At 43.2% G+C, this 195,360-nt stretch carries 180 protein-coding genes, 2 tRNA genes, 17 pseudogenes and 1 riboswitch; of the genes and pseudogenes, 103 read left to right on the top strand and 96 right to left on the bottom strand.

Going from position 1 to position 195,360, the window contains the following annotated elements:
- The 4 genes and pseudogenes from A3712_RS22830 to A3712_RS28490 all read left to right on the top strand — a co-directional run.
- Nucleotides 1-703: integron integrase (locus A3712_RS22830; RefSeq protein ID WP_063525172.1), on the top strand; the 703-nt coding region annotated here is incomplete at its 5' end.
- Nucleotides 704-965: 262 nt separating this feature from the next.
- Nucleotides 966-1,994 (top strand): phage integrase, encoded by a 1,029-nt coding sequence (locus A3712_RS22825; RefSeq protein WP_063525171.1) that lies wholly within the window; start codon nucleotides 966-968, stop codon nucleotides 1,992-1,994.
- A gap of 569 nt (nucleotides 1,995-2,563) precedes the next feature.
- Nucleotides 2,564-3,550: a BspA family leucine-rich repeat surface protein gene (locus A3712_RS22820; RefSeq protein WP_063525170.1), complete on the top strand. Its 987-nt coding sequence runs from the start codon at nucleotides 2,564-2,566 to the stop codon at nucleotides 3,548-3,550.
- Nucleotides 3,551-3,729: 179 nt separating this feature from the next.
- Nucleotides 3,730-3,918, top strand: a pseudogene (locus tag A3712_RS28490) (tyrosine-type recombinase/integrase); the annotation flags it as partial.
- A gap of 201 nt (nucleotides 3,919-4,119) precedes the next feature.
- On the opposite strand, the gene A3712_RS22815 reads toward A3712_RS28490, so the two are convergent.
- Nucleotides 4,120-4,665, bottom strand: coding sequence for a GNAT family N-acetyltransferase (locus tag A3712_RS22815; protein WP_063525169.1), 546 nt, complete (start codon nucleotides 4,663-4,665; stop codon nucleotides 4,120-4,122).
- 167 nt (nucleotides 4,666-4,832) lie between these two features.
- Between A3712_RS22815 and A3712_RS22810 the strand changes: the two genes are divergently transcribed.
- The 4 genes and pseudogenes from A3712_RS22810 to A3712_RS22795 form a co-directional block, all read left to right on the top strand.
- Nucleotides 4,833-5,975 carry an acyl-CoA desaturase gene (locus tag A3712_RS22810; protein ID WP_063525168.1) on the top strand — a complete coding sequence of 381 codons (1,143 nt, stop codon included), beginning with the start codon at nucleotides 4,833-4,835 and terminating at the stop codon, nucleotides 5,973-5,975.
- Between the two features lie 281 nt (nucleotides 5,976-6,256).
- A complete protein-coding gene (locus A3712_RS22805; protein WP_063525167.1) occupies nucleotides 6,257-7,627 on the top strand; it encodes an endonuclease/exonuclease/phosphatase family protein in 1,371 nt (456 codons plus the stop codon).
- 190 nt (nucleotides 7,628-7,817) lie between these two features.
- Complete coding sequence (locus A3712_RS22800; protein ID WP_063525166.1) at nucleotides 7,818-8,108, top strand: putative quinol monooxygenase; 291 nt, start codon at nucleotides 7,818-7,820, stop codon at nucleotides 8,106-8,108.
- A gap of 277 nt (nucleotides 8,109-8,385) precedes the next feature.
- Nucleotides 8,386-8,649: pseudogene (locus tag A3712_RS22795) on the top strand (hypothetical protein); the annotation flags it as partial.
- Between the two features lie 109 nt (nucleotides 8,650-8,758).
- On the opposite strand, the gene A3712_RS22790 reads toward A3712_RS22795, so the two are convergent.
- The 3 genes and pseudogenes from A3712_RS22790 to A3712_RS27140 form a co-directional block, all read right to left on the bottom strand.
- Nucleotides 8,759-11,836 carry an efflux RND transporter permease subunit gene (locus A3712_RS22790; protein ID WP_063525164.1) on the bottom strand — a complete coding sequence of 1,026 codons (3,078 nt, stop codon included), beginning with the start codon at nucleotides 11,834-11,836 and terminating at the stop codon, nucleotides 8,759-8,761.
- Nucleotides 11,823-13,085, bottom strand: a complete 1,263-nt coding sequence (locus A3712_RS22785) for an efflux RND transporter periplasmic adaptor subunit (protein WP_063525163.1) — start codon at nucleotides 13,083-13,085, stop codon at nucleotides 11,823-11,825. The genes A3712_RS22790 and A3712_RS22785 overlap by 14 nt, the downstream gene beginning before the upstream one ends.
- Nucleotides 13,086-13,277: 192 nt before the next feature.
- Nucleotides 13,278-13,608: pseudogene (locus tag A3712_RS27140) on the bottom strand (outer membrane protein transport protein); the annotation flags it as partial.
- 134 nt (nucleotides 13,609-13,742) lie between these two features.
- Between A3712_RS27140 and A3712_RS28965 the strand changes: the two are divergent.
- Nucleotides 13,743-14,345 (top strand): annotated as a pseudogene (locus tag A3712_RS28965) (winged helix-turn-helix domain-containing protein); the annotation flags it as partial.
- A 480-nt stretch (nucleotides 14,346-14,825) separates the two neighbouring features.
- Nucleotides 14,826-16,193: an anaerobic C4-dicarboxylate transporter DcuC gene (gene dcuC, locus A3712_RS22770; protein WP_063525160.1), complete on the top strand. Its 1,368-nt coding sequence runs from the start codon at nucleotides 14,826-14,828 to the stop codon at nucleotides 16,191-16,193.
- A 157-nt stretch (nucleotides 16,194-16,350) separates the two neighbouring features.
- Here the strand turns inward: dcuC and A3712_RS22765 are convergent, their stop codons facing one another.
- Both A3712_RS22765 and narQ read right to left on the bottom strand, forming a co-directional pair.
- Nucleotides 16,351-16,983 (bottom strand): response regulator, encoded by a 633-nt coding sequence (locus A3712_RS22765; RefSeq protein WP_063525159.1) that lies wholly within the window; start codon nucleotides 16,981-16,983, stop codon nucleotides 16,351-16,353.
- Nucleotides 16,970-18,694: a nitrate/nitrite two-component system sensor histidine kinase NarQ gene (gene narQ / locus A3712_RS22760; RefSeq protein WP_443083615.1), complete on the bottom strand. Its 1,725-nt coding sequence runs from the start codon at nucleotides 18,692-18,694 to the stop codon at nucleotides 16,970-16,972. Before narQ ends, A3712_RS22765 begins: the two co-directional genes overlap by 14 nt.
- Nucleotides 18,695-18,949: 255 nt before the next feature.
- On the opposite strand from narQ, the gene napF reads away from it, so the two are divergent.
- The 6 genes from napF to A3712_RS22730 all read left to right on the top strand — a co-directional run bounded on the left by napF (nucleotide 18,950) and on the right by A3712_RS22730 (nucleotide 23,564).
- Complete coding sequence (napF, locus tag A3712_RS22755) at nucleotides 18,950-19,429, top strand: ferredoxin-type protein NapF (protein ID WP_063525158.1); 480 nt, start codon at nucleotides 18,950-18,952, stop codon at nucleotides 19,427-19,429.
- 22 nt (nucleotides 19,430-19,451) lie between these two features.
- The gene (locus A3712_RS22750) at nucleotides 19,452-19,757 is read left to right on the top strand and encodes a chaperone NapD (RefSeq protein ID WP_063525157.1); all 306 of its coding nucleotides are present in this window, start codon (nucleotides 19,452-19,454) and stop codon (nucleotides 19,755-19,757) included.
- The gene (gene napA, locus A3712_RS22745) at nucleotides 19,754-22,243 is read left to right on the top strand and encodes a periplasmic nitrate reductase subunit alpha (protein WP_063525156.1); all 2,490 of its coding nucleotides are present in this window, start codon (nucleotides 19,754-19,756) and stop codon (nucleotides 22,241-22,243) included. Before A3712_RS22750 ends, napA begins: the two co-directional genes overlap by 4 nt.
- Nucleotides 22,244-22,351: 108 nt before the next feature.
- Nucleotides 22,352-22,807: a nitrate reductase cytochrome c-type subunit gene (locus tag A3712_RS22740; protein WP_004740119.1), complete on the top strand. Its 456-nt coding sequence runs from the start codon at nucleotides 22,352-22,354 to the stop codon at nucleotides 22,805-22,807.
- Nucleotides 22,808-22,836: 29 nt separating this feature from the next.
- Nucleotides 22,837-23,415, top strand: coding sequence for a NapC/NirT family cytochrome c (locus tag A3712_RS22735; RefSeq protein ID WP_063525155.1), 579 nt, complete (start codon nucleotides 22,837-22,839; stop codon nucleotides 23,413-23,415).
- A gap of 11 nt (nucleotides 23,416-23,426) precedes the next feature.
- A complete protein-coding gene (locus A3712_RS22730) occupies nucleotides 23,427-23,564 on the top strand; it encodes a TIGR02808 family protein (RefSeq protein WP_063525154.1) in 138 nt (45 codons plus the stop codon).
- 122 nt (nucleotides 23,565-23,686) lie between these two features.
- On the opposite strand, the gene phaC is transcribed toward A3712_RS22730, so the two are convergent.
- The 5 genes from phaC to A3712_RS22705 form a co-directional block, all read right to left on the bottom strand.
- Nucleotides 23,687-25,513, bottom strand: coding sequence for a class I poly(R)-hydroxyalkanoic acid synthase (gene phaC, locus A3712_RS22725; protein ID WP_063525153.1), 1,827 nt, complete (start codon nucleotides 25,511-25,513; stop codon nucleotides 23,687-23,689).
- 75 nt (nucleotides 25,514-25,588) lie between these two features.
- A complete protein-coding gene (locus A3712_RS22720) occupies nucleotides 25,589-25,936 on the bottom strand; it encodes a phasin family protein (RefSeq protein WP_063525152.1) in 348 nt (115 codons plus the stop codon).
- 114 nt (nucleotides 25,937-26,050) lie between these two features.
- Nucleotides 26,051-27,280, bottom strand: coding sequence for an acetyl-CoA C-acetyltransferase (locus tag A3712_RS22715; RefSeq protein ID WP_063525151.1), 1,230 nt, complete (start codon nucleotides 27,278-27,280; stop codon nucleotides 26,051-26,053).
- 26 nt (nucleotides 27,281-27,306) lie between these two features.
- Nucleotides 27,307-28,047, bottom strand: a complete 741-nt coding sequence (locus tag A3712_RS22710) for an SDR family oxidoreductase (protein ID WP_063525150.1) — start codon at nucleotides 28,045-28,047, stop codon at nucleotides 27,307-27,309.
- A 564-nt stretch (nucleotides 28,048-28,611) separates the two neighbouring features.
- On the bottom strand, nucleotides 28,612-29,283 hold the full coding sequence (locus tag A3712_RS22705; protein WP_063525149.1) for an SH3 domain-containing protein: 672 nt from the start codon (nucleotides 29,281-29,283) through the stop codon (nucleotides 28,612-28,614).
- A 105-nt stretch (nucleotides 29,284-29,388) separates the two neighbouring features.
- Between A3712_RS22705 and A3712_RS22700 the strand changes: the two genes are divergently transcribed.
- Both A3712_RS22700 and A3712_RS22695 read left to right on the top strand, forming a co-directional pair.
- Nucleotides 29,389-29,976, top strand: a complete 588-nt coding sequence (locus tag A3712_RS22700) for a hypothetical protein (RefSeq protein ID WP_063525148.1) — start codon at nucleotides 29,389-29,391, stop codon at nucleotides 29,974-29,976.
- Between the two features lie 234 nt (nucleotides 29,977-30,210).
- The gene (locus A3712_RS22695) at nucleotides 30,211-30,453 is read left to right on the top strand and encodes a hypothetical protein (RefSeq protein ID WP_004740110.1); all 243 of its coding nucleotides are present in this window, start codon (nucleotides 30,211-30,213) and stop codon (nucleotides 30,451-30,453) included.
- A gap of 169 nt (nucleotides 30,454-30,622) precedes the next feature.
- Here the strand turns inward: A3712_RS22695 and A3712_RS22690 are convergent, their stop codons facing one another.
- Complete coding sequence (locus A3712_RS22690) at nucleotides 30,623-31,081, bottom strand: Lrp/AsnC family transcriptional regulator (RefSeq protein ID WP_063525147.1); 459 nt, start codon at nucleotides 31,079-31,081, stop codon at nucleotides 30,623-30,625.
- A 230-nt stretch (nucleotides 31,082-31,311) separates the two neighbouring features.
- Here A3712_RS22690 and A3712_RS22685 point away from each other — a divergent pair, with 230 nt between their 5' ends.
- Together A3712_RS22685 and A3712_RS22680 are read left to right on the top strand one after the other, a co-directional pair.
- The gene (locus tag A3712_RS22685; RefSeq protein WP_063525146.1) at nucleotides 31,312-32,241 is read left to right on the top strand and encodes a DMT family transporter; all 930 of its coding nucleotides are present in this window, start codon (nucleotides 31,312-31,314) and stop codon (nucleotides 32,239-32,241) included.
- Nucleotides 32,242-32,389: 148 nt separating this feature from the next.
- A complete protein-coding gene (locus tag A3712_RS22680) occupies nucleotides 32,390-32,854 on the top strand; it encodes a hypothetical protein (protein WP_063525145.1) in 465 nt (154 codons plus the stop codon).
- Between the two features lie 89 nt (nucleotides 32,855-32,943).
- Here the strand turns inward: A3712_RS22680 and A3712_RS27590 are convergent.
- Both A3712_RS27590 and A3712_RS22675 read right to left on the bottom strand, forming a co-directional pair.
- Nucleotides 32,944-33,093: pseudogene (locus A3712_RS27590) on the bottom strand (sensor histidine kinase); the annotation flags it as partial.
- A 123-nt stretch (nucleotides 33,094-33,216) separates the two neighbouring features.
- Nucleotides 33,217-33,558: a YggL family protein gene (locus A3712_RS22675; protein WP_057623238.1), complete on the bottom strand. Its 342-nt coding sequence runs from the start codon at nucleotides 33,556-33,558 to the stop codon at nucleotides 33,217-33,219.
- Nucleotides 33,559-33,812: 254 nt separating this feature from the next.
- Here A3712_RS22675 and A3712_RS22670 point away from each other — a divergent pair, with 254 nt between their 5' ends.
- Nucleotides 33,813-35,840 (top strand): PhoX family protein, encoded by a 2,028-nt coding sequence (locus tag A3712_RS22670; protein WP_063525144.1) that lies wholly within the window; start codon nucleotides 33,813-33,815, stop codon nucleotides 35,838-35,840.
- Nucleotides 35,841-36,045: 205 nt separating this feature from the next.
- Here the strand turns inward: A3712_RS22670 and A3712_RS22665 are convergent, their stop codons facing one another.
- The 3 genes from A3712_RS22665 to A3712_RS22655 all read right to left on the bottom strand — a co-directional run bounded on the left by A3712_RS22665 (nucleotide 36,046) and on the right by A3712_RS22655 (nucleotide 39,325).
- Nucleotides 36,046-36,666, bottom strand: coding sequence for a LysE family translocator (locus tag A3712_RS22665; protein ID WP_063525143.1), 621 nt, complete (start codon nucleotides 36,664-36,666; stop codon nucleotides 36,046-36,048).
- Nucleotides 36,667-36,874: 208 nt separating this feature from the next.
- Nucleotides 36,875-38,161, bottom strand: a complete 1,287-nt coding sequence (locus A3712_RS22660) for a DEAD/DEAH box helicase (protein WP_004740103.1) — start codon at nucleotides 38,159-38,161, stop codon at nucleotides 36,875-36,877.
- Between the two features lie 180 nt (nucleotides 38,162-38,341).
- Entirely contained in the window at nucleotides 38,342-39,325 is a 984-nt protein-coding gene (locus A3712_RS22655) for a CobW family GTP-binding protein (protein ID WP_063525142.1), read from the bottom strand.
- Nucleotides 39,326-39,909: 584 nt separating this feature from the next.
- Between A3712_RS22655 and clcA the strand changes: the two genes are divergently transcribed.
- Both clcA and A3712_RS22645 read left to right on the top strand, forming a co-directional pair.
- On the top strand, nucleotides 39,910-41,316 hold the full coding sequence (clcA, locus tag A3712_RS22650; protein ID WP_063525141.1) for a H(+)/Cl(-) exchange transporter ClcA: 1,407 nt from the start codon (nucleotides 39,910-39,912) through the stop codon (nucleotides 41,314-41,316).
- A 249-nt stretch (nucleotides 41,317-41,565) separates the two neighbouring features.
- Nucleotides 41,566-42,513, top strand: a complete 948-nt coding sequence (locus tag A3712_RS22645) for a TDT family transporter (RefSeq protein ID WP_063525181.1) — start codon at nucleotides 41,566-41,568, stop codon at nucleotides 42,511-42,513.
- A gap of 138 nt (nucleotides 42,514-42,651) precedes the next feature.
- Here the strand turns inward: A3712_RS22645 and hmpA are convergent, their stop codons facing one another.
- Nucleotides 42,652-43,848, bottom strand: a complete 1,197-nt coding sequence (hmpA, locus tag A3712_RS22640) for an NO-inducible flavohemoprotein (RefSeq protein ID WP_063525140.1) — start codon at nucleotides 43,846-43,848, stop codon at nucleotides 42,652-42,654.
- 371 nt (nucleotides 43,849-44,219) lie between these two features.
- Here hmpA and norR point away from each other — a divergent pair, with 371 nt between their 5' ends.
- Entirely contained in the window at nucleotides 44,220-45,812 is a 1,593-nt protein-coding gene (norR, locus tag A3712_RS22635; protein ID WP_063525139.1) for a nitric oxide reductase transcriptional regulator NorR, read from the top strand.
- An 89-nt stretch (nucleotides 45,813-45,901) separates the two neighbouring features.
- The gene (locus A3712_RS22630) at nucleotides 45,902-46,261 is read left to right on the top strand and encodes a glutaredoxin family protein (protein WP_063525138.1); all 360 of its coding nucleotides are present in this window, start codon (nucleotides 45,902-45,904) and stop codon (nucleotides 46,259-46,261) included.
- A gap of 103 nt (nucleotides 46,262-46,364) precedes the next feature.
- On the opposite strand, the gene A3712_RS22625 is transcribed toward A3712_RS22630, so the two are convergent.
- Nucleotides 46,365-46,997: an OmpA family protein gene (locus A3712_RS22625; RefSeq protein ID WP_063525137.1), complete on the bottom strand. Its 633-nt coding sequence runs from the start codon at nucleotides 46,995-46,997 to the stop codon at nucleotides 46,365-46,367.
- Nucleotides 46,998-47,255: 258 nt separating this feature from the next.
- Here A3712_RS22625 and A3712_RS22620 point away from each other — a divergent pair, with 258 nt between their 5' ends.
- The 6 genes and pseudogenes from A3712_RS22620 to A3712_RS22595 all read left to right on the top strand — a co-directional run bounded on the left by A3712_RS22620 (nucleotide 47,256) and on the right by A3712_RS22595 (nucleotide 52,848).
- Nucleotides 47,256-47,882 (top strand): thioredoxin domain-containing protein, encoded by a 627-nt coding sequence (locus A3712_RS22620; RefSeq protein WP_063525136.1) that lies wholly within the window; start codon nucleotides 47,256-47,258, stop codon nucleotides 47,880-47,882.
- Between the two features lie 56 nt (nucleotides 47,883-47,938).
- A complete protein-coding gene (locus tag A3712_RS22615; protein WP_063525135.1) occupies nucleotides 47,939-48,412 on the top strand; it encodes an FKBP-type peptidyl-prolyl cis-trans isomerase in 474 nt (157 codons plus the stop codon).
- Between the two features lie 181 nt (nucleotides 48,413-48,593).
- Complete coding sequence (locus A3712_RS22610; protein ID WP_063525134.1) at nucleotides 48,594-49,187, top strand: TetR/AcrR family transcriptional regulator; 594 nt, start codon at nucleotides 48,594-48,596, stop codon at nucleotides 49,185-49,187.
- 150 nt (nucleotides 49,188-49,337) lie between these two features.
- Nucleotides 49,338-50,369 (top strand): NADP-dependent oxidoreductase, encoded by a 1,032-nt coding sequence (locus A3712_RS22605; RefSeq protein WP_063525133.1) that lies wholly within the window; start codon nucleotides 49,338-49,340, stop codon nucleotides 50,367-50,369.
- Nucleotides 50,370-50,393: 24 nt separating this feature from the next.
- Nucleotides 50,394-51,013: pseudogene (locus A3712_RS22600) on the top strand (glutathione S-transferase family protein).
- Between the two features lie 152 nt (nucleotides 51,014-51,165).
- The gene (locus A3712_RS22595; protein ID WP_063525132.1) at nucleotides 51,166-52,848 is read left to right on the top strand and encodes an RluA family pseudouridine synthase; all 1,683 of its coding nucleotides are present in this window, start codon (nucleotides 51,166-51,168) and stop codon (nucleotides 52,846-52,848) included.
- A gap of 134 nt (nucleotides 52,849-52,982) precedes the next feature.
- On the opposite strand, the gene A3712_RS22590 is transcribed toward A3712_RS22595, so the two are convergent.
- From A3712_RS22590 to A3712_RS22580, 3 genes and pseudogenes are all read right to left on the bottom strand, one after another.
- Nucleotides 52,983-53,276, bottom strand: a complete 294-nt coding sequence (locus A3712_RS22590) for a YkgJ family cysteine cluster protein (protein WP_082856299.1) — start codon at nucleotides 53,274-53,276, stop codon at nucleotides 52,983-52,985.
- Nucleotides 53,277-53,440: 164 nt separating this feature from the next.
- A complete protein-coding gene (locus tag A3712_RS22585; RefSeq protein ID WP_063525130.1) occupies nucleotides 53,441-54,625 on the bottom strand; it encodes a D-alanyl-D-alanine carboxypeptidase family protein in 1,185 nt (394 codons plus the stop codon).
- A 229-nt stretch (nucleotides 54,626-54,854) separates the two neighbouring features.
- Nucleotides 54,855-55,305, bottom strand: a pseudogene (locus A3712_RS22580) (hypothetical protein).
- Between the two features lie 267 nt (nucleotides 55,306-55,572).
- Here A3712_RS22580 and A3712_RS22575 point away from each other — a divergent pair.
- Complete coding sequence (locus tag A3712_RS22575; RefSeq protein ID WP_008219360.1) at nucleotides 55,573-55,827, top strand: YgjV family protein; 255 nt, start codon at nucleotides 55,573-55,575, stop codon at nucleotides 55,825-55,827.
- Between the two features lie 257 nt (nucleotides 55,828-56,084).
- On the opposite strand, the gene A3712_RS22570 is transcribed toward A3712_RS22575, so the two are convergent.
- Nucleotides 56,085-59,252: a chitinase C-terminal domain-containing protein gene (locus A3712_RS22570; protein ID WP_063525129.1), complete on the bottom strand. Its 3,168-nt coding sequence runs from the start codon at nucleotides 59,250-59,252 to the stop codon at nucleotides 56,085-56,087.
- 476 nt (nucleotides 59,253-59,728) lie between these two features.
- Between A3712_RS22570 and A3712_RS22565 the strand changes: the two genes are divergently transcribed.
- Entirely contained in the window at nucleotides 59,729-61,315 is a 1,587-nt protein-coding gene (locus A3712_RS22565; RefSeq protein ID WP_063525128.1) for a BCCT family transporter, read from the top strand.
- Between the two features lie 76 nt (nucleotides 61,316-61,391).
- On the opposite strand, the pseudogene A3712_RS22560 reads toward A3712_RS22565, so the two are convergent.
- Together A3712_RS22560 and A3712_RS22555 are read right to left on the bottom strand one after the other, a co-directional pair.
- Nucleotides 61,392-61,775, bottom strand: a pseudogene (locus A3712_RS22560) (RidA family protein).
- Nucleotides 61,776-61,885: 110 nt separating this feature from the next.
- On the bottom strand, nucleotides 61,886-62,482 hold the full coding sequence (locus A3712_RS22555; RefSeq protein WP_063525127.1) for a PhzF family phenazine biosynthesis protein: 597 nt from the start codon (nucleotides 62,480-62,482) through the stop codon (nucleotides 61,886-61,888).
- A 359-nt stretch (nucleotides 62,483-62,841) separates the two neighbouring features.
- On the opposite strand from A3712_RS22555, the gene A3712_RS22550 reads away from it, so the two are divergent.
- Nucleotides 62,842-63,288: a DUF417 family protein gene (locus A3712_RS22550; RefSeq protein WP_063525126.1), complete on the top strand. Its 447-nt coding sequence runs from the start codon at nucleotides 62,842-62,844 to the stop codon at nucleotides 63,286-63,288.
- Between the two features lie 100 nt (nucleotides 63,289-63,388).
- Here the strand turns inward: A3712_RS22550 and A3712_RS22545 are convergent, their stop codons facing one another.
- The 9 genes from A3712_RS22545 to A3712_RS22510 all read right to left on the bottom strand — a co-directional run bounded on the left by A3712_RS22545 (nucleotide 63,389) and on the right by A3712_RS22510 (nucleotide 68,478).
- Entirely contained in the window at nucleotides 63,389-63,865 is a 477-nt protein-coding gene (locus A3712_RS22545; protein ID WP_004737327.1) for a GNAT family N-acetyltransferase, read from the bottom strand.
- 103 nt (nucleotides 63,866-63,968) lie between these two features.
- The gene (locus tag A3712_RS22540) at nucleotides 63,969-64,487 is read right to left on the bottom strand and encodes a GNAT family N-acetyltransferase (protein ID WP_063525125.1); all 519 of its coding nucleotides are present in this window, start codon (nucleotides 64,485-64,487) and stop codon (nucleotides 63,969-63,971) included.
- A gap of 90 nt (nucleotides 64,488-64,577) precedes the next feature.
- The gene (locus tag A3712_RS28005) at nucleotides 64,578-64,745 is read right to left on the bottom strand and encodes a hypothetical protein (RefSeq protein WP_171750658.1); all 168 of its coding nucleotides are present in this window, start codon (nucleotides 64,743-64,745) and stop codon (nucleotides 64,578-64,580) included.
- Between the two features lie 144 nt (nucleotides 64,746-64,889).
- A complete protein-coding gene (locus A3712_RS22535; protein ID WP_063525124.1) occupies nucleotides 64,890-65,405 on the bottom strand; it encodes a GNAT family N-acetyltransferase in 516 nt (171 codons plus the stop codon).
- A gap of 30 nt (nucleotides 65,406-65,435) precedes the next feature.
- Nucleotides 65,436-65,792: a hypothetical protein gene (locus A3712_RS22530; RefSeq protein ID WP_063525123.1), complete on the bottom strand. Its 357-nt coding sequence runs from the start codon at nucleotides 65,790-65,792 to the stop codon at nucleotides 65,436-65,438.
- A 57-nt stretch (nucleotides 65,793-65,849) separates the two neighbouring features.
- The gene (locus A3712_RS22525) at nucleotides 65,850-66,503 is read right to left on the bottom strand and encodes a DJ-1/PfpI family protein (RefSeq protein WP_063525122.1); all 654 of its coding nucleotides are present in this window, start codon (nucleotides 66,501-66,503) and stop codon (nucleotides 65,850-65,852) included.
- Nucleotides 66,504-66,627: 124 nt separating this feature from the next.
- Nucleotides 66,628-67,083, bottom strand: a complete 456-nt coding sequence (locus A3712_RS22520; RefSeq protein ID WP_063525121.1) for a GNAT family N-acetyltransferase — start codon at nucleotides 67,081-67,083, stop codon at nucleotides 66,628-66,630.
- Between the two features lie 19 nt (nucleotides 67,084-67,102).
- On the bottom strand, nucleotides 67,103-67,453 hold the full coding sequence (locus A3712_RS22515) for a hypothetical protein (protein WP_063525120.1): 351 nt from the start codon (nucleotides 67,451-67,453) through the stop codon (nucleotides 67,103-67,105).
- Between the two features lie 140 nt (nucleotides 67,454-67,593).
- On the bottom strand, nucleotides 67,594-68,478 hold the full coding sequence (locus A3712_RS22510) for an AraC family transcriptional regulator (RefSeq protein WP_063525119.1): 885 nt from the start codon (nucleotides 68,476-68,478) through the stop codon (nucleotides 67,594-67,596).
- A gap of 191 nt (nucleotides 68,479-68,669) precedes the next feature.
- Between A3712_RS22510 and A3712_RS22505 the strand changes: the two genes are divergently transcribed.
- The 6 genes from A3712_RS22505 (at nucleotide 68,670) to A3712_RS22480 (ending at nucleotide 74,639) form a co-directional block, all read left to right on the top strand.
- Nucleotides 68,670-69,818, top strand: coding sequence for an iron-containing alcohol dehydrogenase (locus tag A3712_RS22505; RefSeq protein ID WP_063525118.1), 1,149 nt, complete (start codon nucleotides 68,670-68,672; stop codon nucleotides 69,816-69,818).
- 234 nt (nucleotides 69,819-70,052) lie between these two features.
- Nucleotides 70,053-70,799, top strand: a complete 747-nt coding sequence (locus A3712_RS22500) for an amino acid ABC transporter ATP-binding protein (protein ID WP_063525117.1) — start codon at nucleotides 70,053-70,055, stop codon at nucleotides 70,797-70,799.
- Nucleotides 70,799-71,596: an amino acid ABC transporter permease gene (locus A3712_RS22495; protein WP_063525116.1), complete on the top strand. Its 798-nt coding sequence runs from the start codon at nucleotides 70,799-70,801 to the stop codon at nucleotides 71,594-71,596. The genes A3712_RS22500 and A3712_RS22495 overlap by 1 nt, the downstream gene beginning before the upstream one ends.
- A gap of 12 nt (nucleotides 71,597-71,608) precedes the next feature.
- Complete coding sequence (locus A3712_RS22490) at nucleotides 71,609-72,418, top strand: transporter substrate-binding domain-containing protein (RefSeq protein ID WP_063525115.1); 810 nt, start codon at nucleotides 71,609-71,611, stop codon at nucleotides 72,416-72,418.
- A 138-nt stretch (nucleotides 72,419-72,556) separates the two neighbouring features.
- Nucleotides 72,557-73,480 (top strand): amino acid ABC transporter permease, encoded by a 924-nt coding sequence (locus A3712_RS22485; RefSeq protein ID WP_063525114.1) that lies wholly within the window; start codon nucleotides 72,557-72,559, stop codon nucleotides 73,478-73,480.
- A 214-nt stretch (nucleotides 73,481-73,694) separates the two neighbouring features.
- Entirely contained in the window at nucleotides 73,695-74,639 is a 945-nt protein-coding gene (locus tag A3712_RS22480) for an ADP-ribosylglycohydrolase family protein (RefSeq protein WP_063525113.1), read from the top strand.
- 200 nt (nucleotides 74,640-74,839) lie between these two features.
- On the opposite strand, the pseudogene A3712_RS22475 reads toward A3712_RS22480, so the two are convergent.
- Nucleotides 74,840-76,845 (bottom strand): annotated as a pseudogene (locus A3712_RS22475) (TonB-dependent siderophore receptor).
- A gap of 20 nt (nucleotides 76,846-76,865) precedes the next feature.
- On the opposite strand from A3712_RS22475, the gene A3712_RS22470 reads away from it, so the two are divergent.
- Nucleotides 76,866-78,074, top strand: coding sequence for a helix-turn-helix domain-containing protein (locus A3712_RS22470; protein ID WP_063525112.1), 1,209 nt, complete (start codon nucleotides 76,866-76,868; stop codon nucleotides 78,072-78,074).
- Here the strand turns inward: A3712_RS22470 and A3712_RS22465 are convergent.
- Nucleotides 78,071-78,979: a LysR family transcriptional regulator gene (locus A3712_RS22465; protein ID WP_063525111.1), complete on the bottom strand. Its 909-nt coding sequence runs from the start codon at nucleotides 78,977-78,979 to the stop codon at nucleotides 78,071-78,073. The genes A3712_RS22470 and A3712_RS22465 overlap by 4 nt on opposite strands.
- A 101-nt stretch (nucleotides 78,980-79,080) precedes the next feature.
- Between A3712_RS22465 and A3712_RS22460 the strand changes: the two genes are divergently transcribed.
- Nucleotides 79,081-79,692, top strand: a complete 612-nt coding sequence (locus tag A3712_RS22460; protein ID WP_063525110.1) for a LysE family translocator — start codon at nucleotides 79,081-79,083, stop codon at nucleotides 79,690-79,692.
- Between the two features lie 208 nt (nucleotides 79,693-79,900).
- Complete coding sequence (locus A3712_RS22455; protein ID WP_231891866.1) at nucleotides 79,901-80,527, top strand: DUF535 family protein; 627 nt, start codon at nucleotides 79,901-79,903, stop codon at nucleotides 80,525-80,527.
- Between the two features lie 275 nt (nucleotides 80,528-80,802).
- Here A3712_RS22455 and A3712_RS22450 read toward each other — a convergent pair whose 3' ends face one another.
- From A3712_RS22450 to A3712_RS22430, 5 genes are all read right to left on the bottom strand, one after another.
- On the bottom strand, nucleotides 80,803-81,234 hold the full coding sequence (locus A3712_RS22450) for a GNAT family N-acetyltransferase (RefSeq protein ID WP_063525109.1): 432 nt from the start codon (nucleotides 81,232-81,234) through the stop codon (nucleotides 80,803-80,805).
- A 42-nt stretch (nucleotides 81,235-81,276) separates the two neighbouring features.
- Nucleotides 81,277-81,771 carry a GNAT family N-acetyltransferase gene (locus tag A3712_RS22445; protein WP_063525108.1) on the bottom strand — a complete coding sequence of 165 codons (495 nt, stop codon included), beginning with the start codon at nucleotides 81,769-81,771 and terminating at the stop codon, nucleotides 81,277-81,279.
- 45 nt (nucleotides 81,772-81,816) lie between these two features.
- Nucleotides 81,817-82,239: an N-acetyltransferase gene (locus A3712_RS22440; protein WP_063525180.1), complete on the bottom strand. Its 423-nt coding sequence runs from the start codon at nucleotides 82,237-82,239 to the stop codon at nucleotides 81,817-81,819.
- 94 nt (nucleotides 82,240-82,333) lie between these two features.
- Nucleotides 82,334-82,672: a zinc ribbon domain-containing protein YjdM gene (locus A3712_RS22435; protein ID WP_063525107.1), complete on the bottom strand. Its 339-nt coding sequence runs from the start codon at nucleotides 82,670-82,672 to the stop codon at nucleotides 82,334-82,336.
- Between the two features lie 180 nt (nucleotides 82,673-82,852).
- Complete coding sequence (locus A3712_RS22430) at nucleotides 82,853-84,016, bottom strand: threonine/serine exporter family protein (RefSeq protein WP_063525106.1); 1,164 nt, start codon at nucleotides 84,014-84,016, stop codon at nucleotides 82,853-82,855.
- Between the two features lie 522 nt (nucleotides 84,017-84,538).
- Between A3712_RS22430 and A3712_RS22425 the strand changes: the two genes are divergently transcribed.
- The 3 genes from A3712_RS22425 to A3712_RS22415 all read left to right on the top strand — a co-directional run bounded on the left by A3712_RS22425 (nucleotide 84,539) and on the right by A3712_RS22415 (nucleotide 85,203).
- Nucleotides 84,539-84,613 (top strand) — tRNA-Gly (locus A3712_RS22425).
- Nucleotides 84,614-84,652: 39 nt separating this feature from the next.
- Nucleotides 84,653-84,727: transfer RNA gene (locus A3712_RS22420), tRNA-Gly, on the top strand.
- Nucleotides 84,728-84,945: 218 nt separating this feature from the next.
- Nucleotides 84,946-85,203, top strand: coding sequence for a hypothetical protein (locus tag A3712_RS22415; RefSeq protein WP_063525105.1), 258 nt, complete (start codon nucleotides 84,946-84,948; stop codon nucleotides 85,201-85,203).
- 109 nt (nucleotides 85,204-85,312) lie between these two features.
- Here A3712_RS22415 and A3712_RS27125 read toward each other — a convergent pair.
- From A3712_RS27125 to A3712_RS22395, 7 genes and pseudogenes are all read right to left on the bottom strand, one after another.
- Nucleotides 85,313-85,537: pseudogene (locus tag A3712_RS27125) on the bottom strand (copper-resistant cuproprotein CopI); the annotation flags it as partial.
- Nucleotides 85,531-85,858, bottom strand: a pseudogene (locus A3712_RS28485) (CusA/CzcA family heavy metal efflux RND transporter); the annotation flags it as partial. The pseudogenes A3712_RS27125 and A3712_RS28485, both read right to left, overlap by 7 nt.
- A 3-nt stretch (nucleotides 85,859-85,861) precedes the next feature.
- A complete protein-coding gene (locus tag A3712_RS22410) occupies nucleotides 85,862-87,055 on the bottom strand; it encodes an NADH:flavin oxidoreductase (RefSeq protein ID WP_157618856.1) in 1,194 nt (397 codons plus the stop codon).
- Between the two features lie 254 nt (nucleotides 87,056-87,309).
- A pseudogene (locus tag A3712_RS22405) lies at nucleotides 87,310-87,729 on the bottom strand (NAD(P)H-binding protein); the annotation flags it as partial.
- A pseudogene (locus A3712_RS28480) lies at nucleotides 87,722-87,904 on the bottom strand (iron-siderophore ABC transporter substrate-binding protein); the annotation flags it as partial. The pseudogenes A3712_RS22405 and A3712_RS28480, both read right to left, overlap by 8 nt.
- Before the next feature lie 92 nt (nucleotides 87,905-87,996).
- Nucleotides 87,997-90,126 carry a TonB-dependent siderophore receptor gene (locus A3712_RS22400; RefSeq protein ID WP_063525104.1) on the bottom strand — a complete coding sequence of 710 codons (2,130 nt, stop codon included), beginning with the start codon at nucleotides 90,124-90,126 and terminating at the stop codon, nucleotides 87,997-87,999.
- 206 nt (nucleotides 90,127-90,332) lie between these two features.
- Nucleotides 90,333-91,241, bottom strand: a complete 909-nt coding sequence (locus A3712_RS22395; protein ID WP_063525103.1) for an AraC family transcriptional regulator — start codon at nucleotides 91,239-91,241, stop codon at nucleotides 90,333-90,335.
- Nucleotides 91,242-91,458: 217 nt separating this feature from the next.
- Here A3712_RS22395 and A3712_RS22390 point away from each other — a divergent pair, with 217 nt between their 5' ends.
- Complete coding sequence (locus tag A3712_RS22390; protein WP_063525179.1) at nucleotides 91,459-92,217, top strand: siderophore ferric iron reductase; 759 nt, start codon at nucleotides 91,459-91,461, stop codon at nucleotides 92,215-92,217.
- 33 nt (nucleotides 92,218-92,250) lie between these two features.
- Nucleotides 92,251-93,057, top strand: a complete 807-nt coding sequence (locus tag A3712_RS22385) for an ABC transporter ATP-binding protein (protein ID WP_063525102.1) — start codon at nucleotides 92,251-92,253, stop codon at nucleotides 93,055-93,057.
- An 81-nt stretch (nucleotides 93,058-93,138) separates the two neighbouring features.
- Here A3712_RS22385 and A3712_RS22380 read toward each other — a convergent pair whose 3' ends face one another.
- The gene (locus A3712_RS22380) at nucleotides 93,139-94,332 is read right to left on the bottom strand and encodes an MFS transporter (RefSeq protein ID WP_063525101.1); all 1,194 of its coding nucleotides are present in this window, start codon (nucleotides 94,330-94,332) and stop codon (nucleotides 93,139-93,141) included.
- A gap of 267 nt (nucleotides 94,333-94,599) precedes the next feature.
- On the opposite strand from A3712_RS22380, the gene A3712_RS22375 reads away from it, so the two are divergent.
- The 3 genes from A3712_RS22375 (at nucleotide 94,600) to A3712_RS22365 (ending at nucleotide 97,728) form a co-directional block, all read left to right on the top strand.
- Nucleotides 94,600-95,691, top strand: a complete 1,092-nt coding sequence (locus A3712_RS22375; protein ID WP_063525100.1) for a PQQ-dependent sugar dehydrogenase — start codon at nucleotides 94,600-94,602, stop codon at nucleotides 95,689-95,691.
- A 446-nt stretch (nucleotides 95,692-96,137) separates the two neighbouring features.
- Nucleotides 96,138-96,347 (top strand): cold-shock protein, encoded by a 210-nt coding sequence (locus A3712_RS22370; RefSeq protein ID WP_004737278.1) that lies wholly within the window; start codon nucleotides 96,138-96,140, stop codon nucleotides 96,345-96,347.
- 325 nt (nucleotides 96,348-96,672) lie between these two features.
- The gene (locus A3712_RS22365; RefSeq protein WP_063525099.1) at nucleotides 96,673-97,728 is read left to right on the top strand and encodes a tyrosine-type recombinase/integrase; all 1,056 of its coding nucleotides are present in this window, start codon (nucleotides 96,673-96,675) and stop codon (nucleotides 97,726-97,728) included.
- 34 nt (nucleotides 97,729-97,762) lie between these two features.
- Here the strand turns inward: A3712_RS22365 and A3712_RS22360 are convergent, their stop codons facing one another.
- The 5 genes from A3712_RS22360 to A3712_RS22340 all read right to left on the bottom strand — a co-directional run bounded on the left by A3712_RS22360 (nucleotide 97,763) and on the right by A3712_RS22340 (nucleotide 103,592).
- The gene (locus A3712_RS22360) at nucleotides 97,763-98,449 is read right to left on the bottom strand and encodes a hypothetical protein (RefSeq protein WP_063525098.1); all 687 of its coding nucleotides are present in this window, start codon (nucleotides 98,447-98,449) and stop codon (nucleotides 97,763-97,765) included.
- Nucleotides 98,439-99,068 (bottom strand): hypothetical protein, encoded by a 630-nt coding sequence (locus tag A3712_RS22355; RefSeq protein ID WP_063525097.1) that lies wholly within the window; start codon nucleotides 99,066-99,068, stop codon nucleotides 98,439-98,441. The genes A3712_RS22360 and A3712_RS22355 overlap by 11 nt, the downstream gene beginning before the upstream one ends.
- Entirely contained in the window at nucleotides 99,065-101,344 is a 2,280-nt protein-coding gene (locus tag A3712_RS22350; RefSeq protein WP_063525096.1) for an ATP-binding protein, read from the bottom strand. The genes A3712_RS22355 and A3712_RS22350 overlap by 4 nt, the downstream gene beginning before the upstream one ends.
- On the bottom strand, nucleotides 101,344-102,606 hold the full coding sequence (locus A3712_RS22345) for an N-6 DNA methylase (protein WP_063525095.1): 1,263 nt from the start codon (nucleotides 102,604-102,606) through the stop codon (nucleotides 101,344-101,346). Before A3712_RS22345 ends, A3712_RS22350 begins: the two co-directional genes overlap by 1 nt.
- A gap of 173 nt (nucleotides 102,607-102,779) precedes the next feature.
- Nucleotides 102,780-103,592 (bottom strand): helix-turn-helix domain-containing protein, encoded by an 813-nt coding sequence (locus A3712_RS22340; RefSeq protein WP_082856301.1) that lies wholly within the window; start codon nucleotides 103,590-103,592, stop codon nucleotides 102,780-102,782.
- A 175-nt stretch (nucleotides 103,593-103,767) separates the two neighbouring features.
- Here A3712_RS22340 and A3712_RS22335 point away from each other — a divergent pair, with 175 nt between their 5' ends.
- The 21 genes from A3712_RS22335 (at nucleotide 103,768) to A3712_RS22235 (ending at nucleotide 118,855) form a co-directional block, all read left to right on the top strand.
- Nucleotides 103,768-104,061, top strand: coding sequence for a pyocin activator PrtN family protein (locus A3712_RS22335; protein ID WP_082856297.1), 294 nt, complete (start codon nucleotides 103,768-103,770; stop codon nucleotides 104,059-104,061).
- Between the two features lie 52 nt (nucleotides 104,062-104,113).
- Nucleotides 104,114-104,656 (top strand): phage regulatory CII family protein, encoded by a 543-nt coding sequence (locus tag A3712_RS22330; protein WP_063525094.1) that lies wholly within the window; start codon nucleotides 104,114-104,116, stop codon nucleotides 104,654-104,656.
- Nucleotides 104,657-104,671: 15 nt separating this feature from the next.
- The gene (locus A3712_RS22325) at nucleotides 104,672-104,914 is read left to right on the top strand and encodes a hypothetical protein (RefSeq protein WP_004737268.1); all 243 of its coding nucleotides are present in this window, start codon (nucleotides 104,672-104,674) and stop codon (nucleotides 104,912-104,914) included.
- The gene (locus tag A3712_RS22320) at nucleotides 104,902-105,129 is read left to right on the top strand and encodes a hypothetical protein (protein ID WP_063525093.1); all 228 of its coding nucleotides are present in this window, start codon (nucleotides 104,902-104,904) and stop codon (nucleotides 105,127-105,129) included. Before A3712_RS22325 ends, A3712_RS22320 begins: the two co-directional genes overlap by 13 nt.
- Nucleotides 105,126-105,404 (top strand): hypothetical protein, encoded by a 279-nt coding sequence (locus A3712_RS22315; RefSeq protein WP_063525092.1) that lies wholly within the window; start codon nucleotides 105,126-105,128, stop codon nucleotides 105,402-105,404. Before A3712_RS22320 ends, A3712_RS22315 begins: the two co-directional genes overlap by 4 nt.
- Before the next feature lie 3 nt (nucleotides 105,405-105,407).
- On the top strand, nucleotides 105,408-107,327 hold the full coding sequence (locus A3712_RS22310) for a rolling circle replication-associated protein (RefSeq protein ID WP_063525091.1): 1,920 nt from the start codon (nucleotides 105,408-105,410) through the stop codon (nucleotides 107,325-107,327).
- Nucleotides 107,327-107,578: an ogr/Delta-like zinc finger family protein gene (locus A3712_RS22305; protein WP_063525090.1), complete on the top strand. Its 252-nt coding sequence runs from the start codon at nucleotides 107,327-107,329 to the stop codon at nucleotides 107,576-107,578. Before A3712_RS22310 ends, A3712_RS22305 begins: the two co-directional genes overlap by 1 nt.
- 33 nt (nucleotides 107,579-107,611) lie before the next feature.
- A complete protein-coding gene (locus tag A3712_RS22300; RefSeq protein WP_063525089.1) occupies nucleotides 107,612-107,833 on the top strand; it encodes a hypothetical protein in 222 nt (73 codons plus the stop codon).
- A gap of 134 nt (nucleotides 107,834-107,967) precedes the next feature.
- On the top strand, nucleotides 107,968-109,845 hold the full coding sequence (locus A3712_RS22295; RefSeq protein WP_063525088.1) for a tetratricopeptide repeat protein: 1,878 nt from the start codon (nucleotides 107,968-107,970) through the stop codon (nucleotides 109,843-109,845).
- Nucleotides 109,846-110,091: 246 nt separating this feature from the next.
- On the top strand, nucleotides 110,092-111,282 hold the full coding sequence (locus A3712_RS22290) for a DNA circularization N-terminal domain-containing protein (RefSeq protein WP_063525087.1): 1,191 nt from the start codon (nucleotides 110,092-110,094) through the stop codon (nucleotides 111,280-111,282).
- Nucleotides 111,279-112,217 (top strand): hypothetical protein, encoded by a 939-nt coding sequence (locus tag A3712_RS22285; RefSeq protein ID WP_063525086.1) that lies wholly within the window; start codon nucleotides 111,279-111,281, stop codon nucleotides 112,215-112,217. The genes A3712_RS22290 and A3712_RS22285 overlap by 4 nt, the downstream gene beginning before the upstream one ends.
- Complete coding sequence (locus tag A3712_RS22280; protein ID WP_063525085.1) at nucleotides 112,210-112,815, top strand: phage baseplate assembly protein domain-containing protein; 606 nt, start codon at nucleotides 112,210-112,212, stop codon at nucleotides 112,813-112,815. The genes A3712_RS22285 and A3712_RS22280 overlap by 8 nt, the downstream gene beginning before the upstream one ends.
- Nucleotides 112,812-113,213 (top strand): phage GP46 family protein, encoded by a 402-nt coding sequence (locus tag A3712_RS22275; RefSeq protein WP_063525084.1) that lies wholly within the window; start codon nucleotides 112,812-112,814, stop codon nucleotides 113,211-113,213. The genes A3712_RS22280 and A3712_RS22275 overlap by 4 nt, the downstream gene beginning before the upstream one ends.
- On the top strand, nucleotides 113,210-114,253 hold the full coding sequence (locus tag A3712_RS22270) for a baseplate J/gp47 family protein (RefSeq protein WP_063525083.1): 1,044 nt from the start codon (nucleotides 113,210-113,212) through the stop codon (nucleotides 114,251-114,253). The genes A3712_RS22275 and A3712_RS22270 overlap by 4 nt, the downstream gene beginning before the upstream one ends.
- Entirely contained in the window at nucleotides 114,235-114,765 is a 531-nt protein-coding gene (locus tag A3712_RS22265) for a hypothetical protein (protein ID WP_063525082.1), read from the top strand. The genes A3712_RS22270 and A3712_RS22265 overlap by 19 nt, the downstream gene beginning before the upstream one ends.
- The gene (locus A3712_RS22260; RefSeq protein WP_063525081.1) at nucleotides 114,762-115,742 is read left to right on the top strand and encodes a hypothetical protein; all 981 of its coding nucleotides are present in this window, start codon (nucleotides 114,762-114,764) and stop codon (nucleotides 115,740-115,742) included. Before A3712_RS22265 ends, A3712_RS22260 begins: the two co-directional genes overlap by 4 nt.
- Complete coding sequence (locus A3712_RS22255; protein ID WP_063525080.1) at nucleotides 115,742-116,284, top strand: hypothetical protein; 543 nt, start codon at nucleotides 115,742-115,744, stop codon at nucleotides 116,282-116,284. Before A3712_RS22260 ends, A3712_RS22255 begins: the two co-directional genes overlap by 1 nt.
- Nucleotides 116,285-116,434: 150 nt before the next feature.
- A complete protein-coding gene (locus A3712_RS22250; protein ID WP_063525079.1) occupies nucleotides 116,435-116,677 on the top strand; it encodes a hypothetical protein in 243 nt (80 codons plus the stop codon).
- On the top strand, nucleotides 116,674-117,219 hold the full coding sequence (locus A3712_RS22245; protein WP_063525078.1) for a lysozyme: 546 nt from the start codon (nucleotides 116,674-116,676) through the stop codon (nucleotides 117,217-117,219). Before A3712_RS22250 ends, A3712_RS22245 begins: the two co-directional genes overlap by 4 nt.
- Before the next feature lie 2 nt (nucleotides 117,220-117,221).
- The gene (locus tag A3712_RS22240; RefSeq protein WP_063525077.1) at nucleotides 117,222-117,728 is read left to right on the top strand and encodes a hypothetical protein; all 507 of its coding nucleotides are present in this window, start codon (nucleotides 117,222-117,224) and stop codon (nucleotides 117,726-117,728) included.
- A gap of 191 nt (nucleotides 117,729-117,919) precedes the next feature.
- The gene (locus A3712_RS22235) at nucleotides 117,920-118,855 is read left to right on the top strand and encodes a hypothetical protein (protein WP_063525076.1); all 936 of its coding nucleotides are present in this window, start codon (nucleotides 117,920-117,922) and stop codon (nucleotides 118,853-118,855) included.
- A 57-nt stretch (nucleotides 118,856-118,912) separates the two neighbouring features.
- Here A3712_RS22235 and A3712_RS22230 read toward each other — a convergent pair whose 3' ends face one another.
- Together A3712_RS22230 and A3712_RS22225 are read right to left on the bottom strand one after the other, a co-directional pair.
- On the bottom strand, nucleotides 118,913-119,881 hold the full coding sequence (locus A3712_RS22230; RefSeq protein WP_063525075.1) for a phage portal protein: 969 nt from the start codon (nucleotides 119,879-119,881) through the stop codon (nucleotides 118,913-118,915).
- Nucleotides 119,882-119,897: 16 nt separating this feature from the next.
- Nucleotides 119,898-121,649, bottom strand: coding sequence for a terminase large subunit domain-containing protein (locus A3712_RS22225; protein WP_063525074.1), 1,752 nt, complete (start codon nucleotides 121,647-121,649; stop codon nucleotides 119,898-119,900).
- A 132-nt stretch (nucleotides 121,650-121,781) separates the two neighbouring features.
- Here A3712_RS22225 and A3712_RS22220 point away from each other — a divergent pair, with 132 nt between their 5' ends.
- The 15 genes from A3712_RS22220 (at nucleotide 121,782) to A3712_RS22155 (ending at nucleotide 133,342) form a co-directional block, all read left to right on the top strand.
- Complete coding sequence (locus tag A3712_RS22220; RefSeq protein ID WP_063525073.1) at nucleotides 121,782-122,630, top strand: GPO family capsid scaffolding protein; 849 nt, start codon at nucleotides 121,782-121,784, stop codon at nucleotides 122,628-122,630.
- Nucleotides 122,631-122,676: 46 nt separating this feature from the next.
- Nucleotides 122,677-123,741, top strand: coding sequence for a phage major capsid protein, P2 family (locus tag A3712_RS22215; RefSeq protein WP_063525072.1), 1,065 nt, complete (start codon nucleotides 122,677-122,679; stop codon nucleotides 123,739-123,741).
- Between the two features lie 113 nt (nucleotides 123,742-123,854).
- On the top strand, nucleotides 123,855-124,307 hold the full coding sequence (locus A3712_RS22210) for a head completion/stabilization protein (RefSeq protein WP_063525071.1): 453 nt from the start codon (nucleotides 123,855-123,857) through the stop codon (nucleotides 124,305-124,307).
- Nucleotides 124,307-124,786, top strand: a complete 480-nt coding sequence (locus A3712_RS22205) for a phage tail protein (RefSeq protein ID WP_063525070.1) — start codon at nucleotides 124,307-124,309, stop codon at nucleotides 124,784-124,786. The genes A3712_RS22210 and A3712_RS22205 overlap by 1 nt, the downstream gene beginning before the upstream one ends.
- Entirely contained in the window at nucleotides 124,768-125,307 is a 540-nt protein-coding gene (locus tag A3712_RS22200) for a phage virion morphogenesis protein (RefSeq protein ID WP_063525069.1), read from the top strand. Before A3712_RS22205 ends, A3712_RS22200 begins: the two co-directional genes overlap by 19 nt.
- Nucleotides 125,307-125,510, top strand: coding sequence for a DUF2635 domain-containing protein (locus A3712_RS22195; RefSeq protein ID WP_063525068.1), 204 nt, complete (start codon nucleotides 125,307-125,309; stop codon nucleotides 125,508-125,510). Before A3712_RS22200 ends, A3712_RS22195 begins: the two co-directional genes overlap by 1 nt.
- A complete protein-coding gene (locus A3712_RS22190) occupies nucleotides 125,510-126,655 on the top strand; it encodes a phage tail sheath subtilisin-like domain-containing protein (protein WP_063525067.1) in 1,146 nt (381 codons plus the stop codon). Before A3712_RS22195 ends, A3712_RS22190 begins: the two co-directional genes overlap by 1 nt.
- A 3-nt stretch (nucleotides 126,656-126,658) precedes the next feature.
- Nucleotides 126,659-127,024, top strand: coding sequence for a phage tail tube protein (locus A3712_RS22185; protein WP_063525066.1), 366 nt, complete (start codon nucleotides 126,659-126,661; stop codon nucleotides 127,022-127,024).
- A gap of 11 nt (nucleotides 127,025-127,035) precedes the next feature.
- On the top strand, nucleotides 127,036-127,737 hold the full coding sequence (gene gpM, locus A3712_RS22180) for a phage terminase small subunit (RefSeq protein ID WP_063525065.1): 702 nt from the start codon (nucleotides 127,036-127,038) through the stop codon (nucleotides 127,735-127,737).
- Entirely contained in the window at nucleotides 127,721-128,008 is a 288-nt protein-coding gene (locus A3712_RS22175; RefSeq protein ID WP_063525064.1) for a phage tail assembly protein, read from the top strand. Before gpM ends, A3712_RS22175 begins: the two co-directional genes overlap by 17 nt.
- Nucleotides 127,954-128,148 carry a GpE family phage tail protein gene (locus tag A3712_RS28750; protein WP_331710940.1) on the top strand — a complete coding sequence of 65 codons (195 nt, stop codon included), beginning with the start codon at nucleotides 127,954-127,956 and terminating at the stop codon, nucleotides 128,146-128,148. The genes A3712_RS22175 and A3712_RS28750 overlap by 55 nt, the downstream gene beginning before the upstream one ends.
- A gap of 31 nt (nucleotides 128,149-128,179) precedes the next feature.
- The gene (locus A3712_RS22170) at nucleotides 128,180-130,063 is read left to right on the top strand and encodes a hypothetical protein (RefSeq protein ID WP_063525063.1); all 1,884 of its coding nucleotides are present in this window, start codon (nucleotides 128,180-128,182) and stop codon (nucleotides 130,061-130,063) included.
- Between the two features lie 608 nt (nucleotides 130,064-130,671).
- Nucleotides 130,672-131,532 carry an Imm49 family immunity protein gene (locus A3712_RS22165; RefSeq protein ID WP_197465891.1) on the top strand — a complete coding sequence of 287 codons (861 nt, stop codon included), beginning with the start codon at nucleotides 130,672-130,674 and terminating at the stop codon, nucleotides 131,530-131,532.
- A gap of 675 nt (nucleotides 131,533-132,207) precedes the next feature.
- Nucleotides 132,208-132,747 (top strand): YaeQ family protein, encoded by a 540-nt coding sequence (locus tag A3712_RS22160; RefSeq protein WP_063525062.1) that lies wholly within the window; start codon nucleotides 132,208-132,210, stop codon nucleotides 132,745-132,747.
- Nucleotides 132,740-133,342 (top strand): hypothetical protein, encoded by a 603-nt coding sequence (locus A3712_RS22155; RefSeq protein ID WP_063525061.1) that lies wholly within the window; start codon nucleotides 132,740-132,742, stop codon nucleotides 133,340-133,342. The genes A3712_RS22160 and A3712_RS22155 overlap by 8 nt, the downstream gene beginning before the upstream one ends.
- A gap of 252 nt (nucleotides 133,343-133,594) precedes the next feature.
- Here A3712_RS22155 and folE read toward each other — a convergent pair whose 3' ends face one another.
- Nucleotides 133,595-134,248 carry a GTP cyclohydrolase I FolE gene (gene folE / locus A3712_RS22150; RefSeq protein ID WP_063525060.1) on the bottom strand — a complete coding sequence of 218 codons (654 nt, stop codon included), beginning with the start codon at nucleotides 134,246-134,248 and terminating at the stop codon, nucleotides 133,595-133,597.
- Between the two features lie 215 nt (nucleotides 134,249-134,463).
- Between folE and moeA the strand changes: the two genes are divergently transcribed.
- The 7 genes and pseudogenes from moeA to A3712_RS27105 form a co-directional block, all read left to right on the top strand.
- The gene (moeA, locus tag A3712_RS22145) at nucleotides 134,464-135,699 is read left to right on the top strand and encodes a molybdopterin molybdotransferase MoeA (protein ID WP_063525059.1); all 1,236 of its coding nucleotides are present in this window, start codon (nucleotides 134,464-134,466) and stop codon (nucleotides 135,697-135,699) included.
- 12 nt (nucleotides 135,700-135,711) lie between these two features.
- Nucleotides 135,712-136,476 (top strand): molybdopterin-synthase adenylyltransferase MoeB, encoded by a 765-nt coding sequence (gene moeB / locus A3712_RS22140; RefSeq protein WP_063525058.1) that lies wholly within the window; start codon nucleotides 135,712-135,714, stop codon nucleotides 136,474-136,476.
- A 240-nt stretch (nucleotides 136,477-136,716) separates the two neighbouring features.
- On the top strand, nucleotides 136,717-138,852 hold the full coding sequence (locus A3712_RS22135) for an LruC domain-containing protein (protein ID WP_063525057.1): 2,136 nt from the start codon (nucleotides 136,717-136,719) through the stop codon (nucleotides 138,850-138,852).
- 11 nt (nucleotides 138,853-138,863) lie between these two features.
- Nucleotides 138,864-139,472 carry a hypothetical protein gene (locus A3712_RS22130; protein WP_063525056.1) on the top strand — a complete coding sequence of 203 codons (609 nt, stop codon included), beginning with the start codon at nucleotides 138,864-138,866 and terminating at the stop codon, nucleotides 139,470-139,472.
- 160 nt (nucleotides 139,473-139,632) lie between these two features.
- Nucleotides 139,633-139,947, top strand: a complete 315-nt coding sequence (locus A3712_RS22125) for a hypothetical protein (RefSeq protein WP_063525175.1) — start codon at nucleotides 139,633-139,635, stop codon at nucleotides 139,945-139,947.
- Between the two features lie 50 nt (nucleotides 139,948-139,997).
- Nucleotides 139,998-140,846 (top strand): sulfurtransferase, encoded by an 849-nt coding sequence (locus A3712_RS22120; RefSeq protein WP_063525055.1) that lies wholly within the window; start codon nucleotides 139,998-140,000, stop codon nucleotides 140,844-140,846.
- Nucleotides 140,843-141,010: pseudogene (locus A3712_RS27105) on the top strand (EAL domain-containing protein); the annotation flags it as partial. The gene A3712_RS22120 and the pseudogene A3712_RS27105, both read left to right, overlap by 4 nt.
- A 155-nt stretch (nucleotides 141,011-141,165) precedes the next feature.
- Here A3712_RS27105 and A3712_RS22115 read toward each other — a convergent pair.
- The 13 genes from A3712_RS22115 to A3712_RS22055 are packed head-to-tail and all read right to left on the bottom strand — an operon-like array spanning nucleotide 141,166 to nucleotide 152,352.
- Nucleotides 141,166-141,732 carry an OmpA family protein gene (locus tag A3712_RS22115; protein ID WP_063525054.1) on the bottom strand — a complete coding sequence of 189 codons (567 nt, stop codon included), beginning with the start codon at nucleotides 141,730-141,732 and terminating at the stop codon, nucleotides 141,166-141,168.
- Between the two features lies 1 nt (nucleotide 141,733).
- The gene (locus A3712_RS22110) at nucleotides 141,734-143,050 is read right to left on the bottom strand and encodes a TadE/TadG family type IV pilus assembly protein (RefSeq protein ID WP_157618854.1); all 1,317 of its coding nucleotides are present in this window, start codon (nucleotides 143,048-143,050) and stop codon (nucleotides 141,734-141,736) included.
- A gap of 1 nt (nucleotide 143,051) precedes the next feature.
- The gene (gene tadF / locus A3712_RS22105) at nucleotides 143,052-143,636 is read right to left on the bottom strand and encodes a tight adherence pilus pseudopilin TadF (protein ID WP_004737222.1); all 585 of its coding nucleotides are present in this window, start codon (nucleotides 143,634-143,636) and stop codon (nucleotides 143,052-143,054) included.
- Nucleotides 143,626-144,162: a TadE/TadG family type IV pilus assembly protein gene (locus A3712_RS22100; protein WP_063525053.1), complete on the bottom strand. Its 537-nt coding sequence runs from the start codon at nucleotides 144,160-144,162 to the stop codon at nucleotides 143,626-143,628. Before A3712_RS22100 ends, tadF begins: the two co-directional genes overlap by 11 nt.
- Nucleotides 144,159-145,286 (bottom strand): tetratricopeptide repeat protein, encoded by a 1,128-nt coding sequence (locus A3712_RS22095; protein WP_063525173.1) that lies wholly within the window; start codon nucleotides 145,284-145,286, stop codon nucleotides 144,159-144,161. Before A3712_RS22095 ends, A3712_RS22100 begins: the two co-directional genes overlap by 4 nt.
- Nucleotides 145,286-146,152 carry a type II secretion system F family protein gene (locus A3712_RS22090; protein ID WP_063525052.1) on the bottom strand — a complete coding sequence of 289 codons (867 nt, stop codon included), beginning with the start codon at nucleotides 146,150-146,152 and terminating at the stop codon, nucleotides 145,286-145,288. Before A3712_RS22090 ends, A3712_RS22095 begins: the two co-directional genes overlap by 1 nt.
- A complete protein-coding gene (locus A3712_RS22085; RefSeq protein ID WP_063525051.1) occupies nucleotides 146,152-147,066 on the bottom strand; it encodes a type II secretion system F family protein in 915 nt (304 codons plus the stop codon). The genes A3712_RS22090 and A3712_RS22085 overlap by 1 nt, the downstream gene beginning before the upstream one ends.
- Nucleotides 147,063-148,328: a CpaF family protein gene (locus tag A3712_RS22080; RefSeq protein ID WP_063525050.1), complete on the bottom strand. Its 1,266-nt coding sequence runs from the start codon at nucleotides 148,326-148,328 to the stop codon at nucleotides 147,063-147,065. The genes A3712_RS22085 and A3712_RS22080 overlap by 4 nt, the downstream gene beginning before the upstream one ends.
- Nucleotides 148,325-149,518 carry an AAA family ATPase gene (locus A3712_RS22075; RefSeq protein WP_063525049.1) on the bottom strand — a complete coding sequence of 398 codons (1,194 nt, stop codon included), beginning with the start codon at nucleotides 149,516-149,518 and terminating at the stop codon, nucleotides 148,325-148,327. Before A3712_RS22075 ends, A3712_RS22080 begins: the two co-directional genes overlap by 4 nt.
- A 2-nt stretch (nucleotides 149,519-149,520) precedes the next feature.
- Nucleotides 149,521-149,982: a hypothetical protein gene (locus A3712_RS22070; protein ID WP_063525048.1), complete on the bottom strand. Its 462-nt coding sequence runs from the start codon at nucleotides 149,980-149,982 to the stop codon at nucleotides 149,521-149,523.
- On the bottom strand, nucleotides 149,982-151,307 hold the full coding sequence (locus A3712_RS22065) for a type II and III secretion system protein family protein (protein ID WP_063525047.1): 1,326 nt from the start codon (nucleotides 151,305-151,307) through the stop codon (nucleotides 149,982-149,984). The genes A3712_RS22070 and A3712_RS22065 overlap by 1 nt, the downstream gene beginning before the upstream one ends.
- Nucleotide 151,308: 1 nt before the next feature.
- On the bottom strand, nucleotides 151,309-152,085 hold the full coding sequence (locus tag A3712_RS22060) for a hypothetical protein (protein WP_063525046.1): 777 nt from the start codon (nucleotides 152,083-152,085) through the stop codon (nucleotides 151,309-151,311).
- A 54-nt stretch (nucleotides 152,086-152,139) separates the two neighbouring features.
- On the bottom strand, nucleotides 152,140-152,352 hold the full coding sequence (locus A3712_RS22055; RefSeq protein WP_063525045.1) for a Flp family type IVb pilin: 213 nt from the start codon (nucleotides 152,350-152,352) through the stop codon (nucleotides 152,140-152,142).
- Nucleotides 152,353-152,562: 210 nt separating this feature from the next.
- On the opposite strand from A3712_RS22055, the gene A3712_RS22050 reads away from it, so the two are divergent.
- A complete protein-coding gene (locus tag A3712_RS22050; protein ID WP_063525044.1) occupies nucleotides 152,563-153,021 on the top strand; it encodes an A24 family peptidase in 459 nt (152 codons plus the stop codon).
- Here the strand turns inward: A3712_RS22050 and A3712_RS22045 are convergent, their stop codons facing one another.
- From A3712_RS22045 to A3712_RS22035, 3 genes are all read right to left on the bottom strand, one after another.
- Nucleotides 153,022-153,906 (bottom strand): LysR family transcriptional regulator, encoded by an 885-nt coding sequence (locus A3712_RS22045; RefSeq protein ID WP_008216276.1) that lies wholly within the window; start codon nucleotides 153,904-153,906, stop codon nucleotides 153,022-153,024.
- A 565-nt stretch (nucleotides 153,907-154,471) separates the two neighbouring features.
- Nucleotides 154,472-157,489: a M6 family metalloprotease domain-containing protein gene (locus A3712_RS22040; RefSeq protein ID WP_063525043.1), complete on the bottom strand. Its 3,018-nt coding sequence runs from the start codon at nucleotides 157,487-157,489 to the stop codon at nucleotides 154,472-154,474.
- A 253-nt stretch (nucleotides 157,490-157,742) separates the two neighbouring features.
- The gene (locus A3712_RS22035; protein ID WP_063525042.1) at nucleotides 157,743-158,735 is read right to left on the bottom strand and encodes a sugar-binding transcriptional regulator; all 993 of its coding nucleotides are present in this window, start codon (nucleotides 158,733-158,735) and stop codon (nucleotides 157,743-157,745) included.
- A 458-nt stretch (nucleotides 158,736-159,193) separates the two neighbouring features.
- Here A3712_RS22035 and tal point away from each other — a divergent pair, with 458 nt between their 5' ends.
- Together tal and tkt are read left to right on the top strand one after the other, a co-directional pair.
- The gene (tal, locus tag A3712_RS22030; protein ID WP_063525041.1) at nucleotides 159,194-160,144 is read left to right on the top strand and encodes a transaldolase; all 951 of its coding nucleotides are present in this window, start codon (nucleotides 159,194-159,196) and stop codon (nucleotides 160,142-160,144) included.
- Between the two features lie 78 nt (nucleotides 160,145-160,222).
- The gene (tkt, locus tag A3712_RS22025) at nucleotides 160,223-162,214 is read left to right on the top strand and encodes a transketolase (protein ID WP_063525040.1); all 1,992 of its coding nucleotides are present in this window, start codon (nucleotides 160,223-160,225) and stop codon (nucleotides 162,212-162,214) included.
- Nucleotides 162,215-163,098: 884 nt separating this feature from the next.
- Here the strand turns inward: tkt and A3712_RS22020 are convergent.
- Both A3712_RS22020 and A3712_RS22015 read right to left on the bottom strand, forming a co-directional pair.
- Nucleotides 163,099-164,661, bottom strand: coding sequence for a methyl-accepting chemotaxis protein (locus A3712_RS22020; protein ID WP_063525039.1), 1,563 nt, complete (start codon nucleotides 164,659-164,661; stop codon nucleotides 163,099-163,101).
- 166 nt (nucleotides 164,662-164,827) lie between these two features.
- Nucleotides 164,828-165,295: an Lrp/AsnC family transcriptional regulator gene (locus tag A3712_RS22015; protein ID WP_063525038.1), complete on the bottom strand. Its 468-nt coding sequence runs from the start codon at nucleotides 165,293-165,295 to the stop codon at nucleotides 164,828-164,830.
- 153 nt (nucleotides 165,296-165,448) lie between these two features.
- On the opposite strand from A3712_RS22015, the gene A3712_RS22010 reads away from it, so the two are divergent.
- From A3712_RS22010 to A3712_RS22000, 3 genes and pseudogenes are all read left to right on the top strand, one after another.
- Entirely contained in the window at nucleotides 165,449-166,414 is a 966-nt protein-coding gene (locus tag A3712_RS22010) for a hypothetical protein (RefSeq protein WP_063525037.1), read from the top strand.
- A gap of 503 nt (nucleotides 166,415-166,917) precedes the next feature.
- Nucleotides 166,918-167,213 (top strand): annotated as a pseudogene (locus A3712_RS22005) (hypothetical protein).
- A gap of 41 nt (nucleotides 167,214-167,254) precedes the next feature.
- Nucleotides 167,255-170,011: an immune inhibitor A domain-containing protein gene (locus tag A3712_RS22000; protein ID WP_063525035.1), complete on the top strand. Its 2,757-nt coding sequence runs from the start codon at nucleotides 167,255-167,257 to the stop codon at nucleotides 170,009-170,011.
- A 247-nt stretch (nucleotides 170,012-170,258) separates the two neighbouring features.
- Here the strand turns inward: A3712_RS22000 and A3712_RS21995 are convergent, their stop codons facing one another.
- The gene (locus A3712_RS21995) at nucleotides 170,259-171,434 is read right to left on the bottom strand and encodes an MFS transporter (protein ID WP_063525034.1); all 1,176 of its coding nucleotides are present in this window, start codon (nucleotides 171,432-171,434) and stop codon (nucleotides 170,259-170,261) included.
- Nucleotides 171,435-171,694: 260 nt separating this feature from the next.
- Here A3712_RS21995 and A3712_RS21990 point away from each other — a divergent pair, with 260 nt between their 5' ends.
- On the top strand, nucleotides 171,695-172,585 hold the full coding sequence (locus tag A3712_RS21990; protein WP_063525033.1) for a LysR family transcriptional regulator: 891 nt from the start codon (nucleotides 171,695-171,697) through the stop codon (nucleotides 172,583-172,585).
- Between the two features lie 72 nt (nucleotides 172,586-172,657).
- Here the strand turns inward: A3712_RS21990 and A3712_RS27095 are convergent.
- The 5 genes and pseudogenes from A3712_RS27095 to A3712_RS21960 all read right to left on the bottom strand — a co-directional run.
- Nucleotides 172,658-174,481 (bottom strand): annotated as a pseudogene (locus tag A3712_RS27095) (ATP-binding protein); the annotation flags it as partial.
- Between the two features lie 363 nt (nucleotides 174,482-174,844).
- Entirely contained in the window at nucleotides 174,845-175,609 is a 765-nt protein-coding gene (locus tag A3712_RS21975) for an iron ABC transporter ATP-binding protein (protein ID WP_063525030.1), read from the bottom strand.
- Between the two features lie 12 nt (nucleotides 175,610-175,621).
- Entirely contained in the window at nucleotides 175,622-176,572 is a 951-nt protein-coding gene (locus A3712_RS21970) for an iron chelate uptake ABC transporter family permease subunit (RefSeq protein WP_063525029.1), read from the bottom strand.
- Entirely contained in the window at nucleotides 176,565-177,518 is a 954-nt protein-coding gene (locus A3712_RS21965; RefSeq protein ID WP_063525028.1) for an ABC transporter permease, read from the bottom strand. Before A3712_RS21965 ends, A3712_RS21970 begins: the two co-directional genes overlap by 8 nt.
- A gap of 97 nt (nucleotides 177,519-177,615) precedes the next feature.
- Nucleotides 177,616-178,548, bottom strand: a complete 933-nt coding sequence (locus A3712_RS21960) for a siderophore ABC transporter substrate-binding protein (protein WP_063525027.1) — start codon at nucleotides 178,546-178,548, stop codon at nucleotides 177,616-177,618.
- A gap of 924 nt (nucleotides 178,549-179,472) precedes the next feature.
- On the opposite strand from A3712_RS21960, the gene A3712_RS21955 reads away from it, so the two are divergent.
- Nucleotides 179,473-179,682 carry a hypothetical protein gene (locus A3712_RS21955; RefSeq protein WP_063525026.1) on the top strand — a complete coding sequence of 70 codons (210 nt, stop codon included), beginning with the start codon at nucleotides 179,473-179,475 and terminating at the stop codon, nucleotides 179,680-179,682.
- Between the two features lie 303 nt (nucleotides 179,683-179,985).
- Here A3712_RS21955 and A3712_RS21950 read toward each other — a convergent pair whose 3' ends face one another.
- The 3 genes and pseudogenes from A3712_RS21950 to thiE form a co-directional block, all read right to left on the bottom strand.
- The gene (locus tag A3712_RS21950; protein ID WP_063525025.1) at nucleotides 179,986-180,579 is read right to left on the bottom strand and encodes a hypothetical protein; all 594 of its coding nucleotides are present in this window, start codon (nucleotides 180,577-180,579) and stop codon (nucleotides 179,986-179,988) included.
- A gap of 307 nt (nucleotides 180,580-180,886) precedes the next feature.
- Nucleotides 180,887-181,492, bottom strand: coding sequence for a potassium channel family protein (locus A3712_RS21945; protein WP_063525024.1), 606 nt, complete (start codon nucleotides 181,490-181,492; stop codon nucleotides 180,887-180,889).
- A 161-nt stretch (nucleotides 181,493-181,653) separates the two neighbouring features.
- Nucleotides 181,654-182,285 (bottom strand): annotated as a pseudogene (gene thiE / locus A3712_RS21940) (thiamine phosphate synthase).
- A 261-nt stretch (nucleotides 182,286-182,546) separates the two neighbouring features.
- Between thiE and A3712_RS21935 the strand changes: the two are divergent.
- Entirely contained in the window at nucleotides 182,547-184,490 is a 1,944-nt protein-coding gene (locus A3712_RS21935; RefSeq protein WP_063525023.1) for a methyl-accepting chemotaxis protein, read from the top strand.
- A gap of 137 nt (nucleotides 184,491-184,627) precedes the next feature.
- Here the strand turns inward: A3712_RS21935 and thiM are convergent, their stop codons facing one another.
- The 12 genes from thiM to A3712_RS21875 all read right to left on the bottom strand — a co-directional run bounded on the left by thiM (nucleotide 184,628) and on the right by A3712_RS21875 (nucleotide 195,185).
- Nucleotides 184,628-185,401, bottom strand: coding sequence for a hydroxyethylthiazole kinase (thiM, locus tag A3712_RS21930; protein WP_063525022.1), 774 nt, complete (start codon nucleotides 185,399-185,401; stop codon nucleotides 184,628-184,630).
- Between the two features lie 28 nt (nucleotides 185,402-185,429).
- Nucleotides 185,430-186,110, bottom strand: a complete 681-nt coding sequence (gene tenA / locus A3712_RS21925; RefSeq protein WP_063525021.1) for a thiaminase II — start codon at nucleotides 186,108-186,110, stop codon at nucleotides 185,430-185,432.
- 8 nt (nucleotides 186,111-186,118) lie between these two features.
- Entirely contained in the window at nucleotides 186,119-187,075 is a 957-nt protein-coding gene (locus tag A3712_RS21920) for an ABC transporter substrate-binding protein (RefSeq protein ID WP_063525020.1), read from the bottom strand.
- A gap of 119 nt (nucleotides 187,076-187,194) precedes the next feature.
- The gene (locus tag A3712_RS21915; RefSeq protein WP_063525019.1) at nucleotides 187,195-188,010 is read right to left on the bottom strand and encodes an ABC transporter permease; all 816 of its coding nucleotides are present in this window, start codon (nucleotides 188,008-188,010) and stop codon (nucleotides 187,195-187,197) included.
- Nucleotides 188,003-188,767, bottom strand: a complete 765-nt coding sequence (locus A3712_RS21910; RefSeq protein ID WP_063525018.1) for an ABC transporter ATP-binding protein — start codon at nucleotides 188,765-188,767, stop codon at nucleotides 188,003-188,005. The genes A3712_RS21915 and A3712_RS21910 overlap by 8 nt, the downstream gene beginning before the upstream one ends.
- On the bottom strand, nucleotides 188,757-189,641 hold the full coding sequence (thiD, locus tag A3712_RS21905; RefSeq protein ID WP_063525017.1) for a bifunctional hydroxymethylpyrimidine kinase/phosphomethylpyrimidine kinase: 885 nt from the start codon (nucleotides 189,639-189,641) through the stop codon (nucleotides 188,757-188,759). The genes A3712_RS21910 and thiD overlap by 11 nt, the downstream gene beginning before the upstream one ends.
- Before the next feature lie 98 nt (nucleotides 189,642-189,739).
- Nucleotides 189,740-189,851, bottom strand: a riboswitch (TPP riboswitch).
- Nucleotides 189,852-189,948: 97 nt separating this feature from the next.
- Entirely contained in the window at nucleotides 189,949-190,866 is a 918-nt protein-coding gene (locus A3712_RS21900; RefSeq protein ID WP_063525016.1) for a DMT family transporter, read from the bottom strand.
- An 80-nt stretch (nucleotides 190,867-190,946) separates the two neighbouring features.
- Nucleotides 190,947-191,684, bottom strand: coding sequence for a helix-turn-helix domain-containing protein (locus A3712_RS21895; RefSeq protein ID WP_063525015.1), 738 nt, complete (start codon nucleotides 191,682-191,684; stop codon nucleotides 190,947-190,949).
- 104 nt (nucleotides 191,685-191,788) lie between these two features.
- Nucleotides 191,789-192,178 (bottom strand): hypothetical protein, encoded by a 390-nt coding sequence (locus A3712_RS21890; protein ID WP_063525014.1) that lies wholly within the window; start codon nucleotides 192,176-192,178, stop codon nucleotides 191,789-191,791.
- Between the two features lie 228 nt (nucleotides 192,179-192,406).
- Nucleotides 192,407-192,658 carry a DUF2999 family protein gene (locus tag A3712_RS21885; protein WP_004738856.1) on the bottom strand — a complete coding sequence of 84 codons (252 nt, stop codon included), beginning with the start codon at nucleotides 192,656-192,658 and terminating at the stop codon, nucleotides 192,407-192,409.
- Nucleotides 192,659-192,765: 107 nt separating this feature from the next.
- Nucleotides 192,766-193,863 carry a YdcF family protein gene (locus A3712_RS21880; protein WP_063525013.1) on the bottom strand — a complete coding sequence of 366 codons (1,098 nt, stop codon included), beginning with the start codon at nucleotides 193,861-193,863 and terminating at the stop codon, nucleotides 192,766-192,768.
- A gap of 350 nt (nucleotides 193,864-194,213) precedes the next feature.
- A complete protein-coding gene (locus tag A3712_RS21875; protein WP_063525012.1) occupies nucleotides 194,214-195,185 on the bottom strand; it encodes a hypothetical protein in 972 nt (323 codons plus the stop codon).
- Nucleotides 195,186-195,360 lie beyond the last annotated feature (175 nt).

Raw genomic sequence — 195,360 nt, 5'->3', positions numbered from 1 at the left:
TGCTAAAAAGCAGCGCAAGGTTCCGAGCGTACTTACGCCAAATGAAGTCCAACTGATACTGTCACACCTTTCTGGTGTTAATCACATCATTTTTTCTCTGTTGTATGGTTCTGGACTTAGAGTTAATGAGTGTTTGAGAATTAGAGTTCAAGATCTTGATTTACAAAACCTATCTTTAACCGTGCGAGATGGGAAAGGAAAAAAAGATCGCGTAACTTTACTTAGCCCAACGTTAATTGGTTCTCTTCAATTGCAAATTCAGAAAGCGTCAAAAATACAAGAAGAAGATATCAAGCAAGGCATCGGTCCCTCGCTTCCACACGCCCTTGGTAAAAAGTACCCGAACGCTTTTAAACAAATTGCTTGGATGTTTATCTTTCCTTCTTTAAGCATCTGTCGGCACCCACTGACTAATAAGCTTTGTCGGCATCATTTACACGATTCTGCACCAAGAAAGGCTCTCAAACGAGCGGTGCAACAGGCTAAAATCTTTAATAAACGAATAACATGCCATACCTTCCGTCATAGCTTCGCTACCGAACTGCTGCGCTCGGGGCAAGATATTCGTACAGTCCAAGAGCTATTAGGACATTCAGATGTAGCGACGACACAAATCTATACCCATGTTATTGGCGAACATTTTGCGGGTACTGTAAGCCCACTAAATAAAATCTTTATTGAAAACTATAAGGAAAACCAATGATCCTTGCCATGAACCAAACATAAGAAAAATTAGGGCTTATTTGGAACAGATACTTGAGTGGAGTAAACAATCTTAATTGCTTTGGGGCATTTTTGAGTTTGAACAACCAATAGAAAATGGTCCTTATCTTTATCACTAACTATGGCTCTACTCATTTCTATCACGCCGGAAGTAGGATGTTCCCCAATCTCAACTTAAAACATTGCTCTGCATTTGAACGCCCATTACACTGTGTATAAACACAGTTTAACAAGGCTTAATTATGTCAGTTAGAAATCTGAAAGACGGCTCAAAAAAGCCATGGATATGCGAGTGCTATCCAAGTGGGCGTGATGGAAAGCGCATAAGAAAGCGCTTTGCCACCAAAGGAGAAGCGACAGCATTTGAACACTTCACGATGAGTGAGGTGAACGACAAGCCGTGGTTAGCTAATAAGGTCGACAATCGCAGGTTGAAGGACTTGCTTGATACCTGGTGGGAGGTTCACGGCCATACGGTGAAGACGGGTAAGAACTCATATGATGTTATGGCGAAAACGATCGCCATGCTCAATAACCCAATAGCGCATCTATTCACGAAAAAAGACTATTTGGCCTATCGCGCCAATCGTGTGAGCTACCATCGTAACCACCCAAATGTAGCTATCTCACCTTCTACTCACAACATTGAACTAAAAATCTTACGTTCAATGTTTAATCGACTAATCAAATATGATGTATGGAAATTACCGAACCCTTTAGCGGATATTGAGCTCGTCAAAATTGCAGAGAAAGAACTTAGCTACTTAACAAAAGAACAAATACCTACCGTTCTTAGTGCTTTAGCTGCTGATGGCAGCCTTCCAGCAAAACAGATTCATGTTGTCGCTAAAGTCTGTTTGGCTACTGGATGCCGTATAGGAGAAGCCCTTTCACTCAAACATTCACAAATAACAAAATACAAGCTGACCTTCACTGAAACGAAAGGTAAAAAGAATCGATCCGTTCCTATTTCCCCTACTCTATATGAAGAGATCTTAAGGAACTCCGTAAGTAGTCACGCCATATTCAATATCAATTACCAAAAGGCTTGGATGTGTGTGAAACGAGCATTACCAAACCATGTACCCGCAGGACAAGCCACTCACGTTTTTCGACATACCTTTGCTAGCCACTTTATGATGAATGGTGGCGATATTTTGGTGTTACAACGTATTTTGGGTCACCAGAAGATAGAGCAAACTATGACTTATTCGCACTTCGCACCAGAGCACTTAATACAAGCCGTTGAACTAAATCCACTAGAAAATTAGTGGCGAGAAAGTGGCAATGATTTCACCGCCAATTTCTCCTATTGAAAACACTCAGTTACACGACTTATCAGCCACAAAACTTAGAAGCTTGTTTGGGTGATTACGTGTAAGCGAGCCTACATCATAATTAAACAAATAAACCAACATAAGTATGACTAGTAAAAAACTGGAATCCATAAATATATGCAGCTAGACAACAATGAACTTCGAGGCTAACTCACTGACCATAACCTTCACCACCTCTCGTTAGGTGGCTTTTTACCCTAAATTAACGACTGATGGAGAACACAGATACGTGAAGTCGTTACCTTTTATTTTCAGCCAAAGAATTGTCACTAATATGGAGAATAATGAGCAGTAATATCCATCATTAGTGACGATACCCGGATGATAAAACGCCATTAATTCAGAGTTGCCCTGTAATGAGTTTCTGTGAGTAATATACATATCCCACAATTTCACAGAAACATTTCACAACTTGCAAATTCTATCATCCCCCTGAATATCTCATTTACATATTATTAACACAGCATTTATCTTATGGCTCAATTATTAACCGGAGTTTAAAGATGAAAAAACTATTACTTACACTGCTTCTATCAAATTTTGTTTGCTTACCTGCGCTGGCTAAGACGGTTCGCTGTCTTGATAAAGAACCTGGAACTTGGTTTTCTCATACTGACGGTGAACAGTATTACGTTCTCGCAGAGGGAGAACTTGACAGAGATGAAGATATCAAAGAAAAAGTTCGATCAATGGAAATCTTGGTTTGTACTTCTTATGTGACAAACTTGGATTACCTGTTTCGTGGAGCGAACAACCGTGATCTAGAGCTATTTAAGACGAGCTTTTGGGATACCTCCAACGTCACATCAATGGTAATGACGTTTGACTCCGTACACTCAGAATACGGATTACACCTTAATCTCAGTGGGTGGGATACGTCAAAGGTTACAGATATGAGTAAAATGTTTTCTGGAAACAGTCGCCTAGTTCTGAGAGGATTCGATCATTGGGACGTCTCTAAAGTCGTCAGCATGTATGGGATGTTCGAGGATAGTCGTTTGTATAGCACCAGCAGCTTTAGGCATTGGGACACCTCAAGTGTTAGAAATATGAGCAGAATGTTCTCTGGACTTCGAGGCTCTCTCTCTGGCTTAAAGAATTTTGACACTGCAAATGTGACAGACATGAGTTATATGTTCTTTGGTGCTTACTATATTGATATCAACATCAGTGGCTGGGATACCAGTAACGTGAAAGACATGAGCTATATGTTTGCGCTGACTGAGAAATTTAATAGCGATATTAGCAGTTGGAACACCAGCAAAGTCACCAATATGAGAAGTACGTTTATGAGCACTAAGGCGTTTAACGCTGATATCAGTCAATGGGATACCTCTAAAGTAACCACAATGCGAGCCATGTTTCATAACGCTAAAAAATTCAATACGGACCTTACAGGGTGGGATGTAAGCAAAGTGACTGATCACGATAGCTTTGCTGGCTATAACAACACATTTGATCCTAACAACTGGCCTATATTTAGCAATTAACACTTTTAAGTCAGGAGGCAGCCAGTCTCTGCCTCCTGCATTGTCTCGTGTGAGGTCATTTTAGGTTAAAGAACCATTATATTTAAGAGGTGTTAAGAAACCCCGTAAGTGGGCACGCCATATTCAATATCAATTATCAAAAAGCTTGAATGTGCGTTAAACGAGCATTGCCAAACCATGTACCCGCAGGGCAAGCCACTCATGTTTTTCGACATACCTTTGCTAGCCACTTTATGATGAATGGTGGCGATATTTTGGTGTCACAGCGTATTTTAGATCACCAGAAGATATAGCAAACTATGGCTTATGCGCACTTCGCACCAGAGCACTTAATACAAGCCGTTGAACTAAATCCGCTAGAAAATTAATGGCGACAAAGTGGCGGCAAATCTCGGTTATAGTCTGATTTAGTCGGTTTTCTTCGTCTTTTTACGCATCCCGAAAAACAGACAAACCCAATAAAATCAGTAGCTTATTGAAAATTAGCGTGAATATCGATAAAACTTGGGGTTTTATTTGTATTCTCAGTGCATAATTAAGCCATATCGGACACAGCGTAATATCGAAAATCAAGAATAGACGATGCTTTTCGTTTTCCGCTCAAGGTCGACTGGAGAGGGCCAAGAGATCACTTTCTCATTCACTTTACTTCCGCACGGTGCATTCCACACCTGTTCCAGTTCTTGTTTTCCGCCAATCGCTTCATAAAACGCTATAGCTTGGTGGTTTTCCGACATCACCTCTAGGTAAAGCCCGGAATCAGAATGGTATTGTTGTAATCGTTGAGACAATTCAGACAACAAACGTTTACCCAGGCCACGGCCACGATAATTACTGTCTACGTGCAATGCATCAATGAACGTTCCTCGTTCAAAATTATGGTTGCCAAACGCACAGACAAAACCGACCAGTAAACCGCCTTCCTCAAGCAATAGTACATGTTGGTTAAAAGGTGGATTAATCAAACGAGTCTGCCAAATAACAGATCTGTCCTCCAAAACCTCATGTTCTAGGTAATCATCAGCAAGAATGCCACGGTAATATAGCTTCCAGCTATCCGCATGTAATTGGGCAATACGCTCATAATCTTTATATTCAGCTATTTTAATTTCCATTTATTAGCCCTTAGTACTTCCATTTATGACTTGCTACTACATTTCACACTACCTTTATACAATATTTAAGTAAAACATACTAATACACGTTTACACTTTCAATATTGACTTACACGTGTACGCTGATATTCTAGCGCACAGATGTAAGCTCAATGGAAAAATTGCTAATGACTAGTGCCGACAAAACATCAACAAAAAAGCCGCCGTTAATCTGGCTCAATATTTTTATATTCTCTTTTAGTATGCTGCTTGCTGTTGTGGCGGCTCCCGTTTATGGCTACTTTTTTGGCTATGGAATGGAGCACTGGGTATGGCTAGCGATCTGTTTTAGCTTCTGTAACCTTTCTATCACGACTGGCTATCACCGATTGTGGTCACACAAAGCATTTGAAGCACATTCGAGCCTAAGATTTCTATTTGCTTTAGGTGGTGCCTTTGCCCTACAAAACAGCGCTCTGCACTGGTCTTCAGACCATCGTGTTCACCACAAGCATGTCGATAACAACGACAAAGACCCATACTCTGCAAAACGTGGTTTTTGGTACTCACACATCGGCTGGATGATTCGCAACTACAACACGTCTATCTATAAAGATTACGAAAACTGTCGTGACTTGAAGAAAGACAAGATCGTAATGTGGCAGCACAAGCACTACATTCTCTTGGCGCTTATCATGAACTTTGGTGTGCCTATCGCACTAGGCCTTATCTATGGGGATGTAATTGGTATGCTGCTAATCGTTGGTGCCGTGCGTTTAGTGCTTAACCACCACACTACATTCTTCATTAACTCCCTTGCACACATCTGGGGTAGCCAACCTTTTACTGACAAGAATACAGCACGCGATAATGGTGTACTTGCCGTACTTACTTTTGGCGAAGGCTACCACAACTTCCACCATATCTTTGAGAACGACTACCGTAACGGTATTTACTGGTGGCAATATGATCCAACGAAATGGTTAATTAAAAGCGCTTCATTGATGGGTCTTGCCAGTAAGCTTAAGAAAACACCACAAGCACGTATTGAAAAGGCCGAAGCTGCAATGTTATTAAAGCGCACTCAGCAGAAAATTATGCATCGTGCAGATAACATTCAGATTGCTGAAAAACTGCAGGCAGAGTTTGATTCTCTCGTCTCCAACATGAACGAGTACTACGCCGTTAAAAAGCAACTGCTAGAAAGCAAACGTAACGATGTGGTTAAGAAATACGAACACTCACTACTTAAAGTACGTTACCAACAGATCAAGATGAACTTCGAACAGCAAAAGAAAAGTTGGGCGATGACAGTGGAGCAATACGCTTAAAGTAAAGCAGCACACTTAACACACCAATAACAACACTGTTTGCTTCTTATACGAAGGCCCTCATAAAAAGCATGAGGGCTTTTTTAATTAGACCTGTAAATTAAACATCTGAATTTAAAGCTTTTCTTCAAATCATAAACACTGGTTCCATTTGTCACATTGTTGATGCAATACCTTGTATTAGCGCACCATTACGCGTGATCAATATCACTTACAAGTTAACCTTCGTCTCATACCATGCGCGTTCAAAAATTCTTTCAAGCAACTAGCGGATCCATTTTATGAAATTGTTAAAAACATCTATCGCGATTGCCATCTCTTCTGCGCTTTTGACTGGTTGCAGCAGCGATACCGATAACGTGCAACCTGAAGAAGTAAAGATCGCTACTTATAACCTGTCTTTTGATCGTGACACCTTCCAAGATCTTGTTACGGAAATGCAGATTGAACCAAGCGCTCAAGCAGCACTTGTATCTGACTATCTGAACAACACAATTAGTGCGAATGACACAGAGACGGCGATAAAAGTGATTCAAATCCGCAACGTAGCAGCCGTGATTCAAAAGAATAGACCTGATGTCCTGATGATGGCCGAATTTAACAATGACGGTACTGGAACGAATAAGTCAGCACTAGAAGGCTTCCAGAAAAACTACCTTTCGGTTGCTCAAAGCATTGACGGTGCTGGCGGTGACGCGAACCTAGAGCCAATTTTATACCCTTACTTTGAAAGTTACTCTACCAACACTGGCTTATTGAACGAATTTGGCTTTGACCTAGACAACAACCGCAGCTCGGGCACATTACCAGGAGATGCGTGGGGCTTTGGCTTATATCACGGCCAATACGCTTTTGCTTTGATGTCTAAATATGAGATAGACACTGCCAACACTCGTACATTCCAAGAATTTAAATGGAAAGATCTCGAAGGTGCCACTATTCCAACAATCACTGTTTGCGATGATCCTAGTAAGTTCCCAACCGGTATGGTTTGCGGCGATGAATGGTATTCAGCTGAAGAGTGGGAAGAAGTTCGTTTATCATCAAAAAACCACGTTGATGCGCCAATCCTAATTCCAACTAAAAACGGGACTGAAACCATTCACTTACTGATGTCTCACCCTACTCCACCGGCTTTTGATGTAGGTAAAAACATTGAGCAAAACGCAGCAGAAGTCGACTTCTGGCACCAATACATCCAAAACAAGTCATACATCTATGATGATTCAGGAAAAACTGGTGGACTAGAGCAAGGCAAACATTTTGTTATGATGGGTGACCAAAACCTAGATCCAGTAGATGGCGACGGCATCAGCTATGTGATGCAAAGCTTGCACAATGATTCTTTAGTTAATCAACAAGTAACGAACGGAGATTTGTACCCGACCAGTTATGGCGCGGCAGAACATGCGGTTGATAACTCATCTTCTCATCCACAACCAAACCGAATTACATCGACATTTGGTCTTGCGGTTGATTACGCACTGCCTTCAGCAACACTCAACATTGTTGAATCCGGTGTTTACTGGGCAGCTTCGTATGAAGAAGGACGCAAGCTATTCAATGACTCACGAATTGGTGACTATGGTAACGGCAAGGACGTATCCTCTGACCACCGAATGATCTGGGTAAAGGCTGATTTCAGTAACTAATTTGTTCACTTTCAAGATACCCGGCTTAGTGTCGGGTATTATTATGGTCGTACCCCAATAATAGTCTAGTCATCACTAAAGGATTATGGACACCAATAACCATAGTCATTGGATGCGTCGATTCTTTTTCTTTGATTCATAGATACTTATATTACCCGAACCAATATATTTATTGCCCTAGGGATTCACAATGACTACGCTAACCATTATTGCGACAATCGTTTGTAAAAAAGAAAAGATTGAGTTTGTAAAATCAGAGATGCTCAAACTGATCGATAAAACCCGTGCTGAAGAAGGCTGTATCAACTACGACCTCCATCAAGACAACAGCAACCCAGCGCACTTTGTGTTTCATGAGAATTGGGAATCAGAGGCTCTGCTTGAAAAGCACCTAGAAAGCCAGCATATCGCAGACTACGTTGCGGCGACAGAGGGATGTATCGAGTCATTCGCTATCAATCGAATGACACACATCGCCTGATACGCGGTTTACTGCTGATTCATCAACAAGCCCTGCTCCTAGAGCAGGGCTTAGTTTTTCTGGTGAGTTTCACTTTTTCGAGTGGACTCAGCATCTTCCTCTCTGTACTGTTTTTCACTTGTCGTCTTCAAAAACGAACCTCACCACAGACAAATATTCCTAAACCGATATCAAGCAACCTCACGAAAGATCAATCACATTCATTTAAATACTGTTCGCAACCTTTGACCATAAAATGAGCGACAAATGACAAAAATAACCGTCGACAGGAATGTAGATGAATACCAAACAACTTGAGGACGCGGTCAGTGAAGTGGCCATGTTCAATCAACACCAGCAATTAAGCCAACCTGTTCATACCATCCCGACGCAACAAGTGAATTGGGAGTCGATGGCTATGGAGCATGAGCCTGCAACTACAATGCCAACCGTTCGCTTCGACCACAAGGTCAAAGCTATGGAAGCGCTCGATGGTCACAAATCTAATTGGTTGGATATGTTATTTGGGAATAAATCAAAGCTGCATGCTCTCACTAATAACCATACTATTTGCTCTGCCCCCTAATCTCGAAACTCCGGATAACAAAAGGCCCTCACAATGAGGGCCTTAATGTATCTAAAAGCGATTAACTTCTATCTCTGATATACCATTACGCTGTTTTTGACCTCAAGCGTGCTAGCACATCCATCTGCTTTAAGTTTGCCATCCCAACATACGCGACAGGTACCAAAAACAGTGAGAAGAAAGTGCCGACCGTTAAGCCGCCCACCAATACTAAACCGATGTTGATACGACCCAGAGAACCAGGCCCATCGGCTAGGGCTAACGGTAACGAACCTAGGATCATCGTCAGCGAAGTCATCAAGATAGGACGTAACCTTGAACGTGCACTGCTAATCGCGGCGTCTTTTGCACTTGCGCCTGATTTACGTTTCTCATTAGCGAACTCCACTAATAGGATGCCGTGTTTCGTCACGAGCCCCACCAGCGTCAATAAACCGATTTTCGAGTAGATGTTAAGGCTTTGACCAAACACCGATAACGTCAAAATTGCACCAACAATACAAAGAGGAACGGTGAGCAAAATGATCATCGGGTCGACAAAACTTTCAAACTGCGCTGCCAAAATCAAGAAGATGAAAACCAACGCTAGTACAAATAGCACCTGCGCACCTGTTGTAGAATCCACAAAGTCTTTAACAATACCGTTGAATTCGTAGCTCTGTGCTGGTTTCAATAAGCTTGGTACCGTGTCGTCGATATACGACTTTACATCACTTGCTGTATATCCGGGCATAAGAACAGCGGTAATTTTAGCGCTATCTTGTCCCATGAAAGTCTTGAAGTTCGATTCTGACGTTACTTGTTTGATGGAAACAAACTGAGATAGAGGAAGCCTTTGCCCCGATTGTGAATCTACATATAGTTTATCCAAGACTTTGAAATCACCAAGGTCCTTCAGGTTTACTTGCACTTGGATTGGGTATGTATAGCCATCATCCGCTTGTAAATCGGCAGCTTTGACTGAACCTAAGAAAGTCGACAACGCGTTGGTTACATTGCCGTAGTCCACTCCAGATAACACAATCGCATTGCGGTCAATCGACAAGTCATAGCGCAGCTGGTCGCGTAGCATTGAGTTTTTAACGTTAGTGACACCTTCATAATCCTCAAGAGCCTCCACCACTTTGTTCGCTGTTTCAGATAAAGCGCCAGTATCACGATTCACGGTTGTAAGCTCAAGAACCATGTTAGTCGCAATATTCAAGTTATCCGCTGAACGAACCTTGAAGGACATACCATAAGCAGAAACTGAGCTTTGTGCTTTGGCGATAAACTCATTCACTAATTCATCTGCAGACTGGTCACGCTCTCCCCATGGTTTTAGTAAAACATGATTGGTTGGTGTTCCTTCAATGTAAGACAGGTTCGCTTCAACTGATTCATCGCCTTTAAACACACTGTTTAACTGTTCGTTGTTATCAAGATGATATTGGCGACCAACACCTGTTGGTGGTGTTGAGGTAACCTCCACAAAACCGGTATCTTCTATTGGCAACAGAACTTGAGGCATCTTCCAAACGGCCAATGCAGATAACGCAATTAGAATTAAAGCGATACCGCTCATAAGTGTTTTACGATCAAACCACTTACCAAGCTCCTTAGTGTATTGGTCAGAAAGGACATTGAGCTTCGCATCGATCTTTTGATACCACTTTGGAGGCGTCGAGACAGGCTTCATCAAATAAGCGCTCATCATCGGTGAAAGCGTTAACGCTACAAACCCTGAAATGATCACAGCAGCTGCAAGTGTGAAAGCAAATTGCCTGAACAAATCTGCGGTTAAGCCAGCCATCAAGCCGATTGGCAAATAAACAACGGCCAAAGTTAATGTCATGGCAATCACGGGGAAGATGATCTCTCGACACCCTTTGATAGCAGCGTTGAATGGAGTTTCACCCTCTTCGATATGACGGTAACAGTTTTCTGCGACAACAATCGCATCATCAACCACCAGGCCAATCGCCAGAATGATTGCCAAGATAGTCAGGACATTGATACTAAACCCAAGTAAATGCATCACCGCAAATACACCAATCACACACACAGGAATGGTAATGATCGGAATAGAAGCAACGCGAACAGAGCCAAGGAAAAGAACAACAACGGCGGAAACAAGCACAATAGCCTCGACCAAAGTCATAAAGCCTTCATCAATAGCCGCTTTGATAAAATCAGCTTGGTTATAAACCATTTTCATCTCGATGCCTTCAGGCAATTGAGGTTGAATTAGGTCAATTTGCTTTTTAACTTTAGCAGCAACCGATACTGGGTTTTCGCTTTTAAGAGGCAAGACTTGAATCGACATCGCTAAGTTGTCGTCAACACGAAGAATACTCGGCGTCAGGCTTTCTTCTCCCATTTTGACTTCAGCGATATCGTCAATACGAATGATCTTTCCGTTATCAACACGTATCACTAAGTCTCGGACATCATCAACACTAGTCACCTGATTAACTGGGTTAATTGAGAAATCTCGAACCTGACCTTTGATAGTACCCGCAGTAAATGTCGCATTGTAAGAACTGAGTGTACCCACCACATCAGAAGCATTCATATTGAGCGCCATCATGCGATCCGGTTGAAGCCAAACCCTAACTGCTTTTTGGCTGCCACCGTATGGCCCCCAAATACCACCTACACCTTGAATATGTTTAAACTGAGGTACAACTTGTTGGCTAATGTAGTCGTACATATCTTGCTTAGACATTTTGCCAGTGTTCACAAATGTGATGATATTACTTGGCATACTGGTGTCTGATGAGTCATCGGTGACCGTTGGTTTATCGGTCATGCTCGGTGGGAAATCGCCAATGGCTTCAACACTACTGCGAAGATTGTTCATCAAGCTTGTGTATTCAACATCATCAACATCATCTTCGAAAATGATTTTTAGATTACAAGTACCTTCCTGACAGTCCGTAGTCATAGTCTTTACACTATCAAGACCTGTAGCAGCCGTAATTAACTTGTCCGCGACATTGCGCGACATAAATTCTGCACTTGCACCATTAATCTCAGCGGTTACTGTTGCTGAAGGTGTTTGATGTTCAGGGAAATACTGAATCGATAGCTTCTGAAATGACAACATGCCAAATAGTACGATGGCGATGCTCAACACTGAAGCAAACACAGGGTGCTTAATACAAATCTCAGGAAGCTTCATTCGATCTCTCCTTCGTTATCGCTTCCTTGTTGTTTGATTTGCCACTTTGTTCTGCTGTAACCTTAGTTTTGCTGGCTGCACTAGGCTCTTCTTTTGAGTCGTTAGTCCAATCAACCGTCGGCTCTACAGGATATTGCTCATCAAGTTGTATTTCAGTGGCTTTTTCAATAGGTTCAGTGCCCTTTTGAGGCATTAACTCTACTGTTTTTTGTTCAACATTTGGATTCATCACCTTAACTAAAGAGGCTTTCTTTAGGTTTTGCTGGCCCGTAACCACTACGTTATCACCTAGCTGTAACCCTTTTTCGACAACGACATATCCATCATTAGTATTTACACCGAGTTCAACGATTCGTTGTTCAATGTTGTTTCCATTTGCGACCCAAACGAAACGGTCAGCATCTTTGACTTGGACTGCGTTTTGAGAAACGACCATTTTCGTTGAATCTTCACTGGTCACTTGGCTCACCTTAGCAAACATACCCGGAACCAAGCGATGCTCAGGGTTGGTCACATGCGCGTGAATGTCCACTCTACCTGAACTTTCGTCAACAGCTGGGGCAATGTAGTCTACGACGCCAGAGAAAACCTCATCAGTAAATGCATCAACTTGGATCGATACATTCTGTCGTAGCTTCGCATTACCTAGATCCGATTGCCCAATTGAATACTGAACTTCAACAGGATCAAGTTTGATCAAGCTAACCAAGGCCGTTGAACTATCAATTTTGCTTCCCACTGAGTGATTGAAGTTCGTTAGCTGGCCATCAAAAGGCGCTACCAATAAATAATCATTCATTAATGCCTCTTTTTGACGGAAGTCAGCAGCCGCAAGATTCGCTTGTTCTTTTAGCTCTTCAACATCTTGTTGAGACATTGAATCAGGTTGCTTTTTCAGTAGCTCTTGTACTCGCTTTAATTTTGATTTTGCTAGCGCTAACGAGCTTCTAGCTTTATCTAAATCAGCTTTCGCTTTAGTGTTATCTAGTTGAGCAATCAGCTCACCTTTCTTAACCGAATCTCCATCTTTGAAATGGATTTCGAGAATTTTGTCGGAAGCGCTGAAGGCCAATGCAGCAGAATCTGTTGCTCTAATTTTGCCAACTTCGTTGATTGAAGAAGTGAATGCTTGTTTGTGAGCCTTTTCAATGGTCACTGGGATCAGGGGAGAGTCTTCGGCAAATGAGGGACTGATATGTAAGGTAAACAGAGCCAAACAGATTGTTTTACTGAGCTTTGTAAATTTCATTTTTAATAACCATAACCGTCAAATTCATCTGAATTAAACGTTTTTCTAAGCAGCTATTTTTTACTTAATGAGCTTCCAGCTATTTAAATAATGCTAAAACAGCTAATGATGAGAATTGGGTTCAACTCACTGTCGAACCCTGCAATGTTTATATGATTCCTAAAGTTTTCGTTCTAAACTCCAAAGTAAAAGTTAAAAACGATGTTGATATTGAACACCAAGTAAAAAAGCGTCAGCGCTCGCAACTGCCGTTATATTGGAACTTGTTCCTAGAACCTTCGTCAGGCTTTCGTCAATATTTTGTGATTCTCCAATAATAAAACCGGTACCTACATCCATAGAGTTGCCATCAGTGAAGTGGTAAGTTCCGCCCACAGTCATCCTGTAACGAGTGGAGATTTACATCTGGTATCGATAAATAGGTTAACTTGTCGGTTGGAGAGATGTCATACAAGTAACCCGCTCATAAAACGATATCTTTCGACGTTGTGTAAATACCACCCACCGAGACATGCCCCGCATCGAGAGATTGATCAGCGAGTGTTTCTGTATTTCCTATCTTCAGCGTGTAACTCACATTAGAAATATCGATACCACTATCCATAAAAACTGCACCCACAGATAACACAGGTTGTTCGATGTACGCCATGGCTGCACTATCCGATTGGTTCTCATCAATCAGAGTTCCTTAAATTTTTATCTCAAAACCTAACGAGGTGAACACACTACAAGTCCTGATTGAATAAGTTTGGGTATCTAAAGGTACTTGCGTTGAAGATAGAAGCCTAATGCAAGCCATCCCAGTCTGAAAGAAAGTACTAGAAGATAAGAGTGGAATGATCATGCCACTCAACGTGGCAAAGGATTTAGATTTGCAGGTCAAGAAACCTAAGATAAAGAAGGTGGACTTCGTAAGATTCAAGCGCAAGCAAAGCAAGATTCACAACAAACACTAGAAGCGGTTCCGATAGAAGAAGCAAAACGAGAAACCACAACTCCTACGAAAAAGAACAGTAACATGCTGACGTTGGTTGGGGTATTTATTGTTGTAGCTTTGTTATCCCACTATCTATTTTCTTACTTAGATCGAAATATCTTAGCTGAAAGACTAACAGGAAGCACGTTACCTCTTGTAAAAAAGAAACCGACGAGTTCACATTTAAAAAACTTTATAACGTAACGCATTACCAATATAAGGGACGCAAGATCATCATCGATAATTCAGGAAAACCTTTGAGCTTCCATAGCGAATTTAAGTAACTCAGCGTGGCATGATACATTTCTGCAAGAAAGTAATGTGTGCTGATCTGCCAGCCTATTCTAATTCGGAACCTGAGTTGAACATCATTAGATATCATCACTCTCTAACTAAACAATCCTTGTAGCCTCATTTCTGACGTCGAGCTTTCTTCAATCTACTCAATGTCAAAATACACCTTTCTCATTAATTACCCAGCACAACTTGTGAATCCAAATTATTTATAAATGGAAGTCACCATATGCAGCAAAACTACACAAAGGTGATCCAAGTAATATTTTGGCGATCTATAATATTTGTTTATTAACATCTAAATAACAGCAGTTATTCATGATTTATAACCAGAATTAACATCAAACAAAATGTTTGTCTTAGATCATATCAACCTCAACTATGCCTCGTGCCGTAGTACAGTTTTAGGTACATTCATTGTCATATTCTGAAACAGTTTCTTGTATTTTTTAAACTTTGTGGAGATTTCGATGTTAGAACTCTTGATCGGACTAGTGGTTACCATCGCTGTAGGTTACTTTATTGTAAAAGGCTATAAAGCAGCCGGGGTTTTGTTAACTGCCGGCCTTGCTCTTCTTCTTATTACCGGCCTTATTGGTCACACAGTCTTACCAGCTAAGATAGCTTCAACAGGTAACATAGTTACCGATTCATTAGAATTCGTTAAGTACATGCTTCAATACCGTGGTGGCGGTCTAGGTATGCAGATCATGCTTCTATGTGGTTTCGCTTCTTACATGACTCACATAGGCGCAAACAATGTTGTTGTGAAACAGTTTTCCAAACCCCTATCTGTTATCAAATCTCCATACGCGCTTCTTGTTGCTGCTTACATCGTGGCGTGTCTGATGTCTCTGGCGGTGAGCTCTGCTACTGGCCTTGGCGTGTTGTTGATGGCTACCCTATTCCCAATGATGACAGCGATGGGTATTTCTCGTCCTGCAGCGGTTGCAGTATGTGCATCTCCAGCAGCAATCATTCTTTCTCCAACATCTGGTGACGTGGTTATCGCTGCAGAAAAATCAGGGCTAGACTTAGATGTGTTTGCGGTTCAAACGGTGCTACCGGTGTCAATCTGCGCAATTATCGTAATGGCAGCTGCAGCTTTTTTCTGGAACAAGTACCTAGATAAGAAAGAAAACACGCCAATGGAAAAAGTTGATGTTTCTGATATTGAAACAACAGCGCCTGCTTTCTATGCGGCGCTTCCGTTCCTACCTATTATCGGTGTTTTCCTATTCAATGGCCGAACTATTCCAGGTCTTAAGTTAGACATATACACTATCGTAGTTGGCTCAATTTTCGTTGGTGCCCTTGTTGATTATATTGTAAAGAAATTCGATGGCGAAAAGACGCTAGAAGACCTAGATTCTTGTTACCAAGGAATGGCGGATGCATTTAAAGGCGTTGTAATGCTGTTAGTTGCGGCTGGCGTATTTGCTCAAGGTCTAATGTCTATTGGTGCAATTGATAACCTAATCGGTCTTGCTGAATCAGCGGGTGCTGGCGGCATCGTACTTATGCTTATCCTCACAGGCCTAACGATTGCTGCGGCAATTGCGACTGGCTCTGGTAACGCACCTTTCTATGCGTTCGTTGAGCTTGCGCCTTCACTCGCTGCAAAGATGGGCCTAAACCCTGCATTCCTAATTATCCCAATGCTTCAAGCATCAAACCTAGGTCGTACTATCTCTCCAGTATCTGGCGTAGTGGTAGCAACTTCAGGCATGGGTAAAATCAGCCCATTTGAAGTGGTGAAACGTACATCTGTACCAGTCATCTGCGGCCTTATTACTGTTATATTCGGTACACTTGTTCTAGTACCAATGGCTGCTTAAGTCTTTAATAGTTATACAGATATGTAATGCCCAAATAAAAGGCGCTGAACTTAATAAGTTCAGCGCCTTTTTTATATCACTCTGAAACCTTTTACAGTTATCGAGAGTCGGATTGAATAGTACGGCTTGAAATAGTGTTATTTCAAAAGAACAAGCCTTACTTAATTTCACCATAGCGTTCTAGGTAAAGAACGGTTGCAGCTGTACGAGAAGGTACTTGCAGCTTTTTCAACAAGCTCTTCATATGTACCTTAACTGTCGATTCAGAAATGAACAAATGATCGGCGATCTGCTTATTACGGTAACCTTTCGCAACTTCTTGCAGGGTCTGCATTTCACGCTCAGTTAACTGGTCAAAGATATCATTGCGACTCGCGGCATCATTTAAATAACGAGCAACTACGCTGCTATATGCATTGTCACCACCGTATGCTTGTTTGAGCAACTCAATAAGCTCATCAGGCTCAGTGTCTTTCAATAAGTAGCCATCAGCCCCCGCTTTTACGAGCGCTTCAATATCTGCTGGGCTATCAGATACCGTAAGAATAACGATGTTAGCACTAGAACCATCAGTACGAAGCGCTTTCAATGTATCTAGACCAGACATGCCCTTCATGTTCAGATCAAGCAAGATCAAATCAGGTTCTTCTTCATGAGCAAGAGCAACCGCTTCAGTGCCGTTACTTGCTTCTGCGATCACTTCGAATTCGTCTTCAAAGCTCAGTAATTGGCTTATACCTCTTCGCATCAATGGATGATCATCAACCAGCATTACTTTACAAATCGTCAACTTTAACTTCCTTCAAACTTTTATATTTCAATATGACTGTACAGCCTTTACCTTGCGCCGCTTCAATCGTTAAGTCGCCATTCAGTCTTGCCGCACGCTCCTGCATAATGCTCATACCATAGTGGTTCACCTTGGAACCACTTGAGTCAAAGCCATCGCCATTATCTTTTATCACGACGAATACTTCACCGTCCTCATCAATACAGCATACATTTATCAAGTCAGCATTGGCGTGTTTTATTGCGTTTATTGTTGCTTCACGAATCAATTGAAGCAAGTGAACCTGACTGTGCGCATCAAGTTCGATAGATGAGAGATTGTTAGTGAGGTTAATCTTCGCATCTGTTCTTTCACTGAGTTCTTCAAGCATGGTGCTTAAAGCATCTCCGAAATTACCCTCTTTTATCGTCAACCTAAAGGTTGTGAGCAACTCTCGTAATTGAGTATAGGCATCTGCTAAACCGTTGCCGATTTCCGATGCTATTTGTTCAGATTGCTCTCGATGTTGCTGTTCTGGCAATTTGCCAATCACGCGCTTCAACAAAGTCACTTGGATTTTCAAATACGACAGTGACTGAGCTAGCGAATCATGAAGCTCGCGGGCAATGGTTGCACGCTCTTCCATAATAATAAGCTGCTTAGCCTTCTTTTGAGCACGATTGTAGTAGATCGCTCTCGATAGTAGTTGAATGAAGCTTTCGATCAGAGCTTTAGTTGAGTGCCCGTGGTGGTAAGAACAATACAAATAGCCGAGAATGAGCTCGTTATCGTCCAACTTCATTTCAAATTTTTCGTAATCTTGGCTTGGATCGTAACCTTCATCCAGAATCAACGGTCGACCCGAGTTGTCTACGATCTCTAATCGCAAAGATTCGATACCCTCTAAACTCACAAGGTTCTGCAATATCGCCCTAAAGTTTTCAGGTGTAATACGCGCAACCGTAAGCTCTTGTGATGAATTATAAAGTGCCTGCAGCGACTGGTTAGCGTTTAGCAGCTCAATCGTCTTCGCATCCACCACATCTTCAAGGTTTCGATAAAGCACACCTAAATCTTTGGCCATCGAGTTGAAGGTTTTGGTCAAAATGCCCAGTTCGTTGTTACTGGTCACCTTGAGCTCTACCTCGAAGTCGCTGTTTTTGATTCTTTGGCTCGCACCGACAAGAGCATGTAGCGGTTTAACAACCTGTTTACGTACAAAATGAACAACAAAAAGAGATATGACGAGAATTCCGCCTAAACCGATACCACCAGCCCATGCCAGTTTTATCAACTTATCTTCTGAGAACTCTTGCAGTTTAAAAACGAAGCCATCTATTTCAACCACGAAATTCTCAACCAATACGAGATAGTGTTTTCTGTCCGCACTATTCAGTACGCGTTTCAACTCATGCCAACGGCCAATAATTAGGTAGTAGTCTTCTGTGATATCCGTCGGTACATCCCAACTCACCAACCTAGTCATCGATGGCGAATAAAGTGAACGTTCAAACTCGCGGATGTGGGAGCCGAAATCAGCAGATTCTATTTGAATATCATGAGCTAACCGATAGCTTTGCATACGCATTGAGCCGGCCACGTTGACGGCTTCCGCATCGTTCAGGCTTGAAGCTAAACTAAAGATAGCAAAACCTGTAGTAGCAACGGACAACAGCAATATCCAGAGTAAAGATTTTGCTATTGTACTCGTCACTGATGAGGTTGGTCTCATGCGCAAAAGCTCCTTCCTAATGAAAATGCCCATATACACCTCTATATTGTCACATATCAAAAACTATAGCTCTATTCAGCATTGGCTCAATTGCCACTCAATTTCTTGATCTAAAACAATACATCCCCCTAATTAACCCTTAGGTGGTATTTATACAATCATTTCTAAAACTACACTAATTGTAAGGGCTAATGAATAAATGTTAATGGATGCTAGGCGTTCATTCATATTATTAAAAATATTTGTGGGTATTGAGTGATAGATCTATCGAAACGTCGTCTATTTTTTCGACAAAAAGTTGACTCAAGTCGTGTTCGTCTACCTTGGATTAAAAACCCAGAAAACTTTGAAACTGACTGTATTCGCTGCGGAAAATGCATCGAGAGTTGTGAGACTAAAATCATTACTATCGGTGATGGCGGGTTCCCCACTGTCGATTTCTCAATTGATGAATGTACGTTCTGCTATCAATGTGCAGATGTTTGTCCCGAATCCATTTTTAAGCCAAAGCAAGGAGAGCCTTGGCAAGCCAAAGCACATATCTCTGATAAGTGTCTCGCGCGACAAAACGTTGAATGTCGAAGCTGTGGAGACATGTGTGAACCTATGGCCATTCAGTTTCAACTTAGAGCAGGCAGCGTTGCTCTACCGAAAATCGAGTTAGATGAATGTAACGGTTGTGGAGCATGCGTAGCAATTTGCCCTACTTCAGCCGTTCTTGTGAGTAATGAATAAATAGATATAACGAGAGCAATTTATGGCACTAAATGAAGTGCATATATCAAGTCTAGTAGTGCATGTGAGCCCTGAGCATCTTAACAAGATCAAAGCGGAAATCGATCAGTTCGATAACGCGGAAATCTACGGATATAGCGCTGAAGGCAAGATCATCGTGGTCCTAGAAACCGAAAACCAAGGTTTTGTGACGGACACCATCGAAGCAATAAACGACATTCAGAACGTTTTAGGGACAGCTTTGGTTTACCACCAAATCGAAACTGAACTAGACGAAACGGATTTAGAAACTGGAAGCAACAATTCTCAACTTGAGGGTGAAGTATGAAAATGACAAGACGCGCGTTTGTGAAAGCAAACGCAGCTGCATCAGCGGCAGCCGTTGCAGGTGTAACACTACCGGCAACAGCAACCAACCTGATCGCTAGCTCAGATCAAACAAAAATCACGTGGGATAAAGCGCCTTGTCGTTTTTGTGGTACGGGCTGTTCAGTACTAGTAGGTACTCAAAACGGCAAAGTGGTTGCGACTCAAGGCGACCCTGAAGCACCTGTAAACAAGGGCCTTAACTGTATTAAAGGCTACTTCCTTTCTAAAATCATGTACGGTAAAGACCGTCTTGAGCAACCTCTTCTTCGTATGAAAGATGGCGAGTTCAATAAAGATGGTGATTTCGCACCAGTATCTTGGGACAAAGCGTTCGACGTGATGGCTGAGAAATGGAAAGCATCTCTTAAGAAGAACGGCCCAACAGGTGTTGGTATGTTCGGCTCTGGTCAGTGGACAGTTATGGAGGGCTACGCAGCCGTTAAGATGATGAAAGCGGGTTTCCGTTCAAACAACATCGATCCAAACGCTCGTCACTGTATGGCTTCTGCGGTGGGTGCATTTATGCGTACCTTTGGTATCGATGAACCAATGGGTTGTTACGATGACTTTGAACACGCGGACGCATTTGTACTGTGGGGTTCAAACATGGCAGAAATGCACCCAGTACTATGGACTCGTATTACAGACCGTCGTCTAAGCCACCCACACGTTCAAGTAAACGTACTGTCTACTTACTATCACCGCTCTTTTGAGCTTGCTGACACTGGTTACATCTTCAACCCTCAGTCTGACCTCGCGATCGCTAACTTCATCGCAAACTACATCATTCAAAACGATGCGGTTAACTGGGACTTCGTAAACAAGCACACGCACTTCAAACAGGCAACAACTGACATCGGTTACGGCCTTCGTGATGACGATCCAATACAGAAAGCAGCAGCAAACCCTAACTCAGGTGCAATGACTGCAATCACTTTCGAGGAGTACAAAGCAGCGGTTGCAGAGTACACGGTAGAGAAAGCATCTGAAATGTCAGGCGTATCTGAAGAGAACCTGGTCAAGCTTGCTAAGCAATATGCGGATCCAAACATCAAAGTGATGTCTCTATGGACAATGGGGATGAACCAACATACTCGTGGTGTATGGATGAACAGCCTTGTGTACAACATCCACCTTCTAACAGGTAAGATTTCTACTCCAGGTAACAGCCCATTCTCACTAACTGGCCAACCATCTGCTTGTGGTACAGCTCGTGAAGTAGGTACGTTCTCTCACCGTCTACCAGCAGATATGGTAGTTGCGAATCCTAAACACCGTAAGATTGCAGAGGAAATCTGGAAACTTCCGGAAGGTACTATCCCACCTAAGCCAGGCAAACACGCTGTTGCTCAAGACCGCGCACTGAAAGACGGTACTATCAACGCTTACTGGGTAATGTGTAACAACAATATGCAAGCAGGTCCAAACATCAACACTGAACGTCTACCTGGTTACCGTCACCCAGACAACTTCATCGTATGTTCTGACCCGTACCCAACAGCAACAGCGCAAGCCGCTGACCTTATCCTTCCAACAGCAATGTGGATCGAGAAAGAAGGTGCTTACGGTAACGCAGAGCGTCGAACACAAGCTTGGTACCAACAAGTGAAAACTGTAGGTGAAGCTAAGTCTGACCTGTGGCAAATCATGGAGTTCTCTAAGCGCTTCACTATCGAAGAAGTTTGGGGCGAAGAGCTTCTAGCTAAAGCACCTGAGCTACGTGGCAAAACCATGTACGACGTGCTTTACAAAAACGGCAATGTTGATGCTTTCCCTCTCTCTGAAGCTCAAGAGCTCAACGACGACGCACAAGCACAAGGTTTCTACGTACAGAAAGGCTTATTCGAAGAATACGCAACCTTCGGTCGCGGCCACGGTCATGATTTAGCGCCGTACGATCGCTACCACCAAGTACGTGGTCTACGCTGGCCTGTTGTTGATGGAAAAGAAACTCAATGGCGCTTTAAAGAAGGTTCAGATCCATATGCGAAAGCAGGCTCTGGGTGGGACTTCTACGGTAAACCAGACGGTAAAGCACTGATCATCAATGCTCCGTACGAAGCGCCCCCAGAAGTGCCAAACGAAGAGTACGATATGTGGCTATGTACAGGCCGTGTTCTTGAGCACTGGCACACAGGTACTATGACTCGTCGCGTACCAGAACTTTACAAAGCAGTGCCAGATGCACTGTGTTACATGCACCCTGCTGATGCCAAAGCTCGTGGCCTACGCCGTGGTGATGAAGTTCTTATCGAAAACAAACGTGGTGAAGTTCGTGTACGTGTTGAAACTCGCGGCCGTAACCGTCCACCACAAGGCTTGGTATTCGTACCGTTCTTTGATGCAAGAATTCTGATCAACAAGTTGATCTTGGATGCAACGGATCCTCTGTCTAAACAGACGGACTACAAGAAGTGTCCAGTTAAGATCACTAAAGTTGCTTAAGCCCTAGGCTTAGAGAAACGATCTTGAGTATTAATATTGCGGCTACTTTTTCACCATTTAGAAAAAGTAGTCCTCTCAAAGAATTAGCCTTTAGGCGGAGAAATTAACATGAAAAAACTGATTACTGCCCTACTATCAGCCGGTCTTTTGTTAGCTGGCGTGGCTCAAGCTGAGCTGGATAACCCTGGCGGCATTGGTGGCGTAGAGTCTTTACGTGGTGCAAGTGAGCTTGAAGCAACGCGTGCAGCAGACGACTTCAAAAAGTACCCTCGCGACCAAGTACTTGAAAGCGATTACGTATACCAACCACCATTGATACCACACAATATCCGTAGCTACGAAGTGTCTCTAAACGCGAACAAATGTCTGTCTTGCCATAGCTGGAAAAATGCGAAAGAAATGGGTGCAACAAAAATTAGTGTTACCCACTACATGAACCGTGAGGATGCAGTACTTGCTGACGTTTCACCTCGTCGTTACTTCTGTCTGCAGTGTCACGTTCCACAAGCTAGTGCGAAACCATTAGTAGAGAACGAATTCAAACCTGTTGACTCACTACGCTAATCTTAGCCGTATTGTAGAGAGGCGATTATATGAAATTACTAAAAGCGTTTTGGAGAAGACTGACAACTCCAAGTAAAGCAGCCGTTGGCCTTGTACTTTTCTTGGGGTTCTCTGGCGGTCTTTTGTTCTGGGGTGCATTTAACACTGGTATGGAAGCAACCAACACAGAAGAATTCTGTTCTGGCTGTCACGCACCTATCGTTGAAGAGATCCAAGAGACAATTCACTACTCAAACCGTTCTGGTGTTCGTGCAATCTGTTCAGACTGTCACGTACCACATGAATGGACTGATAAAATTGTTCGTAAGGTTCAAGCATCAAAAGAGCTGTACGCTCACTTTATTGCTAAGACGATTGACACGCCTGAGAAATTCAAAGAGCGCCGTCATCACTTAGCGGAACGAGAATGGGCTCGATTGAAGAAGAACGATTCACTTGAGTGTCGTAACTGTCACCAGTTCGATTACATGGATTTCTCTGAGCAGAGTCCTCGTAGCGCGAAACAACATTCAACAGCGCTAGCTTCTGGTGAGAAGACATGTGTAGACTGCCACAAGGGTATCGCACATAAACTACCAGACATGCACGGTGTTGAAGGCTGGCAATAAGGAGCAATTGAATGAGTACTTTAGAAAGCGTGATTTGGCATATCCTAGGTTACAGTGCTATGCCATTTATCATTCTTGCCGGCTTCGTAGGTGTTGCAGCCGTATCTCTTTGGATTTTATCTATGGGTAAAGATAAAGAAATAGATTAAGAATCGAATCAACTTTTCTCCTACCTTTGGTACGTTAGAGATGAGTTAAAAAGCCACTGGGTTCAGTGGCTTTTTTATTACCTGTGGTGCTTTTTTATTGTTGTAAAGTATCCATACGAACACTACGCGTCGTTTGGTTGGGCGCCTTTCTCAGTGACATCTATATCGCTCTTAGCTTTATTAACAATTGGAAGGACCTGTTTTACGTAATTACCTGGCGCCTTACCAATCACAGGATACAACTCAGAACCTTGATTGAACGGTTCAACCCTTTCACCCGCTTCAAAGCCCTGTAACCATTGATTCCAGTGTGTCCACCAAGAACCTTCATTGTGAGTTGCATTTGATAGCCACTCATCAGCAGAATCATCCAAGTTGTCGTTAAGCCAAAATCCATACTTTTGTTTATCTGGATGGTTAACAATACCTGCGATATGTCCAGACTCGCCCAGCACAAACGTCTTGTTGCCACCCGTGTTCAGTGCGCCGCGGTAAGTCCCTTGCCAAAGTGCAATGTGGTCTTCCTTAGTAGAGATGAAGTAACTAGGTATTTTTATCTTATTCAGGTCAATCCAGACACCGCCCACTTTCACGCCTTTGTCTTGCACCAGTTTGTTTTCAAGGTACAGATCTCGTAGCAGGAAGTTATGACACTTAGCAGCTACATTGGTGCTATCACTGTTCCAATAGAGCAGGTCGAACTCCATTGGACTGCTGCCTTTTAGGTAATTATCAATGTAGTAGTTCCAATATAAGCTGTTTTCACGAAGCAGACTGAACGTCACACTCAATGACCTACCATCCATAAAGCCTTTGGCTTCGTTCTGTTTTTCTATGGCGTTGATGATCGTTTCATTGATATAGGCGCCCACTTCACCCGGCTGAGAGAAGTCTAATAAAGTCGTAAAGAAGGTAGCGGTTTTAATACGTTTCTTCATTCTTTTAGCGGCATAGTAAGCGACTGTTGAAGCCAATACAGTACCGCCAATACAGTAACCAGCAGCGTTGATCTGCTCTTTCCCAGTAATGTCTTCGATTGCGGTCACAGCTTTCGCGACACCTTCAGTCACATAGTCACCAAACTCTAACTCTTTCTGTGCTTCACCGGGATTGCGCCAAGACATCATGAACACACTGTGCCCTTGTTCAAGCAACCAGCGAACCATCGAGTTCTTCTCACGAAGATCGAGAATGTAATACTTATTAATAAACGGCGGTACGATCAGCAATGGCGTAGCATTGACCTTAGGTGTTTTCGGGTAGTATTGAATCAGTTCAAACAATTCACTTTGAAAAACAACATCCCCCTCTGTATTGGCAACATCGCCTCCCAACCGGAATGCATTATTGTTGGTCATACGGATCTTGAGGATATCAGCGCTTGCTTCAACATCAGCCTGCAATTGCTCAAGCCCATCGATCAGGTTTTCACCATTTCGCTCAAGCGTTAATTTCATCAACTCTGGGTTTGTCGCAATAAAGTTGCTTGGAGAAAGTGCGTTGATCGCTTGACGTGAGAAGAACGCAACACGCTCTTTGGTTTTCTCATCAATGCCGTCAATTGAGTTTATTGTGTCGATATAGCTTTTACTAAACAACAAATAAGATTGTTTGATAAAGCTATAAAATGGGTCGTTTTTCCACGCTTCATCAATAAAGCGTTTATCACTGCGATCTTCAGTGATTACACTCTGTGTGTTACCCATCAATGCAGCATTTTGCCAGATCTTAAGTTGTTGCTCCCACCATTGGGATTGTAACTGAAGGAGTGCAGCGGGTTGGTTAGCGGCTTGCTCGAATATTTTCGATGCATCATCAAAATTCAATTCTTGCATCGCTTGGTTTAGGGGAGATTGCGCGGCTTCCTTGTTTTGTTCAAAGTTGTTCCACCATTGCTGGTTTGTTTGTTGAAGTTTAACAAGGTAGTCCGAAAAGAAGTGTTGAAACATAACATGACTCCAATAATCGGAAAATCGCCACCGAGCATCACAGTAAACACTGCGCTAACTCGATGGCGATTGAATTTATGCAGGTGTAACTGTTTTCAAGTTTTCAGTTGTTAGTGTTTCAACGTCTTCTTTGAATTCTTTCGCTACCGCTTGCAGCTTTGCGCTATCACTCATCATCTGTTGAGACAGTTGAGTCAATGCTGCTAGCTGTTGGCTGTTGAATGCAGTAAGGCTGTTCACATCTTTAATCTCACTTACCGCTTTCATTTGAGCAAGCCCCATGTCCGTATAAGTCTTCATCGCATTCATTTGCAATTCTGTAATTGTTTGAACGTTCTTCGCAACTAACTTGTTGAACTTAAAGTACGGTTCAAATTGCTTTTCAGTTTGGTCAGTAATTGTTTTAAAAATATCCGTGTACATAAGTAACTCCTGATGAATATATAGTTTAGTAAATTCGTACTTGTACCGTTGCAGCCAAGGCACTACTGCTCACTAACGCACCTTGTAAACTGCAGCGATAAATTGTTTAGTTTGCTAACGATAAGTCCGGGGGTAACCTTCAATGCTCTTCAGCAGAACCGCGGTCCCCATTCCCCCGCCCACACAAAGTGAAGCAACACCATAAGTACTCTCTTGCTCAAGCATTTCATGGATAAGTGAGACAATGATTCTATTACCCGATGCGCCCAGTGGATGTCCAAGTGCAATCGCGCCACCATTAACATTCACTTTTGATTTAAAGGCTTCAAGAGGCAGATCATGTTGCTCTGATAGCTGATACATCACACCTAAAGCTTGAGCTGCAAACGCTTCGTTTAATTCAAACAGATCAACTTGTTCGAGTGTTAAATCAGCCTTATCCAGCGCTTTAGATACAGCCTCTACCGGCCCCAATCCCATGATCTTTGGGTCTAATCCAGATTGTGCGTAGCTTGTTAGCTCAACCAGTGGTGTCAGGCCGTATTTTGTTACAGCGCTCTCTGAAGCCAATATGATTGCACTCGCGCCATCGTTTATACCTGAAGCGTTGCCCGCTGTGACCGTACCTTCACGGTCGAATGCAGGACGAAGCTTTTGTAAACCCTCAAACGTTGCATCCGCTTTCGGATATTCATCGGTATCAAAGATGGCGGTCTGTCTGCGCTGTTTCACTTCAACAGGCACAATTTGCTCAGCAAACTTATCCGCTTCAATAGCAGCTACTGCTTTTTGTTGGCTTTCTAGCGCATAGTTGTCTTGAGCAAGACGCGAGATATTCAATGCATTCGCAATGTTCTCTGCTGTCACACCCATGTGATAATGATTGAACGCATCCGTCAGACCATCGCCAACAAGCAGGTCTTTCATCGAGATGTCACCCATCTTGTGTCCGTTACGAATACTTGGCGGAACCACAAAAGGGATTTGAGACATTACTTCCACGCCCGCAGCAACCACGACTTCTGCATCTTGCGCTTTAATATGAGCTGCAGCATCCATTACTGATTTCATACCACTACCGCAGATCATGTTAACGCCGTAAGCTGGAGTCTCTTCAGGTAGCCCAGCGTAGATTGAAGCCTGACGTGCAACGCCCATACCTTGACCCGCAGAAACCACATTGCCAACAATCACTTCATCAATCACATCTAAAGGAAGCTCTACCGAGTCCAATGCTCCCTTTATCGCCACACCCGCCAATTCACCGGCTGTAACGTCTTTCAGTGAACCCGTAAATGCACCAATAGGCGTGCGTTTTGCCGCAACTATAAATACTTTTGCCATCATTCCATTCCTGTCAGTTTCACCAATTAGTGCATGTACAAGCCGCCATTTACAGACAAAGTCTCGCCCGTAATGTACGCACCAGAATCGCTTGCTAGGAATCCAACCGCTTCCGCAATTTCCACTGGCGTTGCTAAACGTTTCATTGGGATTTGGTTCTTAATTGAATCCAGTACTTCCGGCTTGATTTTTTTAACCATTGGGGTTGCGGTGTAACCCGGAGCAATAACATTAACGGTGACGCCGCTGCGTGCACCTTCTGCTGCTAATGCTTTAGAAAAACCAATCATCCCAGCTTTTGCAGCAGAGTAGTTGGTTTGCCCGAATTGCCCTTTAAGGCCATTCACTGAGGAGATATTGATAACTCGACAGTTACCTTTCTCACACATAGAAGCGAATAGAGGTTGAGTCACATTAAACAAGCTGTTCAGGTTCGTTTCGATAACCTCTTTCCACGCTTCGGCATTCATCTTTTTAAATACGCTATCACGTGTAATGCCAGCGTTATTAACGAGAACATCAACGGTACCCTCTTCCTGTAACAACTTGCTCAAGCTCAATGCGCACTCTTCTGTATTGGTGACATCCAACTCAAACAATCTCACTTGATCTTCAGTAAATTGTTTCTCGTTGAACCACTCCAGAGCACACTGATAATTTCCAGTAAAATAAGTCGCAATCACACGATACCCATCAGCGACTAGCTTAGAAGATATTGCTGACCCGATGCCACCCTTTGACCCTGTAATTAAAGCAAGTTTTTTCATTAATGGTTCCATCCCTTACAAGCAATTAAATAACAATGATGTTAATAAGATAATGTCTTATTCGATAATTAAACTTCCGCGTTGCTTTAGTTAAACACTACATATCAAAATCAAAAATTATTATTACAAAGAGAAAATAATTCGTACTGATGTCTAAAAATATGACTTACCTCGCAAAAAACGTGAAATGTTAAACACATGTAAAATCAACACAAGCTTTTGATTTTAAATGAAATTTTTAATGCCACTAATATCAGCAGTAATGGTAACCTCTTGTAAATAAAGGAGAAAAATCTAATCCAAACCTTGTTTCAATAAGAATGCAATATTAAAAAATAGAATTTATTGAAGACCAAAATATTAGTAAAAGTATTATTTATTATTAATAAATCTATATTATTTATTCTATAAAGCGATCAATATAATTTTAAGGATAAAATGATTAAATATTCATTTTATAAATAATAAAAAGCCCACTCCATTACAGAGTGGGCTTTGATAATCAATTGATAAATTATAGTCTATCGACAGTTTACATTCTCAACAGCAATACATAGTTGTCTCTTAGTCTGTAAATATTTCATTTGTATTTACATCAAGATAAATTTTATTTTCAAGAGATAAGCCACCGCAGTAAATAAAGTAAACATCGCGCTCGCTATACCGAACAGATCTTACCCAACCACCTAGCTCTTCAAAATCACTTGGTTCGCACTCACCTTCAGATATCAACTTAGCGACAGAATTGCGAAATTTCTCTTGGTACAACTTAAGATCGTCGGACTTAACTAAGTAAGAATCTAATATATCTTTGTTTTCATTATTAGAAATAACCACTTCATCATTCGAGAGACCTGACATCGCCACCCATTCTGCAATCTGAGGTCCGCCTTCTTTCAGAACAATATAATCCGAAATACGTGCCCAATCTCCCTGCTTCTCGAGCACTTCGACCTTTTCCCCTTTATAGAGGTAGCCCGTTATCAAGCCATCAATCTCAGGCTGTTCTACAACCTCTAGCTTTATATCTAACACATAAAACTCTGTTTGCTTGGGTTCAGGTCGTAATTCCATAACAGGCTTTAATTCAGATTTAGGTGGCTCCACAGTTTCAACAACAGGCTCTTCGACTTTTTCTGGTGGCTTAGGATCTTTCTTCATAATGAAGAAGTAGTACGCCGCGCATCCTCCACCCAAGATTAACAATACAAGTAAAGCGATCAGCGCTTTTTTCATTCAATCCACCAGCTTATCCGTTTGAAGTGAATTTGCAGTGTACATCAACTCACGCATCAGCTCATCTATACTCTATACTGATAATATCGCGAGTAGAGGAAGACCATGAGTTTTTGGGGTAAATTTCTGATCATAAAAGTTTCTTTGAGTGCTAGTGTGGTAATAGCCAGTGAATGTAACAGTGAGAGCTGGCAAACGCTCCTAGCCCGTCAACTCGCCTTTGAGACTCGCTATAACCAATATACAAAAGAGTTCAATCAAGTTCTCTCAACCTATGAGTCACAGACCCTACTGTATAAACATTTCACTGGAGAGCAAGCCGTTGAACTTTGGGCAAAATACGAACAAAGATTTAATACACAGCTCAACAGCCACATGAATACCGCTTACGATATCTCCGAAGTTCTGCTTCAACAGTCATATGTAGTATCGACCGAACTAGAAGGTGCTCGTTCTCTTGCTCAACTATGGGGAGCAATGGCTCAAGATTGTGATAAAGCTAAGCTAATCCATCAGTCAGCAAGTGCACTGTCACATGTGAAGAGCTCGCAGTCTCTCTCGCAAGACCTAAATGTGCTGAGTGAAAAGTTCAGGCAACTATCGTTTAGGTATCGTCAGGAAGCTACAATGACCGATGCTGCACGCCAATCAAATGAACGGGAAAGCGTTAAATCCAACGAACCGCCTCGCTAGATTTATCTGCAAAATCAACTATGTCTGATGAAAATGTATTCAACCCACCCTTAATCAAAGCTTTATCAATAACTTGTAAAGCTACTGTGTTAACCATCAACAAAAAGTTCAATATCCAACCAATGCAAGTAATTATGTGAGAGATTCATCACAAAATAGATTTACAAACGCCAAAAAATTGTTATCATGAAACTTCATATAACTTAATAACAAGAAACATTTTGGCTAGGTAATATGCAAAAAACTATGGCTTTCAACTGCTTGAGTAACACGGAATGGACTGCAGAGATAAGAGCTAAGCTTTTATCTGTAGCTAAACACATGGAAGAGTTCGGTTCAGTAAGTGAATTAGAGCTATGTAAGATATTTGGAGAAACAATCTGGAATGACGGTGTGGATTATCATTCACATGCTTTTTCATTCAGAATTAATGCACAAACTGGAGATTGTTCAATCTCTAACTTTAAGTATCACTAAGTTTTGCACCTATCATATACGGAGTATCTTTCACGAGGTGCTCCGTTTTTTATTACCTTGAGTTTGGCATCTTGTGAAAGATCTTCGGTCATCTTCGCTTTGTTAACCAAGGATCAAATCATTCGTTTTCAGCTCACTCCCCCAATAACAGCCAAAGCTTTCCATCGGGTTAGTCGGTATACACTGGAAGAGGAGCATTACCTTTTACTTGCCTTATCGCTAGGTGAGTATGGATGTCTTTGACGTTAGATAGCCGCTGGAGTTTTCTAGTAAATGCTTCATAAGCCATTAAGTTTGGACTAACCACCTCTAAAAGATAATCATAAGCGCCAGAGACAACATGACAGCTGATTACCTCCTCCATCTCGACAATCGCACCTTCGAACTTATCGATCGACACTTCTTGGTGATTGTTTAGGCTCACCTCTACAAACACGCTCATCGCCACACCAACTTTTTCTCGCGACAAGCTCACGCGATAGCCATCGATAATCCCTTTCTCTTCGAGCCTTTTGATACGCCTAGCACATGGAGACGCAGATAACCCGACCTCCTCAGCGAGTTCAGCCGTTGTCAATCGACCATCTTTTTGTAGTAATTCAAGAAGATGCCTATCTATTCTATCCATAACCCGACTTATCCTTTGGTATTAAAAAGAGCAATGAGGGCAGCACCCATTTAGATCTACCACTAATCAACGTGGTAAACCTCAAGACCACAACAAGGGTTTTAAGCACCAATAACTTTCGCCATATTAGCAAAAATCACCAATAGTAAGTAAAAACTCATTCAATTTTGCCAACTTAAGGCACACGAATCCCATCATAATTAATCATCACTTACTTGTTTGTTTATATTATGAAGCTTGGCTACCTTTCCATTACTGTCACTTTACTGATCTGGGCGAGTTTTTTTCTCTCACTAAAAGGTGGTTCCAATTCGAATTTAACGCCCGCAGACATAGCTCTCACACGCTTCTTCATACCAGCCCTCATGCTACTGCCACTAGTATGGAAAGCCCGTAACATCGTCACTGCTGTGCCTACACGATACTTACTCGGTATGTTCATTGGTAGTGGGCTGCCTTATCTCCTTGTCGCTGGTACAGCAATGCAGTTTGTTCCGGTTTCTCACGGTAGTGCTTTAGTTCCTGGGACACTGCCTCTGTTTGTTACAGGCACTGCGGTCCTCTTTTTTAAGCAACCACTGAGCAGACATCGAGTAGCGGGATTAGCGATGGTGTTACTTGGAATCATGCTGTTTTTAGGCGCGAGCTTAAGCAGTTTCAACTTCGAATACACCAAAGGACACATGCTATTCTTATGCGGAAGCTCGATGTGGGCGATATTTACAATTTCTGCTCGTGTGGCCAATCTTGACGCATTGGTAAGTGCTGGCTTCGTCTCTCTCTGCTCGACGTTACTATTATTGCTTCTCATCGTTACTGGGGCGCTCCCTAGCCATCTAGCAGACACACCCATCACTCAATGGCCATTTACCGAGCTTGCTGTGCATTCTTCAGTACAAGGCGTTGGCGCAGGTTTAATAGCAGCGTTCACATACCTTTATGCAGTAAAGACCTTAGGAGCAGAACGATCGGCTGCATTCGGCAGTGCAACACCCGCAATTGCGACTCTGCTGGCTATCCCAATGTTTGGCGAGCTCCCTGACACGCTTACCTGGCTCGCTCTTGGTTCTATTTGTATTGGCAGCTTAGTGGCGAGCAATATCTTTATGAGAAATGATCAATCAATGCAGTATCAGCCTCCCGCTCACAGCAAGGCTTAACTGCGCTTGCTCAAGCATTCCTACTACTCACTTTCAAAACAACGATGTCTAGATAAGCCTACCTTTGCAAGCTTATCTAAAATCTTCTTTTTCTCAGCCCGCTTCTCTATTAAACTGTTCGACCTTTTTGCCGATTCAAGAGAACACCATGCAACGCGACTACACCTTAAATTGCTTAATCACCATGCCTCGTCATGAACTAGAAGAATTTAGTTTAAGAATGATCCATCGCCTTGTTCCTGAAGACGCAATGACAGAGCTATTCACATTCGAACAAGAAGAAGTGACCAGCGATGAACGCATGCAATCAGCGAAGTTTGATGCAATGCTACGAATGACCGCGATTGCATTAGGCGAAGTAAACCTAGCGTTCTCTGAATCAGAAAACTCACAACAAAACATCGAACGCATGACTCGCCTGCTGTTATGGCATTTCTACTCGATCTCTTTCAACCTTGAAGAAGCGATCGCAATTGAAGTGCACTGTGAGAAAGTAGAGAAGATCTTAAAGAACGCACCAAAAGATGCGTTTGGTTGGGTTAAAGAACTCACAGAGCTGCTTCACTTCTATGCAAAAGTAAATGAAGGCAACGAAGAAAAAAAAGACGCGTAACGTCCCATAAGCTTCAACAGGCTGCCGCAAAACAGTCCTGCTCATTACAAAGGCAGAATGAACTACACAGAAGGCAAGTGAAAGCTTTGCTAAAATGAGTTCTCTGCCTTTGTTGTTTTTAGTACGCTGTGATGCAGCATCAAGATCGACTGCGCAATTTTAGTCCCGATACCCAATGAACCATTCGGCGCTTCACGCTCCACTTCATTGTGAATAACCACCCTAACCCGCTTCGAATCCTACTCTAAGTCAAAACGCAAAAAGGCTGAATCGAATTACCGATTCGGCCTCTGTTTTGTGTATTGTTACTCGTTCTAAAAGTCGTGTTGCTCTCTAAGCAAAGCTAACGCTATAGGATCAATTTAGAACGCGTAGTTTGCGTCGATCAGTTCGCTTACTTCAACTTTCGTTACTTCAGCACGCGCTTCAAGCCATTGTGCAACCTGAAGTTGTTCAGCTTCAGTTACTGAACGGTAGCGCTCAATCGAACATAAGAAACCTTCAAACAACTCAAGGCCGCCACCACCAAAGCACAAACCAATGCTATCAATGAAGTCGATGAATTCATCAATGAATACATCGTATTGATCAAAATCAGTAATCGATGTTTTGCAGCTTACTTCAAAGCCAAGAATCGCGAATTCACCTAGGTATAGCTTTTTACGTAGACGACGATTTTTGTTTTCGATCTTATCTAATTTCATAACTGTCTCTCTCTTCGTTTGATTAAGCATTTATACACAGTTCTAACGCAATGCCCTAGAGTTTTATCTTGCATAAAAAGCTTTGAAACAAAAATCTTGCTAAAGAAACAAAAGCTTAATAAAAACTATAAAAATCTGTCACTTAACTGCTTCACGATTGGTCACAAATTTACCCAAGTTATTAACCAATTAGTTAGTAACTTTGTAAGTCATAAATAACAAATAATAAAGTCAACCAATAGGAAGTAGTTGCGATGAGCAAGGAAACATTTGATAGCACTCGTTTTAACAAGAGTAACAACAAACCCTTTGAAGAGGTTCTAGAAGCAAACCTTTCAAGAAGAAACGTTTTGAAAGGCGGCTTAGGCATTAGCGCAATGACCGCCTTTGGTGCATTCGGTTTAGGTGGTCACAGCACAGCTAACGCGTCAACAATGCAAGCTACGGGCGCGCAAAAAAGTACTGCGACGCTAGCATTTGAATCGGTTAAAGGATCATTAACAGACAGCGTAGTTGTGCCTAAAGGCTATACAGCACAAGTGCTAGTTCCTTGGGGAACGCCTCTCAATAAGCAAGGCAATGCTTGGCTAAAAGACGGCACCAACAATGCACAGGACCAAGCTAATGCTCTAGGCATGCACCACGATGGCATGCACTTCTTCCCGCTTGATGGCAACAGCAATGATGGTTTGTTGGTCATCAACCACGAATACATTGACCAAAAAGCACTTCACGCTAATGGCCCTACATACAATGAAGGCGCTCGCCCTAACATTGATGAAGTACGTAAAGAGATCAACGCCCACGGCGTGAGTGTGGTACGCGTTAAACTTGAAGGCAACCAGTGGATAATGGTCGACAACGACCCACTTAACCGCCGCTATACTGGCGCCACTGTAATGGACCTATCTGGCCCTGTCGCTCACAGTGAGTTTACCAAAACGAAATTCTCACAAGACGGTAGCCAAGCTCGTGGCACATTAAATAACTGTGGTAACGGCTACACACCTTGGGGCACTTACCTCACTTGTGAAGAAAACTGGCCGGGTTACTTCGTCAATAAAGGTACAACTACCCCCGCTCAAGAGCGTATCGGTATCGCAACAGATAAAACCCGTTACGCTTGGGACACGCTTTCCGGTGACAAACAAGAGCGTTTAGATGAGTTTGCACGCTTTGATGTAACTCCAATCGCTGATTCTCCAATGGACGATTACCGTAACGAAGCACACGGTCACGGCTACATTGTTGAGATCGACCCATACACAGCAAACTCACGAGCGAAGAAACGCTCTGCTCTTGGCTGCTTCCGTCATGAGGGTTGTACGTTTGGTAAGTTAACTGAAGGCGAACCAATCGTATTCTACTCTGGTCACGATTCTCGTTTCGAATACCTGTACAAATTTGTTTCTGAAGCGAAATGGGACCCGCGTGACGCTGAGCCAAGCAACCGCCTTAGCGCGGGCGACAAGTACATGGACAAAGGCACGCTTTACGTAGCCAAGTTCAACGACGATGGTTCAGGCACATGGTTGCCATTAACACTAAGCAGCAAAACCACAAACGGTGACAAGCTAAGTGATACGTTTGATTCACAAGCAGCACTTATCGTCAATACAGCAGGCGCTGCCGACCTTGTGGGTGCAACACCAATGGATCGCCCTGAATGGTGCTCTGTTGACCCAATGACAGGTACGGCTTACTTAACGCTAACAAACAACAACAAGCGTAAAGAAGCTAACTCAGCGAACCCTCGTGTAAATAACAAATTTGGTCATGTTATCCGTTGGGATGAAGGCAAAACGGCGAGCGAATTCGATTGGGATATCTTTGTATTCGGGTCTCCTGCTGTGGAAGATAAGTCTATCAACCGCTCAGGTCTAACAGACATGAACCAATTCGCGAGCCCTGATGGCTTAGCGTTTGATGCGCGTGGCATCTTATGGATTCAAACGGACAACGGTGCAGACGAAGTAACGGGCTATACCAATGACCAGATGCTTGCTGTCGTTCCGTCTCAATTAACGGATGACCAAGGCAACAGCGCGGTAATTGATGCAAACAATCAAGCACAGCTAAAGCGTTTCTTTGTGGGACCAAACGGTTGTGAAGTAACAGGCTTTACCATTAGCCCAGACTTCAAATCACTGTTTGTGAACATTCAACACCCTGCGAACTGGCCATCTTCAGACGATGCAACCGCTCAGACTCAAGGTAACGTTCGTCCACGAGCATCTACTGTCGTGATTCGCCGTGAAGACGGTGGTGAGATCGCGGTCTAACAAACAACGCAACGTTAGTTATCTAGGTAATACAAAAAGAGCGATAAGGCCAAATGCCCTATCGCTCTTTTCTATTCTGTTCAATCTTAGATTTACGTATGAATCCGAGCCCCAAAACTCATCATCATCCCAAGCTCTCGTCATCCTCGAAAAGGTGGAGCGATTGAGTAGTCGAACCTCTCTGCTCGTTGTCGTTACAGCAGAATCAACTCACAAACAACCACACACCAACACCCATCATCAGTGTGCCAGCAATACGGTTCATCAACTTCACGTTATCTGCCTTACCTAACATATGCTTGAGGCTCTTACCGCCTGTCGCATACAAAGTCATACAAACAAATTCAGAAGCCAAGATAATAGACACCAAAATCATCAGTTGAGGCGCTAAATCTTTACTGCTGCTGATAAAAGGAGGAAGCAGAGAAATCATAAATGCCCAGCCTTTTGGATTCGCAATCGCAGTCACAAAGCCTTGAACCACGAGATCCCAGTCATTATTTACTTTGGTACTTTGAGTATCGGTACTAATGGCTAACTTGCCTCTCGAGCGCCACATCTGAACACCCAAGTAGAACAAGTAAGCTGCGCCAACAAACTTAAAGCCAGCAAATAGCCATGGGTAATTCAGCATAATTGAAGCAATGCCTAGCACTGCTGCAACCGAAACTACAGCGACGCCAGCTAGCTCACCAATCATCATCCACAATGTACGCTTATAGCCAATACTCATACCCAATGTTAAGGCCAAAGTCATGCACATGCCCGGGGTGATTGAAACAAAGAAAAACGTTGGGATGAAAGCCAAAAGTAGCGCGCTATCCATATTATTACCTTACTGCCTTGTTACTGCTTGAAACTCACTGTATCCCCATTGAGAAAAAGTTCACTGAAAATTGGGAGATTGAAAAATCGATGATCACAAACGCCAGAATAAGCATTTATGTAGAGCAACCGTGTTTATAAATAACACCACACCTAAAAACGCAAAAGAGCCACAATACAGTGGCTCTTTTCCATAACCAACCGTAATTTTACTTACGACGATTCTTAATTCGCTTCATCATCGCTAAACGACGTTCTGCGCTTGCTTGGTCTTGTGGTGCATCGTTCGCGTTGTTCTTACGACCTTGACGGTTTTTGTATGCCGCTTTCGTGTTTAGCTTCTCAATGTAAGCATCACGCTTCTTAGGTTCGTAACCTGGTTGCTCAACACGACGAATGCGTTGTTGAATCAGTTTCTCAACCTGAACCACAGTTAACTCTTCTTCACGGTTAACGAAAGAGACAGCATGGCCTTGTTTACCTGCACGACCAGTACGGCCAATACGGTGAACGTAATCTTCTGCTAAGAAAGGCATGTCGTAGTTAATCACGTGTGGTAAGTCTTCAATATCTAAACCACGAGCCGCAACATCGGTTGCTACCATTACACGTGCTTTACCTTCTTTAAAATCATCTAGAGCACGACGACGAGCACTTTGCGCTTTATCACCGTGACACAGTACGGCTTTAATACCGTCTAGTTTAAGCTCTTTAACCACTTCGTTAGCGGTTTCTTTATAGTTCACAAAAACCAGCACTTGGCGCCAGTTTTTACGACCAATAAGCTCAGACAATAGCTCTGTTTTACGCTCTTGATCCACAGGGTAAACTACGTGACCTACCGTTGCAGCCGTTGAATTTTCACGCTCAACACTGATACGTTTTGGCTTACGTAAGATATCAACCGACAGTTGGTTTAACTGCGTTGATGTGGTCGCAGAGAACATCATGATTTGTGGAGAAGTTTCTACATCCAACATGATCTTGCGAACCGCATTGATAAAGCCCATATCTAAGATACGGTCAGCTTCATCAAATACGAGGAATTCTAGGTTAGCAATAGACACGTTACCCGCCTCTAAGTGCTCTTCTAAACGGCCTGGCGTCGCAACCAGAATATCAACACCTAGTTCTAATTGACGAACCTGTGAAGACATCTTGTTACCGCCGTAAACCGCAGAAACGCTTAGTTCTGTGTATTTAACGTAGTCTTTAATGTTTTGAGCAATCTGCGCTGCTAACTCACGAGTTGGAGCTAAAATAAGGCCGCGAGCCGTTCCTCGAGATGCTTTTTTACCACTGTTCAGTAGATGCTGGATAACAGGCAATGAGAATGCCGCTGTTTTACCTGTACCGGTTTGAGCAGTAGCAAAAATATCATGGCCTTTACGAGCCATTGGAATTGCTTTTTGTTGAATTGGTGTGAGTTTTTCATAACCGCACTCAGTCAGCGCTTTGACTAACTCAGGAGCAAAACCTTGAGAGGAAAATGACATTGTTACGAGTTCCTTAAGCAGACAGCCTACATTCTTATTTCAGCCAAGCACTATAAAGTAATTAGAGTGATTTATCTCACATTTATCGTGATATAACGCAAATTTTCTCACTTAATTTGGTGTTTACCACACGAACCGGAAGTAAACACCCGATTATTAGGCTCAAACAGAGAATAAAACCTATTTGATACCACACAGCTTGAGCAAGATCTGCTCTAGGTCACCCCAAGGCATAAGCTGTGAGTCGATAACTTCAAGTCGTGATTCAAAGCCATCTAGTGTGATTTCATTGACTGACACAACTTGATTCGCAACGTTGAAAGCAAAGCAACCTTGATCTGTATTAACCACCGCTTTAACCCGCTCAGCCGTTAGATCAGACAGCATTGAGAATAGTGCATCGAATTCGAATTTATATTCTGCGCCAAACAACCAGCCACAGCTAAAGTAACCCTGACCTTTGTTTTCCCTGCGGATGAACGCTTCGCCCGGAGGAAGTTCGAATTGAGGTTCTTGTTCAGCGTGAACATGATGGTGTGATTCAAGATGAGTTGAAGCACTGCCGTACACACGCTCAATGTCCAACACTTCTAGAGGCACTTCACCATCGTGAATCAACTTATGGAACACTTTTGCTGGCGTTTGATCCGTGACCCAATCATTAAATACATCGATGTCTTCAGAGTGAACAAGGTCAACTTTAGTACCAAGAATTACATCGGCACTGTCTAGCTGATCATTAAAGTTCTGATTAGAGGTGTATTTTTCGTTGGATAAGTTACGCGGATCTACCAAACCTAGCGTCGCTTTAAGATCAACGTATGGCGTGTATTGTTCTGAAATTAGGGTAGCAATAACCTGCTTTGGATGCCCTAGGCCTGTTGGCTCAATCAGTAAACGGTCTGGCTTTTGACGAAGCAACACATTAATGCCCACCGACATCGGTACGCCAGCAGTACAACACATGCAGCCACCCGGCACTTCTTTAATCAATGCGCCTTGATCTGTCATCAGTGCACCATCAATACCAATCTCACCGAACTCATTAACCAGAACAGCCCAGTTTTGATTCTCAGGTTTATTTTTCAATAGGTTCAAGATAGCAGTCGTCTTACCAACGCCTAAGAAACCCGTAATTATGTTCGTAGGAACTTTTTTGGTCATATCAGTTCTCCTTTTTAAGGGAGTATATACTCAATTACCGAAAAGTTGACCCCAATCGCTTGTTTATACTTCAATTGATAAATTGAAAACAAGCTCTAGACCTAGGGAAAGTGAGACAAGAAGCTGGTGTGCGTAGTCGAAGGTTTGGCGCTAGGAAAAGGAAATGCTTTTGGATGCTCCAGACAAACTAAAGGCGCACTTCAAGAGTACGCCTCACCCTCGTTACTCAATCGTGAGTTCGCGAATCAGGAAGTCTTGAATATCGACCTGAACATTTAACGAGGAATTAAAACTTTGTATTTTTGAATCCATCCAAATTGTGTGTAAAACCTCATGTCTCCTTGCGGCTAGTTATGTTGCTTTACGAATTAAATATGGTTCATTTTGGCAGTAATTCAAGTTAGCACCGTAGATTCGATCAAAATTGTGACGGTGATTCCACTATATCCTTTATACAATCTATTTATGTAATACACTCCTTTCATAAATGAAATTCAACTTTGCATCTTTGTTGCTATAGGATAAGCAGAGTAGGCGTATAATTTACTTAAGCCCCACCGCATCAACTCAGGAACCAAACTTCAATGACCAATAGAGAGAAATTTAAGCAGTCCCTTTTAGCAAAAATGCCAAGGGGTGCTATCAACCAATTTCTTTCTAGAGACAAAGCTCCCGTTTCAGTTCTTATCCTTTCTTGTCTTGTTGGTATTCTCGCGGGTGTTGTTGGTACCTACTTCGAAGTTGCAGTGCATTTCATAACAGAAACACGTACCGACTGGCTGAAAGATGAGTTGGGCAACCATCTACCACTTTGGTTATCTGCGTTTCTTATTAGTGCAGCCTTTGCTTTCATTGGTTATTTTCTTGTTCACCGCTTTGCCCCGGAAGCCGCAGGATCCGGTATCCCTGAGATTGAAGGCGCGATGGACGGGATGCGTCCGGTTCGTTGGTGGCGAGTTCTACCTGTCAAGTTCTTTGGCGGTATGGGCGCATTAGGTTCAGGTATGGTGCTAGGTCGTGAAGGACCAACCGTGCAAATGGGTGGCAGCATTGGTCGTATGGTCACTGACATCTTCCGTGTAAAAGACGACGACAGTCGACACTCACTGCTTGCCTCTGGCGCAGCTGGTGGTTTAGCAGCTGCATTCAATGCTCCCTTGGCTGGAATCATGTTCGTTGTAGAAGAGATGCGACCACAGTTCCGCTACTCTCTCATTTCTATCAAAGCCGTTATCATTTCTGCCGTTTCAGCCAACATTGTATTTCGTTCTATCAACGGGCAGTCGGCTGTTATTACGATGCCTCAATATCAACAGCCAGAACTGAGTGCACTTTGGTTATTCTTGTTATTAGGCGTACTGTTCGGAATGTTCGGGGTAATTTTCAATAAACTGATCACCCTTTCACAGGACATGTTTGTCGCAATACACAAAAATGACCGCAAACGTTACTTGATGACAGGTACATTACTCGGTGGTTGCTTTGGCTTATTGCTTCTCTACATCCCTGAATTGACTGGCGGTGGTATCGGTATTATCCCAAATGTCACCAATGGTAATTACAGCACCAACATATTGCTGCTAATTTTCATTGGACGCGTGCTTACCACTCTACTCTGTTTCGGCTCTGGTGCACCGGGCGGTATTTTCGCTCCTATGCTAGCACTGGGTACACTCTTCGGTTATGCATTTGGGCTTATCGCGGCTGCATTCTTCCCTGAGTTAAATATAGAGCCAGGTATGTTTGCGATTGCAGGTATGGGCGCACTGTTCGCAGCAACTGTACGCGCACCGATTACAGGTATATTACTAGTTATCGAAATGACCAATAACTATTACCTGATCTTACCTTTGATCATTACCTGCCTTGGTGCCGTTATCTTTGCGCAAATGCTAGGTGGCCAACCAATCTATAGCCAACTACTTAATCGCACGCTTAAGAACGAGAAGTTGAGACAACAAGACCTCCCTCAACAAGAGGAAGTTCGTTAATAACAAATGACTCATAGAACAAAAGCACACATTCAACGTGCTTAATGTCCCGATTCCGCATCAAAGTCAAAAAAGCAAACGTTAAAGTTGCTATCATCCACTCAAAATTAGTTTAGCGCCCTCAACAGCTCTTGATGGCACAACTGCACGCATTAAATAGAGCAAAACCTTTATTGTTAACCATTGTTTTATAAGTCACTAAGTTGGAGCAAGTCGTTGAACTGGAGAAGGTTGACCCAAGTCAAAAACGTGCCGCCATCTCAGGCATCTTTAGCACTTGGTGTTATAGGTCTAGGACAAGCTTGGGCTTTATATATACCAGGCATAGGTGAGGTTATTCGCCCCTACCTCGCTTCACTTGGTGCGCTGCTTCTGTTACCTGTTTTACTTCGTTACCTGACAAGTTTTAATACCTTCATTAATGATATTCGTCACCCACTTAGTGGAAGCTTGATGGCGCCAATGAGCATGGCACTATTGATTCTATGTGACTATTTAGCCGAAATATCACCAATAATCGCCTACCCAATCTGGTTCTGTGCCCTATTACTTCATTTTTCGATGATGGTATTGTTCTTCGGTTTCCAGAGCATCAATTTCAAGATGTCTAATATCGTTCCAAGCTGGTTCCTATACCCTGTGGGCTTGATTAGTAGTTCTCTGGCGGGCACCCAATTTGGACACACAGTGTTTTCAGAAACACTTGCAGCAACATGTATCGGTATCTACTTCTTCTTGCTGCCTGTAGTGCTTTACCGCTTGGTGTTTGAAGGAATCCTCCCCCGTAGAGCAAGACCGACACTAGCAATCATGGCAGCTCCAGTGAATTTATCGCTTGCCGCTTACTTGGTTAATTTCGACCACCCTGACCCAATTCTGACAGGCGCTTTAGCGGGTATTGCTATTACCATGACGTTGCTGATCTACTTATGCTATGTAAGGCTCATGCGGCTGAAGTTCCAACCTTCCATCGCAGCAGTAACCTTCCCATCAGTAATCAGTGCTATCGCTATGTATAGATTAACCACCTTTTTCGGTGCCGAGTATCCACAGTGGTACTGGTTACATAAATTTGGTTTCTTCGAATTGACCATCGCAACTATCCTAGTCGTTTGGGTCGCAGGCGGTTACGTGAAGATGTACTGGCCCGAGCTTTTTGACCCTGATTACATGTCTAAGAAAGTGAAACGTTCTTAACCAATTCAAATAACACTTTCCAGATCGCTGAATCCGCAGCTTCGCACAAAACGAAAAAAGGCCTCATATTGTGAGGCCTTTTGATTGGGCAAGGTTTTTAATAGATCAGGCGAGTGTTAACACAACTCCCTAGACTTCTTAAAAGTTAGCGTGAGGGCCAAATACTTCGTAGTGAACACGAGAGCGGTCAACTTTAAGTGCGTCTAGCTGCTCAACAATGTTCTTCATGAAACCTACAGGGCCACAGATGTAAAAATCGCTGTCTTTGAATCCTTCAGTATCAGAGATCGAAGCAAGATCCATTTGACCTTCGTGTGTGTTTTCACACGCAGATGCTTCTTTGTTCATGTACCATGTCTTCGCAGACCAGCCTTTATCAGCAACGATGTCTTTCACACGTTTAGTGAATGAGTGTTGACCTTCATTTTCACAAGCATGTAGGTAAAGCACTGGCTCGTTTTTCTCTTCAGTATTCAGGAACTCAAGCATTGACTGCATTGGCGTTACACCAACACCTGCAGAGATAAGCGTTACTGGCTTACTGCGCTCTTGATACATGAAGTCACCCGCCGGAGCGTAAAGGCTTACTTCATCACCGATAGCAACCGTGTCGTGTAGGTGGTTAGAAACCACGCCCTGTGTTTCTTGGCTATGGCCTTCACGTTTAACAGAGATGCGGTATTGCTTACCGTTCGGCTTATCTGATAGTGAGTATTGGCGAATTTCGCTGTATTGCGTGCCTTCTGGCTTAACTTCGATACCGATGTATTGACCAGGCGTGTAATCTAGAACGTCACCGCCATCTTTTGGTTGTAGAATAAAGCTTGTTACTAGTGCTGATTCTTCAATCTTGTCTGCAATCACGAACGTACGTGCTGCTTCCCAACCGCCAACAGCTTGTTTACGTTGCAGGTAAAGCTCAGCTTCACGATCGATGAATACTTGAGACAAGAAAAGGTAAGCCGCTGTCCAGGCCTCTTCAACTTCAGGTGTAAACGCGTCTGTTGCCAATTCACGTAGTGTTTCAATCAGGTGTAAACCAACAATTTGGTAGTGTTCTGGCTGAATGTTAAAACTTGTATGTTTCTGAGCAATGCGTTCAACCGCTGTTGTTAACGCTGCTAGGTTTTCAATGTTCTTTGCATATGCCGCGATAGCTTCAAACAGTGCTACGCCTTGGCGACCTGTTCTTTGGTGAGTCATATTGAAGATATCTTTTAACTCAGGGTTATGTGTGAACATACGTTGATAAAAATACTGAGTTAAAGCTGGGCCTGCGCTCTCAAGTAGAGGAATAGTAGATTTGATGATTTTGATATGTGCATTGTTAAGCATGAATTTACTCCGAACACTGAGCCTTATGACCTATTATGTCATTTTGACTACTTAAAAATTAAGAATGACTTATCGATTTTCTGAAAGCTTAGTTATTCTTAGAAACTGAGTTAATTTGACTCGTTTTCATTTCAAAAAATCGCGAAACCTGATTAATGCCACCTGATTGATTGAGATCGAGAATAGTCTGTTTAATCAGCGCTATAATTGGGCTTCACTATCTCTCTTGCACAATCAGTGCCAACTTTTTCAAACCGCGCCAGCACTGGCTTCATTCTCAAAAACCCCTTTTATAAAAATGTCAAAAAGACCTTTTTTTTGAGTCAATAAGACCTTATTATGTATATAAACACACACAGTTAGAGTTTTTTATGCAAGATATCTCCGCATCTACCCTCATGGAAATGACCATTGGCCTCGCAAGTGGTGTAAACGATCAAGATCGTTTTAATCGCCTAATCGATGCCATTCGTAAAACCATTACGTGTGATTGTGTCGCGCTATTAAGCCTTCAAGGTGACACACTAGTACCTATCGCGATGCAAGGGCTCAGCCGCGACACATTCGGTCGTCGCTTTATCATTTCAGAGCACCCACGTTTTGCGGAGATATGTGCATCTCGCTCTCCTGTTCGTTTCGATTCTGATAGTTCTCTCCCAGATCCTTTTGATGGTTTACTGATCGACCATGATGGCGACCTACCAATGCACGCCTGTATGGGGCTGCCTTTGCTATTTGGCGATAAGCTATTAGGGGTTCTAACGCTAGACAGCCTTAAGCCAGATGTCTTCGCTAATATTCCAGCGCGTAATCTTGAAGTATTAGCTGCCATTGCAGCATCAAGCATGCAGATGGCATTAACTTTCTCTCAGCTTGAGCATCAAGCAAAACAATCCAAACAACTATTAGAAGAGTTGAACGTTGAAGCGTGGGAACGCGAAGGCGGTGAGTTGATTGGTAACAGTGACACCATGGTGGCGCTCAAGAACGACATCGCTGTCGTAGCGCCTTCAGAATTCAACATTCTGATTCACGGTGATACAGGTGTAGGCAAAGAACTGGTCGCTCGTACTCTACATCATCAATCGCTGCGTAAGCGTAATCCATTGGTTTACGTAAACTGCGCGGCTATTCCTGAGAACCTGGTTGAAAGTGAATTGTTTGGTCACGTACGTGGTGCATTTACAGGCGCAGACAAAAACCGCTTAGGTAAGTTCGCACTTGCCGATGGCGGTACCCTGTTCCTCGATGAGATTGGTGAACTGCCGCTAGCCGCGCAAAGCAAGTTACTTCGTGCGCTGCAAAACAACGAAATTCAACCTGTAGGTCAAGACAACATTCAAATCATTGATGTGCGTGTTTTGGCAGCAACTAACCGAGATTTAAAGCAAGAAGTGGAAGATGGTCGATTCAGAGCCGATTTATACCACCGATTGAGTGTATACCCTATTGCGGTCCCTGCTTTGAAAGATCGTGGAGACGACATCAGCTTGCTAGCCGGTTTCTTCCTGGAACAGGCTCGTCGTAAGCTCGGTATCAATCAAGTGAAATTCCGCTCTGACGTTCTTGTATTCCTTAACCGCTATAGCTGGCCAGGTAACGTCCGTGAACTTGAGCACGTAATCAGTCGTTCAGCATTGAAAGCACTTGCCCGTAGTACCAACAAGAACCTAGTGACAATCACCAAAGAAGATTGTGGGCCGCTGGATCAAGATCAGCCAGTCGCAACGACTCAAGCGAAAGCAACTCCGCTATCCACGCCAACGGTTGACCTATCGGCAGGCTTACGTGGGGCAACCGACGATTTTCAACGTAGCATCATCACAGAGGTGTTAGAAGAAGCTAACTTTAACTGGGCGCAGGCCAGTCGAGTACTAAAGACAGACCGAGCAAACCTAAGCCGACTATCGAAGCGTTTAGGGTTAAATGTGTCTAAGTCTCACACGATTGAACGGACAAAATAGATATTAGCGGTTTGTTGCGAGCATCTGGCAACACTTGTGTATATAATGCTGCAAATTATAACGCTAATTTTAAATATGTAGAGAGAATTATGAAGTTTATCCGTTGGTTCTTAGGTCGTGTCATTTTGCTATTAAATTTTATTTTTACTCCTCGTGGCGTAAAACGTTCACAAGAAGAACAAAACAAAGTCAACGAGCAAGCTAAATCACACACGCTATACCAATTCGAAGCGTGTCCATTTTGTGTAAAAGTGCGCCGCGCGATGAAACGTCAATCGGTTCAGTTTGAACTTCGTGATGCTAAAAACAATGAACAGCACCGTGCAGAGCTTGAAGCCGGCGGCGGTCGTGTGAAAGTGCCTTGTCTACGTATTGAGAAAGACGGCAAAACTGAGTGGATGTACGAGTCTTCAGACATCGTTGCTTACTTAGAAAAGCAGTTCGCATAAGCTAACAAGCTAAGCGAAAATCAGACACAAAAAATCCCTCGAATGTGAGGGATTTTTTATATCTGCTATTCGTGCTCTATTTTTGAGAACAAAACGCCAACACCTATTTCGCGACAATCAGCATCAGCTCTACTCGGCGGTTGCACGCCTTACCTTGCGGGGAAGCATTGGTACACGCCGGAACATACTCACCAAAGCCGCGAGTATAAATAGAACGACTCGACACATAGTTGCTCTCTAAGCGAGCTTTCACCTCTTTTGCGCGCTGCTCTGACAAAGGATCATTGATACGATCTGTACCGGTGTTATCGGTATGACCTTCAATCACAATATCGATGTCTTGGCGCTTCGAAAGGTAACTACCGAGTGTGTCTAACCATTGATTGTAAGCGGGTTCAGGGAACGCAGATCCTGTTTTGAAATTCACATGTTGTTCAAGTTTTACCATCACATGGTTACCTGGCAACACTTCAAAGTCGATGCGGTTTTGTCTTAGGAACACTTCTAGCGGGTCGTTCGTTGACACGCCGCGACCGTAGTTAGTGGTTATGGTTCTTTGAAGGTGAGAGCTACTCTGCATTGAGTGACCGCCACGGTTTGTAGTCGTTGTTTGAACAACACCCCACTCTGGATGCATCAAATCATAATCCGTCTGCGGTGCTGTCTCTAACAGATTATCGCCTAACATACCGGTTGGTAACGTCGTTTCACACCCAGCCAAAGCTATGCTAAACATTATCGCTAAATATCTCATTACTTCACCAACCACTCATGCAGATAAACCATTTACTAATGTCTGTATCGGCACCCAGAAAAAAACTTTAGACAAAAAGCATGCACTTCTAAAAAAAGTGCTTTTGATCACAGTTAACCGTCAACTAGCCTGTCTTACCTCACTAGTTCGAACTGTTTGCATTTATTTACCTTATAATTGTTTTCCAATTCGTGCTAAATAGTTAGAATCTCAAGACTTCTCAACGCTAGAGTAAACATCATGTTTAAACCATTTACTAAATTCTTCACTGCGCTCGTTGCTGTACTTGTTATTGCTGGTTGTAGCGAAACAGACGAGCCACAAAAAGGCGTTCAATACGAGGCGCTTCCAACTGCTCTAACAGAATTTAACCTGTCACCGATCACTGAAATCTTCTCTTTAAATTGTGGTCACTGTCGCCAAATGGAAAGCGCAATTCCTGAGATTGAGTCTCTAACAGACCAGAAAATTGGCAAGATGCACGTAACATTTAATGAAAGTGCTCAAATCAGCGCAATGATTTACTACACAGCAGTGATGCAGCTTGATGCAACGCCAGACCACGCTTTCATGGACGACTTATTCGGCGCTGTTCAAATGGGTGCAGACGCAACACCAGAGCAACGTCAACAAGCGCTAGAAACTGCTTTTACTTCTCGTGGTTTGGTTAGCCCATACCAGTTGAATAAAGAACAACAAGCAACGCTTTTTGACTATGTTAAGAAAGCAGAAGAAGTTTCAGTAAAAGGTCAGATCAACTCAGTACCAACGTTTATCGTCAACGGCAAATACCAAGTACTGACAGCAGGTCACCAAGACGTTGCTGGCATCGCAAAAACGATCAACTACCTTTTGACTCAACCATAAGCGCGGCTTTAGTCAGCTCATTAATAAACTAAGCAATAAATACAATAGGTTTTACTATGTCTAAATTTGTCATCCCGGTCATCGTCTTTCTTTTGGCGGGTTTCATGATTTACCGTACTTGGACAAATCATAAGTCTGGTACAGAAAACTTCGAACAAGGTCAACAGTTCCTGCTAGAGAACGGAAAGAAAGAAGGTGTGATCACGACTGAGAGCGGTCTTCAGTACCTAGTTCTTGAAGAAGGTACTGGTACTATTCACCCTACTAAAGACAACAAAGTAACGGTTCACTACCACGGTACTCTGATCGATGGCACGGTTTTCGATAGCTCTGTAGAACGTGGTGAGCCAATCTCATTCGCTCTTAAGCAAGTAATCAAAGGCTGGCAAGAAGGTTTGACTTACATGGTAGAAGGCCAAAAAGTCCGCCTATTCATTCCAAGCACGCTAGGTTACGGCAAAGGTGGTACGGGCCCAATCCCACCATCAGCAACACTGATTTTTGATGTTGAGTTAATCTCTATCCAGTAATCTACTCGCTTGAAAGTAAGTAATACGTAGAGCCCCGACATGCACACATGTCGGGGCCTTTTTATTAGTAAGCCATTGCTTTAAAAGTACCTAAATACCAACAATCATCCAGTTAACACGATTTATTAAGCAATAACACAGCAAATAGACGACTGGTCTAATTTAAATTATAGTATCGACCATGAACGAGAAAACGAATGATACACGCCTGCATATTTTGAATGTTGGCTATCAACTCATAGTGAACAACGGTTTCAATGGCGTTGGTTTATCACAATTGCTTAAAGAAGCGGAAGTTCCGAAAGGGTCGTTTTACCACTACTTTAAATCAAAAGAGCAATTTGGTGAGGCGCTAATCCAGCACTATTTTGAGAACTACATCACTAAGATTGAATCCATTTTAATGCACGGTGAAGGCAACCATTATCAACGAATCTTGAGTTACTTTTCGCTGTGGTCAAAGATTGAGAACGGTACCTGTAATGCGCACAAGTGTTTAGTCGTTAAGCTCAGTGCTGAAGTATCAGACCTTTCTGATCCTATGCGTCAGGCTCTGCTAAAAGGTGCTGAGAAAGTCACAACAACCATCCAGCATTGTATTGTTGGCGGTATTGAAGATGGCTCTATCTCAGTAGAAAACAGCCAAGAAGCAGCCCAGAACTTATACTCAATGTGGTTAGGCGCCAGTTTATTAAGCAAGTTAAGCCAAAGTTCACAGAGCTTAGAATCGGCATTACGCCTCACCGAACAAATTTTAAAAGGTGAAAGCCATTAACGCGCACTGCGTTTTATTGGCATTTACTGTTTTAGCTTAAAAGAAATCACCCGCCCTCTTATCAACTTGATGACGGCGGGATTTTTAGGAAACAAGACTAGACGACTGGTCTAATTCTAGATAAGCACAATATAAAATTAAGGACATCCAATGACTCAACAAGACAATCGTCGCATCGTATTAGCTTCTCGCCCTGTCGGCGCACCAACTCAAGATAACTTCCGCTTAGAAACCGTTGCTGCTCCAAAAATCAACGAAGGTGAAATGTTACTTCGCTCGGTTTACCTATCTCTCGACCCTTACATGCGTGGCCGTATGAATGATACAAAATCTTATGCCGATCCAGTCGCTCTTGATGAGGTGATGGTTGGCGCAACTGTGTGTCAGGTTGTAGCATCAAATAACAGCGATTATGAAGTTGGCGAATGGGTCTTAGCTTACACAGGCTGGCAGGATTATGGCGTGTCGAACGGTGAAGGTCTTATCAAGCTAGGAAAAGAACCGACTCACCCTTCTTACACACTGGGCATCATGGGCATGCCAGGCTTTACCGCCTACATGGGATTACTGGATATCGGCCAACCGAAAGAAGGCGACACGATAGTGGTAGCGGCTGCAACTGGCCCAGTAGGCGCTACGGTTGGACAAATTGGTAAGTTAAAAGGTTGTCGTGTCATTGGCGTGGCAGGCGGTCAAGAGAAGTGTCAATACGCGAAAGAGGTTCTTGGTTTTGATGAATGTATCGACCACAAGGCAGATGACTTCGCAGAGCAATTAGCAAAAGCGTGTGACAAAGGCATCGACGTTTACTTTGAAAATGTTGGCGGCAAGGTATTCGATGCAGTAATGCCTCTGCTTAATACAGGCGCTCGAATTCCTGTTTGTGGTCTTATCTCGCAATACAATGCGACATCACTCCCTGAGGGCCCAGACCGTATGTCTAGCCTTATGGGTACCCTTCTAGTTAAGCGCATTAAGATGCAAGGCTTCATTATCTTCGACGACTACGCGCATCGTTACAATGAATTCGCAACTCAAATGACCGAATGGCTTTCTCAAGGAAAAATGCACTACCTCGAACACCTAATTGAAGGTTTAGACGAAGCGCCACAAGCTTTCATGGGTCTATTAGAAGGCCAGAACTTCGGTAAACTTGTTATCAAAACTAACGAACCAAAATAGCTCAAGGATAGAATAGGCAGAACTATGATTACTTTACATCACCTGAATAAATCGCGTTCGAAGCGCATCATCTGGCTACTCGAAGAGCTTGGTGTCGACTATCAGATCAAACCTTACCAACGAGACAGTGTCACGTTTTAGCACCACCTGAACTGAAGTCTGTTCACCCTCTAGGCAAATCTCCAGTCATTGAAGATGATGGCATGGTGATCAGTGAATCTGGCGCGATTACTGAGTACCTCATTGACAAATTTGGCCAAGGTAAATTTGCACCAGCACGCGGCACAGCTGAATACGTTGAGTATTCTCAGTGGCTACACTTTGCTGAAAGTTCGGGCATTTTACCAATGCTGCTTAAGATCTTCGTGATGAAAGACGGCGCCGAAACAAACTTCCTTGGTGGTTATGCTGATGACGAAAATCAAAAGATACTAACCTTCGTAAACCAATCTCTTGAAGGCAAAACCTACCTTGTAGGGGAAACACTCACTGGCGCTGATTTTATGATGTCGTTCATCGTTGAAATCGTCGGTAACTTTGGTGCTACTGCGCTCTACCCTAACATTGCTAAATATGGTGAGCTTTTGGCGAGCCACCCTGCTTACCAAAAGGCGGAGCAACTCGAGTTAGAACACTCCAATTAATCGAGGTTCAGTCTATTCAATGCGTCCATAGCGTGAAAATGACTGTCTAAATGAAGCCAAAGCCGATTTATCTTTCGCTTTGGCTTCTCATTTACCTTCATTTCGACAACAATATCGAGCTCTAAACTGAATACCCATAGAGTTTGATCTTCATGTCAGCAAACATTGCTCAATACACACCACTGCGCACCTTAGACCAAACGGCGAATCAAGACTTATCGCTACCAGAGCGTTTTACATTCCCGTATTACTATACTCCGCACCCATTGTGTGAAATAGCGATGCAGCAGCTTCAACAGTCACTGCTTGACTGTGGTGCGGATGAAACGTCACAAGGTAATCTCTATGCCGTTCTTCTGGTTCAACATCCTCGAACTCAAGAATTGGGCTACCTTTCTGCATTTTCAGGTTTACAACTCGATTCGTCGTTAGAGTCTCAACTATCGAGCTTGAGCTTTGTTCCATCTGCATTTAATAAACAGCAGTTTGAAAACCAAAACACAGACCGTTTAACTCAACAAGCGACTCTAGCTGACGACATTGCTAACCTAGAGCACACTCATAACTTAGATGAACTGACATCAACGCTGAGCGAACTTAAAAACGACGCGACCAAAGCAATAGAAGCCTTTCAGCTCACCATGGCTGCCAACAAAGCACAGCGCAATGAACTGAGAGAGCAAGCTAACCAAGAGAAAGCACTCGGCAATCTAGAGTCTGCGGCCAACCTACTTAAGCAGTTAGGTAATCAAAGCAGCCAAGAGAAGCGAGACCTCAAAGCACTTCGTATCGAGTGGAAACAGAAGATCGCTGAAAAGCAATCACAAGTAGACGCTATCGAAAGCGAGCTTAAAAGCCGTAAGAACGACTACCAGGCAATTTCTGCAGAATTAGAAACACAGCGCTTGTCTCACTATCGTTTTATCAACCGAGCCGCAGAGTCAAAGAGCTTGCTTGAATTGTTGGATGGTAAAGACGCGCTTGAAGGCTCTGGTGACTGCTGCCTACCTAAATTGCTTAACTTTGCCTTTGAACACGGCTTTACACCGTTAGCTTTAGCCGAGTTTTGGTGGGGACTACCACCAATAGATATTATTCGACAACACGGAAACCTCTACCCGGTTTGCCAAAGTAAGAGCTTTGAGATCCTTGAGCATCAACTCAATGGCATTGAGCTAGAAGATAATCCACTTATCGTGAACCCTGCGGTCGGTAAGTCGTTTGACATTGTTTATGAAGACCAAGAGATCGTGGTCGTGAACAAACCCGAAGAGTTCTTGTCGGTTCCGGGCAAGTTCATCGAAGACTCAGTATATACGCGTATAAAAGCACGCTATCCAGATGCAACAGGCCCTTTGATTATCCATAGATTGGATATGTCGACGTCTGGCTTGTTGATCTTGGCGCTAACGGCCGAGTCCAACAAGCATATCCAAAAACAGTTCATCGATAGAACGGTCGAAAAGCGTTACACCGCACTGCTTGATGGTGAAATAACGGGTCAATCTGGTGACATCAGCCTTCCTTTGCGTGGCGACATTACCGACAGGCCAAGGCAGCTCGTTTGTCATGAACATGGGCGCAATGCAGAAACACACTGGCAAGCGGTCTGCACCAATGACGGAAAAACAAAGGTGCATTTGTATCCTAAAACAGGCCGTACCCACCAGCTCCGCGTACACTGCGCTCACCCACAAGGACTTGGCGTACCAATTCGTGGTGATGACCTATATGGCTACAAACGCGAACGACTGCACCTTCACGCTGGCTACCTAAAACTGATTCACCCAACAACCGGGGAATGGATGGAATTTGAAGTGCCTTCTGAGTTTTAAATCGACTCGTTCTCACACAAAACTAAATCAGTAAAACGAATCAGGGCTCTATATCAAATCGAGATTTAAAGCCCTGACTTACAAGATATCGTATATTGATTTAATAATATGCATCAACCGGTTGCTAATACAACCTAACCCATCACCTCTTTACGCTGATCGATACACTCAAAAGAGCCCATTTCAAACTCACGGCAGATCCATGGTCGGTTTTCATAGATAGTGCACATCAGTGTTTCCCTATCTACCGCAGAGCACCAACCATCATCTAAACGTTTCATGGTTTCACCGCCCCACTCATCGTAAGCAATATGCTCTTCTGGGACACCGGTATCTGTGATGATCATAACCTCTAAACGACAACAGCATGCCTGGCAATTGGCGCAAGTTACTTCAGGTTCGGTGATGTTCTTTATCTCTATGGTCATAAGTAACTACACTGCTAAATTTTGCGTATAGTAATCGAAACCATCAGCGACTGCTAATAAAGAACGTTATTCACCTCGCTTTGTCCAGTTCTGAAACAACAAAAGGCGCCGTGATCAAATCACAGCGCCCATTCATTTTACTTTTCGTTCTGGTGTCAGTTCGCTTAGAACAGACTTGAGAAGAACAATTTAATGTAGTCCATCAAACGTTTGAACAAGCCACCTTGTTCAACCGATTCAAGTGCGATCAAAGGCTGAGTTTGAACATCTTCACCATCAACCGTGTAATGAACGACACCTAGAATTTGACCCTCTGTAATCGGCGCTTTGAGTTCCGAGTTTAATTCGATAGATGCGGTTAGCTTTTTGCTGTCTGACTTAGGTAGCGTGATAAACGTGTCTTCTGCAACCCCAAGCTTCAAAGTGTCTTGGTCGCCAAACCACACTTTCTCTTCAACCACTTGGTCGCCGCCTTGGTGGACATTAAGCGTATCGAAGAATCGGAAGCCGTAACTTAAAAGCTGCTTACTGTCTGACTCACGACTTTTAACACTTGATGCGCCCATCACCACTGCGATAAGTCTCATTTCACCTTGTGTTGCCGAGCTCGCTAAGCTGTAGCCCGCACCCGAGGTGTAACCCGTCTTCATGCCATCAACCGTTAAGCTTCTGTCACGGAGCAAGCCATTGCGGTTGTGTTGCGTGATGCCGTTGTAACTGAAAGAACGCTCACTGTATAAGCCATATACATCTGGAAGATCTTTAATGATCGCTCGGCCAAGCATTGCGATATCGTAAGGCGTTGAATATAAGTCGTCTGCGTCTAAACCATGCGCATTAGCAAAGTGAGTGTTTTCCAATTTAAGCGAAGCAGCCCAAGAGTTCATCAAATCAACAAAGGCATCTTGAGAACCAGCTACATGCTCTGCAATCGCAACACTGGCATCGTTACCCGATTGAATAATCAAGCCTCGGTATAGATCCATCATCACGACGTCAGTATTTACTTCGATGAACATTTTTGAAGAGTCAGGGAAATTCTTTGCCCAAGCGTTTTCACTGATTCTGATTTTATCATCAGCGGAGATGTTGCCTCGCTTCATCTCCTGACCTGCCACATAGCTGGTCATCAGTTTAGTCAAGCTTGCTGGATTCAACTTGGTGTGTGCATTTTTTTCGACGAGCACATCACCAGAATTAAAGTCGATTAACACATACCCTTTCGCACCTAAACTAGGCGGGGCTGGTACTATAGTAGGGGCGGCGATAGCTGCTGTGCTAACCATCGCTGCGTTACTTACAATGAATATACTTAATAAAGGGAGAGAGTATTTGGAGAACAGTTTCATTGAATTAAACCTAAGTTAACATTTTAACCAGTATAGACAAATGCTAGCAAAAGAAGCGCGAACTTTACGTTGCTTTACGCAAATGTACCTTTAGTTACAAATAAAAAAAGTATATTCTGCGATCTGTTCATTTTTCTAACCGTTAATATTGACCAAGCAAATACTCTTCTCACTTAGCTTTTTATCTCCCTGGCATTTGTCTAAATAGCATCTCCACAAGACCAAAAATTCATTCTTCGCTCTCACTTTCTTCAAGATCCGCCTGAAGATCTGTTTGCGCTCGCGCTCGCCACTGGACCTCCTGAGAGTTTGGCACTGAAAACACAATCTATAAAGTACCTTTTCGGCTAGGCCAAAGCCAACCACCACGTCACAAACACCTCTAGCTTTCTCTAAGCGGTGCCCTTTTCAGTTTGCTGCTCTTGAATCGCATCACGTACCATGTCAGTCACGACGGTTTCATTGTATTTCTTAGAAAGATATACCTGTTCTGATTGTGGGTGCCATGAATAAGTTTTGACGCCATTTGTCATAAACTCGAAGTCACCGCTAGTAACGACACCATAATCATGCACAGGCAGTTGATCTTGAGTCGTACATGCCGTCAGCCCAATGGTCATCAAGTTCATAAGCACAGCGATCTTTATACTTTGTGTTCCACAAATGGATCGTTTTATCATAGTTAGAGCCTTTACCTATACATCAATAACTATTAGTTCAACCACCAACATAACTAATAATTATGTTAGGCAAAATGCATTAAACGTTTGCGTAATCGCTAACCTTCACTTCTACCTATTTTGGAGGTTTAATCACAAAAACGGAGTTGGTATAGTCTACCCCGTTAAACATAACCAGACCATTCGAGGCACGGAGCTTCCTCAATCATCTCATGAAGAGAAGAATTGGTACCGACAAAGTATCGGCAAATTTAAGAGGGTCAAACAATGGAATTCAATATGGTTGAGATTTTAGGTTACGCTGCATCTATTATGGTCGCAATTTCGTTAACAATGAAAGATATCGTTCGCCTACGTGTCCTTAACTTCATTGGCTGTGCACTCTTCACAGCATACGGCGTTATGATTGACGCTTGGCCAGTGGTTGCAACCAACGGCTTCATCGCATGTGTAAACATCTACTTCCTTGCAAAAATGCAAAAGGAAAAAAAAGCGGAAGCGATGAAAGAAGCAAAAGCTTAATTTAGCGACTAGCGATTTCAAACTATTCTGAAAAAGCCCAAGTAGAGCGATCTATTTGGGCTTTTTTATATCTGTTATTCCTCTACACGCTCACTACCTTCTACTTTTTCACCGTTCAGACATAGCAGGCGTAAAACATAGTAAGACCATGAATAAAAAACGCCGAACAGGATTGAGTTCGGCGTTTAACTCTACGTTATGTGGTTTGTCTTAGGAGACTAAGCTAGAAGGCTCTCACCCCTATCAACACATCAATACTATGAACACACTTTGGTCCAGCTACCGTCACTGCCCGGCTCAGAACTTGTCCACCAGTTAGCTTGGTAAATGCTGCCATTGTGAACCACTTGGTCACCCGTATTAGCATGGCTTGGGTTGCCGGCCCAGTCTTTCTGAGGCAGATCTGGGTACACTGTTAAGCCTGCAGTATCACAAGTGCCAGGGTTTGTGCCACCGTCGCCAGGGTTACCGCCACCAGAACTGATATCACCTAAAGGTAAATCTGGTTGCTCAAAGCTAAAGGCATAATCGACACCACCTACGTTAACGGCATAGTTTGCAGGGCCTGAAATTGGTAAGTAATACACCATGTCCAGTTCATACACGCCACCAGCAGGCAGTTCTTTCCATGCAGGTAATGTGAAAGCTACACGGTGCATAGTACCGTCTAAGCCACCAATGTTATCCGCACGAGTATGACCCGACGCAATCACAGTCAAACCACCACCAGATTGGTCTTTCGCGTTGTCTGGTGCAGATACAGGAATATCAAACTGGAACTCTGTACCGCCAAGCAGTGCTTGACCCGTATTGTTGGTAAACGTGATCTTAGGATTAATTGGGTAGTTTTGGTCACCGACTTTGAAACCACCAACAGATACTGCGATGTCTAATGCTTCGGTAGGAATTGCACCAGTCGCGACTTTGTTGCCATACGGCGTTGCCGACTTAAACTTATCGTAGATAGCTTTAGTCATTGTGTTACCCATGTGGAACTCACCGTTACCGGTGTTACACGCTTGCTCTGTGGTATCAACCGTTGTGCGGTTGCCACTTGCATCAAGTACATAACAGTTGTAGTCGCCAGCCAGTTCCCAGAACATGATGCCGCCGATTTCTTTGTCGATAACGTAGTCCGCTTTCACGTTGATAGACTCTTTATCTTCCGTAGAAAGGAACACGCCTTTTTCAGCATTCCATAGCCAAGGTGCAACCGCCACGCTGTCGTAGTTACGCGTGTAAGTGCCTCTTAGAACATCTGTTGGATCGTTTACAGGATCAAGCTTGTAAGCATCCGCATAAGACCCCCAAATGCCTTTCTCTAGGTTCTTCGCATGCCACATTGGGTTCGAACCTGCGCCCATTTCGTTTCCTTTAGGGTCGGTATCGTGCCACATGTTATCGATACCAATCGCGCCGTGACCACAGTTGTTCTTCTCGCCTTCACCTGTACCAGCGGCACATTCAGATTGATTAGGCAGTGCAGCTCGGCCCCAAAGACCATTTTCACCACCTGTTACACCCTGCCAACCACGCGTGTAGTAAGGCACACCGATGTTAATGCGACCAGCTGGCATTGAACCGCGGAAGTAATGGTAAGCCCAATCCGTGTTCAGGTAGCCAATACCGCCATAAGCCGCCGTGTCGTATACGTTCCACTGTGCTAGCTCTGAATCTTTACCTGTATCGAACAAGGCAGCGTTATGGCCAACGTGATCGTTCCAAGCACCGTGAAGATCGTAAGACATGATGTTCACGTAATCAAGATATTGAGTGACATCGAATGTTTCCATACCGCGCAACAGGTAGCCAGAAGAAGGTGCCGCGATAGTTAACATGTAGTGATTGCCATCTTCAGCAGACGCCACATCAAGCTTCTCACGCAATACTTTCATCAGTACTTGGTATGAAGCCCATAGGTACTGTCGACGTGGTTCCATGAAATCTTTGTCGTATGGGTTACCCGCACCAGCCATTGAAGTTGGATACTCGTAATCAATATCTAGACCATCGAATTGATACTTACGCAGCATTTCAACCGCTGACGTCGCGAACGTTTCGATGCCTTGATGGTTGATTGAGCCATCAGCATTGGTCGTCATAGTGTAGAAACCACCGTCAGCTACACGGCTACCGTCTGTGGCAAAGTGGCCACCAGTCTCAGCCCAACCACCAATTGAGATTAGTGTTTTAACACCGTGTTTTTTCTTCGCAGTTGCGAGCGCACCAAAGTGACCTTTAAAGCCTAATGCAGGGTCAACCTCTACTCCCGGCCACTCTTTACCGACAGCAGCATTATTTGGATCGTTTACGTCACCAACGTTCACTTTGCCATCTGAACCGATGCTCACGAACGCGTAGTTAATGTGTGTGAGTTGTTCCCAAGGAATATCATTCACTAAGTAAGACGCTTGCGGGTCGTCTCCTGCACGCCAACTGGTAAAGTAGCCAATCACACGACGAGGGTGATCCACGCCCATTTTCTCACGGCCTTTATCATCGTAAATTGTACAGTAAGGAACATCGACACCTTGCATTTGATACAGGCCATCAGGACGACATGTACTCACCGTTGGAGCACCATTCACCTTCAAAGAAGCCAAGGCTGATTCCGTTGTTGCACCTTGATCGTCGGTCGCTTTTGCGTATACAGACAAAGTACCTGCTTGAGTGGTTGTGTAGTCAAGCGCATAGGGGCTTGTTGCAGCCGTTCCAACTAAAGAACCTGCCACATAGAAATCGACTTTATCAACCGTACCATCGCTGTCTGCAGCCATTGCAGTGAGTGTTACCACGCCACCTACATCAACAGAAGCCGCTGAAAGTGCAACTGATACCGTTGGCGCTTCATTGCCAGGTTGCAGTGAATCAACAGAAACAGATACCGCGCTTGCTGCACTCGATGCACCTTCATTGTCTGTTGCAACAACAGAAACCTGATGGCTGCCCGACGTTGCTGCCCAAGTCGCTTCAAATGGTGCCGCTGTTACTACTGCGACGGAAGTACCATCTACAAAGAATTCTACTGAAGCAACACTACCATCAGCATCGAGTGCCGTAGCACTTAACACGACATTATCACCCTCAACGATCACATCTGACACGGTAGGTGCTGTTAACGAAGCAGTTGGCGCTTCATTTGGCGTGCCACCGCCGCCTCCGCCGCTACACACATCAATCCTTTTCCATTGTGCGTAGTCACCTTCAAATTGGCTCGGGTTGTTGTTTTGATTCCAGTAATTCGCTGAGTAAGCGCTGCCGTCATGTGAAACCTGATCACCACCGGTGTATACCGTGGCAGAATCCCACGCTTCTAACTTTGAACAATCAACAGCCGCGTAGCTGTTGAATGCCATTAAGCATGACGCGGTGAGAGTACTGAGTGTAAAAACCTTCTTGGCCACTCTTCCTTGGTTTAGGTGCATGTTAGCTGTCCCTTAAGTTATTGTTTCAAGATGCTTAATTTAAGTGTCATATTTCTCACCACTTAAATCTCTTTGCAAAACAACTGTAGGTAATAGTGCCAATTTAACACCTAAAATATTCGATATTTATAAAATGACTCGCATTAATTTGTTTATAGCATGCAATGAGCCGACACTTATTTTGCACGAACAACTAATATTAAATTTATTTCGGTACGCTAAAAAATATCGCCTAACTCACTTCATTAATTACAAAACTCTATTCATATCGACTTTATTCATTCGTTCTGAAATTTCGTCTTAAAACTAACCAAAAGGGAGTGATTTAGCCATAGAACCGATTTCTTTTCTAAATTCGCCCACTTTTTCTTAACAACTGTGATAGTATCGCGTCTTTTTTTGACGAACCTCACATTTCCAATGCAAGTGTGGGAGAAATACATAGGCTTGAAAGAGCCAAATATAGCGAAGAAATAATGTCCAACTTGACGCAAGTCGCCAACGAAAACATCAACGCAGAATCTACTTCTATTAACTTCACTAAAGCCCAATCTTTGGGTGAAAAACTGGAGCTTGGAAATCCAGTATTTTGGCTAAGTGGGAGCTTTTTAACCCTCTTTGTCATACTTGCCTTCACCAACACCTCGGTGTTATCAGAACTTGTGAACATCGGTTTTAGTTATTCGACTAAATGGTTTGGTGCTTTTTGGCAGGTTCTCTTACTACTCAACTTCATTATCGGCTTAGTACTTGCACTAGGACGCACAGGTCACGTTCGTTTGGGTAAACTTGCCCTTCCTGAAATGACCACATTCAAATGGATGTCGATTGTCTTATGTACGCTGCTCGCAGGCGGTGGTGTATTTTGGGCAGCAGCAGAGCCTATTGCTCACTTCGTTTCTGCTCCGCCTCTATACGGCAACGCTGCTCCTCAAGCAATGGCGTTCAACGCCCTATCTCAGTCTTTCATGCACTGGGGCTTTCTTGCTTGGGCAATCTTAGGGGGCTTATCCTCTATCGTGCTGATGCGCCTTCACTACGATAAAGGGCTTCCTCTTAAACCGCGTACTTTGCTTTATCCACTACTGGGCGAGAAAGCGATTAATAGCTGGATCGGTAACGTAGTCGACGCGTGTAGCATTGTTGCTGTGGCTGCAGGTACTATCGGTCCAATTGGTTTCTTAGGTCTTCAAATCAGTTATGCGTTAAGTGAACTGTTTGGTATCTCAGACAGCTTTACGACTCAGAGCGTCGTCATTCTACTCGCCATCGCCATGTACACCCTATCTGCATTGAGCGGCGTGAACAAAGGCATCCAACTGGTTAGCCGTTACAACATCATCTTGTCTGTGTGTCTTATCGGCTATATCCTTCTTGTCGGCCCAACCAGCTTCATCGTTGATGGCTACTTGCAAGGCATGGGTGAAATGATCGATAACTTCATCCCTATGGCGCTTTATCGCCAAGATACAGCGTGGCTTGGTGGTTGGACGGTATTCTTCTGGGGTTGGTTCTTAGGTTATGGGCCAATGATGGCAATCTTTATTGCTCGCATTTCACGCGGCCGAACGATTCGCCAAATGATAGTGTCAATTAGCATCGTTGCTCCACTGGTAACCTGCTTCTGGTTCAGCATCGTTGGTGGTAGCGGTTTAGCGTTTGAGTTAGAAAACCCTGGTGTGATTTCCAGTGCGTTTGAAGGCTTCAACCTTCCTGCAGTGTTACTGGCTATCACTGCACAACTGCCACTTCCAACTCTGATTGCGATACTGTTCCTTATCCTGACCACCACGTTCATCGTAACGACAGGTGACTCAATGACCTACACCATCAGTGTGGTTATGACAGGCACCACAGAGCCAAACGCAGCGGTACGCACCTTCTGGGGTATCATCATGGGTGCTGTGGCCATCGCGCTTATCTCAATGGGCTCTGGCGGTATATCTGCGCTACAGTCGTTCATTGTTATTACTGCCGTTCCTGTGTCATTCATCTTACTACCATGTTTATGGCATGCACCTAAGATCGCGACACAGATGGCAAAAGAGCAAGGCATCGCTTAATACCAACGCCGACTAACCTCAGTTTCGTGTTTCGAACAAAGAAGCCACTCAAGTGAATCACCTGAGTGGCTTTGTTTTATCTATCTGTGTGTCGGTTTATTGAAACTTTTCCCCCGGCGGCAACCATGAATGACATTTCAACGAACAATTCAGGGTTTGCCTGTTCAGCTTTCACACATGCACGGCTCGGAGCACACCCTTCAGGGAACCATACTTCCCACACTTCGTTGAGCACATCAAAGTTAGCGAAATCCGTTAGGTAAATAGTAACCGACAATACGCGAGATTTATCGCTATTTACCAGGCTCATCATCTCTTCAGCTTGCTCAAAGATTTGTTGAACCTGACTCTAAATGCCCGCAGATGTGTCTGACTCATCAACTTCAACAAAGCTTGCAATACCATTAAAAACAGTTACATCAGACCAACGCTTGGTCGGGTTAATTCTATGAATCTTCACTCGCTATTCTCTTTTTATTGTTGGGATCTACATCAGAGTAATCTAATCCAAATCCTTAATATTGATAACAAAAATTAGTTCGCGGTATTGATCATAGACTCAACACACTTTCACTGACGGCATTCAACTCTAGCAGATACGACAATCGAAGAGTTGGCTCCCTTCTCCACTTCAAAACACCCACCAGCACTAGAAAGCTGACGAACTGAGAGTTTGTCTTTTCCTAGCTTATCGAACCAATATGGGGCCAGTGAACACTGCGCAGATCCGGTTGCTAAATCCTCTGAAATGCCGATCTTCGGTGCAAAATAACGAAGTACATAACCATCATCCGAGCTTTTAGCCGTCACCATAACAGCATGCAGGTCATTGATTCTTTTATACTGTTCAAAATCAGGAGTAAAATTCCTTACTGCTTCCTCTGAATCCAACACTAACACTAAATCTCTTGTCGAGAATACATCGACAACGGGCTGATTCAAAGCCGACAGATCAATTGGAGCATCGCTCCACTGAACGTAAGGTTTAACATTCCAGCTTGGCAGTTCCAATTGAGATAGGCCGTCTTTTCTAGAAATCACGACCTGTCCATGATCACTGTTTAAAGTAACCTCTTCAAACTTATACCGCTCGATCAAATCAGTACCAGCCCCCAAACTACCGTGACCACAAAGGTTTATCTCACCATCTAATGCAAACCAGCGGATGTCGAACTGTCTTCCCTACTTCTTCACAAAAGCAGTAATAGGCTGTGCTAGTTGATGTGTTATTTCTAATAGTTCCGAATCTGCTAACCATTGTTCAAGTTCAACAACCCCACAAGGATTCCCTTTCGCCGACTCTCCACTAAAAACATCATATATAAGTGCGTTGATAACTTATCTCCTTATTTCATTTTATTAAGATCTTAATAAAAACTATCATTTCACTTTTTAAATAAACCATTGATATATAAAACATTAAAATACCACGCATGATGATCCATAAGTAAAGGTAATACTCTCATAGTGAAATTAAATTTTCACTAGTGCGGTCATGTTTTAGGACTAATTAATGGAGTACTTTTATGCATGTTCAAACCTACGAATTGAAGCAAAGCAACTTTGGATACAACCTAGGCGTGATAGGTGTCGCGTTGGTGTTAGCTTGGATTGGAATTTATAAGTTTACGCCTACCGAAGCGATGTTGATTGAACCTTTAATTGCCAACCACCCAGCAATGAGCTGGCTTTACAACTTATTCACAGTCCAATCCGTGTCTAATATGGTTGGTGGTGCTGAAATCATTGTCGCCATTGGGCTGATGATTGGGTTTAAGAAACCGCAAGTCGCGTTTTGTTCTGGCATTGCTGCAGCGGTTATCTTTGTTGTGACACTGAGCTTTCTAATTACCACGCATAACGCTTGGAAAGTATCGGATGGTATTTTGGTCACTAACTTCTTCTTAGTGAAAGATATTCTATTTTTAGCAATCGCGATCAGTGTAATCGAACGCAATAAACCTCAAAAGTAACGATAAAGCAATAAGGTTACCCTAAATCTAGAGGACACCTTAAAATAGACAGGCCCGAAGCTGGCTAGAAGGACCCCGCCAGCTTCTGATATATAAGGTTTTACTTGGCAATACCATCATGATTAAAGCATTGTCTTGTTACCAAGCCCCACTTTTCGTCTTGGTACTGGTCTTCCACATAATTACCTGAGGTGTAGTCATTGACGACTTCTCTCCAGAACTTAACAGCATGATCTGCGCCCAGTACTTGTTTAATCTCCCAACTACCTTTTAGGTGTTCAAATAGTTCAGAGATAAACTGTTTCCCTACTTTGTTCTTACGGAAATAAGGCACCACATAGAAATCACAAATCTCAAACTCGTTTGGCGCTTTGGTTTCAATGGCGGTTAATGCAGCAGGAACGCCATCAATGTAGAGTAAATAACCCGTTACGGCATCACCAAGCGTCGGGTAAATCTCAAACAAGCCATACTCGTCTGGTTTGTCTCCGATAATCTTTGAAAACTCAGCCGCATAGCCCTGATATAAATTCGCGTATACCTGCTGATTACCACTATAGACTGTCACAATGTTCATAAACTGATCTCTGTATTGTTTCGCACCACAATGGTGTGAGCTCATCTTTCCGTGCCTATTATCTCATTGATTATAGGAAAAATAATAGATATCAAATACCCACTTACACGGATATTGCCTTGCGGTAATAGTTGGCATTCTGTTGTTGTCCTTTGAATACTGCGTAATTTTGGACACGCTCAACGAGGTCGAAACCCGTATTTGTTAGTACTTTATTTGAACCGACATTACCTACTAATGCATAAGCATCAATATATTTTAGGGATGAGTGCTTAGACAAATAGGTTAGCAGCTTTCTGACCGCATTAGAGGCGACACCTTTAGAACCAAAAGCTCGACCAACCCGATAGCCGAGCTCCCCGCTTTCACCATTTTTGCTGATATCGCGAACGTTGATTCTTCCACAAATAACGCCGTTAGCGTCCTTAATTAGCATTGGGATCAACTCACCATTTTGGTATTCCTTAAGGAAGAGCTTAACTTGGTCGGCAACCCCTGAATCAGAATAGAAACTGTCATCCCTAGCAGGAACAAATTGATTAAACCACTCTCTATTTTCGACTTCAAATTCGAAAAGAGGACCAACATCGCTTGGTTGAAGTAGGTGTATAGATATCTCCATAAGTAACTCTAAAAGCTCCCTTTAAGTACTGTATTTTCAGATTTCGAACTCTCTGTGTTTCTATCTAGGATGATGGGAGTTAACCATCGCTCAAAGTATTGGCGTGACCAAAAGCAACCCCATTACCGCCATAGATAACAAGGCACCACTGAAAAAACTCGGAGCATGAAATGGTCGAACTTTTGATTTAACGACCTCTCTCTCAATCGCTTCTTGGTAAGTTTTAACGGAGAGTTCCTTAACGTAATTACTTTGCATAATAAGCTCCTTATGAATAAGTAAAAGAAGCTTAAGACTTGAAGTTAGGTTGAGGTAAAGCGAAATTTTAGATAATTGAACTATTTATTTCGCTAGACCACTTAATTTTTGTAAATGTAGGAATGGATACGATATATAAGAAAACTAAAGTAAAGAGTGATACAGGTATAGTTCACGATCTCTACCATGAACTTTACGGACCAGCTTCTCAACAAACTTTACACCGAGCTTTCGTATAACTGACTCTGAGCGTTTGTTTTCAGACAAGTGCATCACTTTCAGTTCTGTGAGCCCCAAATGAGCTTTGCTGTATTCCACTAACGCCAATGAGGCTTCATAGGCTATACCCTGCCCCCAAAACGGAACACCAAGCCAATAACCAAGAATACCAACACCATCTTGCAAACTAGGAAAGCTAACTGCACCGATAATCTCGTCGTTTGCTTTAAGAGTTATCGCGTACACCACACCTTTTCCTTCATTAAAGAAAGACTCGTGCGTGTTAATCCAATCAGTCGCCATACTTGCTTCATATGGATGAGGAATATTAGCCGTCATATCAGCTATCACTTTCTCACCCGCAAGTTCAGCAACGCGCTCGCTATCACTCAATCGAAATGGCCTTAAGATTAATCGTTCCGTGGTAATGTTCTGCTGCATAACCTCTCCCTTAACTAAAGGCTGATAACACTATTCCAAAATCACCCTAAAAATGTCGTTGTTCACGCCACCCACATCCACTAACTCTCCAGTTTTCATATGAATTGACGTGTTTAATTGTCGACTCGAGCGTGGCTCTTTCGTTTCTCGAATCACCAGCATATCGACCAAGTAGCCAGAATGTTGCTTTCGTATTGAGCCCGAAAAAGTGACACTTTCAGCCCTATCGGCGAGTACTGAATTAAATGTTTTGTCTTCTAATACGCCTGCGGAGATCGATGTATCACCATAAAATAGCGTGATGGTTGTTGGGTCCGGTTGCAAAGCTTCATTGGATGCGCAGCCCGTCAGAACTAGGCATAGCATTAAAATAATTCTAAATGGCATAAACTTGTTTTTCGTTCTCTCACTAAACGTTATTTGTAAAAGTGCCGTTGCGATGGTTTAAATCACCGCGTCTGTCAGCTCAACTTTTAGTGACTTGTTATGTAAATTATCAGCCTCTGCAGACTGGATAGTTCCCGAGATAAGATCTTCGAAGAGATCCAACTGCCCTGCTGGGATAAGCTGATTTTGAATCGCTCTACGTTTGTTAGAATCAAATAATCGTTCAGCCATCCAACCGATTAAGTAGACCAGAGAAAGACATCCACCAGCCGTAGCAATGTTGCCTTCAATAACTAAAGGCAGATCTTGGACATCTCCCCCCATCGCTTCTAATGTTGGTTTGGCATGCGGGTTTGTTGTAAGCCTCTTACCTTTAAGTAAACCGAGTTCGTGTAACACAAAAGATCCCGCGCAAATCGACCCGATTAACTGCTCACTCGGATCCAGCTGTAATGAGTTCATGAACTCTGGCTCTTTCAATGCAGCAGGAATACCGCGATAACCACTTGTTATCAGCACTATATCTTGCTGCGCTACTTCACTCAAATGGCCATCGGTTTTCACCGTCATACCCAAATGTGAACGATGCTCAGGCTTAGTTCCAAGAACCTTAACCTCCCAAGAGTCCGTCGTTCTTCCTAATAAGTCATACATCAAGAAGAAGTCTACATCTGTGAAGTCATCAAATAATACGATTCCGACTTTGTACATAATACATGCCCTTGTTGATTACTCTCGAAAGATGAGAAGCGTTAATAGTGAGGCGATTCATAGAAAGGTGATATTAACCACCACATACTTGAGGTCAAACTCGAACCACAATTATTTATGGCCCCTAGGTAACAGCGACGAAATTAGACCATTTTCTTTTTACTTCAGGAGTCAACGCTAGAGTAAAGTCATAACCTAAGTGATTCTCACGTGTTATTTCAAACCCTAATCGCTTATGAAACTGCACCGACAGTTCATTTAAGCGTAAAACATTGCTTACTAATACCCTTGAATCACGATCTTTCAGTATGTTTACAATGCCACGAAATAGAGCAAGAAAAGCGGCTTTACTTCTATAGTCTGGGTGTACCACAAACATAGGGACAAACCAGCTGCCATCGCCTAAATCACTTAACGTCGTGTAGCCAATTAGCTTATTATGTCGCCGATATTCGACAAGCAGTCCTTGTTCCATCGATTGGGCATGAGATGCTAAATACACATCTCTATCTATTGGAAAGCCCGCTTCTTTTGAAATAGACTCCAATGTCATCACGTCCAGTTCTAAATATTCTTCCATTACTACCTCTTATCCGTGCTCAAAAGAATTGCAGAACAAAGCACGCAATAAACGCCGGTAAGCCAGCAATGAATAGCACTAAGCCCGTTTGATAATTCATTCGATAGTGTTCTTGTTGGTCTTTAGCAAAATCGTGCCCGTCGACCATTTTGTAGACTTTGTCTGTAATAGGATCATCTAAGCGCGTTGTTTTGCTATGAACGCCTCCCTCCCAGAGAAGTTTTGCCAAAACCCAAATGACGATAACGACATAAAATAAGAAGTCGACGAGTTGAGTAGAAGCAAAGAAAGGAAAAAACTGCGACAGCACAAAAACGACCATTGCAGCCATCAAATTGATAAGCACCACTTTCTTTAACAAATCGAGCAAATGAACCTCCGACAGAATATTAGTACTTTAATAACGGATATTTATAAAATTCAGATTTCTCGGTCAATCAAAAAATATGTGTAAGATTGCACTATATGAAGTGCCGCATGTTTAACAACCTTCATTGCTGATAGGAAACATTACACCGCTCTTGGAGTAGTATTGAAATGACGTTTAAATTCTCGGCTGAATTGAGATGGACTAGAATAACCAACTCGGCGTGCGGCATCACTTATACGCAGGCCTTCTAACTGGATCAGCTCCTTGGCTTTATTGAGCCTTACCTTCTTCAAGTATTGGAGTGGTGATTCGAAAGTGACGTTACGAAAAGCATTATGGAAAGCAGACACACTCATATTCGCTTCATCGGCTAGCGATTGAACAGTAATGGTTTGGTCATACTCTTCATGCACTTTAGACAATGCTTTGGCGACGCGTGCGTAATGGCCATCATGATGGGCTAAATCAAACAGTACACGGCCCTCAGAGCCTGTTAAAGCGCGATAAACAATCTCCGTCATCATTGCATCACCCAAGATGTTGGCTTCGATATCGCAATGCAGTGTCTTCGCCAACCTAGTGAAACTCTCTAGCATCGCCGTTTCCATTCTAGTGGACTCTAAGCCACTCGAATTCTGTTTGTGCATGTTACAGTAACTCTCTAGAAAACCTTGCTCTTCAAGCTTTTTCACTAAGCTATGCAAGCGCTGAGAATCAATGTTGATCGACAAACCCAATAACGGCTCTCCATCAACAGGCAAAGCTTCACACTCCAGTGGCATTGGCACCCCCACCACTAAGTAATCACCTGCCGCGTAAGTTACTGGCCTGTCGCCTATGTAAATATTCTTTTTACCCTGGCCAAGCATGATGATACCTGACTGATAAGTGAATGGTTGGCGCTGATTCCCCCCACTACTACGATACAACCACACACCCTCTATCTCTGTTTCTCTGATCCCTTCAAGATCGTCCCAACCTTTAAGTTCAACGTAAGATTGCAGTAACTGAGCGAGTGTATTCATAACAGGTGATGTTCCATTCAAAGGGTGATGTTGGTTTGCACAAAAGCCCAAATAGAATATCAATCATGTAGAAATAGGCAATTATTTTGGAGAAATTGGCCTTCACCACCCTATTTCAGTGTACTAATATGCAAATATAGAAATTGAGCACTACAACAAAAATAATTTTAGCTTTACACAAGGAACTGACGATGCAATTTACCTATGTTAACCCTACCGTTATCCACTTCGGCCAAGGCCAAATCAACGCTATCAGCCAAGCTGTTGATACTTCAGAGAAAGTACTTGTCATCTACGGTGGCGGTTCAATCAAAAGCAACGGTGTTTACGACCAAGTAGTCGCATCTCTTAAAGATCACGCTTGGATTGAGTTTTCTGGTGTTGAAGCAAACCCAACCAAAGAAACATTAGACAAAGCAGTCGCTATCGTTAAAGAAGAAAACGTAGAATTCATTATCGCTGTTGGCGGTGGTTCAGTAATTGATGGTTCGAAATACGTTGCAGCAGCAGCGAAATACGACGGTGACGGTTGGGACATCCTAACAGGTGAGCACCCAGTGACCGAAGCAACGCCAATCGGTGCGGTACTGACGCTTCCGGCTACAGGTTCTGAATCAAACATGGGTGCAGTAATCACTCGTAAAGCAACTCAAGAGAAGCTGGCTTTCCTAAACCCTGCGGTACAGCCTAGGTTTGCAGTTATGGACCCAGATGTAATGAAGTCTCTACCAGAGCGCCAATTAGTGAATGGTCTGGTTGATGCTTGGGTTCACGTGTGTGAACAATACATCACTATGCCTGCTGACGCGATGGTTCAAGACGGCTACGCAGAAACATTGCTGAAAAACCTTCTTGTACTGGGTAAACAATACGACGAGCGTGACAACGATGCATGGCGTGCAAACCTAATGTGGACAGCTAACCAAGCGCTAAATGGCCTTATTGGTACTGGTGTTCCTCAAGATTGGGCAACGCACATGATTGGACATGAATTCACAGCCTTGTGGCATGTCGACCACGCACGTTCACTAGCCATTGTTCAACCTTCACTACTTCGTAACCAGATCGAAGCGAAACGCTGTAAACTTGAACAGATGGGACGTAACGTATTTGGCCTAGAAGCGGGCAAAGATTTAGCAGAGCGCACTATCGATGCTATCGAAGCCTTCTATCACAGCCTAGACGTAGCGACTATGTTTGATGGCTACGAGGCGGATAAAGCAAAAGCTATCGACAACGTGGTTGCACAACTAGAATCACATGGTTACCTACAGCTTGGCGAGAACCAAGCTATCACGCTAGAAAAAACTCGCGAGATTCTAGAGTCTGCGATCCATTAACGGTTAAAATTAAAGCAAAGAAATCAGGTTTCTAAATAAAATCGCGATAATTTAAAAATTTATGCAATTAAACTGAACCGAATTCTTTGACCTTTCGTATATTCTTAAGCAGCGTCCTAATCCGGCGCTGTTTTTTATTTGCCCTACAAGATGCTATTAAATTCTCATAAGTTCCTAATTTTGTGTGCAATCATATTTCTATATTGTTAAGGTAAACCTGTCTCTTTACTAGGTATGAACAACGATTTGAACAATCTTAAGAAAATGGTTAAGTTTAAGTCACTTAACAAGTGGTATGGTGATTTTCATGCCCTAAAAGATATTGATCTAAATATTGAACAGGGAGAGATTGTGGTGATTTGCGGGCCATCTGGTTCGGGTAAATCCACTCTGATCCGCTGTATCAATCAGTTAGAACCGTTCGAAAATGGCGAACTTTCCGTGTTAGAACAATCGCTTCCCTGCAAGTTCAATACACCTGGCCAAGTTGGAATGGTGTTTCAGCACTTCCATTTATTCCCCCATCTTACTGTGCTTGAAAACCTTACTCTGTCTCCAATGCGTACGCTCAAAAAAAGCAAAGAAGAAGCAGAGAAAACCGCCATGCATTATCTCGAGTGTGTACACATCGCAGAACAAGCGAATAAGTACCCGGCTCAGCTTTCAGGTGGTCAACAACAACGTGTGGCAATTGCGCGCTCTCTTTGCATGAAGCCAGAACTACTGCTATTCGATGAACCGACATCAGCACTTGATCCGGAAATGATCAATGAAGTGCTTGATGTAATGGTCGAACTGGCAAGTGAAGGCATTACCATGGTATGCGTAACACACGAAATGGGCTTTGCAAAACGCGTTGCCGACCGAGTGATCTTTATGGACGAAGGACAGATCGTGGAATCTAATACGCCACAGAGCCTGTTCGAAAATCCTCAACACGAACGTACTCAAGCGTTCCTAAATCAGATTCTGACTTACTGATGCTGCTGAAAATAATGAAACCCGCCCTCTCTGCCTTGGTACAAATTGTGGTACTTGCTGTAGCCGTTGTTTGGATCCTCGATTCTGGCGCTCAAGCGATGGGATACAGTTGGCAATGGGATCGAGTACCTGACTACATTGCTTTCTATGAAGATGGCGAGTGGTGGCCTGCAGAATTGATGGAAGGACTACTCGTTACCATCAATATCTCGCTGATTTCTTTAGTTGCAACACTGGTGATTGGCTTAACCACAGCCCTATTACGTAACTCCAATTCAGTTGTCGGTCGCACCCTCGCCACTAGCTATGTGGAATTGATTCGTAATACACCATTGTTAGTACAAATTTACCTGCTCTATTTTGTATTCGGTCCTGTAATCGGTCTGGATCGATTTAGCACGGCTGTTTTAGCTTTGGCACTTTTTCAAGGGGCATATACCGCTGAGATATTTCGTGCTGGGTTGAATAGTATTTCTAAAGGACAATTTGAAGCCGCTCAATCTTTGGGCTTATCAAAGACCTATACTTATTGGGATGTGATTCTTCCTCAAGTGGTACAACGTACGTTGCCACCTCTGACTAACGAAGTGATCTCCCTTATCAAAAACTCTTCGATTGTGAGCGTCATGGCTATTTTCGACCTGACAACCGAGGCCAGAAACATTGTTTCTGAAACTGCGATGCCATTTGAGATCTGGTTCTCTGTGGCAATCATTTATCTTGCACTTACACTTTCACTTTCTGCCGTTGCAGCTTGGCTTGAGCATAAGCTCGGAGCTAACTGGCGAACACAATAAGGATTTATCAGCATGAAGCTATTTAAAACCGCTATCACTGCTTTACTTGCGCTTGCCGTAAGTTTGCCTGTGCTTGCGTCTGAAACGCCTAACCTAGACAAAATCAACGAACGTGGCTCTCTACGTGTTGGCATGTCGACTTTTGTTCCTTGGGCAATGCGTAACAAACAAGGTGATCTTGTCGGATTTGAAATCGATGTGGCAAAACGTCTTGCTGAGGATTCAGGCTGGAAAGTTGAATTTGTACCGACGGCATGGGATGGCATTATCCCTTCACTGCTATCGAATAAGTTTGACGTAATCATTGGCGGTATGTCGATTACCGAAGCGCGTGCTAAGAGTGTTCTTTTTACTGAACCATATTCTCACTCTGGTGTTCAATTGGCGGCTAACAAAGAGCTAGCAGAAGGCTTCAGCAAAATTTCGGATTTTGACTCCCGCCGAGTGAAAATTGCAGCTCGTCGTGGCGCCTTCACAGTTCAAGTTGCTCGTGAAACCTTCCCGAAAGCGAAAGTACTTCAGTTCGATGACGACGCTCAAGCTTTCCAAGAAGTACTAAACGGCAATGCACACGCGGTTATCGCTTCTAGCCCTAAGCCAGAACACGAAGCAATCAAGAACGCTGACACTCTATTCATTCCATTTGATGAACGTCTATCAAAAGGTAACGAAGCATTTGCTGTTCGCCTAGGTGAAACCGACAAAGCTGAATTCTTCAACGAGTGGATCAAAGCACGTACTGAGGATGGCTGGTTAAAAGAGCGTTACGAGTACTGGTTCTCTACTCTGGATTGGCAAGATCAGATTGCTCAAGGTCAGTAATCGACGGCTAATTAGCGTTAAATAGCTAATCAAGGCAGTACCTTGCTGGTACTGCCTTTTAGGATACATCAGAGATAGCTATGAATTCATAGCCCATTCTCACAACACATTAATAATCATTGTTTAAACAGGAATGACGTGAGTAGTACTAGCGCATTATCAACGCCCAAGCCCAACCTTCACATGAAGCCTTGGTATCAACGCCTCAATCTATTAGATGGAGTTTTGTTTACCATCATTTGTGTGTTTGCAGGTTGGCTTTATTATCGCTCTGCTGTCGGCATTAACTACCAGTGGCGATGGGAAGACGCATTCACGCTAATCTTCATTCCACCTTCTCAAGGTAGTATCCCTTACTTCTTCCAAGGCCTAGTCTCAACACTGCGTTTAAGTTTGTGGAGTATGGTGTTGGCCTTATCTTTTGGTACCCTGCTTGGGGTTGCAAGACACTCTAAGATCGCTCTGTTTAAGACTCCAGCTCTGCTTTTCATCCAATTGGTTCGAAATATTCCACCACTTGTTTTTGTGTTTATCTTTTACTTTTTTGTCTCTAACCAACTGATTCCTTTGCTTGGTTTAGAAACCCTTCTGCGTGAACACAATGGCGACATTAATCAGCTGCAAGCGTTTCTATTTGGCCCTGCCAACCTTTGGGAGAACTTAGCTTCTGGTGTTATCTGTATTGGTCTACTCTCTTCGGCGTATATCGCTGAAGTGATTCGTGCTGGCTTGGAAAGCATTCCTAAAGGCCAATGGGAAGCTGCGGACTCACTTGGTTTATCCGTCTTCTCAAAATATCGATATGTGGTAGGTCCACAGGTATTAACCGCAATAACCCCGCCTTTAGCTGGCCAAGCAATTTCGTTGGTAAAAGACACTTCGATTGTTTCTCTGATTTCGATTCAAGAAATGACCTTCGTTGGCACCGAGATGGCAAATTCATCCGGTTTGATCTTTGAAATCTGGCTGATTGTTGGCGCGGTTTACTTCGCACTCTGCTTCACGCTATCGCGCATTTTCAGAAAGATAGAGCAACGCTCAAGTGCTTATCTAAACCGCTAGTTTGCACTAGTTACTCCATTGTTTCTGTAGCACTTCAGTAACCTCTGCTTGCCCTAGCCTATAATATTCATCAGCTTATCCTGATTGGTTTAACTCATTGACCAATCAGGATTAATCGTTTCAAAGCTCTCGTCTAAAACACAGCAAACCCTTCATTTAAACACTATACTTTGAATAACAAATCTCATCAGATTCTCTCAAAGGTCAAACCAACATGGATAATCATAAAGAAAGAGCGTTTTATGCCGTTGTCGGCGCATTAGTAGGGGACGCTGCCTCTATGGGGCTACATTGGTTATATGATCAAGAGAGGATCTTACAGGTAGCAGGTTTCGAGCCTGAGTTTCGTTCACCAAACGAGTCCGATTATCAAGATAAAGGCTATTTTGCTCACCAGGGAAAGTCCGCAGGCGACCAATCACAATACGGCGCTCAACTATTGGCGATGGTTGATAGCCTAGTCGACAATCAACACTATGATGAAGCATGCTACATCAAGCACTTCCGCTTCTGGTTTGATTTCGGTGGCAGTTGGCAAGGTTACATAGATAAAGCAACACGCATGAGTTTGCTGAACATCCACCAACTGGAACTGGCCGATGCCCCTATCACAGCCTGTGGCGCTGATGACACGCAATTACCTGCTATTTCAAAAATCATCCCATTAGTGGCTTGTACTTATACTTCTCACACCCTACCAGCGATGGTCGAAAGCGCAGTTCGAGTGACTAATAATAATAATAAAGCCGTCGAGTGGGCGCAGGCTATTACCTTGCTGATTCAAGCTGCGATACAAGGTAATTCACCATCACAATCGGTAGAGATGGTCAGACAAACCTGCGGCAAGTTTATACACGAGCAAATCGATGAAGCATTGGCAGAGCCTGAACTCTCAATCACCGAGGCTGCAAAGAAATTTGGATTGCATTGTGAATTAAGCGCCGCGTTCCCACTGCTGATTCGAATCATTGCAGGCGCTCAAAGCTTTAAACAAGGTATTCGAGATAACATTTTATGTGGCGGTGATAGTTGTGGGCGTGCGATTGTGATTGGCGCGGTATTAGCGGCTTGTTTCTACGAAGAAGACGGTGCAATTACGAAAGAATGGCTGAAGCAAGTCAAGCTCAATAGTGGTGTATTATCTCTGCCCATTGAGTAATTTGTCTTAAGCCCATGTAACCTTTCTAGTAATAAAAAACTAAAGCGCCTCTCGATTCCTTGCTCGAGAGGCGCTGTTCTTTTCACTATTCACTTTAGCGAGTGGCGCAAACGAATAGCTTCAGCTTCGCTCTATAAATTTCGCGGATCCCTACAACCGCTAGCTTATCACTCTGACTGAATCTATTTCGTTACTCGCAACTAGAACTGATACGCGGCAGAAAGCTTATAGTTACGACCAGGTTCAAAGTCATCGAGAGTAAAGCCTCTCGCTGTACCTGAACGGGATGCGTGTGAGGTGTATTGCTCGTCAAATACGTTATCGACACCAAAGGTCACAGACAGTCCATCGACCGTTGATGGCACCCATTGCGCATAAAGGTTATGCACGTCGTAGCCTTCTTTAATTGGCTGACCATCAAATACGTTGTCTTCGTCTTTAACAAACATTGAATTCCAACCAAAAATAGTTTCTAACGCTTCAGACTGGTAGTCTAGCGTTAACGTGATGCTATCGCCCATATCAATACTGCGACCGTTTCCACCCGCGACAGCGCCGCCTGTATCTTTGTTTTTAGTATCTGAACGTGCATAAGAGAGTTTACTGTTAAACACCTCGTAGCCGTAAGACAAGCTTGCTTCAAAGCCTTTGATCTCCACGTCGCCTAAGTTGTAAATCAAGTAACTTTGGCTGGCACGCTGATACTCTTCTGCAATGTAATCATCGATATTGGTTTGGAATACAGTTAGGTTCGCGCCAACAAAGTGATCATCAATACGCTTGTCAAAACGCACACCACCTTGCGTGTTCTGTCCTGTTTCGGCCTTGATATCATCCGCTAAGTACGCAGCATCTTGATACGCAATAAAGGTCTCCATCAACTCTGGGCCTTTAAATAACGAACGTGTGCTCGCAAACAGAGTCCAATCTTGTGTCACATCCCATTGCGTTGCTATAGACCAAGTTACGTCATCGAAATCGTCATTTCCTGTCTCTGCTTTACGCTGATAATCATCAAAACGAACACCCGCTGTGATCGAGAAGGCTTGAGTAAAGTAGAACTGGTCTTCAACAAAAAGTGCGGTAGAAATTGCCGACTCATCCATAAACTTACTGCTGCCGTAATAACTGCTTGATGACTTGTCCATGTAATCAAAACCGTAAGTCGCAACATTATCAAACGACATCAAACGATAGTCCGACTGGAACTTAGCATTCACGCCAAAGTTCTGGTTATTTGCCGTGTTTTTAGACAAACGGTTCGATGGCCAGCGTGGTGCCATGACAGTTTCATCACGCTTAATTTCAGTTTGAGTGTTGTAAAGCGTCACGTCACCTTGATGAGTATCGCCACGTAGCTCATAGCTTTCAGTGACGGTGTCACGTTCGTAATCGGTTGGGATCAGAATATCGTTAGACAGGCTCTCATTAGCGCCACCCGACATATCCGGGCGTGGACTGTAATCGCCGCTATCGCGGTAGAGATCATAAGCGAGTTCAAAAGGTGCAAGTCGCTCGGTTCAAAACCAATCTTACCTAGAATGTTGTATACATCCCCTTCTGAACCAAAGGTTTCATTGCCATCGCCGTCCTTAAAATCATCACGACTCATGTAGTGGCTGTAGAGCATGGCATCAACGTTATCCGACAATAAGCCATACACAGTTAAAGAGCCTTGTTGACTTGCGTTAGTGGCATAACCGCCATAAACACGAGCTCCGAATCTTTCGTCGTAACGAAGCAAGTCTTTTGCATCTTTAGTTTCAAACAACACAGAGCCACCGAGTCCATTTTGCGTGACTGAGTTGTTACCTACTTGGATATCGGCCGATTTCAAAATGTCTGGGTTAAGCGTGAGGTTGCCAATATGGTGGAACATGTTGGCGTGCTGAGAAGCGCCATCAAGTCGAATATCGAGGTCCGTTTCGCTCAAGCCACGAATCGTGATTCTTTGGTTCACCGAGTGTGTGCCCCCAACATCAACACCTGGAATCTCACGCAGTAGGTCCGACATGTGGTCAGCTTGCTTAAGTGACATATCATCGGCAATGATCGATTCAGTGTTGCTTGATACTTTCGTTCCCCACACCACCACTTCATCAAAATGCGATGTGTTCTCTTCTGCTATCACAGGGCTACTAAAGGCACTGGCTATGGCAATACAGAGGGCTGAAAGCTTGATTGTTGAGCTGACTGGGCTTTCCATAAATTCAATCCTAGGTGTAAATGATAATAATTCGTAAATATGATAGGTTTGTAATTTATAAATGCACAGATGATTTGCTTATGCGAAAACGCATTGCTGTTATGAGGAAAGGTGAAATGGGTGAAGTAACGTCAGAGCAAACTAAACTTGCCGAAACGGCTGTGGCGAAAGCGAATGTGATAGCTAAAAAGTCTACATTAACCAAGAGGGTCGCTCTCACCAAAAAGCTAGAACAGACTGAAAAGCAGATCATCGTGACACAAGGTCAAACTAAGCAGACTTCACTCGCTGAGGGGAAGTTTCTTTCTTACCAATACAACGACCAAATTTTTGTCCATGGTGGCCGCTGTATCGAACTGGTCGACAGTAATATCGTATCCACGGCCCACTCCGCTATTTTGATTACTATCCTTCTCGGAGGAAAGCTCATCTTTGGCTACGACGATTTGGAGTTCGACCTCGATGCCAGTAATGGACCACAAGGCGTGGTAGTCAATCTAGCCAAACCAGCCAACTTTAGACGTTCGTTAATTCAAGATAACAAAATGAATAAGATCAATATCTTGGTTAAGCCGCAATGGATTAAAACACGTTTGAGTGATCACTGTTCAAGTAAGTCATTCTTAGATACGCATAAGGCTTGTTACGATATTCAGGTCAACCCCAACATCATTCAACTCGCTAGCACGCTTACACGCCAAGCGATACCAACCAACTTTCAGGACAAGCTTATGCTCGAGACACTGACTCAGCAGTTACTTGCTCAAACATTGTCTCAAATGCCGCTCCGATGTTGCCAAGAGTGCACCACTGAGAGTATAAACGTTAGCCCAAACAGCACGAGTAAAAACATTGGCTTTGCTCAAAACGGTCACCAAGTTAAGGCCGAAAAAGCGTTCGATAATAAGATAGAAGACATCATCAGCTACATTGAAATCAACCTGGATCAACCGCTCAGCCTTGAAAGTATCGCGAGTAGATTCTCAATGAGTGTCTCTAATTTACAACGCCGCTTTAAACAGTCTTACAACCTAACCATCAATGGCTATATTCGCCACCGACGCCTAGACATCGCACGTCTGCATTTAGAGCGCGGCTTAGTTTCAATCACCGAAGCGGCCTATGAAGCGGGTTATCAACATCCTTCAAACTTCAACAATGCGTTTAAGAAAGCGTTTGGTGTACCGCCCCATGAGCTTGCTAAACAATCGACATCAAAGGTCAGTTAGCCTTTGCCGTTAGGATGCATTGGCTCATTAGTTGGAACACACTGCGACAACTCACTCTTCAGCCAAGTCACGAACGAATGCCCTGATTCATCTTGATCGCTGCCTTGTGTGATCAATATGTACTGATGACCAGAAGCTACAAAGCCAAACGGCGCGATCAAATTGCCTCTTTCAATATCGTCAGCGACAAGTGGATACGACCCAAGTGCAACCCCTAACCCATCGACAGCCGCCTGAAAACAAAAATAGAAGTGTGCGAATGTTTGGTTCATTGCTACTTGCGATAATACCTCGCTGTCTACTGCGTCTTTTGTGATGGACATCCAATGCGCCCATGCATTCAGTCGAGTACTGCTGTGCAATAACTTCATATCACCCAAGTTCTCCTTTACTTGTTGCCAGTATTCGGGAGAGCAAACGGGACCAACCCACTCTTCAACTAATGGTGTCTGTTTATGGCTCTCGGTCAGCTTAAAATCATCGCGCCGAATTGCCATATCAAGGCCAGTCGCATCCAGATTCACAGCCCCACCAGCAGTCGACAAACGAACATCAATACCCGACTCGGCGTAAAAATCGCCTAAACGAGGCATCAACCAGCGCATGGTCAATGTTGGTTCGCACGACACTTCGAGCGCGTGGTTGTTCAGTTGGTTGAGCTTTTGGATACCTGTGTCCAACGCCTGAAACGCTTGCTCTGTGTAGCCTTTAAGCAGCTCACCCTCTTTGGTCAAACACACATTGCGACCCTGCTTATAAAACAGAGTTTGTGACAAGTGACTTTCTAACACCTTGATCTGTTTGCTCACCGCACCATGGGTAATGTTCAGCTTTTCTGCCGCTTCGCTATAACTCATCGAATGCGCGGCGACATGAAAAACATGAAATGCTTTAAGATGCCTCATGTGTGATTTTTTCTCACAGTTTTGTGGATTTCATTTCGATTATAGGTAGCAAATAAAAACCATACAATGGCGGCTCATCAAATAATAGAGTTGGAGTATTTATGGAGTGGTTAAGCTTAGCGGTGTTGGGGCTATTGATTGTTATAAGTCCAGGTGCTGATTTCGTTTTAGTTCTGAAGAATAGCGTCAATCAAGGTAGGCAAGCTGGTATTTGGACAGCGTTAGGAGTAAGCCTAGCGATTTGCGTTCATATTAGCTATTCAATGCTCGGTATCAGTTACTTAATCTCACAAAAAGAACAACTTTTCGACATCATTAAATACGCAGGTGCCGCTTACCTTATTTACCTTGGAATAAAGGGAATACTGAGCGCAGACAGCAAACTTGGCCCTATGGAGGGAACGACGCAACACACCAGTACCTGGCGCTATTTGGCACAAGGCTTTTTGTGCAACGTGCTTAACCCTAAAACCATGCTGTTCTTCTTAAGCATCTTTAGCCAAGTCATCTCCCCTGACGCTGAAAACCTGCATGTTGTACTCGGTTATGGGCTTTACATGGTTGTCCTTCACGGCTTGTGGTTTGGAATTGTCGCAATGTTATTTACTTCGAAGACTTTGCAAAAACACTTGTTGAAAGCCAAGAAAAGGCTCAACCAAGCGTGTGGATTTGGCCTTTTAACATTCGGAGCATTATTAGCAATAAAGTCATAAGCTCTGGCTTCACGATTTTTTCACTAACCCCTACTTATCATTTTATGGAGCATCGTTTCTTATTTTCCACGATGCTTTTTTGTTTTCTCAGTTGAGGTAAACGTGCAAAACTTTCGTCAAATCGTTGAGCATTTCCAATGCTGTAAACCCAAACACTAAAGGTTTAACCCGAATCAAGAAAAATCTGCGCTTTACACTATGGGGCGTTATGCACCCTAAGATCATTCGCAAAGTGCATCAGCTAAAAGAGAAAAACAATCTCTCAAACCTTCTTGAGCAGAACCCCAAGATCTTTGAAAAGCCACTCAAGCCGTTCATCTGTATTGATATCAAGCCTAAAACACGTGCTTCGTTACTGCATTCTCACTTCGAACTTTTAGAACGAACATTTGGTCCAAACACAGTGCATCTGCACCTTTCTAACTTTGAGCTTCTGACCTTTGCAGATCGAAATGGAGATGAGTTTAGGATTGAGACTTTCTCGGGGAAGTCTCGTGAAGGCTCCCTGGGGATCAAACTCGTCGAGGCCAATACCGGGCTGACTATTTACTCGGTCACCTTCAATATCTCAGATAATAATGGGCAGCGCACCATGCACATCGGCTGCCTACAAGGCACAAACAAGCGCATCACCAGCAGCCAAGATAAGATCAAAGAACTAACGCGTTCGTTACACGGGTTAAGGCCAAAGTCACTAATGGTGGAGCTCGCAATTATGTTTTCGAATTACATGAAAGTTGATGAGATTTTAGCAGTTTCGAATAAAGGTCATATCTATCAAGCGATTCGCTATATTGGCTCAAGGAAACTGAAGAGCTGGTTATTACACGGTTAAACGAAATTAAGTTTATTCCAAAGTTAAATTAAGCATTGATAGAAATGGCCAAATACACTTTTGAGCTGCTCCTAATCTAGGTTAAAAGCACAACCTTTGCTTATACAGGGGTGCTGAAGCCAGATAACCATACATTTCACACTCCCTTACGCTCGATCTGTTCTAAGTGTAATCACTTAATCATCAAGCATAGGGAGTTTTACAAGATTTTACGCTAGATGGGTGTCAGGAGCCTATCAAGTTACGGACACGCTGTAACCATTTTGAATGGATGTCTATTTACGCCACATATAAACAAACTGATCGTTTTGCGAGGTGATTTCAAAACCAAATCGGAGATACAACTCCCCAACTCGATTACCTTGCAAATAACACAGCTCTACTGGCTTATTAAGCTTTGAAGCGTGGGCTAAACAATCCGTCAAAACTTGGCTTCCAATACCCTTACCATGATATTCAGGCAGCAAGAAAAATCGACAAAAGTATAAGTGGTCACCTTTGTCTTGCAGCAACACACTGCCAATGGCTTTGCCTTGAAGTTCAATAATCTCAGGTCTTTCTTCTTCCCACTCTTCGGCGTGTATATCTCTCTGGACTTGCTCATCCCAACCAAATACGGCTTTGATCGGTTCGAACTCCGCGGCCTTTTTAAGCTCGAACAGAAACTCATAATCTGATGACTGAGCAGGCCTTGTTGAATACTTCAAAATATCTCCAACAGTAACTAGGGTGTCTTACTTAATTAAGGTTCATTTAGGGTCTAGTTGATATCGCAGTACTTCCTGTCTGTCTTGCTCTGAATAAAATGTACTCAAGGACTGACCACCGCACTTCTCAATCACTTTCTTCGAAGCGATATTGCCACTTTCACAAGTAATGATAGCGCTTTCTGTTAACGCGTGATGTTGTATCCAAGACAACATATAGCTAGCGACACCTCGCCCTCTCGCTTGGGGCAGAGTCTCGTAGCCTATGTGTCCGATGACATCATGGATGTAGTCGGTCGTTCCATGACGAACTCGAATCACACCAAGGATCTCGCCACAATCAATACAAAAATAGGTAGAAGCTGGAGTCCAACCTTCTGGCAAGCCTTCACCTCTAGAATAAGCAATACGCCTTTTTAAATAAGCGTCACTGCTATCAGAAATACCAGTGTAGATATCAAGCCCATCTTCAGCACAAGCATTCACATAATGATGAAAGGCTGTTGAATGCGATAAATCGGCTTTGACTATATTCATGTCGTTTTCACTCCTACTTAATGCTTGTCTGACTGTGCGCTGAGCCTAAGCTAAACGCATGAAGTATTCTTGATTCCCTGTATGTTCATCAACTTGTTCGCGAACAATTTCAAAACCTTGGGAACGGTAAAATCCAATACTTGCTTGATTCTCTCTGTACACACTCAAAGACAAATTCGGGCACTGCAGCTTAGCATGTGTCATGAGTTGTTTTCCGATACCACATCCCTGCTCTATTGGGCTCACAAAGATCGCAGCTAACACGCCCTCATGGAGCGAATAAAAACCACAAACTTGGTCACCGTTCAGATAGACATAGGTTTGTGACGCAGGAAGGTAAATATCACGCATATTGCCCACTTGTGACTTCCAAAACTCAGGCGCTATAAAATCATGCGCCTTGATGGAAGCCTCAAGCCAAATATCTAAAACGGCATCAGTGTAGGCTGTTCTGTATTCTCTAATCATTAACTTTTTACCTAGTGTCATTAATCTTCTAGAAAGTATGCCGAGAAAGCTAAGTGAAGCATTGAACATTTGCGACAATCACGCAAAACATAGATTACTGTTTTTTCACGTACTTCGCGGTTATTAACATTTCACCGCCACCATCCAGTTTGCAATCTAGCTGATGGTCTTTACCTTCGTTGATGCGTCGAATCACAGCTTTGGTACCAATTTTTAGCACGCTAGAACTGCCTTTTACTTTTAAATCTTTGATGAAGGTGACTTTGTCGCCAGTCTCTAACACAACGCCATTAACATCTTTCACTCGCGCAGCTTCTCTTTCCAAACGCTCTTCTTCTGGATTCCACTCATGAGCGCACTCAGGGCAGATTAAGTTGTTTTGGTCCGGGTAAACATATTCAGACTGACATTGCGGACAAGGAGGTAAAGACATACGTTACTACTTCATTTAAATGGAATTTATGTTCAATCTTAATGGCTCTTTCCAAGGTTGGCGAGCATAAATCGAATCAATTGCATCAAGATGAGTTGGTGGTAAGAAAGAGCGGCTCCAAAACGAACAAACACAGCAGTGAGCTGTGTTTGTTTAGAAGGTTCCGATAAATAAAGCGTCTTAACGTTCGACTTTTGGGGAGTAAATGGAATACGCCGTGATTTGCCCAGCTACGATCGCCGAGAACATAAATAGCGCCGATAAGCCGATGCTCGGAATCGGCAAAATAGACTGCTCAAATACTGATTGACTGGCACTCACTAGAACACGGCTACCCGGAACTAAGATAATGATTCCTTGCACAATATAGATAGCGCCAGTTAAATCCATTTTCTTCGCAATCCAAGTACCGTATAAAGTGATCAATACCGTAGTTACCCAGGTACCAACAACCCAACCACTATCAAAACCTAGATAGAATGGTCCCCACATCCCCAATACTGCAACTGGCAACCCTAACAAAATATCCATAGGTCTTGCATTGAACATTACACCCAATGATGCAGAGATGAGCACTAATCCAGAAATATGCATCCAAGTCGGCACAGCATTGGTGTAATCAATAGATACCGCTTGCCCCCACACAGCCTCACCAATATTGAGCCCCATGATGATGCCGACAAACAATTTTATCAGTGTTAAGGCACTCTGACCTAGTAAACTGGTACCAGAGACTAAATCGTTAAAAGCCAAACACTCTAATGCATTGGCTATAGATAACCCGGGGACAAACAAAACGATCGAGGCAATACACAACGCCCATACCGGAATTGGTAGCCCTGTGCTTGCCAAGAACGCCACAGCAATACCGGTTAATAGTGCAGAGATGAATTCAACCGCAATCGCGCGGCGTGAATGAAGAATTTGCTGACATACCCAAACCATCAAGCCAAGTAGCGCAGAGAAGCCTACAGCTTCCAAAGTACTGCCGACCAGCATTAGATACGCAGGTGGAATCCCCATATTAGCCAGTGCAATAATCCATTTAGGGTAACCCACTGGCTCTGGGACTGGTTCACTGCTTGGTTGATTAATACGAATGATGGTATTCGCCAACAAACTCAGGTTGATTGAAGCTGGCTTTAGACGCTTGAGAATAACGGCATTGTTATCGTCTGGAAATTGATAATTAATCGCGGTCGGTGTTGCTTGAATCATTACGTCTACACCATGCTTTTTAGCATAATACTGTGTATATTTTTCAAGCTTATAAGGGGCACAGCCACTGCGGTGAAGTGTATCGCCAATTTCAACTATTTTGTTAATTCGGTACTGAGAAGGCATGGGTATTTTAGGGGAAACAAAATGTGCGGCAAATGTACCAGACGATAGAGGTAATGACGAGGTTTTTGCGTAATTTATCAACTGGATTGGTCACTTTTTCTCCGAACATTGAAAAGTACGAATGAATCTACTTATTTAGAATTAAGCCTATGAATAATAAGAATTGTTCACAAGTTAAATCTATGCATCCATATTGTTATAAACAGACCGTTAAGTCTGCTCAAAAACCCCGCGTATGTTAACGAGGTTATTCATAAAGTTTAGGTTAAATACTGAACAAAGAGCAAACAACGCGGCGGTTTATAAACCAAGATTAAAATTCATCCAAAACTAGCGTTAGTCATGACATTTAAGAACAGAACGCTTAATGAGAGCTTAGTCACACTTTATGCAACCACGAAACACCAAACGTGGTTGAAAAACTAGCGGAGTGGTGGTTATGCGAGCACTTGGAATAAAAATGGAAGAAAAAGGTTTCGTTTTCAGTTAGATGTGGCATTATCAAACTCGTTAAGACGATGTGCGTGCATCGTATAATGGCTATTACCTCAGCCTTCCAAGCTGATGATGCGGGTTCGATTCCCGCTGCACGCTCCAAGTCTTCTTAATGCCTCAGTCTTACCCTTAAGACAGTGTGCGTGCATCGTATAATGGCTATTACCTCAGCCTTCCAAGCTGATGATGCGGGTTCGATTCCCGCTGCACGCTCCAATTCAAGTTTATCGTTTACCCCCTCAAATCGAACTCAATCTTCAAAGATAATTGTAATACTTTGACTTAACCCTCTAACTGCTTAAATTACCTTTAGTTTCCCCTTTACGACTCTTACTGTTTCTCGGAATTGTTCTAGTTTTATAATCTCGGTCAATGTTCAAATCCTTCATTATGTTAATGTGCGCTCAACTAGAAACAACCATAAAATAATAAGAATGTTCAAAAGCAATGAGTTAACTATCAATATTGAGACAATCAATATCGCCCTGTCCAAAGTCGAAAACGCGAACAAGATTCAACTTAATACGTTGAAGGGTTATGTGAGCAGTGAGCCTGAGCAAGCTATTCTAGCGTTTCGTTCTTTGAGTGAAGTGGAGTCTATCGACGACAAACTTAAAAGAATCATGTCAGATCTCCCTCATCTAAGTTGCGAAGCGCAGCACCTATTGGAAACATCGATTCTTTTACAGTAATGAGAAAGGAAGATAAGTCTCAACTAACGCACAGGTATGAGTTAAGACTTATCTTTAATTTCCTAGCCCGATTGAATTTTTAATCCAACCAAGAACTAATAATTAGCATTTAAAGCGTTACACTTTTCACCATACCTGCTTCTGCGTGCCCTGGAATATTACAGGCAAATTCTGCGTGATTGTCTCTATGGAAATGCCAAAGCACCTGCTTCGCTTTGCTCGGTTTTAGTGTCACTGTACTGCCAGAATCATGAGTATGATTACCCATATTTTTCAGCATTTCACGATGCTACAGCTGCTCTGCGGCAGAACCAATCGAGAATTCGCAGTCAATGGAACATAAGTGGTAGCAGTCTCTTATCGTCTGGTTTTTCCCATGGTATTTGAACTTCTGAGATGCTTTTTTAATCAGCTTGTTGGTTTGCTACAGTAATTCACGTGCCCTATCGATCGCAATGCCCGAGTCAGTAGTCGGCATGTACATCAATTCACCTTAATACAAAGGAGGAATGAACTCACTGCCAAGCTTGCTAGTCGGTTAATACGCATAAGCCATCAAACCCAATTCGAACGCAATCATCACTTTTGAGTAGTTAAGTCTTAAGCTAAACAATGGTTTATACATCACAACCAAGCTGCGGTTCACAGGGTTCTGTGCTCAGGTAGAGTCAGAAAAACAAGAGCCTGCGGTATTACACAGGCTCAGGTTTAGATTCATACTTAGCTTTTGCTTAAGTGAATACATTTTAGCTAGCTGCACTTTTCTGTCTTTGTTTACCACACAGAAGTTACCACGCTTGGTGCGACACTTAGAACATCTCTCACACTCAACTGGGCTTCGGTGTCCCTCTTTCCAGCGTTTGATTAGATGAGGTTCAGATAATAGAGGTCGAGAAAGTGCAAAGTACTCGATACCCGTATTATTTGCGATTTTTTCAATGGCATCAAAATCCGTTAAGCCGCCCACCGTGATAACAGGAATGTCGACGTCTTGGCTAATTTCGTGGCCATATTCATGGAAGTAACCTTCAGCTTGGATAGTAAACCCGTCGTATGACTCGCCAATCATGGTTTCGGCTTTGCCATGAATGTTGCCAGAAACGATAATGCCATCAACGCCTGCCTCTTCTAGCGTTTTACACACCAAACGCGTTTCATCGAAGGTCACACCGCCCTCGAAAAACTCAGAAGCCGTCAGCTTAACCAAGATAGGGAAATCATCACCAACCAACTTACGTGTTGCCGCGTAGATCTCAAGCAAGAATCGCATGCGATTTTCTAAGCTACCGCCGTATGCATCTTCACGTTGGTTGTAATAAGGGCTCAAGAACTGGTTGATCAGGTACGTGTGAGCAGCATGAATTTCTACACCATCAAAGCCCGATTGCTTAGCTCTTAATGACGCTTTGGCAAACGCATCAACAATATAGTCAATATCCTCTTTGGTCATTACTTTACCCAGTGTTTGCGTCCCTTTTTCAGGAACCTCACTCGGTGCGAAGATCACTCGCTCCCCAAGGTCATGAGTGGTTTTAGTACCGCCATAAGCCAATTGCATTACGATTTTAGTGTCGTTGTCATGTACCAACTGAGTTAGCTTTTTATACTCCTCTATAAACGAGTCGTTATACATACCCATCATGCCAGCATTCGGTTTTTCTTCTTCAACGATGTTCGCGTAACCCGTCACGATCAAGCCAACCTCACCTTGAGCTAGCTCTTCATAGATAGCGTAAAGTTCATCTGTCATATGACCATCTTCAGTCGCCATATTTTCCCACGTTGCACTGCTCATAAAACGGTTCTTTAGTGTCATGCTGCCAATGCGGGTTTCTGCAAACAAAGTACTCAAATCTAATCCTCATTCAATCGTATTGCGCCATTACCCCATCTAGTGCGAGGCTGATTGCGGGGATACTACAGAGAATAAGACAGGTAAAACTTAATCTAGATTAAGAGAGAGGCATTCTCACATAAGAAACAGGTAACATTTGCTTCAAATGGAACTCGTTGAGGACAAAAAACAAAAAAAGCCGCTCGGTGAGACTAAACGGCCTTAAAACTTTTCACTAGATTGAAATGCCTCCAGAAAATAATACCGGGCTTTTATCCATACTTAACCGTAGGATCAATACATTGATAGACTTGCCCGAAACTTGCGTCGTTTGCCAATAAGGTTTCGATAAGACGAGCCACTTCTTGTCGGTAAATCACGCCATGCACTTCCACGTGTTGAGAAAGCTCACCGTTACCCGTCACTTCACCATCTAATAAGCCACCAGGACGTAAAATCGTATAATCCAGCGAGCTCGACATTAACCACGCTTCCGCCAACGACTTTTCACGAACGGCAGCGCCAAACCCTTTCTTAGAGCGCTCTGACAAATATTGCCATGAGTCACCACAACCTAAAGACGTCACCAATACAAAGCGCTTAATGCCATTCGTTTCAAGAGCATCAATCACATACCGGTGACCAATATAGTCAACTGGCACATCCGCTCTAAAACTGCCCATTGTCCCAATTTAGCGCAGCTACTCGAACGGGTTGAACTTCAACGGTTTTCACTCCTTCGCTGTCTTCAACTCGGTAATCCGCCAACGCATTTAACGATAAGGCGCTCGCTAAAATCATTGGAGCGAATTTTGTATTCAAGTTTTTTACTTTAGAAAAATGAAAAGCGATTGATTTTAAGTTCATATATTTGCCTGCTTAATCTAAATTCGATATTTCTACAAACGACAAAAGCAGCCTAACAAAGGCTGCTTTAAAATTGGGAGACACTAATCTAGTTAGAATTCATAGTTTACGTTGAATTCAACGGTTTGTTCTTGTCCGTACCAGCAATAGCTCTCGTTCCAGCACGTGTAATATTCTTCGTTGAAAATGTTATTCGCAACGAGACTCGCTGTCGCATTCTTTAAAGAACTGTTCATTTGACCTAAGTCGTAGCCAAGCGATAGATCAACTAAAGTGTATGAAGGAACAGTGCCTTTGTTTTTATCTGATGCATCATTGAGTACGGTTGCACCCACATAACGTACACCGCCACCAACTCTAAGACCATTCAGAACACCGTCACGTACAAAATAGTTAGCCCAAACATTTGCAGTATGATCTGGTACGAAAACAGGTGTTTGCCCAATGTTCGAAGCATCTTTATCTTCGGTAACTTCCATGTCGGTATACGTATAGTTAGCCAACAGGTCAAGGTTATCAGTTACTTGCGCACGGCCTTCTAGCTCAACACCTTGCGATCGGATCTCACCAACGGCAGTCCATGGTGAAGCTCCGTCAGGGCGAACACCTACATTTTTCTTATTAACTTGGAAGAGAGCCAACGAGCCAGATACCATATTTTCGTATGAGTCATACTTAAGACCAAACTCTACTTGCTCACCAGTTTCAGGATCTAGGTTATTACCACTAGCATCTAGTTTTGCATTAGGCTCGAAGCTAGTTGCAAAATTAGCGAATGGAGATAAGCCATTGTCAAATTTGTACAAAGCACCTAAACGGTATGAAAAGTTAGTATCGTCGGTTTCAGCTTTGCTTGGAGCCCCGCCCCCCACAGATACCTTGGTTGTTGTTTCGACTTTGTCAAAACGACCACCAGCGATGAATACCCAATTATCAATTAACATTTGGTCTTGGAAATAAAGGCCAAGCTGACTCATTTCAATGTCGTCATTCTGATAATACACTTTAGTGAAATTGTTCGGGTTCAACTTATCGTTATTTGGGTTATAAAGGTTGATTCCGTCAACACCTGCGAAAGCGTCGTAAGCTACATCACCTTCAATGTTTCTGTAATCTAGACCGAAGAGTAAATAGTGATCCAATGCGCCAGTGGGCACTAAACCCGATAGTTGGTTATCAACACTTATACCCTTAGAGCTTTCATCAGTGCTATATGCAGAGCGTTCCAACTCTCCCGTTGTAGCATCAAAATCGCCACTGGCAGTACTTTCTTGATAAAAATCAGCCTGCATGTAGCGGAAGTTTTGTAAGAAAGCCCAATTGGAGTTGAAGTCATGATTAAATTTGTAACCAGTAATCAAGAAATCTCTTTCGATGGTGTTGTAGTTCACATCACCAGCAAATGTCGATGGTGCGATTTTACCTGATTTAATCGCAGCTAACGGTAGAGTCACGTTCTGACCGAGTGCAGGATCATTCTGATAATAGAGATTGAAGTTAATAAAAGTTTTATCAGACACATACCAATCGAGTGAAGGTGCAATCACATATCTCTCTTCTTCAACACCATCCACTTGCGTATCTTTTTTACGCCCAAGAGCAACTAAACGGTAAGCCAAGTTGTCACTTAGTGCGCCTGTTGTATCAATTGATGCTTCGACAAGGTTATCTAACCCCGTAGCTAAACCAACTTTCGTAGATTCTTCAAACTTAGGAGCTTTGGCGATGATATTAACCATACCTCCTGGTGGCATACTTCCGTAAAGAACAGACGTTGGACCTTTGAATATTTCTAAACGCTCCATCGCAATTGGATCGATTTGAGGTTTTACATTCCAACCAGGAAGAATCGGTAACATCATTCCGTCGTAGTAGTTATTAGTAGAATCAAAACCACGAATTTTCACCCAATCAGTGAGGACTACTGCACCACCTTTGTTCTCAGTAGAAACGCCAGGAGCGTATCGAAGAGCTTGCATAACAGACTTAACACCACGCTGTTTCATCTCTTCACTTTCGATAACGTTAAGAGTCTGCGGAGTCTCCTCAGGGGCTAAAACAGTTTTCGTTGCAGTATTACGATAGGCTTTACCCATAATCGTAACAGTTTCTACATTCGAATCTGCCGTAGTAACGGTCTCTTCCGCCATGGCTTGCGCTGAAAATGCAGTTAGCAATGCAACTGCTGGTGATGAATACTTAAAACGAGTGTGAGTGGTCATGATTCCCTCGGTACCAATGCTTATTGTAAATAATAATAAATCTCATTTGCATTGTAAGTATCTATCGATGGGATAATTAACAATTTGGTGCAAGTTCAAAAAGAACTTGGCCTATTTACAAAAAAATAAGGTCAATTGATGATTAAAAACACAATTGACCTTATGAATGAGAGGATTTGTAAAGAGTATGCTAGGCGACGATATGACTACGATTTAATAATAGGAACCCAGTACTCCATCACTGCATCCGCTGCATGAGTTTGATAGCCGAGTGGGTATACTTCAAGCTCGTAGCCATCAACACCTCGATAACCAGAACACGGTAACCAATTGAGTACAAACCAACTCAAAGTATGTCGAAGATTCTCAATCGGGCCACAATGTTTGACAACAGCATAGGTTTGCTTTGGAATATTTAAGACCTCTAACTTGTCAGAGATAATACTCGGCAATTGGGGAATTGAAATCTCATCGTTAAGTTCAACTCCAGCCCAATAATGAATATTGGTACCATCAAAGCAAGCCTGAGTGAGATCAACCACACCAATAAACTTATAGGCATTGTCGTCAGGTAGTGTCACTTCCCCTTCTAAGCGTGACCACAATTGAGGGACTTTCTGTGCAAAATCTTGTGTCAGCGAAAACAGACCACTGATTTCAGAAGTGATACCTTTCACTAGGAACGACTCTCTTTCCTCAATACGAACTTCAACAAAGCTCAGCGGGCCATTATCAGCGCTGCTCAGCGTGTCAGACACTTGTATCGGTTTACGAAGCCCCGTTCTTTTGCCCGCTTTTCGATACTGGCTTGGGCTAGAGCCAAACATCTGCTTAAACGAGCGACTAAAACTAATTTCTGAATTGAATCCTAGTTCAAGCGCGATATCGATAACCCGCTCTTTGGTATCTAACAGTTCTTCAGCCGCTAGGCTTAACTTAAGCTCTCTGACGTAGTTCGCCACAGTGAGCCCAGTTTCGGCTTGAAACACTCTTTGCAGCTGCCAACGAGACCAACAGCTCTGTTTCGCGATATCCTCTAAAGATAATGTCGAGCTGAGGTTCGCATGTATATAAGCCAAGACACGGCTAATACGATCAAATGCAGGAGTGTTCATAGTCACGCTTTTGTAATCTCGCTAGTGGCAGCAATTAAGTAGATTCAGAATTACTTTTTATCATTTAAAGAAGATTTTATCACTTAAAAGTGACTAGGACTCTCTCAATTTATAAATTTTATAATAAGAGTTCTACGAGGAAATGCTCCATTTTGTATGGTTATCATCGATAATGTTAGATATGATAACGAAACTGATTATCATTTACTGGTTTAACATGCTTTCCCAGCTGCACAATATCGCCACTCGTCGTAGAGCCCCTTCTTTACACCAAAAAATTTTTGCTTATTCAAAACAAATTACCCCATATTTAAGCGGCAGTTATGGTTCTTTGAGCAGCAGAAGTATCGCCATGACAAATGATAAAAGCCATATAGAGATAAAGCGCGTTTACGATGGCTTAGCGGAAAATCACTCTGAGGCAGGTAAAGCTTATTGGTTAACCCGAACTTGGGATCTAGTATGCTGGCAGCCAATCTACGTCACCTTCGTTTCTATCTATGGCCTTCATTCATTACCAGATATCAAGAATATCGGTCAGTTTAGGTATAAAGAGTTCGTCACTGGGTACCGCTTCTTCAATGGTGATCACCAACACGGTACACCAGAAGAGTTAATACCACATGCGGGTCAAGCAATATTAGAACTCACGGAGTTTTTCCGCAGCCAGATCAGTGAGTGGACACGCATTCGCCCGGGGTTTACCAACCATTTGCTCGCGGATCTACTGTTGGGTTGTTTGATCAAACTGCAACAGCGCGAACAAAGCCTGACCAATGAGTACATCACAGAGCAAGCAAGGCTATGGTTAACAGCTTGCCAACTTCCAGAGAACCACTTAGAGAGCCTCAAAGTCGACGATACTACAGGGATGCTTAAGCTCGTTAGGGTCAGCTGTTGCCTAGTCTACAAGTGTGACTCTAGAAAATATTGTGACGATTGCCCTAGACACCCAGACAATAAGAAAACCGCTTAACACCATTCCTTAATCTTAAAATCCAGGACAGACATGTTTCAGCTTTCAAATTTCAAAATGGTTCGTGACGAGCGTACCATTCTCTCAATTGACGAGCTTTCCACTCCAACCAATGAACTTACGGTCGTTCTTGGTCACAATGGTTCTGGTAAATCGACACTGGTTAACTTGCTCTCTGGTCAAATGGCAGCAGATCACGGCACAGTAAAGCTGGATGGCGCTCCTATCTCTTCTTTCAAAAGCAAAGACCTAGCCAAAAAGATTGCGTATTTACCTCAAAAGCTTCCAGCTTCGGCAGGCTTAACGGTCGAAGAACTGGTTCGATTAGGGCGTTTTCCTTGGCGAGGTGCGTTTGGTCGTTGGGACTCTGAAGACCAGTCCATTATCAAACAAGCCATGGATAGAACGGGCGTTACAGAGTTTTCACAAGTTTTAGCGGACGATTTATCCGGCGGTGAACGCCAACGAGCGTGGGTTTCGATGTTGCTCGCCCAACAGTCTCCCATATTGATTCTCGACGAGCCAACATCCGCGCTAGATGTTCATCACCAGTTCCAATTGATGGGTTTGCTATCTGAACTCAATAAGAAAGAAGACGTTGGAATCATCGTAATTCTGCACGACTTGAATCTTGCACTGCGTTACGCGACACACATAGTCGCTCTAAAGAAAGGTAAGATCGCCTTTGAAGGAAGCGCTGATAAGTTGCTTAATGAGCAGGCCTTGTCCGAGCTCTATGAGTCCCCTATCCGACTGATCGACCATCCAGTTCCAGCCAAGACTGCAGCCAGTGAAAAGGTCGCTGTCGTCTGCGAATATCAGATAGTCTGGGCAAGTTAAACCAAAGCGCTGAGCTTAAAAAAGGCCATTGAAGCTCATCATTTCAGTGGCCTTTCAGTTTAGATTTGATAACTCCTTTAACTAGCTAAGCTGAGCGTCTCTGGCTTCTTGGCTACTAAAGCCACGCAAAATATTCAATAACGTAATCGCAGTGAATAGTGCGATTACCAATGACAAATGCCACGCTTCACCAAGACCAAGTTTAACCAACCCCATGCTTACCAGCGAAGACACAACCATTTGGCCGCCTCCCGACATCGCAGCCGCTGCTCCTGCGTTCTTTTTGTAAGGCAACATCACCAAAGCTTGAGCACAAGGTAACGCGATGCCATTCCCCAGTATCATCAAAAACTGACCGAGCATTAGATAGACCGGCTTAAGTGGGCAGAAGAACAGCCACAACGCTGCCGAAATGTGTAATACAGGCGTACATACCAGTGTTTTCTTATTACCTAATATTGGACGAATACGGTTACACAAGCTTGTTCCACCTAGCATGCCCAATGCAGGTATTATCGCCCACATTGCATATTCGTCGGACGTCATGCCAATCTGATTCTGCATGATAAACGGCATCACAGACACAGTCGTGATCATCAAACTAAAGTTAAGCCAACCAATGCTCGCAAAGCTCATAAAGTAGCGAGATGTAAGTAGCTCCTTGTATTGAAACACCATTTTCTTTGGTGAAGGAATCGCAGAGAACTGAGTAACGGTTTCTTTGAATTTAAGCGCCAAGACCACCCAAGCCAATGAGACATATCCAAGTAGCGAGATAAACACCATACTCCAACCAAAGTGGAAGTTGATAAAGCCACCAATGACCGGTGCAATAAGAGGCGTAATCGACGCAACCATCGCGATATAAGACATGACTAATGGTAAGTCAGCTCCGCTGAATCTATCTCGTGTGGAAGCGCGAGCCAGTACAGCACAACAGCCTGTACCTAAACCCTGTAGGAAGCGCCCCAACACCATACTGGTAAAAGAATGGCTGAAGAAGATGATCATCAACAAGCCACACATGGCAAGTAATAAGCCACCCAATAGTACCTTTTTCCTCCCCAAAGCATCTGAAATTGGACCATAAACAAACTGAGAAGGTCCGAAGCCTAGCAGGTAGACACTCACTAAGAACTGGGCTTGTTCTAGCGATACATCAAAATCCTTTGCGATCCAGGGTAAAGAAGGAAACACCAAACCCATACTGAGTTGACCGATACTGATGACCAAACACGCCAGTAAGATCGACTTAAAATCAAATCGACGGCTCATGAGGCTGTACACGTTGTTAAAAGGTTTGGTTTATCAACCTCACAACATAGAGATATAGAAGATAGAGAGAATGTTGCAGGTATGATATTCATGGTGCTCCGAAAGGATCGATTGGATTGTCGCAGGGTAAACATACGTTAGCTCGTATAATCATACAACACCGGCTGGACTAAATATGTGAATAATCACTTTTCACACACCTTAACTTTCCGCCTGTCACTGACACACGCTAGACTAACACTAGATCGCAACAATGAAGGGACTTAAATGAACACTTATCACCGTATTCTCACCTCAGCTTTGGCACTTGCTCTGTCTGGTCCCCTTACCTCAACAACGGCTTTTGCGTGGCAAGCTGAGAAGATCACCGATGGGATCGTGATTCCATGGGGGCTCGCCTATGTTGACGAAGGATCCATGCTAGTCACAGAAAAAGAAGGTGTGATCAAACATGTTAATTTAAAAACGGGTGATCAGAGCACACTTTTTAGACTTCCTAATGTGTGGGTAAAAGGCCAAGGCGGAGCATTAGATATCACCTTCTCGCCCTTTGAAGAAAACAAACTCTATATTACTTACAGCAAAAACATTGATGACGAAGGTGTAACCACACTCGCTTCTGCTGATTACAAAAATGGTGAAGTGTCTAATTGGCAAGATGTATTCGTTTCAGAATCGAGAACCGACACTGGACGTCACTTTGGCAGTCGCATTACCTTCGATGATAGCCACCTCTACTTTTCGATTGGCGACCGTGGAAATCGAGATAACGGGCAAAATACCTTAACCCATGCAGGCTCGATATTGCGCTTGAGTGCAGACGGAAGCACACCAAGCGACAACCCATTTGTAAACGACGACAAAGTTCTCAACGAGATCTGGAGCTATGGCCACCGAAATCCGCAAGGACTGTTCTACGACTTCCCTACCAAAAAGTTATGGTCGATTGAGCATGGCCCGCGTGGAGGTGATGAAATTAACCTAATAAAAGCGGGAGCCAACTACGGATGGCCTGTCACATCTCATGGTAAAGAGTATTGGGGGCCAATCAGCGTTGGTGAGTCTGAAACCAAAGAAGGCATCGAGGCGCCTAAAAAGGTCTACATTCCTTCCATCGCCCCCGGCAGCTTAGTGGTTTATCAAGGGGATAAGTTCCCAGAGCTAAAAGGAAAACTATTAGCAGGCGCACTTAAACTTACCCATATTAATGTCGTAACGGTCAATGAGCAAGGTGATGCGACTGACGAGCAACGTATTCTAGAAAGCTTGGGCGAAAGAATCAGAGACATCGAAACTTCGCCAGATGGGAACATCTTCTTTAGTACTGACAATGGTAACCTTTACCGTCTAAAAAGGTAGCAAAACCATTAAAACAACCAACTAAATATTAGATGATTTTATAAATAAAGCCTTTAAATACGGGGGGGCTTCAGGTCAATTTAGCGGCTTTCTTGTCCGAAACCAGAGTATGTACAAACAGTGCAACCACTCTAATTCTGTCATCAAACTTACCTATGTTTTTCACAAAAACGACAAGAAATCACCATACAACTGTAACTACATGATATTTAAGGAATGCAAAGTTTGACTACCCCCAAGTTTCTGCAACCTTTCACTATGGATTCGATTGACTATCCCCTGATTTGATTTAGACTCGATTTCGGCTAGAAAGAAAGTTCTTTGTATATAAACATTTCGTTGGATTACTAGTAACCCCGTTGTGTTGTACGCAATAGCAATAAACTTTTCCACGCTATCAGTGCCACAATTGGCTCACTATAAAAATTAATTTTAGGGATAACATTATGTCTAACACAGTTACTGGTACAGTAAAATGGTTCAACGAAACTAAAGGCTTCGGTTTCATTCAACAAGAAAACGGTCCAGACGTATTTGCACACTTCTCTGCAATCACTGGCGAAGGTTTCAAAACTCTTGCTGAAGGCCAAAAAGTTGAGTTCGTAGTATCTCAAGGTCAAAAAGGCCCACAAGCTGACAGCATCAAAGTACTTTAATTTGGTATTTTAAAGCTTTCTAAACATAGCCAGCCTCCGCTGGCTATTTTTTTAACCGCTATTCAGAGATTTAAGGTAAGATTCCCCTTCACTATTTTTACCTAAGACACCCACCAATGGCTCTCAAACCCACAATCTATAAGTTTCACTAAAATACGCCACTCCCCTCCCTACCTAGCAATAGCCACATACACCATTATTTTCAGTTACTTAACATAAATAACAACCTAGAAGAACTTCAATAAACTGCTATAATCTCTGAACCTTGGTACACCTTTTGTACCCCTCAAATCACCCTTTTGGTACACCTCAGAGGCACACGTTCATGGCATCTTATAGTATTGAAAAGCGAACTCTAGCTAGCGGTGATTCTCGCTACAAAGCCACTATTACGGTGAAACATCGAAGCAAAATTGCTCAACGTTTTTCTAAAACTCATAAGAAGAAAACGCTCGCTACTGCCTGGGCAAAAAATGAAGTACGAAAGATAGAAGAAGGTGAAACTCAAGACCGTTCTGTACCCATTGGTCAGCTTCTAGACATGTACATTGAAAACAAAAATCTCTGGGACAATACTGGCCGATCTAAACAAACCGTATTAAAAATGCTCCGTGATTGTGACATAGCAAAAATCTATTCCGATGAGCTAACCACTAAAGACTTGATTGAGCACTGCCAGAATAGATGCAGTACGGGAACCAAGCCCTCTACCGTCTATTCCGACATCTACTTTTTACGTTCAGTATTCAAACGAGCTAAACCTGTATTCAACGTTGCCGCGAACGTGAACACATTCTTAGAAGCAACACCCATTCTGTATGAAATGAAGCTCATCGGTAAATCAGAGAAACGAACAAGGCGCCCTACTCCCGATGAAATTGACCTGTTAAAAGAAGCACTAGAAGAACGCGAGCAGCGCAGAGAAAATAAAATCCCCTACTCCATGCTTCTAGACTTCAGCATCCTGAGCTGTATGAGAGTAAGTGAAGTGTGTGGTATTCGATGGGAAGACTTAAACGAAGAACTTAGAACAGTGATCGTACGTGACCGAAAAGACCCACGTAAGAAAGAAGGCAACCATATGGTCGTTCCTCTGCTTGGGGAAGCATTCGATATTGTAATGAAGCAAGAGCGTAAAGGAGAGTTGATATTTCCTTACAACCCACGCTCAGTTGGTCGAGGCTTTGTTGAAGTGTGTCAAAAGGTTGGGATTGATAACCTACGCTATCATGACCTACGCCGTGAAGGTGCAAGCCGCTTGTTCGAGAAAGGCTTTACCATTGAAGAAGTTGCTCAAGTAACTGGCCATAGAAACCTAAACACATTATGGCAGGTATATACCCAACTGTTCCCGCATAAGTTACACGAACGTAAGATATGAAAAAAGCCGCTAAAAAGCGGCTTTGTCCAATTACTTAAGAGTGAATTGAAACAGTTTTCAAATTGGTATACCGCTCAAATAATTCTGTCAATAATTTAAACTGTTGTTTAGCCTGTTCTGGTGTTAAATCACCGGACTCCCAATCATTCATTACTTTTCTTTGTCTAGATGACAGCATCAACTTGACTCTATCAGCTTTAATAGTTACTTCACGGAGCTTTCTAGTGTAGACCCGATTTGTTCGGTTCAAAAGCAATTTACCGATCATATATCTTGCTGGTCCGTTTGGGTCTACACACTGTAAACGTCCATCATTATCAACTTTTAGATAACTAGTAACATCAACTTCAAATCGGTCAATATATCCTTTCTTAGATAGAAAGGTGGGTCCATCCTGAGTTTGTAAACAACCTTGCCAATCATCCGACTTTAAGACATTGCACTTTTGACAAGATAAGTGAAGATTAAAGGGGTGAATTTTCAGTATTCCATCGAACTTTGTTCCAAAAACATTCTGTGGCCTAAAATGATCCAGAGAAAACTTTTCACCACCACACTCATCCAAGTGAACATCACAATACACACACCTATACTGGCAATCCTTAGCTATATTGTCATAATTCTTCTGGCAATTATAAGTACGGTAAAACTCACCTTCAGTCTTATAGTAACCTTGAATACTTTGCCGTTTTAACGATGGAAAATACAAGCTACTCATCATCTTTTGTTAACTCCGCATAGATTGCGTTAAGTTCATCAGAGGCTGCATTTAGCTCCGCAAGAGAGCTTTCACTTATAAGCCTTTCATCAACGAGTTTTTTACTACGGCCTAGGTTTAATATGTCAAACTCTTCTAACTCACTATCATTCAACGTAGAAAAAAGTGACTTTTCAAATAGTTCGTCAAACCGTTTTGCTTGTTCTGATTTAATATCTTTATAAATATGAATCTGACGAAGAAAACGTTGTTTGAGATTATCTTCGTCTTCTTCAGACTCCCAATCATTTTTATCTATTACAAACTCAATATCTCCAAGATACTGATCAATTTCATCTGCAGTACTGGTAAGAATATAGATCGGGATTTTAGAATCAATTTTTCGAACTTCTTCAATGAGTTCAATTCCACTATAAGTTGCATTACCAGTGTGTTTAAGGTTCTCGTCTACAAAATAAGAAACTTTACCGGTAATTCCGTCTAAAACCGTCATCATCTCCCGTAAAGTGGTTTCTACATCTAGGCAAACAATGTCAAATTCATCCTCAAACATAAACTCCATCGATAGCTTATATGTATCTCGAATATCTTTGTCATCGTCTATAAATACAATAGTGTTCATTTTGTATCCTGTAATACTTCAATATAAAAACCTGCTCCACCTAAGTCTGAGTATTGCTTAGCTGAGACAGTTCCTGAGGACATATGCTCCTCGACTTGGCCTTTTATAATGGACAACCCCATACCTGTACCAATCGAGTTACCTTTATTATCAACCTTCCTACTATGCATTGGTAAGAAAATCGTATCTTCTTGACCTGATTCTAATCCACAACCTGAGTCTAAAAAGCTAAGTTTAAGACGGTTACCGCCAAGCCTTTCAAAAATCACTTTGATTTGTCTATCTTTCCTCGGCGTATCTTCTAGCGCCCAAGTTGAATTGGTGATTAAGTTAATAGCGATGCTTTCCCAATCAATTACGAACGAGCGAACATTAAAATCTTCTTCTTGAATTTTTATAAATTCAAAGCTCCACTCAATTCCCATTTTTTTAAAGGATGCGGACATCATTCCAAAAATACATCTAAACACATCAGGTACGGGCACTTTTTTCCGTTTTCTTTTATCTGGTTTAATATTATTGATGGCTAATTGTGAAAATGTGTCAACATATTGAGCGCCTGTTACCATACGAGACGTTAGAGCAACCAATTGATCATAATCAACTGTATCTCCATTACGTTCAGCTTTTCTTACTACTTTGGTCAACAGCTTCGCATTTGTTAAGGCTAGAGCTGAATGCGTACGAATTTCATGCCCAAAGCTAACAGTCAGGACCCCTAAAGAAGCGAGGTTTGAAAGGGTGTCTTTCTGCTCTTCAAGCTTCTTTCGCTCTTTTTCCATATATTGAGAATAGTCGTCCAAAGCTTTTTGATGCGCCTGCTTCGCACGTTCGAGATCTCTAAGTTTTTGATTAACCAACTGTGCTGGAGGTGTTTTCTTTTTATTCTTTTTAACTTTTTTAGTAAAAGCTTTAACTTCACCAATAGCTTTGTCGAGATCTGAATCTCTTTCCTTAACCGCTTTTTCTAGCTCTTGTGCTAAATTTATCCCATCCTCATCTTGCGCAGCTTTAGTAGCTATAGTTTCAAATGCAGAAATGACTTTAAGCACAAACGTGCGTAGTTGCAGGTAAGCTTCATTTTCAACAATCCCTTCACGGTTTGCTTGGTCGTTCAAAATAGCATTAGTTGTTTTTGATATACTAACTGCACCAATGATTTGACTCGGTCCAACTCGCCAACCACCCTGCCTTATACCTCCAGGGCTTTGCGACTTACGAAAACCTATATCTAGCCAATCACCTTTACCCGTAGGCTCACCATATGGTCTGACTCTAAAGTCATCTCTGTAAATACGAACCCCCCGGTTCAAAGCCATAAATTTCTCCCAGTTTCGGGTCGTCATATCGACTTTTGAGAGAAACTCTTTTTTCTTCACCATATAATGGAATTCGAACTCTAGAGGTCCAAATAATGGTTTATCCCCTTGTTTTGAGATCCAATCTTTCCATGGTGTAGGTAACTGCTTAACTTCTTCACCAGTAACGTTATTTTTAAAGTTGAGTAAAACTCTATGACTAGTATCTACCTCAGCTCTGACCTCCCAACTAGCAGCTTTTAAGAGCTCTTGAGTATCAACGACTTCTGAATAAGACTTAGTATTATTCACTGCTCGGTGGAGTGTTATAGAAAAGTCATTCGCTTTTCTATAAGGAGAGATTAATAATCTAAGCTCTTGTTTCAAGTCCTCAATAAAACTAGGAGTCCAACAGTCTTTCAAGCCAATCAGAACCATATATGTCCCAGAGTCATCTCTAGACGTAAAAATATCTCCATACTTACCTATTAAAGGTAGATCCTGCTCATAAATATCATGTTGAATCTCTGAAATAGAAGCGTTAGTACCTTCATATTTACGCCAATCAACGACCAGCTGGGTAACTGTGTTACTGCCTTTCTTCTTTGTGTAAAGAATAACCTTCTTGCTTAATCTATCTAAACCTAAGCGACCTAGACCTTTTGCTCCAGTAAGAATACGTTTTTTGGTTACAGACAACTCAAGACCATTTTTGAAATCCGTTCCTATTTTCAGCCAGTGGTCGTAGATAGTTTCTGCATCCATACCGTTACCATCATCTCTGAGTACAAGTGTAGAAAGCGCAGGGTTATCCCTTAAATGAAACTCCACATGAACATCTTCCGCATCAGCATCATACCCATTTTTGATTAATTCAGAGACAGCAACAGTTGAGCTTGAAATGCTTTCTCGACCAAGTTGCATCGGTACACGAGCCGACATATCAAACGGTTTTTTACCTAAGTGTCTACGAGCCATTACTCTTCCTCTACAAATGGGATATCTTTTATAACACCGACGGTTAAGTGTCGTAATCGAATGCGTTCATTTAAAAAATTATTAGTTTTTTTAGTTTGTAATACCTGCATAAGTTTCTTACAAGCTTTCAACTTCCCATCCTTAGGTTTAACAACAATCATATGATTCTCTATTGCTACCGGTTCACGAAGATTTATTAATGTCGCTGATGCACGATTTCTATCTGATGGGCTAGATGTTCTTTTGATTACTACAAATGGAGGGGTTAGAACTTTACCCGTAAAACGCCTCATCTCAACGGCTTCACGAATAACCCCCCATTGAGGGCATATTTTAGGGTAAAAGTATGGATACTCAGGCCCATCTTCTGGGTCACGATAGGCAACTAATGGGCCTGTCCGAACGTCAAAATAATCAGAAATGCATACGGAGTTCTGCTCAGCGTTATGCCATTTAATGGGATTGGCTGCTGTCTTAATTTTTCCTGAAAGCAAGAAGACATCCACGTCTGTTTTACGGTTAAAACGCCCCCAAACATCTACTGTTGCGCTCATTGATTGAGAAGTAAATGACCTAAACTCATCATACCGACTACCCGAGCGAAGAACATCTGGCAAAATCGCACTAATACTGCAGTCTTCTGGTAAAAGTCTAAGATAATGATCAAATACAATACCAGCGGCATTGACCTTTCCCTCTTTCCAATAGTTTTCTTTAGGCGATGGCCAAATAGTAAAAGGAGGGTTCATCAGCACATGACTTATTTTTTCAAGCTCTAGTTTCTCTGCACTCAAAGCATCTTTAACGAGAATATTTGGGAGTAGCTCAAATGCCTCATCTAAGTCACAGTCTTGCTCAACACCACGATTCAAAGCTTCGACGACAATTCTAAGTTTAGTCGCTTCAATAAAGTGGGCGTGAAGATCAAAGCCCCAAAGGACTTTTCCCCAGGCTAACAAAGTTGTTGATAGTGAAGATTCAACACCAAGGGCCCTTGATGCTTCGATTAATAGATTGCCAGCACCACATGTTGGATCCAAGACAACAGAACGAGAAGTGATAACTGGTAATAAAGCTACAGCTTTTGTAGCCAATTTTTGACCTGTAAAAAAGCTACCCGCCTCACGCATTTCTTCAATCGTCAGTAACTCTCTCAATACCAAATCAATATTATCTAAATCCACTAATCCGCGGAACTGTTCTTTATCAGGAGAGAGGAGTAACTTACGCATCGCTGCGTTATGTGAAGTAAGGGCGTTCATTATAGTATTCTGCAGAAATTTTTAGCTATTGTATCATTAAAACTTAATTCTAAGGAAAATACATAGCGGCATAACTCACTGTTTTAATTAAACTTATAAACAAGTTCAATTATCCCACTTCTGCAGGCTACATTACATACAAAAAAGACGACCCTGAGGTCGCCTTTGCTTTTCTAAATCACCGCCTTCATGACGGTGGTAACAACTTTCCCGATTACCGCGAACTCGTCGAGTTTCTCCTCATTCACGATAAACGAATCATATTCTTCTTTGTTATCTGAGATGACGTTATAGCCCTCGGCCATGATGTCGTACTTCAGACGCTTTATATAAATGTGCTTACCAATGCGAACAACATAGACACCGTGTTTTACGGGGTGATCGAGTTCTCGGGTATCGACTAATACTTCATCGCCGTCACTCAAAGTGTCTTCCATTGAGTCACCGTGGCAAATGATGATACGTGCATCTTCTTCTGTCAGGCCGAAACGCCTTAACCATAAGCAAGGTAAGAATTCAGTTCTAAGTTGGTATTCGGTATCGTTTTGAGCACCAAACCCACAAGAGGCATAAACGTTGTACACGGGTACAGCGCACATATCGCCTATATGAGAAGTGGCTTTCACAGACCTAACATTCGAAATCTCTGTGACATTGCCATCGGTATTACAAGAGGCTCGGCTAGCAACCTGCTGGCTAGTTTGGCTGCTACCAATATCAACTTGCTCTACTGACGTCGAAGTTACGCTAGGTGCTGATGCAGTTAATAGATATTCCGCTTCATCAAGATCCGTGACGTATTTCTCAATCAGTTGTTTTTTTACATCTGGGTGGAAATTAGAAATATGATATTCAAATACTTTGCTAGAAGTAGCACTCTGTCTTGATAACCAATTGTTACGTCTACCTTTTTGGGAGACACCAGTCACTGACTTAGGCATTCCATCCAAACCCACTAAATCCGAACTTAGAAACCACTCTTTCACACAAACACCAATAAACACTGATAATCACTTGACATAGTCACTATCTGAGCGCACCATTTACATAAACACGAACAAACAAGATGTTTATCTATCATATTAGTAAAGAACAAGGATAAACACCAATCAACTAAGAACTATATCACGTCAGTGCTGTAGTGAGAATGAGGATAACTATATGAGCATGGATATTCACTACGGGCTTCAAGCAATGTTTGGTAAGCCGATTGTCCAATTAAGCGAAGTTTCAGAATCATTTTTTGGAATGAAGTATGCGACGGCTAAAGCCAAGGTTAGCAACCATGAATTCCCTATCCCAGCCTTTCGTCTTCATGAAGAAAGTGAAGCTAACAAAGGTACAAAAGTTCCGTTATTGATTCGAGTTAACGACCTTGCTGATTACGTTGTAAGAAAACATGAGGAAGAGCGAGCAAGGATGGAATCCATCTACGGAAAGTTTCATCGTCATTAAAACCACCTTCGAAGCTAAACACTTTTCTTATGTTTCATAGTGAGTATCAGACATGGAAGTGAACCAGACAATGTGCGTCTTCTTAGCGGATGTACAAAAACAGTACAACGAAGCATGCAGCTTGTTTCGAGCACGACACCGTAACGAGTTAACTGACATAGCCAAAGCCTGTGGCCTTCGTTCAAACATGTTGCGTAACAAGCTGAATACCGAGCAGCCGCACGTACTTTCTTTACCTGAAATGATGGCAATTTCTAAAGCTACGGATGACTACATAATTTTAGAAGTTGTACTTCGCCAGTTAGAGCTAGTGACCGCTCATATTCCTGAAGGTGAAAGAGAAACGTTTATTAAACGTGCTCTAGACAACTCTGTGCTTGCTGGAGAAATCTCTCAGCTCGCGTTAGACACGGCAGGCCAAAGAGTTCTGCCTCGCTCAACTCGAAACTCAATTATCAAAACGGCACAAGCTGGTATTAGCAACTTAGTGCTGCTCATTAACGACCTAGAAGACCGCACAAGTGGTGCTCACCCTTTTTTATGTATGGGTGTGGACTTGTTAGCCAACGGTGCGCCTTTACCAGGTCTTACTTAATTACGGGGTGTAATTATGAAAACTCTACTCAAAACCATCACTTCAGGTGAAGACAAGATTTATGTCTACGAAGCTGGATATGTAGAAGGCGTGAAAGCGGCTCAAGCCTATTTAGCAGGCCCTGACGGATGGGGAGCTTCTATGTACTTCCCTTTGTATAAGGTCGAAGACTTCGCTCAAAACCAAGCTCAGGTTGCCAATTTCCTTGAGCTTGCCAAGGAGAAACTCGGAATGGAGAAAGAACCATGCAATACGTAGCGGTTGCACTGAACAGCGGTGGCGGCGTGGTTCGTGCTGATGAAACTAGCGAAGTTAAGAATCTTTTTATCGGTGAGTTTGATTCACCAGAGCCAGCAATCGAGGCGGCTTGTGAGCACTTCAACTGCCAGCACGTTATGAACGGCGTGATCATCAGAGGTAATCACACTGGCGGCCACATGATTATGGATACACAGGAGTTTAGCGAATTATGAGGGACGTTACTTTTAGACCGGCTAAATCGACGGCTGATTTGCCTATCTCTTCTCCAATACATAAGCCCTGCCCTGATATGGCGGGAATGGAGAACCCAGATCCAAAGAAACGAGAGCGAGCGCGCTTTTTAGTGTCGAAGTTGCGCGAAAAACACGGCATTAAAAAGCGTGTTAAGGGCAACTCTCAGCCAATGAATTATGTGTGTAGTGAAAACGGGTGCGCTGAACCTTGGGACTCGGTAAGTAATGCGAATCTATGGGATGTGAAGCAATAAACGATGAAGATTGAAACTCTGTACCATGTGGCCGGAGCTGTCCGGCCTATTGATGAAGTTAAATTTGCTAATGCCAGCTATGAAGCTGGTTTTTTAGGTTCTAAAATTCCTCACTACACAGAATACGAACAACAATTACTCGATTCTGGCGTAGTCAAATCTCTTCCTGTTTACGACCGTGTTTTTAATCAAAAATCAAAGCATGTAACAGATGTTAAGTTGGCAACTGAACATTTCAAAAGGCTAAATTCAGACTCCAAACCCGACCGCGAAGCGGCGGCCGAAAGGCCGGAGACACTAGGCTTGTCCAAGGGCGCAAAAGTCCGACACGAGAAAAAGCGCTTAAAATTGGCTCGAATCAATAAGCGTGTGAAGGTCATGGGGCAGCCTATTGGCACCAAGACAGAGCTTGATAGCCGAATGGGCCATGAAAGCTTTGATGCTTTGTACGCAAGTACAGAGCGAAATACCGCGCGAGTTTTGCCACTGAAGCATGAGAAAAGGCCCCCTTTCGAGAGGAAGCTCTCCCCTATCTCTCTTCAACTGCAAAAGCGAGACTGGTCTGGGCAAATGCGCGCTCAAATTGTTACCCAGACGCCTGCAGGAAATGCACCCGAGGCTAATTCGGGTACCCGTTATACGGAAAAGCTAACACCAAAGAGCGTTTCTAACATGTTCGAGAGTGGTGCGTATGTTGCTCAATGTCACGAAGGGTTTACGACATTTCTGACTTTGACTTTTACACCGTCACAACGTCACGCCATTTTTGGCGCAATGGACGAAGGTATCGACGCTGACGGCCCATTTACTCCAGTAGAGTTTGAACGAGATACCGGTGAGCTTATTCCTGGCAAAGACGGCCTGTATACACAGTTACCCAAACAACCATTCAAAATCATTAAACCACTCGACACCAGTGTTGGACGCGAAACTTCCCGCTTTCTCGATGGCAGCAAAAAGATGTTCCACCGAGGTTGGTACACTGAGGACGATGACTACGTTCCAGGGCAATTCAAAGCGAAGCCTTCACCCTTTGGCCCTGATAGAGAGAAAGCTGATTTCCATTATATGTGGGTAGCAGAAAGCCCAATGAATGAAGATGGCGAACCCAACCCACACGTTCACCTGTTGTTGAAATGGACAGTCGATAAAAAACATTTCAAAGACTGGGCTAAACGTTTGGAGTCCCTATGGGGTCATGGCATGGCTCACATTGAAAGAATTAGACAGCCAAAAGCAGCCAGCACTTATCTTATCAAAGCGGTGGGCTATGCGGCCAAAGGCAATAACGCTGACCAAGGTTTAATTAAGGGGAATCGTTATAGCATAGCGAGAGTCTCACGCGCACCAAGTTGGGAAACCCTTGCCTCGTTTGAAGCCGACAATATTACGGCTGTGATTCGAGAGTTGGGCTACAAGCTTGAACAGTGGAAAAAGCCTTTGCAGCGAACAATCTCACGAATCAATAAACAAAAAGCTCAAACCGTGAAAGCATCGAGTATCGCCAAGCAACAAGGCAAGCCTGAAAATCACCTAAAAAAACTGCAGTCACGGATTATTCGTTTAGAACATGCGGCTAAGAAAACCACGCAAGAAATGAAGTCACGACAAATGCATGCTTCTAGTGGCAACCGGTTCTCGATAACTTTTGACGGCGACGAAGCCAAAGAACGAATGGATAAATTCTTGATGTGGGCAGCTGGGGCTAGAGGTTGGTCGATGACTTGTCGTGATATCGATTGTAGCGATTTAAAGCAAGAAGCAGATGAAACTTATCAAGCGCAATATCACCACTTCTTAGAACGGCGGGCTTATTGGCGTTCGGTTCTTGACGAACCTTACATACCCGAAGAACCCGATGAGGATGAAGTGAGTTATTGGCAAAGTGCCAAAGCGGATTATTTAGAAGGGAGATTACAATAATGCTAGTGACATGCCCAAAATGTGAAAGCAAAACTCGTATTGCGACCTCGCGCTCCATCAGTTCAGAAACGCGAGAGCTTTACTGCCAATGTTTAAACCTGAATTGCGGAAAAGTGTTTGTAGCGCATACATCGTTCTCGCATTTCATTGAACCGACAGGTCAAAAGCCAAGCTCAAAACTGCAGCCCGAGCTGTGTAAAGGTGATGTGAACCAAATCGATATCTTTGAAGCTGAACAGCCAAACACTTAAACCAGAAGTCTAGACTACGGATATTTTGAATAAATGAACCTTATTACTAAAAAGCGCCTTGATGTTCTGCTTGAAGTGACCTCAAAAAGAGAGATGCCAGAACAAACTCGTAAAGCAGTGAAACTGGTGTTCGAGTCTGGTTATTCTTACGAGCTGGCTTCACTAAGAACTGGTGTATCAAGCAAGCGCGTTTCATTGGCCGTGCGCAAGCTGAACCAAATGGATAGGAAGTTAGTGAAGGCGTACAGAGTGTGAATGATGAATTGAATAAGTTGATGTAATAGTATGGCACATCTAAAAAGTGAGAAAATCTCGATTTTTCAATTGTGTATAGTTTTTTTTATCTATAGATTACAGAACACTAGGTCAATACAACATTAAGAATATATATGGATAATGAACAAAAGTGGTCACTGACCGGTTTTTTAGATGAACTTAAACGTATTCACGAAACTATGCCTGACCGCCGTTTTGTATTCATATTAGGTGCAGGTGCTTCTATTGAGTCTAATGTTAAAGGTGCTGCTTCTCTTGCCAAGGAATGGATGAAGATTATCTTTCGTCGTAGTAACAATGGAGGTGAGTATGATAATTGGTTGCAAAGCAACCCATTACAGATAGATGGCTGGGACGCAAATAATTTAGCTGCTCATTATCCACAAATATTCAGTTTTTGCTTTAATGGAGATCATGAGTCTGGATACGCTGAATTAGAAAAAGCAATTGATCAAGGGAGTCCTAGTTTTGGTTATGCAGTGCTAGCTTGGGTGCTCGCTCAGGATCGCCACAACATGGTAGTAACTACCAACTTTGACAACCTAGTAGCTGACTCTATGTATATCTATGGCGGTAAAACACCGCTAGTTATAGGGCATGAAAGCTTGGCAAGCTACCTAAAGCCTATGTCGCGTCGCCCTATGATTGCAAAAATCCACCGAGATCTATTCACAGACCCAATTAATGACGAGCACGGTGTTGGGGAGTTAAAATCTGATTGGGTAGATGCATTGAAAAATATATTCAGTTTCTATACCCCCGTCTTTATTGGTTATGGTGGTAATGATGGTAGCTTGATGAACTTCCTAAAAAACCTCGAAACTAACGACATTAGCGGCCGTCCATTTTGGTGTTATTACGAAAAAGGTGACAAACCAAACGGGGATATTAAAGAATTAATGCTAAAACATAAGGGGATACTAGTCCCTACCCCTGGTTTTGATCAACTTATGTTTAAGATTGGTTCTACGTGGGGGTATGAGAGGCAACAACAGCATCACTCTGTGTCCGAACATACTAAAAGAATGCTCGATACTTTAGATGAAAACATTCAAAAGGTTTATCAAGAAAGTCCAAAAGAAGTAAGAGAAAAGTTGAGAGAACCAAGTTCCGACGAAAAGAAAAGTTGGTTGGACTGGATCTTGGAAGCCAAGGGTAAAGAAACATACATCGAACAAGAAGAAGTTTACCGTAAGGCCGTTATTGCCGAACCTAAATCTACTCAAATAATGAATAGCTTCGCCATTATACTTCATCAGCTAGAGAAACATAAAGAAGCAGAACAATATTACAAAAAAGCACTAGGTATCGACCCCAATAGTCCTATCTACCTTGGAAACTACGCTCTCTTTCTCCATGAACTAGACAGAAATGATGAAGCAGAACAATTGTTCGAACAAACGTTAGAAATTGCCCCTGACAATGCCAGCATATTAGGTAACTATGCTCAATTTTTAGAAGGTATAGATAGAGGCAATGAAGCCGAATTGCTTTTCAAGAAAGCACTAGATATAGCCCCAGAAAACCCAGATGTTCTGGCTAAATACGCTGTCTTACTCTATAAGCTCGAGCGTTACGAAGAATCAGAAAAATCTGGCAAAGCGGCAATAGAACTTGACCCTGGAAATAGCGACTATATTGGGAATTACGCTAACATACTAGAAAAACTAGATAGGGATGAGGAAGCTGAGCAATATTACAAAAAAGCACTAGAAGACTCTCCTTACAGTATCGTTCATCTTGGAAATTATGCTGACTTACTCGACAAACTAGATAGGGATGAGGAAGCTGAGCAATATTACAAAAAAGCGATCAATATTGACCCTAACAGCACTCATCAGCTAGGGAATTACGCAGATTTCCTGCTTAAGCTTGGTCGAAACGCTGAAGCATCGGAATATTTAAAAAAATGCTTAACAATCGAACCTAATGACGATTTTTTTCAACAACAATATGAGCAATTATTGAAGGTATCGAATACAACAAGTTAGCGTACAAAAACGATCTCGGATGATCTCTAAATCCGCTATCTAAAACAGCCCTCGATGTAGATACATCGGGGGCTGTGTTCCAATACAACTACCGAAAAGAAATGCGGTTCTAAGATCGCATAATTGCAGTGTGGAATTTTGGTGTGGAGGGGTGGGTGAGTCCGAACGAGCGCTGAGCGCCCTAACCCGTCCTAAAATTTCCAATCGCTACCTATTTCCTTTTTTCTTCTATTGGTGGGTTTTCTCATGTGGGAACGACAACACGAGCACGCTAGATGGAATGGGCTTAAGCTCAATATCCTGTCTACCTCCTTTGATGGTGGTAAGCGTTTGCAAGTGAGTGAAATCCCATACGCTGGCCTACCACACATAAAAGTCATGGGCACGAAAGCCCGAGCCTTCACCTTTGAAGTTGTGTTCGTGGGTGCGAGTTCGCTTGCTGATGCGAATGCACTCATTGATAACCTTGAAGCGAACCCACAAGGAGAACTTGAGCACCCTTCGTTAGGTGAACTACCACTAGTATTTGAAGACCACTCGCTAAGCATCAGCACGAAGAAAGGTTTAGTAACACTAAGTCTTAAGTTCGTGCGCTCTGGTACTTCGCCTTCTATCACGGCAACAACAACAGTACGCACCAAAGCGCAAGCTGGCATAGCCGAAAGCCTTTCTAAGAAGTCATTTGTTGAAGAGGTGAAAGGGCTGGATGTGTCTCAAATCAACGAAGTACAAAACAACGCAACCAGTGCGCTCAATGTGTTGGTTGATATTACTAACCGTCTGAACCTAGCCGATGATTCGTTGCAAGATATTAACCTAGCGATAAATGAAGCCTTCTCTGCCGTGAGCAGTTTGAGCACTAACCCTGCCGAGTTCGCTGACCTGTTTTCTAGCGCTGTCGATACTGTGTCTGAAGGGGTTCAATCAGAGCCAGCTTCCGAGAGTGAAGCCGTCGATAACTCACGCAGTGCTCAAGCTTTGATGCTTGGCGAAGTAAAAACCGATAGCCCAACCAAACACCACAACGTACAGATGGTGACGGGGGCGGTGAAGATGAGTAAAGACGTGACTGACCTAGAAGCCAATGACAGCTTTGAGATCACCCTAGCCCAAAAGCAACCAGAGACTATTCAAAGTGATCTCTCAACTCTAATTGTCAGCGTTGATGAACGCATCAAGGAAACCACTCAAGTTTCTACGCAAGAAAGCATAGAGCTCTATGACGCACTCACGTCACTAAAAAGCAATGTGCAGACTCAGCACGACAAAGTAGCAGAGGGAACCAAAGCGCACAGAACTGTGCAATCACCTCACTTTAAGTCGGCGCTAACCATTGCCCATGACGAGTACACCAATGAGAACGTCATTACCAAAATGAATGCACTTCAGCACCCTTTATTTATCCGTGGTGATATCGCGGTAAGGGATGCACGATGAATCAACTCACGATGTACATTGACGGAAAGCAGCATACTTTCTACCAAGCCAATTTGAACTACTCAACAGAGCAATTGGCCCACACATTCAACTGCTCAATTGAACCCATGAACATTGCTCGCCCGTTGTCGGTAGAGTTCTTCCTCAATGACCAATCCATCTTAATCGGTCAGATAGATGGGGCCGAAAACGAGACAGGCGCAAGCTCTTTAACTATGCCAATAGTAGGACGCTCCAAGAGCGCCAACATGATTGACTCGCGCATCACTATGGATGCGCTTTATAACCTCAATGTTGAAGAACTGCTTAGAAAACTGGCAAAGCCATTTGGTTTAGGGGTCAAGAGCCTAGTTAAACGCATGCCGAAGATTGAAGAGTTTCAGATTAACGCCGAGTCTCCGGTTGAAAATGTTGCTCAGCTCATCCGTGAACAAGGCTACATGCTCATCGAGCGAAATGGTGTACTGACTATTGAGAACACAGCGCATGCAACGATTAACAATGTTGGCCTTGAAACAGGCAACAACATAGACAGCTTGAAGATAAAACGCTCCTTCAATAAGCAGTTTCATACCATTGATGTGCAGGGCCAGTGGGATGATGCCAGCGCTCAAGTCACTAACCCAAGCATTGATAGCTCGCGCACTATGGTGATCACTTGTGACCAACTACAAAGCAGCGCGGCGTGTTTGTCTCGCGCCAAATATGAACGCAACTTAGCGATAGCGGAAAGCCTGACCGCTTCAACGTCTGTCGCAGATATATTTCCTCAGCTTGCGATTGATGGATTAAACCGAGTAATTCGAGTGATCGACAAAGAGCAGAGTTTTAGTGAAATGCTGGTGATTAAGTCACTTGGCCTATCGGTGTCCGAAAGCTCCGCAAGCACTTCCGTTGAGTTGGTCAGACCGTTTAAGGAGCAAAGCAATGTCTAGTGCTCAGCGCCAGCAACAACAGCGATTAATGGCTCGCATCAAGAACGTGATCGGAACAGGTACGGTGACAGGTGCCTCTACGGGTATGTTGCAAATCAGAACGGCAACAGGCCGCACCAACGACCGAATTAAGCGCGTCCACAACTACGGCTTTATGAGCCGACCACTACCAGAGGCCAAGGCTTACAACCTGTTTATCGGTGGTGTGAGCGCGCGTGGTATTACCGTCAATGTTGAAGATGAGCGCTACCAAATCGACTTAAAGCCCGGTGAGGTCGCCATGCTCGATGACAAGGGCAACTTAATCCATCAAACCGAGGAAGGAATTAAGGTCTACGCAACCCAAGGTAAGGTCGATGTTGTAGCCGCGAATGAAGTCTCTATCAAAGCGCCACAAGTGAACGTGATCGCTGACAAAACCACGTTTTCTAATGATGTAGATATAGGCGGCAACCTGAGTGTGGCGAAGAATGCAGAAGTTGCAGGCTCTGTCGGTGGTCAGTCTGGTACGTTCGGCGGCGTTAAAGTCGAGACGCACGACCACGACTATGAAGACGATAACGCAATCAAAACGACACGGGAGCCTAACAAAGCATGAGCCACTTTAAATTGAACGCGCTTACCGAGTCGGTGGATTCTAAAGAAGGCATGACTCATGCGGTGCTGCAAAGCGTCTACAACTACGCCGAGTCGACCAAGAATGATCGCGCACGAATGGACAACAATGAGCGCGGCGGTACTTGGAGCAATGAACTGATAGAGATTGTTGGCTCTCGTGATTGGACTCTCAAACGAGCCAAATTGACTGACGAAACCTTAAGGCTTGCTAAGCGCTTTTATGAAGAAGCTCTCGCCTGGTTAATTCAGCAAGGTCACGCCAAAGCCATTGAAGTGACCGTTTGGAGAGAGAAGCCAAACCAAATGGGCCGTAATGTCATGATAACCCTGATGGACGGCTCCACATTTGATGTTCCACTATCGAAGGTAGATAAATGAGTACACAAGTGAGCCTTGAGAGCTTAATCGCTCGTGCTGAAGCCAACCTGACGGCAGAAACAGGACAAAGTAACCCAGCCACCAAAGCGATAGCTTCTGCCATTGCTGGCGTCAGCTATGGGCAATATGGCTACCAAGATTTGCTTTTTAGACAACTGAACCCTGAAACCTGCTCTGAAGCGTGGCTATACCTGCATGCTAATCGCCACAATACACCACGCCTGTTACCTACCTTTGCAAAAGGTACAGTGCAGTTTACTGAGCTAGGTGGAACCGTGGTGATCGCCAAAGGTGCTCGCCTAATCTACGGTGATAAAGAGTACGAAACCACTAAGGAGCAGTACAGCAATGTGCCTGTAGACGTCATTGCACTGGAATCAGGGACAGCAAGCAATTTACCAAACGGCGCTAAACTCACCCTCACTGAAGGGCTAAGCGGTATCGACCCTAATAATATCCTATCGCTTGGTATTGAAGGTGGTGCAGATATCGAAGAGCTAGAGCACTGGCGAGCGCGAGTAATCGTGGCATTCGAGAAGAACGAGCTGATCGGCAAGTCAGAAGATTACGAAGTGTGGGCAGTGTCGGCTCATTCTGATGTTGATTTTGCTTGGGCACTCGATAACACACCAGAGCGCGGCATGGTAGAGGTCTACATTGGCGCACGTGAGAACGACCCAACATTAAGCGGTGAAGTGGTAAACCTTGTTCAAGAGACCTTCGAAACTAACCGACTCGCTGGTTGCCATCCGTTTGCTCATCTCCCAGAAAAAGCACCGCTCGCTATAGAGATTCAAGGCATTGAAGACCTAGCCATTCGTGATGATGTGGTCACGGCCCTTGAAAACTTTGTCAAAGGGAAAATGGGCAAGATAGACCCAGAAACTAAAAAGCCTGAATCCATCACCAACACCGAAATTGTGTTAGTGATTTCAACGGTGACCAATAACTTTATTGTCAAATCGCCCGTAGGTGAAGTTGCTATCAACAATAACCAGATTCATGTACTAGGAGCCGTCACATGGACACCTCCGACTTAATCATTGAATACAGCGAAGGTGATTTTGCAGATGCGTACCGTGGGTTACTTCCTCAAGGCGATTACTGGCAAGACACCGAGAATGCAGAGCTGACCAATACCATTAACGGTATAGCGAAAGACTTTAAGAAAACCCATGACGATATTGAATTATCACTATTAACGGAGTTTGAAGAGCAAGGGTTTGGCTGGAAGATTCGAGATTATCAAAGCCTACTTGGAACAATGGGTTCAAACGGCTTGGTGTATGACGATGTGAAAAGGCCCAATCTAATATTGATTGACCTCTTCAGCTATGACAATGGCACAGCCATTAACGCATTTGAAAAAGTCCGACTACCTCATACCGAGTTTAACTGGCTTTACCCATTGGAAGCCGAAACCAAATTTGAACAGGCTACCGCCTTAACAATAAAGCCAGAGTTGAGCTCACAGTTAGAAATAGAGGCTGAAACTCAAATCTTGTGCCGCACTGCCATTACTTGGCAACTTGAAATAGGAGACACCGAATGAGCACACTGCAAGCTATTCCGACTCAGCACGGGATAGACATATTAAACAGTGAGCTGAAAAATACTGTAACCAAGTATCGGCTCATTGGTGCGTTAACCCATGACGCGCCAAGTGAATCACTGTATTCATTCTATGAAAACACCATTGAAACCAGTTACTACGATGACAATGGCGTTTTAACCTTTATCTTAAACCTGCCCATTGAACAGCACTTTGATGAGTACCTGCATCAAATCCATGTGCTCGATAGCAACAATCAATCCGTGATCGAGTGCTCGACACCAAAAGTCGCGCTGCCAAAAGGCATTGGCGGCATGGTGACATTAAAGGCCGCTATTTCGGGGGAAGCTGGGCAAGTCATTTTTAAACACAGTGAGTTTGTCACTGAGACTGAGTTGAATGAATTGCACCTAGCTCCGATTAAAGCTGCACTCGCAAATATGGTAGGAATGATAGGCGATTTTCATTGTGCTGGCGTAAAGCCTGGTTGGATTGATTTAAAAGGCGGTGAGTTATCAAGAGCCACCGATAAACTTCTTTGGGATTATGCCGTCACTACGGGGATGACTGTAGTTCAGGCAATCAAAGACGCTGACCCTATGGCTCACGCCATGAAGTTTGGTGACGGGGATGGTGCAACAACATTTACACTACCAAATCATCATCTTGGTCACTTTGTTCGAGGGGCGCCTAGTGGTGTTAATCACGGTGATACACAAGGTGATGCGATTAGAAATATTGTAGGTGACTTCAAAAACGTAGCATACCAAGATGTAGCAGGTAGAATTTCGTTGGTGACAACTGGCGCTTTTAAACAGGCAGAAAATCCAGATACAGCTTCAGCAGTAACACCAAAATATTCTGAACAATATAGTGATGGTATTGGATTTGATGCAAGTCGAGTAGTACCTACAGCCAATGAAAATCGCCCATACACCGCAAACCTTTCAATCAAAATTCACCGAGGATGGATGTAATGAAAACAGCGTATCACTACGATTACAAAACTCTCATTTATCAGGGTGAGAGTAAAGTCCATAAGGTAGCCGGATATGATGAATATATATTGCCTCAGTTTTCTACATGGTTAGCTAAACCAGCTTTTGACGAAGACACCGAACAAGCCAAGTATGATGTAAACAATCAGAAATGGCTTGTTGAATTAAAGCCTGTTGAAGTGACAGCTTACAATAAGCAAACCCACGAGTCGAAAGTGTTTGATGGTACTTATTTAATAACAGACGAATACACGATACAAAAACCAACAACGCAGTGGGATGAATGGATTGATGAGTCTTGGGTAACTAACCTAAGCAACAAATACATTCACGATTATGCTCAAGTAGACGCCACTCGCTCAGCACTTTATACCCAACTCACCGACCCATTAGAAAATGAGCTTGCACGTAAGCAGCGGCAAGGCAAAACCGATGCAGTACAAATGCTCGATGAACGCATCAACGAGCTAGAAGACAAAATCAAAGCAGAGAACCCATACCCAGAAGCGCCAACCAACTAAACACCAAACCCAGCCTAGCCGCTGGGTTTGTTTTTCTGCCTTCCAAAACTTCTATATCTCAGCACTAGAAATGCCATAAGTACCCTTTAAACCTCAGCGCTATACACTGGTTTTGTGGGGCGCTAATCACTAGTTACGAGAGAAAAATCAATGAATCAAACAGAGGTAAAAACGTTAGTTGTTTCTTTGCTAGACATTACTGGATTAAAGAAAATTCTAACGTCTGTTAGTGCGACCCTAATCAGCTTTGGTGTGAATGACATAGCGCAGCTTATCGCAATCTTCGTAGGTATCGTTTCGGGTGTCATGGCTATTCGCCACTATGCTGTTGCCACTAAGCTTAACCAAGCCAAGCTAGACAAGCTGAACTCACAAGAGGACGGCGTAGCATGAGCCTAAAAACCAAAGCAATTCAGGCGGTGGTGTGCTCTGTCACTTCGGTTCTTGCGATTGTATTTACTATCGACTCAGAGCTAAGCGTCAGTGAAAACGGTTTACGCCATATCGCTAACGAGGAAGGTTGCCGCCTTAAGTCCTACCAATGCAGTGCGAACGTTTGGACTGTCGGCCTAGGTCATACCAAAGACGTGACCAAGGAGACACATATTACCGAAAAGGAAGCCGCTGAAAACTTTGTTGAAAGCGTATCTGCCGCTGAACGTGTCGTTAACAAGCGTATCACCCAAAAGCCAAACCAAGGCGAGTACGACATGATGGTGAGCTTTGTTTATAACCTTGGTGCAGGAAACTTAGCTCGCTCTACATTGCTGAAAAAATTTAACCGAGGTGATCGTACTGATGCTTGCAATGAGTATCCGCGATGGGTTTTTGTGAATGGTAAAGATTGCCGACTAGAAAAAAGCAACTGTGCCGGTATTCCTAAGCGCCGAAGTAAAGAGCAAGGCGTTTGTCTAAACGGTTGGCAAGGAGAGTGACCATGTTAAGTAAGTATCTAACCCTGTTTAAAGCCATTACCTTTGCTGCCTCTCTTAGTGGTGTCGCTTATTTTTCGTATGACTACGGCGTAACTACCACTGAGGTCAAAGCCCTAAAAGCGCAAAATGCCCTATGGGACAAAGTAGAGCAAAAACAAAACGAGGCTTTTCAGCTCGCCGTAAAGCTCGTGAACCAAAAGCCAGATATTCGAATTGAGTTTCGAGAGATAGAAAAAAAGGTAATCAAGTATGCTCAACAGAACATTGATAAGCAGTGCGTTGTTAACGATCCTGACTGGATGCACATCCGCGCCCAATCAGTGCGAGCGCATAATCGAGCAATCGGTATTCAGCAACCCTCCACCGTCTCTGATGGTGCCGCCCAAACCGTTACAAGTTACGAGCGAGACGCTGAAGTTCTAGCTGAAGATGTAGCTAATCTAGAAACCTGTGCAGAGAATGCACGGCAGTTGCTTGCTCTGCAAGAGTGGATAAATGGTCAAATGTGAGTTTAAGAACTCAATTAGACATAATTGATTTCAATTGATTGACCAATTTAATGCTCGCAGGTAATGTTTGGCTCTTTTAAATCACAATATAAAGTCATGCAAAGAGGTTGGTTTTTACCTAAAGAGCTTGCACTTCTTAGCAATTATCAATTTTTGTATTTTGATATGAATGAATCAAGCAGGGATATGTAATGCCTTACATCACAGGTACCTTTTCTAACGGTAACGATTATAAAAAACTGATAACAAAAAGAACTCGCGTTTTAAGAATGTACCAGGAAGACGCTAAGGCTCGCAGTACCTTTTCTTTGCTTAATCTTTCGAACTTATCGCAAGTTGAAAATATTGAAGAAATCATTTTCTCTTCCACTACACTCCTAAATCAAGACCATCTCAATGACATCGCAAAGTGTATGAATCTAAAAACACTACATTTAGCGACCCGTATTGATTTAGATTTTTCGGTATTAGAAAACACAAGTATCGAAGAGTTAGTCGTTTATTGTAATTGCAATTGTGATCCCCATCAGTCAATCATGAGTTTGCAAAAGCTAAAAAAACTATCCATCCGTTTTTTTGATATTGAAAAAGAACAGGTGGCTAGTGAAAACAATAAATCTATATCTCATAGATTGGGGACTGCGGTAAAAAGCCTGTTTGGCTTGGCGAAAAACCCTGAGCCTCAAATCCCTTTGATGCATCAATCTCTTGACCTCCTACCTGCAAGCATTCACCACCTGTGCATTGATGGTCCAGTTACTGATTTTGACTTGGCTGACTTAGACCACCTTAAACTTAAAAGGCTAGGTTTGAGCAGGCTACTTGAGTGCGAGCTAAAGTTCTCAGTTGAAATGGCAAAAAACCTAGAAGTATTAACGATAACTGGTTGTGAGAACATTGGTCAGTTCTCTTCAATCCCATTTCGCAACTCCACACGATTGAATACGCTGAACTTTTCAGGGACAGGTTGGCACTGGATAGACATGACCGGATTTGCAGGATTAAAGTCTTTGCGAACAGTTCTTATGACAGATACGATAGACATATACATTTCAGATAAAGAAACCACTAAAATTTTAAGCCCAGGTTTGAAAGTGTTTAATGATGAAATTGGTGAATTCTTCTAAGGCTCAAGTAAACCACTATCCCTGCTGCAGTAAAGACGAATCTGTCTATACTCGATACTAATCCACATCCAAACGTATGTACTCATTCGGGGTAATAACCTCTTGCCCCGTAAATTCATTCAACTCTTGCATCATATCAATCAGCGGCAAAAGCTCATTCTTGTGAAACAACCAATCCACCTTACTGAGATCGAGTGACGTAATACTCTCGCGGCGAACACTCATTAACTCGATAGGGACACGATGAAGCGCTAATACATCCGTCATGGTCTGGTTCTTTACATCCTTAAACGCATCTTTCGCTTCAACCTGCCCTATCGCTTTTAATTCCGGTGCTTTGGTATCTTTACCTTTCGCATTAACAAACAGGTTCTTGAATGCCATGCCTTCTTGAGCCTGAAGCTGTTTCTTGATCTCTTCTTCCTGCTTGGCGGTCATTGTTGGTTCATTCATATACAGCAAGTAACCAGCATGGTTACCATTGCGGAAGTACTGACGACGAAACAAAGTTGCATCTTCATTTAGCCAGATTGAGGTAAGGCCACTCACATGACTTGGCAAGCCATAAAGCTCTTGAGCAATATCATAGTCACCCAAGTGGAATACTTGCCCATGCTTATAGTCAATGCGCCCTTCGTCATCGTAAGCGCGTGGTTTGTATGTCCAGCCCAAGTCTTCACGCCTACGCATATAAAGCGCGGGCAAGTGCTTCAACTTAACAGGCTCACCTAGCCCGCGGAAACTGCGTATAACTTGCAGGTAGCCATTACCAAACGTTAAGTAGTCTTGAATAAAGCGCTTTGCATCTTGGCGAGATAACACCCCACTCAACGCAATAGCTAAAATCAACGTATTACGTTTGAATTCTATTGCGCTGGCATGCATGGGGTTCACGCGCAAGGCCTTAGCCAAAGTATCAAGCGGTATTGGCGGCTCATATAAGCCGTCAATTAACGCCACTTCTAAATAGCTCAGAATATCGCTATTCATCACACTTACAGGTTTAGAAAATTCAATCTCAATCACTTGCTCTCTCCAGTTCTTAGAAGAACGTTACGCTTGTATCGTTATCTGCATTAACATCTATTGGTTCCCACGCTAGAACGTGCATTGAGGCCCATGCTAAATCAGCATGCGAACCTATCTTGCTACGATTGGAAACAAAGGTGACTTGTCCGCTTTTATCGGTGGTTTGCTGACGAATCATCAAGAAGGAATGCACTAGGTCATCCCAATCATCATCAAACAAGAAGCGTCCATTATTGATAATCTCTCGCGCTTTATATGCCATCATGCGCTTCATCTCTGGTGAATAGTTCAACTCAACCAGAGCAGGGTAAAACTTACGTACCAACTCCGCTACCGCCGAGCCCACACCGCCTGTGTCCATCGCTAAATAAACCACATTGTACTTTTCGGTAATGCTTCGAATGGTTTCAGCTTGTTGTTCATAACTCGAACCTTTCAAGCGAAGTTTCTCAATAACCCTAAATACGCCGCCCTTAGTTTTGGGTTTTAGCGCAACCACTAAGCCTGCATCGTCCGAACCTTCACCAGTACCGCCACCTCTTGGATCATAACCAACCAAAACCTCTTCATTACCAACTGGTCTCGCTTTATCGTGGTCTACGTCCTGCCAAAGGTCAGTATCCGTCTTGCAAGCCAACAACGCCTTGAGCGCAAAGAACGAGGCGCTATCATCCAAGAATTTACAGCGAAGCAGGTTGTCGAACACCTCTTTAACCGGATACTTACGCTTAAGCTTCTCCATGTTGAAGAGCTTGTCACCGCCTTTGGCAATGGCATCATCAACCGTGATCATTTGACGGAAGATGTAGTCGGGGCCAAGCGCACCGTCTTTCAGTGCTTTATGGCTTAGGTCAATATTGTCTTCTTTCTTACCAGACCATTTCGGGTAAGCCTCATGCGCCATAGTAGAAGGGGTTGATATGTAGGTTGTACGGTACTGAGCCTGAATCGACATACCACCTGCATAGTCATCAAGTGCTCCAAAGCGAGGAATCCAGAAAACCTCATCCCAATACATGTGACCGTTAAAGCCCTGAGAAGATGAAACATTGGTTGAACAGAAAATAAGGTTGGCGCCATTGCTTAATTCAATGTCGTCTTTACCTTTTAAATCAATGCCAGCAAGCTCTAGGGCAAACTTGCGAATGTAATTTTTAAAGATGTATGCCTGTTTCTTGGACGCAGAAATAAACACCTGGTTATCTCCGCTAAGCACTGCATCTTCAAAGGCTTCCCATGCAAAATAGAACGACAAACCAATCTGGCGAGATTTAAGATAAAAGCGAATCTCGTTGATCTCATCGTTTTGCTTGTGCTCATGAATCTCTTTCTGGTAACCAAAGAAGGTTTTTTCACGGTATTCATCCAGCATCTCTTTCGTGATACCGGAAATATCATTTTTAACCTTATTTGATTTACGTCCTCGCTTATTCTCACCACCGCTAGAACTCGCTGGTCGAGAGCGTTCTTCTGACTTCTGGTTTTTATAGTGCTGCTCTAGCAGCATCTTCAGCTCGCGTTCTTGGCATTCGAGTTTATGGTCAACCCACATCAAGTAGGCAATACGCTGCCTTAGCATTAATTCAACGGGTGCATCATCCCTCAGCTTTTTCCAATCAAACTGAGTTATCCATTTCTGAACGGTGCGAGTAGCCACACCAACTTGATCCGCAATTTCAGGCGGCTTTCGTTGGCGCAAAAACAATTCCAAAGCTTTCGTTTGGTCTGTGGTGTATAGCGCTTCGCTAATAACATTCGTATCCATGCTTGCATAGTGCTATAGCCCCCTGAATTACTCAGCTTGTGCGCTTTCTATATTCACCATTTAGAAACAGCACAAATACAAAAAGACAAAGGCATTGGTTAGATTGGAATCATCGAATTTAGGAGAGAAATGATGTTCAAGTCAGAGCCAATTTGCATTTTGAAAGCTGGCCCCACTATTGACGGGCGAGACATTCCACAAAAGGTCATTGATGACATTGCGGAAACGTACGACCCGAAAAAGTACACAGCTCGAATCAATGAAGACCACTCTGAATGGAGCTGGAAAGGCGGTTCTGTTTTGTCTGTCGAAAAACGCGATGATGAGCTTTGGGCAGAAATTAAGCCTAATTCTTTCTTACTAAGAAACATCGAAAACGGTCAGCTACTGCATACGTCATGTGAGTACCTAGAAGACTTTGCGAACACTGGTAAAGCATATCTAACAGGCCTCGCCTTCACTGATAAACCTGCATCACTAGGGACAACGCAAGTACACCTTTCCGCTCAACCAAGTGAAAAAGATGCCGTACAGGTATCAACAGGCCAAGTACTCAACCATATCGAAAAACTGTCTCAAGATAGCGAGACACAATCAGAGCGCTCTCTATTAACGAAATTTTTAAACCTGCTCAAAAGCACACCTGATGGACACGAAGAGCAGCTTTCTAACCTAGAGGAACCGGAAGAAATGTCTAAAAAAACCGAAGAGCTACTTGAGAAAAGCATTGAGCAGAACCAACAACTTAGCGGACAAATTGGTCAGCTGATTACCTGCCTATCAGCTCAAAGCAAACAAGATGGTGAAGAAGAAACACCGCCAGAAGAAGGCGGCGAAGTCACCGAACTTAAAGGTCAAGTAACCGAGCTTTCTGGTCAAGTAGAAAAGCTATCCGGTCAACTTGAGAAGTTAAGCAAACTGACTGATGAAGATGAACGCAACCCAGCAGGTTCAGGCGGCGAAGAAGACGTGTACTTGTAAGCACTGATTCTATCCAAACCAACAACAAATTGATTTAGGTAACACCATGCAAAAACATACCAAAGAAAAGCTTAGCGCTTACGTTAAAGCGGTAGCAGCACAAAACGACACTGATGACGCAACAGAGAAATTTAATGTGAGCCCAAGTGGTACACAAAAAATAATCGCAGCCATTCGAGAAAGTAACTGGTTCTTGAAGAAAATTAACGTCATCTCAGTGAAAAATCAGAAAGGTGAGTCAATTGGCCTTGGTGTTACAGGCATGATCGCCAGCCGCACCGATACTTCTGGCGAAGGTAAGCGTACACCTAAAGATCACTCAAACATGGGGGCAATGCCTTACATGTGTGAACAAACCAACTTCGACACTGCGGTTCGCTACGCAAAGCTTGACGCATGGGCGCATCATAAAAACTTCAACACACTGCTAAGTAAAGCAACCCGAGAGCAGATTGATGCCAACAAAATTACTATCGGTTGGTATGGCGAAACAGTAGCCGCCAATACCGATGCAAACGCCAACCCTAATGGTGAAGATGTAAACAAAGGCTGGTATCAAGCAATGCGCGACCACAATTCAGAGCGTCTGATTTCTGAAGTTGTTGATGGTTCAAATGAGATTCGTATCGGTGAAGGTGGTGATGGTTCTGCTGGTAAAGAGAAAGGCGATTTTATCAACTTAGATCTAGCCGTACTTGAAACCAAGAACCTTCTACACGATGCGTGTGAGAACGATGAAAACCTAGTCGCAATTATCGGCTCTGATTTGCTTGCTTACGATAAGGCCAAATTCTACGAAGCACACGGCAACACGCCTAGTGAGAAAGGCAAAATTCAAGAGATGCAGGTTATCGGCACTTATGGTGGCCTACCTGCGGTAAAAGTACCGGGCTTCCCTTCGACAGGCATCATGGTCACTAGCTACGACAACTTGTCTATCTACATTCAAGAAGGTTCTGTACGCCGTTCTACAGGCAAAAAGAACGATGAGAAAGACCAGATCGAGAACTTTGAGTCAATGAACATGGCTTACGTTCTTGAAGAAAAAGGCAAGGCCGCTGCAATGGAATTCAAGAATGTGAAACTCTGGATCAAAGGCGCTTGGCACTAATTAATTAACACCCCACAAATGCAGGCTCTCTCGCTGCTTCATGTGTGCTTATGTACTTAATGATAATCGCGAGTGTTGCCTGCATCCCCTAACCCACTGAATAAGGTTGTTTCATGGCTGAGTATGTCGGAAACAAAAACGAGATATACGACTCTGAGCTACCTGCTTCTGGCAAGTATCCAGCGCTAAGAATTTCAGAGTTTCAGTCTCTGTTCCATTTCCAAAGTAATGAGACAGAGGCAGGCATTCTGCACCACGCAAAAGTATCGCGTGTGAAAGTTCATTCAGAGCTAAAAGACACCTTAGAACCTTTTGCTAACTTAGCCGAGTTGTCGCAAGCACGGTTTGACGATGAAGAGTCAGGCGAGACGCTCTACAAACAAGCCGTGTTTGCGCTTACCGCCGCACAGCTAATCAGCACCCAAATGAGCGGTGATGCCACCAAAGACGCGGCAGAAAGGCAAGAGGCCCTAACAGACAAGAAAGAAGAATGTGAAGTCCAGTACCGCCAAGCGGTAGACATGCTCATTCATGGTGAAGAAACCTACCGCTTTGAGAGGGTGTGATGAAAGCTTTACAAAACCTAACAGACCTTTTCAAGACGCATATTGTTGATGCCAAAGGCTTTGATTCATGGGCTGAAGACGGCGCTATTTTTTGCACTCAAGGCGATGAAATTGACGGTTTTGAAGTCGAGTATACCGCCATTGTCTTTGTGCAAAATGCCAAGCTCAATCCGGACAATCTGTTTATGCATATTGTCAGTTGGTTAAACAAGTATGACCAACACCGAAGCGAGAAAGGTTTAGCCATGCCGACATTTGCTGTCGAGCGTCTAGACAAAGGACGTTACGACATAAAACTAAAGCTCGATATTCGAGAAGAATACAACCTGATCGAAGATGAACAAGGCGATTGGAAACAAGCCGGTGAACTATACCGATGTGACAACCAGTTTGAAGCCGCAGTTGATGAAGATGAGTTAGGTGAACTGGTTCACTTTGTTGGTCACGAGAATGACTTGCCATGTCAGAACTCACACTAAAAACGCCCGAACAATTAACTCAAGTTGTCGAGAGCTTAGTGCTTACTGCGTCTGAAAAATTCGACCTGAATAGAAGAATGGCGAATCGTGCACGGCAATTCTTTCGAGCCCAAATAAGAACTCAGCGAGATATTGATAACAACCCATACCAAAGCCGAACGCGAAGGAAGAAAGTCAAAATTCGGGAAGGTCTAGAAGGCGCACATACCGCCAACAACAAAAACATGTTGTTAGGGTTTGGTCGCTCAATGCGAACCATTGTGACTGAAGACAATTTTGAAGTCGGGATTAAAGGTGTGGCTGGCGATATCGGACGCGAGCACAACGAAGGTTCACAGGTGTCATTTACTACTAGAGTAAACGGCTTTTTTGATAGCAAGGTTGGTCGATGGAAAGGCGGCACACTGACTAAACGAAATTACACAATGCCAAAGCGTACCTTCATTGGTTGGACGCCAACTCTAGAGCGAGAGCTACTAGCAATGGCAGCGGAATACTTTGCACTAGAGGATGCAGCGTAATGGAAAAAAACAAAGTACCAACATTCACAATCAAGCCCAAAAAAGGCGTCACTGTAAAAGACCCTAAAACGCTTGAACCCCTAAAAGCTACAGGTGAAAGCAAACCTCGTAACACCTATTGGCTACGTCGTGTCAACGATGGTGACTGCACGGTTGTTGACACTTCGACAAAACAAACGACCACCAAGAAGGATGCTAAATAATGAGTATTAGCTTCAACGAAGTTCCTAGCAATATTCGCGTACCAGGTTGTTTTATCGAGATAGATAATAGCCTAGCGAACAGTGCAGAAGAACAACAAATCATCTTAGCCATTGGTAATGCGATTGCAGGTGCCAAAATTGGGCCAAATACCGTGACTTTGTGTATGGACGAAACCATTGCAGCAGAGAACTTCGGGAAAGATGGTGCAACCTCTGAAATTGTGGAAATGGTGGAGCACTTCCGCAAACAAGATGAAGTTATGCCTATCTTCGCAGTCAGTGTTGACGCTGGTGATATCACCAGTGCTCTAGCCGCTTTGGGGGATGTTCAATATAACCACATCATGTGCTCACTCAATGATGAAACAACCATTCGAGAGTTGGGTGAGTTGCTTGAAGAACGTTATGACGCAATGAACCAGATCCCCGGTTTAGCTTACATTCCGAAAAAAGGCACACACGCAGAACTAGTCACCTTTGCCCCTGTGAGTAATTGCCCGTTGATTAGCTTCATGCCTATCAATCAATTTTGTGATTCAGCAACCAATGATCTCAGTGATGCAGCTGCAATTGGTGCTTGGGTTGGTCAAATTGCGCCTTCGCTTGCTACTGACCCTTGCCGACCTTTACAAACTTTGAAGCTTAGTGGCGTTTACTCAAAGGCTGCAAGTGAATGGACGTTTGCAGAGCGCAATATGTTGCTATTCGAGGGTATTAGTACCTTCACCGTCAGCTCAGCAAAAGAAGTGATGGTTGAGCGCCCTATTACTGCTTACACAGAAAACGCCGCTGGTATTGCAGATAACAGCTATCTCGATGTGATGACGCCTGCCACGGCGATGTATTTCCGTCAGAAGCAACGCTCGCGCATTCTCAGCAAATACGCTCGACACAAACTGGCGAAAAATGGAACTAAGTTTGCTCGCGGTCAGGCCATCGTGACACCAAGTATGCTCAAAACAGAGCTGCTCGCCTTGTATCGAGAGTTGGAATACAACGGTATTGTTCAGGACTTTGACGGCTACAAAAAGTCGCTCATCGTTGAACTAGACGATACCAACAAACAACGTGCGAACTACCAAGATTCTCCACAGTTCGTGAATGGTTTAATCATTACCTCAGGTAAGGTTCAATTTAGGAAGTAACTCATGTCAACGAAAATTACTAGCCGTGCGGTCCTTAACGCTGGTTCGTTAGGTCGCCTACCACTAAAGGAAGGTGCTGAAATTGGCTTTGGTAACCTAAAGCGTGAAACGGTCATGGGTGATGATGGTCCATTAGGTTTTACCGAAGTGTACTCTGATGCGCCATTTATCAAGGCAACCATCGTTCACGCTAAAACTACAGATGAGGAAGCGATCGCAAACTTCGTAGGTGAGAATGTCACCTTGGAAACCAACAGTGGCAAGACCTACACCTTGAAAGATGCATGGACGGTTGATCCTCTAACTCTAAATGTGAAAGACGGTCAGCTTGAAATCTTACTTAACGGCACTGAGCTGATACCACAGTAAGGAGTAACCCCATGCTATCTATCCTCATGAAGAGAAAGCACCAGTTACCAGTAACACAGCAACAACCAAAGCAAACTCAGCAACCAGAGGCGAGCACTTCTACTCGCCCTGCTTTTGTTGATAAGCCTTGGGAAGAAACTCAAACGGCCTTGAAGAACGACTTAGGCTTCTTAAAAAGCTTGTCAGGCTCCAAGGAGAAAGACCCTTACAAAGAAGAGCTGGTAAAGAAATATCGCCCATTGGTAGAAAAGCTGCTTGAAACCCACGAAGGCAACTATGCCAACCTTGAAGTAATGTGGTGGTTCTACTTGTGGCAAGTTGATTTAAGTCGATTTGAAGAAGTCTATGATGATTTCCGCTTGGCTATCGAAGGTGGTTTAGAGCCTCCTATGACATGGCGAACTAATGGACATACAGCATTTTGTGATCTTGTTTTCACATACTCACACAAAGCTGTTCAGAAGAAAGAAGAGTTTAAGCGAGAGTACTTAATCAATGCTGTTAAAGACCTTCGCTCTGGACAACTGGCAACCAATGCGCCACTAAAAGTGAAAATGTTCCGTCTGGCCGGTGATTGGCATTTTGACGCTGGCGAGAAAAAAGAAGCTCATGACCTATTTGAGCAGGTAATGAAGCTTGACCCACGCAAGGGTGGTCGCAAGACCAAGCTAAACGAATTAAAAGAGGAGCTAGGCTATGACAGTCCCAACTAAGAACAAAGCTACAGTGAAGCCCGTTGACCTCCCTACTCCAATTGAAAAAGATGGTGTAGAGATTAAAAAGCTAGATCTGCGTAAACCGGACTCAGGCAACCTTCGCGGACTCAGTCTCGTTGACGTATGTGAGATGAGATTTGAAGCAGGTGAAGTACTGTTACCTAGAATTTCTAATCTCAATGAGCGCGATGCTATGAATATGCCTGTTGAGAACTGGGCGCCAATTTTGACGACTATCGCCTCTTTTTTCGTCAATACGGAACTGTAATAGAGCACGTAGAAGACTATTACGCTGACATTGCAGCAGTGTTTCACTGGCAACCAAGCGAAATAGATAGACTCAGCTACGCAGACCTATTGTTGTTCCGCGAGAAAGCACGACAAAGAACTGAAGAAGAGAGCGAATAAGCTCTCTTTTTTTATTTTAGGAAAGATATCTATGAAGATGAATCTCTCTATCGTGATGGGCATGAAAGATAAGACCAAGCCTATCCTAAAAGGTATGAGCAGCGAATCTGATCGCTATGCAAAGCAAATCAGGAAGGTACAAAAAGCTCAGGCAGACGACTCTAGCGCTATGGCTATGATTGATCGCTTTAACGACATTAAGAAGGCCAAGCAGAAAAATATACTCGCTCTGAAAGCAGAACAAGAGCAGTTAGATAAACTGCAAAAGAAAGCGAAACAGCTTCAGGCCCCGAGTGCCGCCCTTACTGCGAAAATCGCCAAGCAGCAAGAAAAGTTGAACAAACTCAATACTGAACAAAAGCAATATCAAACAGGATTAATGAGCTTACGTAAAAGCCTCAAAAAATCCGGTGTTTCCGTGTACAAGCTCGATAGCGAATATGAACGCTTGAATAAGAGTTACAAGGAACATGGCAAAGAGATTACCTCACTACAAAAGAAGTACTCGAAGCTACAAGGCATCATGAAACCGATGCAAAAACTCAATGGAAAAATAAAGCTACCTAAAGTCGGTGGAGCTGTAGCAGGTAAAGGAGCCGCTTTGCTAGGTGGTTTGAGTATTGCTGGCCTAGTAACTGAGGTGAACAGTACAGCAGCAGAAATGGACGCTCTTGCGAAAAAATCTGCCACTCTGAAAATATCCATTAGTGAGCTGCAAGCCATGCGCAAACAAGCTTCGCATGCAGGTGTTGACGAAGATACAATGTCATCGGCCTTAACACGCTTTACTAAACGTCTAGGCGTCCTACAACAAACGGGAAGTGGCGCTCTGGGCTCTTACCTCAAAAAGAGTGGTAATTCTGCATTCAAGAACTTAGACGGAGCAGAAAATACCCAAGAGGCTTATGAAGCACTCTTAACATCATTTTCGAAACTTAAAACCGCTCAAGAACAAATGGCATTCGCTGACGCTGCCTTTGGTCAGGACGGTCGCCAAATGCTCTTGCTTCTTCGAGAAGGTACAGACGGCTTAGCGAGATCACGAAAAGAGTTGGCAGATTTGGGAGGCGGTGCAAAAGCGGAAGATGCAGCAAAAGCAGAAGCCTACAACGATGCTTTGCAACGTATTCAAGAAAGTATTAAATCAATTAAGTATGCAGCTCTTGCTCCTATCATGGAGAAAGCGACTCAAGCCTTCGGTGAATTCACAACTAAATTCAAGAATGCAAAATGGCGAGATGGAACCATCACCAAAGTCACTCAAGCGGTTAAAGGCCTCTACAATGGGCTTGTCTTTCTGGGTAAAGGCGTGATTTTCGTTTCTCAATACTTCCGCGAAATTGTTGCAGCAGTGGCTTTATTTAAAGCTGCATTGATTGCGTTAAACGCGGTGATCTTGGGTAACCCAATTGGATTAATTGTCGCAGCAGTTATGGCGGCGGTTGTTGCCATTACCTATCTAGTTGATAAGTTCATTGGGTTAGACAAAGTGATAGCTTGGGTAGACGAGAAAATTCGCTGGCTATGGGATGAGTTTAAAAAGCTCATTAACAAGCTGCCAGATGCTTTAATACCTGAAGGTTGGAAGTTGCAAACCGAAGAAGCTGGCGAACAAGTAGATAAATTGGCAGGAAAACTTAACAAGATCAAGGACAAGAACATCAAGTTAGGTATCACGACTAATGAGACCTATAACCGAACGGAACAACAAGGTTACACGGGATATCAAGCCGGAGGACTTACCGCCCAAAATCAATACCGACCTTATCAACCACTGGCCCCACAAACAATGAAGAGCAAGTCTGAAGTATCACTGACGATTAAATCTGATAAGCCCGTGTCAGTAGACCAAGCAAAAACGGACAAAGGCACTGATCTCAATATGGACGTTGGGAATATGGTGTGGGGATTCTAAAGAGCTTTGGTTAACGCACCCAATAAGTTGAAATTCAGGTCAGAAAGTTTAGGAAATACCAAAATGCAAGAACAGAGGTTGCCAAGCATTTGAGAACTCATCATCTGAATTAGTCTGAATGCAGCCTGTCAGTTTCTTTATCTCGATGTGACTAGCTCTGACAGGTCGCTGTGATTACCGAGGGAGGTTGCCCTAAATCGGTTATGCCCCATTCCGAGTTTGCGCAACAAAATCGTGAAAAATTTAATCGAATAGGTTTATGGGCGTATCCGAACGACTCAAGTGTTATCGCATAAATAGTTAGCATTGAGTATGTCAAAGACCTTCACAGGCTGAATTTCGACCTGACTAGTTACTCTTTATTTGACTCCATATTTTTGTCTCAAACTTGCGTCTTGCGTAGTGAGCAGTGCTTTGAGATAGAAGTAGGTTTTATAGCGGCATAATGTCGTATATGAAATGATCCACTATGTATAAGGTATTGATAAATATTAATTAAATCTTAGGCAGTTGTCAGATTTTCAACAACCTTAGGCGGAGCTCATCTTTAATAAAGATGGTACCATTAAAATGTCTAATAACGTGAAATTTGAGTTGGGGGCGTAGCCATGATAAAGGCAGTAAAGACACACGTGAGTAATTTGGAAGGAGAGCAGCGACTGTATGACGTAACGTTATCCAACTTTCTTGAGATGAACCAAGATGCTCTGGATGATGAAGGGCACAATTGGTTTGGATTTAAATCGGGATATGAAGACCTAAAAAAACTATTCTTTATTGGCCATCATTTGCCCTCGGTTTCGGAACAAGCGGTGGCTGAACATTTGAGAACGGCGCAGCAGTACCTAATTCAATGGCAGCGCGTGCTTTCAGAACCGGAAGGGGGCATTGTGGCGTTTACCTATCAGGGAGTCGACTTTTCTGTGCCCACACGTGGTAAAGCCCAGTCAGTACCTGTTACTGATTGGCTAGATTGGGTATTTATAACAATCATAACCGGGCGATATGGTGATCTAAATGCCCTAATGGCCCAATTAGGGCGTGGGCAAGTAAATTGTGGGGAAATTTTTGGTTCGCTGCATTGCGAAATTATTTTGCACTTATTGGGTTTGCAACCCAGCCAAGATATTACTGCTGCCATTGAGCGACTGACGCAGTTAATTGATGAAGGCGATCGCGCTGGCAGAGAGCGCTGGATGATTTTCCACAGTATTACCATCACGCTTGGTTTCTATGATGTGATGCAAGCGGTACACCAACAAAATCAAGAGGCATATCGTGATGCTATGCACCGTGCTTTGGAAATGCATCAAGAGTGGTGGACGCATGATAAAGATTTTAGCCAAAGGGAAACGGGGTATGTGTCACTGCCGTTGCTCACAGCGGCTAAATACGCCAAAGAAAAGTATGGATTGACCCTTGATGTTGAGTCAGGATATTTACCTACTTATGTATTTTCAAACTCGTAAACAGTGAAGTAAAAATGATCGGTGGCGTTGTTGCCGATCATTACACTGATTGTCACAGTTCCCTAGCGTTATTGAGCGGTTCTACTACCGTTAGTAGTGGTATAAAGCTAAGCGAATTTTCCATATTCTCACTTATCAATTAATTTGTAATTTAAATAGATCGCTAACAAGCTTTTGTCCAATTGTGAGTTTTGACACCAACAAGCCGACTGTATGATCTAGTCGTGGCTAACCCGCGATTGTGTAAGATTAAGTATTAGTCACTGCACATAATCACTTAATGTAGTTCAAGGGAACTCGCTCGAGAATAGTCACATGTATCTATGGAGTACCAGAAATAACAAAGCCGCCTACACTGGCGGCTTTCATGTATCTGAAGCAAGGCGTACTAATCAATTTTAAGATGCACCGAAAATTCGCAGATCGCCTATGGTACGCCTCCAACAATCAAAACACTTTATTTTGCTGAAAAGTAGTTCCAATCGAGCATGTGATCCCTTTCTTGTTAGTTCGCCATAAGTGCTTAAAATAATTGGGGTGTACCAAAAGTGTCATCTTACTAGCTAACTGCCCCACTTCGTTTATACTAAGCGCAACTTATCTATAGGCTGTTATTTCAAAAAACTCATTGGTACACCTATAGTACACCTCATCCGATTGGAACCCTTATATTACATGGCTCTCAAACCCACAATCTACAAGTTTCGTATCTCTTTAACTGATATGAACCGCGACTATTACGACTCTTTTAATTTAACGATTGCACAGCATCCTTCTGAAACAGAACAGCGTATGATGGGTCGTATCATGGCGTTTTGTATCAATGCGTCACCGGAGCTTCAATTTACTAAAGGGTTGTCGACTATCGAAGAACCTGATTTGTGGCAGAAGTCTTTAGATGACCAGATCCTTGAGTGGATCGATGTGGGCGAACCTGATGCAGAACGTGTTAAGAAAGCCACTCGCCTGTCAAAATCTGTTCGTGTGTTCAGCTTCAATACTAAATCAAACGTTTGGTGGGAGCAGAACAAAGGTAAATTCGGTTACCTTAAAGCCCAAGTTGTTCGTCTAGATAATGATGGTATTGAGCAATTGGCTGCAATGACAGAGCGCACCATGGACCTTTCAGTTATGCTAACAGGTAACTCTGCATTCGTTAATAGCGATACACAATCAGCAGAAATTACGTGGGAAGAGCTACAGAGTAATGACTGAGCTTCCAACCAGTAACCAGCAAAAGCTTGAAGAAAACCAACAAGCTAAAACCAAACTTCACGTTTGTTTGAAAGAGTCAGGTTTAGATTCAGTAACTGCGATTGCAATAGGTTTTGAGAAAGAGCTCTCGTCTTTTATCGACGAAAACCACGCTCTGTTTAAACACGCTTGTGAGAATAAGCCTGATAATTCAGCACGTCAGACACTGCTTGGCCTACTGACCAAAGAGCATATCGATGCCAGCTATCGTTTGGAAAGTAATAAAGACGCGAGTGAAGCGATGCAAAGTGTCTTCGACAACACGGTAGGCAGTGAGCATGGTGACAAGTTTCAGAACTCTAGCTCTCAACAGTTAAAGTTGGTGACGCATTTGTGGTTGTTCATTCAAGGCCGACTAGGTATGGATTACAGCCTCGCTAATGATCACGCAGCAGCGACCGCCAAGCTACTACTGTCTCGCTTATTAAGAAGCACAGACGATGAAATCCGTGTTGAGTTCATGGCGAGTTTCTATGATGGCTTGAATATCTATCAAAAAGAGAATAAGCCGTCCGGTTTTATTCATAGTTTAAAGCGTTTGTTTAACCTGTCGTAAACACTCTACCAGCTAGAATCAAATTTGCGCTTTGCTCTTTGTAGAGCGCATCTCTTTCCAACCACCTTTCCCACCATTACCTCTGGTCATGAGATTCCCTATTACGCTCGTTCTTCGCTGTAGGGAATGACGACATATCTAGCCTATGCAATTAACTTTTCTACAGGCACAAAAAAGCCCCGCGAGTGCGAGGCTTAAAATCTTGGTTGCCGATTTACTGAGGCTAAATCGTGCTTATCACATAATCAGAAATTACCGCAAACCGTGTAAGAACTCGTGACGTGTCGCTGGGTTTGATTTGAAGATACCGCCCAGTGCTGTGGTGGTGGTTTCGCTGGTTGCATCCATCACGCCACGCGACTTAACGCAGTAGTGAACCGCATCCATGGTTACTGCAACATCTTCTGTTTCAAGCAAAGTTTGCAAAGCGACAAGGATCTGTTGAGTCATACGCTCTTGAACTTGTGGACGCTGCGCAAAGAAACGCACGATACGGTTGATCTTAGACAGACCAATGATTTTACCACGAGGGATATAAGCGACCGCAGTCTTACCATCAATCGTCACTAGGTGGTGCTCACAAGTACTGGTCACGGTAATGTCTTTTACACGAACCATCTCTCGAACGCCCATCTTGTTTTCAATTACGGTAATTTTAGGGAAATTTGCGTAATCTAAACCAGAGAAAATCTCATCCACATACATTTTGGCAATGCGGTGTGGTGTTTCTTCCAGACTATCATCCGTAAGATCAAGTTCGAGTAGAGTCAGAATCTCACGCATATGGTGTTCGATTCGTTCCTTTTTCTCTTCTCGGCTAACCTGGTTAGGATTCATTGGTGTCTCTAAACCGCGGCTTGCTAGCGCATCTTTAACCAACTTCGCTGATTCGCTAAGACCTGACATTGAACTTCCTCTTTTGTTACCCCTTCTGGATGGCAAACAAGGATACTCGGAATTTTGAATAAATACACCCATATTTTAAGGGAGGTCATTATTTACGGGGGCTAAACTGTGCTAAAGTGGCTCCAATTTCGTTGACGAAAAGCGTGTTTTAATCATTATTGAACCACCATTGCCAACCACAAAATCAAAACAATAACGATCAAAGGATTTCAATTATGGGCTGTTGCGACGCTCCGGGCTTAATGCCAATTGAAGAAGCACTAGATAAGCTGCTGTCACCAATTAAACCTATTCAAACGACTCTAACTCTGCCATTAGCAGATGCATTAGGTTACGTTCTTGCTGAAGACATGCTCTCCCCTATTTTTGTACCTCCTTTTGATAACTCAGCAATGGACGGTTACGCACTGCGTTTAGCAGACCTAGAGAACGGTAAAGTACTACCATTAGCGGGTAAATCTTTTGCAGGTCAGCCATTTGAAGGCGAATGGCCAAGTAATACTTGTGTTCGCATTATGACAGGCGCGAAAATCCCAGAAGGTTGTGATGCAGTCATCATGCAAGAAAATACTCGTGAAACCGATACGGGCATTGAGATTCAACAAGACGACATCAAACTGAATAATAACATTCGCCCTACGGGTGACGACATTAAGCAAGGTGACATCGTTCTTAGCCGCGGTGAACGTTTAACGCCTCGTGACATTCCAATGATCGCTTCACTTGGTGTGAGCCATGTGGTTGTTGCACACAAACCAAAAGTCGCTTTCTTCTCTACTGGCGATGAACTAAAACCGCTAGGTCAGCCTCTTGAAGATGGTCAGATCTACGACAGCAACCGCTATGGTATCAAACCACTGATTGAAGCGTTTGGTTGCGAAGCCATTGACCTAGGTATTATCCCTGATTGCCCTGCAACGCTTAAAGAAACCTTTGTAAAAGCGCAAGAATTGGCAGACGTAGTTGTCACTTCTGGTGGCGTAAGTGTCGGCGAAGCGGATTACACCAAAGACATTCTCGAAGAGCTTGGCGAAATCGGCTTTTGGAAACTAGCAATCAAACCAGGCAAACCATTCGCGTTTGGTGAATTAGACAACGCTTGGTTCTGTGGCCTTCCGGGTAACCCGGTGTCTGCAATGATGACCATGTACGTGTTAGTTCAACCTATGCTGGCTAAACTTGCCGGTCACACTGCGTGGACAGCACCAGAATCTATTCCAGCGACAACTAAGTCGGCATTTAAAAAAGGCCCTGGCCGTACTGATTATCAACGCGGCATCTACTCGATTGAAAACGGTCAGTTTGTGGTTGAAACAACAGGTAACCAAAGTTCAGGTGCTTTCCGCTCGATGAGCCTAGCGAACTGCTTTGTTGTATTAGAGCGTGAACGTGGCCGTGTAGAAGTCGGCGAAACAGTTCAGATTCAACTGTTTAACTCTACGCTTTACTAACGAGGCTTGCTGATGGAAATACTTTCTGACGTAGAGATGCTTCGCTATAACCGCCAAATCATCCTTAAACAGTTTGATTTTGAGGGCCAAGAAGCACTAAAACAGGGTTCGATATTGGTCTTAGGTGCCGGTGGACTGGGCTGCGCTTCAGCTCAATACCTTGCCACCGCTGGTGTTGGGAAGCTAACGCTCATTGATGACGATGTTGTTGAGCTTTCAAACTTACAGCGCCAAGTACTTCACACCGATGCTGACATTGGTAAAAAAAAGGTCGTTTCAGCCGCAGAATCCTTGCAGCTGTTAAACCCACACCTAAAAGTAGAGACCGTCGATCACAGGCTCGATGACGAAGCACTGACGAAACTAATCGAAGCTCATTCATTGGTGCTCGATGCCAGCGATAACGTGGAAACGCGTAATCAACTTAACCGCTTATGCTATGCATCGAAAACGCCTTTAGTTTCTGGTGCTGCGATTCGCATGGAAGGTCAGATTAGTGTATTCACTTATCAAGATAACAATGCACCTTGCTACCAGTGTTTGAGTGCCCTGTTCGGTAACGCTGCACTTAGCTGTGTCGAAGCTGGTGTAATGGCTCCTGTTGTCGGTATGGTGGGCGCAGCTCAAGCTTTGGAAGCGATCAAAGTTATCGCCAAGTTTGGACAACTAAAGCAAGGTAAGCTTCTGATTCTCGACGCTATGTCACACAGTTGGCGTGAAATGAACTTAATGAAGATGCCGAGTTGTTCGGTATGCGGGTATGCTCATCACGAGTAAGATAACTATTTTATAACTCCTCAAGCCCTGACCACTGTCAGGGCTTTTTTTATTTGAACTGAGCCCCACCCTGATTTCAAATTGAAACACTTCATAAGTGATCAGTTTCATTTAAATTCTCATTTTGAGAATATTGAGCACACTGAGCAATCAGCAAAATAAAAACGTACAACATCACAACCTTAAACATGGCACACTACTTGGTTAAGTATCTATACCTCCCATCACAAGGATGTAGATATGAGAATTACAACGTTAAGTTTGCTATTAAGTGCGCCACTGGTCGCCAACGCAGTGCCGTTCGATACTTGCCCTAGTAAGGCATACCTTTTTCAATCCACTCCAGTTCAAGTCTGGGGAGTTAACCTCGTTACTGGTTCAACTACCCTACTAGAAGACGATACGGGGATGAACGCTAACATCAACGGTGTTGGTTTTGATTTCGAAGACAGATACATCTACGGTTATGACACCACTAACAAGCGCTTGGTGCGCCTAGGCAAGGACTTCCAAGCAGAAGTTATCAGCACAAGTGGACTGCCAACTGACCACACCTTCTATGTGGGTGACGTCTACGACCATGTTTACTACCTATACAACACTGGTAAAGGGCTATTCACTGTTGATCTATCACCTTTAGATTCAGATCCAAATGCAACCGTAACGGTCAACAAAATCGCAGGCAGCCCAGCAACGGTGAGATTAACTGATTTCGCTTTCCACCCAAGCGATGGCTCTCTATATGGTATCGATAATAACTCTGGTGGCTTGTACAGCTTCAACCCGACTACAGGTGCAGAAACCTATATCGGTGATACCGGAGAAACGGGTACCTTTGGTGCTGGTTATTTCGATGTAAACGGCTACTACTATGTATCTCGAAATCAAGACGGTAAAATTTACCGTATCAACCTGTCTCCAGACAACGCTGCCAATATCGCTGCGGGCATTGTTCCAGCCGTCGAGTTTGTATCAAACGGTCCAGCTTCCAACCAAAATGATGGCGCACGTTGTGCCAACGCCCCTGTTGTTGATGAAGATTCTAACATCGACTTTGGTGATGCACCAGACAGTTACCTCACTCTACTAGCAAGTAACGGCCCTCGACATGAGCTTGATGGCGTTACGTGGCTAGGTACTGATGCACCAGATGCAGATCTGGATGGATACGTTTCCCCACAATCAGATGAAAGCGTCGGCATTGATGACGAATGGACGAATGGTGGTATCGGCTTCGTAACCGCACTTGAAGCGGGCCTCGATTCAAAGGTAATTATTGAAGCTTCAACAACGGGTTATCTTTCAGCTTGGATAGATTGGAACCAAGACGGTAGTTTCGACGGCGCCAACGAACAAGTCTTTACCGATTACTTATTGGCAGCCGGTGAGAACGACTTGTTCTTAAATGTCGATATTAACGCCTTAACGGGTAACACTTGGGCTCGCTTTAGATTCAGCCAGCAAACCAACCTAAGCTACTTTGGCGGCTCTACCTCTGGTGAGGTGGTTGATATTCAAGTCGATGTTCTTAATGATGGTGCAACGGCTCGTTACTTCCCAAGCGCTTCTGGCTACGCCACCCTAGCATATGAAGACAATTGGCCTTATAAAGCCGATTACGATATGAATGATGCCGTTATCATGTATCGCATCACCGAGATCTTAAAAGACGGTAAGGTTGTTAAGTCCACCATCGATGGTCGCCTAGCGGCTGCGGGGGCAACCTACAAAAACGGCTTTGCGGTTCGCCTACCCAACCTTGCACCAAGCTCGGTAGATACCGTTAATTCATACATGAAACACAATGGCGTATTCACCGACTTAGGCATGGAAGACGGACGAACTGAAGCTATCTTTATCGCCGCAGAGGACTTGTCTGAAAAAGCGAATACTTCATGTGCCTTCTACCGTACCAGCAACGCTTGTAAAGAAGATGAACAGTTTGCATTCCAAATCGGTATCAACTTATCAGGAGACGGTGTGAGTACTGCGTCATGGACAGACATGCCTTACGACCCATTCATTTTTGCAACACCGGGCTACTACCACGGCGACAACCTACCGATGCACCCGGGACGTAGCTGGGAGTTACATCTACCAGACCAAGCACCGACCGAGGCCTTCGATACAGTGAACCTATTTGACTCTGGAATCGGTGTTGATGATAGCGACCCAGCAACAGGTAAATATTTCAAAACAGCAGAAAACCACCCTTGGGCACTTATTATCACGTCAACAGAAGAGTGGGAATGGCCGCAAGAATACGTGGATATCGTAACTGCTTACCCAGAGTTTAAGCAATGGGCAGAGTCAGGCGGTGAAAATAATCAAACTTGGTACACATCACCAGCAGACAACCAATGCTACGAGCCATAAGGAGAGACGTCATGAGTATCAAAGATAAACATAATCGCGAACATCATAACGTTGAGTTGAGAAGCAACCTCTCTAAGGAAAATAATATGTCTGCACAAAGCTCTTGGAACATGAAGAAAACAATGACCGTAATTTTAGCTACAGCCACACTCCTACTAGCTGGTTGTGGTGGGGGTGGAGGTGGCGGCAGCATAGCTTCTCCTTCTCCTTCACCGTCATCACCGGCTACGCCAGTAACGCCAGTAGCAGCAACGCCATCACCGTCTCCAGCAGCCAGTGCAGCAGCGGTACCCACTTACACCATGAGTGATTTAGTTGTACCCGACGGTTTTGATTACAGCTCTGTAGAGCAGTTTGATATCGACATCGACATCAGTAGTATTTCAACAGACCGTTCATTTGTTACCGTGTATAGCCGTTTTAGTGCTCGTGACGACTCGACATTGAAACCAGACTACTCAAGCAAAGTGATTGCTGGTTCATTAAACAATGGTGTGTTCGCCTCTAATTTCGCGAGCCCAGTCAGCCACGATTCACTTCTCGTTGAGATTTGGTTTTACGACGGGCAGCCACCTCTACAGAAAGTAGTCTCGAGCAGCAACTCTCAGATCGTGTGGTAATGAAAGTTTAGACTCGAACATCTACAGCCAAAAGTGAGCAGCAATGCTCACTTTTTTATCGCTCCAAACCAATATCGGTGAAAACTATCTGATTAGAGTTCATTCACTTTACTTCGAATCTAACTTATATTTTCAAGATAACCTTCAAAGACTTACTCTAATGAAACAGTTAAAAATAGGTCTATTTATCTTTATGTGCGGTGTAGGCGTATTAGTTGCCCTTACCCATTTCCCGCTGACGTCACAGACGGGGCAACGTGTTGAAGCCAAAGTGATTTTGAATACACTCACCCAGTCATTAGATGGACACAGGCGTTATCTTACTGTTCAAACTCAAGACAACAGTGTATTTCGCGTATCCATTGCACCGACCACGGACTGCCCTATTGATTCTGTAGTCTCGCTTGATACATTAAGCAACCAAATCACCGGACAAAACAGCTATCGGTTCATCTACTGTAGAGCTGCACCTTAGCCGCCGATATAACAACAACTATAACTTTAACAAGAATGGATACAATAAGAATGAATCAGCCACTCATTTCTCCAGAACAACTTCAACAACGTTTGTTAGAGCAAGACAACATCATCATCTTAGACGCCAGTATCGAATTTCAAATTCCAAGTGAGTCTGAGAAGATCAAAGGGCAAATGATTCCTGGAGCAATTCGTTTCGACTACGACAAAGACTTCAGCAACAAACATACCCTACTCCCTCACATGTTCCCTTCCGAAAAATACTTCAACACTCGTGCACGTGAAATTGGTATCAACCAAGACAGCACGATTGTGGTGTACGACAACTCAGGGACTTTCGCTTCGCCTCGCGCTTGGTGGATGTTTATGGCGATGGGACATCAGGATGTTTACATCTTAGATGGCGGCTTACCAGCATGGATTGAAGCGGGTTACACAACAGATACATCGTACAGAGCTGAAGTAACACCAGGCAATTTCGAAGGCAACATTCAAGACAATCACTTTGTGGATGCCAAGCAAGTCCTAAGCTATTCAGAGAACAAGAGTGCCAATATTCTAGATGCACGATCTCAAGCTCGTTTCGATTCAGAAGTGCCTGAGCCAAGAGAAGGATTACGCAGCGGGCATATTCCAAACTCAGTTTGTCTACCATTCGCACAAGTGCTGAACAACGGTAAGTTGAAACCACAGAGCGAGCTTGTAGAAATCTTTTCTACATTGGACTTAACACCAACTCAACCGATGTTCTTTAGCTGTGGTTCAGGTGTGACTGCCTGCATCATTTTATTAGCCGCTAAACTGGCGGGGTACTCGGGTGAAATGGGAGTTTACGACGGCTCATGGACAGAATGGGGCGCAAACGAAAACCTGCCTATCGCCATAACTAAGCAGTAACAGCGGAAGGTGTAGAATCCAGCGAACACTTTGCTATCCTCAAAGCCTGCGGCTGTGATTTGATGCAAGGCTACTACTTCTCACGCCCTATCCCATACGAAGAGCTGTGCGAATATCTTGCTCCCGCAGAATCGAATCAAAAACAACTAGAGCCAATGGTGTAATGGTGTAATGGTGTAATGGTGTAATGATTCCAAGGTTTAACAAGACGAAAAAGGGAGCCAACATTGGCTCCCTTTTGTTTTATTTGAGTTTCGTTATACACCACTCAAGGCTGCAGCCCAGAGAATAAAAACACATACAATAAAAATAAAACCCATTATGACTTAACGGTGATGACAACTCTTCGATTACAACCCGTCACCTTGTTGTCCGCCGCCTTACATATAGGTGCACTTTCTCCGTAAGCATATTCTACAATACGACTCCCTTGGCGAAGATCTTCCTTTAAATAGCTAGTCACTTGCCCCGCACGACGTGATGAAAGCGCTTTGTTGTAGCTTTCACTGCCAAGACTATCAGCATGGCCTTCAATAAAAATCTTTGATTTATCGTCGACTAAACTTAGGTATTGTTCCAGTACTTGTTTATGACTTTCATCCAACTTATACACGTTGATTGGATAATTAAGTACTAGAGATTGTGTCGCTTTGTCATAGAAACACACATCGTCTTGAACCGCGATTTGGATCACCTCACTCTCTTTATTGAGTAGCTCATTCTGCGGTATTTCATCACGCTCTAACAATCCACCCGTTACTTGAGTCGTCACAACATGAGAAGAGACCAACTTGGTCGATGTTATATATTCATCGACATTGCCCAAGCAATTCGCATAGCCAACTGGAGAGAGCAGCATCATAGAAATAATCACTAGGTATCTCATGTTAATCCTTAAGTTTTCCTGTTTCTTCATTAATCAAATTCAAAATATACTTGTACACATCTTCACCATCTTTGGCGTGATAAATGTTTTTCTTGCCGAAGCAATCTCCAAAGCCATCACTGGCTTGGACGCGATAGTTGATACCAATAACACCCATTGTCACTTTCGTTTTCTCAGCTTCAGTTGGTGCATTACTTTGGAAACGATTTCGTTTAGCAGAAATGGTTGAGCGCAGCTTTTTACATAACCCCTGATCCACCAATTTCTGTAAGTAGGTTTTGTCGCTATCGCTACCATCGGATAACACAATAAACACCTGTTCAGGGTTAAGGCTAGTCGCCTTATTGGCTTCTTGTGCTGCAGCAATGATTCCGTTCCAAGAAGAGGTACCTCCACCAGCTTTCAACTGAGCACTCATTAACTGGGCTCGAAAATTGTCATAATCCTCAGTCAGTGGAATATCGTAAAACTTGAAGTAATCATCAAAATCATTGTTTCGCTTATAAAGTCGCTCTACTTCGTATCGACTCATTCCATGCGATGGCTCTATAATCTCGTTATACAAGGTTGGTTCATCAAACATTCGCCTAACCGTTGTCGCAGGAGAGTTCCGAGCGTAGTCATAAGCATGTTTCTTTCGCCATGAAGCACGATAGCCATAAGCGTTAAGTCTTACTATCTCGTCAGACTGTTTAACATGGAGCGGGTTGTACCCGAGCAAAGCAACTCGGCTTTTTTCCTCCGAATTAAACTCCTCAATGTCATCGACGACTCGCTTAATGGTTTCTTTCACGACATCTAACTTCATTTTTCCGTTCTTCCATGGGTTACCCATAGAACCACTGAAGTCACCAATAAAGTAAACGTCTACTGGCTGAGGAAGATATTTGCGCGTCACAGCTCGGCCACTGACTGAAAACTCAGGCTTTAAATTCACGTCTTCGTATGCAATCCAAGACGTGTATTTGGCCGTCGCCCTCACCACAAAGTCGCTGAACGGTGCGAGCTCACCACTTGCTTGTACACAACCATCCTTGTACTCACATATACTGGTATACACCGCTACATCGACATCATCTGTATTATCGACAACATAACGATCCACTAAGTAGCGTGCATACTTAACGTTGTTATCTTCATCCTCTCTAGGGCTTGCGATAAGCGCTAGGCTCGCTACCTCTGCCGCTTCCAGTAACCTTGTATGTGCAAGCATCTGTTGCGACATCTGCATCGAAAACGCCATAAAAATAACCATCATCGGTAACAGGCCGACGAACAAAATACCCGCGACTCCCTTATTTCTTTTTATTGAACGCACCTTAAACCCTCGCAAATGAATAAGAAGAACTCACAAGACGGAAAACTTCACCGTTCGCGATACCAATCAGGTTTGTTGGGATTTCGTAGCACAATGAAACCTGATACATGGGTAATCTGCGCCCTCTTGAAGTGACGGGAAGCATTTCAATCGCTTTTTCTTTGGTGATATCGCTCATGTCAGGAAAATCACAACCTTGTATGTTTCCTTTGGTTAGCGTCTTTTGAACCCTTCGGTAGTTCACTTTACCTCCAGAAACGGCAGTCTCTTCGAGCCTTATCTCATCAATGCGCATTCCGAATTTGGTTTTGTCAAAGTTCGGAATCATCCGCTTCATCGAAGCCGAAGCAATTGCAAAAGCGTTATGTTCTGTTTTCCTGCAATCACCTGCGCAAATATCCATTTTGGCGTTAAATAACTGCTTCCGCTCTGCGAAAATCGTGGTCATTGAATATGTAGCTCTGTCCAATTGGCCTTTCTTGTTAATCGCTAGCATGTGGTTCACTACAACTAAGAAAATGCCAGAAGCAAAGACAAGCACCATTGCCAGTTCAACCGCAAACGATCCTTTTTGTTTAACTTGCACAACCTGCCCCCTGACCAATTTTGAAAGAGCATCTTTCATACTCTTGGATCGTAATAACTTCGCGCTTTATCGGCATATCTGGGAACCAAATAGACACAATGGGATCGTAAGTGTATTCCAAAGCGTAAACTGCAAGTGCCATGTCTTCTGGTTCATCTTTCTTATCCGGACACTTATCTGCAGAGACATAGGTGTCCGTGCATTTCAGAAAACCTTCGTAGTCTCGGAAATAGTTCACATGAATGATGACGCTACCCTCTTTAACGACGTTGCTCCATAACGCTCCACCGGCTTTGTCCAACTCATCTTTGATCATTTGCCCGTAGTTAATCGATTGACTACTACTCGAGTCACCCGCTTTTTTGGTTCTCATCACCGCAGTTGTTAATGCGTGGTCAGTCATACTCATTGAAAACGTCAAAATACAGATCTCAACCCAACCGAAGACAATCGCGAGGAAAATTGGAATACCCATAGCGACTTCAACCGTTAATGCTCCCTTTTGCTTACGTTTAAACGATCTCATAAACGGACATACCTTTTCTTGGTGTAATCAACAACAAATGCTCCTTTAATATCAATGCTATTCAGGAACGCCTTGGCTTCATCCAGGTTATTGAAATCACCTATGCAATAGCGCTTCCACAGCCCATGTGTATAGGAATACACAGCGCCATAGTTTGTTTTTAAATAATTTAAAAAGTCTGAAGGAATTGCAGTGTACGTTGCCAAAACTTGTACGCGATAAATAGGCTTTGCGTTTGGTTTAAGCTTTCTAGGATCAAGTACAGAGCCACCGACACCGTGTTTAGTCGCTTGAAAGTCTTTGGTAGCATCAAGCTTGCTCACACGTGATGTTGGGGCAACAAAGCCACCTGAGTTCACTTGAGAGCCAATAAGCTGCTGTTCCATCTCTATTTTTGACTGTGTCACGATATTCTTCCCTCCGCTTTTAGATATTGACATCATTAACGCTTTAAGTTGCTTACGCGCTTGTTCATCACTATTTGAATGTTTCAAAACCTCGAGCGCGATATCTGGCCTTTGAGATTTAACTGAAGAAAGAATCAAGTTAGATCTCACTCTTTGATCATTAGGATTCGAAAGGTATAAGTCATATAAAATGTCCGTCGCACCTAAATAATCAGCCTGCATTATTTTCACCACGGCAATGTTATTACCAGCCTCTCTATCAGATGCACCTTGTTTACGACTCTCTTCAAAGTGTTGAATGGCTTGAATAAACTGCTTCTGCTGAGCCAGAATTTTTCCGGTTAAAAGTTGATACTCATATTCGGTACCACCCTCATCACGGTATTTATTTAGTTCTTCTAGCGCGCGTTCAAAGTTCTTTTTCTGATAGTAAATACGAGCATTAGTTAGTATGTATTCCGGGTCATCAAGGTTGCTCTCGCTATAGGTACTGCGATATAGCTCCGCTGACTTGATATCCTTAAGGTCTAAATACAGATTAACGAGTTTTACTTTATATATAGGGTCAGACTGTATGTTTGCTTTGTAGAACTCGATAAGTTTCTGCGAATCGCCAGCCCCTATGAGTAGATGTTCTTTGGTCTCAAGCTGATTAGTTACGGTTGCACAGCCAGAGAGTAGAGCGAAGAGTACAGCGATAAATAGATATTTTTTAATCACATCAGCATCCTTAAAATACCAGGGGCAGCAATGAGAACAACGATAGGAACCATGATAAAAGCGATCAAAGGGATCGACATTTTAGCCCCCATCTTCCCAATTCTTTCTTCCAGATCCATCATGTTCAATTCTCTGATATCGGTCGCTAGCGTTGCTAATACCGGGCCTACAGATGAACCAAACTGCAAGCTCTGTACGATTGTCATCACAAAGCTTTGCGATTCACTGGTTGGTACAAGGTCGTAAAACTCCTCTAGCGCCTTTTCCAAACCAACAAGGCGTGAACGTTCCACCGTAACTCGGACAACATGAGCAAGATTGCTATCAATAGAATGAAGTTCCTTAGCTAAGTATTCCAGGCTCGATTCGATAGTCATCCCGGTATGAACACACACATTCATCAAGTCGAGTAAAAAAGGTAACCTCGAACTAATGTGTTTGATACTGGCTTTCCCCCGAGCAGACACATAAGTATCAGGGGCAATAACAAACGCTAATAACGCACCCAATAAATACAACAAAGAAAACAGTACTTCGGTTTCTCCGCTATAAAAATCAAAGCCAATAAGAATCAAGCAAATACTAAAAGGAACGATTTTAAGGAGGTAATAAGCATCAGCGAGAAAGTCACTATAAAAACCCGCCGCTACTAACTTGCGTTTAGTTTCATCTTTATTAAAACTGATTCGAGATAATATCGATTTAAATAAGTCGGTTCGCTTCTTCTCTTCGCGTGTCGAACCAATAATCCTTCGGGTTTCAATATTTGCTCTGGTGCTTTCCCAAAATCGCAAACAGTACGTGGCAAGCACCAATGAAACTACAAATATCACGCCCCATATGCCCAGGGTTTTCATTTCCATTAATTAACACCTCGCAATATCAGCCATATGCAAAAGAACCCGAGCAGCTCACTTACTAGAACGTAATAAAAAATCGGCTGACCAGCCTCTTCGAACATCACGAAGCTGTAGTTCTCTGGACTGGTGAACTTTAAAATGACCAGAAATATTACTGGTAAGCAGGCAATAATTTTTGCCGATGCGCGCGCTTCAGAGGTCAGCGCATTCTTTTTCTTCTCTACCGCTCTCGAATCAAACATGAGTCGGTTAATTTTGTTGATCACATCTTTCAGCTGACCACCTCGTGCTAGGTTGATCCGGATTGTTGAAGCGAAGAAAAAATATTCTAAATAAGGGAATGTATTGCTGCTTCGTTCAAGTACGTCATCAGGGTCCTCACCTATCAGTAGGCGCTCAGCCATAAATTTGAACTCTTTACCTACCTCGTTATCAAGCTGCTTACCAACATATTCAAATGCATGGATAATACTTTGCCCAGAAGAGATCGCCCCGCTCAAAATATTTAAGGCATCTGGAAAATTAGTTTTAAACCGGTCCATCTGTCTCTGTTTGAGCTTGTTATAAAAAACGAAGAACAAAATAGGCTCAGCGATCATCAGGCAAACGAAGTAATCCTGTCTTAAGAAGAACTCATTGATGGCATACACTGCTGACGCAGAAACACAGAAAAACAGAATAAGCTTCAACGACATATTAGGTTGAAATACCTTGACCATTTTCTTGTAGCTTTTCCGGAATCTGGCTTTGTAGCTCTCTTCAAACTGCTGAGAATCAATAACAGATCGAACGCCCTTTACCCCTTCGAATTCGGCCTCCATCTCGATCAAGCTACTCAACTTTTTATTTTGACGAGAGCGATGAATAACGAAGTAGATCAACAACGCGCTCCATGACGCAATCAGAATGAATATCATGAGAAGATCTCCCTGACCGCTTGCTCTAGCCCGAAAAACTTGGCACGTTCATAAATGACAGAGCGGGTAGATAAGCCAGGCGTTCTAAATTCACCGACCATTTTCCCATCTTTAAAATTGGAGCTCGCCTCGTAACGAAAAATATCTTCCATCACAACGCTATCCCCTTCCATTCCTGTGATTTCCGAAATGTACATCACCTTACGGCTGCCATCATGAAGACGCTTTACCTGAACAATCAGGTCTACTGCACTCACGATGGTTCTGCGTATTGCAGATATCGGCAGGCTAGCGGTTGCCATCATAACCATGCTCTCAGTACGAGCAATCGCGTCGCGTGGTGTATTGGCGTGCAATGTCGACATAGACCCATCATGACCGGTATTCATCGCTTGAAGCATCTCGAACGCTTCTCCGCCACGACACTCCCCCACAATGATTCTGTCTGGGCGCATACGAAGAGCGTTTATCACGAGCTCGCGCGCGGTAATTTCACCCGTTCCTTCAACGCTGGCTTGTCGAGTTTCAAGCCTAACGATATGAGGTTTTTGAAGCTGCAATTCGGCAGCATCTTCTATGGTAACGATACGTTCACCCTCTCCAATGAAACCAGATAATGCATTGAGTAGCGTTGTTTTACCTGAACCTGTACCACCAGAGATCAATATGTTGCACTTACAATGGCTAGCAATCGACAAAAGCTTTGCCATCTCAACAGACATAGCACCAAACTCTGCAAGGTTCTCGAGCTTAATTTTCTGCTCTTTGAACTTACGAATAGAAATAGAAGTACCATCAATCGCTAGCGGAGGTATTACGATGTTGACACGGCTGCCATCCATCAAACGAGCATCACAAAGCGGTTTCGATTCATCAATACGACGACCTACATTCGAAGCGATTCGTTTAGCGATGGTGTTCAGTTGCTTTTCATTAACAAATTGAATTGGCGACTGTTCTACCTTGCCATTGATTTCAATGAAGATATCCGAAGGCCCATTGATCATAATATCCGAGATATCATCGTTATCGACCAAGGCTTGCAGTGGTCCCAAGCCTTTCAGTTCATCAAGCAGTGCCTTAACCAAATCTACCCGTTTCAAGGAGCTGACTTGCAACTGCTTCTTGTCGATCAAGATATTCACGGAGTCTTTAAGCTGCTCTTCAAGCTCTTGATTACTGATTTCGACGAGTGTCGCCGCATCCAACGCATCGAAAATTTCATCGCGAAGTTGAATGTAGATTTCTTTTAATTGATTCATTTTCTAAACAAACTAAAGCGTGATTTAGGTTTAATTTTCTTACCCGTCAATGTCGCGACCATACTCAGCACAGCAGACGAGGACTTGGATTTAAGCAACTCATTGATGCCTTGCTGGACCACCATCTTCTCGAGCGACGGCTCATACATGAAGTCAATGCTGTCCTTGGCTTTGATCCGCTCTTTAGCGCTAGCAAGTGTCACCATAAAGTCCTTTGCCGGCCTATTTAAATTGAAAATGATTTGGTGTTCGGATTTACCTATCTTTTTCTTCAAAGAGTTATAAGAGCGCAATGAAGACACCGACGGTTCACAAACAATAAAGATGCGATGGTACTTATCTGACAATTCCTGATCGTGCATTTCTTCGTAACAAGACAACGGCGCTGAATCGATAATAAAGTTATATTGATCAATCAGTTGATTAGAAAGGTTGTAGAGCGTCGACGCGTGATCAGAGAGACAAGCGACGTTCTTCTCTAACACCAAATAATCAAGCTTGTCTTTCACCGGGTGTACGTAGGTCTTGGCGATGGCACTGTCGATATCAATTTGATTCAAATCGATACTGTTGTGTTTAGCTTTTAAGCCTTTCACACCGATATAGATGTCGCTATTCAAAGCCCCTGAGTCATGATCGACCAAAAGCGTTTTTAAATTCGCTTGTTCAGCCAAAGAGTGAGCCAAGACTGAACTCACATATGAAATGCCAATCCCACCCTTGGTTCCGAGTACTAAAATACGCTTAGCAACACGCGTTTTTTTAACGGTGCTTTCCCCCTCTTGCGTAGACTTAATTGCCGCAAGTAACGCATCAAGCTCAGAATCCCACAGCACATACGTCGCACCTAAAGCGTGCACTTGGTTACGCAGCTTTATCGAGTCAACATCACATAGAACGAGTAAAGAGATGTTCACATCTAGTCGAACCGAAATCTCAGAGACTTGCTCTATTACGTTTGGTGCACTGCGAAGGTCCAATACAACATGGTTCAGCTTGATGTTTGACTGATTCCAAGCACCATCCAAATCAATATCGGTCACCTCAATAGGTTTGGGAAAGCCTTCGATTGCGTAAAGATCTTGGATCGATGCAGTTAGCGTGCTGTCGTCAGAAACAACCAAGTCTGTCGCTTGAACCGACGATTTCATTTTCGACGACGAGTTACGAAATAAAATATCTAAGTCCATCGCTACTTCGCCTTTTGGATTGGGTTAACCAAGCTAATGTTACGGTTGTGCTCAACACTACAGCCAAATTGGTAGTCCTCACGTTTCGAAAACACCATCACGCCGCAATCACTGCTTTTAATGCGAACGTATCGCCCTATGATCAGGATGTTTTTCTGCTGGTCATCAGCAGCAAGCTCGACTTTATATCTGTCTTTGGCAATCGACTCCGATTTAAACCTATCTCGAAACTTAGCTACGAACTCACTCGCATCTGGCTTGTATTTGACGTAGAACGTTGACTTAGGCTCTCTTGCATTCAGCTCTCGAATAAAAGCCACAGAGCGTGACATTGAATCTTCGCTGTTCGTTGTATCAAACTCGAAGCGTTCTTCTAGTTGCTCAATAACACTGGTGTTCGTGCTATCAACATGCGTACAAGCAGAGGCAAGCAGTACTAGTAGAGTAATCGCGATCCATTTCATCAGTTGAACCCTCCTTGGTTGATTGTGTTTTCTAGCTCTGGCTCATCAAGTTCAGAAAGGTCGATTCTCAGGAGTCGTTCAAGGTCGCTGGTACGCCTAAAGCTCGGCAGTTTGACCTGCTCTTGTTCAACCGGATCGACTAAATTAACCGTAGCGACGATAATGAGTTCAGTTTTAGAGCGGTTAGTAGAGGTGTGACTGAACAGTGCGCCCAAGATTGGGATGTCACCCAAAATTGGAATCTTGGTTAACGATTCACGCTCTTCTGATGTAAGTAGTCCAGCGAGTACAAAGCTTTGGCCATCTTTCAAATGGACCGTAGTTTGGGCTCTTCTAGTACGTAACGAAGGCACGGAAATAAGCCCGGTAGTGGTCTTATTTGACTCATCAATTGAGCTCACTTCAGGTATCAAGGTTAAGCGGATGTTCTCTGTATCCGTGACCTTTGCTACCATCGCCAATTTAACACCATACTCTTTATAGGAGATGGTAATGCCATCTTCGTCTCGCACCGCGATTGGGATTTCACCACCCGCTAGGAAGCTAGCCTGTTCGCCAGAAATAACGGATAGATTTGGCTCTGCCAGTACGCGCCCAATCTTGTCATCACCGCTCGCAGAAATAACAGCAACAATATCCTGAGCGGTAAAGTCGAGCAGCTTATTAACAAAAGTACCTGGCTCACCGCTGTCACTATAAGTCACACCCAACTCGGTTAAAAATGAACTCGAGACTTCCGCAACCGTTAGTTTTACGTTGATCTGCTCGGTGGTAAGCACTTTCAAGTTATTAATCACTTGGTCGTAGTTGTATTGTGCGGTGTACTCTATTTCGTCGAGCGCTTCACCGTCTGCATCTTTGAGTTCGTAAGCGGCACGACGACGTTCTTTATTGAGCATTTCACCGACAAGGCGGTTAATCTTCTGTTTAATCTCTTCACTGCCAACAATACCATCGAGTACCACTTGATCACCGACATTGGAAACCACTACGTTTTCATCAGGGAATCGCGCGATTAGCGTCTGCTTTAGTAGCCTTAGACTTTGATTAACCACCAATTCAGCATTGTAAATTTCGTTTCCGCCACGATCATAAACAATCACTGAGGTAGTGCCTTGGCCAACGCCATAAACGACAACCTTGTTTTCATCAATAATTTTGTAGTCAGCGATCTCTTGGTTCGCTACAAAGACTGTCGATATTTGTCTCTTTAAATTAATGGTCTTCGCCGCACCTTGATCTAAATTCATTAATTCAGATGCAAGCAATGGGCAAGAGAGAATTGCAGACAATAGCAAGGCTATATGTTGTTTGTTTAAATTCATGTTAGTCCTTACCACGTAGTTCTCTGACACCAAACTGTGTTTCTAATAAGTCACTACTGCGAATAGATAAATAGCGGTTTTCAATTTCTGAAGGAATGATATTCACATCGCCAATTTTTTGAGCCATTTCGAGTTTCAATACACTGCGCATATTTAAAGCAATAACTAAACTGTACTTTTTATCTTCAGCATCTTGTGAGTCGGTATCTTCGCTACCTTTAATCACCTGTAATACTCGCGCTCCACTAATAATGACTCGGCTGACCAAATCACCGATGTCTCCATATCCACTCTCTACAAGGTTTGATTTTGAAGATGTAGTAGAAACAAAGCTCACTTTATCGCCAGGAGTAAGGGTCGATGTTTGTACAACCCCGATGCCTGTTACTTCATAAAAATAAGGCAATTCGCCATCATTAAGCGACAGATACATATAATCTCGGTCTCCCGGGTTTGAAATCATCTCTTGTGTTAAATAAGTACCTTCCTTGATGTCTTCTTTAAAAAGAGCCCCAGGTTGAACAACGATGTCTTTTTCTAATGTATAGTAATAGCCGTCTAAATCCGATATATGGACAAACTTCTTCTCGTAAAAATTGGGAGTCAAGGGTTGAGAGCGTTTGATCTCTTTTTGAGCGACTAAAATACTCACTTTGAGTTCTTCTTTTTTCTGGACTTGTTGTGGCTCTTTGGCCGATGAAATATAATTAATATTGATATATATCAATGTTGAAAAAATAGATAAAGCGATAAGAAGGAGAATGATAATTCTGTTCATATTAAGCCTAAAATAGGGGCCCTAGCCCCTTAATATAATATTATTTGTGGCCGTTTAATTGCCTGTGGTTGCAGTAGTCAAGTTGGCTGTAACCGCATTCAACGCACCAGTAATTGCATTTTTAAGCGCATCTGTTTGAAATGCAGCAAGTACTAAAGCTGACATTACAACAGCAATAATTGCATATTCCACCGCAGTAACACCGCGAGTATCATCTTCGAACTTCATTTTTAGTTCAGCTAGTTTTGCTAAAGTTTGGTAGTACATGGTAACCCTCTAAAAGTAAATCGACCATAGGTCTTGTTGAAATTTCGAAATCAAATCTACCGAACTAAAAAACACACATCAAATTAATATTTATTATGAACTCATAACAGAGTTTTATTTAATAAATGGATAAAAATTTTTTATACTTTAATAACAAAAATTAATTAAAATTTTATTGATATCAAACCTAAATAATAATACCCTTTTGTTATGAACATAGAAATAATAAATTACTCATTTTTAATATTATTAAATCTCTCAATACTTTTTTTTGTATGCATTTTTGATTGGAAACATAGAAAAATACCAAACACCTTAAATAATTTCACATTGGTAGCAAATCTAGTTGTAGCCTTATTAAATGGTTATTTGGCGTCATCTCTGCCGATATCTATCGTTTGTTTCTTTGTTGGAGTGTTACTTTGGTACCTAAAAGTACTTGGTGCTGGCGATGTTAAGTTACTGGCGGCATTGATCGTTGGGGTTCAACCGAATCTAGTCATTGCAACCTTGATTTCTATAGGTTTTATGGGAGGGTGGTTAGTTCTAATAATGTATGTAATCGGTAAGATAAAACGTTTCAATGCCTACAAAAAAGGTATCCCCTATGGGATACCTATCGCTTTAAGTTGTTTCATTTTCAGTACAATTTCAACATTATCAAATTAGTCACATAATATTATGCTTTATTCCTGATTCTGAAATATCACTAATCTGAAAAAGTTGCTGTATTTTATCTTTTATTCCTAAAGTTTCTAGTTCTTGTGAAATTTCATCACTACACCAGACATACATGTTTACTTTCTGACGTAACGGGATTGTCTTACACTTTTCATCACATACCGACCACTCAGGAAAGATCAAAACCGTCCCGTTAGTATCGAGTTCATTTTTTAACAATTGGCATGAGCTTGTTTTAACCCAACTTGTTACGTGAGATGTTTCAACATTGTAGTCGTTTAATAGCTCTTGAACATATGACTTAGACAAAGAACTGCAAAAAACAACTCTCTGTGGATAGCACTCATAAGGGTCAAGGGAACAAGAATACGCGATCACATAGTTTACCGTTTTTAATTGATAGGACTTTCCGTTCCCCTGTGAAATTCTATCCATAGTAAATATTAAGTCATAACGCGACAACTCCAATGAAGAAGACTTAGTAAAACTGTTTATGGATAAGTCGATATTGTTTAACATCCGAAATTCATTAATGACCCGATTGACCAAATCGAAACAAAATGACTCGTCGATCGCTATGTTAAATTGATCTCTTAGCTCCACTTTCTCTAGATCTTCAAATAACCTCTCATACATGGACATGGTTTGGTCAGCATAATCCAGTAATACTTTTCCATGTTTAGTCAGTAAAAACCCTTCTTTTCGATCAAAAATACTTGCCCCTATTGTACTCTCGATCTTTTTAATATGTTGAGATACCGCGGGCTGTGTCATAAATAGAGACTCAGCGGCAGCTGTAAAACTTTTGTGCTTAGCAACGTGTGAAAATGTTCTTAAATATTTTACGTCGATAGATCTGTTGACGTTTTTCATAGTGAAAACTACCCCGATGTTGCGTTGTTCTATTAATTATTCTTATTAAAAATCAGCGTAAAAGTAACAATAGTGTCATTCAGATACAAAAAAACATTATTTATATAGTCATAAGTAATGTTTATATACATCTACATAAACAAATACATTTCCTGAACCAACAACTGATTCACAATCCTTATGTGCTTTTACAAACAACATATTTAACTTGTCATTCGTTTTCCTGAGCCCTTCCACAACACATGCCCAGCACTAATGACAACAAACACAATTATAACCAAAAGCTATACATCGACCACCTTTAAGGTGCAACAAAAGCTCTGAAATTTATGTAAAAATTCGTCATTTATAAGACTTAAGATGAAAAGTCACTCAAAAACATGATTGTTCAAATTTGTGATCTAGATAGCCATCAAATGAAACTAAACGCCTATAAATATTACTTAATTCCAAAAAATGCTACAAAATACGCTGTTTTATTCTGAAATAAGGTTGTTCAAGACATAAAAAAGGGCTAATAATCGTAGCCCTTTCCGTATATGCATAATTATATTATGGTTTTATTTCAACACTTCATTCGTAACCTGGAGAGTAAGCAGAGTATAAAAAGAATAAGAAATGATGAGCTTCCCCCTGACGAATCACCTTGATTCAATGTCACCTCTGACTCGTTTGAAACATTAGGCAAAACTTCTATATCAAACGAACCAACCCACTCATCACCACTCAACAATAAGACCTTATATTTAATATTGTCATATAAAGCCTGCCTGCGTTCTGCTGGCGCATTATAAACAATCTGAGCACCGATTATATTAGCTAGCCCATTATGTGGGGCTTCAAGAATATTTAACGCTTTCACTTCACCATTAATATTTGGAAACAATTGGACTTCATCGCCATATTTGACTTGTAAAGATTTCGTTTCCAACAACGATACTTTGTTTTTATGCACATCAACAGTGACCGATTGTTCGGTGTACCCCCCTACTGGATCCTGCACCTTGACGCTCAATCGATACTTTTCGCCTTCCAACGCATCGTTGGGTACACGTATAGTCAATGCTTTCGACTGTGTGCCACTTAATACCAATCTTGCGCCTTCAGTCTGAGTCCAAGTAACCTGATGCTCAGCTGAATCGACATCCGTAATCGTCGTTACTTCGAATATCACTTTCTGCCCCGCTACAGCACCAACTTTAATCTTATTGAGCTTAAATTGCGGAGCATCGTTCACCGGTTTGATTTCTACCTCAACAGTCGCATACTCACTTTTGTAGCCAGCACCATCAACAAGTCGATAAGAAAAATTATCTCGTCCAAACTGGTTAGTAGAGGGAAAATATGTATCACCTCTGATAACACCTTTAGCTGGCTTACGACCTATCTCAATTGAATATAGGTGAGATCTGGGCAAATTAAGATCATTGGCAAATAAGTTGAGCATAAACGGACTATCTTCTTCCGTAACGACAGAATCATCTACCGCAGTAGGCTTAGCTTGCGCTGGTTGTTCAAAAAGTACCGCGAAAGGGAAGTTTTGGCCGAAGCCACGACTCAAGCCTCGAGTTTTATAATCGGATATTGTCCCTGAGAATTGCCTTTTCCTCCGTCCGTCACCCAAGTATGCGTCTAAAAACTGTGTAGAATATTCAGGTGTGCCGTTTTCAATTTCTAAAACCAGCAATTTCGGGCCAAGTCCAAGCTTTACAGGCTCATCAAAAATAATCTGCCCTCCACCTTGCTGCACAACACCTCGATGCAATAGACGGCCAGCTGCTTCAATAATCACAGCATTACCAAATCTTGATTGAAACGGGTACTCAACCAATCGATAAAACATCGGCATAGCAACACTCATCGCCTTAGCATAGAAGTGCAGCCCTGTAATATCCTCACGCCCCTCAACAACGTCAATGGCGAACCCAAGTACGTTCGTGTTTGTACTATAACGGGGATAAGTTCGGCCAAATGACGTGACCCAAGACGACTTAGTGGCCGCATTGGGGATAGCTAACGAAAATGTTGCCTTATCAGCATCACTACTAATATTTGAGATGGTTACATCGGTACTTCTTCCTGCGGTAATGTCGGTCAAAGATGGTTCAGAATCATCAGAGATATTCGTCACTATCTCTCTGCCGGGAAAAACATCGCCCGAGTCGCCGGATGAAATCCCACTCTCAAGTAGCCCATCGCCATCAGCCTGAAATACCTGAACCTGCATCGGTCCATCACTATTGAACTGGTTATCTATATTTACCGCCGTAATGAGCAAGCCTTCACCACGAAGTGCTTGGTCATAATCATTTTTGCGTCGGTTTTCAATATAAGCTCGAGGCCCAAACTGTTTTAAGTATGGGTCAAGATGAATCACACTTTCCCCCTTATTCGTGTCAATTTGTACCTGGCCATTCTCTGAAAGAACGGTTGGCTTAAGAAAACCTGACGCCTCTTTACTCCATGCCAGCATGTTTACTGGAGTCTGACCTGCGTACTCGTCGCTAGGCTTTCTTGCCCAGCTCCCGCCTCCCATCAACCCCCAATGTCCAATTGAGCCGTCATGTTTATAAGAGTAAAGATCCGGTAAACCCAACATTAAATGCGCAAGTTCATGCGCTATTACTCCCATGGTTGACTGATGGTCGTCTTGATAATCAGCAAACAAGCAATAAGCGCTGATTCGCTTTCCATCAATCTCGACGGTGCTGTGAGCGTACTTATGAGGCCAAATCGTTGGGGTCTTTCGGGTACCGCTAGATTTATCATTACCCGCAAAGACGAACATAACGGAGAGTTCTTGAGGCGAGATGCTTTCGTCGTTGTTCAAGTCGTATTGAGCAAGATTGAAATCCACGTCTAGGGCTTCATATGCTTTTTCAAACACATTATTGAGCTTAGTTTGGCAATTACGCTCTGATTTGGAATGGCAGTTTGGATGCTCAATATCTAGATTGACATTAATTACACCGTCATTCTTTGTTCCTTCACTCTCTTTCGCTGGAACAACTTTATAGTTACCGTAGCTATTTTTTAGAAAATAATCTTGAACGCTCTGTTGGTCGGTTCCAAATATCGTCGACTGAAAGTCATGGTCCACTTTTTCGTTTGAAAAGCTAACCTGTACCACTAATAACGGCTGCTCTACAATGTTGTTATTTAAAGCTCGGCTTTCATACAAACTTTGGTTTCTTATATAATTAAGCCTCTTGTTGTTAGCTGCGGGTGATTTAATTAGTTCATCGAAATATTTTGGCTCAATTTTTATATGCCTAACATTAGATTCATAAGGTACATCTTTCTCACTCGAAGCTAGAACTCCGGTGGACACTATTCTGCCTTGCTCTTCTTCATTCTTTTCATATCTAGCAAAATACCACTCACTGTCAGAGTCTTGAATGTAGAGGCTACCTGTTTGGTCTTGATACCAAAACATATGCTGAGAGCCCATTAACCTTAGTTCTTTAGAACTACCGTCAACAAAAGTTATCGTATGCCAAATCGGTGCAGGTAAAGTGGTTGCTTGTGCCGAACTAACAGCTAATAACGCTGCTATGAAGGTACAAATTAATTTTGTCCTCATTAGGATATTCCCATTAATAATTCTTTCTCATAAGAGATAATTGATGCGTTAAATGCAACGCGACTTTATCAATGGGGGTTTATGTAAACCAATTAATTTTATGACTAAACCTATAAATAATGGTTATACCTGTTCTTATATAAAATTAATTTATGACAGTATAAAAATATAATTAAGTGGGAAGGCTGAAGAACTCACCCAATTTTAAATTACAATAAAAACGCATTAAAAAGTAAGACCAATAATAAATAATTCACTTATCAATTAATGTCATCTGCTCATCTAAGTTCAGCACGGTTAGTGCATTGCTTACGCTGGTTGCTATAACATCAACCACGCCGGTTCTTAATGCACCTAACAACGCGAGCGGTTTACTGTTTTCGGCAGCAATCGCAATCACTTCAGCTATTGGGCGAAACTCTTCTAAACCCAAGCCAATTACTCGATCACTCATTACTGTGTTTGCTGCTTTACCGTGTACGTCGAAAAAGTCATAACCTGCGAAGTCACCTACCACACCTTGTAATAAACGAGATTGAACCACCTCGCCGGCGGTAAACCAACCCAGGTCAACCATGTAACTGTTTTCACTCATGTCACCAATACCCACTAATGCCACATCCGCCTTTCGAGCGAGATCGAGTGTTTGCTTAACTGTGCTGTTTTCCATAAATGCGGTTTTTTGAGCCTTGTTCTCTGCATAAGCTGGAGCATACAGAGTTTCCGACGAACCACCGTATTTTTTTGCTAGTTGACGGCAGATGTGGTCGGCATTGAACATACCGCCTCTTGGGTGAATACCGCCGATGCCACATACGAACTTACAATCACGAGGGGAAATTACACCTGTGTGGTGAGCAACAGAAGACACGTTACGACCTTGCCCGACGGTTACGACCATGCCGTTTTTTAATGTGCTGGTTAGATAGTTAGATACTAAGCCGGCAACCTGAAGACGTTGCTGTTCTTCATTCGGTTGATCTAGAGCGACAAGAGCGCGCTTAACACCAAAGCGTTCAATCAAGCGTTGCTCGATCTTGGCGCTGAATACAGGATGGTATTTAACGGTTATCTCAACAATACCTTCATCACGGGCTTGCTTGAGCATACGACCAACCTTTGCACGAGAGATAGAGAACTTTTTCGAGATCTCTTCTTGGGTGGCACCGTCCTGATAATAAGCAACCGCGACTTCAGTCAGGAGATCAGTGTTTTCTTCGGAAACATCTTGGATATTCTTGCTCATATATCACTCAACCTATATTTAACAATTATTTTACCTGTTTAAAGAACAAATGTTCGATGACTAAGCAAGTAATACACAAGTTTACACCCCGAACATATGTAACAGCAAGGAACATTTGTTCAAGGTGATTGCCATGGTTTTATTGTTGATTGATTCACCTTGCTCAGCGTATTAAACGTTTGCCTGTATCGCCCATAATTACTAGAGCGAAATATATTTGACTAAAGTCACCATACCGCACTATTTGTCGTTGACTTTGGTGCTAGATCGGATAAATATGGCTACATCATTTACTCATCGAGCGATCAAATGTTCTGTGCAAATGTTCGTTCGGAGAAAAATTTAAATTAATGTAAGTTTGGCTCATTGGAAACTCCACTGAGAACTTCATTAGTTAGCTTGCAAATGCCCACATCTCTCTTCTCACGAGATGTAATGCGATAGATAGGATGATCAAAATGAGCAACAAATTAGAGCAACTTCGTAAACTAACGACAGTAGTAGCAGACACTGGTGAAATCGATGCAATCAAAAAGTACCAGCCAGAAGATGCAACAACTAACCCTTCTCTGATTCTTAAAGCGGCTCAAATCGAAGAGTATGCGCCACTTATCGATGCTTCAATCGAATATGCTAAAGCACAAAGCGCTGATAAAGCACAACAAGTACAAGACACTTGTGACATGCTTGCAGTAAACATCGGTAAAGAAATCCTGAACACAATCCCAGGCCGTATCTCTACAGAAGTTGATGCTCGTCTTTCTTACGACACTGAAGGCAGTGTTGCTAAAGCTCGTCAACTAGTAAAAATGTATAACGATGCTGGCATCACCAACGATCGCATCCTAATCAAACTAGCTTCTACTTGGGAAGGTATCCGTGCTGCTGAAATCCTAGAGAAAGAAGGCATCAACTGTAACCTAACGCTTCTATTCTCTTTCGCACAAGCTCGTGCCTGTGCCGAAGCTGGCGTATTCCTAATCTCTCCATTCGTTGGTCGTATCATGGATTGGTACAAAGCGAAAGAAGGTCGCGACTTCGAAGCATCTGAAGATCCAGGTGTAATCTCAGTAACTGACATCTACAACTACTACAAAGAGCATGGCTACAACACTGTTGTTATGGGCGCAAGCTTCCGTAACATCGGCGAGATCCTAGAGCTTGCTGGTTGTGACCGTCTAACTATCGCTCCTGCTCTTCTTGCTGAACTAGAGGCTGCTGAAGGTGAAGTTGTAGAGAAACTAGTTGACTCTAAAGGCTCTAAAGAGCGCCCAGCTCCAATGACTCACGCTGAGTTCCTATGGGAGCACAACCTAGACGCAATGGCAGTTGAGAAAGTTGCAGAAGGTATCCGCAACTTCGCAGTTGACCAAGGTAAACTAGAAGACATGATCGCAGCTAAGCTGTAATCACACAGAATTTAAAAAGGGGAACGTTTGCGTTCCCCTTTCAATTTCCAATCCAATATTTAAACACTGGTAGTTATTATGGACCGTAAACATTTAGCTAATGCTATTCGTGCTCTGAGCATGGACGGCGTACAACAAGCAAACTCTGGCCACCCAGGCGCACCTATGGGTATGGCTGACATCGCTGAAGTTCTTTGGCGTGATCACCTAAACCACAACCCGTCTAACCCAGAGTGGGCTGACCGCGACCGTTTCGTTCTTTCAAACGGCCACGGCTCTATGCTGATTTACTCTCTGCTTCACCTAGCAGGCTACGAGCTATCAATCGAAGATCTCAAGAACTTCCGTCAACTTCACTCTAAGACGCCAGGTCACCCAGAGTACGGTTACGCACCGGGTATCGAAACAACAACTGGTCCACTTGGTCAAGGTATCACTAACGCTGTTGGTATGGCGCTTGCCGAGAAAACTCTAGCGGCACAATTCAACAAAGAAGGCCACGACATCGTTGACCATTTCACTTATGCATTCATGGGTGACGGCTGTCTGATGGAAGGTATCTCTCACGAAGCATGTTCTCTAGCAGGTACGCTGGGGCTTGGTAAGCTTATCGCTTTTTGGGATGACAACGGCATCTCTATCGATGGTGAAGTTGAAGGTTGGTTCTCTGACGATACACCTAAGCGTTTTGAAGCTTACGGTTGGCACGTAATTCCAGCAGTAGATGGCCACAACGCTGAAGCAATCAACGCAGCAATTGAAGCTGCAAAAGCGGATCCTCGCCCTACTCTAATCTGTACTAAAACTATCATCGGTTTTGGTTCTCCAAACAAATCTGGTTCACACGACTGTCACGGTGCACCACTAGGCGCTGAAGAAATTGCAGCTACACGTAAAGAACTTGGTTGGGAGCACGGTCCTTTTGAAATTCCGTCGGAAGTTTACGCAGAATGGGATGCGAAAGAAGCAGGCGCAGCTAAGGAAGCAGCGTGGAACGAGAAACTTGCAGCTTATGAAGCAGCACACCCTGAGCTGGCAGCTGAATTCAAACGCCGCGTAAACGGTGAGCTTCCTGCACAGTGGGAAGAGAAAGCAAACCAAATCATTGCTGATCTTCAAGCTAACCCAGCAAACATTGCATCACGTAAAGCATCTCAAAACGCACTAGAAGCGTTCGGTGCTATGCTTCCTGAATTCCTAGGCGGCTCTGCTGACCTTGCACCTTCTAACCTAACTATGTGGTCTGGTTCTAAGTCTGTTTCTGCTGAAGATCCAGCAGGTAACTACATCCACTACGGTGTACGTGAATTCGGTATGACAGCTATCATGAACGGTATCGCTCTGCACGGTGGTTTCGTACCATACGGCGCTACTTTCCTAATGTTCATGGAATACGCTCGTAACGCAATGCGTATGGCTGCTCTGATGAAAGTTCAGAACATCCAAGTTTACACGCACGACTCTATCGGTCTTGGTGAAGATGGCCCAACTCACCAACCAGTTGAGCAAATCGCTTCTCTACGTCTAACTCCAAACATGAGCACATGGCGTCCATGTGACCAAGTTGAGTCTGCAGTGGCTTGGAAACTGGCTATCGAACGTAAAGAAGGCCCAACGTCTCTAATCTTCTCTCGTCAAAACCTTGCACAGCAAGAGCGTAGCGAAGAGCAAGTAGCTAACATCGCGAAGGGTGGTTACATCCTTAAAGATTGTGAAGGTAAGCCTGAGCTTATCCTTATCGCTACAGGTTCTGAAGTTGAGCTAGCGGTTAACGCTGCGGCTGAACTGACAGCTGAAGGTAAGAAGGTACGCGTAGTATCTATGCCTGCAACTGACGCATTCGACAAGCAAGGCGCTGATTACCGTGAATCTGTACTTCCATCTGACGTAACTGCTCGTATCGCTGTAGAAGCTGGCATCGCTGACTTCTGGTACAAGTACGTTGGCTTCGGAGGCAAGATCATCGGTATGACAACATTCGGCGAATCTGCACCAGCAGGTGAGCTATTCAAGATGTTCGGTTTCACTACTGAAAACGTAGTAAACACAGCGAAAGAGCTTCTAGCTTAATCTTGATTCAGTTGTTTCACCTTGAAATAGGTTGATGCATACTAAAGCCCTACATTTTCATGTAGGGCTTTTTTGTATCTCAGCTTTCACCGTTAAAACGTAAACCTTGCCCCCAGACTAAGTGTATTCTGGTTTAGTTTTTTACTATACGTATGTTCACACCCAGCATCGACCGCAAGAAAGAACGTCAACCGAGCTCACAATCCCGAAGCTGTTTAAGCCATGCTTATGCGTGTCAGAAAAGCTATAAAATGGTTGCAAAGACCAACGCCCGTTAATAAAAACAATCGTCCCTGCCTCACCGATAAAGCCCTCATCGAAACGGCCCAAGGGTAGTGTCATTTCGGCATGAAGAACGTCTCTGCGCCCTAACCCAATTTACCCCGCCAGAAGCATAAAGCTCAACCTGCGAAGTAATAGGATGATACCAGCCCAACTGAACAGACACGTCAGACAATGTTGTCGAAGAGCGTGTGGTCACAGAAGAGTCTAAACCGACGAAGAAAGTATCGTTTAGGGCATAGTTACCGCAGACGTAGCCACCGTAAAGCTGCTTACTCCCTGAGTTATTTTAGGTACCATCAAAGTAATCTTGAAAGCCATCGTCACTCACCCTCGTATTTTGATACCCCGTATAGAAGTAATACGATCCTTTTGAGGCTATACAAGGAGCACTAATAAAACTTAAGAAATGGTGGTAACGATAAGGGGGCGTATGCTGATGATCTGTCTTTTGATTGGAATATATGAAGTGTAACTTAACCTCAATTAAACGATGTTTTATTTTTTTGCTTCAAAGCTTTTCTAACCTTTACTGACCTACAAAAAAGCCCTGCACATCATGCAAGGCTTTCTTATATCTTTCATAAAGTTATCTAAGGTCGCTACTTTTCTTCAAAACGTTTAGCTAACTGATAGAACTCGTTTACTTGTTCTTTAAGCTCTGTCGAATGATCCTTTACTGAATGAGTGGCAACTAAATTCTGTTCTGCTGTCGACGCGATAGATTGCATGTGAAGATTAACCTCGCTCGAGAGAGTACGTTGCTTATGGGCTGAGTTTTCTACCGACTGCATCAACTCGTTCATGGATTGCATCAGGTTTTCAACTTCAGATAAACGCTCTGCGCTCACTTTGGCCACATCACCGCACGCATCGGTCTGCTCTCTATTAGCCAAGATGTCTTTCTGCCAACCTTCAATGGTTGTGAGCATAGTTTCGATGCTCTCTTTGATCTGTACTGTCGCGTTCGAAGTACGCCCAGACAACGCACGTACCTCATCAGCCACTACGGCAAAGCCTCGGCCTTGCTCACCCGCTCTCGCCGCTTCTATTGCTGCGTTGAGCGCCAGCAGGTTAGTTTGCTCCGCGATACCACCGATCTCTTCCATTATCTTACTGACACTTTGCGCTTGGTCGCTCAATTGGTAAGTGGTTTGTGTTGCTTTTTCAGCTTGTGAGGCTAGATTCTCAAGGTTTCGATGAGTTTGGTTAATGCTCTCTTTAGCACCAGCACAAGTCTCTAGAGTCACATCGACAATCTGATGCGCTTCTTCTGTGCGAGATGAAACTTCATTCGCGGTTAATTCAACCTCTTCGGTAGCCTCACGTACTTGCAGAATGTCTTTTGTTTGCTGATCTAGCGCTTCAGACACTTCAAACGACGTGGCATTAAGGTTATCAGCCAAATCTTGTAATGGTTTCGCTGAATCTGTCATTCGGCCTAGTACGGTACGTATGCGAGCAGACAATAGTTTTAAGTGGAAATCAGCCACAGAAAACTTGCTGTTCCCTGAATAAACAAGACGACTCACACTATCGAACTTTGATTGTAATTTTTTCAACTGCAAAGGTGTATCGATGAGTTCTTGGCGGAACAACAGCGCAAGAGCAGAAACAGGCAATAAACTCAGAAGCCATTGGGACACTAATCCTACTTCGACAAGATTTGAAATCAGTGGTGCAGCTAGCGAGCCTAGCAACACAGCATAACGAACACTATCACTCATCCGCAGCGACAATTGGCGACCAGATTTCTCAGCCTTCAATAAACCTTGATATGCTTTGTCGGCAACTTGTACCCACTCGTTTTTAGGCTTTACACGTACAGATTGGTAACCGCTCACCTTTCCATTATCGTAAATTGGCGTCACATAAGCATCTACCCAGTAAAAACCACCGGATTTAGTTTTGTTTTTTACGATACCGCGCCACGCTTTACCTTGCTTAAGGTTCAACCACATATCGGCAAAAGCAGCCTTAGGCATATCACCATGCCTCACAATATTATGGTGTTGCCCTAGCAATTCTTGTTGGCTGTACTCTGCAATACGGCAAAACGCATCATTACTGTATGTAATCACGCCTTTCAGGTCCGTCGTTGATACGAGTTGTTCGTGCTCGCTGAGTAACGTTTCACGAGATGGAGAAGATGAACTGACAATCATTAGTATTAACTTTTGTTAATTATTATTTTAGGAGAGGAATATATACAATTATTAAACTTATGACAAAATGTGAACGTCACATTTTGTGTAAATACACTCTAATTTATACGAATTTAAGCTAGTTAGCTCACATCGATGTCAGTTACTGTTGATTATCCTTTTCTTGTCATGACTCTTCTAACTTAACTTCAGTGCTAAATTTCACCGTTCTCATAGATACTGAAGTGTGGAACTTACGAATGTTAAGATCTTTGCGTAGTACTCGCTCAACGAAATACTCGTAGGCTTGGATGTCTTTAACAGTCACAATAAGCATAAAATCATAGCTGCCTGAGATCTGATAACACTGCGTAACTTCTGCAGCCTTCGAAATAGAATGGCGAAAAATTTGATAAATATCGCCTCTATCTCGCTCCATTTCGACAGACACGACCAATGTCATCTTATGACCAGCAAGCTCAGGGTTGATAATAGATACGTCGCCTACGATCACTCCCTCCTCTCTCAAACGTTTTACACGCTTTAAACACGCAGGCGGTGACAAACCAACAAGCTCGGCCAATGCTAAATTGGGAATACGGTTATTTTTTTGAAGCTGGATGAGTATGCTTCTATCTATACGGTCAATTTCCATAATTTCTTAAAACCACCAATTTTCGAGTAATAATTTTCAAAATTAAAGTAATTAAAAAATTATAACCGAATTTATAACGAGATTTTAAAATCACGATCACAGCAATCACGATAAGATCTTCCTAAATCAAACAGTCGCAACATGGACGTATCAATGAAATCCACTTATCAATTTTTTAAAGAACTTTTAAAAGAGATTTTCGATGTTACCTCAACGCTTTTTCGGATCATGATTCCCATCATCATCGTCATCAAAGTCGTCGAAGAACTCGGTGGCATAGTGATTCTCAGCGAGTGGTTAAGCCCAATAATGGAGAGTGTTGGTTTACCCAAAGAGATGGGCTTAGTATGGGCTACCACAATACTCACCAATATTTACGCAGGATTAATTATATTGATTAATTCTGATGTGCCCCTCACTGTCGCCCAAGCGTCTGTATTAGGAAGCATGATGCTTCTCGCTCATTCTCTACCAATCGAAGGCGCTATCGCGAAAAAAGCTGGGGTAAGTTGGCTTGCCACCTTGTCGGTAAGAGTCGGTGGCAGCTTAGTACTGGCATGGCTACTGAATATCGGTTATCAATACGGAGATTTACTCAACTATCCAGCAACCGTTTTATGGCAGCCAGAAGTATCCTCAGATAGGAGTTATATCGGTTGGGCTATCGGACAACTGAAAAACTTTACGGTGATATTCATGGTCATCTCTGCCCTATTGTTGTTACTTAAAACGCTGAAGGTTCTTGGTATAGAGAAGCTCATGGCCATGTTATTGCGACCGTTTTTGAGACTACTAGGCATTAGCAAAGATGCTACGAACCTAACCATCATTGGTATCACACTGGGCCTTTCATTTGGTGGCGGTCTATTGATCAATGAAGCAAAGAAAGGGTATATCTCCGCAAGAGATGTATTTACCGCAGTCATGTTGCTCAACCTACTTCACAGCTTAATTGAAGATACCTTGCTGATATTGCTGATTGGAGCCGATTTCTACACCATATTTTGGGGAAGAGTCGTATTCTCAGTTCTCATCGTCGCTTTAATTTCGCACGCTATTAAACGTGTCAAACCAACGATTTGTGAGCGTTACTTTTATCGGGATGTCTCGCAATCATGAGAGTAGAACTTTCATCTTAAAACACATGACAAAAGAGCTGACGGCAAGGCTCTTTTAACCGTCGAAGATAATACTTTTCAGTAGCATTTCCTTAACTCCCCCCTTCTTAAACTCACCAATTCCTGATAATTCACCTAAATCCTGATATTTTTGGTAAAAATATTTCACCTCGACAAATTAACTAAATGGTCAATTATTAAATTCACTCTTTATTAAACCGCAATAACGTCCGTAACTATATCATTATCCCCCGCCCCTTATATCACTTACCATACATTGATTAGCCCTTATTCCACCATTGTTATTTAATGTCAAAATAATCAGTTATAAATTCACAAAAAATGATTAAACAACTGACAATTTAATAATTAATAAAACCTTTTCAATATTAACTCTTAATGTTGAAAACGGAACGGACAATGACTTGTAAAAAATATCCATTTGATTGGTTAATTTTATAAATATATTTTGTTACATAACCAAAGTTAATGGCTCTACTATCTATGCCTCTGAAAACAATGACCTTAATGGTTTTTTTATTTACCTCACTGTCACAGGCTTCCACTATTGAGAATGATGAACCATTACTTAATTCATTGATAGAAAGAGGCGTTATTTGTCCTGGCTTAAGTTATGAGGACAACCAAGAGGCTTTGCGTATCTACCTCAATGCAAAAACCCAAAAGAGCCAGCATTTTGATTCAAAAAAATACAGCGAGATAGAAAACAAACGTCAGGAAAATAAAACACCAACAGAGTGTATAAAACCAAATCGGACAATCGATCCGAAAAAGGCTAGTTGATACATACATCGACATGGAAATATAAAAAGGAAATACAATGAAAATAATGAGAAAAACATTGCTCGCTTCAGCAATGCTCACTCTATTTAGCGTCAGTAGCTATGCCAAAACACCGATAGATCTTGGTGTTGTTAATGAAGATAAGCTAATAGAAATGTTAGTAAGACAGGGCTTTGTTGAACAAGATGCAAATGACGCGGTAAAGCATGATGCACTAGACCGTTACCTAAAAAATAAGCTTAACTCTGGTTTTAAAGGTGATGCTCAATTCGGCAAAAAAGCCATGGAGCTGAGAGCCAAGATTCTTAAAGCCATCGAAAAAGAGTCTGGCGTTAAAAAAGCGAGTGTTTTTGCCCTGGAAGTCGGTACTAAGCGTACAGACAAAGTGCTCGCGCTGCTTGTCGACTTTCCCGACTTAAACTGGGATGACAACAGACTGACCAAAGAGCACACCCAAATGCTCTACGAGAGCTACAACCCTGAACACTACCAAGAGCTGTTGTTCTCTGACACAGGCTATACTGGACCAAATGGCGAAAACTTAATCTCGATGCGCCAGTATTATCAAAGTGAATCGGGCGACAGTTACAGTGTAGCTGGTCAGTCAGCAGGTTGGTATCGTGCTTCTAAACCTGCCGCTTTCTATGGTGGTAACTCCCCGACTACAGATAATGATCTGAACGCCCAAGAGCTGGTGCGTGAGGCCCTTAACCAGTTAGCTCAAGACCCTAGCATCAACCTTGCTGATTACGATATTGAAGACCGCTACGATTACGATGGCGACGGAAATTTTCGTGAGCCAGATGGCGTGATTGATCACCTAATGGTATTCCATGCCTCTGTAGGTGAAGAAGCAGGTGGCGGTGTGTTAGGTCCTAATGCAATTTGGTCTCACCGATTCAACCTTGGACGCACACATGTGCTCGAAGGCACCTCGAGCTCGCTTCCAGACCGTTTTAATGGCCAGTACGCGGCGTTTGATTACACGATTCAGCCGATAGATGCCGCAGCTGGTGTTTGTGCGCACGAATATGGCCATGACTTAGGTCTGCCAGACGAGTACGACACGCAATACACAGGCAAAGGTGAACCTGTCTCTTATTGGTCTATCATGTCTTCAGGCAGTTGGGCTGGTCAAATTGGGGGGACTCAACCAACTGCATTCAGCTCGTGGGCAAAACACTTCTTACAAAAGTCGATTGGTGGTCGCTGGATTAACGATGATCAACTATCAATTGATGACCTGGAAGACAAGCCACAAATTTACACCTTGTTCCAAACGACAGATAACGACCGTCCGAACATGATTAAGGTCGACCTTCCAGAGAAACAAATCGAAGGTTTGAAACCGTTCGAGGGTGAGTACTCGTTCCACTCTCAAAAGGGCGACGACCTGAAAAATAGCATGACTCGTAAGTTGGAAATCCCGGCTGGCGACTCTGCAGTGCTTTCCTTCAAAACTTGGTACCAAATCGAGAAAGACTATGACTTTGCTCGTGTCCTTGTGAACGGACAAGCCATCGCTGGCAACATCACCTCTATGGATGACCCATACAATACTGGCCTAGTTCCAGCGGTTGGTGGCGAGTCTGACGGTTGGATTGATGCTGAGTTTGATGTTTCTCAATGGTCAGGCCAAGAAGTAGAACTGTCGTTCGAATACATCACCGATGGCGGCTTAGCTATGGAAGGCTTCTACCTAGACAACCTCAGCCTTGTTGTGGACGGTAACACGGTTGCGGTAGATGACGGCGAAGATAACTCTAGCTTTGTACTTAATGGCTTCAAATTGAGTAATGGCTTCCATCAAGCTCAACACTACTACCTACTGCAATGGCGTAGTCATATGGACGTGGATGAAGGCTTGGCGAATATCAAGCGCATGGGCCAACTCATGTCGTTCGATCCAGGCCTGATCATTTGGTATGTCGATGAGTCACTCACTGATAACTGGGTAGGCAAACACCCTGGTGAAGGCTGGTTGGGTGTGGTCGATGCAGACCAAAATGCCATGATTTGGCAAAACTCCGGAAAAGTCGCTCAAACACGCTATCAAGTTCGTGACGCTGCCTTCTCACTGAAAGACCATACTCCAATGCGTCTTGTGAACAGTGACAATGATGTGCTTCAGGACACGAGCCTAGTCGGTACAGCAAGCTTCTCTGATGATCAAGATTACACATCACCACAAGCTCCTGATTCAGGTCGTATTTTGACTAAGTTTGGGTTGGTAGTAGACATTGTTAACCAGAGTGCTGACAACGAATATGGTGTGGTACGTCTATCGAAAGTAAGCCAACACAACATTGCGCCAACAGCGAACTTCGAACTCAATACAGATGGGTTGAGCGTCTCAGCTCGTAACTTTAGTTCGGATCAAGATGGCGAAATCATCAGCTACCTATGGGACTTCGGCAACGGCGTAACAAGCAGTGAAATCGCGCCAACGTGGACATACCAAGAAGCCGGCGAATACACAGTTACCCTAACAGTAGTCGACGACAAAGGCGCTAACGCATCGTTTAGCTCAATCGTTAATGTTGAGGTTCCAAACGCGCTTCCTGAAGCAAATGCGAAGTACATTCACTTAGGTCGTTGGGTCACAATGTGGTCAACAAGCTCAGACAGTGATGGGCGAATTGTCGATACGGAGTGGACATTACCAAATGGGAAAGTGAAACGAGGTCGTACATTCACTTCTATCTTCCCTTCATACGGAAAGCATGAAGTGCAGCTAAGAATCATCGATGACCAAGGCGGGATTACGACTAAGACCATTATGGTCGATCTATAAGTCTCTTCTAGCTCAAATCATTGAAATAAGTACGTAGACAATAACGTGCGTACTGATAAACCAACTTAAGTACTGTTGTCTGTGGCATGAGTCAGGACAGCAGTTTTAAGAAAACGTTATTATTTAAGCCGTAAGCAAAAGCCCTACCGTCATTGGTAGGGCTTTTTATTTGTCTCGACTTCGAACAAGCTATCTATAGACGCTGCTCTAATGAGGGGGCTATCTCACCCAAACAGATGACAACTCGTCACACCGGCTGATTTTGAATACGTGATTTACGTGCGCTAAATGCAAATAATAAGATAACGGCTAGCACAAAAGGTAGTACGTAAATATTGAGGTTTTGCCAACCCACTGTCGATTCCAACCAACCAGAAAGCAACGCAGTCACTGTCACACAGCCAAATACAACAAACTCATTGAAAGCTTGCGCCTTCGCTTTGTTCTGGGGCCGATAAGATTGACTGAACAAACCAGTTGCCGCGATAAACATAAAGTTCCAGCCTACCCCGAGTAAAACCAGAGCTGCTCTAAAGTGCCAAATCGACTCACCATGGATATTGATAGCAATACAAAAAACAAACAGTATACCGCCAGCCAAAATCATCATTCTCGAACCAAATTTCTCGATGAGCGATCCAGTAAAGAATGCAGGGACAAACATACCCAATACGTGCCACTCAATCACCCCCGCCGCTTTGGTAAAGTCGAAACCACAGCCAATCATTGCCAATGGTGTAGCCGTCATCAGAATGTTCATCACCGCATAGGCGACCATTGCTGCAAAGACGGCTCCGACAAAATTCGGAGCCTTGACGATTGCACTCAAAGCGTCAGATTTTGGTGTCTGGTTGCTAAACGACACTTTAGGGAATTGAATGGTTTGTAAGATAACGAGTGCTAAAATGTTTAAGCCAATTAATGAGGCGAAAGCCCCAATGTACAGACCATCTTGCGACCATTGCTGAGACATAATCGCTAAGTTCGGCCCTAGTACCGCCGCAAGAACACCACCAGCCATTGAAATCGAGATTGCGCGGTGTCGTGCATTTTCTCCACACACTTCAATAGCTGCGAAACGATAAAGTGTTCCGAAACCAATACCGATACCTAGTAAAAAGGTCGCAAAACAAAATAAATAGAAGTTTTGTTGCAATAACGCGTAAGTTGCTAGACTCGCTCCCGTTATACCAACGAGATTACCGATACTAAAGCCTCGCTTTCGGCCTAACCTACCTGAGATCAAAGAAGCTGGAATAGTAGCAGCCATCAAGCCCAAAAACTGTAACGCGACTGGTAAGGTAATCATACTGGCACTGGGCGCAATCTGTTTTCCTATCAAGCCAATCACAGAAATCAATAAGATATTCCCTGTCATTAATAAAGCCTGACACAGTGACAGTAGCCAAACATTTCTATTCATCTTCGTTCCTAAATATGAGCGCGGCTGAGCACTAAACCAAATAACCAACAAAGTCTCAACACCTCGTTACAAAAAATGAAGCTCACCTGCTACCAATGTATTGCTTTAAAACCACCTCCTTTTGGATCTTCAACGATATCGAATAGACCTCTGCCTATATTTTCAATTCCTTCTGGATTTACAATTATCATTAACGGAGATAATAATTTTCTGTTATTCACTATCGCTGTTCCAAAAAACTTCGGTATTATGAGGCGAGTATGATTAATCCACTTTGGCTCAACACATTTAAGATTCTGGTAGACGTCGGCCATTTCACCCAAACGGCTGAAAAGCTGTACATGACTCAACCAGGAGTAAGCCAACACATCAAAAAACTTGAGCAAGCATGTGACTGTGAACTGCTCTCTCGAGAAAACAAGAGCTTCGAGCTGACCGAGCAAGGTCGGATTGTGTATCGCTATGCTCTCAAACTAGAGAAAGACCAAGAAGACCTTTTCGAATCGCTCAGTTTTGATAACCCTTACTCTGGGCAGTGTCACCTATCTTGTTCAGGTTCACTCTCCTTGCGCTTATATCCCAAGCTTCTTGAACTGCAGCAGCAACACCCTGACCTAAGCATTAATCTAGAGGCTGCTCCGAATAGAAAGATATTGAATGACTTGCTACAAGGCACGACCGATGTCGGCATCGTGAGACACTTACCAAACAACCGTTACTACCAAAGCCAAGTTATCGGCAAAGAAGCCTTGTGCCTTATCGTCCATCATCGACATGCCGATCTTGAAATAACACCGAAAACGCTGCACGAAATTGGGCTGATAGCTCACCCAGATTCTGCGCATTACCTCTCTTTGTATTTTGACTTGTGTGGTGATAACGAGCTCGCGAACATCAATATTAATGAGATACCGAAATCAGGCTACATCAACCAACTTCATCAGATACTGCTGCCCGTATCAAAAGGGTTAGGTTTTACCGTATTACCGGCAGGTGCCGTGGAACATTTTGCTGAAAGAGATAAGTTGCACGTCGTGCCGCCAAAAAAAGAAGTTGAGGAAATGCTGTACTTGGTTCAAAAGCGAAACCGCAAGCTCCCTCACCGATACAATACCGTGATTGATTTAATCAAACAGAATATCAGCAATTAAGTTAGTGCGAAGATCAAAAAGCCTTTAACCACGATAGTTAAAGGCTTTCATTGCCAGGAAAAGGTCCTAATGCTACTGTTGTAAAACTCTGAGCACCTCGGAGGCACCTTCAAAATCGTAACTCTCTAGCAATCTCTGAATCTCTTTTAAAGCACTCGAATCAGGGTGTTCAATGAGTAACTCCGAAACGTATTGCGTCGCATCGTTATCGTAAGCCTCGAGAAGAGACAACAGCTTAGTGATTTGCTCAGTAGCAACCTCAGAATAGTCCGAAGTATCATCTGCACCTTTATCAGCCGTGGCTGCGCATGGTTTGCCAAAATCACGCTCGACCGCTTCAATCAACACCTCCGGCACGATGTATTTAGAGATCAAAGACGTCGCTTTATCAATGATGATCGGCTTGTCCAAGAAGTCTGTTACGCCTGCGTCTCTTGCTCTTTGTTTCGCATCGCTAAACACATTGGCCGACATCGCAACAATAGGCACTGTATTATTAAATTCTCGGATCAGTCTTGTGACCTCAAACCCATCCATGATTGGCATCTGTAGATCCATAAAGATCATGTCGTAGTCGTTGCTCTTGGCTAATGCCAGTGCCTCTTTGCCATTTTCAGCAAGGTCGGCGTCTAACTTAGAGCGACTAAAAAAGGCTAACGCAAGATCTTGGTTAAGTTCATTATCCTCCACCAGCAGTATCTTCTGGCCTTTGAATTCTATCTGATAATCCAGTTGTAACTCTTGAGCTTTGAATTGAGCTAACTCTCCCTTGGTCGTTCGAGCACAGGTTACGACAAAAGAAAACTCACTGCCTTGCCCAAACTCACTCTCTACCGTAATGTGGCTGCCCATTGCATTCACGAGCTTCTGGCTGATATTAAGCCCTAAGCCTGTGCCACCAAATCGACGTGTCGTTGTGGTATCTGCTTTGCTAAATGCTTGAAATAGCCTGTGAAGCTTGTCATCAGAAATGCCTATTCCGGTATCCGCAACGCAAACCTTCATCGTCAATTCACGCTCGTTTGAGTCAACAATATCGACCGTCAAAGAAACACTGCCTTTTTCCGTAAACTTAATCGCGTTGCCAATAAGGTTAAGTATCACTTGGAACAACCTGAGTGGGTCACCGAGTAAAGGCGTATTGAGTTCTGGGTCAATCGACATCGATAAGTTAAGCTGTTTTTCATCCGCTTTCGACTCCATCAAATCGAACACATCTTTAAAAGTCGTCGAGGCATTAAATGGAATATTATCGATAAACAACTGACCCGCTTCTATCTTAGACAGGTCTAAAATATCGTTGATGATGCTTAAGAGAGTGCTCTGGGCGGTGCACTTTTTCGATATAGTTGCGAGCTGTAGGGTTAGATATTTCCCCAATCGCTAGATAAGACAAGCAAATAATTTAGTCACATGAAAGGTTGGTGACAAGTAAAAGTCCAGCCACCCGATAATCCCAATGTCTCGGTGACCATATGAATCAATGAGATAGTTTAAGACATCAACCGTATCGATCATTCCATCCAGGCTCTGATCATCAAGTAGATTCAGGCCCTCAGCGGTTGAGTCAAAAAATACCCACTCGACGTTTGGATACTTCTCTAGTATTCCCTTAGTGTTGGCCGCATTTTTTAGGATACCGATTTTCGACCCGGTCGCTTCTTCAAGTACTAAGCCGCTCACCTCATGTCTTGATGAAAGTGCCAAGCGGCTCGAGAATAGGCGATTTGCCGCTTTGACATTCTCTCCCAAGGAGCGATTTTCTTGCGCCGCAGAGACAAGCTCTACCTCTTGATGGTCAACCAAGCTTCGAGTTTCAGACAGATTCGCCACATCAACATGCTCAATATTCAAACCGGTTTTCTGCTCGATGAGTTTTAGGTAATCATCAATCATACCTATGTACTCGCCAGTACTAGAGAGTGCCTCATACGGAAGTGAATTAGGATCGATACCGATTCGCACCGTTGAATTTTTTTAAGCCACTCCCTCTCCTCTCCGCTTAAATTTAAGATCTCGCCCGTCAAGTTATTGGCTTGATATATCAGCAATGTATCGTTTAGGGGGTTCACCAAACGAATTAAACTGCTCTATATCGGGAAAATATGTATAGTTTCGTGCTTGAGATTGAGTGTCGAAATAAAAGGTCATGGAACCCGAGTTAGTAATGCCACCTTTAGTATGGTAACTAGCAACTTGGGTTACTTATCTAAAAAAGAGCCCCTCATATGAGAGCACTTTTCGCTTGCTATAGACTGATTAACGACCTGAGTAGTACATACAAACTCGGACGCCATCGAACTCACGAATCTCAAATGGGATTTCGTAGATTGACTCCATCACTGATTTTTCTACCACCTCAGAAACCTTACCAGACTTCACTACTTGGCCTTTTTTCATCGCTACGATGTTGTCTGAATAGCAAGAAGCAAAGTTGATGTCGTGAATCACAATAACGATCGCTTTATTGAACTCATGTGCCAAGCGACGAAGCGTCTGCATGATCTCAACAGAGTGCTTGATATCTAGGTTATTAAGTGGCTCGTCCAAGAAAACATAGTCTGTATCTTGTGCAACAACCATCGCGATGAATGCCATTTGACGCTGACCACCACTTAGCTCATCAAGGTATTTATTTTGAATATCAGTAATACCTAAATGTTCTAATGCTGTATCAACAATCTTATTGTCCTCGTCTTTCAAGCGACCTTGAGAATGCGGAAAACGGCCAAAGCAAACCAATTCGCGAATCGTAAATCGCATATTGATGTTGTTTGACTGTCTGAGTACCGCCAGGTGCTTTGCTAGCTCTTTGGTGTCCCACTCAGCAAGCATCTTGTCGCCAATAAGCACTTCACCGGCATCACTCTCTGTTAGACGGCTAGCCATTGAAAGCAGTGTACTTTTACCCGCACCGTTTGGGCCAATAATAGAAGTCACTTCCCCTTTTGGGAACATAGCGCTTGCATCATCAACAACCAGTGATTTGCCATACTTCTTACTTAAACCTGTTAATTTAATCACTACTTACTACCTTTACTGGATTCTGGTGCGTAACAACAAGAACATAAAATACAAACCGCCGACCAAGTTAATGATCACACTGACTGTGGTTTCAAACGCCATCACTTTTTCAATGAACCATTGACCCGACACAAGCAGAACCACCGCTAATAAGCTACTGGCGAGAATAAGTACGCGGTGTTGATACGAGCTAAATATCTGGCGCGTTAAGCTGACCGTGATTAAGCCGAAGAAAAGCACAGGGCCAACCAGAGCAGTTGATACCGCGACCATTACTGACACAATCACCAGAACCATCTGAGTTAATCGCTTGGTATTCACACCTAAACTTGTTGCGTTATCGACGCCCAACCATAGAACATCCAACTTTGGAGCCGACACCCAGAGCCCAAGCAAACACAAACCTAACGGAAAAATACTCAGGTAAACCAACTCGCTTTTCACATTGTTGAAACTCGCAAACATAACGTTCTGCAGTACCGCGAACTCGTTAGGGTCAATCAACATCGCTAAGAAATTCGATAAGCTCGAGAACACGCTGCCACACACAATACCAATTAACAGCAGAGTAAATACGTTGTTACGCTTGCTCTTAAAGTAAAAATGGAACAGAGCAAACGAGAATAAAATCATCACAGATACAGACAAACCGAAGTTTGTAATGGAATCAATCACCCAAAAGCTTGTGCCACCAAAAACAAATAACAACGACGTTTGAACCAACATGTACAAGCTATCAAAACCCAATATTGAAGGTGTGAGAATGCGGTTGATGGTAATGGTTTGGAAGACCATTGACGACGCAGCAATCGCCACAGCCGCTAGTACGATGGATAACAGCTTAGGCATTCTTAGTGACAAGAAAAATTCATAGTTATCCCAGGTTAGCCCCTGCCCTACAAAAACGGCTGTCATACACAAAGACGCGATAGCCAGAATCGCGATTTTTACTGAATCACGCATTCGACTTGTCTCTCATGATTAGGTAAATAAAAATCAAGCCACCGAAGATGCTGATCACCATCGAGATTGGAATTTCATAAGGGAAAATGACAACTCGAGCTAACAAGTCACAAGCCAGCACCAAGATCACACCCCAGTAAGCTGTCCAAGGCAGGATTCGCTTCATGTTGTCACCCATCATCAGCGAGACAATGTTTGGAACGATAAGGCCAAGAAATGGGATGACGCCAACGATCATTACTACTGAAGACGCACATATCGCCACCAAAACAACACCAATGAACACGATCTTCTGGTAGTTCAAGCCGATGTTCTTTGCAAAACTCTCACCGATACTCGCTGCGCTGAACTGACTCGCGAAGTAGCAAGCCAGCATACAAGCTGGAACGGCAAGATACAGGATTTCATAGCTGCCTTGTAATACGCTTGCAAAGTTCGCCATGGTCCATGCAGACATGGTTTGTACTAAATCGTACTTGTAAGCAATAAACGTTGTCAGTGCTGAAACCACGTTGCCATACATGATACCAATCAAAGGCACTAGTACCGCATTCTTGAACTTAAGATGCTGTAAGAAACGAACCAACAACATGCTGCCAAACACAGCAAATGCGAAGATGAAGCCGAGGTAGCTCCATTGAGCCGCGTTACCCAATACAAGAATACCAACGATGTAGCCCAACATGGCACAGTCAATCGTGCCCATCGTAGACGGTGCTGCGAACTTATTCTGCACAATCTGCTGCATGATTAAGCCTGAGACACTTAGACCGGCGCCAGCGAGCACAATGGCAAGCAAACGAGGGATTCGAATCACGATATAAATAGAGTTGGCGTGTTGGTTGCCGTTAAAGAAGTCACTAAAACTGATTTCAGCGACTCCTATCATCAATGACGCAACGCATAACACGACAAGAAATACAGCGGCTGCAATGGGTTTCAACATAGAAATAATACTAAAGGTAGGTCTCGGGTAGCCCGCATAAAAAGTGAAAAAGGGCTTATAAGAACGTTTCTTATAAGCCCGAAAAACTCGTTAAAAATTACTGTTGAATGGTACGTTCAATGTCACCCAACATTCTGTGGATTGCAGTAACACCACCACCAGCTAGGTACCATGCACTTGAATCAAGGTAAACAATGTTACCTTGTTGTGCTGCTGGAGTTGCCGCTACCAATGGGTTATCAAACAGTTGAGGTGCTCGACCTTCAGAGCGGCCAATCGCTTTTTCACGATCTAGGATGTAAAGCACTTCAGGTTTTGCGTCTGCAATGTATTCAAAAGAGATAAGGTTACCGTGCGTACCTTTGATTGGTGCGACTGTCGCACTCTTTGACTCAACGTAGCCGAAATCGTCAAAGATAATAGAGAAGCGGCTGCCTTTGTTGAACATCGCAATATTGTTACCGTTGTTCATTAGCATCATCGCCGTCGTTTCACCCGAGGTTACTTTGTCATTCACAGCAGTGATTGAACCTTGAGTCTCTTTGATGATCGCTTCAACTTCGGCCTGCTTGCCGAATAACTCACCCAGTGAACGCCAGTTTTGCTTTACATCAGCCCAGTACTTATCACCTTCAATAGAGAACATGATCGTTGGTGCAATTTGAGCCAACTTGTCGTAAACCTTAAGCATCCGGTTTTCCGCAATGATTACGTCTGGCTTCAACATGTAGATAGCTTCGAAATCAGGTTCTCTTAACGAGCCAGTGTTTTTCGTTGTTTCTTTGTATGACTCAAGATAGTCAGGCATTAGGCTGTGAGGTGCACCAACTGGCTTTACACCAATTTTATCAAGTACATCCAAGCTACCAAAACCAAGAACAACAACTCGTTGTGGTACTTCAGTAAACTGCGCGGTGCCCTTTACGTGTTCAATCGTGACAGTTTCCGCATGAGCGGTCATAAGCGATGATGCAAGAACGATAGCAAGCCCGCTCACTAACTGGCGAACTGATTTGATTGTTTTCTTCATGTTTCTTCCTTTGCCATTGAGACAAACCACCACTCATGACAATGAAAGTCAGAATACTCATAGTTGAGTAAGGGTCGTACACAACTGCTAAATAACGATAATTTAAAGTTTGTCATTGATTTGACTACAAACTTGTAACGCAAGTGAGAATTATTATCAATAATATTTGCAATAATTTAGTTGCACTACAACTTTCTTATTCAGAAACGTTAAAGTGATTATTCATATATTGCTAGATCGCTATCTAAAACACGTATATCGACGCAGCGTTCGAAAGCTGGATAGATCTCATTTAAGAAAAATGGAGCAGGATTTGGAATAACGGAGTTTTAAACAAGCAACATAATCAAGGACTCGTAGCATGAGGCCTTGGAATTTACAATGTAAAACTCTTATATGACAGCAACTTAGTTATCACCGATAGTAAAAAACACCGCAAAGCATAACAAGAGAACTTTTGTTCAGAAAACATGATCAGTGACACAGCACTAAGAAGAGTAACCTCCCAATGACTCTCCCTTTGCGGCTAAATAACGATGATATTTCAATCAAAATTATTTTTAGATTTCATAAAAAATGGGGTTGTAATTTAAAAAACTAGGCGTATAGTTCTTCGTCTGGCTCTAATCTATAGAGCTGTTAATGCTAAAGTAAGTCCAAGTTCCACAAAGACAGTTCTCGATACCTCGTTACACCATCTCTGCGTCAGCTTTCACCTAGATAATCATTCAATAGCTTTTAAATTCGATCCTAACTACCGATCTATCGTTATTCGCTTTCTTATCTGCGAACTCAGATTAGATCGTTCACTTAAATACAAATGTAATAAACAAAAGGCAAAGTTATGTCACGAAGAACAACAAGACAAATCCATTGGTACCAACTCTCACGCGAGAAATCAGTCAACAAACTAAAAGGTAGTAAATGCTCAAGATCAAAATAGACTTACACAAAGAACAACTTTCATGGGTCGCCGAGATTAGACAGCTCAATAGCGATATACTTCACCGCCACATATTGCCACAGCTACAACACAACAGTTATCTCATAGACTTTGAATTTAACGAAAGAGACAGCACCGGAACTATCATTTCGCGCAACGGAAACACCCTAGGACATTTCACAATCCTATAGCTTTCCCCTAAAGCAACAGAAAGAAACACCGTTAGTCCCACAGATGTCACCCTCAATTTGCTCTAGCATAATAAAATAGAGTAGAACTGGAACAGAATAGAAACCTAGCCCTTTTTGCATTTCACTCGCGGCTTACGCTAGCTAGGTTATCGTGTTTTCATTGAATTGACGCTTGTATGAAAAAGCGTAGAGGTTTGAAAGCGTTATCTTGAATAATCGCTTCTGATGAAAGCCAGTTTCTATTTCAACGAGCTCTTCTTGAAATCAATTAAGATTGAACCTTGAATCACCAATGACACATTATCATTTCGTTAACGGCATAGACCTTAGCTTTTGATCAAGCGTATATAGATGTTCTGCAGCTTGCATGTGTTGAGGGTAATCGCTGAACTTATCGCGATTTTCCTCAGTCATCTTACATGTTTCGTCCACTAGCATTAACTTCCAGTACAGCTTTGTGGTGTGCAGCATAGCCAATAAAGGTTTGAATACTTCTTTTTCATAGGCCTGAATTAACTCTTCAATCAACTCTTCACGCTCGTCTTCACTTGAGATCGAGGCATTAGTCGCTTCTAATACCTTTTGATACTTTGGATTTAACTTCAGCTTGTCCATCACGCTTTGATTGTCTTTAGCTAACTCAATCAACTTTAATCGAATGATATTCACCCAATTCGTTTGGCTAATCACGCCCTCATCAACATTTGAAAAGTCTTCACGAATTTGGCGTTCAATGTCTTTCTGAGCGTTTTTTAAAACAGTGCGTACTTTTTGAAAAGGTAGCTGAAACTCCTTACTTAGCTCGATGATCAGTTTATGAAAACCACCATTTGGAAGGTGTAAGTTTTCCTTAAACGTCGCCATTGCAGCTTCTTGCTGCTCTCTAAGGTGGGTCATTCTCTTTCCTTTTCTGTATAACTTCGGTGCAGGCTCAAGATCATAACATTATTAGTCGCTATTTTTCGGCTAGTTCAAACGTTAATACCTTATTTCTATCATTCCTTTCTCATTCGACTACTTTTCAAACCAAATGGCATCAAAGAAGGCCAAATCGTGACTTACTACATAGATGGTCAGCTGGTATCGCAAACAACGATTACGGAACTAGAAAAAATACAAGCAACTGCTTCATAAGACTTGATCAACGAGCAGCATTAAAAAGCCCGGTGTTACTGAGCAATTACCGGGCTTTTTTGTATAAGCTCTAATCTGAATGAGACTGTGCTAACCAAATACTGACTAAACTCGCCACCATAATCGCTAAATAGAAGCTGCCGATGATAGATCCCATAAATGCAAAGAACTGAGCAACAGGCAAGGCTGGAGAAATATCTCCATAGCCTACCGTTGTAAGAGTAATAAAGCTGAAATACATCGCATTAAACAAGTTAGTTAGCCAAAATTGCTCTTGTAAGCCACAAAGTGCGTTAGGAAAGATCTCGAGAATCAACAAGTAGATAGTCGACCACGCAAAGCCCAACAATAAATAAATACAGATAGAGCCAATGATGTGATTGGGCGTGACCGTTTTCGCTTGCATCACTTGCCTTAAAGCGGAGTAGATATGCGAAAACAGAAACATGGTAAGTGCCGTTAGCGTCACTATCGACAAAATGTAGCCTTCTAGGAAGGAGAAAACACCAGACACCGATGTAGTAATCAGCAGCAAACCATACCAAGAGCGATGCAACGACCGCTCTTCATGAATGCAGACAATCGAAACCGCCAAGGTAATAATGATCAAGAATAGAATCGTCTTTTGGCTTTGAGGATAAAACTGCTGCATCACCGCGCAACCAAAAAACAACATCAATAGTGCGTAAAATAGGTTGGTATGCAGCAGTCGCTTTGATGATCATCGGCACTGTTGCCCTGTGTATTCAGTAAGATAGGTCCTATCTCCAGCTGAAAATCCTTTGAGCGCTTTCATACGCGCTAACTAGAAAACAAATGACTCGCTTCATTTGTTTTCTAATCGCTACAAACCCACTCTCCCATCAGATTTAGCAAGTCTTGCGTCGCCTTTTTAGGGTCTTCAGCGTGACAGATTGCAGATACTAGCGCTAAGCCGTGAATACCTGTTTCAACCAACTGTGGGATATTAGATTCGTTGATGCCACCAATCCCGACTATCGGTAACTTGGTTGTTTCCAACGCCAACTTAACGCCTTCGTAACCCCAATACTTTTTCAGATTTTTTTTTGTCTGAGTCTCAAACAGTGCGCTGAGACCAATGTAATCAATCGGCAAGTCATCAGCTTCTTGTAACTGCTGCTCAGTCTCAATTGATAAACCAAGAATCTTATCTGAACCAATCAGCTTGCGGGCTATGGTTGCAGGCATATCCGATTGCCCTAAATGCAAACCATCGGCATCCACAGCTAATGCTACATCAACTCGATCATTAATGATTAATGGCACACCTGTTCCATCTAAAACTGATTTAACGGCTTCTGCACGCTCGATGAAGGCTCTCACATCTCCGTGTTTCTCTCTTACTTGAACCATAGTAACGCCACCAGCGACCGCTTTTTCAACCACAAACTTAAGCGTTTCTAAATCTGTTGGTCGTCAGTAACCAAGTAGAGCTTGTAAGGGTTCATACCGTTCCTTTTAAATCGATTTCTATCATTGATGTTCTGCTATTTTACCGACAAATCGCCTGCTATGCATGGGAGTTAATAATAAAATCTCTGCGTTACACGAACAGGCCAAATACGCAACTCGTTGAAAGCATATCGAAAAATCTGAACTTTTTAACCAAAGCGTTACTTATTACACAAACTATTCACTTTGAGCATGCCCGATACACAGTTTTATGGAATACTCCAAAATGAAGGAATCAGGTAAATATAGGGATAGTTATGCGCCACCTTTCTATAGCGCTTAAGATCAAGCTGGGGTTTGCCATCTGCTTGCTCTTTTTCGTCGTTTCAGGCCTTGTGAGTTACAAAGGCATTCAAACCTTGTCAAACGGCTTTAGCGAGTACAGCGAACTCAGCCATAAAGCGACTCAATCTGGCAACATTCAAGTGCACTTTCTTCAGATGCGTTTAGCCTCTGAACGTTACTTAGAGTCATTGAATGAGCAATATGAAGCGAATTATCAATCGAGCAAATTGGCGATCGATGATCTGCTCAATAACTTAATCGAAAACACTACTAATACCAATAGCCTAACAAGCTTACAACTGGTTCAAGACAGTGTTGCCGCCTTTGATACTGCCTATGGCTCAATGAAGCAGAGCCAGCGAATGATCGACCAACTAGTGAATGTTGAGATGGTCAAAAGAGAGACTAACGCGCTAAAAGCCGCACAGAGCTTATTGTATGAGTCATACAATAACAACGATCCAAATGCGAGCTTGTACGCGGGTATGCTCATGGAGAACTTTCTCGCAGCTAAGATCGCGGTTATTAGCTACTCGAACAACAACGACGTCAAAACCTACGAAACGGGTAAAGACATCTTTGAATATGCTCTGCCAGGTATTGAGGGTGATATTGAGTCTCTGAAGTCCTCCCCTTACCAAAGCGAACTGATTGAAGACTTCTCTAACCAGCGTGAAGCCTATGCGAAAGGCTTTGAACAAGTTCACCAACAGACGCTGGAGAACACTCAAAGAACCGCAACCCTATCCTCGATTGGTGATAGCTTAGCGATCGCGGTGGCTGATGCTCAGAGCATTCTAGAACAGCAGAAACAGGCGCTAACACCAGAGCTGCAAGACAGTGAAACGCGCTCAATTCAAATCATCATCTTACTAACGGGGGTGGCGTTAGTTATCGGCATGACAAGCGCTGTGTTAGTGACTCGCTCAATCACCAAAGGTATTGCACAGGTTAAACAGATCACCAATGAGCTTTCTCAAGGCAACCTAAATGTTGAAGTAGACATTGAGAGTAAGAACGAGATTGGCGAACTGCTTACTAACATGGAGATCACCATTGAATCTCTGCGTGATATCGTAAGCCAAGTGAACCGATCTAGTGTGCGTATTGGTGAAATGTCTGCATCACTCAATCAAGTAACCAACAACAGCTCGACCAATGCAACGCAGTTGAACTGCGAGATGATGAACATCTCAACCGCAGTCGACCAACTGGCTTCAAGTACATCTGAAATTGCTTCAAGTGCTAACCACGCTTCTCAAGTTGCCAACCAAGCAACCGAAAACGTCGCGATGGGCCTCAAAGAAGTAGACAAAACACTGCATGAAATTGGCAGCGCCGATGAAAGCATGCAGGTCAGCAGCCAGAAAGTGACCGACCTCCATAAAGAGTCGATGAACATTGGTGCAATACTGGAAGTAATCAAAGGCGTATCAGAGCAGACTAACCTTCTCGCGCTGAATGCCGCGATTGAAGCTGCTCGCGCAGGTGAACAAGGTCGCGGATTTGCCGTAGTAGCGGATGAGGTAAGAACGCTCGCTAAGCGTACTCAAGATTCTGCTAGCCAGATTGATGAACTTATCACCTCGCTACAGCGTGGTGCTAAAGATGCGTTAGAGTCGATCAAAGAGAGCCACAGTACTGTTTCAGATGCTTCCACGCAGGCGCAGCAAGCTTCTCAGAACTTACATGTGATAAATCAACACATCCAAGACCTGAACCAAGCCAACAGCCAAATCGCAGTGTCGGTTGATGAGCAGGATCGCCTTACCAAATCACTGGGTGAAAATGCGCAAGGTGCGAATACCATCGCGCAAAGTAACCAAGAGTCAGTCAGCAGCATTTCAGGTGCAGCTAGCGACTTAACCGAGGTAGCTCATCACCTAGAGAACCAAGTGAACCGATTTAGAACCTAGTCAGCCAGTCTATACACGGCTGGTACAGTTCCAAACCAATAATAAAAAGCCCCCAAAACATAAGTGTCGGGGGGCTTTTCTATAACTAAAGCGTTTTAAGTGAGGCTTCTTATTGATTGCTTAGACGTAGATGAACCCTACTTAATCTTCAAACGTTGAAGCAGAGTCTCTTCGTCCAACTGATACAGCTCATCAAGCAGGTTCATTTGCAAGCTACCTGGGCCGCGGGAGTTCTCAGCAGCAATTTCACCAACCACGCCCAATACCGCCGCCGCAGCCAGACCGCTTTCATCACCAATAGCAGCAAATGCACCAGTCAGTGCGGTTAAAGTACAACCCATGCCCGTCACATACGGCATCATTTGGTGTCCATTGTTTAACGTCACCATGCTGTCTTTGGTGACAACGTAATCCGTCTCACCTGAAATCACCACATTTGCTCCGTATTCAGCCACTAAGCATTGTGCAGCATCACTGCTATCAAGCGCATCCACACCTTTGTTCTGCGCTTGCTCACCCGCTAATGCGATAATCTCAGACGCGTTACCACGAATGATTAACTTATCCGCTAAACGTGCGATTTGACGAGAAGTCTCGGTACGCAGCATGCTTGCACCACAACCTACAGGGTCAAGCACCACGACCTTGTTGTTCGCGTTAGCTTGTTCAACCGCGAAGTACATTCTTGGCGTCCAGACACTGTCGAGCGTGCCAATGTTGATCACCAAAGCGCCAGAGAATGACATCATCTGAGCCAATTCTTGCTGCGAATGCGCCATGAGAGGTGAAGCACCAAGCGCTAGCAGAGCATTGGCTGTGTTATTCATCACCACGTAGTTAGTAATATTCACAACCAGCGGCTTTTGCTCCCGTACTGCGCGCAGCGATTGAATGATTTGTTCAGTTAGCATGGATTAGTCCTTATTCGTAAGAGTCGCTTTAAGTCGTTGGTGAGTCATTAAGTGCATTCAAACCTTGCTGCCAGAAAGCCACTTCCATACGCGTTGCGGTTTTGAATATATGCAAGATGTTCTGACCGCGCTCGCTGTTAATATCAATTTCAGCCAGTAGCTGATTGAAATACTCAGCGCCCGTTGCCACGCCAGACTGGAACTCTTCACCACCGTAAAGCTGTAACCAGCTTGCGTATGGGTTACCTTCTAAAACAGTATCCGTGCTTTCTAATAGCGCTTTACCAATGACGGCATAACCAATTGAACACGGAGCCAGTGCCGCATAAAGATCAACAAGATCCCCCGTCATACCCGCGTCTAAAACGTAGCGCGTGTAAGCGACGGTGCCGAAATCTTCTGGTTCGTTTTCTAAATCAGATTCTGTTAAACCCCACTGACCACAGTAAGTCACGTGGTGTGAAATTTCAGAATCTAGTAAAGCATGGACGCTTGGCAATGCACGGCGCATATCAGCCAAGGTTTTAGCCTTGTATATTGCTAACGCGTACGCGCGGGCGTACTGCTTCAAAAACAGAAAATCTTGCTTCAGGTAATGCAGAAAACACGGCTGAGCCAATGTGCCGTTCGCCAGCGTTTTCACAAAATCATGCTCGGTGTAGTCTTGCCAATCTTGCTGGCATGCTTGAATTAAGTCTTGATATTTCATGAGATTCCTTAGTCAAAAGCCGGTACGTAATCAGCAGCTTTTGGTAGTGATTTGATAATGCCTTTGTCGAACATGAACTGCGCGTAATCATCGTAACGCTTCATATCTACTGCAGAAGGGCGAAGTGCAAAACGAGTCAATGTGTCGTTCCATGCACGTTGGTTTAGCTCGTTGTTTAACGTATCTGGCGAATACGCCACAAACTCACTCCAAGAGTCTTGCGGGTGGTTCACAATGTAAGTCGTTGCTTGCTCAAGTGCTTTGTTGAATGCTTTGATTGCTTCGTCGTCGTGTTTCTTTGCGTTCGCCACAAAGATCAACTCGTCGTAAGCTGGTACACCGTGCTCTTCTGGGAAGAATGCTTTGGCTTTAAAGCCTTCAAGGGCTAGTTGATTCGTTTCGAAGTTACGTAAGCCACCCCAGATTGCGTCTACTTTGCCTGATGCCAGTGAAGACGACAGTGCCCAACCCACATTAATGGTTTGAACATCGGTAAACTCAACGTTTTCCTGAGCCAGCATGGTGCCGATCGTCGCTTCTTCATTACCCGCAATCTCGATACCGATCTTTTTGCCTTTCAGGTCCGCTAACGAATCGTTCTTGCCGTTATCCAGCACCATCAACGTGTTCAGTGGTGTGGCGATTAGGGTTGATGCACGAACCAAAGGCAAGCCTGCAGCGACATCCATAGTTAAACTTGGTTGATAGGTGACGGCGAGATCGACCTTGCCTGCTGCAACGAGTTTTGCTGGCGTGCTTGGGTCAGCTGGCTCTTGGATTTCAATCTCTAGTCCCTGATCCGCAAAGTAACCACGTTCTTGAGCAATCACAATTGGGCCATGGTTCGGGTTTACAAACCAATCCAACATCAGTGTCAGTTTCTTGTGTTCAGAATCCGCAAATGCATGACCTGAAACTAGCGAAGCAAACAGTGCCACTGCACCTACCAATTTTGTGTTTTTCATAGTTAACCTTTCCTTTTGAATATTATTATTGTATTTGTCGATCTAATTTCTAACGAGGTTTGTTTAGATAAATAGCCTTGAGCGAAGCTTTATTAAACATAGAGTTACTGAGCTCGCCATCACTGGTTCTCCCAAGGGATAGCTTTTTTGATTAATTTATCTGTGATGAAGTAGAGCGAGATAGAGAGCACCGCCAAGATAAACAAGGCCGCGAACATCTCATCAATGATCATGCGCGCATTGGCTTGCAGCATTAGGTAGCCTAGCCCTTCACTCGAACCCACCCACTCACCAACAACCGCGCCAATTGGTGCAATAACCACAGCCACACGAATACCTGACGCCAATGTTGGCAGAGCAGCAGGAAGTTGAATGTGGCGCAGCAGTTGCCATTTCGATGCACCCATCGTGTTAGCGAGATCAAGATACCCAGTCGGAGTATTTCGCAGGCCGTCATAACAACAGGTAGTCACTGGGAAGAATATAATGATCGCAGCCATCACTACTTTTGAGGCGATACCATAGCCAAGCCACAACATCAGTACTGGCGCAATCGCAAATACAGGGATCGCTTGGCTAGCAATCAAGATCGGCAACAGCCAACGTTTCAATGGCTCAAACATCAACATCTGCAGAGCGAAAAACAGCCCCATCGTCAGACCTAGTAATAGCCCTAGTAAGATCTCTTGTGCGGTTACCAAGGTGTGTTTAAGCAACACGTCGTAACGTTCAATCAGCTTGAGGAAGACTTCAGCAGGCTCTGGCAGAATGAAGCTTGGCATTTCGAAAACAACGACCACAAGTTGCCATAAGCCGAGAATCACAATACTGCTGATTAGCAAACGCGTGACGGGATTCATCTGACTTAAACGTTCAGTGCTAGTCTGTACGTTCGTTGGCTGAGTGAGAGCTTCACTTCGCGTTAGATCATTCATAATCACGCTCCAACTGATCTAAGATGGCTTGTTGCAACTCGGCACACTCACCATCTAGCACTCGTGGCGTTGACGTGTGAGGCACAGATAAAGAGTGCGCACTCGCAGGTGCACCTTGTAACACATACAAGTTATCCGCCAAACGCACCGCTTCTTGCGGATCATGGGTGATCAACACAACGGTTTTATCTCTCAACAGTTCACACGCTAAAGTCTGTAACTTGTGTCTTGTTACTGCATCCAGCGCAGAGAAGGGTTCATCCATCAACACAACTGGCTTGTCTTGCATCAAGGTTCGAGCCAAAGCAACACGCTGGCGCATACCACCAGACAACTGATCCGGCATAGTATCCGCGTAATCGGCCAAACCAACTGAAGCGAGTAACACGAACGCTCGGTTCTTTTGCTCTGCGTTTTGATGCTTGTGAGTAGTGTTTAGGAAGCGATGGCTCAGGCATACATTGTCGATAACCGATAGCCATGGCAGTAATAAATCTTGCTGTGCCATGTAAGCGATACGATCGGATAAAGGCAGTTCATCAGACGTTGCCAATGTGCCCTGCCACTCCACCTTGTTTCCCAACAAACCTGCCAAATAACGCAATACCGTAGTTTTCCCACAACCACTTCGCCCAAGCAGCACTGTCCACTTGCCTCCGCTTAAGTTAAGTGACAGTCCCGACAGGGTCGCGTGCTCGCTATCTCGGTAACGCAACGTCGCATTGCTAAGTTGAACGCCAACCGTATTAACGGACATTACCGTGCCCAGCAAAAAAGTGATTTACCGGGCCATGACCTTGACCGACGTTCAACTCGTCAGCATGGGCAATCGCGCGTGAAATGTATTGTTTACCAAGGTCGACAGCCTCTGGGAGCGTATTACCTTGAGCCAAGAAAGAAGCAATAGCAGAAGAGAGCGTGCAGCCCGTGCCATGAGTGTTTTTGGTAGGAAAACGCTTCGCGCTAATCACAGCAGATGTGGTTGGTAGAATCAGTAAGTCATTGCTGTTTTCATCTTTCTCTAGATGACCACCTTTAAGCAGAACGGCTTTAGCACCTAAAGCGCGCAGGTCTTCAATCATATCCTGCATTTTAGCTTCGCTTTCAGGAACGGCCTTTCCTGTCAGTGCAGCGCCTTCTGGCAAATTAGGTGTAATAATGTCGGCGAGCGGAATCAGCTCTTGTTTTAGCGTGTTGATAGCCGAGTTTTCTAGAAGAAGGTCGCCACTTGTCGCGACCATTACAGGATCAATCACTAAGTGTTTTGGCTGGTATTGTTTGATTTTGTCTGCAACGGCCTTGATGATTTGCGAATCCGCCAACATACCAACTTTTACCGCCACGATATTCAGATCGGTGAACACCGCATCTAACTGGCTGGCGACATGTTCGAGTGGAATTGGGAAAATGGCCGACACGCATTGGGTATTCTGAGAGGTAATCGCAGTAATCACCGAACAAGCGAAGCTACCTGTTGCAGACATGGCTTTAATATCCGCTTGAATACCTGCGCCGCCGCCACTATCAGAACCTGCAATGGTTAAAACAATCGGAGTATTGACCACCGAAGATTGGTTGTGTGGTGTTTGAGTCTTTTTAAGTGGCGCTTGAGTGTTGGAATGCTGCGTCATGGTCGCTCCTACTATCTAAAAGACGTAAGAGAACCGAGCTTTGGCCGTAAAGAGTGTGTGGAAATAAAACCAATGAGAGATCATTGTTAGACCACATAGACAAAGTCATCATAGTTCCCTACGTCAGTGTTAACTGAATCAGGTTCAACGGGTCTCGAATAACGATCTCAGCAAATACCAATTAAGGTAGATGCCCCCCGACTATTGATAACGATAGTAACAGCACTCTCGCAACTGAGATACTCATTTTATTCATTTATAAGATACAAGCATGAATAAAATTCAATTTAGGCTTGTTAACAAGCACTTAGTTTCTCTGATTATTTGGTTGTGATTGAATAAATAAGCACATTACAATCAAAAACATACCTATCCAACCGATAAAAGGTATGCGCTCCCCCACAATCCAGACAGCCAATACGGCGGCAACAACTGGCTCAAGCAAAGTAATCAAATTCGCACTACTTGCCGTGACATGTCTTAACCCGAAACTGAACGCGATATAACCCAAACATTGAGGAAGTAACACCAAGTAACTCACCACGAATATATTAGTACTTGAAGCTAATAGGTTGTCACCAGTGAAGCATAACGTTGGTAATAACAACATTGCACCTAAACCAAATATGCTGCCCATCGCCGCTTGTGACTTGATGCCTTCGTCTATTAGCGCTTTTGTCGCCCACGAATAAATGGCGTAACACAATCCAGCAACTAACCCCAACCCAATACCCAAAAGCTTCAGGTCATCATTAGGTTCGCTCACCAATGACGACTCTGAAAATACCAGTAATCCAATGCCAACCACGCCAATGGCAAAGCTCGTTAGCCAACGTTTATTAATATTATTATCTTTGCTAATAAGACACTCTAAAAGTGCAGAAAAGAACGGAGCAGTAGCTATCGACACCACCGTTCCCATTGCGACACCCGATAATTTCATCGAAGAGTAAAAAGCCAGAGGATAGATCGCCAAAGCCAATGCACTCCCTGCTAACAGCTTTTTGTTGTGTAAAAGCTTATCAAATGAAGATAAGATCTTTCGATACGCCAAGGCCGCCTGCATTAAGCCACCAACACCCATTGAAAATGCGCCAATCGCTAGTGGGCTGAGATCAGGCGCAAAGCTTGCAGCTGTACCTGTCGTACCCCACAAAACAGAAGCAAACACGATGGCTAAAGTGCCCGTTTGAAATTCGTTAACGCGATTGATGGCGAGATTCATATCTATTACCTAATCTATTTTTATTTCTGAAATAGATAATAGTGAACATACGTCAATTTTAGTTTGCCAAAAGGACGCTATTATTGTTTTGAAAGACTCTCTTTCATCGAGCCTAAAAACGCCCTTGGAGACATGCCAAAGTGCAGAGAGAAGCGTCGACTGAATGCAGACAAGTCGCTATACCCCACCTTTTCTGCGACCAATTGAACGGGTAAATCGGTATGGCTTAGCAAGGCTTGTGCTTTCTCCATGCGATAGCGAGTGATGTACTTAAGCGCACTGATTCCAATACACTCTTTAAAGCGCTTCTTGAATTGAGTGGGACTCAGACAAGCCGTTTCTGCAAGCTGAGAAATAGAGAGAGGCTGGGCGTAATTATCCGCAATGAGCCTTTGGACCACACGAATACGAGGGTCGATACTCTTGCTTACTTCTTGTTGCTCTAATAGGAGTGAAAACACATCCAAGATAGATGATTCAATACCACTATCCACTTGGTATTCCAACTGCTTTTCCACGAACAGCAAAAAGCTCATTAAAGGTGGCGTAATCGTGAAAACCGAAAGCTCATGATCTAACAAGTGCTGCGGTAACTCCATCATATCCGCAACAATAAACCGTGCCGCTTCATCCGCCTTAAACGCATGGGCTGTAGTGACTGGAATTACCACACATTCACCAACAGCGACCTTTCCAACATATCCAACCATTTCAATACTAATATTCCCTTGAATAGGCAGTACCAGTTGATGGTAACCATCATGGGCATGAGTATTAAATTGCTTGGTGTAAGATCGAATGCTTAGGCTAGATTTCATGAACAACGCTGACGTTAACTAGGTGAGTGGAAGTAATATAGACTACGTTATATTATCAACTTCCAATAGTCACACCTTGAGCCAATCAACAGCGTACAAGGAGATTATTCGATTACACGAATTTCAATAGCAAATATGCCATGAATTGGAATCATCTCTTTGTATTCGTGAAAGCTGTAGAGAAGCTCAACGCCCTCATCAATTGAATCACTCAAATTAGATAACACTCCTAGCCCCTCCGCCATTAATAACGCTCTTGGGTCAGGATAGTTTCTTACGCCTAGTACTTCGACAGTCATTGCATTTGGTTGAATCACGTCTAAACCAACAAACGGTGGACCTGATATCACTTGAAAAACAATATGGTCTCCTTTATTGAGCTGGTCATATTGAATTGCCTCATAACTGTTATTTGTTCTTATCTCAACACGCTTCGCGCCACTCTTTATTGCGTCTAGCGGTCGTTGGTAGATTTCCAGCTTGTAAGAATTCATAAGCCCTCTTTTCTAATTCTTTTTTAGTGTTGATTACCATAACTCAAGTAAGCACAGCCGTTACTTTCTATTGAGCTTAGTTCACATGAGTACAGAGCTCAAAAGTCAAAAAAGCCGCTTAAGTATTGCTACTCAAACGGCTTTTTAACTCAAGTCTGATTGGCATGGCTAAGAGTTGTTAACCTAAATGGCGATCGCCCATTAACTAAATTGCCCCTCCACACTCAATTATTTTTGAAGTTGCTCTTTAGCGGCTTCAACCTTAGAAAAATCTAGGCCAAGTTCTTCAACGGCTTCTTTGATTAGCGCAGGGTTTTGCATTACCTGACCCATAAGCATTTGAAGCTTGTCTTGTGGTAAACCAAGTTGGCTGATCGTCGCCATTGCTGCAAGAGGGTTTTCAGTCAACGTTTGGAATAGCTCGCTGATCTGTGCATCGCTAATATTGTTCTCTTTCAACATTGCTAGAATCGGGTTCATCTTTTTACCTTTGAAACACTAAATAAAATAGGAGCACAGCATACCATCTAGCTGTTCTCGATTGTACTCGCAACTTATACTTTGACTACTGTGAAGTAAAGCTAAACTTAGCGAGACTCTAACGGGTAAGAGCGGTAACTCCACATACCATAGGTACGAAGAGCGTCACGATAGATACCTAGTAGCTCACCATCACTCGCTTTCTTAAGCTCTGAAAGTGGCTTATCAGGGTAAGAAACCGTATCGAAAGTAATACTCTGAGGCCCTGTTTGCCAACTTGCCACTTCAAACAGAGTTTGACCACGGCGAACGTGACTTGCTGAGCTAATAATCGTCGCGTGTTTAATGTTGTGGCGAGCTAACGCATAACTACTGAATAAGGCATTGCCGACCGTGCTAGTCGCATAGTTTTCTTCAATGATGCGATCTTTGCTTACCCCTTTCTCGATAAGCCAGTCCGCCATCAACTTACCTTCAGTCTTGTGGTTCTTCGGCACGCCACCAGTTAACACGATGATCGCATCCGGATTCGCTTTAGCCATAGCTAGAGTTGTCTCAAGACGCTCAATCAAGATTTGGTGCATTGAGCCGTCTGGATTCAGCGCGTAACCTAGAGTAACGATAGCTCCGTGATCATCCAGCAAACCTTTGTCAGCAGATTCTTTAAGCGGTGTTTCTAACACGCGATCAACCGTCGCAAAAATGCGTTTAATATCTTCAGCCTTACCTTCGTTCAGGCTTCCTAGCTTCTCCATGTGCTTATTGGATTCACTTTCATTGCCTTCAAATCGCTGCCAAACCGCAAGGTAAGCGTGAAGATCAACATCGTCTGGTGCAACCGATAGCGCTTGTTCAAACAGCTCAATCGCGCGCTCTGCATTTTTGTTGTAGATCTGAGCGTTCGCTGCCGAGATCAGCAAGTCGGTACGGTAGGGTTCTAGTTGGTATGCCTCTAGCAGTCGGTTGGTCACAATTTCCATGTTACTTGGCATTTTTGCCGTGAAACCGGCGTGAGAAATTCTCGCCGGAGACTTAAACGCTTGCAACGCATCAAGAAGCAGTTGATCGACAACTTGTCGTTTCGTCACTAGCTGCGCGTAATCGGCAGAAGCTTGAACTGCGCCATCGTTAGCAGCAAACGAAAATGGGGTTACGCCAAAGGCCAGCATGCCACCAAGAGCGAGGGCGATAATGTTCTTTTTCATGGGAGATCCTGTGTCGAAAAGTATTCACGTCAGATTTTCTGCCTAATGTAAGCAGCTGGGACAAAAAAACTGTGAACTATCCCAAAATATCTGCAGGTGATATTCATTTGTTACATAAGGTATGACTGCAGATCACGATTTTGAAAATATCAGTAAGCGTGCTTGCTGATAAAATTGCAGTTTGAAAAAACTAAGCGAACCTTGCTTCCCTCAAACTACAGAATAACTCGTATACTATGGCATCAATTCAAGAACAGAATTTCAAACAAAAGAACCTCCAACATAGAGGTCCTTTTCCTGTCTCTCTTAATATGTTTAGAGAAAATCTCGTGTAATACCGTATAAAAAAGTTACACAGCAAGAAGTGCTTTGATGTTACCGGAAAGGTTTAGCCTCCAGTAATCCCCATCGCTCTTTAGTATAATAGTTTCATACTGTGTAGTAACTCGGTCGCCGAACTGCTCTTTTTTCTCGACTGTAATATACTTTTGGCCTTGGTAATCAAACTCATTAATTACACTGAACGAAGATAAGCGAGCGATATTAGAACCTTGAGCGATCTTGCGAATATTCAGGAAAGTATTCATAAAGTCTTTATCATCCATAACTGCGATATCTTCTCTAGTACCTCCGGAACCGAAAGCAATATTCACGATATCAAGAACGTTCTGATTTCCGTTTTGAAGACCTTCCATGATGATTGATTTGAGGTCTCTAATGATATCCGTATGATAGAAACTTGCTGACTGGTTAAAACCGACCTTAGTTATGAAATCAAAATACTGCTCAACAAACTCGACAGGATCTTGAGACAAAGATAAATCCCCTTCAACCACAACATCGACATTTTCAATCAATGCGAACACTGAGCTATAAGGGGTAAAGTCGATACGTTTATCAGCCAACCAATTCTTGTACACCCAAGAGGATTCGTCCATACAATGCTGCGAAACTTCTTCCAAAGAGACTCTGTCACCTATAGTGGTGTTATGCGCTTTTTCACCTTTAGCGTTTGTCGCGTATGTATAAACCAAAACACCAGATTGCGGATAACGCGCCTCTCTATCTATCTCACTAAAGGTAGTACTAATACACACTCTATCGATGCTACTAAGCGCTATTGGTAACAAGGCACTAGCTTCAGACCTCTGTGCCAAATACCCCTCACTAAAGTCGAAAAAGTCAAAATTGGGTGCTTCATACAGGTTAGGTTCTTCGGTCAGAGTTGGGAACCCGTGCTTTGTGTTAGGGCTAACCGTGTATGATTCACTCGCAGCGGTCGATGAAATTAATAACATTAGTAGTGGTGTGATATTCTTCATTGTTTACTCCCTTCATATTTTTGGCGAGAATATCTTTTATCCTGATAAAAATTTCAACCAGCTATATCATAAATTAAAGAATAAATAATCCATCTGTGATTACAATCAACTATACAGGAATAATAAAATACATTTAAAACACTAAATATACAAAACATTATAAGCTATAGTTTTA

This window comes from Vibrio sp. HI00D65, from assembly GCF_001635455.1.
In the GTDB taxonomy this organism is placed as follows: Bacteria; Pseudomonadota; Gammaproteobacteria; order Enterobacterales; family Vibrionaceae; genus Vibrio.
This window is presented reverse-complemented; position numbering and strand designations above follow the sequence as displayed.

What these genes read in the sequence shown, in the direction of transcription:
- A3712_RS22000 (WP_063525035.1), top strand. Translation starts at nt 167,255, where the DNA reads ATGAAAATAATGAGAAAAACATTGCTCGCTTCAGCAATGCTCACTCTA.
- A3712_RS22250 (WP_063525079.1), top strand. Translation starts at nt 116,435, where the DNA reads ATGAATCAAACAGAGGTAAAAACGTTAGTTGTTTCTTTGCTAGACATT.
- A3712_RS22285 (WP_063525086.1), top strand. Translation starts at nt 111,279, where the DNA reads ATGAATCAACTCACGATGTACATTGACGGAAAGCAGCATACTTTCTAC.
- thiD (WP_063525017.1), bottom strand. Translation starts at nt 189,641, where the DNA reads ATGACGCAGCATTCCAACACTCAAGCGCCACTTAAAAAGACTCAAACA.
- A3712_RS22505 (WP_063525118.1), top strand. Translation starts at nt 68,670, where the DNA reads ATGCAATTTACCTATGTTAACCCTACCGTTATCCACTTCGGCCAAGGC.
- A3712_RS22705 (WP_063525149.1), bottom strand. Translation starts at nt 29,283, where the DNA reads ATGAAAAAAGCGCTGATCGCTTTACTTGTATTGTTAATCTTGGGTGGA.
- A3712_RS21890 (WP_063525014.1), bottom strand. Translation starts at nt 192,178, where the DNA reads ATGAATTCTTACAAGCTGGAAATCTACCAACGACCGCTAGACGCAATA.
- A3712_RS21875 (WP_063525012.1), bottom strand. Translation starts at nt 195,185, where the DNA reads ATGAAGAATATCACACCACTACTAATGTTATTAATTTCATCGACCGCT.
- A3712_RS22335 (WP_082856297.1), top strand. Translation starts at nt 103,768, where the DNA reads ATGAGCATGGATATTCACTACGGGCTTCAAGCAATGTTTGGTAAGCCG.
- A3712_RS22825 (WP_063525171.1), top strand. Translation starts at nt 966, where the DNA reads ATGTCAGTTAGAAATCTGAAAGACGGCTCAAAAAAGCCATGGATATGC.
- A3712_RS21960 (WP_063525027.1), bottom strand. Translation starts at nt 178,548, where the DNA reads ATGAAGAAAACAATCAAATCAGTTCGCCAGTTAGTGAGCGGGCTTGCT.
- A3712_RS22520 (WP_063525121.1), bottom strand. Translation starts at nt 67,083, where the DNA reads ATGGAAGAATATTTAGAACTGGACGTGATGACATTGGAGTCTATTTCA.
- A3712_RS22135 (WP_063525057.1), top strand. Translation starts at nt 136,717, where the DNA reads ATGAGAATTACAACGTTAAGTTTGCTATTAAGTGCGCCACTGGTCGCC.
- A3712_RS22100 (WP_063525053.1), bottom strand. Translation starts at nt 144,162, where the DNA reads ATGAGATCGTTTAAACGTAAGCAAAAGGGAGCATTAACGGTTGAAGTC.
- A3712_RS22720 (WP_063525152.1), bottom strand. Translation starts at nt 25,936, where the DNA reads ATGTACACGGATATTTTTAAAACAATTACTGACCAAACTGAAAAGCAA.
- A3712_RS22350 (WP_063525096.1), bottom strand. Translation starts at nt 101,344, where the DNA reads ATGGCTCGTAGACACTTAGGTAAAAAACCGTTTGATATGTCGGCTCGT.
- A3712_RS22065 (WP_063525047.1), bottom strand. Translation starts at nt 151,307, where the DNA reads ATGAATTTAAACAAACAACATATAGCCTTGCTATTGTCTGCAATTCTC.
- A3712_RS22660 (WP_004740103.1), bottom strand. Translation starts at nt 38,161, where the DNA reads ATGTCATTTTCCTCTCAAGGTTTTGCTCCTGAGTTAGTCAAAGCGCTG.
- moeA (WP_063525059.1), top strand. Translation starts at nt 134,464, where the DNA reads ATGGGCTGTTGCGACGCTCCGGGCTTAATGCCAATTGAAGAAGCACTA.
- A3712_RS22465 (WP_063525111.1), bottom strand. Translation starts at nt 78,979, where the DNA reads ATGAGGCATCTTAAAGCATTTCATGTTTTTCATGTCGCCGCGCATTCG.
- A3712_RS22255 (WP_063525080.1), top strand. Translation starts at nt 115,742, where the DNA reads ATGAAAACAGCGTATCACTACGATTACAAAACTCTCATTTATCAGGGT.
- A3712_RS22290 (WP_063525087.1), top strand. Translation starts at nt 110,092, where the DNA reads ATGTGGGAACGACAACACGAGCACGCTAGATGGAATGGGCTTAAGCTC.
- A3712_RS22675 (WP_057623238.1), bottom strand. Translation starts at nt 33,558, where the DNA reads ATGAAATTAGATAAGATCGAAAACAAAAATCGTCGTCTACGTAAAAAG.
- A3712_RS21920 (WP_063525020.1), bottom strand. Translation starts at nt 187,075, where the DNA reads ATGAAAAACACAAAATTGGTAGGTGCAGTGGCACTGTTTGCTTCGCTA.
- A3712_RS21965 (WP_063525028.1), bottom strand. Translation starts at nt 177,518, where the DNA reads ATGTTGAAACCCATTGCAGCCGCTGTATTTCTTGTCGTGTTATGCGTT.
- A3712_RS28005 (WP_171750658.1), bottom strand. Translation starts at nt 64,745, where the DNA reads ATGCAAAGTAATTACGTTAAGGAACTCTCCGTTAAAACTTACCAAGAA.
- A3712_RS21955 (WP_063525026.1), top strand. Translation starts at nt 179,473, where the DNA reads ATGCTCAAGATCAAAATAGACTTACACAAAGAACAACTTTCATGGGTC.
- A3712_RS21990 (WP_063525033.1), top strand. Translation starts at nt 171,695, where the DNA reads ATGATTAATCCACTTTGGCTCAACACATTTAAGATTCTGGTAGACGTC.
- A3712_RS22195 (WP_063525068.1), top strand. Translation starts at nt 125,307, where the DNA reads ATGGAAAAAAACAAAGTACCAACATTCACAATCAAGCCCAAAAAAGGC.
- A3712_RS22530 (WP_063525123.1), bottom strand. Translation starts at nt 65,792, where the DNA reads ATGCCATTTAGAATTATTTTAATGCTATGCCTAGTTCTGACGGGCTGC.
- A3712_RS22155 (WP_063525061.1), top strand. Translation starts at nt 132,740, where the DNA reads ATGACTGAGCTTCCAACCAGTAACCAGCAAAAGCTTGAAGAAAACCAA.
- A3712_RS22295 (WP_063525088.1), top strand. Translation starts at nt 107,968, where the DNA reads ATGGATAATGAACAAAAGTGGTCACTGACCGGTTTTTTAGATGAACTT.
- A3712_RS22695 (WP_004740110.1), top strand. Translation starts at nt 30,211, where the DNA reads ATGCAAAAAACTATGGCTTTCAACTGCTTGAGTAACACGGAATGGACT.
- dcuC (WP_063525160.1), top strand. Translation starts at nt 14,826, where the DNA reads ATGTTAGAACTCTTGATCGGACTAGTGGTTACCATCGCTGTAGGTTAC.
- A3712_RS22585 (WP_063525130.1), bottom strand. Translation starts at nt 54,625, where the DNA reads ATGAAACTGTTCTCCAAATACTCTCTCCCTTTATTAAGTATATTCATT.
- A3712_RS22570 (WP_063525129.1), bottom strand. Translation starts at nt 59,252, where the DNA reads ATGCACCTAAACCAAGGAAGAGTGGCCAAGAAGGTTTTTACACTCAGT.
- A3712_RS22360 (WP_063525098.1), bottom strand. Translation starts at nt 98,449, where the DNA reads ATGATGAGTAGCTTGTATTTTCCATCGTTAAAACGGCAAAGTATTCAA.
- A3712_RS22590 (WP_082856299.1), bottom strand. Translation starts at nt 53,276, where the DNA reads ATGACCATAGAGATAAAGAACATCACCGAACCTGAAGTAACTTGCGCC.
- A3712_RS22480 (WP_063525113.1), top strand. Translation starts at nt 73,695, where the DNA reads ATGGATAATCATAAAGAAAGAGCGTTTTATGCCGTTGTCGGCGCATTA.
- A3712_RS22670 (WP_063525144.1), top strand. Translation starts at nt 33,813, where the DNA reads ATGAGCAAGGAAACATTTGATAGCACTCGTTTTAACAAGAGTAACAAC.
- A3712_RS22395 (WP_063525103.1), bottom strand. Translation starts at nt 91,241, where the DNA reads ATGAACACTCCTGCATTTGATCGTATTAGCCGTGTCTTGGCTTATATA.
- A3712_RS22620 (WP_063525136.1), top strand. Translation starts at nt 47,256, where the DNA reads ATGTTTAAACCATTTACTAAATTCTTCACTGCGCTCGTTGCTGTACTT.
- A3712_RS21880 (WP_063525013.1), bottom strand. Translation starts at nt 193,863, where the DNA reads ATGAAAAAGAACATTATCGCCCTCGCTCTTGGTGGCATGCTGGCCTTT.
- A3712_RS22160 (WP_063525062.1), top strand. Translation starts at nt 132,208, where the DNA reads ATGGCTCTCAAACCCACAATCTACAAGTTTCGTATCTCTTTAACTGAT.
- A3712_RS22595 (WP_063525132.1), top strand. Translation starts at nt 51,166, where the DNA reads ATGTCAGCAAACATTGCTCAATACACACCACTGCGCACCTTAGACCAA.
- folE (WP_063525060.1), bottom strand. Translation starts at nt 134,248, where the DNA reads ATGTCAGGTCTTAGCGAATCAGCGAAGTTGGTTAAAGATGCGCTAGCA.
- napA (WP_063525156.1), top strand. Translation starts at nt 19,754, where the DNA reads ATGAAAATGACAAGACGCGCGTTTGTGAAAGCAAACGCAGCTGCATCA.
- A3712_RS22790 (WP_063525164.1), bottom strand. Translation starts at nt 11,836, where the DNA reads ATGAAGCTTCCTGAGATTTGTATTAAGCACCCTGTGTTTGCTTCAGTG.
- A3712_RS22735 (WP_063525155.1), top strand. Translation starts at nt 22,837, where the DNA reads ATGAAATTACTAAAAGCGTTTTGGAGAAGACTGACAACTCCAAGTAAA.
- A3712_RS22045 (WP_008216276.1), bottom strand. Translation starts at nt 153,906, where the DNA reads ATGAAAAACGTCAACAGATCTATCGACGTAAAATATTTAAGAACATTT.
- A3712_RS22490 (WP_063525115.1), top strand. Translation starts at nt 71,609, where the DNA reads ATGAAGCTATTTAAAACCGCTATCACTGCTTTACTTGCGCTTGCCGTA.
- A3712_RS22125 (WP_063525175.1), top strand. Translation starts at nt 139,633, where the DNA reads ATGAAACAGTTAAAAATAGGTCTATTTATCTTTATGTGCGGTGTAGGC.
- A3712_RS22730 (WP_063525154.1), top strand. Translation starts at nt 23,427, where the DNA reads ATGAGTACTTTAGAAAGCGTGATTTGGCATATCCTAGGTTACAGTGCT.
- A3712_RS22205 (WP_063525070.1), top strand. Translation starts at nt 124,307, where the DNA reads ATGAAAGCTTTACAAAACCTAACAGACCTTTTCAAGACGCATATTGTT.
- A3712_RS22325 (WP_004737268.1), top strand. Translation starts at nt 104,672, where the DNA reads ATGAAAACTCTACTCAAAACCATCACTTCAGGTGAAGACAAGATTTAT.
- A3712_RS22355 (WP_063525097.1), bottom strand. Translation starts at nt 99,068, where the DNA reads ATGAACACTATTGTATTTATAGACGATGACAAAGATATTCGAGATACA.
- A3712_RS22615 (WP_063525135.1), top strand. Translation starts at nt 47,939, where the DNA reads ATGTCTAAATTTGTCATCCCGGTCATCGTCTTTCTTTTGGCGGGTTTC.
- A3712_RS22385 (WP_063525102.1), top strand. Translation starts at nt 92,251, where the DNA reads ATGTTTCAGCTTTCAAATTTCAAAATGGTTCGTGACGAGCGTACCATT.
- tenA (WP_063525021.1), bottom strand. Translation starts at nt 186,110, where the DNA reads ATGAAATATCAAGACTTAATTCAAGCATGCCAGCAAGATTGGCAAGAC.
- A3712_RS22200 (WP_063525069.1), top strand. Translation starts at nt 124,768, where the DNA reads ATGTCAGAACTCACACTAAAAACGCCCGAACAATTAACTCAAGTTGTC.
- A3712_RS22740 (WP_004740119.1), top strand. Translation starts at nt 22,352, where the DNA reads ATGAAAAAACTGATTACTGCCCTACTATCAGCCGGTCTTTTGTTAGCT.
- A3712_RS22440 (WP_063525180.1), bottom strand. Translation starts at nt 82,239, where the DNA reads ATGATTAGAGAATACAGAACAGCCTACACTGATGCCGTTTTAGATATT.
- A3712_RS22035 (WP_063525042.1), bottom strand. Translation starts at nt 158,735, where the DNA reads ATGAGCAAGAATATCCAAGATGTTTCCGAAGAAAACACTGATCTCCTG.
- A3712_RS22460 (WP_063525110.1), top strand. Translation starts at nt 79,081, where the DNA reads ATGGAGTGGTTAAGCTTAGCGGTGTTGGGGCTATTGATTGTTATAAGT.
- A3712_RS22370 (WP_004737278.1), top strand. Translation starts at nt 96,138, where the DNA reads ATGTCTAACACAGTTACTGGTACAGTAAAATGGTTCAACGAAACTAAA.
- A3712_RS22275 (WP_063525084.1), top strand. Translation starts at nt 112,812, where the DNA reads ATGAGCCACTTTAAATTGAACGCGCTTACCGAGTCGGTGGATTCTAAA.
- A3712_RS22630 (WP_063525138.1), top strand. Translation starts at nt 45,902, where the DNA reads ATGAAGTTTATCCGTTGGTTCTTAGGTCGTGTCATTTTGCTATTAAAT.
- A3712_RS22665 (WP_063525143.1), bottom strand. Translation starts at nt 36,666, where the DNA reads ATGGATAGCGCGCTACTTTTGGCTTTCATCCCAACGTTTTTCTTTGTT.
- A3712_RS22415 (WP_063525105.1), top strand. Translation starts at nt 84,946, where the DNA reads ATGTTCAAAAGCAATGAGTTAACTATCAATATTGAGACAATCAATATC.
- A3712_RS22280 (WP_063525085.1), top strand. Translation starts at nt 112,210, where the DNA reads ATGTCTAGTGCTCAGCGCCAGCAACAACAGCGATTAATGGCTCGCATC.
- A3712_RS22265 (WP_063525082.1), top strand. Translation starts at nt 114,235, where the DNA reads ATGGACACCTCCGACTTAATCATTGAATACAGCGAAGGTGATTTTGCA.
- A3712_RS22815 (WP_063525169.1), bottom strand. Translation starts at nt 4,665, where the DNA reads ATGGAAATTAAAATAGCTGAATATAAAGATTATGAGCGTATTGCCCAA.
- A3712_RS22540 (WP_063525125.1), bottom strand. Translation starts at nt 64,487, where the DNA reads ATGGAGATATCTATACACCTACTTCAACCAAGCGATGTTGGTCCTCTT.
- hmpA (WP_063525140.1), bottom strand. Translation starts at nt 43,848, where the DNA reads ATGCTTAACAATGCACATATCAAAATCATCAAATCTACTATTCCTCTA.
- A3712_RS21885 (WP_004738856.1), bottom strand. Translation starts at nt 192,658, where the DNA reads ATGAACCCGATTCTAGCAATGTTGAAAGAGAACAATATTAGCGATGCA.
- A3712_RS22240 (WP_063525077.1), top strand. Translation starts at nt 117,222, where the DNA reads ATGTTAAGTAAGTATCTAACCCTGTTTAAAGCCATTACCTTTGCTGCC.
- A3712_RS22800 (WP_063525166.1), top strand. Translation starts at nt 7,818, where the DNA reads ATGACTACGCTAACCATTATTGCGACAATCGTTTGTAAAAAAGAAAAG.
- A3712_RS22020 (WP_063525039.1), bottom strand. Translation starts at nt 164,661, where the DNA reads ATGATTGTCAGTTCATCTTCTCCATCTCGTGAAACGTTACTCAGCGAG.
- A3712_RS22075 (WP_063525049.1), bottom strand. Translation starts at nt 149,518, where the DNA reads ATGGACTTAGATATTTTATTTCGTAACTCGTCGTCGAAAATGAAATCG.
- A3712_RS22400 (WP_063525104.1), bottom strand. Translation starts at nt 90,126, where the DNA reads ATGACCACTCACACTCGTTTTAAGTATTCATCACCAGCAGTTGCATTG.
- A3712_RS22525 (WP_063525122.1), bottom strand. Translation starts at nt 66,503, where the DNA reads ATGTACAAAGTCGGAATCGTATTATTTGATGACTTCACAGATGTAGAC.
- moeB (WP_063525058.1), top strand. Translation starts at nt 135,712, where the DNA reads ATGGAAATACTTTCTGACGTAGAGATGCTTCGCTATAACCGCCAAATC.
- A3712_RS22185 (WP_063525066.1), top strand. Translation starts at nt 126,659, where the DNA reads ATGTCAACGAAAATTACTAGCCGTGCGGTCCTTAACGCTGGTTCGTTA.
- A3712_RS22235 (WP_063525076.1), top strand. Translation starts at nt 117,920, where the DNA reads ATGCCTTACATCACAGGTACCTTTTCTAACGGTAACGATTATAAAAAA.
- A3712_RS22310 (WP_063525091.1), top strand. Translation starts at nt 105,408, where the DNA reads ATGAAGATTGAAACTCTGTACCATGTGGCCGGAGCTGTCCGGCCTATT.
- A3712_RS22330 (WP_063525094.1), top strand. Translation starts at nt 104,114, where the DNA reads ATGGAAGTGAACCAGACAATGTGCGTCTTCTTAGCGGATGTACAAAAA.
- A3712_RS21950 (WP_063525025.1), bottom strand. Translation starts at nt 180,579, where the DNA reads ATGACCCACCTTAGAGAGCAGCAAGAAGCTGCAATGGCGACGTTTAAG.
- A3712_RS22245 (WP_063525078.1), top strand. Translation starts at nt 116,674, where the DNA reads ATGAGCCTAAAAACCAAAGCAATTCAGGCGGTGGTGTGCTCTGTCACT.
- A3712_RS22170 (WP_063525063.1), top strand. Translation starts at nt 128,180, where the DNA reads ATGAAGATGAATCTCTCTATCGTGATGGGCATGAAAGATAAGACCAAG.
- A3712_RS22015 (WP_063525038.1), bottom strand. Translation starts at nt 165,295, where the DNA reads ATGGAAATTGACCGTATAGATAGAAGCATACTCATCCAGCTTCAAAAA.
- A3712_RS22345 (WP_063525095.1), bottom strand. Translation starts at nt 102,606, where the DNA reads ATGAACGCCCTTACTTCACATAACGCAGCGATGCGTAAGTTACTCCTC.
- A3712_RS22375 (WP_063525100.1), top strand. Translation starts at nt 94,600, where the DNA reads ATGAACACTTATCACCGTATTCTCACCTCAGCTTTGGCACTTGCTCTG.
- A3712_RS22535 (WP_063525124.1), bottom strand. Translation starts at nt 65,405, where the DNA reads ATGCAGCAGAACATTACCACGGAACGATTAATCTTAAGGCCATTTCGA.
- clcA (WP_063525141.1), top strand. Translation starts at nt 39,910, where the DNA reads ATGACCAATAGAGAGAAATTTAAGCAGTCCCTTTTAGCAAAAATGCCA.
- A3712_RS22320 (WP_063525093.1), top strand. Translation starts at nt 104,902, where the DNA reads ATGCAATACGTAGCGGTTGCACTGAACAGCGGTGGCGGCGTGGTTCGT.
- A3712_RS22225 (WP_063525074.1), bottom strand. Translation starts at nt 121,649, where the DNA reads ATGGATACGAATGTTATTAGCGAAGCGCTATACACCACAGACCAAACG.
- A3712_RS22710 (WP_063525150.1), bottom strand. Translation starts at nt 28,047, where the DNA reads ATGAAAAAACTTGCTTTAATTACAGGGTCAAAGGGTGGCATCGGGTCA.
- A3712_RS22305 (WP_063525090.1), top strand. Translation starts at nt 107,327, where the DNA reads ATGCTAGTGACATGCCCAAAATGTGAAAGCAAAACTCGTATTGCGACC.
- A3712_RS22120 (WP_063525055.1), top strand. Translation starts at nt 139,998, where the DNA reads ATGAATCAGCCACTCATTTCTCCAGAACAACTTCAACAACGTTTGTTA.
- A3712_RS22040 (WP_063525043.1), bottom strand. Translation starts at nt 157,489, where the DNA reads ATGAGGACAAAATTAATTTGTACCTTCATAGCAGCGTTATTAGCTGTT.
- A3712_RS22680 (WP_063525145.1), top strand. Translation starts at nt 32,390, where the DNA reads ATGCAACGCGACTACACCTTAAATTGCTTAATCACCATGCCTCGTCAT.
- A3712_RS22175 (WP_063525064.1), top strand. Translation starts at nt 127,721, where the DNA reads ATGACAGTCCCAACTAAGAACAAAGCTACAGTGAAGCCCGTTGACCTC.
- A3712_RS22625 (WP_063525137.1), bottom strand. Translation starts at nt 46,997, where the DNA reads ATGTTTAGCATAGCTTTGGCTGGGTGTGAAACGACGTTACCAACCGGT.
- A3712_RS22685 (WP_063525146.1), top strand. Translation starts at nt 31,312, where the DNA reads ATGAAGCTTGGCTACCTTTCCATTACTGTCACTTTACTGATCTGGGCG.
- A3712_RS22500 (WP_063525117.1), top strand. Translation starts at nt 70,053, where the DNA reads ATGAACAACGATTTGAACAATCTTAAGAAAATGGTTAAGTTTAAGTCA.
- A3712_RS22085 (WP_063525051.1), bottom strand. Translation starts at nt 147,066, where the DNA reads ATGATATTCATTCTGATTGCGTCATGGAGCGCGTTGTTGATCTACTTC.
- norR (WP_063525139.1), top strand. Translation starts at nt 44,220, where the DNA reads ATGCAAGATATCTCCGCATCTACCCTCATGGAAATGACCATTGGCCTC.
- A3712_RS22060 (WP_063525046.1), bottom strand. Translation starts at nt 152,085, where the DNA reads ATGAACAGAATTATCATTCTCCTTCTTATCGCTTTATCTATTTTTTCA.
- A3712_RS22510 (WP_063525119.1), bottom strand. Translation starts at nt 68,478, where the DNA reads ATGAATACACTCGCTCAGTTACTGCAATCTTACGTTGAACTTAAAGGT.
- A3712_RS22365 (WP_063525099.1), top strand. Translation starts at nt 96,673, where the DNA reads ATGGCATCTTATAGTATTGAAAAGCGAACTCTAGCTAGCGGTGATTCT.
- tal (WP_063525041.1), top strand. Translation starts at nt 159,194, where the DNA reads ATGAGCAACAAATTAGAGCAACTTCGTAAACTAACGACAGTAGTAGCA.
- A3712_RS21910 (WP_063525018.1), bottom strand. Translation starts at nt 188,767, where the DNA reads ATGTCCGTTAATACGGTTGGCGTTCAACTTAGCAATGCGACGTTGCGT.
- A3712_RS21915 (WP_063525019.1), bottom strand. Translation starts at nt 188,010, where the DNA reads ATGAATGATCTAACGCGAAGTGAAGCTCTCACTCAGCCAACGAACGTA.
- A3712_RS21945 (WP_063525024.1), bottom strand. Translation starts at nt 181,492, where the DNA reads ATGTTGTTTTTTGGTTGCGCGGTGATGCAGCAGTTTTATCCTCAAAGC.
- A3712_RS21970 (WP_063525029.1), bottom strand. Translation starts at nt 176,572, where the DNA reads ATGCGTGATTCAGTAAAAATCGCGATTCTGGCTATCGCGTCTTTGTGT.
- A3712_RS22080 (WP_063525050.1), bottom strand. Translation starts at nt 148,328, where the DNA reads ATGAATCAATTAAAAGAAATCTACATTCAACTTCGCGATGAAATTTTC.
- A3712_RS22300 (WP_063525089.1), top strand. Translation starts at nt 107,612, where the DNA reads ATGAACCTTATTACTAAAAAGCGCCTTGATGTTCTGCTTGAAGTGACC.
- A3712_RS22315 (WP_063525092.1), top strand. Translation starts at nt 105,126, where the DNA reads ATGAGGGACGTTACTTTTAGACCGGCTAAATCGACGGCTGATTTGCCT.
- A3712_RS22190 (WP_063525067.1), top strand. Translation starts at nt 125,510, where the DNA reads ATGAGTATTAGCTTCAACGAAGTTCCTAGCAATATTCGCGTACCAGGT.
- A3712_RS22820 (WP_063525170.1), top strand. Translation starts at nt 2,564, where the DNA reads ATGAAAAAACTATTACTTACACTGCTTCTATCAAATTTTGTTTGCTTA.
- A3712_RS22390 (WP_063525179.1), top strand. Translation starts at nt 91,459, where the DNA reads ATGCTTTCCCAGCTGCACAATATCGCCACTCGTCGTAGAGCCCCTTCT.
- A3712_RS22700 (WP_063525148.1), top strand. Translation starts at nt 29,389, where the DNA reads ATGAGTTTTTGGGGTAAATTTCTGATCATAAAAGTTTCTTTGAGTGCT.
- A3712_RS22270 (WP_063525083.1), top strand. Translation starts at nt 113,210, where the DNA reads ATGAGTACACAAGTGAGCCTTGAGAGCTTAATCGCTCGTGCTGAAGCC.
- A3712_RS22130 (WP_063525056.1), top strand. Translation starts at nt 138,864, where the DNA reads ATGAGTATCAAAGATAAACATAATCGCGAACATCATAACGTTGAGTTG.
- A3712_RS22165 (WP_197465891.1), top strand. Translation starts at nt 130,672, where the DNA reads ATGATAAAGGCAGTAAAGACACACGTGAGTAATTTGGAAGGAGAGCAG.
- A3712_RS22435 (WP_063525107.1), bottom strand. Translation starts at nt 82,672, where the DNA reads ATGTCTTTACCTCCTTGTCCGCAATGTCAGTCTGAATATGTTTACCCG.
- A3712_RS22750 (WP_063525157.1), top strand. Translation starts at nt 19,452, where the DNA reads ATGGCACTAAATGAAGTGCATATATCAAGTCTAGTAGTGCATGTGAGC.
- A3712_RS22380 (WP_063525101.1), bottom strand. Translation starts at nt 94,332, where the DNA reads ATGAGCCGTCGATTTGATTTTAAGTCGATCTTACTGGCGTGTTTGGTC.
- A3712_RS22575 (WP_008219360.1), top strand. Translation starts at nt 55,573, where the DNA reads ATGGAATTCAATATGGTTGAGATTTTAGGTTACGCTGCATCTATTATG.
- A3712_RS22715 (WP_063525151.1), bottom strand. Translation starts at nt 27,280, where the DNA reads ATGGCAAAAGTATTTATAGTTGCGGCAAAACGCACGCCTATTGGTGCA.
- A3712_RS21935 (WP_063525023.1), top strand. Translation starts at nt 182,547, where the DNA reads ATGCGCCACCTTTCTATAGCGCTTAAGATCAAGCTGGGGTTTGCCATC.
- A3712_RS21895 (WP_063525015.1), bottom strand. Translation starts at nt 191,684, where the DNA reads ATGAAATCTAGCCTAAGCATTCGATCTTACACCAAGCAATTTAATACT.
- A3712_RS22605 (WP_063525133.1), top strand. Translation starts at nt 49,338, where the DNA reads ATGACTCAACAAGACAATCGTCGCATCGTATTAGCTTCTCGCCCTGTC.
- tkt (WP_063525040.1), top strand. Translation starts at nt 160,223, where the DNA reads ATGGACCGTAAACATTTAGCTAATGCTATTCGTGCTCTGAGCATGGAC.
- A3712_RS22260 (WP_063525081.1), top strand. Translation starts at nt 114,762, where the DNA reads ATGAGCACACTGCAAGCTATTCCGACTCAGCACGGGATAGACATATTA.
- A3712_RS22655 (WP_063525142.1), bottom strand. Translation starts at nt 39,325, where the DNA reads ATGACCAAAAAAGTTCCTACGAACATAATTACGGGTTTCTTAGGCGTT.
- A3712_RS21995 (WP_063525034.1), bottom strand. Translation starts at nt 171,434, where the DNA reads ATGAATAGAAATGTTTGGCTACTGTCACTGTGTCAGGCTTTATTAATG.
- A3712_RS22545 (WP_004737327.1), bottom strand. Translation starts at nt 63,865, where the DNA reads ATGAACATTGTGACAGTCTATAGTGGTAATCAGCAGGTATACGCGAAT.
- A3712_RS22550 (WP_063525126.1), top strand. Translation starts at nt 62,842, where the DNA reads ATGCATGTTCAAACCTACGAATTGAAGCAAAGCAACTTTGGATACAAC.
- A3712_RS22090 (WP_063525052.1), bottom strand. Translation starts at nt 146,152, where the DNA reads ATGGAAATGAAAACCCTGGGCATATGGGGCGTGATATTTGTAGTTTCA.
- A3712_RS22455 (WP_231891866.1), top strand. Translation starts at nt 79,901, where the DNA reads ATGCACCCTAAGATCATTCGCAAAGTGCATCAGCTAAAAGAGAAAAAC.
- A3712_RS22430 (WP_063525106.1), bottom strand. Translation starts at nt 84,016, where the DNA reads ATGCCTTCTCAGTACCGAATTAACAAAATAGTTGAAATTGGCGATACA.
- A3712_RS22210 (WP_063525071.1), top strand. Translation starts at nt 123,855, where the DNA reads ATGGCTGAGTATGTCGGAAACAAAAACGAGATATACGACTCTGAGCTA.
- A3712_RS22495 (WP_063525116.1), top strand. Translation starts at nt 70,799, where the DNA reads ATGCTGCTGAAAATAATGAAACCCGCCCTCTCTGCCTTGGTACAAATT.
- A3712_RS22050 (WP_063525044.1), top strand. Translation starts at nt 152,563, where the DNA reads ATGAACATAGAAATAATAAATTACTCATTTTTAATATTATTAAATCTC.
- A3712_RS22115 (WP_063525054.1), bottom strand. Translation starts at nt 141,732, where the DNA reads ATGAGATACCTAGTGATTATTTCTATGATGCTGCTCTCTCCAGTTGGC.
- A3712_RS21900 (WP_063525016.1), bottom strand. Translation starts at nt 190,866, where the DNA reads ATGAATCTCGCCATCAATCGCGTTAACGAATTTCAAACGGGCACTTTA.
- A3712_RS22215 (WP_063525072.1), top strand. Translation starts at nt 122,677, where the DNA reads ATGCAAAAACATACCAAAGAAAAGCTTAGCGCTTACGTTAAAGCGGTA.
- narQ (WP_443083615.1), bottom strand. Translation starts at nt 18,694, where the DNA reads ATGAGACCAACCTCATCAGTGACGAGTACAATAGCAAAATCTTTACTC.
- A3712_RS22690 (WP_063525147.1), bottom strand. Translation starts at nt 31,081, where the DNA reads ATGGATAGAATAGATAGGCATCTTCTTGAATTACTACAAAAAGATGGT.
- A3712_RS22070 (WP_063525048.1), bottom strand. Translation starts at nt 149,982, where the DNA reads ATGAAATGGATCGCGATTACTCTACTAGTACTGCTTGCCTCTGCTTGT.
- A3712_RS22805 (WP_063525167.1), top strand. Translation starts at nt 6,257, where the DNA reads ATGAAATTGTTAAAAACATCTATCGCGATTGCCATCTCTTCTGCGCTT.
- thiM (WP_063525022.1), bottom strand. Translation starts at nt 185,401, where the DNA reads ATGCTAACTGAACAAATCATTCAATCGCTGCGCGCAGTACGGGAGCAA.
- A3712_RS22785 (WP_063525163.1), bottom strand. Translation starts at nt 13,085, where the DNA reads ATGAAATTTACAAAGCTCAGTAAAACAATCTGTTTGGCTCTGTTTACC.
- A3712_RS22810 (WP_063525168.1), top strand. Translation starts at nt 4,833, where the DNA reads ATGACTAGTGCCGACAAAACATCAACAAAAAAGCCGCCGTTAATCTGG.
- A3712_RS22565 (WP_063525128.1), top strand. Translation starts at nt 59,729, where the DNA reads ATGTCCAACTTGACGCAAGTCGCCAACGAAAACATCAACGCAGAATCT.
- A3712_RS22010 (WP_063525037.1), top strand. Translation starts at nt 165,449, where the DNA reads ATGAAATCCACTTATCAATTTTTTAAAGAACTTTTAAAAGAGATTTTC.
- A3712_RS22470 (WP_063525112.1), top strand. Translation starts at nt 76,866, where the DNA reads ATGATAATAATTCGTAAATATGATAGGTTTGTAATTTATAAATGCACA.
- A3712_RS22220 (WP_063525073.1), top strand. Translation starts at nt 121,782, where the DNA reads ATGTTCAAGTCAGAGCCAATTTGCATTTTGAAAGCTGGCCCCACTATT.
- gpM (WP_063525065.1), top strand. Translation starts at nt 127,036, where the DNA reads ATGCTATCTATCCTCATGAAGAGAAAGCACCAGTTACCAGTAACACAG.
- A3712_RS22610 (WP_063525134.1), top strand. Translation starts at nt 48,594, where the DNA reads ATGAACGAGAAAACGAATGATACACGCCTGCATATTTTGAATGTTGGC.
- phaC (WP_063525153.1), bottom strand. Translation starts at nt 25,513, where the DNA reads ATGTTTCAACACTTCTTTTCGGACTACCTTGTTAAACTTCAACAAACA.
- A3712_RS22445 (WP_063525108.1), bottom strand. Translation starts at nt 81,771, where the DNA reads ATGAATATAGTCAAAGCCGATTTATCGCATTCAACAGCCTTTCATCAT.
- A3712_RS22055 (WP_063525045.1), bottom strand. Translation starts at nt 152,352, where the DNA reads ATGTACTACCAAACTTTAGCAAAACTAGCTGAACTAAAAATGAAGTTC.